Raw genomic sequence first — 222711 nt, 5'->3', positions numbered from 1 at the left:
GGTCGCGACCTCGCCCGACAGCACGCTGTCGTCCCGGAGCAGCCGCACCAGGAGGTCGCGGTTGGTCACCGGCCCGTGGATCCTCGACCGTGCCAGCACGCCGGCGAGGGTGCGGAAGGCCGCTTCACGGCTGGGTCCCCAGACGATCACCTTGGCCAGCATCGCGTCGTAGTGGGTGCCGACCTCGTTGCCGGAGACGAAGCCGCTGTCGAGGCGGCTCCCGTAGGTGCGGAACTGCTCGAACTCGAGCTCGGTCGGGATCTCGAAGGTGTCCAGCCGCCCGCTCTGCGGCTGGTAGTCCGCCGCCGGGTCCTCGGCGTAGAGGCGGACCTCCACCGCGTGGCCGCGAGGATCCGTCGGTGCGTGCGGCACGGCCTGGCCCTCGGCGATCCGGATCTGCTGCTCCACCAGGTCGATGCCGAACACGGCCTCGGTCACCGGGTGCTCGACCTGGAGCCGGGTGTTCATCTCCAGGAACGAGACCTTGTCGCCCGAGACCATGAACTCCACGGTCCCGGCGCCGACGTACGAGATCGCCTCCGCGGCCAGCCGCGCACCTTCGTGGAGCCTCTCGCGGACCTCGGACGAGAGCCCGGGGGCGGGCGCCTCCTCGACCACCTTCTGGTGGCGACGCTGCAGCGAGCAGTCGCGGTCCCCGAGGACGAGGACCCGGCCGTGGCCGTCGCCGAGCACCTGGACCTCCACGTGGCGGCCGTGCTCGAGGTAGGGCTCGCAGAAGACGGTCGGGTCGCCGAACGCGGACTCCGCCTCGGCCGCGGCCCGGGCGACCTCGTCACCGAGCCGGTCCAGCGAGCGCACGATCCGCATGCCGCGGCCGCCGCCTCCCGCCGATGCCTTCACGAGCAGCGGCAGGTCGGCCTCGGTCGCCGCCGCCGGGTCGACCTCGCCGAAGACCGGCACCCCCGCCTCGGCCATCAGCTTCTTGGCGGCGACCTTGGAGCCCATCGCCTCGATCGACTCCGGGGTCGGCCCGATCCAGGTGAGCCCGGCGTCGACCACCGCCCGCGCGAAGGCGGCGTTCTCGGACAGGAAGCCGTAGCCGGGATGGATCGCGTCGGCGCCGGCCTTCCGGGCTGCCTCGACCACCAGGTCGCCGCGCAGGTAGGTCTCGGCCGGTGTGCTCCCCGGGAGCCGGACGGCGAGGTCGGCCTCGTCGACGAACGGCAGCGCGGCGTCGGCGTCGGAGTGCACCGCAACGGTGCCGATGCCGAGGCGGCGGCAGGTCGCGAAGACGCGGCGCGCGATCTCGCCGCGGTTGGCGACAAGGATCCGCGTCACGGTGGTGGAGCGTGTCGAAACCATCTCTGGGACCCCTACATCCTGAACACGCCGAAGCGGTCCGTGCCCTCGACGGGCGCGTTGTCGATCACGGACAGGCAGATGCCCAGGACGGCGCGGGTGTTCCGCGGGTCGATGACGCCGTCGTCGTAGAGCATCCCGGACAGGAAGTACGGCAGGCTCTGCTCCTCGACGGACGCCTCGATGAAGGCGCGCATCCCGGCGTCCGCCTCCTTGTCGTACTCCTTGCCCTTGGCCTCGGCGGCGGCCCGGGCCACGATGCTGAGCACGCCCGCGAGCTGGGCCGGGCCCATCACCGCGGACTTGGCGCTCGGCCAGGTGAAGAGGAAGCGCGGGTCGTAAGCCCGCCCGTTCATCCCGTAGTTGCCGGCGCCGTACGACGCGCCCATGATCACCGAGATGTGCGGGACCTTCGAGTTGCTGACCGCGTTGATCATCTGCGCGCCGTGCTTGATGATGCCGCCCTGCTCGTACTCGGCGCCGACCATGTAGCCGGTGGTGTTGTGCAGGAACAGCAGCGGTACGTCGACCTGGTTGGCCAGCTGGATGAACTGGGTCGCCTTCTGGGCCTCCTCCGAGAACAGCACACCCTGCGCATTCGCGAGGATCCCGACCTGGTGGCCGTGGATCCGCGCCCAGCCGGTGACCAGCGAGCTGCCGTAGAGCGGCTTGAACTCGTCGAAGACCGCGCCGTTGGTGTTGCTGCGACCGTCGGCGATCCGGGAGATCACCTCGCGCGGGTCGAACGGCTCCTTGAGGTCGGTCGGGATCAGGTCGAGGAGCTCGTCCGGGTCGGCGTCGGGCTCGGCGAAGGTCACGCCAGCCACAGAATTCACTACGCCAGTAGTGAATTCTGTGGGCTTCCGCCAATTCAGCCGCGCGACGATCCGGCGCCCGATCCGGATCGCGTCGTGCTCGTCCGCGGCCAGGTAGTCCGCCAGGCCGGACACCCGGGCGTGCATCTCGGCGCCGCCCAGGGACTCGTCGTCGGACTCCTCGCCGGTGGCCATCTTCACCAGCGGCGGACCGCCCAGGAACACCTTCGCCTGCTCCTTGACCATCACGGTGTAGTCGCTCATGCCCGGCACGTAGGCGCCGCCGGCGGTGGAGTTGCCGAAGACCAGCGCGATCGTCGGCAGCTTCATCGCCGACGACCGGGTGATGTCGCGGAAGAGCCGGCCACCCGGAATGAAGATCTCCTTCTGCGTGGGCAGGTCCGCGCCCCCGGACTCGACGAGCGCCACGGTGGGCAGCCGGTTCTCCTCGGCGATCTGCGACGCCCGGAAGATCTTCTTGACCGTCCACGGGTTCGACGCGCCGCCCTTCACGGTCGGGTCGTTGGCGGTGATCATGCACTCCACGCCCTCGATCACGCCGATGCCGGTGACCACGCTCGCCCCGACCGTGAAGTCGGAGCCCCAGCCGGCCAGCGGCGACAGCTCGAGGAACGCCGAGCCGGGGTCGACGAGCAGCTCGATCCGCTCACGGGGCAGCAGCTTGCCGCGCGCGTGGTGGCGCTCGACGTACTTCTCGCCACCTCCGGCGACGGCGACGGAGTGCTGGGCGTCGAGGTCGGCGAGCTTCTCGAGCATCGCCTCGCGGTTCGTCATGTCGCGTACCCCAGCAGCCGGGCAGCAAGGTCGGTGAGCACTTCGGTCGCACCTCCTCCGATGGGCAGGATCCGGGAGTCGCGGTAGTGCCGCTCGACCTCGGTCCCATGCATGTAGCCGGTGCCGCCGTGGATCTGGACCGCTTGGTCGACGACGGCCTCGCAGGCCTCGACCGCGGTCTGCTTGGCCAGGCAGGCCTCGGCGACGACGTCGTCCCCGGCGACGTGGCGCGCGGTCACCTCACGGGTGTAGGTGCGCGCCACCTCGACCAGCCGGTGCATCTCGACGAGCTTGTGGCGCACGACCTGGTTGGCGACCAGCGGCTTGCCGAAGGTCTCCCGCTCCCTGGCGTACGCCGTGGTGAGCGCCAGGCTGCGCGCGGCGATGCCGTAGGCGTGCACCGCCAGGCCGATCCGCTCCACCACGAACTGTTCGGCGATCTGGTAGAAGCCGGAGTTCTCCTCGCCGATGCGGTTCGACACCGGGACGCGCACGTCGACGTACGACAGCTCCGCGGTGTCCGAGCAGTGCCATCCCATCTTCCGCAGCGAGCGGTCGACGGTGAAGCCGGGCGTGTCCTTGTCGACGACGATCAGCGACAGGCCGGCATGGCCCTTCGCTCCGGTGCGGACAGCCGTCGTCACGTAGTCCGCGCGCACTCCGCTGGTGATGAACGTCTTCGCGCCGTTGATCACGTAGTGGTCACCGTCGCGCACCGCCGTCGTGCGGATCCCGGCGACGTCGGACCCGCCGCCCGGCTCGGTCACGGCCAGCGAGCCGAGCAGCTCGCCGGCGAGCGTCGGTCGGGCGTAGCGGTCGACCAGGTCGGCGCTGCCGTTGGCGACGAGGTGCGGAAGCGCGATGCCGTGGGTGAACAGACCGGCCGCGAGCCCCGACGACCCGCCGCTCTCGAAGAACGCCTCCTGCATCGCGGTCACGTCGAGCAGGTCTCCGCCCTCGCCGCCCGCGTCCTCGGGGAACCCGAGGCCGAGCAGGCCGGCCTTCGCAGCGGCGAGATGCAGCGAGCGGGGGATGTCGCCGGCGTCCTCCCACTCCTGCAGGTGGGGTGTCACCTCGCGCTCCACAAAGGTGCGCGTGCTCGCCTGGAGGGCACGCCGGTCGTCGGTGAGGAACGTCATCGGCGTACCCCCATTGCTTCCCGTACGGAATTCGGGCTTTCCGTACGCGATCGGATACGGGAAGCAGCCAATTCACTACTGGCGTAGTGAATTCCGCCGCCGCCCCCGGTCACACCAGCTCCTCGGGGACATGCACGTGCCGCGACCGCAGCCACTCGCCGACCGCCTTCGCCTGCGGGTCGAACCGGGTGCTGGCCGCCACGCCCTCGCCGAGCAGGCCGCGGATGAGGACGTTGACCCCGCCGAGGTTCGGCAGCGGGAAGACCTCGACGTCGAGGTCCTTGGCCTCCGGCACGAGCCGCCGCACGTGGTCGGGAGTGATCAGGTGCAGCAGCCAGGCGACCCTGCGGTCGCGGAGGTCGTCGCGAGGGCCACCGACCCAGAGGCCGACGTTCGCGTCACCGCCCTTGTCGCCGCTGCGCGCGTGCACGAACGTGCCGAGGGGCACGCACCGGGTCGGGGAGTCCTCGGGAACTGGCGTCGGCGCGGTTTGGACAGGCTCGACCACCGATGGCTGAGCCTGTCGAGACCCCGGCCCGTCGACGACCAGCTCGCGCCCGTCCCACAGGTGCACGGTCTCCTCGACCTCGCTGCGGTCGACGTACGCCGCCCGGTAGACGCCGTACGGAGAGCCGCGTCCGGGCGGCGCGGTGAGCGTGAAGCCCGGGTACGACGCGAGGGCGAGCTCGACCGCGGCAGCAGTGAACGCCTTGCCGACCACCTCGGCCGACGGGTCCTTGACGACGACGCGCAGCAGGCACGAAGCCGCCTCCTCGGTGTCGGCATCGGGGGTCGGGTGCGCCCCCAGCGACCAGGAGACGCTCTGCGGCGGCGCCTCGGCCAGCCGTGCCTCGAGCTGCGCCCGGACCCAGGCGGCCTTCGCCTCGATGCCGAGCCCGGTCAGCACGAGCTCCAGCTGGTTGCGGAACCCGCCGAGCTCGTTGACGCAGACCTTGAGCTGCTGCGGCGGCGCGAGGCCGTGGACACCGCTGACCCGCACCCGGTCGGGACCTTCCTCGGACAGCCGGATCGAGGCGAGGTCGGTGGTCACGTCGGGCCCGAGGTAGTGCGTCGACTGCACCTCGTAGAGCAGCTGCGCGGTGACCGTGTCGAGGGAGACCGCACCGCCGGTGCCCGGTTGCTTGGTCACCACGAACGAGCCGTCGGCGTCGACCTCGGCGACGGGGAAGCCCAGTGGCTTCGCGTCGCGGTCGAGGTCGAGGAAGCCCGAGAAGTTCCCGCCGGTGGCCTGGGTGCCGCACTCGACGATGTGCCCGGCGACCACGGCGCCGGCGAGCTCGTCGTACGACGTGCGCGACCAGCCGTGGTGCGCGACCGCAGGCCCGACCACCAGCGAGGCGTCGGTCACGCGGCCGGTGACGACGATGTCCGCGCCCTCCTGCAGCGCGCGGGCGATGCCGAACGCACCGAGGTAGGCGTTCGCGGTCAGCGCGCCACCGAAGCCGAGCTCGGCGGCGCGGGGCGCGAGGTTGTCACCGTCGACCCAGGCGATCCGCGGGGCGAGCCCGAGCGAGCCGGCCACCTCGCCGAGCCTCTCCGCCAGGCCGGCGGGGTTGAGGCCGCCGGCGTTCGCGACGATCCGCACACCACGGTCGAGGGCGAGACTCATCGTGTCGGTGAGCTGGGTGAGGAAGGTGCGCGCGTAGCCGAGGGACGCGTCGCGCAGCTGGTCCTTGCCGAGGATCAGCATGGTGAGCTCGGCGAGGTAGTCGCCGGTGAGGTAGTCGAGCTGACCACCCTCGAGCATGTCGCGCATCGCGGACAGCCGGTCGCCGTAGAAGCCGCTGCAGTTGCCGATCCGGACGGTGCCGGCGCGGCCGGAGGTCTCGACAGGCTCAACCACCGAGCCGCTCCCGTCCGTTGCCGGCCGGACCCGCGAACGCCTGGGCGATGTCGAGCCAGCGGTCTGCATCGGGACCGGTCGCCACCAGGTCCAGGTCGTCGCGGTGCCGGCGCTGGGTGACCCGCAGGCAGAAGTCGTACGCCGGGCCGGTGACCGTCTGGGCCGCGTCCTCCGGTCCCCACGCCCACGTCTCGCCGGACGGAGCCGTCAGGACGACCCGGAACTCCTCGGCCGGCGGCTCGAGCCCGTGCACCCCGTACGCGTAGTTGCGCGTGCGCACGCCGAGGTGGGCGATGTGCCGGATCCGGTCGGTGGGCTGGGGCCTCGCGGTGATCGAGCCGGTCGAGATCAGGGCGTCGTACACGTCGAGCGCGTGCGCCCAGGTCTCCATGAACCGCGCCGTGCCCATCGACGCCGGGCTCATCGGCGGCCCGTACCAGGGCAGCTTCTCGCCCTCGGGGTGGTCGCGCAGCATCGAGACGAGCGCAGGCCGGCCCGCCTGCCAGCGCGTGAGGATCTCCGCCCCGGTCGCCTTCGCGCCCGCGAGGGCCTCCGCGTCGACGAAGCCCTGCGGGTCGGCGATCGCCTGCAGCACGAGCGCGTCCCAGGCCACCTTGTCGGTCCCGGCTGCGATCGCGCACTCGTCGGTCCAGGCGAGGTGCACGATCGTGGTGGCGATGTCCCAGCCCTCGGCGGGCACCGGCGTGCGCGAGCCGTCCTCGTCGAGCGGCGCCACGACTGCCTCGAGCGCGTCGCCCTCCGCGGTCAGGTCGGCGAGCACCTGGTCGAGCACGGGGTTCGAGCCGGCGGTCATCGGTTCCTCCTCGGGAGCTCGTCGTCGAGGACCTCGGCCCAGCGGTCGAGGATCTGCCTGCGCCGCGCCTTGTCGTCGCTGATCGTGTCGGCCAGGCCGAGCCCGCGGATCAGGTCGAGGGTGGCCTGCACCAGCTCGCGAGCACCCGGCTGCGACTCGTCGACGTCGAGCATCTCGACGGTGAGCCGGTGGGTCTCGCGCCCGGTCTGGCGCTCCAGTGGTCCGACTGCCGCCAGCAGGGCCGGGTCGGTGCGCGCGGCGACCCAGAGCTCCAGCGCGGCGGCGAAGACGTCGGCCGTGAAGTGCTCGCCGAGCAGCTCGAGGACCTCGCGGGTGCGAGCCTTGCCTCGCGGCAGCGCCGCCGCGGCCTCCGCGAGCTCGTCGCGGCGGAGGGTGGCGATGTGCTCGACGGCGGCGACCACGAGGTCGGCCTTGGTCGGGAAGTGGTGCAGCTGGGCACCGCGGCTGACCCCGGCCCGCTCGGAGACCAGCGTGGTCGACGTACCACTCCAGCCACCCTCGACCAGGCACTGCAGGGTGGCCTCGAGCAGGCGCCGGCGCATCGCACGGGTGCGCTCCTCCTGGGGCACCCTGGTCGCGGTCGCGCGGGCGACGCCGCCGTCGGTCATGCCGTCATCCTCACCGCTGCACCAACAAACAGTCAAGACTGACTTTTTGTGTTGGCCGTTCTGACCGGTGCAACCTGGTGAAACCACCGTGAAGGCACGGTGAAACCCGCGAGGTCGAAGGTTCTCGTGACCGGTCGCCGCAACCGTCGGCGGCGGTCACGAAGGAGAACCCATGACTTTGCGACCAGCCCCCCACGCCGTCCAGGCCAGTGGCCTGGTGAAGGCCTTCGGTGACTTCCGGGCCGTCGACGGCGTCGATCTCGAGGTACGCCGCGGCGAGGTCTTCGGCGTCCTCGGACCGAACGGCGCCGGCAAGACGACGATGCTCAGCATGCTCGCCACCCTCCTCTCCATCGACGAGGGCCGGGCGGCGATCTTCGGGGTCGACGTACGCCGGGAGCCCCACCGGATCCGCCAGCTCCTCGGCGTGACCGGGCAGTACGCCTCGGTCGACGAGAACCTGACGGCCCGCGAGAACCTCTGGCTCTTCGGGCGGCTGCTGGGCGTGTCCGGCAAGGAGGCGCGCGCCACCGCCGACAGGCTGCTCGGCCAGTTTGCGCTGGAGGAGGCCGCGGACAAGCCGATCAGCCAGTTCTCCGGCGGCATGCGCCGCCGCCTCGACCTGGCTGCGAGCCTGATCAACCGGCCGCCGCTGATCTTCCTCGACGAGCCCACCACCGGCCTCGACCCGCGTACCCGCGGTCAGATGTGGGAGACGATCCGCGGCCTGGTGGCCGACGGGTCGACGATTCTCCTCACGACGCAGTACCTCGACGAGGCCGACCAGCTCGCCGACCGGATCGCGGTGATCGACCGTGGTCGCAAGGTCGCGGAGGGCACCCCCGACGAGCTCAAGTCCTCCGTCGGCGACTCGACGCTCCAGCTGCAGCTCGCCCACGACGCCGACCAGGCGCTGGCCATCGGCGTCGTGCGGCGGCTGCTCGGCGAGGAGCCGGTGCTGACGCCACCCCAGAAGGACGGCAGAGCCGGCCGGATGAACGTCGCCCTCGACGAGGCCGACCGCGCGGCCGACGTCCTGATCGCCCTGCGCCAGTCCGGTGTCTCGATCACCTCCGTCAGCGTCGCCAAGCCGACCCTCGACGAGGTCTTCCTGGCGATCACCGGCCACGACACCGGCCAGGCAGGCAACGCCGGCACCGATCTCGACCACTCCGACCAGCCCGAACTGGAGGTCGCTCGATGAGCACCCAGACGATCCACCCGACCCTCGCCCCGACCCGCGAGCCGATCGGCGACCCGATGGACGTGGTCGCCGCGACCCGGCCGCGCCCCTCCCTGCAGGAAACGGTCAGCCAGACGGTGACCATGGCCTGGCGGTCGACCACAAAGATGCGCCGCAACCCCGAGCAGTTCTTCGACGTGATCATCCAGCCGCTGCTCTTCACCGCGATGTTCACCTACATCTTCGGCGGCGCCATCTCGGGCAGCGTGTCGAACTACATGCCGATCATCATCCCCGGCATCCTCGCCCAGACGGCGCTGACCGCGTGCATGGCGATGGGCACCCAGCTGCGCGAGGACATGGACAAGGGCGTCTTCGACCGGTTCAAGTCGCTGCCGATCGCCCGGATCGCCCCGCTCGCCGGGCCGGCCCTGGCCGACGTGATCCGCTACGTCATCGCCGCGACGCTGACGATCCTCGTCGGCCTCGCGATCGGCTACCGCCCGGGCGGCGGGTTCCTCGGCACGCTGGGCGGCTGGGCGCTCACCATCGTCGCGGCCTGGTCGCTGGCCTGGATCTTCACCTGGCTGGGCACCATCGCGCGCTCCGCCCAGGCGGTCCAGGGCATCTCGATGATGATCATGTTCCCGCTGTCCTTCATGTCGAACGCCTTCGTCAAGGAGGACACCATGCCCGGCTGGCTGCAGGCGTTCGTGAAGGTCAACCCGGTCTCTCACGTGGTCACCGCGGTGCGCGACCTGATGAACGAGGGGCAGGTCACCGCCAACGTCGGCTGGGCGCTGTTCGGCTGCGTCGTCGTGGTCGCGATCTTCGCGCCGCTCTCGGTGCGCAGCTACAAGCGGCACCTCTGAGCCGCGAACCTAGCGGAGCGTCGCGACGAACGCCCGGGTCTCCGCCAGGAGGTCCGGGCCTCGTCGTGCGCCGTACTCGGCGTCGACCGCCGCGAGCCGGCCCGGAGCGAGCTCGTCCATCTGTGCGACCAGCCGCGACCAGGCCATCGTCGGGATGCTGCGGTTGTAGGCGAACCGGTCTGCGAGCACCAGCAGGCGGACGGCCTCGTCGAGCGGGAGCGCCTTCGCGAGCGCACCCCAGAGCCCCAGGGCGAAGCAGCTGAGCCCGCAGACCGGGTAGTCCAGGTAGGGATAGTCCGGGTCGAGCACCGAGCCCAGGCGGTCGAGGCCCGAGCGGAAGAGTCCCGGTGCATAGCCGTCGTCCTCGGGCCGGTGATAGGCGTACGCCGTCAGGGCGGTCGACTCCGCGAACAGCACCCAGGGCTCCATCCCGGTCGGTGGCAGCCCGGGGAAGGTCAGCTCGTGGACGCGGACCACCGCGGCTCGGTAGCGCTCGAGCCCGGTGTCGACGTCGCCGCGGGCCAGCGCCATCTCCGCGGAGGCCAGGTCGATCACGAGCCCGCCGCCGAAGACGTTGTCGGTGTCCTCGAGCGTCAGCTTCGCGAGCTCCGTCTCGGCCCGGTCCAGGTCGCCCTCGGCGATGGCCGAGAGCGCGAACAGCGAGCGCAGCTGCAGTGAGTCGTCGCGCGCACCGAGGCGGTCGAGCACCGGCAGCGCAAGCCGGGCGTGCTCCACCGCCTGCTCGACGCGGCCGAGCTGCATCGCGAGCTGGGCTGCCTGCGTGTGCAGGATGGCGCGCATCCACGGCCCGTCCTCCGCATCGGTGAGCCGGATCGCCCGCTCCGTCGAGTCCAGGGCGTTGACCGGGTCGCCGATGTTCTCCTGCGCATGACTGCTCCACTGCAGCGCGGTGATCGCCACGTGTGGGTCCGGGCTGGCGGCCAGCTCCTGCAGCTGCTCGACGAACCTGGCGGCCTGGCTCGGCTCGAAGATCTGCATCACGGTCACGAGCGCGGCAATCCGCCCGTTCTCACCCGGTCCGATCTCGCGCAGGTGGGCGCGGAGCTCCTCGACGTAGGTGGAGTTGCCGATCATCGCGTTGTTGACCGTCACCGCGATCGCGATCCGGGCCGCGTCGGCCGCGGCCGGCGGCGGCGTCCAGCCCCTGACCGCATCCGCGACGGCCTCGGCGAGCACGAAGACCCGGGCGTGGTCACCGAGGATCATCCAGTAGGACCCGAGCGCGGCGAGGATCCGGACGACCGTCTCGGGGTCCGGGTCGGCGAGGGCCTGGCGGAGCACGTCGGCAAGGTTGTTCTCCTCCGCACGGAGCGCATCGACCGCGGCGAACTGGCCCGGGCCCATCAGCGCGGCGCTGTTCACGTCGGCGTACCCCACCGCCCAGTGGCGGTGGGCGAGGGCCGCATCGGCCTCCTCGCCACTCTCGGCAAGCCGGAGCCGGCCGAACTCGCGCACCGTCTCGAGCATCCGGAAGCGGACGCCGCCGACGACCTCGACCACCGAGACCAGCGACTGGTCGGCCAGCTCCTGGACCACGTCCAGGGCCTCCGGCCCGAGAACGGTCTCGGCCGCCTCGAGGGTGAACCCGTCGTGGAAGACCGACAGCCAGCGCAGCGCGCGGCGCTCGGGCTCGGCCAGCAGGTTCCAGGACCAGTCGATCACCGCGAGCAGGGTCCGGTGCCGGTCCGGGGCGCTCCGGTCACCGCCGACCAGCAGGGCGAACCGGTTCTCCAGCCGCCGGCCGATGTCGGCGACGGCCATCACCCGGACCTTGGCGGCGGCCAGCTCGATCGCCAGCGGCAGGCCGTCCAGCCGCTCCACCACGGAGACCACCTCGGCCCGGTGCAGGGCGACGTCGGGTCGAGCGGCGGCGGCGCGCTGCTCGAACAGCTCGACCGCGTCCTCGAGACCGAGCTCACCGAGGGCGTAGACGCGCTCGGCCGCGATCGCCAGCGGCGCGCGGGTCGTGGTGAGCACGCGCAGCTCGCGCGTGGTCGCGACCAGATAGGCCACCAGGTCGGCGACCGCGTCGACGACGTGCTCGCAGTTGTCCAGTATCAACAGGCTCGGTGCCAGGTCGAGGTGCTGCGCGATCCTGGCGCGTACGTCGGCGCGCTGCTCGGGCGTCAGGGTCCTGCGGCCGCTCACCGAGTCGCGGACGCCGAGGGCGGAGCCGATCTCGCCCACCACGTCCTCCGGCGCGGTGACGCCGACCAGCTCGACGAAGTGCACGACCGGCTGCGCGGCGCTGCGCCCGAGCACGTGCGCGAGCCGGGTCTTGCCGAGCCCACCGGCGCCGACGATGGACACCACCCGGGACGCCACCAGCGCGGCGCGCAGCCGGCGGAGGTCGTCGCCACGCCCCAGCAGCGCGGTGGCCTCGAAGTGCACGCCCTCGCGCACGGGGCTGTCCAGCGAGAGCAGCTGCTGGTGCAGCCGTTGGAGCGCCGGTCCGGGATCGCTGCCGAGCCGGTCGCGCAGGTCGGACCGGTAGCGCTCGAACCGCTCCAGGGCAGCGCCGGCGCCGCGCACCTCGCCGAGGCTGCGCAGGAGGTCCGCCAGCAGCGCCTCGTCGTCGGGTTGCGCGGCGATGGCGTCCTCGAGCGCGGGCAGAGCCTCCTCGTGGGCGCCCGAGCGGCTCGCCGCCTGCGCGACCACCTGACGGGCCCTGGCGAGTGCGGCGCGGGCCTCGCGGCGTACCTCCGCGAGAGGGCCGGCGACGTCGTTGCCGGTGGTCAGGGTCTCGCCGAGCGCAAGTGCGGCGCGCGCGTGCTCGGACGCGGCCCACGGGTCATCGGACAGGGTGGCGCAGGCAGCGTCGGTCTCCGACCGGACCACCAGGGCATCCACCTGGTCTGCCGCGAGGCCCAGCCGGTATCCCTCGCCGGCCAGCACCACGGAGTCGGCGCCGCAGGTCGCGCGCACACGGGAGACCAGCACCTGGAGAGCCTTGGCCGGGTTCGCGGGCGGGTCGTCGGACCACACCTGCTCGACCAGGCGCTCCGAGGCCACCGCCCGGCAGGAGGCCAGCGCGGCCAGCAGCGCACCGGGGCGCTCGCCGACGACGGGTTCGCCCTGCCAGCGCACCCCGTCGAGCAGCGAGAGCACGATCGGCACCCGGTCAGTGTAGGGAGGGACCCCGGGGGCCGCGCACGCTCGATTCGGGCGGCCGGGCGCGGGCCCAGTACATTCGTCCCGGTGACCATGACCCGTGAGGTGAGCGAGGTGGACGACCGGAAGGACATCCGCCGCTTCGTGCTCGCGGTCGTCGGGTTCGCCGTGCTCTTCACCGCTCTGGGGCGGATCTACGGCGAGGACATCGCCATGAAGCTGCTGGACACGCCGACCACGACGCAGGGCTGGCGCTTCATCGGCTGGCTGGTCGCGGCACCACCGGCCGTGCTGACGATGATCACCTGGCACGAGCGGCGCCGGCTCCGTCCCCGGCAGCGCAGGGACCGCAGCCTGGTGCTGGCCGGCTGGATCGGCCTGAGCATGTTCGTGCTCCCCGCGCGCACCACGAGCGTGAACAGCCAGTTCGGCACCGGCGCCCTGGTCGGCGACCCGCTCAGCGAGGGCTGGGCGTGGGGTGCGACGGCCACGGTCATCGGCCTGGCCTTCAGCGGGCTGGTGCTGCTCGTGCTCCACCGGACGGTCGCGGAGCCGACCCGCGAGCAGCGCGACCTGACCGTTCGGTTCCTCGAGCGGGCCTGGCTGGTGCTGCTCGTCGTGTCGCTCGGCTTCGCCCTGTACGGCGCGCGCACCGACGTGTTCCACGGCGGCAGCTGACCTCCGCGGCGGGGTTCGCAGGCTACTGCCGGGTCACCTAGCACCTCCGGGTGATGGACACGGACCTCGTCTACCCCACACAATCTTCGACAAGGGAGGGACTTTCTCGGCCGAGATGTGGTCGACGCGAGAGGAGTCCTTGGATGCATGGCAAGCAGTCCGCAGACGAGAAGCGGATCGAGGAGCTGGCCAGGGTCAACCGGTTCCAGGACTTCACGCCCGCCGAGATGCAGCAGGTCGTCGAGGCGGCGAGGTACCTGACCGTGCCGGCCAACTGGGCGCTGATGGTCGAGCAGCAACCGGCGGACAAGGCGTACCTGATCCTCTCCGGCGAGGTCTCGGTGCGCCAGCACGGCGAGGAGGTCGCCCGGCTCGGCGCCGGCGAGGTGATCGGCGAGATGGCGCTGGTCAACCACCGGCTCCGCTCCGCGACGGTCGTCGCCGCCACTCCGCTCGAGGTCCTGCACTTCACCGACGAGACCGTCGCCTCCCTCACCGAGAAGATCCCGCACTTCCGCGACGCGCTCATGGGCGCCGTCGAGGAGCGGATCGCTCGCGACCAGGGCAGCTGACCCGAGGCCGGGATGAGCCGCCCCGAGGGCTGGTCGGTCAGCCCGGAGCTCGCCGCTCCGGTCGATCTCGGGGGCCTGCGTTTCGTCGATCCTGACATCGAGCGCGACTACCGCAATTGGCGCGCGGACTACGTGCGCGCCTTCACCAGGATCGCGATGTACACCGGGTCCGGGGCAGCCGGGCTCGCCTGGTTCGCGGTCCTCTTCGGCGCGCTGGTCGACCTTCGCGCACTCGCGCTGGTCCTGATCCCGCTGATCGCGCTCCTGCTCGCCGGGTCGGCGGTGTGGGCCCGCGGCGAGCGCGACCACCTGCTGATGCCCGCAGGTGCGGTCGCCAACCTCGTGGGCGGCCTGCTCGCGGTCGCGATGACGGCGCCGACGCACAGCACCCCGCTGGTCGGCGCGTGCGCGGCGATGTCGGCGTACTTCGGGCTCACGATGTTCCGGCTGTCGCCGGGGGTCGCGGCCGTCTCGGTGGCGCCGTACCTGCTGGGCGCCGTCGCGGTCGCCGTCCGGTGGCGCGCCCAGGGCGTGATCGACGACCAGGACCTCGTGCTGGGGATCTTCATCCCGATGACGACGCTGGTCACCGGGATGCTGGTCAACGTGGCGATGGAGTGGACCACGCGCCAGGCCTACCTCGACCACCTGACCATCGACAGCCAGCAGGACGCGCTCTTCGAGGAGCGCACCAGCCTGGCCAGGTTCCTGTCCCCCGGGATCGCCGAGACGGTGCACCACGCCAGCACGGAGGTGATGCGCTGCGAGATCTACAGCCTGACCGCCGTGAGCATCGACCTGCGCGGCTTCACCCGCTACACGCAGCGCAACGGTGCCGAGCGGATGGTCGAGGTCCTGCAGGACTACTACACCGCGGTGATCGAGACGGCCGAGGAGTACGGCGCGACGGTCAAGGACTTCGCCGGCGACGGCGCGCTCGTGCTCGTGGGTGCGCCGTTCCCGCGCGCGGACCACACCCGCGCCGGGCTCCGGCTGGCCCGCGACATGCTGGTGCGCGTCCGCGAGGTCACCTCCCGGTGGCAGACGCCCGACTGCCAGCTCGGCGCCGGCGTCGGCATCGCCTCCGGCGAGTGCGCCGTGGGCACGCTGGGCCTCCCGGCGTCACAGCTCGAGTACGCCGCCGTCGGTACGGCGGTGAACCTCTCCTCCCGGCTCTGCGACATCGCCCGCGACGGCCAGATCCTGATGGCCGCCGGCACCGCTCGCGCGCTCGAGGAGTCGCCCGGGTGGCGGCGCGAGATCGTCACCCTCTCGGGCGTCCCCGAGTCCGTGGAGGTCACGATCGAGGACACCCTGCGGCCGCACGAGATGATCCCCGCCGACCGGCCGGAGGCCTCCGACGTCCCGCCGCAGAGGCAGCCCGGTGCCGAGGCGAGGGCGCGGCCCTAGCCGAGGCCGCGCAGCCGCAGCACCACACCGCCGTGGTCGGAGGGCCACAGTCCGGTGGCCGGGTCGCAATCGGTGATCCGGGTGCCGGTCACGCGTCCCTTGTCGACGCCCAGGCCACCGCCGCCCGCCTTGCGGGCGAAGACCATGTCGATGCGGTGGTCGAAGCCGGCTGCGCTCGGTTCGTTGACCAGCTCGGAGAGTCCTGATGTCCAGCCCTGTGCCGCGGGCTTCCACCGCAGCCACTCGTCGGTGAAACCACCGGCGCCGGTGATCAGGTCGTAGGGCCCGCTGTGCGGCTGGGTGTCGCCCGGCTTGACGCTGTGGTTCAGCGGGTCGGAGTTGCAGTCGCACACGAACACGTTGGTCCGGCCCTGCGCCGGCGCGTGCTGCAGGAGCTCGGCTGCCTGCGCGTAGGCGAGGTCGGAGCTGAACGCCTCGAGGTGGGTGTTGATGAAGCGGAACCTCTTTGATCCGTGCCGCACGTCGACCCAGTTGTAGCCACGCGCGAAGCTGAACGTGGCACCGGCAACGGACAGTGACAGGTTGTGGGAGTACAGCGCATTGCCGTCGTCGAGAACCTTCACGTCGCTGTTCTTGCGCTTGAGGATCACGTCGCGCATGGTGAGCCGGATGTCGCGCGCATCAGGGCTCATCGAGCCGTTGAACGGGCTACCGGTGAAGCTCGGCGCCTCCACGTCGGCGCGGTCGCCGATCTGCACCGCCTTGTAGTGCAGCCCTTCCTTCCGCAGTGCCTTCAGCAGGATGTCGAGGAAGTCGTAGTCGACCGTCGTCGCGTTCAGCACGCCGACCTGGTCGAGCTGGAGAGGCCCGGATCGCCAGAGGGCGACCTCCTGCAGGCCGACGAGTGCGGGGAGGTTCCTCTTGAACTCCTTCGCGAGCAGCCGTGCGCGCACGTTGAAGTTCGTCTGGTCGACGATCGCACGGGTCTCGTGCGTCGCGTTGGCGAGCGCGACCAGGATGTCCTGAGGGGAGCCGCCCGCCTGCTGCGCGGCGAGCGCGGCCACCACGGGACGGTTGATGTCGGCACCCAGGTAGAGGTTGCGGGTCATCACGGTCAGGGGCTTGCCGGGCTTGCCGGCAGCCTCGGCGGAGCTGAGCGGCACGGCGACCAATCCGATCCCGATGACGATGGCTGACAAGGCGGCGAGCAAGCGTGATCTCATCGTGTCCCTCCCGGACCGTGACCTGAGCCACATCCTGTCCCGGGGAGGCCCGGATGTCCATGGCGCCGGATCGCAAGAGCTACGTCAGCGAGTACACCTTCGTCGGGCCGCCGTAGCCCTTGAGGTCGAGATCGGCGAAGTGGGCGCTCGGGAACAGGTCGGAGGTCTCGGCATGCGTCGCATGGTCGAGGAGCACCCGTCCCTCCTCGGATCTCGCGCACAGTCGAGCCGCCAGGTTCACCACCCCGCCCACCGGCTTGTAGTCGTAGCGTCCGTCGAACCCGACGACCCCAAGGGTCGCGTACCCGTAGGCCAGACCAACGCCGTAGTCGAGCTGGTAGTCGCGGCGCTGCCACTCCGCGACGACCGGGCCCATCACGTGTGCGATCTCGCGGGTCATCTCGACGGCGGCGGTCGCCGAGTCCTCTCGCGGGACCGGGTCCCCGAAGTAGGCCATGATCCCGTCACCGGCATAGTCACCCACCGTCGCGTCGTACCGCTGCAAGAGACCGCCGACGACGCGGTAGTACTCGTCCAACACTCCGATGACCTCCTCGGGCTCGGCGCCGTTGGTGAAGGCAGTGAACCCGCGAAGGTCGCAGAAGAAGACAGCGATCCGGCGCCGATGCGGCATGGTCACCTCCTCTGCCTGTCCCGACAGGACCGCGTCGGCGACCTGGGGCGAGAGGAACCTTCTCAACTCACTGAGCCGCTCGATCTCCCCAACCTGTTGCGACACCCGGTGTTCGAGTGTGCGATTGAGCGTGGCGAGCTCGACACGCGCGTCGTGCTCGGACGCGGCGAGCGCATCGGCCCTCTCCGCGATCAGGCCCATCAGCACGGCGGTCGCGACGACGATCGCCGCCACCGCGGACCATTGCGCCTTCGGGGCGAACCAGCCCTCCTGAAGGCTGACGATCAGGCCGAAGCCGGCCAGGACAAGGGATGCACAAGCGACTGCCCAGCGCAGACGCACCGTGTAGAACGCGAACATCGGGGCGCCGATGTACACGGTCGCCCAGACTGCGAACTGAGGCCCGAGTGACGCCATGCCTGCCGAGGCAATGAGCGGCGTCACCATCAGGAGAGTCAGGGCGGTGACCGGTGCAGAGCGTCTGATCTGACGCGGCGAGAGGACAGCGAGAGCCACGAAGATGGCGACCCCGACGGCGAGGCCGCCTGCGCAGAGCATGAATCCCACCGTCCGGTGCTCCCCGAGTGACGGGTTGAGGAGAACAGCGCCGAGCCCCACACCCGGCTCGAGCAGGTACAGCACGCCGGCCGCGGCGGTGAGGCGGACCAGCGCGCCCGTGCTGAACGGCCGCATGGCGCCGGCCCACCGGCCGTCCCACGGCTCGGCATCCGCGGCCTCGACATCCGGACCAGACACATCCCAGAACCGCATGGCCCCACTCCGATCCACGAACCCACCTGCTGGTTGGTCGAGTCAACCGCACGGCGTGGCCCAGCCACCAGAGTGGGCGCGAACTACCGCAGCACCAGCTCGTAGACGAAGTCGTCCTCCCAGCGGCCACCGACGTGGAACCGCTTGGTGCCGACGCGCTCGAAGCCGGACTTCTCGTAGAACCGCTGCGCGCGCACGTTCGCCTGGTTCGTGCCCAGCCACATCCCGGCAGCGCCCGTCTCGCGCGCGACCTCGACTGCCGCGGCGAGCAGCTCGCGCGCGACACCTCCCCCGTGCGCGCTCGGCAGCACGTAGATCTTGCTCAGCTCGGTCGTCGGCCGATGCCGTACGACGGCCCGGGCGTTCTCGTCGTACGGCTCGCCGTGCACCAGCATCGCGTAGCCGACCGCGGCACCGTCCTCCTCCGCGAGCAGGACTGCCCGGCCCGGATCGGCGAGGTACTCCTCGAAGCGCTCGGGCGTGAGGTTGAGCGCGACGAACTTCTCGACGTCCTCGGCCGGCATCTCCGGCGGGCAGGCCAGCACAAAGGTCGCCGCCGCGACTCCGGAGAGTGCGACGGCGTCCTGTGCTGCTGCCGGTCTGATCGTGGCCGTGGCGCCTAGTCCTCGGCGTCGAGGGCCGCGGCGACCCGGCGGTGGGCTTCCCAGATCTCCTCGGGCATGCCCGGGAACTGCTTGAGGTGCTCCTCGCGGTAGCCCATCTCCTGCTGCCAGCGCGGGACGTTGATGGAGAGGATGGTGGCCAGGTCCTCGGGCCTGGTGTCCATGCCCTCGAGGTGCAGCTCGTCCTCGGTCGGGATGATGCCGACCGGGGTCTCGCGGCCCTTGACCTCACCGTTCTTCAGCTGCAGCAGCCACAGCAGTGGGCGCAGGTTGTCCCGGTAGCCGTGCCAGAGGAAGTGACCGTCCTCGGGGTCACGCTGGAACCAGTTCACGTGCGCGAAGATCGGCTGGTCCTTCGCGGCACCGACGATCTCGAGGTAGTGCGCCGCGTAGTCGCCCTCGCCGTAGGCCATGAACGGCCGGTTCGACATCGGGTCGTAGCGCAGCACGCCCTCCTTGCCCTCGGCAGCGGCGGTCGCCTCGGCGCCCAGCGTCAGGCCGTCGTAGACGCCCTCGGCGAGGTCGGTGATCGCGCGGATCAGCGGCTCGCGGTCACGGGTGCGGCCGCCGAAGATGATCGCGTCGATCGGCACGCCCTGCGGCGCGTTGTAGTCCTTGGCGATGTTGGGGACGTTGTCCAGCGTCGTGGTGAACCGGCTGTTCGGGTGTGCCCAGGGCTGGTCGGCCTCCTCAGGAGACCGGTCCGCGATCGGGTTGCCCTTCCAGTCCAGCCAGCCGGTGACGTCGGCCGGGGGCTGCTTGGTGCGGCCCTCCCACCAGACCTCCTGCGTGTCCGGGTTGTAGGCGACGTTGGTGAAGATCACGCCGGTGCCCTCGCCGATCGACGCGAGCGCCGTCGGGTTGGTCTCCTCGTTGGTGTCCTTCGCGACCCCGAAGACGCCGTACTCCGGGTTCATCCCGTAGAGCTTGCCGTCCTTCTCGTCGACCCACAGCCACGCGATGTCGTCGCCGTAGAACGAGACGTGGTACCGGTCGCCGAGGGCGTCGGGGGCGAGCATCATCGCGAGGTTGGTCTTGCCCGAGGCGCTCGGGAAGCCGCCGCAGACGTGGTACTCCTTGCCGGTCTCCTTGTCGAGGATCCCGATCAGCATGTACTGCTCGCCGAGGAACTTCTTCGAGGCCCAGCCGTCGTACGCCGCCTGGCGCAGGCCGTGGGCGATCTTGCCGAGCAGCGCGTTGCCGCCGTACGACGAGCCGTAGTGCAGGATCGTGCGCTCGTCGGCGACCGTCACGAAGTACCGCTGGTCGTCCGGGGTGCCCTGGCCGAGGTTCTCCAGGTCGCCGCACACGTGCACCGCGCGGACGAACATGTTCGGGTCCTCGAGCTCCTCGAGGTAGTGCACGCCGACCCGCGACATCCGGATCATGTGCAGCACGACGGTGCGCGAGTCGGTCAGCTCGACGCCGGCGGCCCAGGGCGCGAGGGGCGATCCCGGAGGCGCCATCAGGTAGGGGATCACGTACATCGTCTTGCCGGCCGAGGCGCCGCGCATGCGCTCCTCGAGCAGCGGCGTCATCTCCGAGGCGGGGCGCCAGTTGTTGTAGACACCCTTGTCCTTGGGGTCGCTCGTCGCGACGATCGTGCGCTCCTCGGAACGCGCGGTGTCCTTGTGGTAGCTGCGCGAGTAGTAGCGGCCCTCACCGGCCGGCAGCAGCTCGCCGGCCTCGAGCGCCTCCTTGACCAGGCGCGCGTCGTCGGCCGCGTCGACGACCTCGACCCGCTCGGCACCGGTCAGGTCGGCCCAGTACGCGACGTACTCGCGCACGTGCGGGTTGGTGACCCCCGCGTCGTCCAGGGCCTTCTCCACGTCTGCCATCGTCTTAGCGTCCTCTCGGATCCGAGGTGTCGATCAGTGGATCGTCGCGCCGTTGCAGCCGATCATGGGAGTGCCGGATCGTCCGCCCGAGGGGGTGCGACCAGGACGCGCCTGAATGTACCTGCACAGGTCTCGCTCGCATATTGGATCGATCAACCACTGGTTCCACAGGGCCGTAGTGCCCGATTTCGTCGCCGATCGACCCTCGCGCTACGATGCTCACCGCTCTTCGGGCACTCCACCCCGGGGCATGCGCTCGTAGCTCAACGGATAGAGCATCTGACTACGGATCAGAAGGTTGGGGGTTCGAATCCCTCCGAGCGCGCCAATCGTTGTGTCGCTACAATAGTTATGTGCCTACAACCAATCCGGCGGTCGCTCCCGAGCTGAGCCGACGCCGCCGGATGCTCGTGCTGGCGATCTGCTGCCTGAGCCTGCTGCTGGTCGGCATGGACATCACCATCGTCAACGTCGCCCTGCCGTCGATCCGCACCGACCTGCACGCGTCGGTCTCGGGCCTGCAGTGGGTCATCGACGCCTACACGGTCGTGCTCGCCAGCCTGCTGATCCTCTCCGGCTCGACCGCGGACCGGCTCGGCCGGCGTCGCACCTTCCAGGTCGGGCTGGTGGTCTTTACCGTGGGCTCGCTGCTGTGCAGCATCGCTCCCGGGCTCGGCTGGCTGGTCGCCTTCCGGATGGTCCAGGCCGTCGGCGGCTCGATGCTCAACCCGGTGGCGATGTCGATCGTGACCAACGTGTTCATCGACCCGCGCGAGCGGGCCCGGGCGATCGGCGTCTTCGCCGGCATGGCCGGGGTCAGCCTGGGCGTCGGCCCGGTCCTCGGCGGCGTGCTCGTCGACTCGATCGGCTGGCGCTCGGTGTTCTGGATCAACGTCCCGATCGGCATTGCTGCCTTCGCCCTGGCGGCGCTGTTCGTCCCGGAGTCGAGGGCGGAGCGCGCACGGCGGATGGATCCGTTCGGGCAGCTCCTCGTCATCGTGGTCCTGCTCTCGATGACCTACGCGATCATCGAGGCGCGCCGGACCGGCACGACCGAGATCTGGGCTCTCGTGGCCCTCTGCCTGGTGTCTCTCGCCGCCCTGCTGCGCCACGAGGGTCGACGCCAGGACCCGCTCATCGAGCTGGCCTTCTTCCGCAGCATGCCGTTCTCGGGCGCGACCGCCATCGCCGTCTGCGGCATGGGCGCGTTCAGCGGGTTCCTGTTCCTCAACACCCTCTACCTGCAGGAGGTCCGTGGTCTGGGCGCGCTGCACGCCGGGCTCTTCCTGCTGCCCCTCGCCACCATGACCGCCCTCTTTGCGCCCGTATCGGGACGCATGGTGGCCGGCCGCGGACCGCGTACGCCGCTCCTGGTCGCCGGCGCCGCCATGTGCGTCGGCGCGCTGCCGCTGACCATGCTCACCGACCACACGGCGTACGGGTGGCTGCTGGCGTCCTCCCTGGTCGTCGGGTTCGGGTTCGGCATGCTGAACGCGCCGATCACCAACGCAGCGGTGTCCGGGATGCCGCGGAGCCGTGCGGGGGTTGCGGCCGCCATCGCGAGCACGAGCCGACAGGTCGGCGCCACCCTCGGCGTGGCCGTGGTCGGTGCGGTGGTCGGCAGCGGCGTCGGCGCCGGCATCCGCACCGATCTCTCGGGAGCGAGCCACGCGGGTTGGTGGATCGTCGTCGGCGCGGCCGCCGCCGTGTTCGTGCTCGCCTGGGTCAGCACCGGCCGACGTGCGGCTGCGTCGGTGGCCCGCGTCGCCCATCTGCTCGACGAGGACCCTGCTCCGCAGGGCGACCTGGCGAGGGCCGGCCGATGAGCGAGCGGTCCGACCCCGCCACCAGCGCGTGGGAGTCGATGCGCCACCTCGTCCTCGACCTGCACGATCGGCGGTTCGCGGTCTCCGAGGCGATCGGGATGAGCTACCTGCGGGCGAAGGCGCTGCGGTTCCTGACGTCCGGGCCACTGCCGATGCGTGAGCTGGGAGCGGCGCTCGTGACCGACGCGCCGTACATCACGGTGATCGTGGACGACCTGGAGAAGCGCGGTCTGGTCGAGCGCGAGGTCAACCCGGCCGACCGCCGGTCCAAGCTGGTGCGCATCACCACCGCAGGGCGAGCGGTCGCCCGCAAGGCAGCCGAGATCCAGTCGGCACCACCGGCGGCGCTGTCCTCCCTGACGCAGGCGGAGCTCGAGACCCTGGACCGGATCCTGCGCCGGCTGGTCGAGAGCTCAGGCGCGTAGCGGCAGCCGGGGCGAGACCACGAAGAACAGCTGGCACGCGGCCAGCGCGATGATCCCCGCCACCGGGCTGAGGATGACCACGAGGGCGGCGAGCGCGTAGAGCGCCTGGGCGAAGAGCAGTCGGCGACGGACCAGGACGAGGCCGTCGCTGCGCTCGGCGGGGACCAGGCCGGCCCGACCCGCGTGCAGGATCGCCCAGCCGATGCAGGCGCCCAGAGCCGCGAGGTTGGCCCAGTAGAGGAACACCGCGAGCCGCACGTGGGAGTTGTCGGCGAGGACCGAGGCGCTGAAGGGAAGCGTCGTCACGAAGAACAGGTAGGTCAGCACCGCCCACGCCAGCATCCGGTCGGAGTCCTCGCAGAGGTCGAGCAGCGTGTGGATCGCCAGCCAGAAGGTGCCCAGCATCGTGAAGCTCAGCAGGTACGCCGCCAGGTTGGGCCCCAGGTCGGTCAGCTCCGACCACAGGGCGTGGCTGCCGCCCGCGCCGGTCCGCGGCAGCCTGAGGTCGAGGACGAGGAGGGTCATCGCGACGGCGAAGACACCGTCGGCAAGTGCCTGGATCCGGCCGGGGTTGCGTCCGGAGTACTGGTTGTAGAGCCCGCTCACGCGGACAGGATGGCACCCGCCGACGGCATCCGGGTGGTGCCTCGGTAGCCGAAAGAACGATGTCCCGGGTTGCATGTTTGTGAATAATCGGACACGTGACCCCCACGGAGTACGGCGCCGCCCACCGTCGTCTCCTGCAGAGCGATGCAGGTGACCTCTTCCAGAAGATCGTCCTGGAAGGGGCGATCAGCGCGGACGACCCGCGTGTCCTCGAGGGCGGTCCGCACCACGAGGCGTTCACGTTCCTCGTCGACCTCGGCCTGCTCGCCCTCGACCCCCCGACGGCGTCCTTCCTGCCGGTCGACCCGGCGACCGTCCAGTCGCGGGTGGTCTCCCCGATGGGCCAGCGCGCCGCCGAGCTCCTCGCCGAGTCGACGGAGTGGGCCAACACGTTCGGCGAGCTGGGGCTCGCCTACCGGCGTACCGCTCCCGCCGCCGTCCCGATCGTCGAGCTCCGCGGCCTGCCCAACATCAACCGCTTCCTCACCGCGGCCGTCGGGGACGCGGAGTTCGAGCTGCTGACGGCCCAGCCCGACGGTGCCCGCGACCCGGCGATCCTCGCCGAGGCGATCGAGCGCGACAAGCGCGCGCTCGAGCGCGGCGTGCGGATGCACACCCTCTACCAGCACTCCGCCCGGCGCAGCGTGGCCACCCGCGAGTACGTCGAGCAGGTGATCAGGCACGGCGCGGAGGTCCGCACCCTCGACGAGTTCTTCAACCGGCTCATCGTCGTCGATCGCCGGCTCGCGATCGTCCCGGGCGCGGAGGGCTACCAGGTCGCGATCGCGATCCACGACGCCGGCCTGGTCGCCTACCTCGTCGACATCTTCGAGCGCTACTGGGAGCGCGCCCGCGGCTTCACCGACCGGGAGCTCAACACCGAGCGCGAGGTCGCCGACGACGTCCACAACATGACCGTGCGGATGCTCGTCGAGGGCCACAGCGACAACGCCAGCGCGAAGCGGATGGGCGTCAGCACCCGCACCTACGCGGGCTACGTCGCGTCGCTCAAGGCGGAGTACGCCGTGGAGACCCGCTTCCAGCTCGGCTACGCGATCGGCCAGCAGGAGGAGCGCGAGCGCCAGGAGAAGGGCTCGCGTCCTCCGCGACCAGCGACGGCTCCCGACGCCTGAGTCCGGGAGATGTCCGGACATGACAAGGGCGGAGAGTGGGGGTCTCTCCGCCCTTCGTCACGAGACGGGCCGGGGGTTGGCAATGACGGACTGTCTGGGGGTGACGTGCGTCCTCGTCTCGAGTCTTTGGTTGTCGTTCAGCCGCCCCATCCGGTGTCCATGAGCACCATGTGCACGTGGCTCGACGAGGCGTCGGCGGCCGCGCCGGCCGGCGCGGCGGAACCGGCGAAGATGCCGGTCACGAGGATCGCGCCCGCGGCGAGGCGGGCGACGCGCTTGAGTGTGCTCATCGTCAGGGGTCCTTAGGTTCGCGGCCACGCAGGGGATGTGGTCGGTATGCCCCAGTCTCGCCCACGTTGGTCCCGCCGACCAACGGACGGGTTGCCTCATGAACGTGCAGTGCACCTTCCTGCAAGTTCGTGCAAGTCGGCCCGGCGGGCCGGAATCGCCCGGGATCGCCGATGGCCCGGGCCCACGATGGTGGGGCCCAGGCCATCGCGATGCCCTCGGACATCACACCGCGGAGGTGGCGGGATTTGAACCCGCGAGAGGGGTTTGCCCTCAACCCGCTTAGCAGGCGGGCGCCATAGACCGGACTAGGCGACACCTCCAGGCAGCGTGGGACAGGTTACCCATGCGCGGCGTGCTGGGAGAAATCGGGCCGGTACGCCGCGAAGCGGCGCGCAACCGCCTCAGAGAGGGCGGTAGCCGTGGCCGGCGTCGAGCCGCCGGCGCAGCTCCTCGACGAACTCCTCACGGTCGCCCTCGACGAGGTTCACCGGCACGGTCGAGGCAGCACCGTCGCGCAGCCGCAGCACCACGCACGGCGTACCTGAGACGACTGCGGTAGTGACGTCGGCGACGTCGGTCCAGCGTGCGTGCGCCCGGCCGACGCCGCGGACGAAGCGCACCCGGTAGCCGGTGGCGTCCAGCCGCACGACGTACCAGCCGCGGCCCAGGGCAACGGCGGCGACGACCACCGCGACGGCGCCCAGCGCGACGAGTCCGGCGACCACGGACCGCGGGACATCTGCGAGCGCGACCACCACGGTGACCACCAGCGCGGAGACGCCGATCGCCGCCAGCACAGCACCCATGAGGCGCGCGCGCAACGCCGTCGCCAGCCGGTAGTCGCGGGTTTCCATCATCGCCACGGGGCCATTGTGCGGTGCGATTTTCAATCGTCCTCCGGCCCTTGTCAGGGGGTGTGGGCTGAGTCACACTCAAGGTCCCACTGGTGCACGACCAGACTCTCGTGAGGTGGTGGCTGATGACCCTCGAATCAGCGATCTCGGAGCTTCAGGAGACACTCACCGGCGCACGGACGTCGTCGAACTGGCGATGGCTCGTCCGGCAGCGGCTCTCCGCGGTCCGGCAGGCGCTCAGCGACGAGAACTTCCAGGCCTGGGACGGCTGGCTCGCCGCCCGCACCGGCACCGCCGACCGCGAGCGCCGGCAGCTGCTGGCGCGCATCTCGACCGTCGGCACGGGCCTGCTCGACCGGCTGGACAGCGACCGGATGGCGGTCGAGGTCCGGCGGCTGCTCGCCGACGTCGAGCACTACCGGCAGCGCGTGCACGACCTCATCTACGACTCGGTGTCGCTCGAGATCGGCGGCTCGGAGTAACGAGCGCGCAGCTCCGCAGCGCCTTCGGCAGCCGCCTGCCCCGGCCGCGCCCCCTCTGCTGAGGGCGCAGCTCCGCAGCGCCTTCGGCAGCAGAGGGGGCGGGATTCGAACCCGCGGCTGACATCTCTGCCAGCGACCGCTTTCAAGGCGGTTCCGATCGGCCACTCCGGCACCCCTCCCTGCGTCCGGGCGCGAGTCCCGGCGCAGGTTCGGGAGTCTAGTGCTCGAGCACCAGGAGGATGTCGCCCTCCTGGATCACGTCGCCGGCGACGACCTTGACCTCGTGGACGGTGCCGGCGCGCTCGGCGAGCACCGGGATCTCCATCTTCATCGACTCCAGCAGCATCACCGTGTCGCCGACCTCGACGTCGTCGCCCGGCGCGACCGCCACCGACAGGACGCTGGCCACCATCTCGGCGAGGATCTGCGACGTCGAGGAGGCCATGGGCGCGACGCTACCGTGGGCCGGCTGTTACTCGCGCGTTCGCGGCCGCGGTGCACTCAGTGCAGTGGCTCGAACCTGCCCGGCTCGGGCCGGTGCGCCTCGGCCTCCTCGTCGCGGCGGGCGCGTCGCCCGTGGGTGCCGGTCAGCGACTGCTCCACCCGGATCACGACGTACCCCAGGGCCACGCCGGCGACGACGCTGTAGATCGCGCCGAGCACCACGGCGCTCGGGCTGAGCTCCTGCGCGACCAGCCGGGTCGCCGAGGGCGAGGTCACCGCGACCCCGAACGCGCAGACCCACCAGCCCTGCCGTCTCCGCGCGCGCATGAAGACGCCCCAGACGAGTGCCGGGTAGCCGAGCAGCGCCATGATCGGGTGCGGTACGGCGTGCAGCGCGTCCTTCGTCGAGTCGCGGAGGTCGTCGATGGTGCCGACGAGGTCACGCGACCCCCACTGTGCGATCGCCTCGCTGTAGGCGAGCGCGATCGCCAGCATCAGCACGGCACCGCCGGCGACGACGTAGCCTCGCCGGCCGAGCCCGTGGAGGCCGGCGCCGAGCCGGTAGACCAGCGCGATCGCGCCGAGGAGCGACAGCCCGAGCACGGCGTACCCGAAGCGGACCAGATCGACGTCGAGGCGTGCCCCCGGGCCGTACGCGACGACCCCGAGCGCACCGACCCAGCCGATCATGGTCGCGACGAGGGCCTCCCGGATCGCCCGGGCCACGTTGGCGGCCGGGACCGTGGCCATCACACCGAGCGTCGCGGCGAGCACGCCGGTGCCGACCGCGCAGCCGGCGAGGAGCGGGTGCCATCCGGTGGCAAAGGCCGCGGCTGCCAGCGCGGCGGTCAGGAGCGCGGCCCAGATGGGGCGGCCCCCCGTGCGGACCGCCAGGGCGAGGGCGAGTGCCGTCGACAGCGCCCCGCCGGCGACCTGGCGGACCAGGTCGGGGAGGTCGTCGGTGACCCGCACCGCGACGAGCGCGGCGACGCAGACCAGGACGACCAGCACCCACAGCCCCTGGGCGGTGCGCCGGAGAGCGGCCCGCGTCCGTCCGGACCCGCCGCGCCGGGTGGGCGCGGCAGGCCGGGTGCCGGCACGCGCGGACTGGCGGTGGGGACGGGCCGGGTCGGACGGTGCGGCCTCGGGGTAGAGCTGTGTGGGAGCCGGGGTCGGCGCGACCGGCGAAGGCTTCGAGGACGGCTCGCGGCGCCGGGTCGGCTCGGGCTGCTCAGCGCGCCGGCGGGGCCGGGCGGCCGGCCGCTCGGCCGGTGGGAGCGAGGGTCGTGAGACCGGCGCGCGGGCGGCACGGCGTGCCGGCGGTCGGCCCGTCGTACCGCCACCGGCGTCCGGGATCGCGGTCGACGGCGGCTCGTTGCCGGGCACAGCGCGTCGGCGACCGGGTGCGCGGTCAGGACCGGACACCTGTCCCACCTTCTGTGTTGGCCGTCTGATCAGGGCGCGACGAGCCCCGCCTGGCCTGCCCCCCGACCCGGCCCGCGGCGTTCGCCTGGATAGACGTCGGAGCCTATCAACCGGGGCCGTTCGAGGGCCCTCACATCCGGCGGTTCAGGAGCGAGGGGTTGGTCGCCCGGGCGTCCCGGACCGCGGCCAGGTCGAGCGGCACGCTCAGGACCTCGTCGGCCTCACCGGCCTCGACCACGACGTCGCCGGTCGGCGAGACCACCAGCGAGTGCCCGCAGTAACGAGGGCCCGGCTGGGCCGCGGCGACCACCCAGCAGAGGTTCTCGATAGCGCGTGCGCGCAGGAGTGCCTGCCACTGCATCACCTTGCGCGGCCCGGCGACCCAGGCAGCGGGCACGACCAGGACGTCCATGCCGTCGGCGGACAGTGCACGCGCGAGCTCGGGGAAGCGCAGGTCGTAGCAGGTCATCAGGCCGACCCGGAAGCCATGGACGTCGGCGGTGACCGGCTCCAGTGGGCCGGCGCTCAGTGCGTCGGACTCGCGGTAGCCGAACGAGTCGTACAGGTGGATCTTCCGGTACGTCGTGCGGCTCCCGGGCCCGGCCAGCACCAGCGTGTTGTACGGGCGATCGGTCTCGTCGGACCGCTCGAACATGCCCGCCAGCACGGTGATGTCGTGCTTCTCGGCCAACTCGCCGAGCCGGGTCGCGAAGGGCCCGTCGAGCGGCTCGGCGTACGGGCCGACGTCGCTGCCGGGCTCGCCGAAGTCACGGGCGAAGGCCTCGGGAAGCACCACCAGATCGGCGCCGTCGGCGAGATCGGCCACCCGGTCCAGAGCCGCGAGGTTCGCCGCCGGGTCGAGCCCGGACGCGTGCTGCCAGAGCGTGACGCGCAGGACCTCGTGCGCGTCTTGATCGGCGTCGGTCATGCAACCAGCGTGCCAGCCGTGGTGACACACTGCGAGCCGTGGCGGGAGACCCCTTCGGCGCAGTCGTGCTCACCGGTGGCGGAGCCGCGCGCCTGGGCGGTGCGGACAAGGCGTCGATCGAGGTCGGCGACCGGACGCTGCTCGAGCACGCGATCGGCGCACTGGCCGCGGCGACCGAGATCGTCGTCGTCGGCGGTGAGGTGCCGACCAGCCGTCCGATGACGTTCACCCGCGAGGACCCCGCAGGCGGCGGCCCGGCGGCCGGCCTGCTCGCGGGCCTGCGAGCGTTCGCCCACCGGCCCCGGCTGGTGGTGGCGCTCGCGGTCGACATGCCGCTCGTGTCGCCCGACACGGTGCGCCGGTTGATCGACGCTGCGGACGAGGACGGCGCCGTGCTCGTCGACCCGTCAGGGCGCGAGCAGTACCTCTGCGCGGCGTACTCGGTGAGTGCGATCGAGGCGTCGCGAGCCGGCGCCACCACGCACGGCCTCTCGATGCGGGAGCTGGTCGACGGCCTGCGGCTGGCACGCGTCCCGGCTGCCGGCGACGAGGCCCAGGATCTCGACACCTGGGACGACCTCGTCCGGTTTCGCGAAGCCCTCGACCGGAGAGATCGGTGATCCTTCGCCATTGCCCTTGCGCCGTCCGGCTGCGTGGGTAATCGTGGCGTTGTGAACCTGCACGACTGGATCGACGAGCTCTGCGACGTGCTCGACGTGGAGGTCGACCTCGACGAGGCGCTCATCCTGGATGTCGCTCGCGAAGCTGCGCACAACGTGGCCCGGCCGGCCGCGCCGATCACCACGTTCCTGCTCGGGTACGCCGCGGCCGCCTCCGAGGGCGATCCCGAGGAGATCGAACGCCTGGCGGCGGCTGCGCTGGCCCTGGCCCAGCGGTGGGACAAGACGGGCGTACGACGTGGCCCACGAGGACGACGATCCCGAGGTCGAGGAGGAGCTGGAGTCGGTCGAAGCCTGACCGGCCCCTGCTCGTTGCGCTGCCTATGCTGGGGCGATGCGTGCTGTCACCGTCCCGACGCCCGGCGGCCCCGACGCCCTGACGCTGACCGACCTTCCCGATCCCGAACCGGGGCACGGCGAGGTCGTCGTGGACGTCGTCGCCAGCGCGGTCAACCGTGCCGACCTGCTGCAGCGGATGGGGTTCTACCCACCACCGCCGGGTGCGAGCGACGTGCTCGGGCTCGAGTGCTCGGGCACGATCCGCTCGGTGGGCGAGGTGGTCGACCGCTGGTCGATCGGCGACGAGGTCTGTGCGCTGCTCGCCGGCGGCGGGTACGCCGAGCAGGTGGTCGTGCCTGCCGGGCAGCTGATGCGCGTGCCGGACGGCGTCCCGCTCGCCACCGCGGCGGCGCTGCCCGAGGTCGCGTGCACGGTGTGGTCCAACGTCTTCATGGTCGCCCAGCTGCGGTCCGGTGAGACGCTGCTCGTCCACGGTGGCGCCGGAGGGATCGGCAGCTTCGCGATCCAGCTCGCGTCCGCGCTCGGGGCGCGGGTGTTCGCGACCGGGGGGTCGGCGGAGAAGCTCGAGCTGTGTCGCACACTTGGCGCCGAGCGGGCGATCTCCTACCGCGACGAGGCCGCTTCTGGAATTCCACTCTGGGTCGACGTGCTCGCCGAGGCCGGCGGCGCCGACGTCATCCTGGACAACATGGGCGCGAAGTACCTCGCCAGGAACGTCGCCGCGCTGGCCACCGAGGGCCGGCTCGCGATCATCGGGTTGCAGGGTGGGTCGAAGGGCGAGCTCGACCTCGGTGTGCTCATGTCCAAGCGCGCGGCGGTCGCCGCGACCACGCTGCGCGCGCGACCTGTCGGGGAGAAGGCAGCGATCTGCCGGGCGGTCGAGGAGCACGTCTGGCCGCTCGTCGAGGCCGGCAAGGTGCGGCCCGTGGTCGGCGCGGAGATCCCGCTCGCCGACGTCGCCGAGGCGCACGCCCTCATGGACTCCGGTGAGCACATCGGCAAGATCCTGCTCCGCGTCTGAGCCCGGCGGTCGGCGGTCGGCTCAGCCGACGTTGCGCACCACGTAGGTGATCACCACATGGCCCTCTGTGCGGGCCGCGGTCACCCCGACGTCGTACTTGGGCCCCTTGAACCGCATCACGCTGAGGTCGCCCAGCTCGTTGCCGGGCGCCGCGGTGTAGCCGGCGCCGGTGAAGTCCTTGCGCACCTCGGCGGACACGTCGCTCACGGCGCGGGAGCTCTGCAACACCACCGACCAGGCGAACTCCCCGTCCGGCCCGCCCTCGGATCCGGTCAGCACCTTCTCGCTGAGCAGCGGGACGTCGGCGCTCGGAAACCCCTCGGGAAGACCTTCCACCGCTGCGGTGGCGTCGGTGCTCGCGGTCACCGGGCCGGGGACCGGGGCCGCCGACGCCTTGGTGTCCGCGGTGGTGACCCCACTCTTGGAGTCGCTGCCACAACCGGCCAGCAGCCCGAGACCGGCGACGACGACGAGCGCACCGGCGACGGCGCGGGCAGGGTTCGGGTGGCGCATGGGGTCAGTCAACCTGACGGCCGCCGGATGCGCACCGATTCTCCATGGGCGGTGCGTCTAGGGTTGTCGCCATGTCCACCCAACAGCCCGAACAGCCCCACGACCCGAGGATCCTGATCATCGATCCGCAGGGCTCGCAGGTCTCCGGCCAGCCGGCGGACGCGAGCCAGGGCGAGGACGGCGACGGCGAGCCGCTCACCGAGCTGGTCGAGGAGCCTGCCAAGGTCATGCGGATCGGCAGCATGATCCGGATGCTCCTCGAGGAGGTGAAGTCGGCCCCCGTCGACGACGCCGGCCGCAGCCGTCTCGCGGGCATCCTGAGGACCTCGATCGGCGAGCTGAAGCAGGGCCTGGCCCCCGAGCTCGGCGACGAGCTGGACCGCCTGATCGAGCCGTTCAGCGACGAGACCCCGACCGAGTCCGAGCTGCGGATCGCGCAGGCGCAGCTCGTCGGCTGGCTCGAGGGACTCTTCCACGGCATCCAGACCGCGATCTACGCGCAGCAGATGGCGGCCCGGGCGCAGCTCGAGCAGATGCGCCGGGCGCTTCCCCCGGGCGCATCCGCACACCTGGACCAGTCCGAGGACGGCGACCAGCCCGGGCGCGACCACTCGGGCGGGCTGTACCTCTAGGCCCGGCGTCGCACCACGAGAGCCACCGCGGTCGCGATCGCGAGGAGCGCCGCCGCACCTCCGGCGACCGCCCAGGTGCGGCCGTGGTCGTCGCCGGTCGAGGGCTCGACGGTGCTCGTCGCAAGCGGCCGCCCGGGTGGACCGGTGAGCGCCTCGACCTTGCGCACGGCCGCCTCGTCGTACGGCGTCGTGCCGCCGCACAGGCCGATCCGCATGGTGCCGGGGTGCCGGCCGTCGATGAAGAACAGGTAGCGGCGTCCGGTGGCGAGGTCGCCGACTCCGCAGGCGGCTGCGTCGGCGGCGGTCACCAGCTTCTCCGACCGGGCCGCCGCACCCTTGTAGACGGCGTCGAAGTCGACCTTGAAGGTGCGGGTCTGCCCATCGGTCGCGGTCCAGTCGACCTTCCCGGACGCCACCGTCACCGCAGCGTTCGCCTGCTGGTCGGGCGTCACCTGCGCGCAACTGCAGGCCCAGGACGGACTCGGGGTCAGGACGAGGATCCCGAAGACCACCGCGACCGCGAGGACGCAGCGGACGCGCAGCCGCCTCACTCGCCGGGCTCGTCGATCTGCTGGGCCACCGCCCGCGTCACTGCGTCGTCGATCTGGCGGGCGAGCGCGAAGTCCTTCCCGGTGAGCCCGCCCTCGGAGTGCGTGCTCAGCGTGAACGTGACCGTGCGCCAGCGGATGTCGATGTCGGGATGGTGGTCCGCGGCCTCGGCCGCCCGCGCCACCGCGGAGACGAGGTCGATGCCCTGGAGGAACGACGGCGCCTCGACGGCACGCGTGATGCTGTCACCGTCACGCTCCCAGTGCGGGAGAGCCTCGAGCGCCTGGCTGATCTGCTCGTTGTCCATCGCTGCCATGTGCTCAGTCTTGCCACCCGACGACGGGACTGTCGAGGATGCCCTCGATGACCTGCGCGACGCCGTCCTCGTCGTTCGCGGGTGCGACGTGGTCGGCCGCCTCCCGCACGCTCGGATGGGCATTGGCCATCGCGTACGACGTACCGGCCCACGCGAGCATCGGCAGGTCGTTGGGCATGTCGCCCAGGGCGAGCACCTCCTCGGCCACCACCCCCAGCTCCTCGCACAGCAGCGCGAGCGTCGAGGCCTTGGTGACGCCGCGGGCACTGATCTCCAGGAGCGTGCTCCCCGACGACCAGGTGATCTCGACGAGGTCGCCGACGACCTCCTCGGCCCGGGACCAGAAGTCCTGCCAGCCGAGATCCTCGTGGCGGGCGAGCAGCTTCACGGCCGGGGCGGCGAAGATCTGCTCGATCGGCCCGCGGGTGCTGCCGGGCGGCAAGGGATGGCGTTCGAGGAACTGCGGCTCGAGCGCGATGCCTCCGGGAACCATCTCGACGGCGAACGCGGCTCCGGGCACCGCCTCCCTGATCCGGCGCGCCACCTCGACTCCCGTCGCCGGGTCGATCGCCCGCATCCGGTGCACGGAGGCGCGGGCGACGTCCCACACCAGGGCGCCGTTCGACACGATCGCAAGGCCGTGGCCGCCGACGTGCTCGAAGACCTCCTCTGCCCAGCGCAGCGGACGCCCGGTCACGAAGACCACCTCGACGCCGGCCTCCTCGGCCGCGACCAGCGCCGCCCGGGTGCGGCCGGTGACCGAGCCGTCGGAGTGGACCAGGGTGCCGTCCAGGTCCGTGGCGACGAGCCGCACCGAGGTCACGCTCAAGAGCCTAGAGGTGCCGGTCCTCAACCGATCGGTTCACAAGAGCCGAGAAGTCGTCTACGCTCGTGCACAACCAATTGGTTGAGGAAGGAACAGGATGACCGACACGACGAGCGCCGCGGCCGAGCACCGGCAGGTCGCCGGATGGTTCACGGAGCTGGTGCTCGCTGCTCCGGAGGACAGCTGGGACCAGCCCTCACCGGTCGAGGAGTGGCGCGCACGCGACGTCGTCGGGCATCTGGTCGAGTGGCTGCCGGCCTTCCTGGAGGCGGGGGCCGGGGTCAGGTTGCCGGTGGGTCCCTCGGCGGCCGACGATCCGGTCGCTGCCTGGCAGCAGCACTGCGCGAGCGTCCAGGCGCTGCTCGACGACCCGGGCACCCGAAGCCGCACGCTGGCCAACCCGCACATCGGTGAGCTGCCCGTGGACGAGGCGATCGACCGGTTCTACACCGGCGACGTCTTCCTGCACACGTGGGACCTGGCGCGGGCGACCGGCCAGGACGTCGTGCTCGACCGGCGACGATGCGCCGACATGCTCGCCGGCATGGAGCCGCTCGACGAGATGCTCCGGCAGAGCGGCCAGTACGGACCGCGTGTCCCGGTGTCCGCTGACGCCGACGTGCAGACCAGGCTGGTCGCGTTCATCGGCCGCGACCCGGCGTGGTCAGACCGGTAGCGGACGGGCCATCACCAGGTTGCCGTCCTCGTCCGCGCCGCGGAGCTCGGTGAAGCCGCACTTGGCCAGGACCCGCACGCTCGGGGTGTTGCCGGGCTCGACGCTGGCCCGCACGCGCACGCCGATCCGGTCGGTGTGCGCGAGCAGACCGCTCACCGCCTCGCTCGCGACCCCACGCCCGCGGGCGTCCTCGACCAGTCCGTAGCCGATCTCCGCCTCGAGGACGCCGTCACCGGCGGTATCGGGCGGCCCGAAGAACCCGATCGAGCCGACGACCAGGCCGTCGAAGGCCCGGACGATGTGGCGCGGATTCCAGCTCAGGTCGTCGAGGTCGGCGCTGATCATCGAGATGCCGTCCAGGTCGTCCTTGCGCGGGTACGCCGGGTGCCAGCTGGGCTTGCGGCGACCGGCCAGCATCCCGGCCGCCTCTTCGGGGGTGATCACCTCCAGCCGCAGCCGCGGTGTCGCCACGACGGCCTCGAGGAGCGGCGTGCTCACGCGGTCTCCCGCCGGCCGGCCGGGAACCAGCGGCGCAGCTCGAACGCGGCACCGTCCTGGTCGACCGGTGCGGTCACGTGGTCCGCGGCGGTGCGCACGACCTCCGGCCCCTGCCCCATCGCGACGCCACGGCCCGCCCACTGCAGCATCTCGATGTCGTTGCGTCCGTCGCCGATCGCGAGCACTCCGGCCCGGTCGACGCCGAGGTCGCGGCAGACCCAGTCGAGCCCGCTGGCCTTGCTCACGCCCTCGGGGGCGATGTCGAGCCACGCGGTCCAGCCGATGAAGTAGTTGGTGCCGTGCAGGCCGAGCTTGCGGGCCAGGTTGACGAAGTCCTCGGAGGTGGAGTCGGGGTCGCGGATGATCACGCGGCTGACCTCCGTGGAGATCATCTCGTCGAGGTCACAGATGATCATCTCGCCGTCGAGCTCGCCGGGTGGGAACAGCCGGTTCACGCGGTAGCCGACGCCGTGCTCCTCGACGGCAACGGCCGCGCCGGGCACGTGCGCGAGCACGGTGCGCACCGCCTCGCTCGCGTCGAACGTGGTCTCGTGGACCACCTCCATGGGTGCGTGCCGGATGACGACCGAGCCGTTCGACGACACGATGTGCAGCCGCTCGCCGGTGAGCTCGTCGACGAGCGCGGTCAGCCCGAGCCGGTCGGCGACACCCGCCATGCTCAGCGGCGCACGACCGGACGCGAGCACGACGTGTGCCCCGGCGCGCGCCGCGTCGAGCACAGCCTCCGTGACCGGCTCGGTGACCTGCTCGGTGCTGAAGCCCTTCTCGAAGTCGGGGATCAGCAAGGTGCCGTCGATGTCGAGCGCGACGAGCTCGGGCGTCCAGGAACCGCCGGTCGTCGAGCCTGTCGAGACGTCTGCTTTCGGCAAGCTCAACCCCCGACCGGGGCCACGGGCTCGAGGACCTCGCGCCCGAGCCACTTCTGCAGCGCCTTCGGCACCCGCACCGAGCCGTCAGCCTGCTGGTGGGTCTCGAGGATCGCCACGATGGTGCGTGGGATCGCGGTCAGCGTGCCGTTCAGGGTGGCGACCCGCCGCACCTCCGGCTGACCGGGGCCGCCGTCACGGAACCGGCCGCGGATGTCGAGGCGGCGGGCCTGGAAGTCGGTGCAGTTCGACGTCGAGGTGAGCTCGCGGTACTTGCCCTGCGTCGGGATCCACGCCTCGCAGTCGAACTTGCGCTTCGCGCTCGGGCCGAGGTCGCCGGCCGCGGTGTCGATCACCTGGTAGGCCAGCTCGAGCTTGTCGAGGAACTCCTTCTCCCACGCGAGCAGCCGCTCGTGCTCGGCATCGGCGTCCTCCAGGGTCGTGTAGACGAACATCTCGACCTTGTCGAACCAGTGCACCCGGATGATGCCCTTGGTGTCCTTGCCGTGCGAGCCGGCCTCCTTGCGGAAGCACGGGCTGAAGGCGGCGTACCGGCGCGGGAGCGAGTCGCCGTCGAGGATCTCGTCGGAGTGGTACGCCGCCATGGCGACCTCCGAGGTGCCGACGAGGTACATGTCCTCGCCCTCGATCCGGTAGACGTCGTCGGCCGCCTGGTCCAGGAAGCCGGTGCCCTCCATCGCCCGCGGCTTGACCAGCGAGGGCGCGATCACCTGGGTGAACCCGGCCTCCCGGGCCTGCTCGAGCGCCATGTTCACCAGGGCGAACTCCAGCTCGGCGCCGACGCCGGTGAGGAAGTAGAACCGCGACCCGGAGACCTTCGCCCCGCGGTCGAGGTCGATCGCGCCGAGGATCCTGCCGAGCTCGACGTGGTCGCGCGGCTCGAAGCCCTCGGCAGCGAAGTCCCGGGGAAGGCCGATCGTCTCCAGCACCACGAAGTCGTCCTCGCCACCGGCCGGGGCTGCATCGGCCGCGGGGTTGGGAATTGCCCGGATCGCGGCGGCCCAGTCCTCCTCCGCGTGTGTCTGCGCGAGCTCTGCGGCCTTCACCGACACCGCGAGCGACCTGGTCTTCTCCAGGATCGCCGCCTTCTCCTCGCCCTGGGCCCTGGCAACCAGCTTGCCGAGCGACTTCTGCTCCGCCCGCAGCCGCTCGAAGTCCGCGATCGCCGTGCGCCGGGCCTCGTCGGCGGCGAGTGCCTCGTCGACCACGGACGCGGACAACCCGCGCTTGGCCTGGGCCGCGCGGATGAGGTCGGGGTTGTCGCGAAGGAGACGGGGATCGATCACAGGGGCGAGGATATCGGCGATCGACTTCTCCGCTCTCCCGCGTTTCCCCAGGGCCCGGTCAGGCCGGCGGCGGCAACGCGAAGGTGAGCTCGACGGCCCCCTTTGGCACGACCCCGGTCGAGGCGGCGCCGTACCGGTGCCAGCTGACGCCGCCCTGGGCCGCCTGGTACGCCGTGATGCTCGGGTTGTCGGCACAGAACAGCCACGAGACGCCGGCGTCGAAGCTGAAGCCTCCGGCGAAGTCACACGGGGGCTTCGGCAGCCCGGCCAGGTCGCTCCCGTCGTACACGAAGGGCGTGCCGCCCTCGCGATGGACCGGACGCGAGTCGGCGTCGCCGTTGCCGGCGGGGTCCGTCTGGTCGGAGTCGATGCTCTCGATGTAGGGCTCACCGGTGTTGCGGTCGAAGCCGTTGCCGAAGATCCACCCGGAGCGCGTGGGCAGCGTGGCCTCCTGGGTCGCGGACTTCGCCGCGAGGTCGACCTTCCACACCGCACGGTCGGAGTCGACGACGCGCATCACGTCGGGGTCGGTGGGGTCGAACGCCCAGGCAACCGCACGCAGCCCCGGCCTGCCGGTCGCGGCGCGGATGTCGAGCGTCTCGATGGCGTCGCTGCCCAGCGAGTAGACGAGCAGCTTGCCGGTCCGGGCCTGCGACCTCGGCACGCCGGTGTCCTGGATCGCGCGGGTGTGGTCGGCGCTGACCAGCAGCACCTCCTCGGTCGCGCTGGCGTCCGAGGCGGTGACCGCGGGAAGCGTGCGGGCTGCGGCCGTGCCGGTGGCCGGGTCGTAGCGGACGTAGACCGCGCCGGCCTTCTCGCCGTCGTCACCGCCCGCGGTCGTGAACCGCAGCAGCCACTCCCCGGCACCGGGGTCCGCCGACGAGCTCGTCGTCGCGGGAGCGGCCGGGCCGGCGGTCTTGTCGTCCCCACAGCCGGTCATCCCGGCGGCGACCAGCGCCGCGGCCAGCGCGGTGAGCGCGGCGCGGCTTCGGCGAAGCAGGAACATCGTGGCCCCCTGGTCGGACGGTGCCTCCTGCGAGTGTCTCAGAAGCACGCGGCACAATGGCCGGATGGCCCGCCGAGCTCCGCGCGAAGACCCCGCCGACGACGACGTCGAGGTGGGCCGTCGCAAGCGCTCCGTGGCCGGTGCGCCCGCGGTCCTGAAGGCCCTGTCGATGGCACGGGACCAGATGGGCGTACGTCGTACTGCGCTCACGTTGAGCAGGGTGAACCAGACGGAGGGCTTCGACTGCCCCGGTTGCGCCTGGCCGGATCCCGACGCCGGCCACCGGCACCGCGCCGAGTTCTGCGAGAACGGCGTGAAGGCGGTCGCCGAGGAGGCGACGCTCCGCCGGGTCGATCGCTCCTTCTTCGCCGAGCACCCGATCGCCGAGCTGGCCGAGCGCTCGGACTACTGGCTGGGACAGCAGGGCCGCCTGGTCGAGCCGATGCACCGGGCCCGCGGCGACAGCCACTACCGGCCGATCAGCTGGGACGACGCGTTCGCGCTGGTCGCCGATCGGCTGCGGGGGCTGCCGTCGCCGGACGCGGCGTCGTTCTACACCTCCGGGCGCACGTCGAACGAGGCGGCGTTCCTCTACCAGCTGATGGTGCGGAGCTTCGGCACCAACAACCTGCCGGACTGCTCGAACATGTGCCACGAGTCGAGCGGGGCTGCCCTCGGGTACTCGATCGGCATCGGCAAGGGTTCGGTGCTGCTCGAGGACATCCATGCGGCTGACCTGATCATGGTGGTCGGCCAGAACCCGGGGACCAACCACCCGCGGATGCTCACGGCCCTGGAGAAGGCGAAGAAGGCCGGCGCCCGGATCGTGAACATCAACCCGCTCGACGAGGCGGGGCTGCGCCGGTTCCACAACCCGCAGACACCCCAGGGCGTGGTCAAGGGCACCGACCTCACCGACGAGTTCTTCCAGGTGCGCCTGGCCGGCGACCAGGCGCTGTTCGCTGCCCTCGGGCGGCTGACCGTCGAGGCCGGCGCCGTCGACGAGGAGTTCGTCTCGACGTACTGCTCCGACTACGAGGAGTACGTCGAGCGCCTCCAACAGCTCGACTGGACCGACGTCCTCGCCGCGACCGGGCTGGCGCGCGAGCAGATCGAGGCCCTGGCGAAGCGCTACCGCGAGTCGGACCGGGTGGTCGTGTGCTGGGCGATGGGGCTCACCCAGCACCGCGACGCGGTCGCGACGATCCAGGAGATCACCAACCTGATGCTGCTGCGCGGCAACATCGGCAAGCGAGGCGCCGGGCTCGCGCCGATCCGGGGGCACTCCAACGTCCAGGGCGACCGCACGATGGGCATCTGGGAGAAGATGCCGGCAGCGTTCCGCGACGCGCTCGGGCGCGAGTTCTCGTTCGCCCCACCGCCCGAGGACGGCCTGGACTCCGTCGACACGATCCGGGGCATGCGCGACGGCCGGGTCCGCGCGTTCTTGTCCATGGGTGGCAACTTCGTCTCGGCGACCCCCGACACAGCGGTCACGGGCGCCGCCATGTCAGGCCTCGACCTGACCGTGAACGTCAGCACCAAGCTGAACCGGTCGCACGCCTGGTGCGGACAGGAGTCACTGATCCTGCCGTGCCTGGGCCGTACCGAGCGCGACGACCAGCTGAACGGCCCCCAGGAGGTCACGGTCGAGGACTCGATGGGCATGGTGCACCTCTCCCGGGGCCGGCTCGACCCGGCGTCGCCCCAGCTGCTCTCGGAGGTCGCGATCGTGACCAGGCTCGCGGAGGCGCTGTTCGCCGACTCGCCGCCCTCGGGCGCGGCGATCGACTGGGCGGGGATGCGCGCCGACTACGACCTGGTCCGCGAGCACATCTCCCGCGTCGTTCCCGGCTTCGAGGACTTCAACGCCCGGGTCCGGCAGCCCGGTGGCTTCGCCCTGCCGCACCCCCCGCGCGACTCACGGAAGTTCCCGACGGCGACCGGCCGGGCGCGCTTCGCCGTGAACCCGCTCGATGTCCTGGCGGTCCCGCCGGGACACCTGCTCCTGCAGACCGTCCGCAGCCACGACCAGTTCAACACCACCATCTACGGGCTCGACGACCGCTACCGCGGGATCCACTCCGGACGCCGGGTGGTGTTCGTGAACGCCGCCGATCTCGCGGACCTCGGGTTCGCCGACGGCGAGCAGGTCGACCTGGTCGGCGTCTGGTCCGACGGCGAGCGCCGGGCCGAGGACTTCCGGGTCGTGTCCTACTCGACCGCACGCGGCTGCGCCGCGGCGTACTTCCCGGAGACGAACGTGCTGGTGCCCCTGGACTCGGTGGCGAAGGTGTCGAACACGCCGGTGTCGAAGAGCGTGGTGATCCGGCTGGAGAAGCGTGGCAATTCACTACGCCAGTAGTGAATTGCCACCTTCCCGAATGCGATTGGATACGGGCAGCCCAAGTTCTGGTCGGGAACCGCGGGACCGGATCGGAACCGCTCACGCGATCCGCAGGGCACGTCCTCTCTCGAGTTGCCGGCGGATCTTGGCCGCCGTCGGACCAGGTCGGAACAGCTCGGACCAGATGATGCGGACCATCAGCCACCCCGTGCACGCACGAAGTGCGTCCTCTCGCGTCTTCTCCCGCTCGACCGCCTGACCCGGCGTCTCGCCTTCCCGTCGGAGGCGGCCGTACTTGGACATGCCGTCGAACTCACCGAGCACGCCGTGGTCGGGCCACGCGAAATCGGTGGTTCCGATCAGGTTTCCCCGTTCATCGCGGACCTCGAACTGCAGGACCGGCTCGGGGAGGTGCTGCTGCCACATCAGGTGTCTCGACAACGTCTCGGCGACGCTGTTCGCGCCCTTGCGAGCCAGGCGGACCGTGATCTGCAGCTTGCGCGAGTACGGCGTGCCGCTGATTCGCTCGAACTCTCGGTGCAGATCGTCCAAGGTGCCCAGCTCGAGGTCGACCAGCGAGTCGAGGATCACCAGACCCTGCTGCACCGTCGAAACTGCCGCGGCGCCCAAGGCTGCACGGACCGGCTCGACCACCAGGTGCGAGCCGATGATCGTCAGAGCCTCGTCGGGGCAGTTCCCTTCGTGGTAGACGATGTCGGGCGTCGACCGTGCAAGTGGCTTGTCGAGACAGGTGACGTGGACGCGTCGAAGGTCCGGCTCGAACACCCTGAGGCCGTGCTCGATCGCGGCGGAGGTGTGGCTCAGGGCGATCCGGGAGGAGTGTGAGCGCAGCACCGCATGCGCGCGGAGCCGATGCCGTTCGACTTCGTCCGCTGCCGCCCACACATCGGCGAACGTGTAGGAGCCATGGCGCACCCGGACAAGCCAGCCGACTCGTACGCCGAGTTGGAGGTCGTCGTCGGCGTACCCGTGCTCGAGCGCCTCGCGTCGCCCGAACACCTGGTCGTCGTGCAGGAACCTGAGGTCGTCCATCCGCACACCTCAACCGATCCGGTGCGCCTCCGGGACGACGACAGCATCCGATGTGCGCACACCGCGTCGCCACAAGGGTGTGGACCCGAGATGGCCCTCCGCTGCCCGTAGAGAATGGGGCCTTCCGGACTGCGATCGGATACGGGCAGCCGGCAATTCACTATGCCAGTAGTGAATTTCCGGCTACCGCGGCCGCGAGCCGTAGTCCCCGAACGGGTCGTCGCGCTCCCGGACGGCCTGCCGGATGCCTACCTCGGTGGAGCGGGCGACGAAGTCCTGGCCCTCCTGGGTGTGCCGGGCGACGCCGTCGAGGAACGTCCCCAGGGTGCGGGTCGAGGAGATGCCCATGTTCTCCGCGGTCTGGTTGCACAGCAGCTTGAGCATCTCGAGCTGGTTGCCCGGCACCTGCGCCATCCGGCGGGCGAACGCGAAGGCATGGGCCTGCAGCTCGTCGTCGGGCACCGTCTCCAGGATCAGGCCGATCCTCGCCGCCTCGGGTGCCGGGATCTCGTCGCCGGTGAGCAGGTAGCGCTTGGCCTTCTCGAAGCCGAGCCGGTAGACCCACATCGCCGTGGTCGGCGTACCCCATACCCGCGACGGCGGGTAGCCGAAGCTCGCGCCCTCGCCCGCGATGATGATGTCCGAGCAGAGCACCAGGTCGGTGCCGCCGGCGATGCACCAGCCCTGGACCGCGGAGATGGTCGGCTTGCGGCAGTACCAGAGCCGCATGTAGGTGTCGACGAACCGGCTCATCTCCCGGTGGTCGACCACCGAGTCCCAGACGCGGTCGCCGAGCGCCTCTGCCTCCTCCGCCTGCAGCTGCGTCGACCAGTCCAGTCCGTAGCCGGCGCAGAACGCGGGGCCCTCGGCGCGCAGCAGGATCACGCGTACGGCGGGGTCGTCGTCGTGCTGGTCGATCGCGGCCGCGAGCTCGTCGCGCAGAGTCGGCGTGATCGTGTTGTACTCGGCGGCCCTGGTGAGCACGATCGAGCCGACGCCGTCCGCCACCTCCGTCCGCAAGGTCTCCCGGGCGCCCGCGCCGGCGGTGCTCATGCGGGCAGCTCGGCCGTCGCCCGCTCGATGATCGTCGTGGTGTCGACGCCGACCGGCAGGGTGCCGAACGCGACCCCCCAGTCGCCCGCCAGCCGGGAGGCGCAGAACGCGTCGGCGACGGCGGCCGGCGCGTGCCGGACCAGCAGCGACCCCTGGAACACCAGCGCGAGCTGCTCGACGAGGCCGCGCGCGCGGTACTCGATGTCGGTGGCGTCGGTGAGCTCCTTGCGCACCCGGCCGACGGCGTCGTCGAGCCGGCTGTCGGCACCGGCCGCGAGCTCGACCTCGTCGAAGAACGCCTCGACGCTCTCGGGCTGGCGGGCCATCGCGCGCAACGTGTCGAGGGCGGCCACGTTGCCCGAGCCCTCCCAGATCGACATCAGCGGCGACTCCCGGAACAGCCGCGGCATCCCGGACTCCTCGACGTAGCCGTTGCCGCCCAGGCACTCCAGCGACTCCGCGGCGTGCACCGGGCCGCGCTTGCAGACCCAGTACTTCGAGACCGCGAGCGCCACCCGGCGGACCATCGCCTCCTGCTCGTCACCACGCGCCGCGCGGTCGGTCGCGCCTGCCAGTCGCATCGCGGCGTACGTCGCCGCCTCGGCCTCGAGCGCCAGGTCCGCCAGGACGTTCGCCATCAGCGGCTGGTCGACGAGCCGCTTGCCGAACGCGGTGCGGTGCCGTGCGTGGTGGACGGCCTGCATGACTCCCAGGTGCATGCCGCTCGCCGAGCCCAGGGTGCAGTCGAGCCGGGTCATGTTCACCATCTCGATGATCGTGGGGACGCCGCGACCCTCCTCGCCGACGAGCCAGCCGACGGCGCCGTCGTACTCGATCTCCGCCGACGCGTTCGACCGGTTGCCCAGCTTGTCCTTGAGACGCTGCAGCCGGATCGGGTTGCGGGTGCCGTCGGGCAGCACCCGCGGCACGAAGAAGCACGAGAGGCCGCCCGGAGCCTGCGCCAGCGCGAGGAAGAAGTCCGACATCGGCGCGGACGTGAACCACTTGTGCCCGACCAGCCCGTAGGTCCCGTCACCGTGGGCGGTGGCCGTCGTGGTGTTGGCGCGGACGTCGGAGCCGCCCTGCTTCTCGGTCATCGACATGCCCGCGATCAGTCCGCGCTTGGCGGCCGGCACCCGCAGTCCGTAGTCGTAGGTCGTCGAGGTGAGCAGCGGCTCGTACGTCGCGGCCAGCTCGGCGTCGGCGCGCAGGGCCGGCACGACGGCGTAGGTCATCGAGATCGGGCAGGTGTGACCGGCGTCCGCCGCCGACCAGGCCATCATCTTCGCCGCCCGGGCGACGTGTGCGCCCTCGCGCGCGTCGGCCCACGGTGCGGCGTGGAGGCCGGCCTCGACGGCCACCGTCATCAGCCGGTGCCAGGCCGGGTCGAACTCCACCTCGTCGACGCGGTTGCCGTAGCGGTCATGGGTCTGCAGCACTGGGTGGTTCCTCTCGGCGAGGCGACCCCACTCCTGGGCCTCCGCGCTCCCGGCACGGCGCCCGATCGCGTGCAGGTCGTCGGCCGCCCAGCCGGCTCCCTCGCGCACCAGGCCCTCCAGGAGCGGGGGGTACGCCGCCACGTCGTGCCCGACGAGCGGGGGTACCTGGTTGGTGACCTCGTGGGTGGCGGGCATGCGGACTCCTCGCATCGACGAGCCGCCAGTATTACATCTTGAGTTCAACTGACGCAAGCCTGTAATGCGATCAGGTCTTGTGCAGGCCTCGCAGCTGCTCGGCGGCCTTCTGGACGTCGGGGCCGTAGTCGCCGGCGACCGCCTTGTCCATGATGTCGCTGCGGAGCTGCGCGCGCTGGTCGGCGGGAGCGTCCTGGAGCCTGGTCAGGTCGGCCTGGAGGTTGTCCGGCAGCAGGCTGAGGAACAGCTCGTGGCGGATCTGCCGGCGGTCGGCGCGGCGCTCGACGGCGTTGCCGTACCCGCCGTCCCGGGCCTTCTGCCGGATCGAGGCGAGGGCCGCGCGGCGGGCGTCGCCCTCCAGCTTGAACGCAGCCCGGAGGTCGGCGCGCAGCTGGGCACGCCCGCCGGCCGGGTCGTCGGCGGCGACCGTGCCGGCGGCCGCCGGGTCGTCGAGCGCGGCCTGCAGCGCCGTGGGGTCGACCAGCTGAGCGTTGAGATCGGAGCCGTCGGGTGAGCCGCCGGCGTCGCGTACGGCGACGTAGCCGACGAGCAGGGCGGCGATCACGGCGAAGGCCGCGAGCGCCGCGGCCATCCTGCGGGAGACGAACGTGGCGAACGGGCTCATGTCCTGTGTCCTCTCTGGGGATCCTGGTGCCACCACCGTGGCGGGCGATCGTGCACAGCCGGTTCGGACCGTGTTCGAGGGAGGTAAGAATCCGGCCGACCCGCGCCGGGCAGCCCGTGTCTCCGGTTTCATGGTCCTCGTGAACGCCGAGCGGGGACTGGTGCTGATCGCCGAGGACGAGCCGGCGATCGCCGAGCTCGAGCGGCTCTACCTGACCCGGGCCGGCTACGGGGTGCACCTCGAGCGGGACGGTCTGCAGGCGCTCGCGCAGATCCGTCGGCTCCGGCCGGCGCTGGTGATCCTCGATGTCGGGCTGCCCGGCATGGACGGCATCGAGATCTGCCGGCGCCTCCGCGCCGAGGGCGACTGGACCCCGGTCGTCTTCGTCACCGCTCGCGACGACGAGGTCGATCGGGTGCTCGGCCTCGAGCTCGGTGCGGACGACTACGTCACCAAGCCGTTCTCCCCCCGCGAGCTGGTCGCCCGGGTCGCGGGACTGCTGCGCCGGGCCCGAGGTGGTGGTGCCGGCGCCGCCCTCGAGGTGGGCGAGGTCCGCCTCGAGCCGGCCACCCGTCGCGTCGAGGTCGCCGGCGACGAGGTGCAGCTCACCGCCACCGAGTTCGACCTGCTGGCGGCGCTGCTCAGGCGTCCGGGCCAGGTGTTCACCCGCGAGCAGCTCCTCGCGACGGCGTGGGGCATCGCCGACTACGGCGGGAGCCGGACGGTCGACGTGCACGTCGCCCAGCTCCGCGCCAAGCTCGGGCCGAAGGCGCCGATCCGGACCCACCGCGGGGTCGGCTACTCCGCGGCAGCCCCATGAGCGAGGTGCGGCGTACGCCCCTGGGCACGCGGTTCGTCGCCACGGCTCTCGCCGGTGCCGCGGTCGTTGCGGTCGTCGCCGCCCTGCTCGCGGTCCCGCTCGTGCGCTCGGTGGCGCGGGACCAGTCGCGCAGCGAGCTGGTGCGCGCGGTCGACACCCTGGCGAAGGCACCCCGCAGGACCGCCCAGCTGCTCGTGCAGGAGCGTCGTGCGGTCGGACCCGACGACCGCCTGTACGCCGTCGTGCCGGCGTCCGGCCCCGTCGTCGGCGAGGCGGCGGACGTCGTCACTGCCGCGCAGGTGGCTCGGCTCCGTGACACCGGGACGCTCTCGGCGAGCGTCGACCACGACGGCGAGGAGCTGATCGTCGAAGGTCGCCAGGTCGGGCAGCGAGGCGTCGCGGTGGTCGGCGTGCAGCCGGTTGCCGCGGTCGACGCCGCCACGAACCACCTGCTCTGGAGGATCGGCCTGGCCCTGGCCGCCGGGCTCGCCGTCGCCCTCGGCCTCGGCCTGCTGATCGGCCGCCGCGCCACCCGCTCGGTGCGCGACGCCGCGCAGCGAGCACACCGCCTGGCCGGCGGCGAGCGCGGCATCGCGCCGGCATCCTCGTCGATCACCGAGATCCACGAGATGAGCCAGGCGCTCGCCGCGCTCGACCAGGCGCTCGCGACCAGCGAGGCGCGCCAGCGCGAGTTCCTGCTCTCCATCTCCCACGAGCTGCGCACACCGCTGACCGCGCTCCACGGCTACGCCGAGGCGCTGCGCGACTCGGCGATCCCCCCGGAGCAGACCGCGAAGGTCGGCGCGACGCTCACCGCGGAGACCGAGCGCCTGGACCAGTTCATCGGCGACCTGCTCGCGCTCGCTCGCCTGGAGGCCGACGACTTCCGGCTGCAGGAGACCGGCGTCGATCTCGCCGACGTGCTCACCCAGACCGCTGCGGCCTGGGAGGCGACGGCGCGCGCCCACGACCTCACCCTGGTGGTGGAGGCGTCCGCGTCTGCCGAGCCGTTCCGGGGCGATGCGCTCCGGATCAGGCAGCTGCTCGACGGGCTGGTGGAGAACGCCATGCGCGCGACCCCGGCGGGCGGGCAGGTGACCCTGCGTGCCGATCGGGACGCCACGGGGGCGGACCTCACGGTGTCGGACACCGGTCCGGGGCTGGCGCCGGGCGAGCACGAGCGCGCGTTCGAGCGCGGCTACCTCCGGGACCGGTACGCCGAGCAGCGCGGCGTGGGCACCGGGCTCGGCCTCTCGATCGCGCACCGGCTCTGCGAGCGCATGGGCGGCACGTTGACGGCAGCCCCGAACGAGCCGGCCGGCACCCGGATGACGGTGCACCTGCGGCGGGACGGACCCTGAGCAGCGACCGGGCATAATCCTCGCCGTGATCGACACCCCCCGCGCGCGCCGGCTCGCCCTGGCCTGGGCGGCGTTGTGCGCAGGGCTGTTCGCCGTCCTCGCGGTGCTGGTTCACCGTGCCTGGGGGCCGCTCGTCGATCTCGACGACGACCTCGCGGGCAGACCGTTCCGGTTCACCAGCGACCACGCCTGGGCGCGGCACCTGGCCGAGTGGCTCGGTCGCGCCACGGAGCCCAACTACGTCGTGCTCGCGGGCCTGGTCGCCGCCATCGCCCTGGTGGTCAAGGGTTACCGGCGCGCAGCGATCTGGGCCGCGAGCGTGCTCGTGGTGGCGCGCATCGCCTACTACCTCCTCAAGCAGCTCATCGAGCGCCCACGCCCCTACTGGGACCACCCGCTCCAGCACTCGCCCGGATGGGGCTTCCCGTCGGGTCACGCGACCGTGATCGTCGCCGCGACGGCCGTGGCGGTGGTGCTCTCCTCGATGCTGATCCGCAGGCGCGGGCTGCGCCGGCTCGTCACCGCCGCCTCAGTGGGCGTCGCGCTCCTGGTCGGTGCCGACCGGGTGTTCCTCGGCGTGCACCACACCACCGACGTCCTGGGCGGCGTCCTGCTCGGCCTGGCGGTCCCCCTGCTCGGTCTGGCGGCCTTCGACCCCGAGCCGCGCTCGATCGCATTGGTGAACGACCCGTTCCCGCAGGCGATCCCGTCCGGCCAGCGCCGCGTCGCCGCCATCCTCAACCCGGTCAAGGTCGACGACGCCGCCGGCTTCCGTTCGATGGTCGAGCGGATGGCCCACGAGTCGGGCTGGGAGCAGGTGAGCTGGTGGGAGACCACGGTCGAGGACACCGGTTACCAGATGGCCCACGAAGCCGCGGTCTCCGGCGTCGACGTCGTCCTCGCCATCGGCGGTGACGGCACCATCCGCGCCGTGTGCGAGGAGCTCGCGGGCACCGGCATCCCGGTGGGGATCGTGCCCGCCGGCACCGGCAACCTGCTGGCGCGCAACCTCTCGATCCCGCTCTACCTGCGGGCTGCGGTCGACGTCGGCCTCAACGGCCAGGACCGGGCGATCGACATGGTGCACGTCAGCGGCGACGACATGGAGGACGCGACGTTCCTGGTGATGGCCGGCATGGGCTTCGACGCCGCGATCATGGAGGGGGTCAACGAGGACTTCAAGAACCGCGTCGGGTGGCTGGCCTACGTCTGGTCCGCGCTCAAGGCACTGATGTTCCCCGTGATCCGCGTCGAGATCTCGGTGGACGGCGGCCCGTTCACCAGGCACCGGGCCCGCACGCTCGTGATCGGCAACGTCGGGTCCCTCCAGGCCGGCATGCCGCTGATCCCCGAGGCGGCCATCGACGACGGCCAGCTCGACGTCGTGATGCTCTACCCGCGCAGCTTCCTGTCCTGGATCCCGCTGGCCGCCCGCGTGCTCACGCGCGACAAGCGCACCGACGAGACGATCACCCGGATGACCGGTCGCGAGGTCGTCGTACGCACGCAGACGCCGGCGCCGCGGCAGCTCGACGGTGACCTGATCGCGCCCGGCAAGGAGCTGCGTGCGGAGTGCGTCCACGGGCGCCTGCTGGTCCGGGTGCCGCGCTGATCCTCGGGTGACTGCCAGAATCGCCTCATGACCCCCAGACGAGGAAACCTGCTGACGCCGGTGGCGGTCTGGCTGGGCAGCCTGTCGTGGCTGCCACGCTTCCTGCGGCAGATCACCGCGATCGACAAGCTCCTCCAGCGCCTCACCAGGGGCCAGTGGTCGCTGCTGCGGATCGCCGGGCTGCCCAGCATGATGCTCACCGTCCTCGGCCGGAAGTCCGGGGTCGCGCGGTCGACGCCGGTGCTCTGCGTGCCGTATCGCGGAGGTCACCTCGTCGCCGGCTCGAACTTCGGCGGCATGAAGGCACCGGTCTGGGTGCTCAACGTGCGCGCGTCCGACCGGGTGACGGTCACGGTCGACGGTCGCACCCACGACGCCGTCCCCCACGAGCTCACCGGCACGGAGCGCGAGGCGGCCTGGACGCACATGCTGGAGACCTGGCCCAACTACGCGAAGTATGCCGAGCGCACCGGCCGGGTGATCCCGGTCTTCTGGTTCACCCCTGCGGCGTAGCGCGCGCCCGGGAGAGCGCGTCCTCCTCCTCGGCGGACAGCTGCTGCTCGCAGGTCCAGCCGGTGACCGACTTCGCGTAGGCGCGGGCCTCGTTGCGGCCGTGGATCGAGGTCAGCACCGCGCCGTCGCCATGGTCGTCGAGAAGTGCCAGCGACCAGGACAGGTGGCCGCCCATGTCGCCGAAGGCGTCGTACCGCACCACTGCCAGGTGCTTGAGCGCCGACCGGGCCTCACCGCGCAGCGCCGCCACCTCGTGCCGGAGCCCGAGCGCGTCGTGCGGCAGGTCGTCGGGCGTGGTGCCGCGCGCGCGCCGCTGGGCCGCGCGGCGGTCCTGCAGCACCAGCCCGAGAGCGGAGAGGGCGACGAGGAGTGCGAGGACCGAGAGCACCGTGTTCACCTCCGACAGCGTAGGTCAGCCCCGACCTGAAATGATGCTTCGCGTGACCGACCGACGAATCGCCTACCAGGGCGAGCCCGGCTCCAACTCCCACATGGTGTGCAAGCAGCACTACCCGGACTGGGAGGCGGTGCCGTGCGCGTCGTTCGAGGACGTCTTCGCCACCGTCGAGCAGGGCGGCGCCGAGCTCGCGATGATCCCGATCGACAACTCGATCGCGGGCCGGGTGGCCGACATCCACCACTTCCTGCCCTCCTCCGACCTGCACATCGTCGGCGAACGCTTCCTGCGCATCCAGTTCCACCTCATGGCGACCGCCGGGGCCACGCTCGAGACGATCCGGACGGTGCACAGCCACGTGCACGCCCTCGGGCAGTGCCGGCGGATCATCCGCGAGCACCAACTGGTGCCGGTCATCTCCGGCGACACGGCCGGCGCCGCCCGCGAGGTCGCCGAGGCCGCCGACCCGACCCAGGCAGCCATCGCGCCTCCGCTCGCTGCGGAGATCTACGGTCTGGAGATCCTCGCCCGCGACGTCGAGGACGAGGACGACAACACCACCCGGTTCGTGGTGCTCAGCCCCGACTTCGTGCAGGCCCCTCGCGGTGAGGGGCCCGTCGTCACCAGCTTCATCTTCAACGTGCGCAACCTGCCGGCCGCGCTCTACAAGGCCTTGGGCGGCTTCGCCACCAACGGCGTGAACATGACCAAGCTGGAGAGCTACATGGTCGGCGGGCACTTCGCCGCGACCCAGTTCCTCGCCGAGGTCGACGGGCACCCCGACGACCCCGGCCTGAAGAACGCGCTGGAGGAGCTGGCGTTCTTCACCACGGACGTGAAGATCCTCGGGGTCTATCCCGCGGACGCGTTCCGCGCCGACTGACCGCTCGGTGCGGATCTAGCCTCAGGCCGGCGCGTTCTGCACGATGCCGAAGACCGCTCCCTGCGGGTCTGCGTAGAAGCCCATCCGGCCGACACCCTCCACATCGAAGTTCGGGGCCACGGTGGTGCCGCCGAGCGCCTCGACCTGGGCAGCGGTCGCGTCCGCGTCGACCACCGCGAAGTAGACGTTCCAGTGCGGGGGCATTCCTTCCATCATCGGCTTCATCGCACCCCCGACGACGGCCCCGGCCGTGTTGGTGATCGTGGTGTAGTCGGCACCGAGGTTCTCCGAGGCCTGGGAGCCGATGCCGACGACCTCGGCGTAGAACGCCAGCGCCCGCTCGAGCTCTGGGGTGACCAGCTCGTTCCACGCCGGGGTCCCGGGCTCGTTGGCGAGCTGGGTGCCGATGTGGTCCTTCGCCTGCCACAGGTTGACCCGCGCGCCGGTGGGGTCCTGCAGGGCGGTCATCCGGCCGGCATCCATCACGTCGAACGGCCCGGCCTCGACCTTGCCGCCGGCCGGCTCGATCTTCGCGCTGACCGCGTCGAGGTCGTCGACGGCCAGGTAGACGCCCCAGAACGCCGGATGCCCGGCCAGCTCGGGCATCTGCCCCATGACGCCGGCGATCCGCGAGTCGCCGAGCTTGCCCTGCAGGTAGACGTTCTCCTCGTCGACCGGGCTCTCCTCGATCTCCCAGCCGAAGAGCTGGGCGTAGAAGTCGGCGCCGGCCTTCTGGTCCGGGGTCATCAGCTCCACCCAGCTCGGCGTCCCCTGGACGTACGACGTGAACTTCGTCATTGCGCTCCTCCATCTGTCGGCTCGACCCCACTGCCACCGTCCTACTCCCCCGCACCGACAAGGACCAGTGCTGTCAGTAGGTTGGCCCGGTGAGCCTGAGTGTCGTCGCGCTGAGCTTCGCCGCGATCTTCGTGGTCGAGCTGCCCGACAAGACGTTCATCGCGGCCCTCGTCCTCTCCACGCGGTACCGCGGCATCTTCGTCTGGGTCGGGGTCGGCCTGGCGTTCCTGGTGCAGACCCTGATCGCGGTCACCGTCGGCAAGGCCGTCACCTTCCTGCCCACCGACCTGGTGCACGCGGTGGCCGGGGCGATCTTCCTGGTCGGGGCCTTCCTGCTCGCGCGCGAGGCACCGAAGGCGGAAGCCGAGGAGCACGAGACGGAGGAGGAGTTCGCCGCCAAGACGGTTGCGACGAAGACCGGCGGGGCGGCCGTGCTGGCCTCCTTCCTGGTGCTGTTCGCCGCCGAGTGGGGCGACCTCTCCCAGCTGCTCACGATCAGCCTGGTCGGCAAGTACGACGACCCGGTGGCCGTGTTCATCGGCGCCTGGGGTGCGCTGCTCGCGGTGTCAGGTCTCGCGGTCGTCGCCGGCCGCCTCCTCCTGCGCAGGGTGCGGCTTTCGGTGATCCACTACGTCGGCGCGGCGGTCTGCCTCATGCTGGCCGGGATCACGGCGTACGACCTCCTGCTGGGGTGACCCAACCGAACCCGGAGGTCGCGGCGTCATCGGGGCAGAGAGGAGGAGACATGGCGCTCCGATCCACGGCCCTCGCGGGCACCGCGGCACCGACGTACGACGAGTACGTCGCCGCCCGGTGGACCGCGCTGTACCGCACGGCGTACCTCCTCACCGCGAACCATGCCGACGCCGAGGACCTCGCCCAGACGACGCTGGTCAAGGCGTACCTGTCGTGGTCGAAGGTCGCGGCGGCCGGTTCCCCCGACGCCTACGTCCGGCGGATCCTCACCAATGCCTTCGTCAGCTCACGACGCACGCTGCGGGTGGCCCGCGAGCGGCTGGTCGAGGAGACGCCGGAGCTCGAGCTGGCCTCGCCGGTGGCCGACGACCGACTGGTCCTGTGGCCACACGTCAGCGCCCTCTCCACCCAGGCAGCGTGCGGTGATCGTGCTGCGCTACTACGAGGACCTCTCCGAGCAGCAGATCGCCGACGCCCTCGGCTGTTCCACCGGCACCGTGAAGTCCACGGCCAGCGACGCACTGAAGGTGCTGCGATCCCGGATGACGCCCACCGAAGGAGGCGGGTCATGAACATCGAGGAGACGCTCACCGACGAGCTGGCGACCGTCGCCCGCTCCGTCGAGCCGCCGCCGCCGCCGGCGGTCGCCACCCTCGTCCAGGAGGCCGGACGGACGCGCAGGCGCACCGGTGTCCGCTGGGCGACGACCACGTTCCTCACCGCCGCGGCCGTCCTCGCCGCGGTCTTCGCAGGGACCGAGCTCGGCGGACCGGACGCCGCCCCGCAGCCGACCAGGCCCACCCCGACCAAGAAGGCGGAGACCTTTTCCGTCGGCACGCCGCTGCGCACCTACGTCGATCCGGCCAACGGCGACCTCTACATCGACGGCACCCGCCAGCCAGGATCCTGGGACGACGCCACGACCCTCGGTGACCTGACCCTGGGCTTCGGACGCACGAGGACCGCCTCGGGCAGCAACACGGTGGGTGTCTTCCGCGGAGGCCGGCGAGTCGGCACGCTCCACGATCTGGCCGACTACGACATCAAGACCTCGCCCGACACCGGGACGATTGCCTGGGTCGAGGACCACGACAAGACAGGCGTGATCGTGGTCGACCGGGTGAGCGCCGACGGTGTCCGCGAGCTCGGTCGCCTGACCGTCCGCACCCTCTTGATCAACGCCGACGACGAGAGCCACGAGAACCTCATCAGCGTCGCGGACGACGGCACGGTGACCTACGGCGGCGTCCTCGGCGGGCACGCCTGGCGCCCGGGGGGCTCGCCCCACGACGCCGACATCTCGTCGTACCTCTACGGCCCGCAGGGCTTCCCCTCCCACGCGGACTACGTCCAGCCCAACCCGGCCAGCACCTGGGGCGCCTGGCTGACCGACCAGGCGGACCCGGGCGACGGGGGCGGCGAGGTGTCCTGGTCGGCAGTCGCCTTCCAGCAGCCGGGCCGACCGGAGACCAAGGTCAGGATCGCGATGCCGGCGCCGTACGCCGACGTGCGCGGCCTGTACTGGGAGTCCGACACCGACTTCATCCTCGCGACCTTCAACGGCGACACGACGGTCCACGTCGAGAAGGGCTACGTGCGCTGCGACGTCGTCACGCGGTCGTGCGAGGTCGCACCCGGGTGGGGAGACCACTGAGGCTCTAGGCTCCCCCCATGGCACTGGGAGCGAGCAGCGAGGTCGGCCGGCTGCGGACGGTGCTGCTGCACCGCCCGGGCCCCGAGCTCAAGCGGCTGACTCCGCGCAACAACGACAAGCTCCTCTTCGACGGCATCCCCTGGGTCAGCCGGGCCCAGGACGAGCACGACGCCTTCGCCCAGGCGCTGCGCGACCGCGACGTCGAGGTGCTCTACCTCCTCGACCTGCTCGTCGAGGCGCTGGGCTCGGCGGACGTCCGGGCCAGGGCGATCGACGACGTGCTCGACTCGCTGAACCTCGGTGACACGCTTCGCGACTACCTGCGTACGGCGCTGGCCGAGCACTCCCCGGAGGCGCTCGCCCAGGTGCTCACTGCCGGCGTGCGCAACGACGAGGTCCGTGGCGGCTTCGGGCTGGTGACCTCGCTGCTCGCGCACGACGACTTCCTGATCGACCCGCTGCCGAACCTGCTCTTCACCCGCGACTCCAGCGTCTGGATCCGCGACCGGGTCGCGATCACGTCGCTGGCGATGCCCGCCCGCGCGCGTGAGACCCAGTTGACCGAGCTGATCTACACCGAGCACCCGCGCTTCGCGGGCACCCCGACCATCCACGGTGCCCACCACGAGCACGTCGAGGGCGGTGACGTGCTGCTGCTCGCGCCCGGCGTCGTTGCCGTCGGCGTCGGAGAACGCACGACACCGGCCGGCGCCGAGCGCCTCGCTCGCCAGCTGTTCGACGCGGACCTGGCGCACGCGGTGCTCGCCGTGCCGATCGCGCAGGAGCGCGCCACCATGCACCTGGACACGGTCTGCACGATGGTCGACGTCGACAAGATCGTGATGTACCCCAACGTCGCCGACCAGCTCGAGGCCTTCACCGTCACCCGGTCCGGGTCCGGCGAGCTCGACGTCGGCGCGGCCGAGCCGTTCCTGGTCGCCGCTGCGAAGGCGATGGAGATCGACACGCTCCACCAGATCGACACCGGCCTCGACCCGGTGACCGCGGAGCGCGAGCAGTGGGACGACGGCAACAACACCCTCGCGCTCGCACCACGGCTCGCCGTCGCCTACGAGCGCAACGTCGAGACCAACACGCGCCTCGAGGCCGCCGGCATCGAGGTCGTCGCGATCGCCGGATCTGAGCTCGGCTCCGGCCGGGGCGGACCGCGGTGCATGAGCTGTCCGGTCAGCCGCGACCAGCCCTCGGGGGCATGAAGAAGCCCGGTCGGTGTTGACGGGGGATGCAACGCCGACCGGGCGGTTGAACAATAGATCACGCGCGGCATTCCGGACAAGCCGGGAATCGCCAGTGTTGCTGCTGGGGCTAGCGAATCGTCAACTGGCGGCTGGTGAGGCCCGAGCGGGCCGCGCGCTCGGCGGTGTGCAGCGGCCTCGGATCGGCCAGGACCTCGGCGAGCCGGCGGTCGAAAGCGGCCGCCGGAGCGACCAGCGGCTCGTGCCCGGTGCCGGCGGGCAGGTCCCACACCGGCGCCAGCACGCCGTGGGCGCGGAACATCCCGATCAGGCGCGCGCCCTCGACGAGGTGGTCCTCACGGGCGGCGTGCAGGCGGGCGAGCGCGTCCAGGAGCGGGTCCTCCGCCTCCGGCCGCACCCAGCGGAGGAACTCGCGCTCACCCATCGAGGTCCAGTACGCCGCCTCGACACCGGGCAGCCGCGTTGTCGGCGCGGCGGCGGCGTTGGCCTGCTCGAGCCCGGCCGCAATGCTGCCGTCCGCGTCGTCGACGTCCTCGGCCCAGTAGCCGAAGCCGTCGTGGACGGTGACCTCCAGGTCGCCCTCGACGAGGTCCTGGAGGGTCGCACCGGCGCCCGGGTCGCCGGGGAGCCCCACCAGACTTCCGGGCTCGGCGTCGAGTGCCGCCTCGAGGACGGCGGCGAGGTCACGGCTCGGGTCGCCGTACGCGTGCTGGACCTGGAGGCCGAGCCAGATCGCCCCGCTCTCGCGGACCATCGCCGGAGTCGCGCCGGGCAGCAGCGTGCAGAGCAGGACCTTGCGGCCGGAGCCCTTGAGCCGCACCGGCGCGGTCGCGGCCGGCACGAACTCGCGCATCGCGATCAGGTCGCACTCACCGGCGAGCCCGGCGAACGGTCGCGCCGACCAGGCCGCGAGCGCGCCGCCCGGACTGCCGTGACAGGCCTTGTAGCGCCGGCCCGACCCGCACGGGCACGGCTCCCGCGGGCCGACCTCCCCCTCGGCGCGAGGGGTGGCGACGGCGGACCGTGCCTTGACGCGTGACTTCTTGCCCATGGCCGAAGGCTAGTTGTGCGCGCGCGGCGTCAGGAGTCCAGGTAGCCCAGCATCGTCGCGGGCCGGTCCGTGATCACCGCCGAGACGCCGTGCTCGAGGCACAGGTCGAGGTCCGCCCGGGTGTTGACGGTCCAGACGTGCAGCTCCGCGCCACCAGCCCGGATCCGCCGGATCATCTCGGGATGCTTGTGCAGCAGCTCGATGCCGGGACCCGCGATCCAGTCGGTCTCCGCGAACGGGCGCGACGACGCCCACGACAGCGGGGAGTCCATCAGGTAGACGAGCTCGAGCGAAGGTGCCAGCCGCCGGATCCTCCGCAGCGCGACCCACGAGAAGCTCATCACCCGGATCGGCGAGCCGGCGGCGGCCCACCCGAAGCCGTCGAGCACCTCGACCAGGCGGCGCTCGACGAGCCCGGCGTACCGGGTCGGGTGCTTGGTCTCGATGGCCAGCTCGACCGGGCGCTCGTAGTCCGCGACCGTCTGCAGCAACCGGCGCAGCGTGAGGACGGTGTCGAGCGCCAGGTCGATGTCGGGCGCCTCGTCGTCCAGGTCGTTCCACGGGTTCTTCCAGCTCGCCACGTCGAGCTGCTCGAGCTCGGCCAGCTCCATCGACGAGACCAGCCGGCGCTGCTGCGCGGTGCGCAGCAGGTCACGATCGTGGACGCACACCAGGTGGCCGTCAGCGGTCAGGCGGACGTCGCACTCGAGGGCTTCGGCCCCTTCCTCGAGAGCGGTGACGTAGGCACCCAGGGTGTGCTCGGCCTTCTCGGCGCTGGAACCGCGATGGGCCACCACCTGGGGCCGGCGCTCTCCCATGGCGACATTGTGCCCCGCGCGGTCGCGCTTGAGCCGCAGCCACGTGGGTACATGGCACACCTCCTCGGGAGGGAGGAACGCATGAGACTCCTGCGCATCATCGGCGGAGCTCTTCTCTGGATCGTGGCCAGCCTGGTGGGCCTGGTCGCCGTGCTGCTCTGCGTGACCGTGGTGCTGCTGCCCGTGGGCATCCCGCTGCTCGCGCTGGCCCGCCGGCTGTTCGCCGCGGCGATCGCGCTGTTCGTGCCGCGAGCCGCTCGACATCCGCTCGCGGCCGCGGGCGACGCCGCGAAGTCGGCGGGCGCGAGGGTGCCCGAGGGGATCGACAAGGGCATCGACACCGGCAAGGCCCGCAAGCGCCTGAAGAAGGGGTGGAAGAAGGTCGCTCACGCCTGAGGGGCGCGGGCGGCACCAGGACCGGAATGAGGCGTTTGTCACGGAATGATCCGGGTACGGCGCCGCAAGGGGTGAGGCTGAGGGGTCTCGCCGGGGAGGGAAACCCACATGGATACGAACGCGCGCGTCGGCACCGCCATCGCGGCCGGCTACCTGTTCGGACGATTCAAGAAGCTCCGGCTGGCGCTGATGGCCGGCACGATGCTGGCCAGTGAGGACGTGCGGAAGTCCGCCGTCGGTCTGGTCCAGCACGGCGTCGGCGGGATGACCTCAGGCGGTGCCGGCAAGCTCGCCGGCACGGCGGGGTCGAAGCTCGTGGACGCCGGTCGCGGTGCGGCCGTCGCGGCCGCCGCCGCCCGGCTCGAACGACTCAGCGACCGCCTCGCCGAGCGCACCGAGGCGCTGGGCGGCACGCCGGCCACGGTCGACGACGAGGTCGACGAGTACGACGAGGAGGACGAGGGCTCCGACGAGTACGAGGACGAGGACGCCGGGGACGAGCCCGAGGACAGCGACGAGTACGACGACGACGCGGAGGACGAGGTCGAGCAGGAAGACGAGTACGACGAGGACGAGGAGCCGGCGCCGGCGCCGCGCCCTCGCGCCAGGAGGCGCCGGGCCCTCGCCCCGGCCGGAGCGGGAGGGCGTTGAGATGGCGACCCAGAGCAAGCAGGGCGGCGGAGCGACGGACGGACTGCTCGCCGAGCTCCCGGTCGACCGCCTCAAGGACGAGGTGCTCGAGCTCGGGAAGGCGCTCGCCAAGCGGGGCGTCACCAAGCTCGGGGAGAGCCTCACCGGTGCGACCGACAAGCTCGGCGACCTCGGGGACGCCGTACCCGGGCCCACGGACCTCGTGAAGGCCGCCACGATCGCACCGGTCAAGGGCGCCGCCTCCAAGGTGAAGGACGCCCTGCCCGGCTCGAGCGGCTCCGACGAGCCGGACGCGCCCGACGTGTCCGGCGAGTCCGGGGGCAAGCGCAAGGGCGGATCGGTCGACGGCACGAACCTCAAGGTGACCAACATCGTCGAGACCATCGACGTGCCGGTCGGCAGGGACGTGGCCTACCAGCTGTGGACCCAGTTCGAGGACTTCCCGTCGTTCATGAAGAAGGTCGAGAGCGTCAAGCAGAAGGACCCGGAGGTCGTCACCTGGAAGGCGCAGGTCTTCTGGTCGCACCGCACCTGGACCGCGAAGATCCTCGACCAGGTACCGCCCGAGCGAATCGTCTGGAAGTCGCAGGGTCAGAAGGGCCACGTCGACGGAGCAGTGACTTTCCACGAGCTCGCCCCTGACCTCACCCGGGTCCTCGTGTCGCTGGAGTACTTCCCGCAGGGCCTCTTCGAGCGCACCGCCAACCTCTGGCGCGCCCAGGGCCGCCGGGTGCGGCTGGAGCTGAGGCACTACCGGCGGTACGTCGCCAACCACGCGATCCTCCAGCAGGACGACGTGGACGGCTGGGAGGGCGAGATCCACGACGGCAAGGTGAAGCGGCGCCGGTCCTCCTCCACGGCGAAGAAGTCGGCCTCGAACGGCTCCACAGCGAAGAAGTCGGCTTCCAGCGGCTCCACCGGGAAGAAGTCGGCTTCCAGCGGCTCCACCGCGAAGAAGTCGAGCTCGAGCGGCTCGTCGGCACGGAAGTCGACCTCCAGCGGCAGCGCCGCGAAGAAGTCCACGACGAGCCGCCCGGCCGCGAAGAAGTCGAGCTCCAGCCGGCCGGCCGCGAAGAAGTCGACGTCCGGGCGCTCCACGGCGAAGAAGACCGCCGCGGCGCGGAAGAGCCCGGCGAAGAAGACTGCGTCCGGCAGCGCCTCGAAGCGCACGTCGGCTGCCGCGAAGCGGTCGTCGACCACCTCGAAGCGCACGTCGCGGACCTCGCGCTCGAAGAGCTGATCCGCCATGGCCGCGACATCGACACGGGAGCGCAACAGCGAGATCGAGGCGCTCGAGGCCGAGATCACCGAGCTCATGCGGGAGGTCGACCGCTACCGCACGGCCTGCGAGGACACGATGCAGCAGCTCGACTGGTGCATCGGCTACTTCACCGGCTGCAACAAGCGCGGGCTCGCGAAGTCGCTCGCCGCCAACCGGTCCGCCATCCGCCGGCGCATCCTCAAGCGCGACGAGCAGGCGATGCCGACGAACAACAAGGAGTCGTGATGACCGTCGTACAGCAGTCCCCCAACCGCTACCTCGACCGGCCGGCGCCGAGCAGCCTCGCCGACGTGATCGACACCATCCTCGACAAGGGCCTGGTGATCGACATCTACGTGCGGGTGTCGCTGGTCGGCATCGAGCTGCTCACGATCGACGCCCGCATCGTGATCGCCAGCGTCGACACCTACCTCCGCTTCGCGCAGGCCGTGAACCGCCTCGACCTGACGGAGACCGGAGACGCGCAGGGGCTCCCTGAGCTCGTCGGCAGCATGACCTCCGGGGGTGCGAAGAGCAAGACGTCCGGTGCCCTCGAAGGCGTCAAGGAGAAGCTGGGCGACCTGTTCTCCGACGACGAGGACGAGGACGACCAGGACGAGGACGAGGACGAGGAGCCGGCGCCGCGGGCCCGGAAGAAGCCCGCGCAGCGCCGGCCGCAGAAGCGCCAGCCGCGGGCGCGGAGCCAGGGGTGACGACGTGCTCGTCCACGTCTACGGCGTGATCGCCTCCGGGGCGGAGCTCCCCGACAACCTCGCCGGACGGTTGGACCGGCCCGTGCGCCGGATCGGTGACGAGGCGCTGACGGTCCTGGTCAGCGACGTCGACGACGACGCCCGGGTGCGCCGCGACGACCTGCTGGTCCACGCCCACCTGCTCGAGGCGGTGGCCGAGCGGACGACGGTGATCCCGTCGCGCTTCGGGGTGCTCGTGCCCGACGACGAGACCGCGCGCCGCGAGTTCCTCGCCCACCAGCGCGAGCACCTCCTCGGCCTGCTGAAGGCGTTCGACGAGTGCGTGCAGGTCACGGTGCACGCGACGTACGACGAGGAGTCGGCGCTCCGCGAGGTGCTGCGGCGGGATCCCGGGCTGGCCGAGCTGCGGGGGTCGATCGACGAGGGCGACACCTCCGCCCAGCTGCGCCTCGGTGAGGCCGTCAGCAGCGCCCTGGCCGCACTGCGCGACGACGCCGCGAGCCTGGTCGTGGAGTGGCTGCAGCCCTACGCGCTGGCGACCTCGGTGAACGAGGTGCGCGGCGCCTACGACGTCGTCAGCGTGGCGCTCCTGGTCCGCAGGCAGGACCGGGCGCGGGTGGACGCCGCCGTGGGCGACCTCGACCGGCAGGTCGCCGGCCAGATGACGCTGCGGTACGTCGGCCCGCAGCCGCCGTACGCCTTCCTGGACCGCGTCGTCACCGAGGAGCGGTCATGGGCCTGATCTCCGGACTGGTCAGCTGGCCGCTCGCACCGGTGCGCGGGACGTTCTGGATCGCCGACCAGGTGCTCCACGAGGCCGAGCGGCAGTGGTACGACCCGGCAGTCGTGCAGCGGGAGCTGGACGACGTCGCGGCCCGGCGGGAAGCCGGGGACCTCACGGAGGAGGAGGCCGACCTGCTGGAGGACGCACTGGTGCAGCGCCTGCTCGACGGGCCGGGCGGCCATGGCTGAGACGACGCTGTCCCAGCTCGGGCAACGCGCCCTCGACGAGCTCGAGGCCCTGGTCGGGTGCCCGGCGGAGGGGGTGACCGCCATCCGGCCGGTCGAGGACGGATGGCTCGCCCTGGTCGACGTGCTCGAGCTCGAACGGGTCCCGGAGACCACCGACGTGCTCGCCAGCTACGAGGTCACCTTCGACGCCGACGGCCGCGTGACCGGCTACCGGCGGACGAGGCGGTTCCTCCGCTCGCAGGTGGAGGACCGATGAGCTCGCACACGCCGCAGGGGCCCGTCTTCGCGAGCAACCGCGAGCCGGCGCCCCAGAACCTCGCCGACGTGCTCGAGCGCGTCCTCGACAAGGGCATCGTGGTCGTCGGCGACATCCAGGTCCGGCTGCTCGACATCGAGCTGCTCACGATCAAGATCCGGCTGATGGTCGCCTCCGTCGACCGCGCCCGTGAGATGGGCATCTCCTGGTGGGAGAGCGACCCGTTCGTCAACGGCGTGGAGGAGGGCAAGGACGACGGGACGGACGGCCTCGAGCGCCGGGTGCGCGAGCTGGAGCAGCGCCTCGGAGGGGGTGTCGACGGTGGACGTTGAGCCTTCCACGGTGATCCACGCCTACGGGATCGTGCGGTCCGACGCGGCCTTCGACCTCCCGGACGCCGGGATCGCAGGCGCCGGCGTCGCGCTGCTCGACGCCGGCCCGGTCGCCGGCATCTTCAGCATCCTGCCCGACGCGGCGTACGGCACCGCCGCATGGACCGAGCACGCCGAGGACGCAGCGTGGCTCACCCGGGTCGCGACCGAGCACCAGCGCGTCCTGGGAGAGGTGGTCGAGGACACCGACGTGCTGCCGCTCCGGCTGCCTGCGATGTACCGCGACGAGGTGCACCTGCACGAGGTGCTCGAGGCCGAGGCGCCGCTGTTCCGCGCAGTGCTCGAGTCGCTGCGCGACCACCTCGAGTGGTCGGTCCACCTCTACCTCACCGCCAAGCCGGAGGCACCTGCCGCGAAGCGCCCCAGCACCGGCCAGGAGTACCTGCGGCAGCGGACGGCCGCGGTGACCCACCGCCAGCTGGCCCGCGTGAAGCGCGAGCAGCTGGTCCGCGACGCCTACGCCTCGCTGGCCGACCTCTCCCGGCAGAGCGTCGCCAACCCGCCGCAGGACAGCGCCTTGTCGGGCCGCGCCGAGCCGATGCTGCTGAACTCCGCACACCTGGTCTGCCGTCGGCACGAACGGCTGTTCTTCGCCGCCGTCGAGGAGGCGGCCGCCCGGCTGGCGCCCGCCGGCATCACCGCGGAGGTCACCGGGCCGTGGCCGCCGTACAACTTCGTCCAGCTGGGCGCCGACGACCTCGAGCCGCACCGATGACCGTCGAGCGCATCCCCGGCGGCGAGGACGTGGCCCTGGTCGACCTGGTCGACCGGCTGGTCGGCGGCGGGGTCGTGGTCACCGGCGACGTGGTGCTCTCGCTCGCCGGTGTGGACCTGGTCTACCTCGGGCTCCGACTCGTGCTCGCCCCCGCCCACGACGTGCCGGCGCTCGCTCGCAGGCAGGCAGTCCGATGATCGTGCTCCACGCCGTCGTGCCCGCGGACGAGGACGAGCTCCACGAGGAGCCGCTCCGTCGCCACGACGCCGGCCCCGTCAGCGTCCTCTACGAGGAGACCGACGAGGCGCCGGCACGCGACCGGACCGCCGTTGCCGAGCACGGTCGGCGCATCGTCGCGCTCGCCGACCGGGTGCCGTTGCTGCCGATGCGCTACGGCACGACCGTGCACGACGTCGACGACCTTCGCGCCGTGGCTGCGGACCGGGCCGATGGGTGGAGCCGACGGCTCGCGCAGCTCGTCGGTCGCTGCGAGCTGGTGGTCCACGTCGAGGTCTCCGGGAGCGACCCCGACCCCGTCGTCGACTCCGGCCGGGCCTACCTCCGCCGCCGGATGGCCGTCCTCCAGCGGCAGGACCGCGCCCTCGCGAAGGCGCGCAGCCTGCTGGCCCGGTGGGTGGAGGAGGAGCGCGTCCTGCCGGACCGTGACCGGATCGCGGTGCTGCTGCGGCGCCACGACGTCGACGCGGTCCACCACGTCCTGGACGCGTGGGGCCGGTCGCGCGGCGACCTGGCGGTCACGGTCACGGGGCCGTGGCCACCGTTCAGCTTCTGCGAGGAGGCGGACGTGTCGTGAGCGGGGACGAGGAGCACGGCGAGGTCGAGCCGAGAGCCCGTCTCGACGCCGATCCCGAGTCCGTGCAGAAGGGCCTGGTCCAGCTGGTGCTCACGATCGTCGAGCTGCTGCGCCAGCTGATGGAGCGCCAGGCGATCCGCCGGGTCGAGGCCGGCGGGCTGACGGACGACGAGGTGGAGAGGCTCGGACGCACCCTGATGCTGCTCGAGGAGCGGATGGAGGAGCTGCGCGAGCACTTCGGCCTCGAGGCCGACGACCTCAACCTCGACCTGGGTCCGCTCGGCCGGCTGCTCTGACCGGGCTCAGTCCACGCCCTCGATGATCTGGCGCAGCGCGGCGACGTGCGCGCGGAGCACCTTGCGGCCCTTGGGCGTGATCGCGATCCACGTCGTGCGCCTGCCTCCGTGCACGCCCTTCCGGCTGCGCACGTAGCCCGCTCCGGCGAGAAGCGCGACGTGCTTGGAGAGGACGGAGTCCGCCACCTCGAGAGCCTCGCGAAGGGTGACGAACTCGACCTCGCTGACCGCGGTGAGCATGGTCACCAGCCGCAGGCGTGCGGGCGCCTGCAGGTGCGGGTCGAGCTCCGGTCGCGGATCCGTCCTCAATGCTCGGCCACCAGCAGCACCAGCGCGCCGACCGCGGGCAGCGCGAGAGCGACCAGCAGGAGCGCGGACTCCGCGCGGCTGTGTCGGTCAGGCGCATCCCGGTATGCCCGCATCCACCGCGCTCCGGTGACCGCGTACGCGATCCCACCGGTGACCGCGCACAGCGCGACCAGCCACCACGCGTCGGCGATGGCGGCACCGATCGCGGCCGCCATCGCGAGCACGTGGACCGTCGACGGTCCCGTCGCAGAGCCGAAGACGACCCGGCTGGCGATCCCGCCGACCCACACCCCGTTGACCCGGCGGAACCGGACGAGCTGGACCGCCGCGACGACGCAGAAGGCGACCAGCCCCGCGCCGAACGCCACCCTGGCGGGCGTCGTGTACACGGTGACGCCGAGGGCTGTCGTCATGATCTGCACCGCGACGGCGGTGGCGAGGGAGGTGAAGAAGAAGCTCGGCAGGACGATCGCCGCTGCGAGGTGCTCACGTGCCGCGGCTGCGTCGAGCAGCGCTGCCGATGCGTCCTCGGGACTCGGGGCGGCTCCCCCATTGGTTTCCATGTTGGAAAGTATGCGCGTTACTTTCCAATATGGCAACTATGCGGCGGCGTCCCGCACCAGGGCGGTGTCGACGAACTGCTCGAACCGCACGATCAGCCCGCAACGCACCACGAAGTGATGGGCGACCCGCACCGCGAGCGGCCTGCCGGTCCCCCGGTGACTCGCGGTGTAGCGCGCCAGCACCACGACGTCCTCACCGTCGACGACGTAGCGGTCGTCGTGGGCGGTCCAGCCGTCCCAGTCCGCGCCCAGCCGCTCCATCACGTGGGTCGTGACCCCCTCCGGTGTCCGGTAGGTCCCGGCCAGCGGGAAGCCGGCCATCTCGGTCCACTCGACGTCGGGCGCCAGCGTGGCGCGCAGCGCCTCCAGGTCACCCGCCGCGGAGGCCAGGTACTGCCGGCGCACGACCTCCGCCGGCGAGGAGCCCTCGGTCAGCCCCATGTCATCTCGCCCTTGGCGACCTTGGTGCCCAGGCTGGCTGCGATCTTCAGCCCGGCGTCGGGGTACGCCGCGAGGAGCGCGGCCTCGGCCTCGGCTGCGTCGGCCGACGTGGCGACGGTCTTCTCGAAGAGCTCGAGGTAGTCCCGGGTGTGGCTGATCGCGGTCCGGTCCGTCGGCGAGCCCGCGACCCGGTGCCCCGCCACGACGTACGACGGGTCGAGCGCCTCGAGCTCGTCGAGCACGCGGATCCACTCGGCCCGCAGCTCCGGGGTCGCGCTGTCGGCGGTCCACACGTGCAGTCCCTCGAACAGCAGCACCCCGCCGACGAGCGACCGGGCCTCCGGCTCGAAGAGATACCAGGCACGGTCGCCGAGCCCGTCGCTGCCGCGGCGTACCTCGATCGACGTGCCGTCGACGGTCAGGGCCGCCGAGGTGAGCGGAGCGACCTCGACCAGGCGGGTCGGGAGGTTCGCGCCAAGGTGGGCCCACGCCTGGAGCTTGCCCTCGTAGCTGTGCGCAATGTGCTCGATGACGTCGGCCGGCGCCACGAACGCGGCCTCGGGGAAGGCATCGGCGATCACCTCTGCGCCGAAGTAGAAGTCCGGGTCGCCGGCGGTGACCACGACGGTCGTCAGGCGCCTGCCGGAGTCGAGCACCTCGGCGACGATCCGGTGGCCGTCGGCCCGGGTGAAGCCGGCGTCGACGACGACGGCCTCGGTCTGGCCGGTGACCAGGGTGCTGGTCTTGTTCAAGGAGGAGTCCGCTGAGTCGATGACGGTGTAGCTGAGTGATGACATGCTGGTAACCGTAGGACCGAAACTGCTGCGATTCACGGTCGAGACGGGTGGGGTGATGGTGAAAACCGGACAGGAGCGAAGCGCCATCCGCCGCGTCCACTTCACCCCGCCCGGCCCCGCGGTGGCCGACATCGAGGTCAACGCGCTGGCCGGCATCCGGGAGCGCGGCGGTCCGCGGGAGTTCCTCACCTCGCAGCGCCTGGACTTCGACCTGCTGCTGCGCGTCGAGGCAGGGACCGCGATGCACACCGTCGACTTCGCCGAGCTCCGGCTCGAACCGGGTGACGTCCTGTGGGTGCACGCGGGCCAGGTGCACCGCTGGGGCGCGATCGACGACATCGAGGGGCCGGTGGTCATGTTCGGCCCGCACACCGTCGACGGACCTGTCCGTGAGCTCGTCGGCTCGCACGCCGTCCGGCTGCGGAGCCACTGGCGGGCGGCGGATCTCGCCGGGTCACCGGTCGCGCTCGCCCTGGACCTCCTCATTGCCTCCGCGGGCGGCGGGCCGGACGAACCTCGGACCCTCCGGCAGGCGGCGCTCACCCACGCGCTGACCACGCTCGTCGCGCACCTGACCCTGGTCGGGTCGGCCGGGCCGGCACCGGTCGCGAGGCCCACGCACGAGGCGTACGCGTGGTTCCGCGACCACGTCGAGGAGCACTTCCGCAGCTGGCACCAGGTGGGCGAGTACGCCGACCGGCTGGGCTACTCCGCACGCACCCTCAACCGGCTCGCCCGGCACAACACCGGGCTGACCGCCAAGGAGCTCATCGACGAGCGCATCGCGCTGGAGGCGAAGCGGCTCCTCAGCCACGAAGACGCGCCCGTGTCCGAGGTCGGCCGGCAGCTCGGCTTCGACGACGCGTCGAACTTCTCGTCGTGGTTCAGGAAGCAGGCCCGGATGACGCCGGCGGCGTTCAGGACATGGAGCCGCGGAGATACCGCCCGAAGTGCGGCACGGTGAAGGCGATCCGTCCTCGCTCGCCCGAGTAGATCAGCCCCTTCTTCAGCAACGCGTCCCGCGCGGGCGAGAGCGACTGCGGCTTCTTTCCGAGCGCTGCCGCGACGTCGGCGGTCGGCACCGAGCCGCCGCCCATGTCCCAGGTGGCGTCGAGGTCCGCGCCCTGCTCGGTCAGCGAGACCGCCGTGTCGGCCATCGCCCTCAGGTACTCGCGCTCAGCAGGGGTCGCACGCTCGAACCGGCTGCCGAAGAACCCGACGGCGAGCTCGGCCTCGGCCTCCGGCGCGGCGACGGCGACATCGGCCGCGGAGATCGGTGACCTCGGTGCGACGTCCCAGACGGCCTTGCCATAGGCCTGGATGAAGTACGGGTAGCCGCCGGTCGCGGCGTACATCGCGGCGAGCGCCTCGTCGTCGTAGGCCGCGCCCTCCTCGCGCGCCGGAGCGACCAGGGCCTGGTCGGCGGCCTCCCTGGAGAGCCGGTCGATCCGCTGGTAGCCGAAGAGCCGCTCGGAGTAGGACTTGCTCGCGGAGAGCACCGCGGGCAGGTGCGGCAGGCCGGCGCCGACGACGATCACGGGGAGGCCGGCCTGGCCGATCTCGTGGCACGCCGCGCACAGCGCGGACACGTCGTCGGGCCCGAGGTCCTGCATCTCGTCGACGAAGACAGCCACCCCCTTGCCGAGGTCGGCGGCCAGCCCGCCGACGTCGCTGAGCAGCTCGACCAGGTCGATCTCGATGTCCCCGGAGTCCGCGCGGCCCCGCACCGCGGGCACGTCGATGCCCGGGTTCCACCGGTCGCGGAGCTTCGCGTCAGGTCCGGCGCTGCGCTGGGCGAACGCCCTGACCACGCCGAGCACGTGGTCCACTCCGTCGGACTGCGGGTGGCCCAGCTCGCGGACCGCCTGGTGGAGCGCACTCGACAGCGGTCTGCGCAGCGGCTGGTCGGGGCGGGCCTCGAGCTTGCCGGTGCCCCACTGCCGGCGTACGGCGGCCGAGCGCAGCGCGTTCAGCAGCACCGTCTTGCCGACACCCCGCAGACCGGTGAGCACCAGCGAGCGCTCGGGCCGGCCGCGGGCGATCCGCTCCAGGACGACCTCGAACGCGCCCAGCTCGTGGTCGCGGCCGGCGAGCTCGGGCGGGCGCTGGCCGGCGCCGGGGGCGTAGGGGTTCCGGATCGGGTCCACGATCAGACGGTATCGGGCTGTATTGCCGATTCCCTAGATTGACCTAGCGAGACCGATCGGCGCGTCGGCCGCTCCCGGTAGATTTGCGCCATGCCCGAGCTGCCCGAGGTGGAAGCGCTGGCCCGCGACCTCGACGGCCGGCTCACCGACCGCGCGATCGTGCGCGTGGACATCGCGGCGTTCAGCTGCCTGAAGACCTACGACCCGCCGGTCACGGCGCTGTCCGGCGGGCTCGTCGACGGCGTGACCCGGCACGGCAAGTTCCTCGACATCGACGTCTCCGGCACCCACCTGGTCCTGCACCTCGCCCGCGCCGGCTGGATCCGCTGGAAGGACGAGGTGCCCCAGGTGCCCGCGCGGCCCAATGCGAAGTCGCCGCTCGCGGCGCGGATCGTGCTCGACAACGGCAGCGGGCTGGACATCACCGAGGCCGGCACCCGCAAGAGCCTCGCCCTGTACGTCGTCCGCGACCCGGCCGACGTCGAGGGCATCGCCCGGCTCGGCCCCGACCCGCTCGACGACGCGTTCACCATCGAGGTGCTCGGCGACATCCTGCAGCGGGCCGGCCGCGCCCAGATCAAGGGCGTGCTGCGCAACCAGGGCACGATCGCCGGCATCGGCAACGCCTACTCCGACGAGCTGCTGCACGCCGCCCGGATGTCGCCGTTCAAGCCGGCCAACAGCCTGAGCCCCGAGGAGCTCCGCACCCTCCACGACGCGATCCGCCACGTGCTCGCCGACGCGGTCGAGCGGTCGAGCGGCCTCCCCGCGAGCGAGCTCAAGGGAGAGAAGAAGTCGAACATGGCCGTGCACGGGCGCGCCGGCGAGAAGTGCCCGGTCTGCGGCGACACGGTGCGCGAGGTCTCGTTCGCCGACTCCTCGTTGCAGTACTGCCCGACCTGCCAGACCGGGGGCAAGCCGCTTGCCGACCGGCGGCTCTCCAAGCTGCTGAAGTAGCGTGTCGGGCATGCACTCCGTGCCCACCGTCACCGTCGACCAGCTGCCGAACCCGCTCCCCGAGGGGCTGGTGGTGCTCGACGTCCGGGAGCCGGTCGAGTGGCACCACGGCCGCGTCGCCGGCTCGGTGCACGTGCCGATGATGCAGATCCCCGAGCGGCTCGGCGAGCTGCCGACCGAGGGGCAGGTCCTGGTCGTGTGCAAGGTCGGCGGCCGGTCTGCTCGCGTGGTGGAGTATCTCGTCGCGCACGGCGTCGACGCGGTCAACCTCGACGGCGGCCTGGTCGAGTGGGAGTCGGCCGGGCGTCCGATGGTCGCCGACGCCGATGAGGCGACGGTGGTCTGACCGGCGAAGCGTCAGGCGAACGCCGGCGGCAGGTGAAGGCCGAGCGCCACGTCGAGCCGCCTGAGGTACTCCGCGCGCGGGATCTCGACGACCCCGAGCGAGGCGAGGTGCGGGGTCTGCCACTGGGTGTCGAGCAGGCGCGCAGGGGCGCGCTCGTCGCGGAGCAGGTCGACGAGGTGGACCAGCGCAACCTTCGAGGCGTCGGTGACGCGGGAGAACATCGACTCACCCGCGAACAGGCCGCCGATGGCGACGCCGTACAGGCCACCCACCAGCTCCCCGTCGCGCCAGGTCTCCACCGAGTGAGCCCACCCGAGCTCGTGCAGGCGCGTGTAGCCGGCGACGATCTCCTGGTTGATCCAGCGCGACTCACGGTGGGGGTCGGCGCAACCGTCGACCACCTCGGCGAAGGCGGTGTCGACCCGCACCTCGAAGCGGCGCATGGATGCGCGCAGCGACCGCGAGACCCGCAGCCCGTCGAGGGGCAGCACCCCTCGGCGCACCGGCGACCACCAGCAGATCTGCTCCGAGTCGAGCTCGGCGGGCATCGGGAACAGCCCGTGCCGGTACGCCGCGAGCAGCGTGCTCGGCTCGAGGTCGCCGCCACCGGCGACCAGGTCGTCGTCGCGCGGCGAGGGAGTCGGGAGCTGCCACGGCGTCGGGCCCGGGTCGATCGGCATGAGGACATCCAACCGCGGGTATCTAAGGTTCAACCATGAGCTTCTCGAAGCGCGTCGGCGCGGCGCTGGCGCCGAAGGTCACCAACCTGGCTCCCGGGCTGACCTCGTCGTTCGTCCACCAGGCCCTCGACAAGGCGATCACCGGCGTCGGCCCGCTGCCCAGCGCGGCGTCCGCCGCGGACAAGCAGCTGCAGGAGCAGCGCGGTGACGTCGAGCGCGCCATCCACGAGGTGATCGAGAACCACGTCCGGTACGCCGGGGCGCAGGGCTTCCTCACCAACATCGGCGGCCTCGTGACGATGGCCCTCACGGTGCCGGTGAACCTCTCCGGGCTCGCGCTGATCCAGTGCCGGATGGTCGCCGGCATCGCACACCTGCGCGGCTACGACCTGGCGGACCCGCGCACCCGTGACGCGATCCTGGCCTGCCTGCTCGGCGAGGAGCGCAACCTGCGGATGCTGAAGTCGCGGACCCTGCCCGGCACGCCGATGGAGATCGCGGCCGCGCCGGCGCACGACCCGCAGCTCGACCGGCTGCTCGGCACCGAGGTCGCCGCCGAGCTGGTCACCCGCGCCACCGGCAAGCGGCTGGCCGCGACCATCGGGCGGAGGGTCCCCGTCGTGGGTGGCGTCGTCGGTGCCGGCACGGATGCGTTCGTGACCTGGAAGATCGGCCGCTACGTCGACCGGGAGTTCCTGCCGCGCAGGCGGCGGTAGACCGCGAGGCCCTTCGCCGCAGCGCCACTCGTGCTCGCCCTGGCGACCAGCCGCTGCTTGACCTTGTAGACCGGCGTCGAGTGCGCCGCGTCGAGCTTCTCGATCAGGCCTTCGATGTCGTGCTGGAGCTCCACCTCGCGGTCGCGCAGCCGGGCCGCCTCGACCGTCATCGCGGTCAGCGCACGCACCGCGGCGTCGGCGAGCTCCTCGATGTCCGGGTGGTCGGGGTCGGCGTACGGGAGCGGCTCGGTGGGCACCAGGTCGTCGAGGTCGCCGACCACGTCGTACCCGCGCAGTGCCAGCTCGCTGACCCAGGTGCGGCTGAGGTCGGCGGCCCAGGTCCACACGCCGGGCGGCACGGAGAGCCGGGCCGAGTGACGCTCGCGGGAGAGGTTCTGGTGGACCAGCGCCTCGCGGACGATCGCGCGGTAGTGGTGGTTGGGCAGCACCCCGTTGACCTGTTCGTTGAGGAGGCGCACGACGGCTGCCTCGGCGACGCCCAGCGAGGCGTTGGTGCGGACGTCGTCCTCGAGCACGAACTCCTTCGGGTCCAGGCCGAGGACCTGGGAGAACCGCTGCCACAGCAGGTCCGGCGGTGAGCCCGCCGGCGGCACGGTGACGAGGTGCACCCGCTCCCGGGGGAGGCTCGAGCCCCAGCGGTCGAGGATGTCGGGCACCTCCTGGACGCCCCAGAACCACGAGGAGACGCCCTGCTGCCGGCTCGGGTCCTGGAGGTGGCGGAGGAAGTCGGCGTACTTCACGATCCGGCGGTGCTTGACGTTCTCCTGCCACTCCGCGGGGATCTGCCGCACCAGGTCGCGGGCGGTGAGCACCACGTGGATCTCGGTGTCGCCGGTCGACAGCGACTGCAGCGCCCGGGCGACGTGGGCGCGGGACGCGGTCGCGAGGATCTCGTGGCTCACGATCGCGGTGCCGGGCCAGTCGCGCACCTGCCTGGCGAGGCGGTCCCACGCGCCGCCGGCCTCTCGCTCGAGGCCGCCCCAGGTCAGCTGCATGAGGTCGAGCGCAGCCAGGAAGTGCGCGTCGAACCGGTCGGCGGGGTAGCAGATCCCGAGGCGCTCGAATCGCTGGCGTGAGGCGAAGAGCAGGTCCTGGACGAACGACGTGCCGGTCTTCGGTGCGCCGACGTGCACGATCACCTTCCGTGCCATCAGGGCTGCACCCCTCTCTCGGTCGAGCGCTGCCAGGCGCGGCCGACGACCAGGAGCGCGTGCGCCAGCACGGCGTCAGGATCCGGGACGCGTCGTACGCCGGGCCGGCGGGTCGGGACGACGATCGCCGGATCGCCGTGGACAGCGTATCGACCGGCGCTCAGTGCGTTCGCCATCCGCTCGCCGGTCGCGACTGCCCAGTCCAGCTGGGCCGCGGGCGCGCCGAGAGGAGCCGCTTCCTCGCCCCCTGCGAGGTCGCGCCACACCCGGTCGATGATGCGGCGGCGCGCCTCCTCGCCGACGGCCAGGCCGAGCGGGGGGTTCACCCGCCGCAGCAGGTCGGTGGCCAGCACGTCGGCGTACGCCTCGACGGGCCCGCCCGCGACACCGAGGACGTCCGCGACGATCTCCAGCGCTCCTTGCGGGTCCTCGGCGAGCACGACGTGGACCCGCGCGGGGTCGAACTCCTCAGCGACGTGCCGGGCGATCGTCGGCAGGGCGATGGCGGGAGGCAGCCGGTCGTTGGTCGCGGCCGTGCGCCACAGCCGCTGCCAGCGCACACCGGCGCCGGCACGCACGCGGGCCGACCAGCGCTGTGCCATCAGGTCCTCGAGCGGACCGCCGAGGACGAACCAGGTCGTCCGGGCGCCGCCCTCGCGCAGGCCGCGCTGGTGGAGGGCGCCGCGCACCAGCTCGACGGTCGTCGGCCCACCCAGCAGCGTGAACCCCTTGCGCCAGGGCCGCCAGGGACGCGCGACTCGGGGCGAGGGCAGGGCAGCTTCGGGGGCGAGGAGCCGGGCCAGCACCCCGGCGCAGGCGCGCAGGATCTCCTCGGCCGGGAGCTCGTCGGGCTCGACGGCGGGCGTGCCCACGGTGCGCTCGGCGGGCCACGGCAGCGGGGCATCGACGAGTCCGCGCCCCGGACCGGCGGTCGTCAGGACGAGGTCGGCGAGCTCGGCGAACCGGGGCACCGCCGGGTGCTGGTCGGCCAGCCGGCGGACCAGCTCGAGCTGCGCGGCACCGGGCAGCGGTCCGTCGTGGCGCAGCGACTTCTCCGGATCCGGGCGCGCGAGGAACTCCCGCCAGGTCGGGCTCGAGCCGGTGCGGAGCTGACCGGCCCAGGCGCGCACGCGGCCGGCGTACGCCGCCTCGTCGCGGGGGTCCATCGCGGGCATCAGCTGCGGATCAGCCGACGGGCGAGCCGTCGTACCGGTGACTTGTGGGTCGGCGCGATGTCCTGGATGACCGCGGCCAGTGCCTCCAGGGCGGCATCGGCGACGAGCTCGGCCGGAGGCCGGTCCGGGTGGACCCAGCTGCCGTCGGTGTAGTCGGGCCGCTGCGGCTGCAGCTCGGCCAGGTCGCCGACGACGTCGACACCGGCACCCTCCAGCCAGTCGACCCACTCGGCCGTGACCGCCTCGACGAACGGCCACCGCCGCTCCGGGAGCACCGCGCGGATCTGGTCCGGCCGACGCGCGAGGGTGTCGCGGGCGATCACCTCGCGGACGAGGTCGACGTACACCTCCCGGGGGACGCCCCTCCCGGCGAGCAGCTTGTTGAGGCCGCGCACCACGGCGGCCTCGGCGATCCCGAGCGACGGGTTCGCCTCGGTCGCCTCGGCGTAGGCGCCGTGCGGGTCGAGCCCGACCACCTGGGCGAAGCGTTGCCACAGGACGTCGCGGGGCGCGCCGGGCTGCGGCACGGTGATCACGTGGATGTGGTCGGTCGGCAAGCCGTTGCCCCACCGGGTGAGCACGTCCGGGATCGCCTGCACCCGCCAGAACCAGGTGTCCGGGTTCGTACGCCGTGCCCGCATCACCGTCGCGGAGAACTTGGCGAACGACCGCCGGCCACGATGCTTGAGCTTCTCCTGCCACTCCGCGGGGAGCTGGCGTCCCAGGTCCCGGACGGTCAGGACGACGTGCACCTCGTCGTCGCCGAAGGCGGCCATCGCGGTCCTGACCTGCGCAGGGCTCGCCGCGGCCAGGATCTCGTGGCTGACCAGGACGTCGCCCGGCGCCTTGCGGATGTCGCTGACCAGCGCGGACCACTGCCCGCGGGCCACCTCGCGCTGGCCGGCCCACCGCTCCTCGATCAGGTCGAGGGCCGCCTCGAAGTGGTTGCCCGTTCTGGTGCTCGGGTAGGTCAGGCCCTGCCGCCCGATCGCGTCCCGGTTGAGCGCGAGCTTCTCCTGCAGGTACGTCGTGCCGCTCTTCGGTGTCCCGATGTGCAGGAAGACGCGGCGCGGCATGCGCGCATTCTGCCGCACGGCCGCCGAGGTATCCCCAGCCGTCTCCGGCCACTCCTGCCAGCAGACGGTCCGGCAAGGCGCCTGGCCTGATGAAGGAGGGAACCCCATGTGGGACATCGACAACTTCCCGGGCGCTGACCACGTCCCGTGGCAGCTGCTCATCCGGGCACGTCAGGTCCGCGAGATCGACGCCGTGCTGGCCTCGGTGATCGTCGAGCAGGTCGGCGCGGTCGCGTCGGGCAAGGTGACGCACCTCGTCGCATCGGCTGCCCAGGCCTCGATCGCCGGCGGCAACCGCGAGCCGGCCACCTCGGAGCAGCGGATCGCGGCCTTCGACGCGGCGCTCGACTTCGACGACTGGCGGTGCGGCACGGTCCCGCGCCGGTGGCCCGGCCCGCGGCCGCGGTTCGAGGACCTCTCGGACCCGATCACCGACGTCGTGATCAGCCGTGCCGTCGACCTGGTGCAGCGCGCCGGGTCCGAGGAGCTGCAGAAGTCGCTCGGGTCGGCGCTCGCCGAGCTCAGCCCGGCCCACCGCTGAGGCCTGCTCGCCCGGTCGGCTCAGCTCAGCGCGGTCACCACCCGCGACGGGCTGGGCCGGCCGAGGACGCCGGCCATCCACACGCTGGTGGCCACCAGGGCGTCGAGGTCGACGCCGGTCTCGACCCCGAGCCCGCGGAACATCCAGACCAGGTCCTCGGTGGCCAGGTTGCCGGTGGCGCTCTCGGCGTACGGGCAGCCGCCGAGGCCGCCGGCGCTCGCGTCGAAGGTGCGCACTCCGTGCTGCCACGCGGCGTACGCGTTGGCGAGCGCCTGGCCGTAGGTGTCGTGGAAGTGCACGGCGAGGACGTCGTCGGGCAGCCCGGCCGCGTTGAAGGCGTCGAGGAGCGTGCCGACCGCGTTGGCGGTGCCGACGCCGATGGTGTCGCCGAGGGAGAGCTGGCTGGCGCCGAGGTCGAAGAGCCGCTTGCCGACGGACACGACCTGCTCGACGGGCACCGCACCCTCCCACGGGTCGCCCCAGCACATGCTCACGTAGGCCCGGACGTCCAGGCCTGCCTCGCGAGCGCGCGTCACGGTCGGCTCGAACATCGTGAACTGCTCGTCGAGGCTGCGGTTGAGGTTGCGTTGGGCGAAGGTCTCGGTCGCGCTGCCGAAGATCGCGATGTGCTCGCAGCCCAGCTCCAGCGCCCGGTCGAGGCCGCGCTCGTTGGGCACCAGGACAGGGTGGCGCCTGCCTTCGGGGCCGAGCCGCTCCATCAGCTCGGCCGCGTCCGCCAGCTGCGGCACCCACTTCGGGTGCACGAAGCTGGTCGCCTCGACGACCGGCAGTCCGGCCGCGACGAGACGGTGGACGAACTCGACCTTGGCGTCGAGCGGGACGATGCCCGACTCGTTCTGGAGACCGTCGCGGGGACCGACCTCGTAGATCGTGACGTCAGGGGTTTCGACAGGCTCAACCACCGGTGATCGCCTCCACCTCGAACAGCAGCTGCTTGAGCTGCACCTGGTCGCCGGTCGCCGCGCCGACGCCCGTCACCGTGCCGTCGAACGGCGCCTTGAGCGCCAGCTCCATCTTCATCGCCTCCAGCACGCCGAGCCGCTGACCCTCGACCACGGTGTCGCCGACCGCCACGTCGACGGCGAGGACGGTGCCGGGCATCGGCGCCAACAGGGTGCCGTCGCCGGCAGCCGGTCCGTGGTCGCCGAACACGTCGGGCCGCTCGAAGACGAAGCGCTGACCTTCGTGCACGACCTCCAGCACGTGCGGCTGCACGTTGACCACGGCCTGGTCACGCCGGCCGTCGACCATGAGCACCAGGAGGTGCTGGTCGGCGGACACCTCACGCACCTCGTGGTCGCCGACCCGGCCGCGGGCTCGGTCGACGAGCACCGGCACGTCGAGCTGCACGTGGACCGGTGCGGGATCCGCACCCGACCGCCAGCCGTCGGCCTGGAACGGGTGCCGCGGCCCGGTGTCGGCGAGCATCGCGACGACCCACGCGACGAAGATCCGCGCCCGGTCTGCGCTCGGCGGCTCCAGGGTCGTCCGGTCCAGCCAGGCCGTGTCGATGGCGGCATCGCGGAAGGCGGCGCTCGCGACCAGCTCCCGCAGGTAGCCGACGTTCGTGGTCAGCCCGAGGATCGCGGTGTCGTCCAGCGCAGCGACGAGCGCGCGCCGGGCGGACTCCCGGTCCGGACCGTGCACGATCACCTTGCCCAGCATCGGGTCGTAGGCGGTGGTCACCACCTGGCCCGACTCGAGCGCGTGGTCGTTGCGCGCGACCTCGCTCCACCGCACGAGCGTCGCGGTGCCGGCCTGCGGCAGGAACCCGCCGAACGCGTCCTCGGCATAGACCCGCGCCTCGAGGGCGTGGCCGTAGGGCTGGAACTCCTCCTGGGCCCAGCCGAGGGGGTGGCCCAGGGCCACCAGCAGCTGGAAGAGCACGAGGTCGACGCCGTGGAAGATCGCCTCGGTGACCGGGTGCTCGACCTGGAGCCGGGTGTTCATCTCCAGGAAGTACGCCGCCCCCGTCTCGTCGTCCACCAGGAACTCCACCGTGCCGGCGTTGACGTAGCCCACCTGCCTGGCCAGCGCCACCGCCGAGCCGGTGACCAGCTCGCGCACGTCGTCGGAGATCGTCGGCGCGGGCGCCTCCTCGACCACCTTCTGGTGGCGCCGCTGCACCGAGCAGTCGCGCTCGTGGAGGTGCACGACGTTGCCGTGGGTGTCGGCGACGATCTGGACCTCGATGTGCCGGCCGCGCTCGACGTACTTCTCGACGAGCATGGTGTCGTCGCCGAACGCGGCGAGCGACTCTCGCTGAGCGGCCTGCACCGCGGCGTCGAGCTCGGCTGCCGACCGGACGATCCGCATGCCCTTGCCGCCACCGCCCGCAGCCGCCTTGACCAGGACCGGGAACTCCATCCCGGTGCCCGAGCCCGTCGGGACCTGCTCGAGCGGCCAGGACGGCACCACCGGTACGCCGGCCGCGACAGCGATCTCCCGGGCCGCGTCCTTGCGGCCCATCTGCTCCATGACTTCGGCGGGCGGTCCGACGAACACGATCCCCGCGGCCTCGACGGCGCGGACGAACTCCGCGCGCTCGGAGAGGAACCCGTAGCCCGGGTGAACCGCGGCCGCGCCGGTGCTGACCGCGGCCGCGACCACGCCGTGGATGTCGAGGTAGCTCTCCACCCGGACGGCGTCGTCGGCGGCGCGCACGTGCGGTGCGGCGACGTCGAGGTCGGTGTAGATCGCGATGCTGCGGACACCGTGTGCGCGGCAGGTCCGGATGACCCGCAGCGCGATCTCACCGCGGTTGGCGATGAGGACCGACTCGAGGACCCCGGCGAGGTTCACCAACGTCATCGCTACATCCTGAAGATGCCGTAGGAGGGCTCCGGGATCGGCGCGTTCGCCGCGACGGCGAGGCCCATCCCGAGCACCCGCCGGGTGTCGGCGGGGTCGATGATGCCGTCGTCCCAGAGCCGGGCGGTCGAGTAGTACGGCGAGCCCTGACGCTCGTACTGCTCGCGGATCGGCGCCTTGAACGCCGCCTCCTCCTCGGCCGAGTCGAAGCCGCGCACGGTCGCGAGGACGGACGCGGCCTGCTCGCCGCCCATCACGGAGATCCGGGCGTTCGGCCACATCCAGAGGAAGCGCGGGTCGTAGGCGCGGCCGCACATGCCGTAGTTGCCGGCGCCGAACGAGCCGCCGATGACCACGGTGAACTTGGGAACCACGGAGCACGCCACCGCGGTGACCAGCTTGGCGCCGTCGCGCGCGATGCCGTTGTTCTCGTACTCGCGGCCGACCATGAAGCCGCTGATGTTCTGCAGGAACACGATCGGGGTCTTGCGCTGGTTGCACAGCTCGATGAAGTGCGCGCCCTTGAGCGCCGACTCGGAGAAGAGGATGCCGTTGTTGGCGACGATGCCGACCGGGTGGCCCCAGATCTTCGCGAAGCCGGTCACCAGCGTCTCGCCGTAGAGCCGCTTGAACTCGTGGAACCGGCTGCCGTCGACGACGCGGCGGATCACCTCGCGCACGTCGTACGGCGTGCGGGTGTCGGCGGGCACGACGTCGTACAGCGACTCGGCCGGCTCGTGCGGCTCCTCGACTGCTCCCTGCGGGGTCTCGACTGATCGCTCGCTGGCGCTCGCTGCTCGACCACCCTGGTGGTCGAGCCCAGTCGAGACCGCCAGGGTCTCGACGATCGACCGCACGATCGCCAGCGCGTGCGCGTCGTCGTCGGCGAGGTGGTCGACCACCCCGGACCTGCGCGCGTGCACGTCGCCGCCGCCGAGCTCCTCGGCCGTCACGACCTCACCGGTCGCCGCCTTCACCAGCGGCGGGCCGCCGAGGAAGATCGTGCCCTGGTCCTTGACGATCACGGTCTCGTCCGACATCGCCGGCACGTAGGCACCGCCCGCCGTGCACGACCCCATCACCGCCGCAATCTGCGGGATGCCCTCGGCGGAGAGGTTCGCCTGGTTGAAGAAGATCCGGCCGAAGTGCTCCTTGTCCGGGAAGACCTCGTCCTGCATCGGCAGGAACGCGCCACCGGAGTCGACGAGGTAGATGCAGGGCAGCTTGTTGGCCCGCGCCACCTCCTGCGCGCGCAGGTGCTTCTTCACCGTGATCGGGTAGTAGGTGCCGCCCTTGACGGTCGCGTCGTTGGCCACGATCACGCACTCGCGGCCGCTGACCCGCCCGATGCCGGTGACGATGCTCGCACTCGGCACGGCATTGTCGTCCTCGCCGACCCCTTGATCAGACGCAGCGGCGTACATCCCGTACGCCGCCAGCGGGCTCAGCTCGAGGAACGGGCTGCCCGGGTCGAGCAGCGCGTCGATCCGGTCGCGGACCAGCAGCTTGCCTCGGTCGGTGTGCTTGCGACGGGCGGCCTCGGTGCCACCCTGCCGGGCAACGGCAAGCCGCTCGCGAAGCTGAGCCACGAGCTCACGCATCTCCGACTCCACGGACCCCACCTTCGCACAAGTTAACGATCATTAACCACTGTAGCGGTGTGCCGGGAATCGCGCAGCCCGGCGCTCGTCACGGTCCCGGCTCCCATCGTTCACCTGCACGCCTCCTGTTCACCAGCTGCTCGTGGCCCGTCGGCCTGAGGCTCGGCCTCGACAAGTCTCGATCGACTCAGCAGACGAAAGGCCTTCGATGAAGAAGACAACCGTGGCCCGGCTCGGGATCCTCGCGGTCGCAGCCGGCACCGCGTGCACCTTCGCGGTCAGTGGCGCCAGCGCCACTGGCGGCTTCCACGTGTTCGGCGTACCGGACGCAAACCCGCGCTTCGGTGTCGAGAACAACGTGCTCACCCCGAGCGCCTCGCAGACGCCCGCGGCGTGGGGCAGCCTCGCGCTGACGAACCCCGACACCGCGAACGGCGTGACCCACTACGGCTTCAACACCTCCAACGGGGGTCCGCTCACCCAGGCCGCCAACGAGGCCAACAAGACCGAGCCCGACAAGAACGTCTACCTGACCTTCGGCGGGAAGCACTACCTCTACCAGGGCCACGAGGGCGGCCCGCGCGGCTACGTCACCCGGGTGAACCTCGACGAGACCGACCCGGCCAAGCGGGTCACCCTGATCAGCGACAAGGACGCCGCGGGCAACGCCTACCCGACGATCGACGGCATCACCTGGGACCCGTTCACCCACCAGCTGCTGTTGACCGCCGAGTCCGCCGCACCGAAGGGCGGCGTGTTCGCCGTCGACCTCGACGCGGACGGCAACGCCGTGGACGGCAAGGCCAAGCGCCTCGACGCGCTTGGCTCCGGCGGCTACGAGGGCGTGCAGAACGACAAGGACGGCAACGTCTGGCTGGTCGAGGACATCGGCGGCAGCGGGGTGAGCGGCGGCAAGGTGCCGAACAGCTACCTCTACCGGTTCGTGCCCACGAACAAGGCCGACCTGAGCGCCGGCGGCACCCTGCAAGCACTCCAGATCGAGCGTGGCGACGGCACGCCGGTCACCGCGAGCCAGGTGCAGTCCAACCCGTCCGACCCGTTCATCGCCGACCTGCACACCTACGGCACGTCCTTCAGGACCGCCTGGGTCGACGTGCACTCGGGAGCCGGGACGTACGACGCGACGGCATCCGCCAAGGCGGCCGGTGCGACGCCGCTGAAGCGGCCCGAGAACGGCGTCTTCCGCCCCGGCACGGACTTCCGCGAGTTCTACTTCACCGAGACCGGCGACACGAGCCTGAGCAGCACGCTCCCCGGACGCTTCGGTGGGGTGTTCAAGGTCAGCCAGTCCTCCCCGGGCGCGAGCACCGGCCGGATCAGCATCGTCGCCGTCGGCGACGGGCACCACTCGGGCTTCGACAACATCGCGTTCGCCAGCAGGGACAAGGTGCTCGTCGTCGAGGACGGCGGCGATGGGATGCACACCCAGCGCAACGAGCTCGACTCCGGCTGGGCGTACGACGTCTCCGCGGATGCGCGCGGCCGTCACGACGACGACGCTCCGGAGGCCGTGCGCTGGCTGGCCGAGGGGCGCGACGCGTCTGCGACGTTCGACGCCGCGAGTGGCCCGTCGTACAACGACGGTGACAACGAGATCACCGGCATCCACGTCTCCGACGGGGACCCCGCCGTGGGCGGGATCCTCGGCGCCAAGGTTCCGGACGTCCACTCCTCGACGTGGCGCACCTTCTGGACCCAGCAGCACGGCGACAACGTCACCTGGGAGGTCAGCTGGTCGCGCGGCTGACCGACTGAGCCCCGCCCGGCCCGTCCCGACACCCGTCGGGGCGGGCCGGGTGCATGACTACGCTGTGCCCCGTGCCCGAGCCCGCCAACCGCCGCGAGCAGATCCTCGAGGTCGCCGCGCAGCTCTTCGCCGAGCGGGGCTTCCACGGCGTCTCGATCGCCGACCTCGGCGCGGCCTGCGGGTTCTCCGGCCCGGCTCTCTACAAGCACTTCCGCAGCAAGCAGTCGATCCTCTCCGAGATGCTGGTCTCGATCAGCGAGGAGCTCCTGCGCGAGGGCCAGCGGCGCGTCCGGGACGCCGCCGACGACAAGGCGGCTCTGGAGTCGCTCGTCGACTGGCACGTCACCTTCGCGCTCGCGCACAAGCCGCTGATCGTCGTGCAGGACCGCGACTGGTCTGCGCTGCCGGTCGAGGCCCGCGAGAAGGTCCGCGAGACGCAGCGCGCCTACGTCGAGGTGTGGGTCAAGGTGCTGCGCTCCCTGCACCCCGGGCTCGGCCTCGAGCGGGCCCGGGCCCGGGTGCACGCCGGCTTCGGGCTGATCAACTCGACGCCGCACAGCGCCGTGGTCTCCGACGCTGAGATGCAGGAGATCCTCACCGAGATGGCGCTGGGCGCCCTGCTCCCCTGAGCCCCCTGTTCACCTGAAGGGTCGACTCACTCGACGTCGAGGGCGAACCACACCGACGCACCGTCGCCGTCGACCTCTTCTCCCCAGCGACTGGCCAGCGCGTCCACCACCTGCAGCCCGCGGCCGTGCACCCGAAGCGGATCCTCGACCGGGTCGACCGAGGTTGCCTGGGTGCTGCCCCAGTGCCGGACCGTCGTGGTGAGTACCCCGTCACGGAGCTCGACGCGCACGAGGCAGCCGTCGTCGGAGTGGATCACCGCGTTGGTGACCAGCTCGGACAGGCACAGCGTCGCGTTGTCGGAGAGGTCGTCGTCGATGCCCCAGTCGGCCAACGTGCGCCGCAGGAAGTGCCGGGCGCCGGCGACGGCCTCCGGGTCGCCCTCGACCTCGTGCGTCGCGACCCTGGCTCCCTCGGGTGGCGGCTCGCTCGCGAACGGCACCTGCGGACGCGGCCGCGCGGCGCTGCGGGCCCGGCGCAGTGCCGCCCCGAGGTCCGCGCCGATCCGCGCGAGCTCGAGCCGCTGTCGTGCGTCGAACGCCGGTGCGCGGTCGAAGAGCAGCAGGTAGCCGCCCAGCGTCCGGCCCGCTGCGACGATCGGGACGGCGGCGGCCGCGACCGTCGGGGTGCCGGCCTGCCGACCCACGTAGGCGGCGTACCGGTCGTGGAGGACCTCGAGCGTGCCGATCACCGGGCCACCCGTGCGCACCGCCGTGTTGAGAGGGATGTCGTCGTAGGCGTCCACGTCGCACCAGTCGATGTCCGGCCCGCCGTCACGATCGCTGGCGGTGAAGCGGAGCCGTCGGCCGCCGCCCTCGACGAGCGCCAGCCCGACCCGATGCACCGCGGGCAGGGCGGTCAGGAGTGCGAACGCGTCGTCGGTCCACGTGGCAAGGCCCGTCGTCGCCCGTGGTCCAGCACCCGCACTGTGCACAGCTGCCACCCTAGGCCGTCGACGCACTGCGGTAGGGCAGGTCAGATCAGCCGGCTGATCTCCTCGTCGTACGCCGCGACGGCGCTGTCCGCCAGGCCGTGCCCGGACGGAGCCTCCTCGGCAAGCCGGAGGATCGCCGCCGCCCGCGCGGCAGCGTCGCCGAGCACGGCAGGCGACACCGGCGGGGCGGTGAGCTGCTCGCGGGTGCGGCCGCGCAGCAGGAGGAGCGCGTAGGGGTCGGAGTCGAGGTGCCAGGCCAACTGGTAGAGCAGCGCCAGCGCGTGCACGCACGGCTGTGCCCAGGCGTCGCACTCGCACGCGGTCTCGAGGTCTCCCGGACCGGGCAGCAGCTCGACGCCGGTCTGGTCGGCGTGCTCGACGAGGTCGACCGGGAGCTCGCCGGAGTCCAGCGCGGCAGTGAACCCCGCCTCGGCGGCGAGCTCGGCCGCGAAGGCCTGCCACGCCCTCTCTTCGAGCCGGGTCACCCGGAGCTGGGCCATCACCGAGCCGGGGTCGCCGCGATCGACGACCACCGACGCCATCCCGGCCAGCACCATCACCGCTCCCAACCGCCCCGAGCGCGCCAGCGTCCTGGCGGTGACCAGGTCGGAGGCGGAGACCACGGTCTCCTCGAAGCTGCGCACCCAGGCCCGGCCCCACCAGGTGGTGCTGCGCGCCACCGCGCCGCGCACCCGGCCGACCCGCGGGAAGACCATCGGGTCCGTGCCGTAGTCATCCATGCGGCGTCCGGAGGGTCACCAGGTCGCGCAGCTCGTCGTCGGAGAGCTCGGTCAGGGCCGACTCACCCGCGCCGAGCACCGCGTCGGCGAGCGAGCGCTTGCGGGTCAGCAGCTCGCCGATCCGCTGCTCGATGGTCCCCTCGGTGACCAGCCGGTGCACCTGGACCGGGCGCGTCTGCCCGATCCGGTAGGCGCGGTCGGTGGCCTGGTCTTCGACGGCGGGGTTCCACCAGCGGTCGACGTGGATCACGTGGTCGGCGCGGGTCAGGTTGAGGCCGGTGCCACCTGCCTTGAGCGACAGCAGGAACACCGGCACTCCGCCGGCCTGGAAGGTCGCCACCATCTCCTCGCGCGCCCGGACCGGCGTACCTCCGTGGAGGAACAACGACGGCACGCCCGCCGCGTCGAGGTGGCGCTCGAGGAGGCGGGCCATCGCGACGTACTGGGTGAAGAGGAGGACCGAGCCGCCCTCGGCCAGGATCGTGCCGAGGAGCTCGTCGAGGAGGTCGATCTTCTCCGACCGGCCGGCGATGCGTCCGTTGGCCTGTCGCAGGTAGTGCGCCGGGTGGTTGCAGATCTGCTTGAGCCCGGTCAGGAGCGCCAGGACCAGGCCACGGCGGGTGTCCTCGTCGGCCTCCTCGATGCGGCGCATCGACTCGCGCACCAGGGACTCGTAGAGGACGACCTGCTCCTGGGTGAGCCCGACGACCTGGTCCGTCTCGGTCTTCGGCGGCAGCTCCGGGGCGATCCCCGGGTCGCTCTTGCGCCGGCGCAGCAGGAACGGCTCGACCAGCTGGGCGAACCTGCGCGCCACCGCGGGGTCGGCACCGCTCTCGATCGGCGCGGCCCACACCTTGCGGAAGGCGTTGCGCGAGCCGAGCAGGCCGGGCGTCGCCCAGTCGAGGATCGCCCACAGCTCGGTGAGGTTGTTCTCCACCGGCGTGCCGGTGAGTGCCACCCGGCACCGCGACGGGATCAGCCGGAGGTTGCGCGCCGTCGAGGAGGCAGGGTTCTTGATGTGCTGCGCCTCGTCGGCGACGACGAGGTCCCAGGAGACCTCGGCAAGGGTCGCGTGGTCGGCCCGCATCGTGCCGTACGTCGTGAACACGAACCCCAGCTCGCCGGACAGGTCGCGCTGGGTGCCGTGGAACCGCCGGGTCGTCTGACCGGGAGCGAATCGGCGTACCTCGGCCTCCCAGTTGCCGAGCAGCGATGCCGGGCAGACCACCAGCGTCGGGCCGGTCGCCAGCCCGCGGTCACGGCGGTGCAGGTGGAGCGCGATCAGCATGAGCGTCTTGCCGAGCCCCATGTCGTCGGCGAGGCAGGCGCCGAGGCCGGCGCCGGTCAGCTCGGCCAGCCAGGTCAGGCCGTGGCGCTGGTAGTCGCGCAGGGTCGCCTGCAGCCCGGGCGGCGGGTCGATCGGGCTCACCTGGGCGGCGTCGACGATCCGGTCACGGACCTTCTCCAGGGTGGCGCCGGGATGCACCTCGACGGTTGCCGCGTCATGGTCGATGGCGCCAGTCAGCACCGCCTTCAACGCCTCGACCGGCTTGAGCTCTCGCCGGCCGCGGCGGCCGACGGCGAGCCTTGCCCGGCGCGCGGTCTCGGGGTCGATCACCACCCAGTTGTCACGCAGGCGGATGACCGGGCCGTTCGCCTGCGCGAGCGCGGTCATCTCCTGGTCGGTCAGCGGGTCGCCGGCGAGGGCGAGCCGCCAGTCGAACTCGAAGAGCGCGTCCGGCCCGAACACGCCGGTCATCAGCGGCGCCCCGCGCCCGTCCTCGCGATGCCGGACCTCGACTCGCGCCTGGGGGATCAGCTCCTGGCGGAGCCCGCGCGGCCAGAAGACGTCGACCCCGACGCCGGCGAGCGCGCCCAGGCGGGTGTCGAGCAGCTCACTGAGCTCGTCGGCGTCGAGGAGCAGCCGGTCGGGCACGGGACGGCGGAGGAGGCGGTCGAGCACCGGCCACGCCTGGGCGGCGCGGCGCAGCGCCACACCGGCGCTCACCCGGGCTCGGCGGGAGAAGCCGTGGCCGCCGTGGTCGAGCCAGAGCTGCTCGGCGTCGACGACATGGGTGGCCAGGTCGACCTCGTGCACCTGCGGGACGACGCTCACGTGGCCTCCGGCCAGCTGCTCGTCGGGCGCCTCGACGCGGAGGCTCAGGAACACCTCGCTGGGGAGGTCGTCGTCGGCCACGCGGTCGGCGAGCCGCTCGCTCAGGGGTCGCCGGTCTCTGTCCTCGGTGGTCGAGCTTGTCGAAACCCTTGTCGAGGCCAGTCCGCCACGCTTGGTCATCGTGTCGGCGACGGCGTCGAGCAGCCCGCGGACGATCTCCTCGGCGTCGCCGGCGTCGATGCCGTCGTACCTGCGGGCGCTGGCGAGTGAGCGCACCCGGTCGTGGTCCTCCGGCGACAGCGGACCGGCTCGCCAGGCCTGCCCGTCGGCGCTGCGCTGCACCCGACCGGCCGCGACGAGCTTCATCGCGAGCATGGTCGCGCCGCTGAGCAGGGTCACCGATGCGTGTGCGTCTTCGGCGCGCAGTGCGCGGGTCAGCACGGGGATCGCGCCCCGCATCGGCAGCCGGATCGCCCGCTGGGGTCCGGTGAACTCGATCTCGCCGTCACGAGGCGGGTCTGCAGCGTGCAGCGTCGCCGGGCCCTGGAGAGGGACGAAGCTCACGTGTGCTGCCTCCCCGGGGGCGCGAGTGGACGGGATGTCGAGACGTCGGCAACCTAACGTCTCGCGCGGACAGAAGGTGCCCGCTGCCGCCGACAACGTCACACCGGGCGCCGTACCCGCCATGATGGCGGGGTGACGGAGACCAGAGAACAACCGGTCCTGCGCGCGATCCAGGCGTACGCCGAGCGCCAGCCGCAGCTGCAGCACCTCACCGACCGGTACGTCGCGCTGGTCACCACGCTCCTCGACGACGCCGGCATCAACTACCTGACCGTCACCGGACGGACCAAGTCGGTGGCGTCGTTCGCCGCGAAGGCGGCCCGTGCGCTGCCGGGCAGCCCGGCGCACGAGGACCCGCTGAGCGGCATCACCGACCAGGTCGGCGTGCGCGTCGTCGGCTACCTGCTCAGCGAGGTCGAGGCGGTCGCCGAGCTGCTGGCCGGGGAGTTCACGATCCTCGACGACCGCGACATGGGTCAGGAGACGGCCAGCCAGGGGCGGTTCGGCTACGCGAGCCGGCACCTGCTGGTCGCGGGCAGCGGCCGCGACCCGGAGCTCGTGCAGCCCGCTTCGGTGCAGCTGCGGACCGTCCTGCAGCACGCGTGGGCGGAGTTCGAGCACGACATCCGCTACAAGGGCACTGTGCCGGAGGAGCACGCTCCGGACCTGGACCGGCGGTTCACGCTCGCCGCCGGTCTGCTCGAGCTCGCCGACCGCGAGTTCTCCGAGATCCGCGCGCGAATCCAGGCCGCCGGCCCGCCGCGCTCGGAGGAGGATGCGAGCGACCCGAGGATCGCGGCAAGCGACCTCGCGGCCTTCCTCACCGCCCAGTACGCCGACGCAGGCTGGTCGCGCACCGATCACTACTCCTGGATCTCCGGTCTGCTGCTCGAGCTCGGCATCACCTCGCTCGACGAGCTCGCCGGCTTGCTCACGTCGGTCGACAGTGCGGCGATCAACGCCCGGTTGGAGTACAAGTACCCACCCGGCGCCGTACGCCGCCTCGACGACGCGCTGCTTGCGGTGTTCGGCAACCGGTATCTCGACCTGCACGGCAACGCGCACCGCAGGGACCTGCTCGAGGCAAGGCTGGAGAAGCTCCGCAGCTAGGAGGCGCGTGCGGCCCAGTGGACCTCGAGGGGTGGGTCGTAGCTGCGTGGTCGTGGTCGGCCGGGTGGGTCGGGGGGTTGGCTGGTGTAGGTGTGTCCGGTCGGGGTGGTGGTCTGGACGGTGTGGCGTGGGTTGGGAATGGTCTTGGCACGCCAGTCGGGGTGTTCCTTGGTGTGGTTGCAGGCTTCGCAGAGGCCTTGGCCGTTCTCGGTGCTGGTGGGGCCGCCGGCCGCGGCTGGGGTGATGTGGTCGGTGTGTCGGATGGGGGCGTCGCACCAGGGGGTGCGGCAGGTCTGGTCGCGGGCGATGAGGAGTTGGCGGCGGGGGCCGTCGAAGAGCCGGCGTCGGGTCTCGATGCCGACCAGGTCGCCGGTCTTGGGGTGGGTGAAGAGGCGTCGGATCCAGGCTTTGTCGGCCTGGCGGGTGAGTTGGCGGGCCAGGGTGGCGGGGATGGGTCCGTGCCCGGTCAGGTGGGCCGGCTCCTGGTTGTGGTTGTTGTGGTTGCTGGTCAGGAGGGTGTGGTCGGTGATGATCAGCTGGATCTCGACCGGGGTGCCGACCGCGGTGGTTTGGCCGGTGATGCGTTCGACGAGGGTGTCGGCCATGATCTGGCCCCGGGTCCGGGGGTCGCCTTGGGCGCGTTTGTGGTCGGCTTCGCGGGTCAGGGCTGTGTGGCAGGCGACGCCGTGGGCGACGGGCAGGAACGCGGTCAGGTAGGTCATCGTGTCCGGGGCGGGGCGGAGCCCGGTCCGCCGGTCGGCGTGGGCTCCGCGGATTCGGCGGATTGCGGAGCCGGGGTCGAGGCGGTAGCCGATGGCGCGGGCGAGGTTGGCGACCTTCCGGTCCCCGCCGGTGTGCAGTTTCCCGGCCAGCTGGTGGTCGACCTGGATCCGGTCGGCTCTGGCCAGGACGGCGGTCTCGCGGGCGATCAGGGTGGCCCGCCACTCGCTGATCTGGCCGGCGGTCAGCGCGGCCAGGGTGTGGGGGAGCTCGCCGACCAGGGCCTTGGCCAGGCCGAGGTGTTGGGCGCCGCGGACCGGGGACTCCTGGCGGGCCAGGGCGATCTCGGAGGCCAGGCCACGCCCACGTTGGTCGGCCGGGATCCCGGCAGCAGCCTCACGGGCAGCACGCTGCTCGGCCAGGGTGACGCTCAACCGAGCTTGGGCTGCGGCCAGCCCGGACTTGAGCTGCTCCATCAACCCGATGTGGTCGATCAGCTGCGCCTCGGTCAGTCCGGTGCCGTTGTGGGCGGCGAGCCGGTCCAGTGCGTCCTGCAGGTCGGCGGTGGTCGGTGCGGGCGGCAGGGCGCGGTCAGCGGTGGCTGCGTCGCCGGTGCCCGAGATCATGGCGGCAGTCTATCGAACGTATGTTCGAACCGTCAATCGGATCGGCCAGGATTCTTCGACGATTTCTGGTTGCCGGCCGAGGTTTCGAGACGGTCGCTGCGCGACCTCCTCAACCACCGAGGTCGGGTCCCTGCCCCAACTCACCGGGTCTCGTCTGATCGCTCGCAAGCTCGCTGCTCGACCACCAGGGGCTGAGTTCCTGCCCCATCTCACCAGGTCTCGTCTGATCGCTCGCAAGCTCGCTGCTCGACCAGCTGGGGCCCGGGTCTCTGCCCCATCTCGCCGGGTCTCGTCTGATCGCTCGCGAGCTCGCTGCTCGACCACCAGGGGCGGCGTCCCTGCCCACCGCACCAGGTCTCGTCTGATCGCTCGCAGGCTCGCTGCTCGACCAGCTGGGTCCGGTCTGCACCGGACCGCAGGACCCAGCCACGCGGCGTACTCCTCCTCGCTGCCAAGAACCCAGCCACGCGGGGAGGTGAGGTCTCGTCTGATCGCTCGCAGGCTCGCTGCTCGACCACCTGGGGCCCGGGTCCCTGCCCATCTCGCCAGGTCTCGTCTGATCGCTCGCAAGCTCGCTGCTCGACCAGCAGTATTCGACTGCTAGTGCCCCAGGACGTGCGGGCCCTCGAGCTCATCCGCGACCTCGCAGGTGCCGTCGCGGACGTCGCAGCGGATCAGGGCTCCGTCGGGTGCGGACTCGTCGTAGACGTCGAGGATCACGTGGTTGGTGTCCTCCCAGCTGACGCCCGCGAAGCCGTCGGCGAGCAGCGGGAGCCGGAGCCGGACGTTCCCCGTCGCGCGGCGGGAGCGTCCGCGCGCAGCCAGGTCACGTACGTCGATCTCGCCGGAGTCGTCGGCGTAGACGACACGGAGGCCGAGGGGGTCGCTGAAGTCGGCCTGCCGGGCGGCGAGCTCGGCGACCTGGAGGAAGGCACCGTCCTCGAGCCTTCCGACGGAGTACTGGACCGGCGGGTAGTGCACCACCAGCCCGCGCGAGGTGACCTGGCTGACGACTCCGTTGCCCATCCCGCTGATCTCGCGCACGGAGCTCCCGGTGGTGTCCCAGACCCAGGCCCGGTTCTCGGCAGGCAGGGACGCGATCAGCTCGCCGGCGCCGGTGATGCCGTTCACCTCGAACGGGTTGTCGCAGCAGCGAAGCGACGCGGGGAACGCCTGCTCGCGGGTCGAGAGCGCGGACGGGTCCAGGGCGGTCAGGTCGACCAGCGCCGGCCCCGATGCCGATGCGAGCCACGCGACCTGCTCACCGGGGCGGTCGGTGACCAGCTGACCGCCGGAGGTGGCAACGACCGGCTCCAGCTGCAGCGATCTCTGGTTGACCCGGACGATCTTGCCGGACAGGTACGCGACGTACACCCACTGCCCGGTCTGCACGATCGCGGCGGCGCGCTCGTCGAGGTCGACACCGCGGCCGCCCTGGAGGTAGAGGAACCGGCGCACGCTGTACGGCGTCTTCGGCTTGGAGCTCTGCGGGAGCGACGAGAGGAACCTGGGGAGCTCCGTCGCGGCCGCGGCGTTGGGCGAACGACCGCCACCCGAGGTCCAGCTCTGCACCGCGGCGACGAGCGCGATGCCGAGCAGCAGGACTGCCGCCGCCATCCCCGCGCGACGTAGCGCACGACGCGCGCGCTTCCTGCGCGCCTGGTGTCCCCGGGCCACCAGTGCGTCGATCGGCGGGAGCGGGACCGCTGCGCTCTCCGCCCGCCAGGCAAGCTCCTCACGCAGAGCGGCGATGTCGATGCCTGCCTCCAGCGCACCTGCTTCCGTGGTCACCGCACTGGTGGAAGTGCCCACGGCGGCCGCGATCTCCGGGTCCGGCAGGCGCTCGTAGTGGCGCAGGACCAGGACGCAGCGCTGCCGCGGCGGCAGCGCGCTGACGGTCGCCCAGAGCCGGCCCCGCGCCGAGGTCGCCGGGTCGTCCTCGGGCCCAGGCCGGCTGCCTTCGTGCACCGCGGTCGCCGCCAGGATCCGCTTCACCCGGTCGTCGGCCGAGGCCGCCTCCTGCACCTCGCCCCAGGACAGGTACGCACGCACGAGTCCGGCCTGGGTCAGGTCGTCCGCCTCGGCCTCGCCGGCGAGGAGCACGGCCAGCCGGTAGAGCATCGACCAGCGCGCCGAGACGTACTCGGCGAACGACTCGTCGACACCCATGGCCCCAGCCTCCTCCTCGTACGACGAAGAGGAGGGGCCTGCGGTTCAGGTCTCCGAGCCGAGAGCGAGCGGCAGGACCGCCGTCGCGCCCTCGCTGCGCAGCCAGTGCGCCGCCAGGGTCATCGACCAGCCGGTCACGACCAGGTCGTCGACGAGCAGCACGCGGCGACCGACCACGGGCTCCACCTCCAGCTCGGATCGCCGCGACACCGCGGCGATCCGCTGGGCCGAGTTGGTCGCGCCGTGGCCCGGGCCGATCGAGTCGTCGCGGACCGCCACCCGACCGAGCACCGGCAGCTGCAGGTGCCGGGAGAGTCCGGCGACGAGGCTGTCGACGAGCAGCGGGTGGCTGCGCGACTCGAAGCCGACGATGCCGTCGGCGCCCGGTGACCAGTCGGCGAGCGTCGCGACCACGCCCTGCACGAGCGCGACGGGGGTCTCCTGGTCGGGGGTGCCAGGCCGGAAGAGGTCGCGGAGCGCCTGGCCGAGCCCGAGGTCCGTGAGCCGGGCGACCACGCGGCCCTCCTCGGCGCCCTCGATCTTGCCCTTGAGGTCGATGCCGAGTTTGGCGAGCGCGCTCGGCCACAGCTTGCGCGGCTGCACCGCGACGCCGGGCCGGGTCAGTCGGTCGCCCGCCCTGGCGACCGCCGACTCGGACACCGAGGCGGACAGCTCCAGGCCGCCGCAGTTGTCGCAGCGCCCGCAGTCCTCGGCACCCGGGTCGTCGAGCGCCTCGCGCAGGAAGCGCATCCTGCAGCCCAAGGTCCCGATGTACTCCAGCATCGCCGCCTGCTCGTCGCGGCGCGCAGCGGCCACCCGGTCGTAGCGCTCCTGCTCGTAGACCCAGTCCTGGCCGGTGGCCGTCCAGCCGCCCTGCACGCGGCGTACGGCACCGTCGACGTCGAGCACCTTGAGCATCATCTCGAGGCGCCCGCGGCTCAGGTCGACGTAGGTCTCCAGCGTCGCCGTCGACATCGGCCGGTCGCTCTCCGCGAGCGCCTTGAGCGCGACGCGCACGTGCTGCTCGGCCGGGAAGGCGAGGGAGGCGAAGTAGCGCCAGATGTCGCGGTCCTCGTGTGCCGGCAGCAGGACCACCGGCGCCTGGGCCCTGCCCTCGAGGCCTCGGCCCGCTCGACCCACCTGCTGGTAGTAGGCCACCGGCGACGCCGGCGCACCGACGTTGACCACGAAGCCCAGGGTCGCGTCGAAGCCCATCCCGAGCGCGCTGGTGGCCACGAGCGCCTTGAGCCGACCGGCGAGCAGGTCCTGCTCCAGGGCCAGCCGCTCGGTCGGGTCGGTCTGCCCCGAGTACGCCGCGACGTCGTGGCCGCGCTCCCGCAGATAACCCGCGATCTCCTGGGACGCCGCCACGGTCAGCGTGTAGACGATGCCGGAGCCCTCGAGCTCACCGAGGTGGTCGGCCAGCCAGGCCAGCCGCTCCTCGGGCCGGGTCAGCTGGAGCACGGCCAGGCTCAGCGACTCGCGGTCCAGCTCGCCGCGGAGGACGAGGACCCCCTCGGTGGTTGCGCCCGTGGAAACCCCCTCGTGCACTGCCAGCTGCTCGGCCACGTCGCGCGTCACCCGGGCGTTCGCGGTCGCGGTGGTGGCCAGCACCGGGATCCCCGCCGGCAGGTCCGAGAGCATGTGCCGGATGCGGCGGTAGTCCGGCCGGAAGTCGTGGCCCCAGTCGGAGATGCAGTGCGCCTCGTCGATCACCAGCAGGCCGGCGGACTCGGTCAGGCGGGGCAGCACCTCGTCGCGGAAGCCGGGGTTGTTCAGCCGCTCGGGGCTCACCAGCAGCACGTCGACCTCGCCGGCCGCGATGTGGGCGTGCACCTCCTGCCACTGCTCGACGTTGGTCGAGTTGATCGTGACGGCGTGGATGCCGGCCCGCTCGGCGGCCTCGATCTGGTTGCGCATCAGCGCGAGCAGCGGCGAGATGATCACGGTCGGACCGGCGCCCTGCTCACGCAGCAGCGCGGTGGCCACGAAGTACACCGCCGACTTGCCCCAGCCGGTGCGCTGGACCACGAGCGCGCGCCGCTTGTCAAGGACGAGCGCCGATATGGCCGCCCACTGGTCGTCGTACAGGGTGGCGTCGTCGCGGCCGACCAGAGCGCGCAGGTGGTGCTCGGCCTGCGCGCGGACGTCGGTCATGCCCGCATGTCTACCAGCGGGCCGAGTCCGCAGGTTTCGACAGGCTCAACCACCGGGGGGCGAACGCCGGGCCACCACGGCGCCGGTGTTGGCCACCACGCCGAGCAGGTCCGGCGTCGCGAGCAGCTGGTAGGGCCAGTACGTCGTGCTGATGCCGTCGACCGGCAGGGGGTAGTGGACCTGGCTCCCGTCGTGGACGTCGAGCGCGACCAGGTCCGTGGTCGTCGGCACCAGCACGTGCCCGGCGTCGAGCGACGGCATCTGGCCCAGCGTGAAGCCGTAGGGGAAGTAGGTGCGGTCGGTCGGGACGGGCTTCCTCCAGAGCTGCTCGCCGGTCTGGTCGTCGTACCCGTAGAGGGCGCCCGCGGACTTCATCACCACGACCCCGTCGCGCAGCGTCGCCTCGTACGCCGCGTCCTGTGGCTGGACCGACCACTGCTCACTGCCGTCGTCGGAGAGCGCGAGCATCCGCACGCCGTCCGCGGCGCGCTCGACGACGACCACCCGGCCCGCGTCCACCCCGACCACGTGCGCTATCGCGCCGGCACCCGCGCTCCAGGTCCACTCAGGGCTTCCGTCACCGGCGTCGAGCGCCGCGATGGCCGGTCCGCCGTTCGCGTCCGGTGCCTGCTCGGCGAGCCGGAACTCCTCGGTGCCGCCGGCCAGGACGAGGTCGCTGGTCAGCGGGCCGACGTAGTCGGCGCGCGCCAGGCCCGCATAGCTGCGGCTCCAGACCTCGTGGCCGGTGCCGGCGCTGAGCCGGGTCAGCGCGATCTTCGCGCCGTCAGGAAGAGCGGTGAGCACGTCGCCGTTGCCGAGGAACGTCGTCGCCACCGGATCACCGGAGGACTGGTCGTGGTCGAGCGAGGCGCACCACACCCGCTCGCCGTCGCTCACGTCGTACGCCGAGACGCGGGTGGGACTGCCCTTGGCGAGGTCGAGCAGCAGGAAGCGATCCCCGTCGGCGTCCCAGGCGATCCGCTTGCTGTCGGGCCGCAGGGACCAGCGCGCCTTCAGCGTCGAGGGATCGAGCAGGGTGACCGGCGCGTTGTTCTTGGTGAAGGCCAGCACCCCGCCCTCGATGCCGTACAGGTGCAGCCACTGGTCGTAGTCGTAGCCGACCCCGGCACGCACGTCACCGAACGGCGCAGCCAGGTCGTCGACCGCGACGACGAGACGATCCAGGCGCGCGTCCGGCTGCGCCCTCATCCCGGCAGCGTCCAGCAACGGGCTCCGCGGGTCGCCGACGAGCTCGTCGCGGCACGGCGGGACGGTGGCGCGAACGACCACGACGACCACGGCCGCCACGACCAGGACACAGGCAGCGAGCACGGCGACCCACCAGCGCGGGAGCGCGAGCGGCCTGCCGGCTGCGCGTCTCCCGGCGGATCTCACCGCCGTCACCAGATCCGGACGCGGTCCTCCGGGTCGAGCCACAGGCCGTCGCCGGGACGCGTGCCGAACGCGTCGTGGAACTCGCCGAGGTTGCGCACGATGTTCGCGCGGAACTCCGACGGGCTGTGCGGGTCGGTGGTGAGGTACTGCAGGTCGAGCTCCTTGCGGCGCTTGGTGCGCCACACGTAGGCCCAGTTCAGGAAGAGCCGCTCGAGGCCGGAGATCCCGTCGTGCTCCGGACCCAGCTCGTCGCCCGCGGGGTCGAGGCCCAGCGAGATCCGGTAGGCCTTGATCGCGATGGTCAGTCCGCCGAGGTCACCGATGTTCTCCCCGACGGTCAGCGCGCCGTTGACGTGCTCGCCGGGCAGGTTGCGCGGCTCGAAGCCGTCGTACTGGTCGATGAGCGCCTTGGACTTCAGCTCGAACGCCGCCTTGTCGTCGGCGGTCCACCAGTCGTTGAGGTTGCCGCGGCCGTCGTACTGCGCGCCCTGGTCGTCGAACCCGTGGCCGATCTCGTGGCCGATCACTGCGCCGATGCCGCCGTAGTTCTCCGCCGGATCGGCGTCCGCGTCGAAGAACGGCCGCTGCAGGATGCCGGCGGGGAAGCAGATCTCGTTGGTGCCGGGGTTGTAGTAGGCGTTCACCGTCTGCGGGAGCATGAACCACTCGTCGCGGTCGACCGGCGCTCCGATCTTCTCCAGCTGACGGTCGGTCTCGAAGGCCGCGATCGCCAGCACGTTGCCGACGAGGTCACCCTTGTCGATCGACAGGCCGGCGTAGTCGCGCCACTTGACCGGGTAGCCGATCTTGGGCCGGAAGGTGTCCAGCTTCTCGAACGCCCGCTGCTTGGTCTGCTCGCCCATCCAGTCCAGCGCGGCGATGCTCTGCCGGTAGGCCTGCAGCAGGTTGTCGACGAGGTCGTCCATCAGCTCCTTGGACCGCGGCGGGAAGTGCCGCGCGACGTACTCGCGGCCGACCGCCTCGCCCAGCCCGCCCTCGACGAGCGCGACACCCCGCTTCCAGCGGGCGCGCAGCTCGGGCGTGCCCGACAGGGTGCGACCGTAGAAGTCGAAGTTGGTCTCGACGAACTCCTCGGTCAGGTACGCCGCCGCCGAGCGGATCGCGCGCACGGCGAGGAATGCCTTCCACTGCTCGATGCCGGTGTCGGTGAGGACGCCCTCGAGGTGGGAGAGGTAGGACGGCTCACGGACGATCGTCTCTGCGAGCGTCTCCGCACTGCCGCCGAGGTTGCGGATGTAGACGTCGAGGTCGAACGACGGGAGCAGCGCCTTCAGCTCGTCGTACGACGTGAGGTTGTAGGTCTTGATGACGTCGCGCGTCTCGGCACGCTCCCAGTGGCCCTGGGCGAGCCGGGTCTCCAGGGCGAGCACCGTCTCGGCCGTCGCCCGCGGGTCGGGGCGGTCGGCGAGGGTGAGCATCCTCTCGAGGTAGTCGACGTACTTGGCGCGGATCTCGGCGAACTTCTCCTCGCGGTAGTACGACTCGTCGGGCAGGCCGATGCCGCCCTGGACGATGTTGACCAGGTAGCGGTCGGAGTTGCGGTCGTCGGTGTCGACGAACGAGCCGAAGAGGCCGCCGCCGCCCCGCCGCTCGAACTCGCCGAGGTAGGCGGCCAGGTCGCGCAGGTCGGCGATCTGGTCGATCGCGTCGAGCAGCCCCTGGATCGGGGTGGTGCCGAGCTCGCGGACCCGGTCCTCGTCCATGAAGCTGGCGAACAGGTCACCGATCTTGCGGGCATCGTCGCCGCTGACCTCACCCGCGGCGCAGGCCTCGATGATCGCGTGCACGTGCTCCTCGGCGGCGTCCGCGAGCATCACGAAGGGTCCCCACGAGGCGCGGTCGGAGGGGATCTCCGTCTCGTCGAGCCAGCGGCCGTTCACGTGGCCGAACAGGTCGTCCTGCGGCCGGATGTCGAGGTCCATGCCCGGGCGGGCGTCATCGAGAATCGTCACGCAGGAGACCTTATCCGCCCGCCGGTCGGCCGGAATCGGGCCGGACGGTGATCACGGTCTTCCCGAGGGTCTTGCGCTCCTCCATCTCCTGCAGCGCGCGGCCGAAGTCCTCGAGGCCGTACGTCGCCCCGATCGGCGGGTCGATGATCCCCGACTCCATCATCGGCTCGAGCTCGCGCCACTGGGCCGCCATGAACCCGGGCCGGACCATCGCGTAGGCACCCCAGCCGACGCCGCGGACGTCGACGTTGTTGAGCAGCAGCCGGTTGACCCTGACCTCGGGAATGGCGCCCGCGGTGAACCCGACCACGAGCAGCCGGCCCTGCGGCGCGAGCGCCCGCAGCGAGTCGGTGAAGAGGTCGCCGCCGACCACGTCCATCACCAGGTCGACGCCCCGGCCGCCGGTGAGCTCCTTGACCGAGGCGAGGAACCCGTCGGCGAGCACGACGTCGTCGGCTCCGGCGCGGCCGGCCACCTCGGCCTTCTCCTCGGTCGAGACGACCGCGACCGTGCGGGCGCCGTACCCCTTGGCGACCTGGATGGTCGCGGTGCCCACACCACCGGCGGCGCCGTGCACCAGCACGGTCTCCCCCTCGACGACGTGGCCGCGCTCCTTGAGCGCGAACTGCGCGGTGAGGTAGTTCATCGGGATGGCGGCGCCCTGCGCGAAGCTCAGCCGATCGGGCAGCGGGAAGACGCTGTCCGGGCCGAGGGCAACTGTCTCGGCAGCGCCTCCGTGCGGAAGGCAGGCCGCGACGCGGTCGCCGGCAGAGAGCCCCGAGCCCTCGGGGGCCGAGCGGACCACACCGGCGAAGTCGACCCCGAGCGTGAACGGCAGGTCCGGCTTGAGCTGGTACTCGCCCTTGCTCAGCAGCAGGTCGGGGAACGACGTGCCGACGGCGTGTACGTCGACGAGCACCTGCGGGCCGAACGGGCCGCCGGCCGCCGGCTCGGAGACGTCACGGACCTCGACGGCACCGGGCCCACCGAGACTGGTCACCTGGACTGCGCGCATGGCGGGAGGCTACTCGGCGCGCCGCGACTACTGTGTGCCCATGAGCGACGACGGTCCGATCAGGGTGTACCTCCTCGACGACCACGAGGTCGTCCGGCAGGGGCTCAAGGCCCTGCTCGAGGCGGCCGGCGGGATCGAGGTCGTCGGCGAGTCCGGGTCGGCCGTCGAGGCCACCAGCCGGATCCCGGCCTCCAAGCCGCACGTCGCGGTGCTCGACGCCCGCCTGCCCGACGGCTCGGGCATCGAGGTGTGCCGCAGCGTGCGCGCGGTCGACGAGTCCATCCAGGCGCTGATCCTCACGTCGTACGACGACGACGAGGCGCTGTTCGCGGCGATCATGGCTGGTGCCTCCGGCTACGTGCTCAAGGAGATCCGGGGCAGCGACCTGGTCGACGGGATCCGTCGCGTCGCCGCCGGGCAGTCGCTGATCGACCCGGCGCTGACCGCGAAGGTCCTCGAGCGCGTCCGGATGGGCCCGAGCGTCGCGCCGGAGCTGGCCGAGCTCACCGAGCAGGAGCGCAAGCTGCTCTCCCTGATCGCCGAGGGCCTGACCAACCGGCAGATCGGCGAGCGGATGTTCCTGGCGGAGAAGACCGTCAAGAACTACGTCTCCAGCATCCTGGCGAAGCTGGGCCTCGAGCGGCGTACGCAGGCAGCGGTGCTGGCCTCGAAGCTGCTCGACCGGCCCACCGGCTCGTCCACCTAGGAGCTGCCGGGCTGGTCGCCGAGCCGGACGGCCCAGCGCACCACCGTGCCGGAGGGCTGTGCCCGGGAGACCTCCAGGGTGCCTCCCAGCGCGACGGCTCGCCTGCGGGCGTTGCGGAGTCCGCTCTCCACCCGGTCGGCCGGTACGCCGATCCCGTTGTCGGTCACCGTGAGCACCACCTCGGCAGCGGTTGCGGCGACGTCGACCTCGGCGGCGTCGGCCAGCGAGTGCCGCGCGATGTTGGAGACCGCCTCGCGGAGGACCGCGAGCAGCTGCTCACCCGTGCTCGTCGAGACGGCGGTGTCGACGGGTCCCAGGACGCGCAGCGTCGGGCTGAAGCCGAGGACCGGGATGTACTCCTTGATCAGGGCGCGCACCCGCGACCGCAGTGACCCGCCCTGGCGGTGCTGCAGCTCGAAGATGGTCGTCCTGATGTCGCGGATCGTCTGGTCGAGGTCGTCGACCGCCTTGTCGAGGCGCTCGCCCACCTCGGGGTTGACCACCATCGACCGCATGCCCTGCAGCTGCAGGCCGGTGGCGAAGAGCCGCTGGATCACCACGTCGTGCAGGTCGCGGGCGATCCGGTCGCGGTCGGAGACGACGGCGAGCTCCTCGCGGTCCTCGATCGCCTGGGCACGGTCGAGGGCGAGCGCCACCTGGTCGGCGAACGAGCCGAGCAGCTCGTGCTCCTCGGTGTCCCTGATCCGGTGGCCGGCCTCGAACAGCGCGACCAGAGCGCTGGGGATGGTCAGGTGGGCGCGCAGCGGGACGACGAGCCCCTCGAGGTCGTCGGCGTGCAGGGTCTCGACCCGGTCGGTGCGACGGCCGTGCTCGACCAGCACGGCGATCTGCGGGAGCAGGGCGGGCAACCGGCCGGAGACGGGCCCGTCGCTGGTCGCGAGCACCGGCCCGTCGTCGGGGAACTGGACGACCGCGGTCGCGGCAGCGCCGGACAGGCTCCGGGCCGCGCTCGTGAACTGGTCCAGCGCCCGATCGATCGAGGTCGGCGGCTGGAGCGCCTCGGTCAGCTCCGCGGTGGCTTCGAGCCACTGCCGGCGGCGCTCGCTGAGCTGGTAGGCGCGGGCGTTGTCGATCACGAACCCCGCGGCGGCGGCCAGCGCGAGCACCAGCCGCTCGTCCTGGGTGGTGAACTGGCCGCCACCCTCCCGCTCGGTCAGGTAGAGGTTGCCGAAGATGGTCCCCCGGATGCGGACCGGCACGCCGAGGAAGCTGCTCATCGGCGGATGGTGGTCGGGGAAGCCGAACGACCGCGGGTGCGTCCGCAGGTCCTCCAGCCGCAGCGGCTCGGGTTCGTCGATCAGCACCCGCAGGATCCCGCGACCCCGGGGCAGGTCCCCGATCTTCTTGTGCAGCTCGGCGTCGATGCCGTGGGTGACGAAGTCGTCGAGGTTGCCGTCGGCGCCGATCACCCCGAGCGCGCCGTACCGGGCTCCGGTGAGCTGACAGGCGGAGACCACGATGCGGTAGAGCACGCTGTGCAGGTCGAGATCGGAGGAGATCGCCACGACCGCGTCGAGCAGCGCGAGTGCCGGACCCGGGAGGTCCGCTGAGTCGGCGCCGAGGGCGCTGCCGGTCTGGCTCACCGCCTCAGTGTGCCCGTTCGGGGCCCCCCATCAGTGAGAAGCGCGAGTTTCCTCGTCGACGAGGTCGAGCTCCGCCGCCCGGCCGAGGGTCCTGCCGGTGAGCTCCTTCCAGGTCAGCCTGAAGTGCAGGTGACGCGGACCGTCGGCCCAGGGCTCGGGTGGCCAGACCTTGCGGATGTGGCTGAGCTCCGCGTCGTCGAGCACCACGTCGGCCCGTCCCCGCGCGACCACGCTCCACCCGATCCGGCGGCCCTCACGGAAGCTGTCGACCTCGAAGGCCAGCTTCACGTTGCGTCCGTACGTCGCGAGGATGCTGAACGGCGTCGTCCGGAAGACGATGCTCTCGTCGACGACGGAGTAGTTGATCGGCACGATGTGCGGCCCGTCCGGGGTCGACACCGCGATCCGACCCGTCTGCTCCCGCATGAGCAGCGCGCGACACTCCGCGTAGCTCAGCTCTCTGACCTCAGCCATGATGTCTGTCCCTGGATGTACGGGGGACCGAGTTGTGCCCCGTGCCCCCAAGAGTGACCCGCGGCCGGGGTGATCGTGAGGGCCGATGGTCCCGTAGATGGCGGTCCAGCGACCCTGATCGGGCCAGAGGGGCGCCAGGACTGGCAGGCTGGGCGGGTGAACATCGACCCCGGCTGGCCGGTCGCGCTCGCCCTGGTGGTGCTGCTCGCGATGGCGCTCCTCGCCCACCGGGTCGCCGACTACGGGCTCGAGGTGCCCTCCCTGGTCGCCGCGCTCCGGTCGGTGGTGCAGCTCGGGGTCGTCGCGCTGCTGATCAAGGCGGTGGTCGGCAACCTCGCGCTGTCGTGGCTGCTGGTGGCGGTGATGTTCGCGATGGGCGTGCTGACCACGGGCCGGCGGGTCGAGGCGCTGCGGGCGTGGCCGTGGGCGGCCCTGGCGATGGCCGCCGGGGTCGCTCCGGTGCTCGCGGTGGTGTTCGCCACCGGTGCGATCCCGTGGGAGGGCATCGCGATCATCCCGATCGCCGGCATCGTGGTCGGCAACGCGATGACCGGGCACACGCTGGTGGGTCGTCGCGCCTTCGCGGCACTGCGCGAGGAGAAGTCCCAGTACGAAGCCTGCCTCTCGCTCGGGCTGCTGCCGGCCCAGGCCATCACCGAGTCGATCCACCGGCGCGCTCCCGAGGCCCTGCTGCCGGGCCTGGACCAGGTGAAGACGACGGGCGTGGTGACCCTGCCCGGGGCATTCATCGGGGTGATGCTCGGTGGCGGCAGCCCGGTGCAGGCCGCGACCGCCCAGGCGCTCGTGCTGTTCGGGATCATGGCCGCGCAGACGATCACGGTGGCCGTGGCCGAACGGCTGATCGCGGCGCGGCGGCTGCTGCCGGCCGACCTGCGGGTCGCGCTGATCGACTGAGCGCCCGCAGGCCTCAGCGCACCGCCACGATCTGCGCCAGCTGGAAGTGCATCGGGTCGGTGTAGCGCCAGGTGCCGCCCCACTCGAAGCCCCACCTCTTGAAGATGGCGACGATCCGCCGGTCGATCGTGCCCGCGGTGCCGCGCTGGTTGCCCGGCACGTTGAGGTCGATGGCGGTGCCCCAGGTGTGGAAGGACAGGCCCTGCGACGGGTCGTGGCCGATGTAGCGCGGCACGTAGCAGCCGCCGTACTCGCCGGGGTGGATCAGTGAGGCGTAGCCCAGCCTGACCACCTCGGTCAGCGCGGCGCGCAGCTGCGGAAGCATCGCCCTGTTGCAGCGGACCGCGCCCAGGATCGGCACCTGCTCGGTGCGGATGTACTGCTGGATCCAGCGCTGGTCGGGGTTGACCGAGCCGTCGGAGTTGACGGTGTAGGTGAACGAGCCGACGGCCTGCGCCACCGAGCCGCCGGTGAGCACCGCGGTCAACGCGGCGTGCGGGTCGAGGTTGCGACCCGGGCCGAGGATCTGGACCGTCGCCTTGTCACCGGCCAGCGCCTGCACCTGCGCGCTGATCTTGCCCGGGTCGACGCTGCCGGTGGAGACCAGCAGGGCGTTGCCCTCCTGCATGTGCAGCTTCGAGGCCCAGCGCTCGTTGACCACCGCCTTGACGAAGGACACGTTGAACGGCTCGTTGAACTGGGCCTGCGCGCCGACGTGGAGTGCCGGTGCGTCCTGGCCGTTGCCCATCCGCACGCTGTCGTCGTGGAGGGCGACCGCGTCGTGGATCGACGGCGCGATCCCGATCTCGCCGTCCGCGATGCGGTCCCAGATCTCGGCGTCCTGGGCGACGGGGGCCGGCAGGTAGCGCCGGAAGGTGGCCGGGTCGACCGCGGCGTACCGGACCTCCTGCTCCTCGACGTAGAACGACGCCATCGAGAACTGCTCGCCCGCCTGGACACCCTTGACCGCCTTGATCGCGTCGACCACGCCCGCGGGCAGCGGGTCCTGGCTGTAGACCAGGAGGTCCTGGGTGAACAGCGGGGTCTTCACCGTGCCCGGGCGCGGCATCGCGACGTCACGGAGCTCGGCGGGGACGTCGGTGCGGGTGGGTGCCGGCTTCGTCGGCGACCCGGCGCCCTGCGGAGGGGTGACCGCCGCTCCACCGCAGCCGGTCAGGCCGAGGGCAGCGACCAGTGCCAGGACGCACGCGCTGAGTACGGCGTTGACCGACATGTCCCTCCGACCCCCAGGTCCCCGGAGGCTCCATGCTATCGACGCCTGAGCACCCGCTCTGCGATCCAGGCGATGTTGTCGGCGGTCTCGCGCGGTGAGGTGCTGGGCGCGGTGACGTGGCTCAGGACGAGACGGATCACCATGTCGACCAGCGGGTCGACGCGGTGCTCGTCGAGGCCGTGGTCGTAGGTGTCCAGGTGGCGGCGCACCAGCCCGTGGGCGGCCTCGATGAGGGGCTCGACCTGGGTGGTCAGCAGCGGGAGCAGGTCGCTCTCCGCACCGTGGCTCGCCGAGAGCACGGCGTGCAGCAGCGGGTTGCCCGCGGCCATCTCGAGCACCCGGGCCGACGCCTCGCGGATCGCTCCGCCCAGGTCGTCGGGGTGCTCCTCGAAGGCCGCGTCGACGGCCCGCAGGAACACCTCGAGCTCGTGCATGATCATCGCCTCGGCGAGCTGCCGCTTCGAGCCGATCTCGTTGTAGACCGTCTGCCGGCTCACGCCCACCCGGTCGGCCAGCTTGGCCATCGTGATCGCCGCCCAGCCGCCGGAGCGGGTGAGGTCGGCGGCCTGCTCGACCAGCCGGTCGCGCCAGCTGCCTGGCTGACTGCCCGGCTGGCCGCCCGCCTCACCGACGCCAAGGAGCGCGGACAGGGCGGGCCGTGGTGTCACCGCCATCGATCCGCCCTCCTTCGTCCGACCTCCGAGGATCACCAGTCTTGCAGGCTGAGCGCGAGCGCCGGGCACGCCTGGACCGCCGCGTGGACGGCCGCGCGCTGGGACTCCGGTGGAGACTCGTCGAGCACCGTCATGACGTCGTCGTCGTCGAGCTCGAAGAGCTCGTGCGCCATCGCCTCGCACATGCCGTGGCCGTCGCAGAGGTCACGGTCGACCACGATCCTCATCGGGCGCCCTCGCGAGCCGGGTCGAAGGCCACGAAGTCGACCTTCTCCCGCACGCCACAGTCGGGGCAGCACCAGTCGTCGGGGATGTCGGCCCAGGCGGTGCCGGCGGCGAAGCCCTCGTGCTCGCACCCGGCCGCGACCTCGTAGACGAAGCCGCACCCGGGGCAGCGCGCGGCGAGCACCTCGGCCGCCTTGGCAGCCGCGGCGTCGTCTGCCGCCTTGATGGCGGCCAGCCTGGCCTTCTCGGTGTCGGTGAGGCCGTAGCGGGCAAGGATCCGGGCGCGCTTGCGTGGCTGCAGGTTCGCGCGGGTCAGGTCGCCGCCGAAGTGCGCGACCACGCGCGGGTCCATCACCCGGCGCCAGACCGGCGGGAACAGCGCGAGCACGATCATTCCGGCGTACCCGGTCGGCAGCACCGGCGACTCCTCGAAGTCGCGCAGCGTCTGGTAGCGCCGGGTCGGGTTCGCGTGGTGGTCGCTGTGCCGCTGCAGGTGGTAGAGCAGCACGTTGGTGGCGATGTTGTTGGAGTTCCAGCTGTGCGAGGGGTCCACCCGCTCGTAGCGCTGCCGGTCGCCGACGCCGACCTTCTGGCGCAGCATGCCGTAGTGCTCCATGTAGTTGACGACCTCGAGCAGGCTGAAGCCCATGATCGCCTGGATGACCAGGTACGGCGCGATGCCCCAGCCGAAGGCAACGACCATGGCACCCCACAGCGCCGCCGACATCAGCCACGCGTTCAGCACGTCGTTGCCGAGGTGGAACGGGTGCGTGTGCTTGCGGGCGTAGCGCTTCCGCTCCAGGTTCCACGCACTCCTCAGCGACCCGCCGACCGTCCGCGGCCAGAACTGGTAGAAGTTCTCGCCGAAGCGGCTCGACGCGGGGTCCTCCGGAGTGGCGACGCGGACGTGGTGGCCCCGGTTGTGCTCGATGTAGAAGTGCCCGTAGAAGCTCTGCGCGAGGGCGATCTTGGACAGCCAGCGCTCATTGGCCTCGCGCTTGTGGCCCAGTTCGTGGGCGGTGTTGATGCCGATGCCACCGATCGCGCCGATCGAGATCGCCAGGCCGATCTTGTCGACCACGTCGAGCCCGAGGTCCTCGCCCATCAGCCGGTCGGCGAACGGCAGGCCCATCCCCCAGTCGTGCAGCCCGAGCAGGTTGACCACCCAGCCGGCCGGGTTCTCGCCGGCCAGCACCGCGAAGGCGCCGACGAAGCCGGCGTACTGGATCGGCAGGAAGAGATAGGTGATCCAGCGGTAGTACTTGTCCTTCTCCAGAGCCTCGATCGCGTCGTCCGGTGGGTTCGAGCGGTCGAGCCCGGCGATGAGGTCGATCGCGGGCACCACCCCGAGGATGATGATCGGGCCGATCCACAGGATCGCGCCGACGCCCGTGACGATGTAGACCGCCGCGGCGACGAACGCCAGGCTCGGCACGACCAGGCCGATCAGCCACAGGTAGCGCTTCCGGTCGCGCCACGCATCGGTCGATCCCTCGGGGACCGTCGAGTTCGCGATGTCGCTGCCTTGTCGAGTGGCCATCGGGCTCTCCTTCCGCCGGTGGCCCGGGGAGGGTCGAGCCACTTGACAAGACGGTACGGAATGTAAAGCCATTTGACAAGAGGGTGTGACTTGTAAAGCGCTACTTGCCCACCTCGAACGTCACCGTGGTCGCCGACGGCGAGAACAGGCCGGTGCCGAGGTAGCGCACCGTCAGTGTGTGCACGCCCTTGTGCTTGTACGCCGGCAGGGTGATGCTCGTTGCCGCCGTGGCCGAGACCGTGGCCGAGCCGACCAGGGTCGACCCGTCGTAGACCTCGACGGTGCCGCCGGAGACCACGTCGCGCGGAGAGCTCACCTGGATGGTGACGACGCCCGGGAGGGCGCTCTTGTTCGAGGTGAGCACCGGGTCGGGGCTCACCGTGGCCGTGGTGGTGGTCGCCACCGGGGCCGCGCTGGTGTCGAGGCCGACGAGCAGCGGGTCGTGGTCGGAGGCACGGAACGGGTCGGGGGCGTAGAAGTCGGTGGCGTTGTCGTTGAACCGGCTGTACTCGAGCGCGACCGGCTCGACGGAGTTGATGTTCCACACGTGGGCGCCGGTGACGGTGTCGAGTGCGGCCTGGTTGGCGAGCACGTGGTCCAGTGATCCGACCACGCCGCCGAAGAGATACGTGTGCTCCCCGGGCGACTCGTGCGAGCCGATGTCGGTGTAGCCCGCGTCGCGCAGGACCTTGATCGGGTCCTCCTCGGTGTAGGCGTTGAAGTCCCCGGAGAGAAACACGCGGTCGGTGCCCGCGGCAGCCTTCACCTGGTCGGCGAACGAGACCAGCTCGTGGGCCTGGGCGACGCGCTGCGGGTTGGAGTTGCCCTGGCCGGTGCCGTCGTCCGGGCCGGAGCCCTTGGACTTGAAGTGGTTCACGATCACCAGGAACCTCGAGGCGCTGGTCCGCGCGACCGGCTGGAAGACCTGTGCCAGCGGGTCGCGCGCGAGGTCGAAGGCCGGTGCGTCGTCGACGACCGACTCGCCGACCGGCGCCACGACCGCGGTGCGGTAGATGAACGCCGTGCGGATGACGTCCTCGTCGGCCTGGTCGCCGATCGTCGAGGGCGTCGGCACGAAGGCCCAGGTGCCGGCACCCGCCTCGGCGTTGAGCGCGTCGACCAGGGTGCTCACCGCGGCGTCGCGCGGCTCGCCGAACTTCGCGGCGTTCTCGATCTCCTCGAGCGACACCACGTCGGCGCCCAGGCCGTTGATCGCGCTCACGATCTTCGCCTGCTGGCGAGCCAGGTTCGCGGCGTCGGCGGCACCGCGCGGGCCGGTGGGACCACAGTCGTTCACGGTGACGTGGTTGCCGGCGCGATCGTCGTACCAACTGCAGGAGCCGCCGGCGGCGACCCAGTCCGCGCCGGTCGTGGGGAAGTAGTTGAGCACGTTGAAGGACGCGATCTGCACGTCGCCGCCCACGGGCCCGGGACCGTCGGTGCGGGAGTGGCCGAAGGAGACCGGCGGCTCTCCGGACCCGGTGAGCTGGCCGGTGGGCTGCAGCTTCCACAGCGAGTTGCGGTAGTCGAGGACCATCGGCGCGGTGAACGTCGCCGGGGCGCCGACCCGGATCTGGTGGTCCTGGGTCAGCCACGGGAGCGGGGAGTTCTTGCCCGACGTGAGGTAGTTCAGGCTCGAGCCGTCGTCGAGGGTGACGCTGCGCGCCGCGTTGTCGGCGACCACGGCCGTGATCGCGGCAGCGTCGTGCGGGTCGGCGACCTCCGTCGGCTGCCACAGCGGCTCGGTGCCGGCGGCGAGCCCGATCTCGGCGTACTGGTTGAGGCTGTAGTTGTCGGAGACGGTGAACGGCCCCTGCAGCGAAACCAGCATGCCTTCGAGCGACTCGCGCTGCGCCGCCGAGCCGGGCAGCGCCACGACGGCGGGCTTCACGGCGGCTGCAGGAGTCGCGAGCACCGTGACGCCAGTGGCCGAGGCGGGCGCGAGCTCGGTGAGCCCGGCGAACTCCGAGACCTTGCCGGCCACCTGAACGTGGTCACCGGCGTGGACCGCCGCGGCTCCGGCGCCGGAGAACACGAAGATCCCGTCGGACGCAGTGTGCTGGGCGAGGTCGAGGTCGCCACCGGTGCCGGCGGTCTGCACGTAGAACCCGTTGAAGCCACCCGTCGGGTAGGTCGCGGTGACGACGCCCTCGGTCGTGACGGTGTCGCCGACACAGGGGCTCGCGGCAGACGTGCCCTGGATCTCGGCGATCGCCATCGTGCCCGAGCAGGTCGGCACCGGGTCGACGCTGCCGACCGCCTGCGGGGCGGGTGCCCCGGCGGTGAAGTCGGCAGCGTTGTTGTCGGTGTCCTTGCCGGCGGGGTTGCGGCTCGCCGACGTCGTGTTGCTCAGCGCCGATGCGGCCGCGGTCTCGAAGGCGGTCGCGGTGCCGTAGCCGACGAGGTCGAGCACGGACGGGTCGCTGGGGACGACGGCCACCGTCGACTGCGCCAGCACCACGATGCCGTTGGTGGCCGACATCGCAAGCGTGCCGGTCGCGTCCGGGGTGGGCAGCGCGACGCCGTTGCCGGAGCCAGCAGCTTCCTGCACCAGCCAGTGACTGCCGGCCGGCACGGAGCCCGACAGGGCGGTGAGGCCGCCGAGCTGGCCGGACGACGAGCGGTACTGCACCGACATGCCCGCCAGGCTGATCGCGTGGTCGGTCGGGTTGTAGAGCTCGACGAAGTCGTTGAGGTACGGCGCGCCGGTGTTGCCGCCCCCGCCGTACACCTCGGAGATCACGACGGCATCGCCCGCGGTCGACGCCTCCGATCCCGCGGCGAGTGCCACGGTGCCGGTCGAGGCGAGCGCGAGGGCGATCGCTGCTCGCAGGGTCGTGGCAAGGACGGTTTGCGGCATGCGGAAGTCTCCTCGAGAAGATCGACGCCCCCGGGATGCCGGCGCCTGGGGTCCTTCCTATCCCGTGCCGGGCGCCGATGTCTGCAGAACGCGCATGAACATCAGGGGCCGCTCGTCGATGCGCTAATGTCTACTTGCTCACTAGACTTTCGCGAATCCGGTCCGAGAGGTGCACCCGCCGTGTTCTCATGCAGCGTGACGCGTCGGGGGTCCCAGATCACGCGCGCCCGCACCTACCTGGTCGCGGGCCTCGTGGTGCTGGTCGCTCTCGGTGCCGTCGTCGTGTTCAACGCCCGGCCCGACTCCTCGCCCGCGTCGACAGCGGCGCCGGTGGTCCGGGTGCCCCCGCCCGGCGCGCACCCGCACGGGCGGACCGTCAAGGTTCCCGCGCCGCCGGGCCGGCCGAACATCCTGGTGGTGATGCTCGACGACATGCGGTCCGACGAGCTCAAGTACGCGCCGAACGCCGAGCGCTACGTGCTGGACCGCGGCCTGGACTTCCGCAACTCGTTCTCGCCGTACCCGCTGTGCTGCCCGGCGAGGGCCAGCTTCCTGCTCGGCAAGTACGCCCACAACCACCGCGTGCTCTACCACCTGGCGCCCTACGGCTTCGGCGCCCTCGACGACCACCTGACGATCGCCGGCCGGATGCAGCGCGCGGGTTACCGGACGGCACTGGTGGGCAAGTACCTCAACCGGTACGGCGACCAGCCCTCCAAGGTCACCGGCGGTCCCTCGGAGCACTACGTGCCGGCCGGGTGGACCGACTGGATGGTCGGCTTGGAGACGCCGTTCGCACGAAGCTCGCCGAACTGGGGCAACACCTACAACTACTTCGCGTTCACCCAGAACGTCAACGGCCGGACCGTGCCGCACACCGGTCAGTACTCCTCGACGGTGATCGGGAACGAGGTGCGCGGCCTGATCGGGAAGTACCACCGCGCCGACAAGCCGTTCTTCATGTGGGTCACGCCCGTCGCGCCGCACATCGGCGACCCGGTCGAGAGCGACGACCCGCCGCCGTACCGGGAGTCGAGGTACTGGCTGCAGCAGTTCCCGACCCCGGCGCGTCCCGACTGGGTCAAGGGCCGCTTCGACCAGGAGATCACCCATGCGCCGGGACAGCCGCTGCACGGGCCGTCCGAGGCCGACGTGTCCGACAAGCCGCAGAACATCCGCAAGTGGCGCGAGATGGTGCCGGCCGAGATCACCCGGCTGCGCGACGTGGCCCGGCAGCGCGCCGAGTCGATCTACGCGTGGGACGTGGAGTTCGGCAAGATCGTGCAGAAGCTGAAGGACACCGGCGAGTACGACAACACGGTGATCGTGTTCACCTCCGACAACGGCTACTACCTCGGCGAGCACCGGCAGCGGGAGGGCAAGATCAAGGCGCACGAGCCGGTGATCCACGTGCCGCTCCAGGTCGCGGGCCCGGGAATCGGCCACGGAGTGCGCTACCACCCGATCACCACGATGGACCTCACCTCGACGATCCTCGACCTGGCCGGCGCCCGTCCGCTGCCCGCGATGGACGGCGCCTCGGTGCTGCCGGAGATCACCGGCCCCGACCAGCCCTGGACCGTGCCGGTGGTCACCGAGGGCCTGATCACCGACGTACACCGCCACCGCGGCTCGGGCGTGCCGGACGGGTTCACGACCTCGGGCCTGCGCACCGGGCGTTACAAGCTGGTCCGCTACGCCAACGGGGACGCGGAGCTCTACGACCTGATGGCCGACCCGAACGAGCTCGCCAGCGTGTGGGACGACCCGGCCTACGCGACCGTGCAGCGCCAGCTGATGGCGCTGTGGGACCAGTACAAGGCCTGCCGTGGCGACCAGTGCAGGGTGCCGCTCCCGCGCTCGTTGTGGACCACTCCCGACTGGCTCGACGGGCAGTACCGCAACGCCCGGGTCCAGGAGCGGGACTACTACGACCGCTGAGGTTGCGGGTCCAATAGGTTGTCGGCATGAGCGAGGTCGCGGTGACGGACAACCCCGAGCAGAACCGCTACGAGGCGCGCGTCGACGGCGAGCTGGCCGGGTTCTCCCAGTACCACCTGACCCGGTCGTCGATCGTCTTCACGCACACCGAGGTGGACCCGGCGTACAAGGGCCACGGGGTGGGCTCCGCGATCGCGCGGTTCGCGCTCGACGACGTGCGGGCGAAGGGCGAGCGTGACGTCGTCCCGGTCTGCCCGTTCATCCACGGCTGGATCGACGACCACCCCGAGTACGCCGACCTGGTCCGCCGGCACGGCGACGGCGAAGGACCCTGAGCTTCGGCCCGGAGGAGAAGACGGCGTCGGCTTGGCGCTCTGAGGGCCTTCAGCGCCGGCGTACCGGCAGCTCGTTGTCGTGGGTCCAGCCACCGCCGAGCCGGCGCCCGCTGACCTCGGTCCAGGGAAGGCGCACGTAGAGCAGCCGGTTGCTGCCGCCCGCCCACGGCTTCGGGTTCCAGAAGGCGTGTCCCTCGGCCAGGCCCGGCACGTCGTCGACCAGCTCGCCCACGCCGGTCGCCACCACGCTCCAGCCCTTCTTGTCGGCGTAGTCGACGTGGTCGATCTCGAAGGCGAGCGGCCCTGCCGCGTGCCGGCCGAGCAGGCTCTCGGCCGTCGTCCGGAAGAGGATCGCGTCGTCCACGGTCGTGTAGTTGACCGGGATGATCCGCGGACCCTCCGGCACCGTGAACGCGACCCGGCCCACGATGGCGCTGCGCAGCAGCTCCAGGCACTTGTCCTGCGGCAGCACCTCGGGCTCGCTCATTCGGCCATTCTCGTGCCTGCCGGCGACATAGCATCTCCGAATGGAGAGCGCGCTCGCGATCGCAGCGATGCTGCTGAGCGTGCTGAGCGTCGTGGTCTCGGGCTGGTTCTCCGCCCGGACGGTGCGGCTCAGCCACGAGCTCGACGCAGAGCGGGACCAGCGCGAGGAGCAACGGTCCGCCCTCCAGGCAGCGAGCCGCGTCTACGAGCCGCTGGCACAGGCAGCGGCGGAGCTGCAGTCACGGATCTACAACATCGTCAGCACCGGATGGGTCGGCATCGTCGAGCGGTACCAGAGCCACGGCGACTACGCCGAGACCAGCACGGCGTTCCTCTTCGCCCACTACTTCGGCTGGGTCGAGGCCCGGCGCCAGGCGGTGCTCACCTCGAGCGGCGCGGGCGACCGGGACGCGGTCGTCATCCACGCGATCGACCACGTCCGTCAGATCATGCGCCGGACCGACCACGAGGAGGGCTTCCTCTTCTACCAGGTCGAGCAGCGCGCGATCGGCGAGCTGATGTTCTCCTGGGACGCGGTCGACGGCACCGGTGCGCGCCTCCCGCACGTCGACGGGTACGCCGCGTTCTCCCGGCGCTACCGGGAGGACCCGGAGTTCCGGCGCTGGTTCCACCCCGTCGACAGCGGCCTCGTCCTGGTCGCCGCCGGACAGCACCACCGGCTGATCGAGATCCACGGTGCGCTCCTCGCGCTCATCACGGTGCTGGACCCGACCCGGAAGTTCACGGCGCGCTACGACCTGGTGCCGATCCAGGAAGCCCCCTCGTCGGTCTGAGGCTGTCCCAAACTGGCAGAGGTGCCCAGAAGAGGCCCGCTCATTCCAGTGATTCATGCCACATCCGAGGGAGCGTGACCTCTCGACCGACCCCACGGTTCGACCCATCACAGAGTCTCATCGAAGCCCTTGCCCGAGACCACTGGACACCGATCCCAGCCCTCGCCAGCACGGGCTGAAAGGAACGGAGTGGTCATGCATGGGGCACATCGTGGGGAACATCGAAAGGTAGCCGGCGGGCCGTCGCTCGTGTGGGTCGGAGCCGCACTGCTCGTGTTGGCATCGGCCGTGGTCGGGGCACCGGCCTTCGGCGCACAGTCGGACAACGGCGACAGTCACTCTGCGCAGGGACAGGCCCACAAGGGCCAGGGGAACACCCAGGGAAAGGCGCAGGGGACAGGGCGCAAGTCGCTGCACCAGCACAGCGCGCACGGCGGCGCAGGCGCGGCCGCGGCCCGGGGCGGCGGCTCGGACGTGAGCCTGCCGCGGCCGAACGACTTCCAGGCCCAGGCCGACCCCGACGGCATGGCGAACGGCGGGGTCGACCAGCCCGGCGGCACCGGCGGCGTCGACACGACCGCCCAGGACGGCAACAACGGGTCGGGCAACGACGTCGACTGCGAGGACGACAACAACGGAGTCGGCGTACCGGGGCACTGCCGGCCGAAGGCCGACGACTCCCCGACGGGCACGGACTCGGTCGACCAGGACCAGCAGGCGTTTGCGCCGGTCGTGGTGCCGGACACGCTCGTGAGCCCGCCGCACACCGGCGACACGGTCGTGCGCGGAGTGTTCGGAACCAGCGCCCCGCTCACCAGCGCTGCTGCCGGCATCCTCCCGGACACCGGTGCCGGTCAGGCACTGCTCGGGCTGGCGATCGCCGCGTTCGTGGCGCTGGGCCTCGGAACGGCGCTCGTCCACCAGGGTCGGCGTACCAGCAGGTCCAGCGGCTGAGCGGAGAAGGCGAAGGCCCCGGTCGTCTCGACCGGGGCCTCGTCACGTGCGCGAGGGGGGAGTTGAACCCCCACGCCCTTTCGGGCACACGGACCTGAACCGTGCGCGTCTGCCTATTCCGCCACTCGCGCGTGAAGCGGGCTCAGGCTATCCCACGGCCGCAGACGTGCCCAAACCGGCCGCGGGGGTACACCGGACCCGTCCCGATAGCATCGGCGGGGACGTGAGACCGGGACGAGGCGAGGAGGTGAGGGCGTGGGTGGCCTGCAGCGCTTCGAGCAGCGCCTGGAGCAGCTGATCTCCGGCATCTTCGCCCGCACCTTCCGCAGCGCGGTGCAGCCGGTCGAGATCTCCGCGGCACTGGCACGCGAGGTCGACAATTCGGCGCAGATCCTGAGTCGTGACCGGCGGATCGTGCCCAACGACTTCCACGTCGAGCTCTCGTCGCCCGACCACGACCGGCTCCTCGGGCTCGGCACGACGCTCGACCAGGAGCTGGTCGCTGCACTCAAGGAGCACGCAGCGACCCAGTCCTACGTGTTCACCGGTCCGGTGACGATCACGCTGGAGTCGGCCGACGACCTCACCACCGGCAGGTTCCGGGTCCGTAGCAAGGCGGTCGCCCGGGTGAGCCAGGCCGGTCCGGACCCCAGCGAGACCCAGGTACGCCGGGCCACCGCGACCCTCGACATCAACGGTGAGCGGCTGCCGCTCTCACCCCCCGGCATCGTGGTCGGTCGCGGCAACGACGCCGACCTGCGCGTCAACGACCCGGGCGTCTCGCGGCGCCACGTGGAGTTCCGCGTGACCGACGACGCGAGCGGCCCACGGGTCAGCGTGCACGACCTCGGCTCGACCAACGGCGTGCTGGTCAACGGCAAGCGCGTCGAGGACGCGACCCTCGCCGACGGCGCCGAGATCCGGATCGGCAACACCACCCTGACCCTGCACCAGAGGACTGACGCCTGATGTCGGAGCTGACGCTGGTCCTGATCAGGTTCGCCTACCTGGCGATCCTGTGGATCTTCGTGCTGTCTGCCATCTCGGTGATCCGGTCGGACATGTTCGGCGCGCGAGTGGCCCGCGAGGGCGGCCGGGGCAGCGAGCGCCGGGCGGCGAAGGCCGCCGCCAAGACGCGGTCGAAGCCCGCCAAGGCCCGGCGCGGCACGCCGACGGCGGTGGCGATCGTCGAAGGGGGCAACAAGGGTGAGGTGGTCACCCTCGACAAGGCGCCGCTGCTGATCGGCCGCGGCAACGACGCGGCGATCAGGCTGGACGACGACTACGTCTCCACCCGACACGCACGCATCGGTGCCTCCGGCGACCAGTGGTACGTCGAGGACCTCGGCTCGACCAACGGCACCTACGTCGGCAACGCCCGGATCTCGCAGCCGACGGCGATCGCCCTCGGCACCCAGATCCGGATCGGGAAGTCCATCCTGGAGCTGCGCAAGTGACCCAGCTCCATCTCGTCTTCGCCGCGCTCTCCGACGTCGGGCGCGTCCGGCGCGACAACCAGGACTCCGGGTACGCCGGCCCGCACCTGCTGGTGATCGCGGACGGCGTCGGCGGCGCCGCCCGTGGCGACATCGCCAGCAGCGCGGCGGTCGACGCGATCAGGAAGCTCGACGTACCTCCCGGGGACGACGCGCTCAGCGAGCTGGCGGCGACGATCCACCTCGCGCACGACCGGCTCGCGGAGATCGTCGAGGCGCACCCCGAGCTCGACGGCACCAGCACGACGGTGACGGCTGCGGTGTTCGACGGCGCCCAGCTGCAGGTCGGCCACGCCGGCGACAGCCGCGGCTACCTGCTCCGCGACGGTGACCTGCGCCGGCTCACGACTGACCACTCCCTGGTGCAGAGCCTCGTCGACGAGGGCCGGATCACGGAGGAGGAGGCGCGGGTCCACCCGCACCGCAACCTGATCCTGAAGGCCGTCGACGGAGTGCACGAGCCCGAGCCGGACCTGTTCTCGGTACCACTCCAGGCAGGCGACCGCGTCCTGCTGTGCTCCGACGGCTGCTCGGGTGTCCTGGAGCCGTCCGAGATGGCCGCGCTGCTCGCCGAGGGACCGCTCGACGAGGCCGCGGGGGCACTGATCCGCGCGTCCCTCGAGGCAGGCAGCTCCGACAACGTGACCGTGGTCGTCGCTGAGGTAGGGGACGGCCCTGGGGCCGAGGCGGACGCCGTCGTGGTCGGCGCGGCCGCCACCGCGCCTCATCGCAACCTCGCCACCGACTCCACCGGCAACCTGACCGAGGGCGACCTGGCGATCCTCGGCGACAGCGACGACGAGCCCGACGACGTGGATCCCGAGGAGCTCCGTTACGCCCCGCAGCCGCCGCGACGGTTCGGCTGGGCGCGTCGAGTGGTCGTCCTGGCCGTCCTGGTGCTGCTGCTCGGGCTCGGTGCGGGTGCGGCGTACTCGTGGTCGCAGGGTCAGTACTACGTCTCCGACGACGGCGGCGACGTGGTGATCTTCAAGGGCGTCAAGGTCGAGCTCCCCGGGGTGAAGACCCATCACGTCGCCGAGCGCACGGACCTCGCCGTGGGCGACCTGCAGTCCTACGACGCCGGCCGGGTCCGCAGCGGCATCAGCGCCGAGGGTCTCAAGGACGCCCGGCGGATCGTCGCCGACCTGAAGGTCGACTGCCCGGAGCCGACGACCCCACCCGTGCCCAGCGCGACGCCGACCAAGCACAAGAAGCGCGGGGCGACGGCCACCCCGACACCCACGCCCACGCCCACCCCGACTCCCACGCCCACGGCGACGCCCTCCGTGCCCGCCGCGTGTGCGACTCCGGGGGCGACTGCCGGCACCACGCCGGGCGCCACCCCGGGCACGACCCCGGGCACGACCCCGGGCACGACCCCGTCCACCCCGGGTGCGACGCCATGAGCGCGACCCGCACCGGCCCCCGTGGCGGCGAGGCGAAGCCCGGGCCGCTGATGGAGTTCGTCCACCGCCGCCGGCGGGGTGCCGAGCTCTTCCTGCTCGTGCTGAGCCTCTTCGTCGGCCTGGGCGCGTACGCCGCCGTGGGTCTCGGCGTCGACGGAGCGGTGCCGGCCGACATCATGGCCTACGGCACCTGGCTCGCGATCCTGGTCGTCGCCGCACACGTCGCGATCCGGCTGCGCGCGGCGTACGCCGACCCGATCATCCTGCCGATCGTCTCGGCGCTCAACGGCCTCGGCCTGGCGATGATCTACCGGATCCACCTCGCCCAGCCCGACAAGGCGCCGACCGCCCGCACCCAGCTGGTCTGGATGACGCTCGGGGTCGTGCTCTTCGTCGCGGTGCTCGTCGTGCTCCGTGACCACCGACGGCTGCAGGCCTTCACCTACACCTCGGGCCTCAGCTCGATCGTGCTGCTGCTGCTGCCGCTCGTGCCGGGGATCGGACGTGAGATCCACGGCGCCCGCATCTGGGTGCACCTAGGCTCGCTGAGCTTCCAGCCCGGCGAGATCGCGAAGGTCCTGCTGGTGATCGCCTTCGCCGGCTACCTCGTGCTCCACCGCGACGCGCTCGCGCTCGCCGGCCGGAGGGTCCTGTTCGTCGACCTGCCGCGCGGCCGCGACCTGGGCCCGATCCTCGCGATGTGGCTGGTCAGCCTGGCGATCCTCGTCTTCCAGAACGACCTGGGCTCCTCGCTGCTGTTCTTCGGGATCTTCCTGGTCATGCTCTACGTCGCCACCGAGCGCCCCGGCTGGCTCGTCGTGGGGGGCGGCCTGTTCCTGGCCGGGGCGTACTTCAGCTTCCTCTTCGTGGGCCACGTGACCGAGCGCGTGAACGTGTGGCTGGACCCGTTCGGTGAGGGCCAGGGCTACCAGATCGTCCAGGGCATGTACGGCATGGCCTGGGGCGGCCTGACCGGCCGCGGGCTCGGCCAGGGCAGCCCGCAGATCACCCCGTTCGGCTACTCCGACTTCATCGCCTCCTCGATCGGCGAGGAGCTCGGCCTCACCGGCCTGATCGCGGTGGTCGTGCTCTACGGCATCCTCGTCGAGCGCGGCCTGCGCACCGCGCTGATCTGCCGCGACAACTTCGGCAAGCTGGTCGCGGCCGGCCTGGCGGTGGTGTTCGCGCTGCAGGTGTTCGTCGTCGTCGGCGGTGTCACCAAGCTCATCCCGCTCACCGGTCTCACCACGCCGTTCCTGTCGTACGGCGGGTCGAGCCTCGTGGCCAACTGGGCGATCGTCGCGCTGCTCCTGCGGGTCTCCGACCAGGCCCGCCGACCACCGCCGGAGGTCAGCGCGACCCCGGACGACATGGACGCGACCCAGGTGGTGAGACTGCGATGAATCGTCCGATCCGCAACCTGGCGATCGGCTGCCTGGCCCTGTTCCTGGCGCTGCTGATCAACGTCACCTACCTGCAGTACTGGCAGGCGGACTCACTGACCTCGCTGAGCAAGCACCCCGACAACCGCCGGGTGCTCGACGCGGCGTACTCACGACCGCGCGGCGCGATCCTGGTCAAGGGCAAGGAGATCGCCGACAGCGTCAAGTCCGACGACGACTACAAGTACCAGCGGGTCTACCCGCAGGGCCGGCAGTACGCCCAGATCACCGGGTTCTTCTCGCGCGACTGGGGCCTCGGCGGCGTCGAGGCGACCCAGAACTCCATCCTCTCCGGCGACGACTCGAAGCTGTTCGTCAACCGCGTCATCGACCTGCTCGGCAACCAGGACCCGCGGGGCGGGAGCGTCGGCCTGACCATCAACGCCAAGGCGCAGAAGGCCGCGTACGACGGCCTGAAGGCGCTCGGCACCAACGTCCGGGGCGCCGTGGTCGCACTCGAGCCGAGCACCGGCAAGGTGCTCGCGATGGTCTCCAGCCCGACGTACGACCCCAACCGGCTCGCCAGCCACGACTTCGTCGGGGTCAACAACGAGCACAAGGACCTGCTCGACAACCAGCTCCAGCCGCTGAACAACCGGGCCATCGAGACGGTGCTGCCCCCGGGCTCGACCTTCAAGCTGGTCACGGCGGCCGCGGCGCTCGAGAGCGGGAAGTACGAGCCGGACACCATGGTGCCGGGCGGAGCGAGCCTCGACCTGCCGCAGACGAGCAAGGACCTGGTCAACGAGAGCGGCGGCTCCTGCGGCGGCGACAAGATCACCCTGACCCGGGCCCTGCAGGTCTCCTGCAACGTGTCGTTCGGCGCGGTCGGCCTGAAGGTGGGCGCCGACGCACTGCGGCAGCAGGCGGAGAAGTTCGGGTTCGGCCAGCGCTACTTCTACGACCTGGACGACTCGCTGACCCGGCAGGCTGCCAGCCGGTTCCCCGACAACCCCGACGCGCCGCAGACCGCGCTGTCGGCGATCGGCCAGTTCGACGTCGCCGCGACGCCGTTGCAGATGGCCATGGTCGCCGCGGGCATCGCCAACAACGGCACCGTGATGAAGCCCTACCTCGTCGACGAGCTCCGCTCCAACGACCTCGAGGTCCTCGACAAGACCGACCCGCAGGCGCTGACCCCCAACGCGGTCTCTGCGGCGACGGCCCGCAAGCTGACCGACATGATGGTCGCCGTCGTGGACAACGGCACCGCCACGAACGCCCAGATCCCGGGCGTCCAGGTGGCCGGCAAGACCGGCACGGCGCAGAGCGCGGCCGACCGGCCGCCGTATGCCTGGTTCGTCTCGTTCGCCCCGGCTGACAACCCGAGCGTGGCGGTGGCGGTGCTGGTCGAGAACGCCGGCGTCGACCGCGGCGAGATCTCCGGCAACGGGCTCGCCGCGCCGATCGCGAAGGCCGTCATGGAAGCGGTGCTGAACCCGTGATGACCAGCACCGACCGCTACACCAGGCTCCACCGGATCGCCACCGGCGGCATGGGTGAGGTCTGGCTCGCGCACGACGAGGTGCTCCACCGCGACGTCGCGGTCAAGTACCTCAAGCGGGAGTTCGCCGACGACGACGGAGCTCGCGCGCGCTTCCTCAGCGAGGCCCGCAGCGCCGGCGGGCTTCAGCACCCGGGCATCGCGACCGTGTTCGACTTCGGTGACAGCGAGGTCGAGGACGGCCTGCCGTTCCTGGTCATGGAGTACGTCGACGGCCAGCCGCTGTCCGAGCTGGTGGCCGCCGGACCGCTGGAGCCCGAGCGCGCACGCGAGCTCGTCCGGCAGGCCGCCGACGCACTCGCCGTCGCCCACGCCGCCGGTCTCGTGCACCGCGACGTCAAGCCGGGCAACCTCCTGGTCACCGCCGACGACACGGTGAAGATCACCGACTTCGGCATCGCCCGGGCCGGCGACGGCCTGGCACTGACGGAGACGGGCCAGGTGCTCGGCACGCCGTCGTACCTCTCGCCCGAGCAGGCCGAAGGACACGCGGCGACGGCCGCCAGCGACGTCTACGCGCTCGGTGCTGTGCTCTTCGAGTGCCTGACCGGACGGCGGCCCTTCGTCGCGGACACCCCGGTGGCTGTCGCCCTGGCCCACGTCCGCGAGCCGGTGCCGGAGCTCCCGGCCGAGGTGCCCGGGGAGCTTGCCGCGGTGACGCGCCGCGCCCTCGCGAAGGATCCCGACGAGCGCTACCCGGACGCCAGCGCGTTCGCCGCAGCGCTTCGTGCGGTCGCGCCCGAGCACACGATGGTGCTGAGCGCACCGCTGGCGCCCGTCGCGACCCCGGCGCCCACGCCCGCCCCGCTGGGCAGGTGGCTTCCCGCCGGTCGGGAGCGCGTCCTCTGGGCCGTCGGCGCAGCGCTGGCCCTCGTCATCGCGATCGCGCTCGTGGCCACCGCGCTCCACGACGGCAGCGGGACGGACACGCCGCCTCCGGGATCCTCGCCGAGCACGGCTGGGGCCTCGCCGTCCGCGCCGGCGACCGTCAACGTCGACGCGGCCCGCTACCTCGGCAAGCCGGTTGCGACGGTGAGGGCGGAGCTCACCACTCTCGGACTCGTGACCACCGTGCACAAGGTCGCCAACCCGGGCGGGCAACCCGCCGGCACGGTCAGCGCCGTGCGGCCGGCCGGGCCGGTGAAGGTGGGCACGACGATCACGCTGGACGTCCTGGGGCCCGCGCCCACGGCGGACGGGGGCAAGGACAACTCCGGCCCGGGCAAGGGCGGCAAGGGCAAGGGGAAGGGCAAACACTGATGAGGGGACACCGTCATGGCTGAGACTCCAACCGGGCAGGGGCAGGCTCCGGTCCCGCACCGGGTCGGGGGCCGCTACGAGCTCGGCGAGCTGCTCGGACGCGGTGGCATGGCCGAGGTCCGCAAGGGCACCGACGTCCGGCTCGGCCGGACCGTGGCCGTCAAGCGGCTGCGCACCGACCTCGCCAGCGACGCCAGCTTCCAGGCCCGCTTCCGCCGGGAGGCACAGTCGGCGGCCTCGCTCAACCACACCGCGATCGTCTCGGTCTACGACACCGGCGAGGAGCCCGCCTCCGACGGCACCCACGTCTCCCAGCCCTACATCGTGATGGAGTACGTCGCCGGGCGCACCCTGCGCGACATCCTCCGTGAGGGCCGCAAGATCCTTCCCGAGCGGGCGCTCGAGATCACCTCGGGCGTGCTCTCCGCGCTCGACTACAGCCACCGCGCCGGGATCATCCACCGCGACATCAAGCCCGGCAACGTGATGCTGACGCCCGCCGGCGACGTGAAGGTGATGGACTTCGGCATCGCCCGCGCCGTCTCGGACGCACAGAGCACGATGACCGCCACGGCAGCCGTGGTCGGCACGGCGCAGTACCTCTCGCCGGAGCAGGCGCGCGGCGAGACCGTCGACTCGCGCTCCGACGTGTACTCCACCGGCTGCCTGCTCTTCGAGCTGCTCACCGGGCGGCCGCCGTTCGTCGGTGACAGCCCGGTCTCGGTCGCCTACCAGCACGTCCGCGAGCAGGCGCCGCAGCCGTCGTCGTTCGACGCCGACCTCCCGCCGCAGATCGACGCGATCGTGATGAAGGCCCTGGCCAAGAGGGTCGAGGACCGCTACCAGAGCGCTGCCGCGATGAAGGACGACATCGACCGGTTCCTCGCCGGCCGGCCCGTCCAGGCCCCGCCGGTCGCCGCGGACACCGCGACCGCCTTCATCCCTCCGGTCGGACCGCCGGTCCACGACACCGCGGCGACCGCGGTCGTGCCGCAGGGCCGCTACGACGACCGGCCGCCCGAGAGGCGTCGTACCGCACCGCTGATCCTGCTCGGCCTGCTCATCGCCGCGATCGTCGCGGCGGCAGCGATCCTCGGCCCGAAGCTGATCGGCGGCGGCAACGACCAGATCCCGGTGCCCACCGTCGTCGGGATGACGCAGGACCAGGCGCAGCGGACGATCGAGGCGGACGGACTCACCGTCGGTGACGTCACCCAGGCGGCGAGCGCCGACGTGGAGAAGGGCCGCGTGATCAGCCAGTCCCCGGACGCCGACGCCTCGGTCGACCCCGACTCCGCGGTGGACTTCGTGGTGTCCTCGGGCAAGCCGGACGTGACGATCCCCGATGTCGTCGGCGACAACAAGGACAGCGCCCGCGCCCAGCTCGAGGAGCTCGGACTGAAGGTGCGGCTCAAGGAGGTCGACTCCGACGAGGCCAAGGACAACGTCGTGGCCCTGGCCCCGGATGTCGGCAGCCAGGTCTCCGCGGGCAGCGTGGTCACGATGTCGGTCTCGAAGGGCCCCAAGGCGGTGCCCGACGTGGTGGGCAAGACCGAGACGCAGGCGACCAAGCTCCTGCAGACCGCCGGCTTCGAGGTCGACTCGGTGCCGGACACCGCCAGCACCGAGCCGAAGGGCACGGTGACGCGGCAGAGCCCGCAGGCCGGCACGAACCAGAACGCCGGCACGACGATCACGATCCTGGTCTCCACCTACGAGCCGCCGCCCACCGAGCTGCCGACACCGACCGACACCCCGACGGGGACACCGACCCCGTAGCCAGCGGTGCCGGTGGCCGAGCGGCGCGCCCGGCCCACCGGGTGGTCGAGCAGCGAGCGCAGCGAGCGATCAGTCGAGACCCCGAAACACCGGATGGTCGAGCAGCGAGCGCAGCGAGCGATCAGTCGAGACCTCCCAACCACCGGGTGGTCAGCAGCGAGCGTCAGCGAGCGACCAGTCGAGACCCCGCAACCACGGGTGGTCGAGCAGCGAGCGTCAGCGAGCGATCAGTCGAGACCTCGGAACCTTGGGCAGCCAGTCCGGGTCCCAGGGGCGGCCATCAAGCGAACCCCTGTCGCAGGGACTCGTTGTGGGTGATGATGAAAGACGTGCCGCGACAGAAGCACTCCGAGAGCGACTGCACCTGAGGAGTCACCATGAAGTACACCCATGCGAACGCGGGGAGTGGGACTCCGAACGTCGAGACCGATCTTTCCGTCCTGCTCGGAGGACTGCTCGTCATCGTGTTCGGGCTGGCTGCCGTGCTCACCGCGATCGGGATGGGTTGGACAGGCGCAGGAGTGCTCGGGATGACACTGCTGATCGTGGCTCGGAAGGTGTCCGTGAGCGAGTCCGCGCGCGTGCTACCGCTCATCATTGCCGGCCTTGGGGTCGCTGCCCTGGTCGGCGCAGTCTTCGACCTGCTCACCTGATCGCATCGCTCGCGCGACGGCGAGTCCCCTCGAGCTGACTGGTCCCGGGATGGCACGCCGCGCGTGACGACGTCATTTGGCACACCTGGGCTGTCCCGCACTGATGCGGAGAGCTCTGGTGTGCCAACCGGCACATGCCGGCTCAGTTCCGTGTGCCCGCTCCGGCGGCAGGATCTGGGCCCGCCACGGTCAGCGCCGCGATCGCGGTGGTCACCGGCACGGCGAGCACGAGGCCGATGCCGCTGACCAGCGTGCGCACGACCTCCTCGGCGATCGACTCGCTCGACAGCAGGTCGAGCAGCGGCCGGTCGTAGAGGGCGAGCAGCAGCAGCACGGCCAGCGCGCTGCCGGCGTACGCGAAGACGATCGTGTAGATCGTCGAGGCGATGTGGTCGCGTCCGATCCGCATCGCGCTGGTGAACAGGCCGCGCCGGGACAGCTCCGGGCCGGCCTCCCGGAGCTCCCAGACCGACGACGCCTGGGTGATCGTGACGTCGTTGAGCACGCCGAGGCCGGCGATCACGAGCGCGCAGGTGAGCAACCCCTGGAACGAGATGCTCCCGGCGAACGACGAGAGCAGCGCGGTGTCCTCGCTCCCGGATCCCGACAGCGTGGCCAGGTGCACGGCGAGCAGGCCGACGCCCGCGGTGATGCCGATCCCGACCAGCGTGCCGGCGAGCGCCGCGCTCGTGCGCACCGACGGTCCGTGCGCCAGGTAGAGGACGACGAACATGATCGCCGCCGACCCGACCAGTGACACCGCCAGCCCGTCCGACCCGGACAGCAGCGCGGGCAGCATGAAGCGGAACAGCACGAGGCCGCCGAAGCCGAGGCTGACCAGCGCCAGCAGCCCCCGCACGCGGGCCACCAGGGCCACGACGAGCACGAACAGGGCACCCAGGATCCACAGCGGCTTGAGCCGGACCACCTCGTCGAAGGAGTACGCCGCCGGGCTGCCCGCCTGCGCCGGCACCCGCATCAGCCGCACGGTGTCGCCCGCATCCACGCCCGAGGAGGACACCGCCGGCGGGACTCCGACAGCCTGGGTCGTGCCCTTGTCCGGCCCGGTCGTGAGCAACACCTCGAGGTTCCCGCAGGTCGTGGACTCGGCCGTCTCGCCCCTGGAGTCCGCGGGGCACGCGGCCTGCACCTTCACGACCCTGGCCTTCTGGAAGGTGACGCCGGGTGCGGCGAACTGCGCCTTCGCCTGCAGCTGGTGGACGGTCGCGGAGTCCGGCCACAGGGTCACCACGCCGACCACCGCGGCGGCTGCGCAGATGCCGAGGAACACCAGCAGGACGGTCACCGGACCGCGCGCGAGCGCGACGTCCGGTGCGTCGTCACCGCGCCGGTGCGAGTGCGCGTGCGAGTGGGCCACGGCGCCGTCAGCCCCGGCTCGAGGACGCGTCGGCCTTGGCGTACTCGAGGGTCGTGCTCCCCTCGTAGCCGGGGAGCTTCAGGCGTGCGCTCGGCGTCACGTCGTACCCGAGGCCGCGGGCGACGACGGCGGTGAGGTACGCGTCGATGTAGTCGCTGTCGTCGAGGCTGGTCTGGAGCCGCGTCGGGTCGCCGATCGCCGAGATCCGGTACGGCGGGGAGTACGGCACGCCGTGGAGCATGACGGTGTTGCCGACGCACTTGATCCCCGTGGTGGAGATGACCCGCTGGCCCTGGAGCGTCATCGCCTCGGCTCCGCCGGCCCAGAGCGCGTTCACCACCGCCTGGATGTCCTGCTGGTGCACCACCAGCTCGTTCTCGTCCTTCTTCTCCTCGCGGTACCTCTCGACCTCGCTCCTCGGTGCGTCGTCCAGCACGACGGTCAGCCCGGGGCCTGCGACCGGTGCGAACCCGGACGGCTGGCGCAGCTCGTCGACCTGGGCCTGCAGCCGGGTGACGCTGGCGTCGTCCACCTGGTGGCTGAGCTGGTCCACCTCGCGGTTCAGCGAGGCGATCCGGGCCTGGAGCTCGTCGGAGCGCTGCTTCTCCGCGCGCACCACACCGTCGAGGTCGGTGATGCTCGCGGCGCGCAGGTCCAGCCCCTTGGAGCTGAGGGCGGTGGTGGCGAACAGTGCGCCGGCCACGACGAAGGCGACGGCTGCGGCGACGTGCCAGCTGCGCAGCGGGCGCCGGTGCCGGGTCGACTCGTGCGTCACCTGGGTCCAACCTTTCGGCCAACATGTCCGGCCCCTGCCCGCACCGGGCCGCGCGGTGACTAAGGTAACCGACGACCCCATTCCACAAGGAGCCACCGTGTCCAAGCCCGCCGCCCGCAAGCCCACCGTGATGGTGAGCGGCTACGAGACCTCGCTGGTGCGCTGCGCGGTCGCACTGCTCCTGGTGCTGGCCGGCATCGTCTGGATCACCGTCTACACCCAGTTCGCGATGGACGCGGCCAACTACGTCAAGCTCCCCGGGGTCAAGAAGCCGGACACGCCCTTCCCCTGGATGTCGGACCTCAAGCGCTGGAACTACGTGATCGGGTTCGGGCTCGTCCTGCTCGGACTCATCGTGTCCGCCCACAAGAAGACGCCGCTGGGCCGCGGGCGCGGGGTCGTCATCGGCATGCTCGGCTGCTTCCTCATCGGCCTGGTGTGGATCGTGCTCTTCTACTTCGTCGGCCAGGACGACTCGGTGCACATCCCGGTCATGGACCAGCTCCAGCAGTCGAACCTGCTCGTCGGGGTCGGCTTCATGGCGGTCGGGTTCACCTTCGCCACCAAGTGGGAGTGACGCGCCAGGCACACCCCGGTTGTCCCCAGGCTGGGGACAAACCTGTGGAGAACTACAGCGCTGTGATTCGGTCCGTCAGGGGGTGACGGCCATGGCCGTCTGGCTGCCGGGATGCGCGGCCCGCGCGGCCACGATCGCGGCGGAGAAGATCGCGAACGGGATCAGTCCGTGGAACAGGCCCAGCCACGGTGCGTCGTCGCCGGAGAACCCGAGGACGACCTGGACCACCACCATCGCCAGGATCGCGCCGGCGAGCGCGACGCCACGCTCGACCTTGGCGAAGAAGGCGACCACCAGCAGGACCAGCGCAACGACCGGGATCACCATCCCGCCCACGATGCCGTGGATCTCGAAGCCGACAGCGCCCTGGAAGTCCGGCGACTTGTCCTCCCAGCCCTTGAGGACGTCGTGGTCGAGCGTGCCGCCGCCGTCGATCCAGTGGAACAGGCCCGCGATCGCCCACACCATGGCCATCGCCTGGACCGCCACGGCGATCGCGATCACGTCGGCAAGCATCCGATAGGTCTTGCGCATGAGCTGACTCCTCTCGTCGGTCCCCACCCAGAAGGATGTGGTCCGCAGCGGTCGAAGTCAGGCCGACGCGCCGAGCGTCACGACAACGCTGCGACGCGCACCGCGACCAGCACCAGGCAGACGACGGCGAACGAAGCCATCGACGTCCACTGGAACGCGGGCCGCCGTTGTCGCGGCGCGTAGACGACGAGCGCCGCGAGCAGCGCGCCGCCGAGCAGGCCGCCGAAGTGCCCCTGCCAGGAGATGAACGAGCTCGCGGTCAGGGTGAAGACCACGTTGATGCCGATCCACAACAGCAGCTGCTGCACGTTGGCCCGCAGCTTGAGCCCGACAACCAGCAGCGCGCCCATCAGCCCGAAGATGGCTCCCGAGGCGCCGAGCGTCTGGGTGTGCTCGCTGGACAGCCAGAGGACCGCGGTGCTCGAGGCCAGCCCGGAGAGCAGGTAGACGGCGAGGAAGCGTGCGCGGCCCAGGATCATCTCCAGCTGCGGACCCAGGAAGTACAGCGCAAGCATGTTGAACCCGATGTGCCAGACCTCGACGTGGCTGAACACCGACGTGGCGAGCTGCCAGTAGGCGCCTCCCGAGACGCCCTCGACCAGCGACGTGGTCCCGTCGGAGTTCCCGAAGAGCGTCGTCCTGGGCAGCAGCGCCAGCTTGTCGACGAGCGCCGAGGAGCCGCCACCGGCAGCGACGATGGAGACCCAGACCGCGACGTTGAGCGCGATGATCACGATCGAGGTGAGCGCCGGGTTGGCGGAGTGCGCCCCGCCGTACGGGAGCCGCCCGGTGCGCGTGGTCCGCGCACCCTCCTTGACGCAGTTGGGGCACTGGAACCCGACCGACGCCGAATTCATGCAGTCGGGGCAGATCGGGCGCTCGCAGCGCTGGCAGCGGATCCAGGTCTCGCGGTCGGGGTGCCGGTAGCACACCGGTGCAGCGGCGACGGATCCGCCGTGGGCGTCGGTCATGACGTGCGGAGCTCAGTCCCGGCTGATCTCGACGGTCTCGATGACCACCGGGTCGATCGGCCGGTCGCCCGGGCCGGTCGGGGTGCCCACGATCGCGTCGACGACGTCGCGGCTCTCCTGGTCGGCGACCTCGCCGAAGATCGTGTGCTTGTGGTTGAGCCAGGTCGTCGGCGCCACGGTGATGAAGAACTGCGAGCCGTTGGTGCCGGGGCCCGCGTTGGCCATCGCGAGCAGGTAGGGCTTGGTGAAGCCCAGCTCGGGGTGGAATTCGTCCTTGAACGTGTAGCCGGGACCGCCGGTGCCGGTGCCGAGGGGGCAGCCGCCCTGGATCATGAAGTCCGGGATGATCCGGTGGAAGGTGAGCCCGTCGTAGAACCGCCCGGTCCTGCCGCCGTCGGCCTGGTAGTCCTTGGTGCCCTCGGCGAGGCCGACGAAGTTCTCCACGGTCACCGGAGCGTGGTGGGGCAGCAGGTTCACCACGATGTCACCGCGGTTGGTGTGCAAGGTGGCCTTCAGGTCCGACATGTGGTGCCTTCCAGACGGAGTCCACCGGGAGGCGTGTGCAGCCCCGGCGGTCAGCGGATGTCGGCCTCGATCCTGCCATGCCCGGCAAGCCGAGCGGCACCCGATCGGCGGGTTCCGCCGCGACCACCTCCGGGGCATGATCGGGGAAGGGCGGGGAACAGGAAGCCTGCCCGCCCGCAACGCACGCGAGGGAGAGGACCCCATGCGCACGAGGACACCGTCGAAGAAGAGCCTCACCGACCAGGCCAGCGACTTGGTGGAGCAGATGACGCCGCACGTCGAGGCTGCCCGGGAGCGGTTCGTGAACGACGTGCTGCCGGTCGCCCAGAGCGTCCTCGCGGATGCGCGCGAGACCGCCCGCGAGGTCGCCAAGGACGCCCGTGCCGCGGCCGAGGAGGCCGCTGCCAACGCCGAGAAGTCCAGCCGCAAGAGCCGCAAGAAGGCCGCGAAGCGTGCCCGCGCGAAGGCGGGCAAGATGGCCGCTGCCGCGGCGGCGGCCGCGCCCGTTGCTGCCCCGCTGGCAGACCGGATCGGCGAGAAGGTCGGCCCGAAGCCCAAGCGCCGCAAGCGGTTCCTGCTGCTGGCCGTCCTCGCCGGGGTCGGCGCCGTCGTGCTGAAGAAGGTGCGTGGCGGAGCACCGAGCGGTACGTCGTACGTGCCGCCGCGGCCGGCCCCGACCCCGCGTCCCGCCGCCTCCGACCCGGTGTCCACGGCGACGCCGCCGCCGGCACCGCCGGAGTCGCACTTCGAGCCCGACCCCCTCAAGGGCACCACCGACATCGGCGGAGCAGGATTCGACGAGGTCGCCGCGGATGCCGCGGAGGGACCGCAGCCGGTCACGACGCCGGACCAGCCCGCCGAGGTCGAGGACGTCTCCGAGGACGCCCGGCACGCACGCAAGAGCTGAGCTACGCCGCCCGGCTCAGGTCGTCGAGCCGGCCCGCAGCTCGGGGAACTCCTCGCGCACGCGCCTGATCGCGCGCAGCTCTGCCCAGAAGCTCAGGAACGGGATCGTGCCGCACACCAGCGTCACCAGCGTGAACACGATCGGCCACCGCGCGCGCAGCGCGAGCATGAAGGCGACGAGCACGAAGACCATGTAGATGAAGCCGTGCGCCGTGCCGAGGTAGAGGTTGATGTCCGAGCCGAGCTGCCAGCCGTGGCTGCCCTGCGGCAGCACGCTGGGCCAGATCTTGTGCACGTACTTCAGCGGTACGCCGATCACGACCAGGGTGATGATCGACAGACCGACCACGGTGGCCAGCACACGGTAGGCGTTCAGCAGCGGCTTCACGGCTCCGAAGGTACCGGCGACGCGTTCGCGCCGATCCCTCCGGGTCCGTCTCGACGGGCACGGGTGTCGGCGGTGCCGCAGGGGGAACTGACCCTCCATGGACGCACGCGCGCCACGTCTCGCGATCGCGCTGGCGGTGCTCGGAGCCGCCGTCGCGACGTACCTCACCCTGGTGGAGACCCACGTCGTCGACCATGGCTGGGACCCGCTCTTCGGTGACGGCACCGACGAGGTGCTGCACTCGTCGGTGTCGCGCGCTCTGCCGTTCCCGGATGCGGCGCTGGGACTTCTTGCCTACGCCGCAGAGGCGGTCCTGGGCCTCACCGCCGCCGGCGACCGGTGGCAGCGACGACCGGTGCTGCCGCTCGCGTTCGACCTGGTGGGCCTCGGGCTGGCCGTCGCCGCCGTGGCGCTGGTCGCGCTCCAGGCGACCGTCGTGCACTCCTGGTGCACGCTCTGCCTGTGCTCGGCGGCGCTGTCGTTCGCGATCCTCGCGGCGGGTCGCCTGCACGAGGCGCGCGGCGGCCTCGCACTCGTACGCACACGCAGGGCCGCTGCCGGCCGTGGTCCGGAGCGCTCGTCGGGCGGTGACCCTCACAGGTCCATGTGGATGAGCTCCCAGTGGTGGCCGTCGGGGTCGAGGAACGACCACCCGTACATCGGCCCGTCGGCGATCCGCGCCTGAGCCTTCGCACCACCCGAGGCCAGCGCCTGCTCGACGAGGTCGTCGACCTGCTCGGGGCTGTCCGCGGAGAGCCCGATCACCACCTCGCTCGAAGGCGGCACCGGCTTCGCGGTGAAGGTCGTGAAGAGGTCCTCCACGAGCAGCATCACGAACGCGTCGTCGTTGACGACCATCGCGGCCGCGCGGTCGTCGGTGAAGTCCGGGTTGAACGTGAACCCGAGCCCGGTGAAGAACCTGACGGATCGGTCGAGGTCCTTCACCGGGAGGTTCACGAACACCTTCCGCGGTTGCGTCGTCATGCCACCGCCAGCTCGAGCTCGTCGGCGTCGGCGGTTGCCTCTTCGGACCCGCCCGGGGCCTGCGGGTTCCGGATGACGGCGAGGGCGATGCCCACCGCGACCAGCACGAGCACGGTGGCGACGACGAAGCCGCGCTGGTAACCACCGACGAGCGCCTCCTTGACGGGGCTCCCGGCCCTGGCGAGCGTCTCGGTCCGCGCGGTGGAGAGGGTCGCCAGCACCGCGAGCCCGAGGGCGGCACCGACCTGGCAGGTGGTGTTCACCAGCCCGGAGGCGAGGCCGGCGTCCTCGGGTCGCACGCCCGACATCGAGAGCATCATGAGCGCGGGGAAGCTGATCCCGACGCCGGCGCCCATGAACAGCACGGACGGCAGCACGTCGACGAGGTACGTGCCGTCGACCGGCACGCGGGCGAACAGGCCGAGCCCGACGGCGATCATTGCCAGACCGGGGACCAGCACGGTGCGCGCACCGAACCGCATCGCCAGTCGCTCGGTGTAGCGCACCGAGAGGACTGCCATCACGATCGTGCAGGGCAGGTACGCCAGGCCCGTCTGCAGGGCGTCGTACCCCTTGACCTGCTGGAGGTAGAGCACGCCGAGGAAGAACATCCCGAACATCCCGGCCACGGTGAGCGCCTGGATGATGTTGGCACCGGTGACGTTGCGCGACCGGAAGATGCCCAGCGGCACCAGCGGCTGAGCGCAGGTCGCCTCACGAATGACGAAGGCGACCAGCAGCGCGACCGACGCGGCCGCGAAGCCGACGGTCCGCCCCGCGCCCCACCCGTACGTCGCGGCCGGCGACACGATCGTGTAGACGGCGAGCATCAGCGCCGACGTCACGAAGACCGCTCCCGGCACGTCGGCGCCCTTGGCCAGGCCCATCCCACGGTCGCGCTCGACGTACGTGCGCGCGGCCAGTGTGGTCGCGACGCCGATCGGCAGGTTGATGAAGAAGATCCAGTGCCAGCTCACCAGCTGGGTGATCGCGCCCCCTGCCAGCAGCCCGATCGAGCCACCGGCCGAGGCGACGAAGGAGAAGACGCCGATGGCGCGGGCCTGCTCGGAGGGCTGGGGAAACAGGGTCACGATCATGCCCAGGATGACCGCGGAGGTGAGCGCACCGCCGGCGCCCTGGACGAACCGCGCAGCGACCAGGACCGACTCGTCCTGGGCGAGGCCGCACGCGAGGCTGGCGGCGGAGAAGAGCGCCAGACCCGCAAGGAACACGGCGCGGCGTCCGACGAGGTCACCGAGCCGGCCGGACAGCAGGAGCAGGCCGCCGAACGAGATCAGGTAGGCGTTGACCACCCAGGCCAGTCCGGACTGCGTGAAGCCGAGGTCGTCCTTGATGGCCGGGAGCGCCACGTTCACCACCGTCGCGTCGAGGACCATCATCAGCATCCCCACGCAGAGGACGATGAGCGCCGCCCAGCGCGAGCGCTCGGTCCCGGTCGCCGAGGCGGCCTCGGGGCTCGTGTCCACCGGGCGGTCGTCCCGGGCTGCGAAAGTGTCGGTCATCGCTGGTCTCCTTGGAGGGAAGGATCGGTCACCCATGCAGACAGCCGGGCGACGCAGAATTCATTGCCGGATCACCGATGAGTTCTCGCGGTCCGGCGGGTCTGTACGTGAAGGCGATACCTGGGTAGGTCGCCCGACAGCGCGGAGGAGTCGAGAATGTCTCTTGAGATGAGCGAGACGACGCACACCGATCGCGGCGGTGAGGCGGGCCCGGCCGGGGACGACTTCCCCCGGGTCGCCGATCCCTTCCGTCGCGAGCTCTTCGCGCACTGCTACCGGATGGTCGGGTCGGTGCACGACGCCGAGGACCTCGTCCAGGAGACCTACCTCCGCGCCTGGAAGGCCTACCACGGGTTCGAGGGGCGCTCGTCGCTGCGCACCTGGCTCTACCGGATCGCCACGAACGTCTGCCTGACCTCCCTGGAGGGCAGCGACCGGCGACCGCTTCCGACGGGCCTGGGCGCGCCGAGCACGGTCGCCGGCGAGCCGCTGGTCAGCGCCGACGAGGTGCTCTGGCTCGAGCCGGTCCCCGACTCGATGATCGCCGACCCGGCCGACCAGGCCGCCGCGCGCGACACCATCCGACTGGCCTTCGTCGCCGCGCTGCAGCACCTGCCACCGCGCCAGCGGGCGGTGCTGATCCTGCGCGACGTGCTCAGGTGGCGCGCCAGCGAGGTGGCCGAGGCGCTCGAGATGTCGACCGCCGCGGTCAACTCGGTGCTGCAGCGGGCACACGCCCAGATGGAGAAGGCGCAGCTGAGCGTCGACAGCGCGCACGAGCCGGTCGCCGACGAGCACAAGGAGCTGCTCGAGAAGTACGTCACCGCGTTCTGGGAGAAGGACATCGACGGCATCGTGGCGCTGCTGAAGCAGGACGCGATCTGGGAGATGCCGCCGTTCGTCGGCTGGTACCAGGGCGCCGAGAACATCGGCAGACTGATCGATTTCCAGTGTCCGGGCGAGCGCCACGACATGCGGATGCTGGCCACGAGCGCCAACGGCCAGCCGGCGTACGGGCTCTACATGCGACAGCCGACCGGGGAGTTCACGCCCTTTCACCTGCAGGTGCTCACCATCACCGACGGCGCGGTCAGCCACGTCGGCGCGTTCTTCGACCTCGACCTGTTCGAGACGTTCGGCCTTCCGCCGGTCGTTCGCGACGAGGACTTCGCCGCATGAGCGCGCCGTCCGCCGCACCCTCGCACGCCCCCCTGCTCGAGTCGCTGGAGATGCTGGAGCGCGCGGTCGGCTACACCCGCGTGCAGCTCCAGGCCGTCACCCCCGAGACGCTGTGCCTGCCCACCCCGTGCGACGGGTGGCGACTGGGCACCCTTCTCGACCACATGGGCGAGTCGCTGGACGCCCTCACCGAAGCCGCCGACCTGGGCCACGTCGCGGTCGCCGACGTGCCGCCACCCACCCCAGCGTCCCCGGTCGACGCCGTCGAGCGGCTCCGGGTGCGCGCCTGCTCGCTGCTGGGCGCCTGGTCGGCGGTGGCGCGCGACGACGACGTGATGGTCGGTGACCGGCCGCTCTCGTCCTCGTTGCTGGCCTGCGCCGGCGCGCTCGAGGTGGCGGTGCACGGCTGGGACGTCTCCCAGGCGACCGGCGTGCGCGCACCGATCCCGGCAGCGCTCGCGCGCGACCTGCTGATCTGGGCCGACGTGCTGGTCAGCGACGCCGATCGGCCGCGACGCTTCGGCTACCCGATCACGGGGCCGTCGGTCGGGCCGTCCTCGAAGCTGGTGATGAGGCTCGGGCGGGAGCCCTAGCCGCGCCGGCGTCGGCAGCGCTCCACTCCTCGGCGAGCAACCCGTACGACAGCCCGTCCAGCCATTCCCCGGAGCGGTGCAGCGACTCCTTGACGGCGTGCGTCTCACGGCGCATGCCGATCCGTTCCATCAACCGCCACGAGGGCTCGTTGTCGGCGAAGCAGTGCGCGACCAGGCGGCGCAGCCCGAGCTCCTCGAAGCAGATCCGCACCACCTCGCGAACTGCCTCGGTGGCGTATCCGTGTCCCTCGACCGCCGGGGCGATGCACCAGCCGACCTCGGCCTGCACACCCACCGCCCGGTCGACCACCTCCGCCTGGGCCCAGGGGTCCTCCGGCGCGATCATCAGGTCACCGATGACGGTGCCGTCGAGCTCGATGACCAGCGTCTTGGCCATCCTGTCGGCGTCGCTCATCGCCTCGACGAACCGTTCGCGGTCCGTGGCGGCGCTCGTCATCCAGCGCCCGACCGACTCCTGCCGCCTGATCTGCCACAGCGCCTCGAAGTCGTCCTTCGAGACCGGCCGGATGCCGAGCCGCTCGGTCGACTTCGGCCAGGACAGGGCGGCGATGTCCGCGAGGTCTGCCATGCGCCGATCATGGCGTCACCGCACCACGGTACGCACCTGATTACCGGTTCAGCGCGCTGAACCAGGGGCGAGGACGCGCAGACCTGGCGGTGCGCCCGAGCGGGCCAGGTCCAGCAGCGCGTCCACGTCGAGGTGCTGCTCGACCAGGTCACCGAGCAGCTCGAGGCGCGCCTCGCGACGCCCGGCGAACCTCACGTCGGAGCCCTGCCAGGTCCGGCCGGCACGTGCGGCAACCTCGGCGAGGAACGCCTGCCGGAAGCCGTCACCCTCCAGGCTCCCGTGCCACATCGTGGCGAACACGCCGTCCCTTGCGCCGCCGCCGGGGAACGCCGATGCGTGGCTGACGGTAAACGTCCCGTGGTGGATCTCGTAGCCGGTCACCGGCTGCCCGTACGCCGTACCGGAGGAGGAGCGGAGCACCTTGTCGGGACCGAACGTCGTGTCGGCATCGAGAAGCCCCAACCCGTCAGCGGTCGCGCCGGGCAAGCCCTCCACGCCTCCCGGGTCGACGATCCGGCGACCGAGCATCTGGGCGCCCCCACAGATCCCCAGGACCGAGCCGCCATTGCGCGCATGCTCGATGATCGCCTGGTCGAGCCCTCTGGCGCGCAGCCAGGAGAGGTCGGCCAGCGTCGCGCGCGTGCCGGGGAGCACCACGAGGTCGACACCGGCGAGCTCGTGCGGAGAGGCGGCGAAGACGACGTCGACGTCGGGCTCGAGGCCGAGCGCATCGATGTCGGTGAAGTTGCTGATCCGCGGCAGCCGGACCACCGCGACCCGCAGCCCGCCGTCGGCCGTCGAACGGCGGCTGTCGAGCTCGAGCGCGTCCTCGGAGTCCAGCCACAGGTCGGGATGCCACGGCAGCACGCCGTACGTCGGCCGCCCGGTCAGCCGGGTCAGCTCCTCGACGCCCGGCTCGAGGAGGGCGAGGTCACCGCGGAACTTGTTGACCACGAACCCGGCGATCAGCGCCTGGTCGGCCGCCTCGAGGAGTGCGACGGTGCCGTAGAGCGCGGCGAACAGGCCGCCGCGGTCGATGTCGCCGACGACGATCGTCGGGACGTCGGCGTGGCGGGCCAGGCCCATGTTGACGTAGTCGCTCTTGCGGAGGTTGATCTCGGTCGGGCTGCCGGCGCCCTCGGCGACCACCACCTCGAACCGCGACGCGAGGTCGTCGAACGCGTCGTGCGCAGCGCGCGCAAGGGCTGCCCTGCCGTCCGTCCAGCTCGCCGAGGTGACCGTCCCCGCCGGCCGGCCCATCACCACCACGTGGCTGCTGCGGTCGTCACCCGGCTTGAGCAGCACCGGGTTCATCGCGACCTCGGGGACCACCCCGGCGGCGAGGGCCTGGATCCACTGCGCCCGGCCGATCTCGCCTCCGTCGGCGCAGACCATCGAGTTGTTGGACATGTTCTGCGCCTTGTACGGCGCCACCTCGATCCCGCGGCGCCGCAACGCACGGCACAGCCCGGTGGTGACGATGCTCTTGCCGGCGTCCGAGGTGGTGCCTGCCACCAGGAGGGCGCTCACGCCGGGGTGCCCTCCAGCTGCGGGTCCTCCTCGGCGGCCGCCACCGAGTCACGGCACCAGCGCACCCACACGAACACCGCGAACCCGCCGAAGAACCACCACTCGATCGCGTAGAGCAGGTTGCGCAGGCCGGTGGTCGCCGAGACGCCGGGCTGACGGGGGGGTGTCACCGGCTCGACCCCGGCGGTCGCCGCAGTCGAGACGTGTCGCGCCACGACGTACCCGCTGTAGAGGTCCTGGTCGACGTGCTCGACGAGGCTGGCGATCCGCAGCGCCGGGATGACGTCGTCGCCAGGATCGCGGTCGACGGCGTCACCGCCCTCGGTGGCCTGCAGCCAGCCGGTGACCTGCACCGTCCCGGACGGAGCGGGCGCGCTCGGATGCGCGGTCCAGCCGCGCACGACCGGCATCGCCGACCGGGCACCGTCGACGAGCACCGGGGTCACCACCCAGTAGCCGGTGCGCCCGCGGAGCTCACGGTGCGAGACGTAGACGGTGTCCTCGCCCAGCCAGCTGCCGGAGAAGGACACCGGCTGGTCCTCGGACCGGCCCGGGAACGGACTGTCGCCGGTGATCACCCCGGACAGCGGCACTGCCGGCTGGTTCGCCAGGTCTCGCTCCGCGTCTGCGCGGTGCTGCTGCCACGCGTCGAGCTGCCACAGGCCGAGCCCGAGCGCGATCGCGACCGACACGATCATCGCGAGGTGTCCGGGCCAGAATTTCGGCCGGACCAGCAACGCGAGCACTCGACCAGCCTACGGGTGGGCTGCCATCCTCACCGGGTGACCTCCGTGATCCGGCACCTGAACTGCGTGACCATGTCGCCGAGCCTGACGATGCGCGGGCGGATGACGCCGGCCCGGATGGTCGCGCACTGCCTGCTCGTCGAGGGCGACCAGGGCCTGACGCTGGTCGACACCGGCTTCGGCACGGCCGACATCGCCGGAAAACGGATGGGCAAGGGCTTCATCCGGATGATGGGCCCCTCGCTCGACCCGGCCGAGACCGCCGTGGCCCAGGTCCGGGCCGCCGGGTACGACGCGGCCGACGTCACCGACATCGTGCTCACCCACCTCGACCTCGACCATGCCGGCGGACTCGGCGACTTCCCCGACGCCCGGGTGCACGTGTTCGGCGACGAGCTGGCCGCAGCCACCGCGCGCTCGACGCTCACCGAGAAGAGTCGCTACATCACCGCACAGTGGGCGCACGGGCCGCGCTGGATCGAGCACGCCGTCGCCGGCGAGGAGTGGCTGGGATTCGGGGCGGTCAAGGTCCTCAGTGACGACGTCCTGCTGATCCCGTTGCACGGGCACACGCGAGGCCACTGCGGGGTCGCGGTGCGACGGCCGTCCGGCGGCTGGTTCCTGCACGCCGGCGACAGCTACTTCGCGCACGGTGAGAAGGAGAGCCCGCCGACCTGCCCGCCGGGCCTGTCGCTGTTCCAGAAGCTCGTCCAGACCGACAGGAAGGCGCGCTACGCCAACGCCGACCGGGTGCGCTCGATGCACGCCGAGCACGGCCCGGACTCCGGCTCGGACGCCGTGGTCACCGTCTTCAGCGCCCACGACGCGGTCGAGTTCGACGCGCTCGCGGACGTCACCGACTAGCACTCGGGTCCGCGCGAGCCTCAGCTCATCCCGCCGTCGAAGGCCAGCACCGCACCGGTGATCATCCGCGCCTCCGGCGAGGCGAGGTAGACGATCGCCGACCCGATCTCCGCCGGGGAGATCGCCTTGCCCGGCAGCATCATCATCAGCCGGTCGGAGACCCGGGGGTCGAGGTCGTCGGGGAACATCTCGGCGACCTGGGAGACGATCGGGGTGTCCACGGTGCCGGGGCAGATCGCGTTCACCCGGATGCTCTCCGGAGCGAGCTCGAGCGCCAGCGAGCGCGTCAGCATGGTGAGCCCGCCCTTCGCGGCGGAGTACGCCGTCGTGTAGCCCTGCGGCTTGTTGCCGGCCACCGACGACACGTTCACGATGTTGCCCCTGCGGGCGCGCAGGTAGGGCAGCGCCGCCTGCATCGTCAGGAACGGTCCCTTGAGGTCGACGGCGTGCACCCGGTCCCAGTCGGCCTCGGTGATCTCGCCGAACCTGCCGAACTGCACGATGCCCGCGACGTTGGCGAGCACGTCGATCCGCCCCGCGGCTCCGCAGACCGCCATCGCGGCGTCGACCGATGCCTTGTCGGCGACGTTGCACGCGACGTACTCGACGCCCTCGGGCACGGTCGGCGCGATGTCCAGGCCGTAGACCAGGTCGCCGGCATCGCGGAACAGCTCGGCGGTCGCGTGGCCGATCCCGGACGCGGCACCGGTGATCACGACGACGCGCTGGTCGTCCCTGGGCTGGGTCATGGCGGGACGCTACCAGCGAAACTGGAATTCGTTCTAGATGCGAGGATCGGCCCCATGATCGATGAGCTGCCCGCCTGGGCGCGCCACCTCGGCCTGGGCCGGCACCCCGAGGGCGGCTGGTACGCCGAGACGTACCGCCATGCGTCCAGCACGGAGGTCAACGGGGCGACCCGGTCGCTCGGCACAGCGATCCACTTCCTGCTGCTGCCCGGCAAGTCGTCGGCCTGGCACCGGTCGCCTCGGACGAGCTCTGGTTCCACCACCGAGGCGGCGCGCTCCGGCTGTGGTCGGGTGGCGCCGGCGCCGTGCCGACGGACCCCACCGAGCAGCTCCTCGGCTCCGACCTGGAGTCCGGTGAGAGCCCGCAGCTCGTGGTGCCCGGCGGTCACTGGCAGGCAGCCCGCCCGGTCGACGAGGCGGTGCTGGTGAGCTGCGTGGTCGTGCCGGGCTTCGACTTCGCCGACTTCACGCTCGCGCCGGAGATAGAGCTGCCGCGCTGAGACGTCGGTGGAGCCTAGGGGACTCGAACCCCTAACCCCCTGCTTGCAAAGCAGGTGCGCTACCAATTGCGCCAAGGCCCCTTGCTGGTCGGGGACCAGCGCGTGTGGTGTCGTTCAGGCCTTCTCGACCGGGTCGGTGGCCTGCTGCCAGAGCGCCTGCTCGTTGCGGCTGGCGTCGAGCTTCTTCTTCACGAAGACGCCGCCGGCGACGGCGGCAGCGAGCATGAGGAGCTTCTTCATTCCGACCTCCCAGGGTGGATCGAGTGGGCCTAAGAGGACTTGAACCTCTGACCTCTTCCTTATCAGGGAAGCGCTCTAACCGTCTGAGCTATAGGCCCGGGTGGATCGGCGGAACCCGCGCGACCGAGAGGGAAGGCTACCCCATCGCGACGAGCGGCAACAAAACGCGAATGGCTCTGCTCAGCTGTCCTCGGCGAAGGTCACCTCGACGCCGCCGAGCAGCCCGGCCGCGAGGTTGTAGAGGAACGCGCCGAGGGTGGCGATCGCGGTGATCAGCACCACGTCGGCGACGGCCACGATCATCGTGAAGCCGAGGACCCGGGAGGTGCCCAGGTACTTCTGGATCTCGAACGGTGAGCCGCTGCTGTCCCCGATCGAGTCCTGGACGATCTTGTTCACCGAGTCCCAGAGGCCGGCAGCGCCGAGCACTCCCCAGACGATGCCGACGGCGACCACGGTGACGATCCCGAGTGCCACCGAGAGCAGGAACGCCGTCTTCATGATCGACCACGGCTCGACCTGCACCAGGCGCAGCCGGGCCCTGCGAACCGTGTGACCTCGCGGCGAAGGCTCGGACGACGACATCACCCGCTCACCCTTCGGCCGCTCGGCCCTCGACGAGCGCCCACGCTCCGACGGGGAGAGCAGCTCCTCGGGCGGTGGCGGCAGTACGACGTCACGGCTGGCCGGCGCTCCCGAGCGGCTCTCGCTCATCAGTCCTCCTCGGGGGCAGGTGCAGGTCCGTCCTCGATTGTTGCATCCAGGTCCTCACCGAACGAATCAGACATCGGCGGGGCTCCGTCGACCGCGGCATCGGCTGCAGCGTCCGTACCCGGTTCGCCGGCGTCCTCCTCGGCCACCTCCTCGGCGACCTTCTCCATGCTGCGGGCGACCACCGCGACGCTGTCGCCGTCCTTGGGCGTCACGAACTTCACGCCCATCGTGGAGCGGCCGGTCGGCCGGAAGTTCTCGTTGATCGGGCTGCGCACGACCTGGCCGTTGGCGGTGACCGAGAGGACCTCGTCACCGTCCTCGACGATGAACGCGCCGACGAGCTCGCCGCGCTGCTCGTTGGCCAGGGACATCGCCTTGATGCCCAGGCCGCCGCGGGACTGGGTGCGGTACTCCGCGATCCGGCTGCGCTTGGCGAACCCGCCGTCGGTGATCGTGAAGACGTACTGCACCTTCGCCTCCGGCGCGTCCTCGTCGGCCTCCTCGTTGGCCACCTCCGCCGCCCGGATCACCGACATCGACAGCAGTGAGTCGGCCCCGCGGAACTTCATCCCCATGACGCCGGAGGTCGCCCGGCCCATCGGCCGCAGCTGCGAGTCGTCGGCGGTGAAGCGGATCGCCTGGCCCTTGCGGGACACGAGCAGGATGTCGTCGTCGCTGTTGACCAGCTCCGCGCCGATCAGCTCGTCGTCGTCCTCGCGGAAGTTGATCGCGATGACGCCGGCCTGACGGGGACTGTTGTAGTCACCGAGCCGGGTCTTCTTCACCAGCCCGTGGCGGGTGGCGAGCACGAGGTACGGCGCCTGCTCGTAGTCGCGGATCGCCAGCACCTGGGCGATGTTCTCGTCGGGCTGGAAGGAGAGCAGCCCGGCGACGTGGCCGCCCTTCGCGTCGCGCTGCGCCTCGGGCAGGTTGTAGGCCTTGGTGCGGTAGACCCGGCCGGCCGTGGTGAAGAACAGCAGCCAGTGGTGGTTCGAGGTCGCGATGAAGTGGTCGACGACGTCGTCGCCCCGCAGCGTCGCGCCGCGCACGCCCTTGCCGCCACGCTTCTGGCTGCGGTACTGGTCGGCCCTGGTGCGCTTGGCGTAACCGCCTCGCGTGATCGTCACGACGAGGTCCTCGTCGGGGATGAGGTCCTCCATCGACAGGTCGCCGTCGGCCGCGATGATCTGCGTGCGCCGGTCGTCGCCGTACTTGTCGACGATCTCGCGCAGCTCGTCGGAGATGATCTGCCGCTGCCGCTCGGGCCGGGCGAGGATGTCCTCGAGATCGGCGATCTCGAGCTCGATCTTGGCGAGCTCGTCGATGATCTTCTGCCGCTCGAGGGCGGCCAGCCGGCGCAGCTGCATGTCGAGGATCGCGTTGGCCTGGAGCTCGTCGATGTCGAGCAGCTCGATCAGGCCCTGCCGGGCGTCGTCCACCTCGGGCGACCGCCGGATCAGGGCGATCACCTCGTCGAGCATGTCGAGTGCCTTGACCAGACCGCGGTAGATGTGGGCGCGACGCTCGGCGTCGGCGAGCAGGAACCCGGTCCGCCGGACGATGACGTCGATCTGGTGCTGGACCCAGTTGCTGATGAACTGGTCGACGGTCAGCGTGCGCGGCACCCCGTCGACCAGGGCGAGCATGTTCGCGCTGAAGTTGGTCTGCAGCTCGGTGTGCTTGAGCAAGTTGTTGAGTACGACGCGCGCCACCGCATCGCGCTTCAGCACCACGACCAGCCGCTGGCCGGTGCGGCCCGAGGAGTCGTCGCGGACGTCGGCTATGCCCTGCACCTTGCCGGAGTCGGCGAGCTCGGCGATCTTCAGCGCGAGGTTGTCGGGGTTGACCATGTAGGGCAGCTCGGTGATCGACAGGCAGGTGCGACCCCGGTTGTCCTCGTCGATCTCGATCACCGCACGCTGGGTGACCGAGCCGCGACCGGTGCGGTAGGCCTGCTCGATGCCCTCACGGCCGACGATCAGCGCGCCGTTGGGGAAGTCGGGGCCCTTGATCCGCTCGACGAGTGCATCCTGGAGCTCCTCGCGGGTCGCGTCCGGGTGCTCGAGCGCCCACTGCGCACCCGCGGCCACCTCGCGCAGGTTGTGCGGCGGGATGTTGGTGGCCATGCCGACCGCGATCCCGGCCGAGCCGTTGACCAGCAGGTTCGGGTAGCGCGAGGGCAGGACGACGGGCTCCTGGGAGCGGCCGTCGTAGTTGGGCTGGAAGTCCACGGTCTCGCGCTCGATGTCGCGGACCATCTCCAGCGCCAGCGGCGCCATCCGGCACTCGGTGTAACGCATCGCGGCCGCGGAGTCGTTGCCCGGCGAGCCGAAGTTGCCCTGGCCCTGGATCAGCGGGGCACGCATCACCCAGGGCTGCGCCAGGCGCACCAGGGTGTCGTAGATCGCGGAGTCGCCGTGCGGGTGGTACTGGCCCATCACGTCACCGACGACGCGCGAGCACTTCGAGAACCCGCGGTCGGGGCGGTAGCCCCCGTCGTACATCGCGTAGAGCACGCGCCGGTGCACGGGCTTGAGCCCGTCGCGGACGTCGGGCAACGCGCGTCCGACGATCACCGCCATCGCGTAGTCGATGTAGGCGCGCTGCATCGAGGTCTGCAGCTCGATCGGCTCGATCCGGCCGCCGGGTCCCGGGCCCTCGGGTCCGCCGGTCTCGTCGGTGGGGGTCTCAGTCATCAGTCAGTGCTTTCGTTCGCAGGAGTCAGGTGGGGGTCCGGGACTAGATGTCCAGGAACCTCACGTCCTTGGCGTTGCGCTGGATGAAGCTGCGGCGCTGCTCGACGTCCTCGCCCATCAGCGTCGAGAAGATCTCGTCGGCCTGGGCTGCGTCGTCCAGGGTCACCTGCAGCATCAGTCGCTGCTCGGGGTTCATCGTGGTCTCCCACAGCTCCTCGGCATTCATCTCGCCGAGGCCCTTGTAGCGCTGGACCGGGTTCTCCTTGGGCAGCTTCTTGCCCGACTCGAGACCGTCGCGCATCAGCGCGTCGCGCTCGGAGTCGGAGTACACGAACTCGTGCTCGGCCGGCTTGTTCCAGCGCAGCCGGTAGAGCGGCGGCTGGGCCATGTAGACGTAGCCGTGCTCGATCAACGGCTTCATGAACCGGAACAGCAGCGTCAGCAGCAGCGTGTTGATGTGGTGGCCGTCGACGTCGGCGTCGGCCATCAGCACGACCTTGTGGTAGCGCAGTTTGTCGAGGTCGAACTCCTCGTGGATGCCGGTGCCGAGCGCGGAGATGATCGCCTGGACCTCGGCGTTGGCGAGCACCTTGTCGATCCGTGCCTTCTCGACGTTGAGGATCTTGCCGCGGATCGGCAGGATCGCCTGGATCCGCGGATCGCGGCCCTGCCGGGCCGAACCTCCCGCCGAGTCGCCCTCGACGATGAAGACCTCGCACTCCTCGGGGTTCGTCGACTGGCAGTCGCTGAGCTTGCCCGGGAGACCGCCGCCGCCGAGCAGGCCCTTGCGGCTGCGGGCCAGGTCGCGGGCCTTGCGCGCGGCCATCCGCGCGGACGCCGCAGCCTGGGCCTTGCGCACGATGTCCTTGCCCTCGGCCGGGTTCTTGCCGAACCAGTCGCCGAGCTGGTCGTTGACCAGGCGCTGGACGAAGCCCTTGGCCTCGGTGTTGCCGAGCTTGGTCTTGGTCTGCCCCTCGAACTGCGGCTCCCCGAGCTTGATCGAGACGATCGCGGTGAGGCCCTCGCGGATGTCGTCGCCGGAGACCCGGTCCTCGCGCTTCTTGATCAGGCCCCACTCCTCACCCCAGTTGTTGACCATGGTGGTGAGCGCCGCGCGGAAGCCCTCCTCGTGGGTGCCGCCCTCGTGGGTGTTGATGGTGTTGGCGAAGGTGTGCACCGACTCGTTGTAGGAGGTGTTCCACTGCATCGCGACCTCGAGGCTCATGTGGTTCTCGGTGCCCTCGGGTGTCTCCGCCTCGAAGCTGATGATGGTCGGGTTGGCCTTGTCCTTGCGGCGGTTGAGGTACTCGACGTAGTCGACCAGGCCGCGATCGAACTTGAAGCGGCGCTCGAAGACCCCCGCCTCGCTGCGCACGTCGTCGGCTTCCTCCGCCTCGCCGGCATCCTCCTGCAGCGCGTCCTGCATGACCTCGGAGATCACCTCGGCGACCGGGCGCTCGTCGCGGACGACGATCTCGAGGCCCTTGTTGAGGAAGGCCATCTCGCGGATCCGGTGCAGGATGGTCTCGAGGTTGTAGTCGGTGGTCTCGAAGATCTCCTCCGACGCCCAGTAGGTGATCGTCGTGCCGGTGCTCTCTCCGGGCTCCATCGGGCGCACCTGCTCCAGCTCGCCGTCGGGTACGCCGATCGAGAACGACTGCCGCCACAGGTGGTCGCGGTTCTTGACCTCCACGATCACGTGGCTCGAGAGCGCGTTGACCACCGAGATGCCGACGCCGTGCAGGCCGCCGGAGACCTTGTAGCCCCCTCCGCCGAACTTGCCGCCGGCGTGCAGCAGGGTGAGCGCCATCGTGACCGCCGGGATGCCCTCGGTCGGGTGGATGTCGGTCGGGATCCCGCGCCCGTTGTCCTCCACGCTCACCGAGCCGTCGGCCCGAAGGGTCAGCACGATCCGGTCGCAGTAGCCGGCCAGGGCCTCGTCGACCGAGTTGTCGACGACCTCCCAGATCAGGTGGTGCAGCCCGCGCTCGCCCGTGGAGCCGATGTACATCCCGGGCCGCTTGCGGACCGCTTCGAGGCCCTCGAGGACCTGGATCGCGCTGGCGTCGTACTTGCCCTCTTCGACGGCGGAACCGAAGCTGTTTTCGTCGGCCACGTACGGCTTCCTCTTCACTTGGTCAGGACCCGGGCGTCGGCCCGAGACGACATGGGAACGGTCGCCACTCGCGGTGTCTCCACAGCTCGGACGACCAATCGTCAGTCTACCGGTCAGGGGCCGCAAATCACGTGTCGCACCACCAACCTGGGGGGATCTTCGACCGAAATCGGCCCCCAGAGGCGTGCAAGCGCCTCACCAGCCCAGTTTCAGGGGGGCGGGCAGGTCCCTGTACGGCGGCCGAGCCGTCAGGGGCCCTCAGCCGTACGTGTCGCGCGGGCCCCGGCCCTTGACCCGGAACCGGCCCGAGGTCCACCGCGGCGTGTGCGGGCCCAGCACGTCGATCACCTCGACGGTGCCGTCACCGAGGTCCTGGTTGAGCCGGTGGACCAGGTTGCCAGCGAGCAGCTTCATCTCGGTCGCCCAGGCGGTGGAGTCGGTGCGCACGACGAGCCGGCCGTCGGCGTAGGACTCCGGGGTCACGTGGGCGGCCACCTCGTCGCCGACCACCGAGGCCCAGCGCGTGAAGACGCCGTGCACCCGCAGCTCGGTCTCCCAGCCCTGGTCGCTGACCAGCCGCCCGAGGGTGCTGTCGAGCGGCTGCGGGTCGCGGTCGTCGGGATGGGCCGAGGAGCTGATCGGGTCGACCCGGCGGGTGTTCCGCAGCCGCCGGCGAGCGCCGGTGCGGCCAGCGAGGCCGCGCGCGATGATCCTGGCGAGGTCCAGTCCGCGCTCGTCGTGCGGTGCGACCGGGTCGTCCTGGGCCGCGGGATCCGACTCGGGCCGCTGCTCAGTCATCGGAGGTGACCTGGCCGTCGGCGACGGTGAAGCGGTGGCCGCGCAGCTGGCCGGGGATGTCGTCGGGGACCGCCGCGGTGATCAGCACCTGCTCGGCGTCGGCGACGAGGTCGGCGAGCTGAGCCCGGCGACCGGTGTCGAGCTCGGCGAACACGTCGTCGAGGATCAGCACCGGGTCGTCGCCAGTGGCCCTGAGCAGGTCGTAGGACGCCAGCCGCAGCGCGAGTGCGAAGGACCAGGACTCCCCGTGACTCGCGTACCCCTTGGCCGGCAGGTCGCCCAGGCTGAGCACCAGCTCGTCGCGGTGGGGGCCGACGAGGCTGAGACCGCGGTCGAGCTCGTCACGCCGGCGTGCCTCGAGTGCGGCGAGCAGCTGTGGTTCGAGGTCACCGGGCCCGACGTCGAAGGACGCTCGGTAACCAAGCGTCGCATCGTCCCGGCTGGCGCCACGAGCCACGGCCTCGTAGGCCTTCCCGACCAGCGGGGTGAGGTCCTCGACCAGCTGGGTCCGGCGGCGCATGATCTCCGCCCCGAGCTCGGCGAGCCGGTTGTCCCACACGGCGAGGGTCGAGAGCGCCGACTCGGCAGACGCTCCCCCACGTCGTGCGGCCCCGGCCGTCTTCAGCAACGAGTTGCGTTGCTTGAGCACCCGGTCGTAGTCGGCCCGCGTGCCGGCGTACCGGGGAGCGAGCTGGGTGAGCAGGTCGTCGGCGAACCTCCGGCGCTCGGCGGGATCGCCCTTGACCAGGGCCAGGTCCTCCGGGGAGAACACCACCGTGCGCAGCAGCCCGAGCAGCTCTCGCGCCTTCGGCAGCGGTGACCGGTTCACCCGCGCGCGGTTGGAGCGCCCGGGATTGATCTCGATCTCCAGCACGGCTCGGCGCTCGTCGCGGACGACGGCGGCACGGACGACGGCCTGCTCGGCACCGTGGCGGACCAGCGGCGCGTCGGCGGAGACCCGGTGGGAGGTCAGCCGCGACAGGTAGTCGATCGCCTCGACCAGGTTGGTCTTCCCCTGCCCGTTGCGCCCCACGAACGAGGTGATCCCCGGACCGATCTCCACCTCGACGGCGGGATAGGACCTGAAGTCGTGCAGCGAGAGGTGGGCGACGTACAAGTGGCGGCGCCCGTCAGCTCTCCGACGGCTTGGGTTTCCCCGTCGCGCCGGCGGCCTCGGCCTCGGGGGCCTGCGCCGGAGGTGCCTGGGCCTTCGGCTTGTCCTCCTTGGCGACGTCGCCGCCCGGAGGGGGCGCCGTTTGCAGGGCGTGGCCGCCGAACTGGTTGCGCATCGCCGCGACCGCCTTCATCGCCGGACTGTCGTCCTGGCGCGACACGAACCGCGCGTAGAGCGCCGCGGTGATCGCCGGCGTCGCGACGGCGTGCTCGATGCCGGCCTCGACGGTCCACCGGCCCTCGCCGGAGTCGTCGGCGTAGCCGCGGATGCCCGCCAGGTCGGGCTGCTCGTCGAGTGCCGCGACGAGGAGGTCCAGCAGCCAGGACCGGATCACGGTGCCTTCGCGCCAGGACCGGAACACCTCGGTGACGTTGTCGACCATGTCGACCTTCTCGAGCAGCTCCCAGCCCTCGGCGTAGGCCTGCATGATGGCGTACTCGATGCCGTTGTGGACCATCTTCGAGAAGTGACCAGCGCCGACCGAGCCGGCGTGCACCCAGCCGAACTCACCCTCGGGCTTGAGCGCGTCGAAGACCGGCTGGGCGAGCTCGACGTGCTTGGCGTCGCCGCCGCTCATGAGTGCATAGCCGTTCTCGAGACCCCACACGCCGCCCGAGACGCCGCAGTCGACGAAGCCGATGCCCTTCTTCGACAGCAGCTCCTCGTGGCGCAGGTCTTCGGTCCAGCGCGAGTTGCCACCGTCGATGACCAGGTCGCCTTCACCGAGCAGCTCGCTGAGCGCGACGATCGTGTCGTCGGTCGGGCCGCCGGCCGGCACCATCACCCAGACGACCTTCGGGCTGTCCAGCTTGGCGACCATGTCCTCGAGGGAGGGGACGTCGGCGACGTCCGGATTGCGGTCGAAGCCGATCACCTCGTGCCCGGCGTTGCGGATCCGGGTGCGCATGTTGCCGCCCATCTTCCCGAGTCCGACGAGTCCCATCTGCATGCGCGTCCCTTTCGCCGTTGTCGATCTCTCAGGAGAGCAGGCGGCGCGGCATCAGCAGGTAGCGGAAGTCGGCGTCCGACTCTCCGTCGAGGGAGTCCACTCCCGAGAGTACGACGGGCTTCGAGGCGGTCGTGAACGCCAGCTCGACGAACGACGACTCCAGGGCGGTCAGCCCGTCGAGGAGGAACTGCGGGTTGAAACCGGTGGTCAGGTCGTCGCCGGTGACGCTGGCCTCGATCGACTCGCTGGCCATCGCCTCCTCACCGGAGCCGGCGTCCAGGGTGAGCACGCTGTCGGCGAAGGACATCTGCACGGCGGTGTTGCGCTCCGCGACGAGCGCGACCCGCTTGACCGCATCGATCAGGACAGCCCGGTCGACCCGAGCAAGGGTCAGGTGCTCGCTGGGGAACAGGGAGCGCACCTTGGGAAACTCCCCGTCGAGCAGCCGGGTCGTCGTACGTCGGACGCCGCCGCCCGCGGAGCCCTCGAAGCCGATGATGCCCTCGCCCGTGCCCGACGACGACAGCGCGATGGAGATCTCCGAGCCGCCGGTGAGTGACTTGGCGGTGTCGGCGAGCACCTTCGCCGGGACCAGGGCGGCCGCCGACAGGTCGGGGGCGCCCGGGTCCCACTCGAGCTCGCGCTGGGAGAGGCGGAACCGGTCGGTGGCGAGCATGGAGATCGTGGACCCGTCCATCTCGATCCGGACGCCGGTCAGCACCGGGAGCATGTCGTCGCGGCCCGCTGCGGTGACCGCCTGGCCGACCGCGTGGGCGAACAGCTCGCTCTTGACCTTGCCCCGGGACTCGGGCATCGACGGCAGCGTTGGGTAGTCCTCGACCGGCATCGTCTGCAGGCTGAACCTCGCCGAACCACAGGTCAGCGTGACCTTGGCGCCCTCGACGGCCATGTCGACCGGCTTGTTGGGCAGGCTCCGGCAGATGTCGGCCAGCAGCCGGCCCGAGACCAGGGCGCGACCCTCGGCCGAGACGTCGGCGTTGAGCGTGGCACGCGCCGACGTCTCGTAGTCGAACGTGGACAGCTGCAGCCCGTCGGCCCCGTCGACCGACCCGGCCTCGATGAGGAGGCCTGCCAGGACAGGGGCGCTGGGACGCAAGGGCAGGGCGCGGGCCGTCCAGGCGACGGCATCGGCGAGTACGTCGCGCTCGACGCGGAACTTCACGGGCGGTGCCTCCTGCGGGTCGGCCTCAGGTACGAGGGAAGTGCATCCTGCCACGTGGACCGGTCGCTCGGCAGGTTGTCCCCAGGGAGAGCCGCGAGCGGTGATGATCCGGCGAAGGAGTCAATTGAAGATCTCGTCGTAGTAGTAGGGCCGGTGGACGCTGTGGAAAACCAAGGGAACCGCAGGTCACCGACACTTTCCGCGTCCCCAGGGCCTGTGGATCCGGTGTGGAGGAGCGACCGGGCGCTGTGAGCCGGCGGCGCCGATGTGCGTCGTCGTGACGTGCGCTCCACAGATACTCCCCGTGTGATTCCACGACTTCGGGCCGTGGAACCACAGGAACTCACGACTGCTTGGCCTGCTGCTTGATCCGCATGGTGAGCTCGTTGACCGTCTTGTAGACCGTCTGCCGCTCGGCGAGGTCCTTGCGGATGCGTCGCTCGGCGTTCATCACCGTGGTGTGGTCGCGGCCGCCGAACTGCTGGCCGATCTTCGGCAGCGAGAGGTCGGTCAGCTCGCGGCAAAGGTACATCGCGATCTGGCGTGCCGTCACCAGGGCGCGGGTCCGGCTCGGCCCACAGAGGTCCTCGATGCTGAACGAGTGGTACGACGCGGTCTGGGCGATGATCAGGCCGGCGGTGACCTGGGGCTCGCCACCCTCGGGGATGAGGTCCTTGAGCACGATCTCCGCCAGGGTCAGGTCGACCTCCTGGTGGTTGATGCTGGCGAACGCCGTCACCCGGATCAGGGCACCTTCGAGCTCACGGATGTTGGTCTGGATCCGGCTGGCGATGAACTCGAGCACGTCGGCAGGTGCGTGCAACCGGTCGGCGGCGGCCTTCTTGCGCAGGATCGCGATCCGGGTCTCGAGGTCGGGCGGCTGCACGTCGGTGAGCAGGCCCCACTCGAAGCGGTTGCGCAACCGGTCCTCGAGCTGGGTCAGGCGCTTGGGTGGGCGGTCGGAGCTGATCACGATCTGCTTGTTGGCGTTGTGCAGCGTGTTGAACGTGTGGAAGAACTCCTCCTGGGTCTGCTGCTTGCCCTCGAGGAACTGGATGTCGTCGATGAGGAGCACGTCGACATCGCGGTAGCGACGCTGCAGCGCGGCGGTGTTGGCGTCCTTGATCGCGTTGATCACGTCGTTGGTGAACGCTTCGGAGGAGACGTAGCGGATCTTGGCGCCGGTGTAGAGGCTGCGCACGTAGTGCCCGATCGCGTGCAGCAGGTGGGTCTTGCCCAGACCGGAGTCGCCGTAGACCAGCAGCGGGTTGTAGGCCTTGCCCGGCGCCTCTGCGACGGCCACTGCGGCGGCGTGGGCGAAGCGGTTCGAGGAGCCGATCACGAAGGTCTCGAAGGTGTACCGCGGGTTGAGCGGGCTGTCGGGGATCCCGGTCGTGAGCGAGGCCGCACCCATCTGGATATTTGTCGACAAATCGGTTTGTTGATGTATCGCTGAAGTGCTGCGGGACTCGGCCGGCGGGCCGTACCGCTCGCCGTAGCCGGCGCCGGGGACCGCGGCCGGGTCGGCCGGTGCGTCCGGGGTGAAGACGTCGGCCCGTTGCTCGGTACCAGGTCCGTCGGCCTGGGGCTCTCCGGGTCCGGCTGCGGCCGGGTCCGCCGGAGCGAGGGTGTCGTCGACGCTGACCGCGATCCGGATCGGCCGGTTCAGGCTGTCGCTGAGGGCGTCCTCGAGACGGGTGCGCAGCCGGCCCTCGAGCTGGGTGCGGGTGAACTCGTTCGGAACCGCGATCACGGCGGTCGACTCGGCCAGCATCACCGGCTTGCTCGAGGCCAGCCACACCCGCTGGTTGGGAGCCAGGCTGTCCAGGATCTCGGGCCACAACACATCGAGTTCTCGCCCATTGGCTGCTGCTGGCTCCACGTGCGTCTCGCGCTCCCCTCAGTCGAGACGTCGGTCCGCCGGTCTAGGCCACGCGAATTACGTCTGGTTGGTCCACTTGTGCCGATCCACACCTTTGTCCACAGGGTGTGCAAGGTGCGCGGGCGCTGAATTGAGCGCGCAGGGCGGGTTTGCGGGCGTGGTCGGTGCTCGGACGCTAACAAGCAGGGACGAGTCGGGCAACCGGTTCTCCACAGGTTCGGCGATTCACTCGGCGTGTCGCCAGAATTTGCCAGGAAGTGCGGGCAAGATCGGTTCTTTTGAGCTGCGGCAGCCGGCTCGGTCACCCCGGCCGGCTCGTCGAATTGACCCTGCGGACGCCCGCCACGTACCGTTGGCAGGTCGAAACCGGTTCGACCGGTGCCGCATGTCCACGACCGGGCCCTGGCCAGCGCTCAGCTGGCGCATCACCTTGGGTCTTCCGCGCGGGCAGGCGGTGCCAGTGGTTCGACGTACTGGCGACGTACTGCGTCGTGCGACCCGGTTTGTGGACACGTCCCAACAACGCCTCTGGAGTGAGCTCGTGAGCAAGCGTACGTACCAGCCGAACAACCGTCGCCGCCACAAGGTGCACGGCTTCCGCCTGCGGATGCGCACCCGCGCCGGTCGCGCGATCCTGTCGGCGCGCCGTGGCAAGGGTCGCAAGAGCCTCTCTGTCTGAGGCCTGGCCACGGGAGTGCTGTCCGCCAGCCATCGCCTGAGCGCTGCCACTGACTTCCAGCTGGCGGTGCGTCGGGGGCGGCGCGCGGGCGGTCCGCTCGTGGTCCTGCACCTGGTGAGCGCAAATGTCGACAAAGCAACAAGTGGACTTGGAGCCGCACCGCCGGCCCGGGTCGGCTTCGTCGTGTCGCGAGCCGTCGGCGGCGCGGTGGTCCGCAACCGGGTCAAGCGCCGGCTGCGTCACCTGATGCGGGAGCGGGTGGCGGCGGTCCCGAGCGGATCTCTCCTCGTGGTGCGCGCCCAGCCGGCGGCAGCCGAGGCGTCCCACCGGGATCTGGGCGACGCCCTGGATCGTTGTCTTCGTCGAGTGGTCGGCTCGTGAAGTACCTCCTGATCGGCCTGCTGAGGGCCTACCGGTTCGCGATCAGCCCGCTCTACGGCCAGGTGTGCCGGTACCACCCGTCCTGCTCGGCGTACGCGCTCGAGGCAGTCACGGTGCACGGAAGCGTGAAGGGCAGCTGGCTGGCGGTACGCAGGATCGCCCGCTGCAACCCCTGGGCCCGGGGGGGCTACGACCCCGTGCCCGCCAAGCCAGACCTGAACAACACCTCCCGGCGGTCGACGCCGGGCCATGTGAACACGACTCAAGGAGTCTGAGTGGGTTTCCTCGGCGATATCGGCAGCTTCATCATGACGCCGCTCTACTACCTGGTGTCACTGGCGCTGGTCGGCTGGCACAAGGTGTGGGGAGCCGCCTTCGGAGCGGAGTCGGGCATCTCCTGGGTGCTCTCGATCATCGGCCTGACCGTGCTGATCCGGGCGGCGCTGATCCCGCTGTTCGTCAAGCAGATCAAGTCGAGCCGGAACATGCAGCTGCTCCAGCCCAAGGTCAAGGAGCTGCAGAAGAAGTACGGCCACGACCGTGAGCGGCTGACCCAGGAGACGATGGCGCTCTACAAGGAGACCGGGACGAACCCGTTCTCCTCGTGCCTGCCCCTGATCGTGCAGATGCCGATCTTCCTCGCGCTGTTCCGCCTGCTCAGCAAGGCGGCGGGCGGACATGGCCACGGCGTGCTGACCGACTCCGACGCCAAGCTGTTCGCGCACGCGCCGATCTTCGGCGGCACGATCTCGTCGAGCTTCACCAAGCCCGACGGACACACGTCCGTGCAGATCGTCGCCATCCTCCTGGTGATCGCGATGACGGCGACGACGTTCCTGACCCAGCGTCAGCTGATGAGCAAGAACATGCCGGCCGACGCCCTCAGCGGACCGTATGCCCAGCAGCAGAAGCTCCTGCTCTACGTGCTGCCACTCGTCTTCGCGGTCGGCGGCATCGCGTTCCCGATCGGCGTGCTGCTCTACTGGACCACGTCGAACCTGTGGACCATGGGCCAGCAGTTCTACGTGATCCGCAACAACCCCGCGCCGAACACCGAGGCGTTCCGCGCCAAGGAGCGCCGCGACGCCGAGAAGGCCAAGCGTCATGGCCGGGAGCCTGCCTCCGGCAGCACCGCCACAGCGCTGGCCGAGCCCGAGGAGTCGCCCGCACCGCCGGTCGCGCCGAACCGCGCGCAGCCCAAGCGCCAGTCGCGCAGCCAGCGCAAGACCGGCGGCAAGCCGGCCCCCACACCCAACCAGGCTCAGAAGCAGTCCCCGAACAAGGGATCGCAGGCCAAGCCGAAGCCCACGACCGATCAGGGAGAGAGCGCGTGACCGAGAGTCCCGTGACCCAGGACCAGGACCAGACCGAGCCCGAGGACCGTCTCGACGAGGTGGCCCAGCCGGCCACCGACGCCGACGACACGACCGACGACACGACCGACGACACGTCGGGCTCTTCGGAGCAGGAGCCCACCCGCGAGGCGCCGCGTTCTGAGGCACGCTCGGGCATGACCCGCGCCGAGCGGCTCGAGCAGGAGGGCGAGATCGCCGCCGACTACCTCGAGGAGCTCCTCGAGATCGCCGACCTCGACGGCGACCTCGACATGGACGTCGAGGGTGACCGCGCGACCGTCTCGATCGTCGGGGCCGACCTGCCGCAGCTGGTCGGCAGCAACGGTGAGGTGCTCGAGGCACTCCAGGAGCTCACCCGGCTCGCCGTCTACCGTGAGACGGGAGAACGCTCGCGGCTGATGCTGGACGTCTCCGGTCACCGGGCTTCCCGGCGCGAGGCGCTCGAGGAGCGGGCGGCCGCGGTTGTCGCCCAGGTCAAGGAGTCCGGCCAGTCGGTCTCACTGGAGCCGATGTCGCCGTTCGAGCGCAAGGTGGTCCATGACGCCGTCGCGGCCGCCGGCCTCTCCTCGGAGTCCGAGGGTGTCGAGCCGCGCCGCCACGTCGTGGTGCTCCCCTCCTCGTGACGATGCCTCGCTGTTTCACGTGAAACCAGCCTCAGAAGCATTCGAGACACCCTCTGCGCCGGAACTGGCGCGGAGGGTGTTTTCCGACTCGCTCCCCTCGGCGGAGGCGTATGCCACGCTCCTGGCAGGAGAGGGCACGCTTCGCGGGCTGATCGGACCCCGTGAGGTGCCCAGGATCTGGGAACGGCACCTGCTCAACTGCGCGCTGGTGACCGACCTTGTGGAGCCGGGGGCGGCGGTCTGCGACATCGGCTCGGGAGCCGGGTTGCCCGGGCTGGTGATGGCGATCAGGCGACCGGATCTGAGGCTGACCCTGGTGGAGCCGTTGCTTCGCCGGACGTCGTTCCTGGAGGAGGCCGTCGACGCGCTGGGCCTCTCGAACGTGGAGGTCACCCGCGCGCGGGCGGACGCGCTGCACGGCGAGCGGACGTTCGACGTGGTGACCTCGCGCGCCGTTGCCCCGCTGGACCGGTTGAGCCACTGGTCTTTGCCCCTGGTCAGGTCTGGCGGAGTGTTCCTCGCCATGAAAGGCTCCTCGGTGCGAGCCGAGCTCGCATCAGCCGTCGGTGCCATCGACGCCGAACGGGGAAGCGGGGCGGAGATCCTGGAGCTCGGGACGGGCCTGCTGGAACCACCGGTGCGGGTCGTTCGCGTCGTGAAGGGGTGAGGCCGATGTCGATTCGCGAGGCGTTGGGGTGGCCGGGCGCTCAGGACGGCGCAGAGTTTTCCACCGGGCTGGGCTGGCCCCGTGAGCGTGGGAATCCACAGATCGACCCCAGTTATCCACAGCCACCCCCAGGCGTTTCACGTGAAACATCGAGCCAGGAGCCGCGAGTGCCCGACCCCGACAGCGTCCCGGAAATGGACCCGGAGAAGGTCCCGGAGGAGGTCACGGAGGACGTCGCGGAGCAGGCCACCACGGCCGGGTCGCGAGACGTACCGACCCCCCTGCGGGTCCAGACCGCTGCCGAGCTCGAGGCGGACGTGCGCGCCTTCGACGACCACAGCACGCCGCTGGCACGGGCACTCGAGGCGGAGCTGCGGGTGCGCCAGCACCTGAGCTACAACGACCCGTTGCCGCGCCCGGATCGCACCCGGGTGATGGTGGTGGCCAACCAGAAGGGCGGGGTCGGGAAGACCACCACCACGGTCAACCTCGCGGCTGCGCTCGCGATGCACGACCTGCGGGTCCTCGTGGTCGACCTCGACCCGCAGGGCAACGCCTCGACCGCGCTCGGGGTCGATCATCGCCGGGGCACGCCCTCGTCGTACGACGTGCTGGTCGACGGCGCCGCGATCGCGGACGTGGTCCAGCAGCACCCGGACATCAAGGCACTCCAGGTCGTGCCGGCGACCATCGACCTGGCCGGGGCCGAGATCGAGCTGGTCAGCGTCGTCGCCCGTGAGAGCAGGCTGCGCAAGGCGCTCGCGGCGTTCCACGAGATCGGCGACGGAGACGGCGACCGGCTCGACTACGTGTTCATCGACTGCCCACCGTCGCTGGGGCTGCTCACCCTGAACGCCCTGGTGGCCGGAGTGGAGATGCTGATCCCGATCCAGGCGGAGTACTACGCCCTGGAGGGTCTGGGCCAGCTGGTCGAGACCGTGGAGATGGTCAAGGCACACCTGAACCAGGACCTGTCGATCACCACCATCCTGGTGACCATGTACGACGCGCGCACGAACCTGGCCGCAGGCGTGGCCGACGAGGTGCGCCGGCACTTCGAGGAGCAGGTGCTCGACACGACGATCCCCCGCTCGGTGCGCGTCTCGGAGGCGCCCAGCTACGGGCAGACCGTGATGACGTACGATCCGGGATCGCCGGGGGCGCTCAGCTACCTGGAGGCGGCCCGCGAGCTGGCCGTCAGGGGCACCTGGACGACGGGCGGACGGGCATGAACGACAAGAGACCCGAGCGACGACGTGGGCTCGGACGTGGTCTCGGCTCGCTGATCCCCACCCAGGCCGAGCAGTCCACCGAGGTCGACCTCGAGGCCCGTGCCGCAGCTGCCACCGACCCCACCCTGGGGCTGGCCGCCGTGGCCGGCGCCCACTTCGCCGAGCTGCCGGTGACCTCGATCAGGCCGAACGCCCGGCAGCCGCGCCAGGTCTTCGACGAGGACGCGATGGCCGAGCTGGTCCACTCGGTCCGCGAGATCGGGCTGCTGCAACCGGTCGTCGTCCGACGAGTCGCCGACACCGATGGCACGGACGGCTCAGACGGCTCACCCGGCGCCCCCGGTGAGGACCGCTACGAGCTGATCATGGGGGAGAGGCGCTGGCGCGCGGTGAGCGAGGCCGGCCTGGACACCATCCCGGCCATCGTCCGCGACACCGGCGACGACGTGATGCTGCGCGACGCGCTGCTGGAGAACCTGCACCGCTCCCAGCTCAACCCGCTGGAGGAGGCGGCCGCCTACCAGCAGCTGCTCGACGACTTCGGGTGCACCCACGACGAGCTGTCGACCCGGATCGGCCGCAGCCGGCCGCAGATCAGCAACACGCTGCGGCTGCTCAAGCTGTCCCCGGAGGTGCAGCGCCGGGTCGCGGCAGGTGTGCTGTCCGCCGGGCACGCGCGCACCCTCCTCGGCGTCCCCGACCCGGCAGCACAGGACCGGCTCGCCGCCCGGGTGGTCGCCGAGGGCATCTCGGTCCGGGGGCTCGAGGAGATCGTTGCCGTCGGTGGCGGCCAGGAGGAGGCGGGCGAGACCGTGAGGGTCCGGGCCCGTCGCCCGACCGCCCCCGGTCTGGCCGACCTCAACGAGCGGCTCTCCGATCGCCTGGACACGCGGGTGAAGGTCACCCTGGGCAAGTCGAAGGGGCGGATCGCGATCGAGTTCGCCTCCCTGGCGGACCTCGAGCGGATCGTCGGGGTCATCGACCCCCGGCCGTAGCAGCCGGGATCGATCCGGCGCTCTAACGATTTATCGATAAGTCGACAAATAGACTGATCGCCATGTCGGCGGATCGACGAATCGGCGCTACTTCCTGGTCTTCCTCTTCGCGGCGCGCTTCTCCAGCTTCCGCTGGGCGCGCAGGCGGCGCTCCTCGGCGTACATCGCTGCGGCCTCCTCAGGGGTCGGTGCCGACCCGCCGTACGCCGCGGGCAGCCACCACGAGCCCGGCGGCTGCTCCTCGGCAGGGTGCGAGGTGATCAGCCGGTCGAGCATCGCCTCCATCCGCGCCTGGAGGTCGGCCGTCACCGCGTCGAGATCGTCGTCGGTGGTCGGGTGCAGCGGCTCTCCGACCTCGATCCCCACGGTCTTGTGCCGGCCGAAGTCACGTGGCTTGCCCTTGGTGAGGAAGCGCTGGGTGCCCCAGAGCACGATCGGGATCAGCGGCACGCCCGCATCGGCGGCGATGCGCACCGCTCCGGTCTTCAGCGGCTGGAGCAGGAAGCTGCGGGAGATCGTCCCCTCCGGGAAGATCCCGACCAGCTCGCCGGCGTCCAGGTAGCGCCGAGCCTCCACGAGTCCGGCCCTCGCGTCGCCGCGGTCGATCGCGATGTGGTGGAAGGAGCGCATCACCGGCCCGCCGATCGGGTGGTCGAAGACCTCCTTCTTGGCCATGAACCGAGTGAGGCGGCCGCGGACGACCCCGGGGTATCCGGCCATCACGTAGTCGACGAACGACAGGTGGTTGACCGCGAGCAGGGCACCGCCCTCGCTCGGGATGTTCTCGGTGCCGGACATGACGATGCGGACATCGCCGAGCTTGAACCAGGTCTTTGCGGTCGCAACCACGACGGGGTAGACGATGTCGCGCACAGGGGACCGTCCTCGGGACTCGATGGGGCTCCGATCGTGCCATGGCGGCGCTCGACCGGGTCCCGCGGGCCGAATAACCGGGCACCGCCGCGATCGCGCTCTGCGAGACTGTGGCCATGCGCCGCATCGTCCAGAGCCGCAAGCTGCAGCACGTCCGGTACGACGTCCGGGGGCCGATCCTGGTCGAGGCCCAGCGGCTCGAGGCAGAGGGCCACAAGATCCTCAAGCTCAACATCGGCAACCCGGCGCCGTTCGGGTTCGAGGCGCCCGAGGCGATCGTGGCCGACATGATCCACCACCTCCCGGAGGCCGAGGGCTACTCCGACTCGCGGGGGATCTACGAGGCCCGCACCGCCGTGGCGCAGTACTACCAGAGCCACGGCCTCACTGACACCGCCGTCGACGACGTCTTCATCGGCAACGGCGTCTCCGAGCTGATCTCGCTGGTCCTGCAGGCGTTCCTCGACGACGGCAACGAGATCCTCGTGCCCGCGCCGGACTACCCGCTGTGGACCGGCGCGGTGACGCTGTCGGGAGGCACCGCCGTCCACTATCGCTGCGACGAGGAGAACGGCTGGAACCCCGACCTGGAGGACATCGAGTCGAAGATCACCGAGAACACCCACGCGCTGGTGATCATCAACCCGAACAACCCGACCGGCGCGGTCTACAGCGAGGACGTCGTCAAGGGGCTCGTCGACATCGCCCGGCGTCACGAGCTGGTGATCTTCAGCGACGAGATCTACGAGAAGATCCTCTTCGACGACGCCGTGCACCACCACACCGCGAAGTACGCCGGTGAGGACGTGCTCTGCCTGACCTTCAGCGGCCTGTCGAAGGCCTACCGCGTCTGCGGCTACCGGGCCGGCTGGGTGATGGTCTCGGGACCCAAGCACCTCGCTGATGACTTCCTCGAGGGCCTGACCCTGCTGGCGAACATGCGCATGTGCGCGAACGTCCCCGGGCAGCACGCCATCCAGACCGCGCTCGGCGGCTACCAGTCCATCAACGAGTACATCCACCCCGGCGGCCGGTTCTACGAGCAGTCCAAGACGGCGTGGCGGCTGCTGAACAAGATCGAGGGCGTCACCTGCACCGAGCCGATGGGCGCGCTCTACTGCTTCCCGAAGCTCGACACCGAGATGTTCGGCATCGCCGACGACCAGGAGTTCGTGCTCGACCTGCTGCGGGCGAAGAAGATCCTGGTCACCCACGGCACCGGCTTCAACTGGTTCGAGCCCGACCACTTCCGCCTGGTGACGCTGCCCGACGTCGACACCCTCACCGAGGCGATCGACCGGATCGCCGACTTCCTGGGCACGCTGCGTCGCTGATCTCGCTCTCGCTCCGTCCTACGATGGACGCATGGGACGCCAGGTCGAGCGGCTGACGCTGGACAACCTCGCGCTGCTGCCCGGTCCGTGCGAGACCTGCGTGTTCTGGGAGCTCGACCCGGTCCGCCGCCAGCAGGTGCGCGGCCACGAGGCCGAGGAGAAGGCCGCCTGGCTCTCGGGGATGCTGCGCGACTGGGGCTCGGTGGGCCGCGTGGTCCGGCTCGACGAGCGGGTCGTCGGCCACCTGCTGTGGGCCCCGGCGGTCCACCTGCCGGGGAGCGCGGGCTTCGCGACCGCGCCGGTGAGCCCGGACGCGATCCTGCTCGCGACCGGCTACGTCGACCCGGCGTTCCGGGGCCAGGGGCTCGGCCGTGTGCTGGTGCAGGGGATGGCCAAGGACCTGATCAAGCGTGGCGGCATCGGGGCCGTCGAGGCGTTCGGGGCGACCAGGCCACGCGAAGGGGAGTGCGTGCTGCCGGTGGACTTCCTGCTGGCGGTGGGCTTCCGGACCCATCGGCCGCATTCGGCGTACCCACGGATGCGGATGGACCTGGCCACCACGGTCTCGTGGCGCGAGGAGCTGGAGACGGCGCTCGACCGGCTGGTCGGCGTCGTGGCGGGCAAGCGACGCGCGCCCAGGCCGACGTCGCCCACGGTGCCGCGCGGGACCGGCCCGCGCCCCCAGGCGCAGCTGCCCAGGATCAGTCGGCCGCGCGGATCGCGGAGCGCAGCTCACTGACGCGCAGCACGCCGGTGTGTGCGTCGGCGTCCGGGCTCAGGTAGAAGCGCTGCACCGCGACGACGACCGCCTCGGCCAGCACGTCGCGGAAGCCCGGGTCGGCCAGACGGCGGGCGTCGCCGGCGTTGGACAGGTAGCCGGCCTCGAGCTGGATTGCCGGCATCCGGGTGCGGCGCAGGAAGTCCCACGCCTTCGCGTGGCAGCGCAGGTCGACCAGGTCGGTACGCGCGACGATCTCGCGCTGGACGAGGCCGGCGAAGCGCTCGCCCGCCGACGACGTCGTGTCCGGGTCGCCGGTGCCGAAGTAGTACGTCGCCACCCCGCACGCGTCGGGGTTCGAGGAGGCGTCGACCGCGAGGGAGATGCACAGGTTGGCGTCGGTGCGGTTGGCGAACGTGGCCCGCTCGAGCTCCTCGGAGTGGTCGTTGCCGGTGGGCGCCGAACGGTGCCGGCCGGCGCGCGAGGCGGTCAGGAAGGCCTGGACCCCCGTGGCGACGAGCCGGCCCTCGATGCGCGCGGCGAGGTCGTGGACGATCTCGCCGGCTCGCTCGGCGTACTCGTCGGGCAGCTGCCGGCCGCGGGCGGGGTCGATCACCACGATCTTGCCGACCAGCTGCGGGCCCGCGGCCCGGATCCGCTCGCGGGCGCGCATCGCGTTGGGTGCGCCACCGCGCACCATCGGTGCGAGCTGGGCGAGCGCCTTCAGGGTCGCCGGACCGCAGGTGCCGTCGGCCGGGATGCCGAAGTTGCGCTGGAAGTCGCGCAGGCCGGCCTCGGTGGCGGGACCGAAGTACCCGTCCACGCGACCGATCTTGAAGCCCAGCTCCAGGAGCCGGCGCTGGAGGGCGAACACGTCGTCGCCGGCGATGAGGTTGCCGGGCAGGTGGGTGAGGATCCGGTCGCCGAGCGACCAGCGAGCCTCGTCGAGGCGCCGGTACGTCGCGGAGCCGACGACCCCGTCGACGTGGAGTCCGCGTTGCTGCTGGAACGTGCGCACCGCGAGCTCGACGCGTTCGTCGTAGTCGTGGGGGAGGTCTCCCTCGATCAGCCCCTGTCGCGCCAGCAGCTCGACGATCTGGATGACCGCCGCACCGGAGTCACCACGGCGAAAGCTCGTCTGCACCGTTGCGTCCAACAGGAGGCCTCCCTCGCGTTCGGTCCCGCAACGGCCGTCCCGAGTGGGCCATTGCTGTGCCTACTGAAACAGAAGGTGCGCCGGGAACCAAGACGTGGTCCGGAACGGACCGCATCGGTTCCCGGCGCACCCCTGTTCGAGCTGAGCGGCCGGGCTGACCCGGGTCAGGCGTCGAGGATGTCCGCGAGCTCGCGCAGCAGCGCGGCCTTCGGCCGGGCGCCGACGATCTGCTTGACGACCTCGCCGTTCTGGTAGACGTTGAGCGTCGGGATCCCGGTCACGCGGTACTGCGCCGGGGTCACGGGGTTCTCGTCGACGTTCATCTTGACCAGGCGCAGCTTGTCGGGGTGCTCCGCGGCGATCTCGTCGAGGATCGGGGAGACCTGGCGACACGGGCCGCACCACTCGGCCCAGAAGTCGACGAGGACGGGCGTCTGGGACTTCAGGACCTCGGTCTCGAAGTCGGCGTCGGTGACGGCCTGCAGGTCGGCCATGGTTGCTCCTTGGGTCTACGGGTGGGCGTGCGCTTGCTGGTACGACTCATTCAACACGCAGCGTCGGACAAATCTTCCCGGGCACCGGTGTCGCGGGTCACTGGACCAGCGCGGCGGCGGACTTGGCGGCGGCGGTGATCGCCTGGCGGCATCGGCGCAGTATCGGCGAGGTCACTGGACCAGCGCGGCGGCCGACTTGGCGGTGGCGGTGGCGTGGTCGAGGGCGGCGAGGTAGCGCTCGGCGTCCAGGGCAGCCGCGCAGCCGCTGCCGGCGGCGGTGATCGCCTGGCGGCATCGGCGCAGTATCGGCGAGGTCACTGGACCAGCGCGGCGGCCGACTTGGCGGTGGCGGTGGCGTGGTCGAGGGCGGCGAGGTAGCGCTCGGCGTCGAGAGCAGCCGCGCAGCCGCTGCCCGCGGCGGTGATCGCCTGGCGGTAGGTGTGATCCACCAGGTCGCCGGAGGCGAAGACGCCGGGCAGGTTGGTGCGGGTGCTGCGGTCCTCGACGAGCACGTAGCCCTCGTCGTCGAGGTCGACCTGTCCGGTGAGCAGCTCCGAGCGGGGGTCGTGGCCGATCGCGATGAACAGGCCGGTGGCCGGCAGCTCGCGGGTGTCACCGGTGACCGTGTCCCGCAGGGTGAGCCCGGTCAGCTTGTCCTCGCCGTGGATCTCGGCGACCTCGGAGTTCCAGGCGAACTCGATCTTCGGGTCGGCCAGGGCACGGTCCTGCATGATCTTCGAGGCGCGCAGCTCGTCGCGACGGTGGATGATCGTCACCTTGGAGCCGAACCGTGACAGGAAGGTCGCCTCCTCGAGTGCGGAGTCGCCGCCGCCGACGACCGCGATGTGCTGCTCGCGGAAGAAGAACCCGTCACACGTGGCACACCAGCTCACGCCGTGGCCGGAGAGGCGGTCCTCGTCGGGCAGGCCGAGCTTGCGGTAGCCCGAACCCATGGACAGGATCACCGCGCGCGCCGTGAAGGTGCCTTCGTGCGTCTTGACCACCTTGAGGTCGCCGGTCAGGTCGACCTCGATGACGTCGTCGGCCACCAGCTCGGCACCGAACCGCTCGGCCTGCGCCCGCATCTCGTCCATCAGGGCGGGGCCCTGGATGCCGTCGCGGAAGCCGGGGAAGTTCTCGACCTCGGTGGTGTTCATCAGCGCGCCGCCCGAGGTGACCGAGCCCTCGAAGACCAGCGGCTCGAGGCTCGCGCGCGCGGCGTACACCGCAGCGGTGTAGCCGGCGGGGCCGGAGCCGATGATGATCACGTTGCGGGTGGTGGTGTCGTCTGACATCGCGTGTCTGCCTGCTCTCGGAGGGTCTGGTGGCAGAACAGATCCTAGGCGTGCGCCATTCCCGGCGCTGCGCTCAGCGGGGCACCGTCGCCGAGGCCAGCAGCGAGGCGCCGTCGCACGACCAGGCCTCGACCAGCTGCCCGGCGGCGCTCGGCGGCCGGAACACCAGCGCGACCGGTACGCCGTCGAGCACGGCCGGGACCGTCACGGCGTCGGGCGCCGCCGGACCGGCGCACGCGGCGCGCCCTGCCAGGTCCATCGAGCCGTCCGCCGGCACCGGGGTGGACGTCACCGGCGGGGCCCCGACCGCCTTCGAGTCCTTGGAGACATAGCCGCCGGTCGTGCCCGTGGACCCGGACGGTGTCGCCGCGGGCTGTGGCCCGGCGGGGGCCGGCACGTCGCCCACGAAGTCCTCGGCGGAGAGGGTGCGCATCGCGGCCGCGGCGTCCGCGGCGAACTCCCGGCTTCGCAGGCGCGGCACGGCGGCGAGAGAGTCGGCCTCGGGTGCTCGCGGGGTCTGCAGGTCCTGGGCGCCCAGTGGCGCCGACTTGTCGGCGTCCGCCTGGCTGGCCCTGGAAGCCGAGGCGTTGCCACCACCCGAGCCGTCGTGGCCGCTGTGGGCGATGCCGAAGCCGCCGGCCACGATCACCGCGGCTGCCGCGGCGGCGACCATTACACGCCCTGCGCGGCGACGCAGCACGACGACGGAGGCGCGCGGACGGCTCTGGTCCGCACGGCGCTGGTCGCGCAGCGAGCCGAGGGTCTCGTCGAGGCGGGCGGCCACCTCGCCCGGCACCGGCTCGGTCACCCGCGCCTCGGCCAGCAGGCCACGCAGCTCGTCGAAGACGGGGTCGTCGAAGGCAGGCTCGCCGGCAGCGGGTCCGTCGTGGTCGCTCACGCGAGGGCACCTCCTTGCGGCTCGGTCTCCGGATGGATGGTCGGGTTCGGCTGCGGTCCTGGATCGGACGCGCCAGGGGGGTCCGCGGTTCCGGTGACGCCGCTCTCACGCAGCAGGCCGGCGAGCCTCGCACGCCCGCGCGCGCAGCGGCTCTTCACCGTGCCGCTGGGGCAGTCGAGCATCCGGGCCACCTCCTCGACCGGGTACCCCTCGACGTCGACCAGCACCACCGCTGCCTTCTGCTCCGGGCTCAGCTGCTCGAGCGCGGCCAGCAGGACACGGCGGCGCTCTGCCTGCACTGCTCGTGCCTCCGGGTCGGCGTGGGCGGCGTGGTCGTCGGGCGTGGCCAGCACGGCGCCACGGCCGGCGTACTCCTCGAGGTCGTCGGGCAGCGGCTGGGCAGCACGGACCTTGTTGCGGCGCAGCCGGTCGAGACAGGCGTTCACCACGACCCGGTGCAGCCATGTCGTGACCAGGGCGTCCCCGCGGAAGTCCCCCGCCCGCCGGTACGCCGAGATCATCGCCTCCTGGAGGGCGTCGGCCGCGTCCTCCGGGTTGCCGGTCGTGCGCAGGGCGACGGCCCAGAGCCGGTCGCGGTGGCGGGTGAACAGCACGCCGAAGGCGTCGAGGTCTCCGGCGCGGTGCGCGTCGATCAGCTCGGTGTCGGAGAGCTCGTGCTGCGCGGCCGTCATGGGTTCCTCACGAACGGACCGTGACCTCGGCGATCTCCCCGCGGAACCCTCCGGTCGTGGCCGGCAGGCTGGTCAGCCAGACCACCAGGAAGCGCGTGCGCACGGACTGCTCGACGCGCAGCACCGCGGTCGTCCCGTCGGCGGTTGCGGCCGCCAGCCGGCGCGTGTCGGCCAGCTCGGCGGGCGGGTTGTCGATGCCGGGCGGGGTCGCGTACAGCTCGAGGCTGGTCGGCGAGCCGACCAGCTGGACCTGGACCGACCCGACCTCCTGCTCCGAGCCGAGGTCGAGGAGGAGCCCGACGCCACTCTTCAGGCCGCCGAGGCGGGCATCGTCCTTGTAGGTGAGGGTGCGCCAGCCGGTCTCCGGCTTGCCGTCGATGGCGAGCGCGACCTGACCCGGGTTCTCCTCGGGCGGATCACCCTCCGGGTCGAAGTCCCCGGCCTTGACCACCCGGACGGGGCTGCCGGTGAGGGTCGGGCTCGCCGGGGTCGTGTTGGTGGTGGCGGCGGCCGTCGGCTTGTCGTCCTTGCCACGGCCGATGTCGAACGCGACGAACATCGCGGCCAGGACGGCGATGCACAGGGCGACGATGCCAGCCAGCTGGAGCCACGACCGACCCTCCTTGCCGCTGAACCCACCGGTGTCCTCGGGGTCCTCGAACGGCCAGTAGCGCGCGCCGGAGTCGGTGTTGGTGGGCGCGCTCGGAGGAGTCGCGGAGGGCGGGGTCGGGGGCCGCGCGGGCGGCGGCGGTGGTGCTCCGGGCGGCACGCGGCGCTCGTGGTCGGCGAAGAGAGGCCGCTCGGGGAGGTCCTCGAGCGGCGGGGGCGGGGCTGATGGCTGCCAGGGCTCCGGCTCGGCGTGCTCCTCGGTCCAGATCGGCGCCGGCGCGGCCATCGTGGCCTCGGGGTCGAGGTTTGACACCGCCGTGGCGTCGGCCATCGCGTCCGGGGAGGTGTCGGCACCGGCGTCGGGGCTCGGCATCTCCGGCTGGGACTGGGGCACAGGCTCCGGATCGGGGTGCGGTTCCGGGACAGCCGGGTCGTCGTACATGCTCGGGACGTCGACCGGCGCCGCGGCCGCCGGGTCGCCGACGTAGTCGCTGAGCGCGGCGGCGATCTCGTGGGCAGTCTCGATCGGGAGCGCGTGCTGGGCCGCCTCCTTGTGCAGCACCCGGTCGCAGATCGCGTCGAGCGTGCGGGGCACGCCGGCGCGCACCTGGCGCGGCCGCAGCGGCCGCCGGCCGTCACGCGGCGCCTTCGGCACCGCCGACGGGGCGACGCCCGGCCAGCGGCCGGTGAGGGCGGCGTACAGGATGCCAGCGAGGTCGATGACGTCCGCTTCACGCGGCCCGATCGGCCCGTACGCCGGGTGCACCGGCGCGGGACCCTCGAAGGCAGCGTTGACCACGAACCCGATCACCTTGACCGAGCCGGCATCGGTGACCAGCACCGACTCGGGGTTGAGGCGCCCGTGGTGCAGGCCCTGGGCGTGCGCGGCGGCGATCGCCTCGGCGACCTCACGGGTCATCCAGGCGGCGCGCGTCGGCGGCAGCGTGCTGCGCTCGAGCATGATGTCGAGGGAGACGCCCTCGCCCCACTCGTTGATGACCCAGGTCAGCCCGTCGATGTCGTCGCAGTCGAGCACCCGCAGGAAGTGCGGATCGATCACCTTCACCGACCGCCTCGCGGCGTCCAGGACGCCGGGTGCGCGCGGGTCGCTGCTCGGCAGCGCGTGCACCGCGACGCTGCGGGCCAGCACGGTGTCGGTGGCACGCCAGAACCGGGCACCGTCGTGCTCGGAGAGCAGGTCCTCGAGCCGGTAGCGCCCGTCGAGCATGGTGCCGGGGCTGATCGAGCTGGGGGGCACGTTCCTCCTCGTTGGGACGTCTGGGCTCCGGATCATCGTAGGCGGGCCCTGCGTCGCCGGACGGGCTAACGGCCGGCCCGGCGCTTCCCACCGCGCGTCGCGCGGCGCTTGCCACCGCGCCCCGGACGACCACCGCCGCTCCGGCCCGCCCGCCGGACGAGCATCCGGGTGACCTCACTCACCTCGTCGAGCCGCACCATGCGCGCCAGCACGAGGTAGGTGAGCCCGCCGGCGGCACCGACGACCACGACGTGGATGAGCGCGGTGACCTTGTCGTGACCGTCGAGAGCGCCGTGGATGCCGTGGCGGGCGAGCAGCGCGACCAGCGCCGAGGCTCCGACGACCAGGCAGATCCGGACCCCGAAGCGCAGCAGCCGGGCGCCGGAGAGGCCGCCGATCTGCACGGAGAGCTGCCGGAAGGAGAGGGCGGCACCGGCTGCGTAGGCCAGCGCGTAGGCGATGACGAGCCTGGAGGCGGTCTGGGCCGGATCGATGCTGCGGGTCAGGACGACCGCGGCGACGATGTTCACCGACGAGACGACGCACTGGATGAAGAAGACCCTCCGCGTCTGCTCGAGGGCGTAGAAGCCGCGCAGCATCAGGTAGTGGGTGGTGAAGAAGAGCAGGCCGATCGCGAACAGGGACAGCGGTCCGACGTACCGGGTGTAGGTGGCGCTGGAGGACCCGTAGCCCCACACGACGCTCGCGAGGTCGGGGGCTACCACCGGCAGGAGCGCGACCGCGGGCAGCACGAGCGCGTACGTCGAGCGCAGGGTCGAGGACACCGCCTCCCCGAGCCCGCGCAGGTCATGGTCCGCGGCGAGAGCGGACAGCCGCGGCAGCACCGCGGTCGCCAGCGAGACGGTGATGATCGCGTGCGGCACCATCGCGAGCTGGAACGCGTAGGAGTAGACCGTGTAGCCGGTGCCGTTCGCAGACGAGCCGGAGGGCCCGGCGCCCGCGATCGTGCCGTGCGAGGCGATCCGGACCACCACGGTGTAGGCGATCTGGTTGACCACCACGAACAGCACCGTCCAGACCCCGAGCCGGAAGGTGTGCCCCAGCCCGGTGCCGCGGAAGTCGAACCGCGGCCGGAAGCTGAATCCGGCGCGCTTGAGGTAGGGGACCAGGATCAGGAACTGCGCGACGATCCCGAGGGTCGAGCCGAGGCCGAGCAGTGCCTCGGCACCGGGACCGTAGCCGCCGAACCGCTCGGTGCCGTGGGCCGGGCCGACGGTCAGCAGGTAGGTGACCAGCACGAGTACCGCGATCGCGTTGTTGGCGATCGGCGCCCACATCATCGGGCCGAAGCTGCCGCGCGCGTTCAGCACCTGGCCGACCAGCACGAACATGCCGTAGAAGAACACCTGGGGCAGGCAGTAGCGGGCCAGGTCGATGATCGACTCGCGCTGGGCGGCGAACTCGGTGGTGAAGTACTGCGGGTCCAGGAGGATCCGCATCACCATCGGCGCGGCGACCACCAGCACCACCGTCACCAGGAGCAGGAAGGTCGCGGCGAGGGTGATCACCCGGTTCGTGTACGCCGTACCGCCGTCGGCGTCGTTCTTCATCGCCCGGACCAGCTGCGGCACCAGGACGGCGTTGAACACGCCACCGGCCAGCAGGATGTAGAGCATGTTCGGGATCGTGTTGGCGATGTTGAACACGTCGGCGTGCAGCGCCGTCCCGAGCGCCGCCGCCAGCAGCGTGGTGCGCAGGAAGCCACTCAGCCGGGACACGACGGTGCCGGCCGCCATCACCGCGCTGGACCCGAGCACCGACGGCTGTGCCGGCGTGCTCACTGGCCGCGCCAGCGGTGCTCGCGCAGGCCGCGCCGGATCCGGCGCAGGATCATCACGACGAGCAGCCCGCCGGCACCGAGGAGCACACCCCAGATCAGCTTGCCGACCTGGCTGGTCCGCAGGTTGAAGGTCAGCGGCGTCCCGAGCGCGGCGCCCTCGGCGGTCACGGGCGTGAGGGTGACCTCGTGGACGCCGATCGACGACGCCCGCGCCTTCAGCCGCAGCACCGTGCGCTGTCCGGGTGCCATGTCGAGCGGCTTCGGGGTCTGGATGTGCACGTCCGGGCTCGTCTCCGTCGGCCGGATGCCGACGGTGATCGGCTGGTCGAGCTGGTTGACCAGCGTGACCGTCAGCGTGCCCGAGCCTCCCGAGAGGGTGACGAAGTCGGTGCCGACCACCGACACCTTGTCCAGGCGGTCGCGCATCGTCTGGTTCGCCGCGAGCGCGCCCTCCCGCGCCGCCGTCTGGTCGCGGCGGGCGTGGTAGCTGACCGCGCTGAGCGCGATCCCGGTCAGCTCGCGCTGCACGTCGTTGGTGCTGCGGAGCAGCTGTCCGGCGACGCTCGCGGTCGAGACGAGCAGGCGGGCCGCGGAGACGTTGACGAGACCGACCTCGGCGCGCCGCTCGGCCGCCGGGTAGCCCAGTGCGGCGTCGAAGGTCGGGGTGCTCTCCACGGGTGCGCGGCCCAGCTGGACCAGGTCGAGCCACGGGAGGTCGAGGCCGCCGAAGAAGTCGGCCGCCTGCCAGTTGGCGCCGGGGTCCCAGTCGTCGGGGAGCTCGACGACCATCGGGCCGGTCGACCCCGGCTGCCGCCGCAGGGCGGCGTCGGAGACGATCCGCTGGCGCACCTCCAGCGCGTCGAGGGCCGGAGTCGGTCCGGGCCCGCCGGCCGCCGCCTGCGCGTCGGTGAAGACGAGGTCCTGCTGCTCCGGCGTGCGCCACTGCGTGCGGGTGCGGGGCGCCGCGTGGTCGGAGACCAGGACCATGGTGTCGGCGGGGATGGAGCCCAGCGCGGCGTCGTCGAGCCAGCCGCTCGCCGGCGCGACCGTCGGCAGGGCGTCGACGCCGAGCCGCTTGAACGCTGCCGCCGACTCTTTCGCGGCCACGTTGAGCAGCGGCGGTCGGCGTCGGGCGAGCGAGGCGATGTCGGGATCGGCGTACCCGAGGCCGAGGACCGTCTGGAGGCTCGAGGCCTGCTTGACCTGGGCGAGCCAGCGCGCCGCGTTGGCCCGGTCGCTCGGCCCGAGCCGGTCGAACGAGCGGCTCGGGTCGGCCGTCGGACTCCCACCGTCGCTCGGTGACGAGGTGGGCTGCCCGGCGGCCGCCTCGCCCAGCGAGAGCTCGGGATTGTCCGCCGCGACGGAGCCGACTGCGTCGATCACGGCGGGATCCACCAGCATCGTGGCCGGTACGCCGCCGGCCGAGCTCAGCAGTGCCGCGATCCGCTCGAGCCGGCCGTCGTCACCGAGCGTCGTCGACCAGGCGGTGGTGTCGAGCAGGCGGCCGACCCGGTCACGGCGTACCCGCTCGCGGAGCGGGAACACCAGCGACACCGACGTGGTGGCGTCCGGCGCGACGAGCGGGATGAAGGTGCGCGCCCGGCCTCCCACCTCGCGGCCGGCCGCGTGGTCGCCGAGGGCGTGCACGCCGATCCAGTACACGCCGGGCGCCGACAGGTGGAGGTCCTTGACCTTCAGCGAGATCCGGAACGGCATGCCCTGGCCGGGCACCAGGTCGCCGATGGGGTCGAACTGGCCGGGACCGATGAGCCGGTCACCGACCTCGACGCCCGGATCGGACGAGGCGGCAGAGGTCAGCTGCTCGCGCTCGGTCATCGGCTGGCCGCTGACGAACGGGTGGACGTTGATCGCCGACCAGATCTCGTCGGAGTCGTTGCGGACGGTGCCGGCCAGCACGATGCGGCCCTTCGCGGGGATCGTCGAGGGCGTCAGCTCGGTCAGCTCCACGGTGAGCGGAGTCGCGGCCACCTGGCCGGCGGCTGCGGCCTCCCCGGGCTGCAGCAACGGCAGCACGGAGGCCACCATGAGCGCAGCCAGGGCTGCGGCCATGGTGCGGGGGAGACTCACACGGCGATGCTAACGGCGGCAACCGGGCCCGACTCGGCGGCCGGGCCGCCGATAGAGTGACCTCTCGTGCCCGAAGAGCCGGCTGCCGAGCCCTTGAACATGTCGCAGGCGCAGACCCGCGCAGTCCAGGAGCTGCTGCGGATCGCGCCGGTCGTCGACGACCTCGGCGCGCGGTTCGCCGAAGCGGGTGAGGAGATCGCGCTGGTCGGTGGGCCGGTGCGCGACGCCATGCTGGGCCGGCTGCACAACGACCTCGACTTCACCACCTCGGCGCGTCCCGACGTGACCGAGCGCCTGTTGAAGGGCTGGGCCGACGCCGTGTGGGACATCGGTCGGGAGTTCGGCACGATCGGCTGCCGCCGCGGCGAGTACCAGATCGAGATCACGACGTACCGCTCGGAGAAGTACGACCGGTCGAGCCGCAAGCCGACCGTCGACTACGGCGACTCGCTCGCCGGCGACCTGGGCCGGCGTGACTTCACCGTCAACGCGATGGCGGTGTCGCTGCCCGGACGCACCTTCGAGGACCCGTACGGCGGGATCGTCGACCTCGCGCACGGAGTGCTCCGGACGCCGGGTCGTCCCGAGGACTCCTTCGACGACGACCCGTTGCGGATGATGCGGGCCGCGAGGTTCGCCTCCCAGCTGGGGTTCACGGTCGCACCCGAGGTGCGGCAGGCGATGACCGACATGGCCGAGCGGATCACGATCGTCTCGGCCGAGCGCGTCCGCGACGAGCTGGTCAAGCTGGTCTGCTCCCCGCGGCCCCGCGCCGGACTGACCCTCCTGGTGGAGACCGGGCTGGCCGCGCAGGTGCTGCCGGAGCTGCCCGCCCTCGCGCTCGAGCGCGACGAGCACCACCGGCACAAGGACGTCTACGAGCACACCCTGACCGTGCTCGAGCAGACCATCGACCTGGAGGGGCGGCTGCCCGGCGGCGGCCCCGACTTCACGGCCCGGTTCGCCGCGCTCATGCACGACGTCGGCAAGCCCGGCACACGGAGGTTCCAGCCCGACGGCACGGTGACCTTCCACCACCACGACGTGGTGGGCGCGAAGCTGGCCAAGCGACGGATGCAGGCGCTGCGGTTCTCCAGCGACGAGATCGCGGCGGTCACCCGGCTCGTCGAGCTGCACCTGCGGTTCCACGGGTACGGCGAGGGCCAGTGGACCGACTCGGCGGTGCGGCGCTACGTCCGCGACGCCGGTGAGCTGCTGCCGTGGCTGCACGTCCTGACGCGGGCCGACTGCACCACCCGCAACCAGCGCAAGGCCGAGCGGCTGCGGCGCAGCTACGACGAGCTCGAGGGGCGGATCGGCCGGCTCTCGGAGGAGGAGGAGCTCGCCTCGATCCGGCCGGACCTCGACGGCAACCAGATCATGGAGATCCTCGGGCTCCCGGCGGGCCCGCAGGTCGGCGCGGCGTACCGGTTCCTGCTGGAGCTGCGCCTTGACGAAGGTCCGATGACCTACGAGCAGGCGCGCGACGCGCTGCTGCGCTGGGCGGCCGAGAAGGGCTGAGCGCTACTCGTGCTGGTGGTCCTCGGCGACCGCGTCGAGGTCGAGCTCGCGGACCCCGTGGATCAGCTGCTCGAGCATCGGTGCGGGGAGAGCGCCGGGCTGGGAGAACACCAGGTTGCCCTCCTTGAACGCCATCAGGGTGGGGATCGAGGTGATCTGCGCGGCGGCCGCCAGCGACTGCTCGGCCTCGGTGTCGACCTTGGCGAAGACGATGTCGGGGTGCTGCTCGGAGGCCTGCTCGAAGACCGGGCCGAACTGCCGGCAGGGCCCGCACCAGGCAGCCCAGAAGTCCACCAGCACGATGTCGTGCCCGGTGACGGTCTCCTCGAAGTTCTCCGCGCCGATCGCGATCGTGGACATGGTCGTTCCTTCCCGGTGAGGTCGACGCGCTCAGCGCGTCCCTGGCAAAACGGTGCGCGGGAGGCGAGTATTCCGCCCCCTCACGGTGTCCTAGGGTGACGGCATGTCCCCCCGCCGGCTCATCGTCTTCGCCGTGGGCTCGCCGTACGCGTGGGACGTCGTGGAGTCGGTACGCCGCAACGGCGACGAGCCGGTCTGCATGGACAACCTGGGCGGCGCCGACCCCCGCCTGCCCGGGCTCACCGGGTCCACCGAGCCGGGACCGTTCGTGCTGGGCCTCTCGTCCGCCGAGCACCGCCCGACCGCCGCACGCGCCGCACGGGACGCCGGCCTCGGGGAGCCTGCCGTCCTGGTCGATCCGACGTCCGCAGTCGCGTCCACCGCGACGCTGGGGCACGGCACGTATGTGAACGCCGGCGCCGTCATCGCCTCGCACGCGACGATCGGGTGTCACGTGAACGTCAACCGGTCAGTGTCGCTGGGCCACGACAACGAGATCGGGTTCGCCGCGTCCTTCGGCCCCGGCGCGGTGCTTGCCGGGGGCGTGCGCGTCGGCTCCACGGCGTTCGTCGGAGCGGGGGCGACCGTGCTGCCGGAGGTCGCCGTGGGCGTGGGCGCCGTCGTCGGTGCCGGAGCAGTGGTCACTCGCGACGTCGCTGCGGGCGAGGTCGTGGTCGGCAACCCGGCCCGGGTGGTGCGCACCCGAGAGGTCGAGGAGCAACGGTGCCCGCACTGCTGAGCGCCCTCGACCGGCCGGCGCCGATCGTGCTGGCGCCGACCGGCATGGTCCCGACCCGGGCGATGACGCCGCACGTCCCGCTCACCCCCGAGGAGATCGCCCGTGACGTGGCCGCTGCCGCAGCGCTGGGCATCACCTCGGTGCACCTGCATGCGCGTGACGCCGACGGCGCGCCCACCTGGGACCGCGAGGTCTACGCGCGGATCGTGGGCGCGGTCCGCGACCGCGTGCCGGACGTCCTGATCAACGTCAGTACGAGTGGCCGCACGTGGTCGGAGCTGGAGAAGCGCGCCGACTGCCTCGCGCTGGACGGCGACCTCAAGCCCGACCTGGCATCGCTCACGCTCTCGAGCCTGAACTTCCTCGGGTCGGCCTCGGTGAACGCCCCGGACATGGTGCGCGGCCTGGCCACGATCATGCGCGACCGGGACATCGTCCCCGAGCTGGAGATCTTCGACCTCGGCATGGTCAACGTGGCGCACGTGCTGCGCAAGGAGGGCCTGGTGCCCTCCACGGCCGTCGCGAACCTGTTCTTCGGCAACATCGCCGGGATGCAGGCCAACGCTGCCGAGGTCGGCCTCGCGGTCGAGCGGCTGCCCGACGGCCTCCTGTGGGCCGGCGCCGGCCTCGGGGACTTCCAGCTCACGGCACAGTCGCTCGCGGTGGCCGTCGGGGGCGGCGTCCGGGTCGGTCTGGAGGACGGCATCTGGTACGACCGGGCACGCACGACCCTGGCCACGAACGAGTCCCTGGTCGAGCGCGTGCATCGCCTGCTCGAGGTGCACGACCGGCGGATGATGACCCCGGCCGAGCTGCGCGCGCACCTGAGCGGCCCCACGTGAGGGTGCCGGTGGCCGCGCCGACCAGGATGCAGCCGCAGGAGGCGGCGGCCGTGCAGCGGGCCGCCGCGGAGGTCATCGCCGGCACGCAGTGGGTGCTCGGCGACCGGGTCGCCCGGTTCGAGTCCGAATTCGCGGCCTACCTCGGCGCCGCGGCCGACTCGGTGGTCGGGGTCGGCAACGGCACCGACGCGCTGGTCGTGGCGATGACGGCCCTCGAGCTGCCGCAGGGAGCCGGCGTGCTGGTCGCCGCCGACGAGGGCGGGTACGCCGCGACGGCTGCCCGGATCGCCGGACTGGTGCCGGTCCCGATCGACGCGGGTGCGCAGGGACCCACCGTCGAGACCGCGGAGGCGGGGCGCACCCCCGACGTGGCCGCGCTCGTGGTGACCCACCTGCACGGCAACGCCGTACCGATGAGCGAGCTGGACCGCTGGCGCCGGGCCCACGGGCTGCGCCTGATCGAGGACTGTGCGCAGGCCCACGGCCTGCGCGTCGACGGGCGGCACGTCGGTGGGACCGGCGACGCCGCGACCTTCAGCTTCTACCCGACCAAGAACCTCGGAGCCGTCGGAGACGGCGGCGCGGCCTGGTTCGCCGACCCGGCGGTGGCCGACCACGCCCGGGCGCTGCGCCAGTACGGCTGGGGCGAGCGCTTCCGGGTCGAGCACCCCCGCGGCCGCAACTCGAGGCTCGACCCGATCCAGGCCGCAGTGCTGTCGGCGCGGCTTCCCTTCCTCGACGAGCGCAACGCCCGGCGGCGCTCGATCGCCGCCCGGTACGCCGAGCGCGTCGAGCTGCTCGGCGACCCGGCCGCGACCGTCGCCCACCACGCCGTCGTGCTCGCCGACGACCGCGACGGCCTCGCTCGGGGTCTCGCGGAGCGAGGAGTCGACAGCGCCGTGCACTATCCGTGGCTCGTCACCGAGATGCCCGGCCTGCACGTCGCCCCTGCCGCGACACCTGGCGCGCAGGCCCGGCGCGACCGGATCCTCAGCCTGCCGTGCTTCCCGGAGCTGACCGACGTGGAGGTCGACACCGTCTGCGCGGCGCTCGACGAGCTGGTCCGATGAGAGCCGGGGACGACGCGGAGCTCTTCGACGACGCGCGCGGCAGCCTCCTCGCCGTGGAGCTCGCCGACCTGGGGTTCCCGGTCCGGCGTGTCTTCGTGGTCACCGGCGTCGAGGGTGGCGTCGACCGCGGCGACCACACCGTTCCCTGTGCCGAGGCGGTCGTGCTGCTGTCGGGGTCCGCGTGCTTCCGGACCACCCTGAAGGCCACGGGCGAGGAGGTGGAGGCACGGCTCGAGCGACGCGGCCAGCGGCTCCACCTGAGCCCCGGCGACCACGTGCGCTACCGGCTCGCGGACGAGCACAGCGTCATCCTGGTGCTCGCCGAGGAACCCTACGAGCAGGATCCGGCGGAGCGACCGTGAGCGTGCGCGCATCGGTGGTCATCCCGTGCCACAACAAGCCGACGACGTTGCCCCTCACGGTCGACACCGTCCTGCGCCAGTCGATCGCCGACCTCGAGGTGCTGCTGCTCGGCGACGGTGTCACCGACGAGGTGCGCGAGGTGGTCGACGCGCTCGTGCGCACGGACCCGCGGGTCCGGTTCCTGGACTTCCCGAAGGGTCCCCACCACGGCGAGCGCTACCGGCACGACGCCGTGGTGTCGGCACGGTCCGACGCGATCTTCTACCTGTGTGACGACGACCTGCTCCTCCCCGACCACGTGGCCGACCTCCTCGACCTGTTGCAGGGTGCGAACCTGGTGCAGAGCCTGAACGGCTACGTCCGCCCCGACGGCAGTCTGGGCACGTACGCCGCCGACCTCGCCGACCCGGCGTCGGTCGAGCCGATCCTCGACGAGAGGCTGGGGTTCAACTCGGTCAGCATCACCGGCACCGCCCATCTCAGGAGCTTCTACCTCGAGGCCGCGGAGCACTGGGAGACGACCCCGGCCGGCCAGTGGCCCGACCACCACCAGTTCCGCAAGATGATGCGGCACCCGGGCTTCCGGGGCGCGACGTCGCGACGGATGACCGCCCTGCAGCTGCCCACGAGCGGTGACGGCCGCGACGCCTGGACCGACGAGGAGCGACGTGCCGAGCTCCAGCGCTGGCACGACCTCGTCGTCGTACCGGGTGCCCAGGAGGTCATCGACGGGCTGCTGCATCGCGCGGCACTCGCCGAGCTCGCCGAGCTCCGGCCCAGGGTCTCGGCGCAGGCGGCACACGTGCACGACCTGAACATCGAGGTCGCCCATCGCACCGCGATCGCCGAGGACCTCGACGCCGAGGTGACCCGGCTCCGTGGCCGGGTCCGCCGTCTCGTGCGGCGGCGCAGGCGGCTGCGCGCCGAGCTGACTCGCCTGCGTTCGTCCCGCTCGTGGCGGCTCACCGCGCCGTTGCGTGCGGCGGGCCGTGCCCTCACGCGCGGACGTCCCCCCAGCGGGTGAGGGCCCAGTCCTCGCCGTCGACCACCAGCTCGGCCGACTCGCCGTTGTCGAGGCGATGGCGGTCGGCGAAGCTCGGCGTGACGTTGCGCGCGACGCTCGGCAGGGCGATGCAGGCGGCGATCTCGTGGACGACCACGACGACGGTCTCACCGCGGTGCACGTCGGCGATCTCGGCCAGCGTGCCGGCGTACCGGGCCACCACCTCGGCACCGCTCTCGCCGCCGGCGAACCTCGCCTCGAGGTCGCCTTCGAACCAGCGGTCGGTGACCTCGCACATCGCGGCCACCGAGAACGGCTGACCGTCGAGGTCGCCGACGTCGATCTCCCGCAGCGTCTTGCGGTTGGTCACTCCGACGCCGAGGCGGCCGGCCACGATCTCGGCGGTCTGCACGGCACGGGCGGAGTCGGAGGACCAGACGTGGGCGATCCGCCTAGCCTGGAGCGCCTCGGCGAGCCGCGCCGCCTGGGCGCGCCCGTCGGCGGTCAACGTGCCGCCCTCGTCGGAGAACACGGCGTCGACGTACTCCGCGTCTGCGTGCCTGGCCACCACCAGGGTCGCGGGGCACATCAACGAGCTCACGCCCGGCATCGTAGGCAGACTCCGATGCCGGGCGTGAGAGGCGTGAGAAGACTGCGTCAGGTCGCGGGCGTCACCGGCTCGTTGTTGAGCACCCGGAAGGTGTACGCCGCACCGGCGAGGACCACCGGGACCGCGGCGAGCAGCCCGACCAGGCACAGGATGGCGCCGATGACGAGCACGACGATGCCGAGCAGGTAGAACAGGATCGTCTCTCCCACCTTCGAGGTCGTCAGCGAGACGCTCGCCTTGATCGCGTCCATCGGGGCCATGTCCTTGTCGACGACGTAGAACATCGCGAACAGGGTCAGGAAGCCGACGATCAGCCCCGGCAGGTAGCACAGCAGCGTCCCGACGAAGGTCGCTCCGGCGACGAGCGCCGCCGTCACCACGACGTTCGGCCTGGTGGCGTAGCCGAAGACGTCGCCGGCGTTGACCTCCTTGCCGTCGACGACGTTGAGGGCCGACTTGATCAGGCCGGCGCCCAGCAGCTGGCCGATGAAGCTGGCCACCAGGCCGCCGAGCGCGCTGACGAAGATCGTGGTGAAGAAGCCCGGTCCGCACTGACCGGCGAAGTCCTGGCCCAGGACGGTCCGTGTGCAGTCGTGGGTGCCCAGGAGCGCGCCGCGCAGGATGATCTGGATGACCACGTCGACGACGATGAGCACGACCAGGACCAGCAGCGCCGGCACCAGCAGCGTCGCCGGGCTCTTGGTGAACTTCGCCCAGCCGTACTGCATGGCGGCCATCGGGCTGTAGGCACCGCCCGACGCCGGCGGGGCGCCGTAGGCAGGCGGGGGCGGCGGCGGAGGCATCGCCCCGCTCGGCGGTGGCGGAGGTGGTGGGGTCGGCGCGGCCGGAGGCGGTGGCACGTCCCCGCCGGGTGGCGGAGGCGGAGTCGCACCCGGGTTCGGATCCTGCGGCGGAGAGGTGTCATCGCTCATGTTCGACACCGTAGTGACCGCGGGGCACCCCGGCTATCCACCGCGCGGCCCCTTTACATCGTTGAAATTGGTCGGACCCCGGGCCTCTGGCCCGGGGTCCGACCCCACCGATGATCAGTTTGCGCACGTCGCCGGATCTTGGCCCGGCGTCGTGGCTTCGTTCCTCAGCGCTCCACGTCGCCCGGGTTTCGACCCGCCGTCGCGGCTTCGTCCCTCAGCCGCGGGCTCGCTCAACCTGCGGGCGGTACGCGGAGCGCTTCGTTCCTCAGCGCTCCACGTCGCCCTTGATGAAGGCCTCGACCGAGGCGCGGCCCTCGTCGTCGGGGCGCTGCACCGGCGGGGACTTCATCAGGTAAGACGACGCGGAGAGCAGTGCGCCCCCGATGCCGCGATCCTTGGCGATCTTGGCGGCGCGGATCGCGTCGATGATGATGCCGGCGGAGTTCGGCGAGTCCCAGACCTCGAGCTTGTACTCGAGGTTCAGCGGCACGTCGCCGAACGCGCGACCCTCGAGGCGCACGTAGGCCCACTTCCGGTCGTCGAGCCACTGGACGTAGTCCGAAGGACCGATGTGCACGTTGCGGTCCTGGATCTTGCCCGCCAGCGAGCCGGTGAGGTTGGAGGTGACCGACTGCGTCTTGGAGACCTTCTTCGACTCGAGGCGGTCGCGCTCGAGCATGTTCTTGAAGTCCATGTTGCCGCCGACGTTGAGCTGGTAGGTGCGGTCCAGCGCCACGCCGCGGTCCTCGAACAGGCGGGCCATCACCCGGTGGGTGATCGTCGCGCCGACCTGGCTCTTGATGTCGTCACCGATGATCGGCACGCCGGCGTCCTCGAACTTCTTCGCCCAGACCGGGTCGGAGGCGATGAAGACGGGCAGGGCGTTCACGAACGCGACTCCGGCGTCGATCGCGCACTGGGCGTAGAACTTGTCGGCCTCCTCCGAGCCCACCGGCAGGTAGGAGACGAGCACGTCGACCTGCGCGTCCTTCAGCGCCTGGACGACGTCGACCGGGTCCGCGTCGGACTGCTCGATGGTCTCGAGGTAGTACTTGCCGAGCCCGTCGAGGGTGTGCCCGCGCTGGACGGTGACGCCGGTCGGCGGCACGTCGCAGATGCGGATCGTGTTGTTCTCGGAGTTGGTGATCGCGTCGGAGAGGTCGAAGCCGACCTTCTTCGCGTCGACGTCGAACGCCGCGACGAACTCCACGTCGGAGACGTGGTAGTCGCCGAACATCACGTGCATCAGACCCGGGACAGAACCCTCCGGGTCAGCGTCCTTGTAGTACTCCACGCCCTGGACCAGGGAGCTGGCACAGTTGCCCACTCCCACGATTCCTACGCGAACCTTCGCCATCGGTTCTCCTCCTGGATTGCTGGTTTCAACTGATTTCGGTGGTCTCCGCCGGGGTGGCCGGAGGAGGCGCTGGGGTTGTCGCCGGTGTCGGCGTCGGGGTGGCGGCCGGTGCCTTGACCGCCGCCGGCCTCGCGGGCCGGGCCGGGACGCGAGGCGTCGCGGGCTGCCTGGTCCTGCGCGCCGCCTTCGGCGCTGGGGTGGCCGTGCCGGCCGCACGTCGGGTGCCGGACCGGTCGGCGTTGGTGCGCTCGGCCTCGATCAGCTCGGTGAGCCAGCGGACCTCGCGCTCGACCGACTCGATCGAGTGCCGGCGCAGCTCGCTCACGTAGCGGTCGTCGCCGCCGCCGCCGTACAGGCTGCTGGTCCGGTCGAGCCGCTCCTGGAGTCGTGACCGGCGCCCCTCGAGGATGCGCAGCCGGACGCCGGCGTCGGTGCGGGAGAAGAACGCGAACCTCATGTTGAAGGTCTCGTCCTCCCACGCCGCGGGGCCCGCCTCGGTGATCTCGGTGGAGAAGAACTCGATGCCGGCCGGCGTGATCTGGTAGACGATCCGCTGCCGCCGCGACACGGCGTTCGAGGTGGCGACCTCGGTGATCCAGCCCGCGCGCAGCATCCGCTTGAGCGCGGGGTACAGCGAGCCGTAGGAGAGCAGCCGGGTCCAGCCGAGCAGGAGGTTCAGCCGCTTGCGGAGCTCGTAGCCGTGCAGCGGGGTCTCCTGCAGGAGCCCGAGCACCGCGAGCTCCAGCGTTGCACCCTTGCGTGGCACGACAGCGGCTCCAGTGTCTTCGGCATGGATCCGAGATCCGGTGACGTCTCGGTTGGTTCTATCGCGCAAACATATCGCAACGATATATCGACGTCGAATTCAAACCCCTCCCAGCACCGCCCCGAGATGGATCCGCCGGGGGTACGCCGTACCCTCGTGGTGTTCTGACCACAGGTCGACCCCGACTTCCCCCTGGAGCCAACCCACGTGAGTGCCGACACGCCGCGGCCCGGTTCGAGCGGTCCCAAGAAGGCGGCAGGCGGCCGCTCCAGCGGTAGGCCGAAGAGCCGCCGCGCGACCGGTCCGAAGAAGCAGCTGACCCCCCGGGAGCGGATCCGCAAGGCGCTCAAGTACGCACTGATCGCCGGCCTGGTCGGCGCGCTGGTGCTGGTCGCGATGTTCTACATCGCCTACCGGGCCACCGACATCCCGAGCGAGAACGCCGCGTTCCAGGCGCAGACGACCAAGGTCTACTACGCCGGCGGCAAGGGCGAGATCGGCCGCTTCGCCACCCAGAACCGCGAGTCGATCCCGCTCGCCGATGTCCCGAAGACGATGCAGGACGCCGTGGTCGCGGCGGAGGACCGCACGTTCTGGACCAACAAGGGGATCGACCCGAAGGGCATCATCCGGGCGGCCTTCTCGAACGCGAAGGGCGGCGCCACCCAGGGTGCCTCGACGATCACCCAGCAGTACGTCAAGATCCTCTACCTCAGCCAGGAGCGCACCTTCAAGCGCAAGATCAAGGAAGCCTTCCTCTCGCTGAAGATCCAGAAGAAGTACTCGAAGTCGGAGATCCTCGAGGGCTACCTCAACACCATCTACTTCGGGCGCGGCGCGTACGGCGTGCAGGCGGCGGCGAACGCGTACTTCGGCATCCCCGCCAAGAAGCTCGACGCCTCGCAGAGCGCGATGCTCGCCGCGGTGCTGAACTCGCCGAACTACCTGAGCCCCGACCGCAGCGACGCGTCGCGCGAGGCGCTGCAGCGTCGCTACGACTACGTGGTGTCCGGGATGGCCTCGATGGGCGCGATCCCCGACTCCGACGCGGCCGAGATCTCCGGGAAGCTGCCCGAGGTGAAGAAGCAGGCGGCGAGCAACACCTACGGCGGCCAGAAGGGCTTCATGCTCGACATGGTCAAGAAGGAGCTGATCGCGCTCGGGTTCACCCAGGAGCAGATCGACCAGGGCGGGCTCCGCGTGACCACGACCTTCACCAAGAAGGCGATGGACGCAGCCCAGCAGGCGGTGGAGGAGGTCGCGCCCGACGGCGTCAGCAAGCTGCACCCGGCGGTGGCGTCGGTGGACGTCAAGACCGGCGGCGTGCTGGGCTTCTACGGCGGCCAGGACTACCTGAAGAGCCAGCTGAACTGGGCCACCACGGCGCTGCCACCCGGATCGGCGTTCAAGGCCTACGCGGTGGCGGCCGGGATCAAGGACGGCTTCAGCCTCAAGGACACGTTCGACGGCAACTCGCCCTACCGGTTCCCCGACGGCTCCACGGTCGTCAACGAGGGCGAGGGCACCGGCCAGAACTTCGGGTCCCACGTCAGCCTCACGACGGCGACCGAGAAGTCGATCAACACCGCGTTCGTCGACATGACCCAGTCGATGACCGACGGCCCGCGGCAGATCGCCGACATGGCCCAGTCGCTGGGCGTGCCGACGGTTCCCGAGGACTTCGTCAACGCCCGCATCTCTCTCGGTGGCGACCCGGTCAGCCCCGTCAACATGGCCAACGCGTACGCCGGCATCGCCGACGGCGGCGTGCACCACAAGACCTTCGTGATCTCCAAGGTGACCAAGGCCAGTGACGGCAAGGTGCTCTACACCGCGCCGCTCAGCACCGACCGGGCGGTGAGCGAGGACATCGCCGCCGACACCAGCTACGCGCTCCAGCAGGTCGTCAAGTCGGGCACCGGAGCGGCGGCGCGCGGGCTGGGCCGCCCCGCAGCCGGCAAGACCGGCACGGCGACCAACGACGACAAGCGGGTGATCACCTCGTGGTTCGTCGGCTACACCCCCCAGGTCGCGACGGCGGTCACCTACTCGCACGGCACCGGCTACAAGCCGATCGACGAGGGCTACCTGCCGCGCGGGTACTTCGGGGCGACGTACCCGGCGGAGACGTGGACCGCCGCGATGAAGCTGCTGATGGCCGACGTGCCCGTCGAGGAATTCCCGCCGCCCGCCAACCTGGACGGCAAGGCGCCGACGACGGGCCACGACCCGTACACGCCGCCCCCGCCGAAGCCGACTAAGACCAGGACGACGAGCGCCCCGCCGACGACGCAGGCGCCGCAGGAGCCGGTGGCCAACGGCGTCTGCGACCCGGCATGGGGCTTCCCGCAGGACCCGGACTGCCCGAACCCGAACCCACCGACTCCGACCGACACGCCGACCTGCGGGGGCATCCTCAACCCCTGCACCACGCCACCGGGCGGTGGCGGCGGCGGGCCGGGTGGCGGCCGGGTCGCCTCCGAGACCTACAGCCGGCTGGAGTAGGCACCTGTCCGAGCCGACCCGCGAGGACCCGGTCGCCGCTGCCCTGAGCGAGGTGGTCGGCGGTCCGGTCGGGGACCGTGCCCGGCCGCACTCGTGGTGGACCCCGGTGCGGGTGCTGCTCGCCGTCTACACGATCGTCTTCGGCCTCGGCCTGGTGCAGAAGTACCCCTGCGGCGAGACCAACTGGTCCAACGAGTCGGTCCGCTACGCGAAGATGTGCTACTCCGACGTGCCCTACCTCTACACCGCGCGCGGGTTCGCCGAGCAGCACTGGCCGTACTCAGGGTCGTTCGGCCGGTACGACGTGATGGAGTACCCGGTCCTGATCTCGTACTTCGCCTGGGGAGCCTCCAAGGTCACCGCGCTGATCCCGTCCGGGCCGTCACAGGCCGTGCGCGAGGCCACGCCGGTCGCGCGGCTGTGGGGCCTGCCGGGGATGAACAAGGAGGTCAACACCTACTTCCTGGTCACTGCCGTGCTTCTCTTCGTGTGCGGCATCGGAGCCGTGCTGTTCCTCGCCGGCGCCAGCCCCGGACGGCCGTGGGACGCGATGGCGTTCGCACTGTCCCCGGTGCTGATGGTCTCGGCCCTGGTGAACTGGGACCTGCTGGCCGTCCTCTTCACGGCCGGAGCGCTGTGGGCCTGGGCCCGGGGCAGGCCGGCGCTCGCCGGCGTCATGGTCGGACTCGGGGTGGCGGCCAAGCTCTACCCGCTGTTCCTGCTGGGCGCCTTCCTGGTCGACGTGCTGTGGACCGACGGGCGGGAGCGGCGACGACCCGACCTCTGGGCGCGGGCCGCCGTGGGCGCGGGCGTGGCCTGGCTGCTGGTCAACCTGCCCGCCCTGGCGGGTGGGGCGTCGCAGTGGAAGGTCTTCTGGAGCTTCAACTCCGGACGCGGCGCGGACCTCGGCTCACTGTGGCTGGTCGCCGGCCAGCTCGGCCTGCACAGCGACGCCCACCGGATCAACGTGGTCTCCGGGGTCGTCTTCGGCCTCGCCTGCGTCGCCATCCTGGCCCTCGGGCTCAGCGCGCCGCGCCGGCCCGGGGTCGCGCAGATCGCGTTCCTCGTGGTGGCGGCGTTCCTGGTCGTCAACAAGGTGTACTCCCCGCAGTACGTGCTCTGGCTGCTCCCGCTCGCGGCGCTGGCGCGGCCGCGGTGGCGCGACCTGCTGATCTGGCAGGCCTGCGAGCTCGCCTACTTCGCCGCGGTCTGGATCTACCTCGGTGGCTGGCTCGCGCCGTCGTCCGGGGACGACCCCACGGCGTACCAGCTCGCGATCGTGGTGCGGGTGCTCGGCGAGCTGTACCTGATGGCGCTGGTGGTGGCCGACATCCGCAACGGCACCGGCACGCAGCGCTCAGCTGACCTCGACCCGGTCGAACGTCGTCGCGGTGAAGCGCACCCGCACGTCGACCTCCTCGCCGGTGGCCGGCACCTCGGCCCCTGAGGGCAGGAACAGCATCGACGCCTGCATGTGCGGCGGCTCGGCGAAGTAGCGGGCCTTGCCCGCGACGGTGTACGGCGACTTGACCATCCCGAGGGCGTCCAGGCCTCCTCGCGCCAGCGTGGCGGCCCGTGCCCGGACGCTGCCCTCGCCGGTCGGCGCCTCGAGCCCGATGCCGTGGGCGGTGCCGCCCGAGACGACCAGCAACGTGCCGGTGCGAGGCACCGCGCGACCCCGGTAGCCGAACTGCTCCCCGCGCTCGACCGGGTGGGAGTCCAGCACCCTGGCGGTGACGCGCAGCGCGCCACGGTCACCGAGCCACAGGTCGGTGCCGACGCGCGGGCGGAACTCGAAGTCGGGGTACTCGGTGGCGAGCTCCGCCAGGTCGGCGCCGCCGAGGTGCGAGACCCACACGCGCGCGCCGCGGCCGTCGAGCTTGTCGAAGCCCGCCGCGACGACGTCGGTCATCAGCTGCCTCGCCTCGGCGAGGTTCTCGCCCTGGTCGAGCGGCAGGTGGATCGAGACGCCCTCGACGCGCACTCCATGTCCCGCCAGGGACGCGGCCTCGCGGAGGCCGCGTGCGGTGAAGCCGTGCCGCTTCATCGAGGTGAGCCGCTCGAGCGCGACCCGCGGCCGGCCCGGAGCCTGCACCAGCGCCTCGAGGTCCGAGAGCCGACCGACGGTGTGGATCACCCGCTCGTCACCCGTGTGGTCGGTGGCGTCACCCCACGGACGCCAGGGTGAGAGGACCAGCAGGTCGCCGTCGAAGCGCTGCGCGACGTCGTCGAGCTCGGCGTACGTGCCGACCGCGAGGGTGTCGCAGCCGAGGCCGAGACCGGCGAGCCACTGGGTCCTGCGGGCGAGGCGGCCGTTGCCGAAGCCGTAGCCGTTGCCCTTGGCGACCGGGACGAGACCCGGGCCGGCGGCGGCCACCCGGCGCAGGTGCGCGCGCCAGCGCTCGCCGTCGACGTGGAGGACCAGGCTCACGCGCGCCTCCTGACGTAGAGCTCGAAGGCCTTGTAGATCGCCCGGTTGAGCGGGAGGTCCCACTCCCCGGCGTACTCGATCGCCTCGCCGCCGGTGCCGACCTTGAACTGGATCAGGCCGACGTGGCCGTCGTCACCGGCCAGGGTGTCGGTGATGCCGCGCAGGTCGTAGACCTCGGCTCCCGCGGCGATCGAGTCGCGGATCATCTGCCACTGGACGGCGTTGGAGCCGCGCACGTCGCGCTTCTCCGTCGAGGAGGCGCCGTAGGAGTACCAGGTGTGCGCGCCGACGCGGATCCAGATCGTCGCGGCGACCAGGTCGCCCTCGTGATGCGCGAGGTAGAGCCGGATGCGGTCCTCCTCCTCCGCGCCCAGGGCGGCGAACATCGTCTCGAAGTAGGCGAGCCGGCGCGGGGTGAAGTGGTCGCGCTCGGCGGTGTGCGCGTAGAGGGCGTGGAAGGCGGGCAGGTCTGCGGGCGAGGCGGCCGAGACGACCACGCCGGCCTTGGCCGCCTTCTTGATGTTGCGCCGCCACTGCTGGTTCATCCCGGCGAGCACGTCGTCCTCGGAGCGCTGCTTGCCGTCGGCGTCGCGCAGTGGGATCCAGAAGTTGTACTGCGGCTGACCCGCGGCGAACGCGCCGGACACGCCCTGGGCGCGCCAGCCCAGCTCGCGCAGCTGGGACACGACCTTCGCACCGGCCTGGCTGCGCTCGGTGGGCGCCAGCGAGGTGAGGCTGGTGACGGAGTCGTCGGCGATGCCCTCCTTGACCTGGGCGGCGCTCCACCGACGGGTCACGACCGGCGGACCGATCCGGATCGCGAACGCTCCCCCGGCGGAGAGGTGGGCCGCCATCGGCACCAGCCAGGCGGCGAGGTCGTCGGTGTCCCAGTCGATCACCGGGCCCTCGGGGAGGTAGGCCAGCGAGCGCCGGATCACCGGCGGCTGCCGGTGCAGCACGAGCGCGACCCCGACCAGCTCCCCGCTCGGTGAGCCGGGCAGCGACCAGCCGATCGACTCGGCCCGCCACTCCTGCTTCACCTTCGCCCACGCAGGTGTCTGCAGGAAGCTGGCCGACTCGCGGGTCCGCAGGAACGCGAGGTGCTCCTCCGCGCTGATGGTGCGTACGGCGAGGGGCGAGGTCACGTCGGCGAGCCTAACGGCCGCCGATGACCGGCTCAGAGCCGCTCGCGCAGCCAGTCGAAGTCGGCACGGTGCTCGGCAGGGCCGCCCGGCGTCTCGCAGATCACCGGTGCACCCGCCGACCGGACGACCGCAGCGAGCTCGTCCGGGTCGATCTCGCCGTTGCCGAAGCTGGTGTGCCGGTCGGCACCGGATCCGAAGGCGTCGCGGCTGTCGTTGGCGTGCACCAGGTCGATCCGGCCGGTGAGCGCGCGGATCCTCTCGACCGCGTCGGCCAGCGCGATGCCGCTCGCCCACGCATGGCAGGTGTCCAGGCAGAAGCCGACCTGATCGGCGCCGGCCGCTGCGGCGATCGCCTCCCACACACCGGCGATCCGGTCGAGGTGGCGGGTCATCGCGTTGTCCCCGCCGGCGGTGTTCTCGATCAGCACCGGCACCTTCAGGTCGGTCGCCTCGACGGCCTTGCGCCAGTTGTCGAAGCCCTTGGCAGGGTCGTCGTCCTTGTTGACGTGGCCGCCGTGGACGATCAGGCCCTTGGCGCCGATCTCGGCGGCGGCGTCGACGTGCTGCTGGAGGAGCTTGCGGCTGGGGATCCGGATCCGGTTGTTGGTGGTGGCGACGTTGACGATGTACGGCGCGTGCACGTAGAGGTCGACCCCTGCCGCCTCGGCGTCGGTGCGCAGCCCGGCCGCCCCGCCGGCGTACCGGAACTCCGGGCCCTTGTAGCCCTGCGGGTCGCCGAGGAAGAACTGCACGAGCGTCGTCCCGCGCGCCTTCGCCTCCGCGATCGGGTCGTCCTGGGCGACGTGTGCTCCGATGGCGATGTCCATGGACCCACCCTAGGAGCCGACGCGGACAGCCCCGAGACAGCCCGGACGAGGGCGACCTTGTGGGACCTGTGGACCACGATTTCCCTGCCGGCCGGTCGCGTTGTTACCCTTGCCCGTCGCTCCCCGAGGGGAGCTCCTCCTGTCACGGAACGTCCGTGGCCGCCTGAGTCCGAAGGAGGTAGGCCACTTGCGTGCCTACGAACTGATGGTGATCCTCGACCCCGAGCTCGAGGAGCGCACCGTCGCCCCGTCGCTCGACACGTACCTCAATGTCGTCCGCAACGACGGCGGCAGCGTCGAGAACATCGACATCTGGGGTCGCCGTCGCCTCGCCTACGAGATCAACAAGAACGCCGAGGGCATCTACGCCGTCGTGTCGCTCCAGGCCGAGCCGGCCACGGTCAAGGAGCTCGACCGTCAGCTCACGCTGAACGAGTCGGTGCTCCGCACTAAGGTCATTCGTCCCGACGCCCACTGATCCAGCGCAGCGTCGCCCGAGCATCAGATCCAGGAGGATTCCATGGCTGGCGAGACCGTCATCACCGTAGTCGGCAACCTGACCGGCGACCCCGAGCTCCGGTTCACCCCGTCGGGCGCGGCTGTCGCGAACTTCACCATCGCCTCGACTCCGCGCACCTTCGACCGGCAGACCAACGAGTGGAAGGACGGCGACACGCTGTTCCTGAACTGCTCGATCTGGCGCCAGGCGGCCGAGAACGTCGCCGAGTCCCTCCAGAAGGGCATGCGCGTGGTCGCGCAGGGCCGCCTCAAGGCGCGCTCCTACGAGACCCGCGAGGGTGAGAAGCGCACCGTCATGGAGCTCGACGTCGACGAGGTCGGCCCGAGCCTGAAGTACGCCACCGCCAAGGTCACCCGGGTCACCCGGGGCAGTGGCGGCGGCGGGTTCGGCGGCGGTGGCGACGACCCGTGGGCCAGCCAGCCGGCCGCTCCCCAGCAGGGCGGCGCACCGGCCGGTCAGGCCTGGGGCGGGCAGCAGGGTGGCGGCGCCGCCCCGCAGCAGGGCGGCGCACCGCAGGGCCAGCCGGCCCAGGACCCGTGGGCCGTGCCCGGCGGGGCCGAAGAGCCGCCGTTCTGATCCATCGCAACACCTCCGGAGGTGGCGACAGCCTCGACCTCCGGACCATCCAGCAAGCCCACCATTCCGGCATCAGCCGGGCTCACTGAAAGGGAGCACCACAATGGCCAAGGCAGTCATGCGCAAGCCCAAGAAGAAGGTTTGCCAGTTCTGCAAGGACAAGGCGTCCGGAGTCGACTACAAGGACACCAACCTGCTGCGCAAGTTCATCTCCGACCGCGGCAAGATCCGCGCGCGCCGGGTGACCGGCAACTGCGTGCAGCACCAGCGCGACGTCGCCACGGCGGTCAAGAACGCCCGTGAGGTCGCGCTCCTCCCGTACACCTCGACGGCTCGCTGAGAAGGGGGCAGGAGATGAAGCTCATCCTCACCCAGGAGGTCACCGGCCTCGGTGCCCCCGGAGACGTCGTCGAGGTCAAGGACGGCTACGGCCGCAACTACCTGGTCCCCCGTGGTCTCGCGATCGTGTGGACCCGTGGCGGCGAGAAGACCATCGAGTCGATCAAGAAGGCCCGTGACTCGCGGGCCGTGCGCGACACCGACCACGCCGCCGAGGTCAAGGCCAAGCTCGAGTCCTCGACGTTCCAGGTCAAGGTCCGCGCCGGCGAGGGCGGCCGCCTGTTCGGCGCCGTCACCACCGGCGACATCGCCTCGGCGATCGCCGACGCCGGTGCCGAGGTCGACAAGCGCACGATCGTGGTCGCCAACCCGATCAAGTCGCTCGGTGCGCACACCGTCACCGTGAAGGTGCACGACGACGTCGAGGCGCAGGTCAGCCTCAACGTCGTCCCCGCCTGACCGCAGCTCGGAATTCACTACTTCCGTAGTGAAACTGCCGCTTCGCGTACGCGACAACGTACGGGGAGCGGCAGTTCTGTACGGTCAGCGGTCCTCGGTGCGGCCGGCGGGTCGGACCTCCAGTGGACCCGGACCTCCGAGCCACTCCCGCCGGTGCACGCGGAACAGGTAGTACACGAACACCACGTTGACCAGGCCGATGCCGATCAGCGTCGGGTCGACCAGGCTGTCCACGCCGCCCCCGTAGGCGATCACCGGCAGCACGATCAACGCGCCGAACGCCCAGGTCAGGACGCCGTACCGGCCGGCGACGAACCGGTCACGCGGCTGCTGGCGCTCGGCCTCGCGGCCGATGGTGCGCGCCAGCGCGAGGCTGAACGCCGTCTGCGGCAGGGCGACGAACCACTGCAGCGACACGTCGATGGAGCCGTTGTACTCGGGGGCCAGCAGGTGGTTCAGCTGCGGGAACCACAGCGGCACGCTGACCGCGAGCGCCACCCAGCCGAACCAGCTGACCATGTCGACGTCGAGGTGTGGCCGCAGGCCGCGGACCCCGGTGAGGACGAGCGCCCAGCCCACCGGATCGGGGAGCGCGTCGTAGACCTGCCAGACGGGGTGCGGGTCGTGCGGGAAGCTCGCCGGCACGAGCACGATGACCAGGCCCATCGCGATCCTCTGCAGCGGCGACATGGCGACAGCCTAGGGTCGCTCCCCGCGGGCCAGATCACCGCAGAGCGCGGCGGTCCTCTATCACAAGCGCCGGACCGGCGTCAGCGGAACGGTCCGACAGGTCCGAGCAGGTTGGGGATAACTCCCGACTCCTGTGGGTAAACGTGTCGTTCGCTTGATTTGTCGACTTGGCGCCAGGGTCGTCCCACATGACGAAACGGTGAACAAGAACCTTCGCGAAAACTTCTCTCCACACCCGGTGGACGACCAAAGTCGCAGGTCAGAGGGGGTTTGACCGCCGGAGCCGCTCGCGGGTCCACAGTGCCCCCAACAGCCTGTGCACACCTTTCGCGGCGTGTTCCACACGCCCCACAGGGTTATCCACAGGGGGTGTGGACGGCGGGCTTTGACGGTCGGTGCCGAGGACTTAGCCTCACCGGGTCCGGATGTGCCTCGCGCGGTCTCCCGACCACCAGCTCCACGGTTCCTGGGGGTGCCCACCCCTACCGTCGGTGGTGGCCGAGTGACGCATGAGGCTGGCCGGGTACGCCGGACGCGGGGCTCCGGCGGCACGGACCGGCGACACGACACAGTGGGGGAAGGGGACCCGGATGAGCATGACGGAGTCCACCGGCGTGGGGGAGACCGAGGCGTCGGGCTACGGCGGCTTCGGTGGCGGGGACCAGCCGGGTTTCGAGCACCACGGCTCCCAGGAGCACTGGGCGGGGCGGATGCCGCCGCAGGACACCGACGCGGAGCAGAGCGTCCTCGGCTCGATGCTGATCTCCAAGGACGCGATCGCCGACGTGCTCGAGGTGGCCAGGGCCCAGGACTTCTACCGGCCGCCCCACGAGACCATCTTCGACGCGATCACCGACCTGTACTCCCGCGGCGAACCGGCCGACCCGATCACCGTCGCCAACGAGCTGCAGCGCCGCGGCGACCTGACCCGCGTGGGCGGCGCGCCGTACCTGCACACGCTCTCGGCGAGCGTGCCGATCGCCGCCAACGCCGGCTACTACGCCGAGATCGTCCGCGAGAAGTCGATCCTGCGCCGCCTGGTCGACGCGGGCACCAAGATCGCCCAGCTCGGCTATGCCGGCGAGGGGCAGGTCGACGACACGGTCGACCGGGCACAGGCCGAGATCTACGCCATCACCGAGAAGCGGGCCTCGGAGGACTACGCGCCGCTGAGCGAGATCATGGAGGCGACCCTCGACGAGATCGAGTCGATCTCCAACCACGACGGCACCCTGCGTGGCGTCCCCACCGGGCTGACCGACCTCGACGAGCTGACCAACGGACTGCAGGCGGGCCAGATGGTGATCGTCGCGGGCCGGCCCGGGTCCGGCAAGTCGACCCTCGGCCTGGACTTCTGCCGGGCGGCCTCGATCCACAACAACATGACCAGCGTGATCTTCAGCCTGGAGATGGGGCGTTCGGAGATCACCATGCGCCTGCTCAGCGCCGAGGCGAAGGTCCCGCTGAACCACATCCGCAACGGGCCGATGACCGACGACGACTGGTCGAAGCTGGCCCGGGCGATGGGTGAGGTGTCGAGCGCGCCGATGTTCATCGACGACAGCCCGAACATGACCATGATGGAGATCCGGGCCAAGGCGCGCCGGCTCAAGCAGCGCCACGACCTCCGGGTGATCGTGATCGACTACATCCAGCTGATGACGTCGGGCAAGAAGGTCGAGTCCCGCCAGGTCGAGGTCTCGGAGTTCTCCCGGCAGATCAAGCTCCTGGCCAAGGAGCTCGAGGTGCCGATCGTGGCGCTCGCGCAGCTCAACCGTGGCTCCGAGCAGCGGGCGGACAAGAAGCCGATGGTCTCCGACCTGCGCGAGTCCGGCAGCCTCGAGCAGGACGCGGACATCGTGATGCTGGTCCACCGCGAGGACATGTACGAGCGCGAGTCACCGCGCGCCGGCGAGGCCGACATCATCGTCGGCAAGCACCGCAACGGGCCGATGCGCGACATCACCGTCGCCTTCCAGGGCCACTACTCGCGCTTCGTCGACATGACGCACTGAGCGTCAGCCCACCGCCGGCTCGGAGAGCTTCTGCAGGTGGCGCTCCGCGGCGTGCGAGGCAGGATGGATCCCCGCGGCGGCCGCACCGACGATCGCGGCGATGACCAGCCAGCCCGGCGTACCCCAGGTCATCGCGAGGTACGTGTACGCCGCGGGCGCCCACACCGATCCCAGCGTGTAGCCGAGCTGTGACACGCCCTGGTACTCGCCGCGCCGGGCCGGATCGGAGAGCTCGGCCTGCAGGCCCCAGTCGCCGGCGGAGTTGAAGAGCTCGGCTCCGGTCACGGTGACGTGCCCGACCCAGACCAGCACGATGGTCACCCAGCCCACGGTGTCGTGCGTGACCAGCACGATGCCGCAGGAGAGCACGAAGAAGAAGGCGCCCCGCGCTGCGCCCGCAAGGAGTCCGCCACGGTGACCACGCCGCGCGCAGCACGCACCTGCAGCAGCACCGCCATCACCGTGTTGGTGCCGAACAGCCAGGCGAGCAGCACCCTGGGCGCGTCGGTCTCCTCCACCAGCCACAACGGGATCACCACGTTGAGCAGCACCTGGTGCGTGGCCAGCACGCCGTCGAAGACCGACATCAGCACGTAGCCCCGGTTGCGCAGGGCGCTGCGACTCCCGTCGCCGTGCACGGCCGCCTCGATCGCCGTGTCGGCCTCGACGTGGTGGGCCGTCCGGGGCAGCCGGGAGACGAGCGTCGCGTTGAGGAGCAGCAGCGCCGCCGTGGCGACCGGCACGGCCCGGACCACGGAGTCGCTGTTGGTCGCCAGCGCGACGCCGGCGAGCAGGGCGCCGAGGGTGTAGCCGACGTTGCGGGCGGCGCGGAAGTAGGCGCTGGAGGAGACCCGCTCCTCGCGCGGGAAGATGTCGAAGCGGTAGGCGTTGCGCGCCGAGCGGCTGGTCGTCACGACCAGCTCGAGCACGACCAGCATCGCGACGAACGCGGCCATGTTGCCCACCGCGAGCCACACCAGGTAGAGCAGCGCCTCGACGAGCGAGCTCAGTGCCCACACCCGCTTCGCGCCGAACCGGTCGGCGAGCTTACCCAGCGGTACGGCGAGGAAGAACGTGACCGCCCCGGCCGCGCTCAGGCCGAGGCCGACCTGTGCGGCAGAGAGGCCGACGATCTGGGTGAAGAACACCGCGCTGCCGGTGAGGAACGCACCGTCGCCGAAGGCGGAGAGTACCGACTGGACCGAGAGCCTCCGGACCAGCGGCGTGGGACCCGCGAGCCGGCGCAGCCGCGGTGAGAGCCGTGCGCTCATCAGGACAGCTCGAGCTCGTGCGTGCCCGGGCCGGGGCCGGGGCCCCGCGGCGGCTCCGCGGGCGGCTCGTCCTGCTCGGCCTCGGCCGGGAAGTGGCGCGCGGCGAACCGCTCCGCCGTCCGGATCGAGGGGCTCATCGCGACCGTCGCGACCACGATGATGCCGGCGATGACCAGCCAGCCCTGGGCGCCCCACGACATGGCGAGGAAGGTGTAGAGCGCCGGTGTCCACATCGAGCCGAGCGTCCGGCTCACGTCTGCCACTCCCTGGTACTCCCCGCGTCGGCGCGGGTCCATCAGCTCGGCCTGGAACGACCAGCTCGCCCCGGAGATGAACAGCTCGGCCCCGGTGACGGTGACGTGACCGAGCCACACCAGGAGCACGGTGACCAGCCCGGCGGTCGAGTGGGTGACCATCGTGATCAGGCACGACGCCACGAAGAACGCCGAGGAGATCCACACGTAGCGCATCGCGTCGCCCAGGTTGCGCACGCCCTTCGAGGTGTAGGCCGGCAGGAAGATGCACAGCACCGTGTTGGTGCCGAACAGCCACGCCAGCAGCACGTGCGGGGCGTCGGTCGCCTCGACCAGCCACAGCGGGATCACCACGTTGAGCAGCACCTGGTTGGTCCACAGCGTGCCGTTGAAGAAGGTCACCAGCATCCAGCCGATGTTGCGCAGCGGCCCCGGCCCTGGCACCGGTTCACGGGCCTCCCCACTGGCGACGCGCAGGTCGTGGGGCGCCTGCGGGAGCCGGGAGATCCACCATCCGGTGACCGCCATCAGCGCCGCCGCGAACAACGGGGTCCACCGGATCACGGAGAGGTTGTCGAACGCGAGGGCGACGCCGCCCAGGATCGCCCCGAGCGTGAAGCCCACGTTGAGGGCGGAGTACATGTAGGCCTGGGTGTCGATCCGCTCCTTGGTCGGCAGCGCGTCGAGCACGTAGGACTGGTAGCTGGTGTGCCCCGCCGACGCGGCGACCGCGAACAGCAGGCCGACCAGGAGGTACTCGCGGAACGACCCGACGAACGGCAGCGCGACGAAGCAGGCCGACCGGCACCACGTCGACAGCACCCAGAGCCGCTTGGGTCCGAACCGGTCGACGATCCGGCCGGCCGGGTAGGCCATCAGGAACTCGGCGACCCCGGTGATCGTCAGCGCCAGGCCGACGCGGGCGGCCGACATCCCGACCACCTGGGTGAGGAAGACCGCGCTGCCGGTGTTGAACGCGCCCTCGCCGGTCGAGAAGAGCATCGACTGGGCGGCCAGCCGACGCGACATCGGCGTCGGCGGGATCAGCCGGCGGAGGAATCCTTGCTGCGGGAGGGCGGTGCTCATCGGGGCTCATTCTCGGCTGTGGGGCCCCGAGTTGTCGCAGCGTTTTCGGCCCCGGGGCTCGCCCCTGCCCCGGGTACGCCGGTCAGCCGGAGCAGATCGCCGCGAAGGCGCCGACGAGCAGGTCGATGTCGGCCTCCGAGGCGACCAGCGGCGGGGCCAGGCGCACCGTCTGCCCGTGTGCCTCCTTGGCCAGGACGCCGTGCTCCAGCAGCTGCTCGCAGACCTGCCGGCCGGTCGCCAGCTCCGGGCTGATGTCGACGCCGGCCCACAGTCCGCGGGCGCGCACCTCGTCGAGGCCCTGGCCGACGAGCTCGCCGAGCCCGAGCGCGAGTCGTTCGCCGAGCTTGGTGGCGCGGTCCTGGAACTCGCCGGTCTGCAGCATCGCCACGACCTCGCGGCCGATCGCCGCAGCGAGCGGGTTGCCACCGAACGTCGAGCCGTGGGAGCCCGGGGTGATCACCTCGAGGACGTCGCCGTTCGCCGCGACGGCCGACACCGGGTAGAGGCCGCCACCGAGTGCCTTGCCGAGCACGTAGACGTCGGGGACCACGTCCTCGTGGTCACAGGCGAAGGTCCGACCGGTGCGGGCCAGCCCCGACTGGATCTCGTCGGCGACCATCAGCACGCGCTCGGAGTTGCACAGGGTGCGCACGTCCTGGAGGTAGCCCTCCGGCGGGATGATCACGCCGCCCTCGCCCTGGATCGGCTCGAGCAGCACGGCGACCGTCGTCTCGTCGACCGCAGCCTGGAGAGCCGCGATGTCGCCGTACGGGACCAGCCGGAAGCCCGGGGTGTACGGCGCGTAGTGCGCGGTCGCGACGGAGTCGGTCGAGAACGACACGATCGTCGTGGTGCGCCCGTGGAAGTTGCCGTCCATCGCCACGATCGTGGCCTGGTTCTCCGGGACACCCTTGACCAGGTAGCCCCACTTGCGGGCGAGCTTGATGGCCGTCTCGACCGCCTCGGCCCCGGAGTTCATCGGCAGGATCATCTCCTTGCCGGTGAGCACCGCGAGGTCACGCGAGAACGGGCCGAGCTGGTCGTTGTAGAACGCCCGCGAGGTGAGCGTGAGGCGCTGGAGCTGCTCCTGCGCGCGCGCCACCAGGCGCGGGTGGGTGTGGCCGAAGTTCAGCGCGCTGTAGCCGGCCAGGCAGTCGAGGTAGCGGCGACCCTCGACGTCGGTCACCCAGGCGCCGTCGCCCTCGGCGAGCACCACCCGGAGCGGGTGGTAGTTGTGCGCGGCGTACGACTCGGTGAGCTCGATGTGGGCCTCGGTGTCGGTGACCGGGAGGGTGCTGGCGTCGGTGGTCGTGGGCATGCTCCGATCGTCGCACTCCGGACGGCACGGATTCCAATTTTGTCCGACAATATTTGTCGCGTGTCTCCGGTCCGAGACGAGTCCGCGGTCAGGAGCTCGCGACGTCGACCTGGGGCGACCGCGTCTCCGGGGCTGGGTCCGGCGCACGGGTCGCGGACGGTGCGAGCCAGGTGACGCACACAGCGGCGACGGCGACCACCCCGGCGGCGACGACCAGTGCCGCCGAGCTGCCGTCCACGAACGCCTGGCGGGCAGCGGTGACGAGCTGGTCGGCGACCGAGCCGAGCTCGTGGAGCCGGTCGGACTGGGTGAAGGCGATCGAGCCCTCGGCGCCCTTCGCCACGGCGTGTGGCAGGCCGTGGACGGCACTCGTCATGCGGTCGCGGTACTGCTGGTTGAGGACGCTGCCCAGGATCGCGATGCCTAACGCGCTGCCGATCTCGCGGGCCGTGTCGTTCACCGCCGAGGCGACGCCCTGCTTGCTCTCCGGCAGCGACTCGGTGATGGCGGTGGTCGCCGGCGTGCCGGCCAGCCCCATGCCGGCGGCGAACAGCACCAGACCCGCGGCGAACCAGCCATAGGCGAGGTCGACGTCGATGCGGGAGAGCACCACGAGCCCGAGCGCGGTCAGCACGAGTCCGACGGGAGCCACGCGCCGGAAGCCGATCCGCGCCGCAAGGCGTGGTGCGTTGCGGGCGAGCGGGATCAGGACCAACGGCAGCGGCAGCAGGGACACGGCTGCCTCGAGCGGTGAGCGGCCCACGACGTACTGCAGGTACTGGATCACGACGAAGAACAACCCGAAGGAGGCGAAGAACTGGACCGCCACGGTGAGCGTGCCCGCGCTGAACGCGCGGTTGCCGAACAGTCGCGGGTCGAGCATGGGGTGCGCGACATGGAGCTCCCAGAGCACGAACGCCACGGCTGCGGCGAGGCCGAGCGCGATGCCGCCGAGCGTGACCGCGTCGGTCCAGCCCACCTCGGGGCCTTCGATGATGCCGGCCACCAGGCTGGCGACGGCGACCAGCGAGAGCACTCCGCCGACGACGTCGAGCGACGGCCGGTCGGGGTCGGCCGATCGCGGCACGAGGGCCAGTGTGCCCACCAGGGCGAGCGTGGCCAGCGTGACGTTGAGGCCGAAGAACGAGCTCCACGAGTACAGCTCGAGGAGGACGCCGCTGGCGAACAGGCCGAGCACGGCGCCGCCGCCGGCCATGCCCACCCAGACGCCGACCGCCCTCGGCCGCTCCTCTTCGGGGAAGGACGTGGTGATCACCGAGAGCGTGGTCGGCATGATGGCCGCGGCGCCCACACCCATGAGTGCGCGTACGCCGATCAGCAGGTGCGGGTCGTCGGTGACCATGCCCAGCCCGGCGGCGACGCCGAACACGGCCAGGCCCGCGGCCAGGAGCTCGCGGCGGCCGAACCGGTCTCCGAGCGCGCCGGCGAAGAGCAGCAACCCGGCGAACACCACCGTGTAGGCGTCGACGATCCAGGTGATCTGCGTCTGGGTCGCGCCGGTCTCGCGGGCGAGGTCCGGCAGCGCGATGTTGAGGCCGCTGACCGCCGAGACCACGGTCATCAGCGCGAGCGAGACGACGGCGAGGACGGGCCCGGTCCGGACGCGGGACGTGGGTGTTGCCATGGGTCCTCCCGGTGACGAATTCGGTACGCGATGAATATTATTCAGCGTGTGCCGAATTGTCAACGGGACCGCTCGTCCGGGCCAGGCTGCGCTCGTCGGGCACCGACAGGGTGAGCACGGCGTCGGCGACCGGCTCGAGGGCCTCGATCTCCGCCTCCAGCCGGCGCAGCCGGACGGCGACGGAGGCCTCGTCCTCGTTGCCGACCAGGTCGACGGCGGCGACCACGAAGAACCGCATCGGCCCGACGTACTCGATGTGGAGATAGGTGACCCGGTCGATCTGGGGGTGGTCCAGGAGCCGGCCGAGGGTCTCGTTCCACAGCGTCTGCGGGATCGTCTCGCCGACCAGGAAGTCGTGGTTGCGGACGATCAGGAAGATCGCCACGGTGCCCAGCAGCAGCCCGACGGCGATAGCACCCAGGGCGTCCCAGGCGGCATTCCCGGTCAACTGGTGGAGGCCGATCCCGAGCCCGGCGATGACCAGTCCGCCCAGGGCGGCGAGGTCCTCGAGGAAGACCGCGCGCAGGGTGGCGTCGGAGGTGCGGAAGACATAGCTGAGCGGGCGCAGCCCCAGGCGCCGGCCGCGGCCGTGCGCCTGCCGCGCTGCCTGGGTGAACGAGATGCCCTCGAAGACGAACGCCGCAGCCAGGACGACCCAGTTCACCGCGAACCGCGAGTCCGCTTCGCCTCCGGCCAGGAGCTGGCTGACGCCGTGCCAGATCGAGAGCGCACCACCCGCGACCAGCAGTCCGACGGCGGCGAACATCGACCAGACGTAGGTCTCCCGTCCGTGACCGCGCGGGTGGCCGGCGTCCGCGGGCCGCCCACCTCGCCTCTCCGCGGCCAGCAGGAACAGCTCGTTGCCGGTGTCCGCCCAGGAGTGTGCGGACTCTGCCACCATCGAGGCGGATCCGGTGAGGACCGCCGCCGCCGTCTTCGCGGTCGCGACCAGCGTGTTGGCAGCGAGCGCGACGACGACGGTCAGCAGCCCTGAGCCCGCAGGCCGAGCCCGGTCGCTCACCCCGGAGCGGTCACGAGGTCGACCCGACGTGGGTGCGCAGCGACCGGCGCTCGCGTTTCTGCCAGCCCAGCGAGCTCGGTGCGTCGAGTCCGGCGCCGTCGCTGACGCCCACACCGAGGCGGTCGACCAGCTCGCCGCCGAGCCATCCGGTCACGCCGGCGATCGCGAAGCCGGCGAAGCTGAGCACGAGCGCGAGCGCGTTCGGGTCCCACGCGTCGGCGTTGGCCCGGACCAGCCAGCTCAGCGCGAACAGCAGCGTGACGACGACGTTGCCGATCCCGTGCCACATGCCGACCCGGTGGGCACGGGTGTTGTCCGGGATCGCCAGCCAGTCCATGAGACCGAAGACCGCCGCGACCAGTCCGCCGACGACGCCGGCGGCGATCATGTACGCCGCCGCGGTGGCGAAGCCGCTGTTGTCGGTGATCAGGCCGAGGATGTCGAAGACGACCGCGGTGGCCAGCAGGCCCAGCGGGAAGACGATCAGCATCTGGTGCACCGGGTGTCCGAGTGCCTTGACCTTGCTCTCCATGTCCACACCCCTTTCCGGGCAGACCGGGTGTCCGGGCGACGCCCGCAGGTGCGTCGTACCCGCCGGGAGACCCGGCTAACAGCAAGCCTTGACCGAAAACGCGCATGGTCCTATTGTGCTAGGTACCTAGATAAATGGAGGAACGATGATCGAGTTCCACCTGGACGCCCGGTCGGGGGTCTCGCCCTACCAGCAGCTGGTCCAGCAGGTGCGGCACGCGCTGCGCCTCGGGCTGCTGCACGAGGGCGATCAGCTGCCCACCGTCAAGGACGTGGTCGCGCTGCTCGCGATCAACCCGAACACCGTCCTGAAGGCCTACCGCGAGCTCGAGCACGAGGGCCTGGTCTCCGCCCGGCCCGGCGTCGGGACCTTCGTGACCCGGACGCTCACCGACGACACGCTCGCCGCGCACGGACCTCTGCGGCGTGAGCTCCAGCGCTGGCTGGCGAAGGCGCGCGGTGCCGGCCTGGACGACGCGAGCATCGAGGCGCTGTTCGCGACCACCTTTCGTGGTGCGGCCGAGCAGGACATAGCGTGAGCGCCGTCATCTCGGCGGTCGGGCTCGGCAAGCGCTACCGCAGGCGCTGGGCTCTCACCGACTGCACCCTGGACGTCCCGGCCGGCCGCGTCGTCGGACTGGTCGGCCCCAACGGCGCCGGCAAGACCACGTTCCTGAGCCTCGCGGTCGGCATGCTCCAGCCGACCGCCGGGACCGTCGAGGTCCTCGGCGGCCGGCCGGCGTCCGGGCCCGAGCAGCTCGGCCGCGTCGGGTACGTCGCCCAGGACACCCCGACGTACGCCGGCCTCAGCGTCGAGGACCACCTGCGACTGGGCGCGCACCTGAACCCGCGGTGGGACGACGCGGTCGCCCGAGACCGGATCCGGCGGCTCGGCGTCGACCTTGCCCAGCGCGCCGGCCGGTTGTCCGGCGGCCAGCGCGCCCAGCTCGCGCTGACCCTGGGCATCGCCAAGCGGCCCGAGCTGCTGATCCTCGACGAGCCGGTGGCCAGCCTCGACCCGCTGGCGCGCCGCGAGTTCCTGCAGGACCTGATGGAGGCCGTCGCGGAGCACGACGTCAGCGTGGTGCTGTCCTCGCACCTGGTCTCCGACCTCGAGCGGGTCTGCGACCACCTCATCGTGCTGGTGGACTCGCGGGTGCAGGTCGCCGGTGACATCGACGAGCTGCTCGCCAGCCACCACCGGCTGACCGGTCCTCGTCGCGACCCGGACTCGTTGCCCGCCGACCAGCAGGTGATCTCCGAGAGCCACACCGACCGGCAGTCCACCCTCCTGGTCCGCACCGACGGACCCGTGCTCGACCCGGCGTGGTCCGTCGACTCGCTCGGACTCGAGGACCTGGTGCTCGCCTACATGAGCGGTGCGAGGAGCAGCGAGCGGAGCCCCCGCGCGTCGCTGGAGGTCCTCTCGTGATCTGGCTGACGCTGCGGCAGTTCCGCCTGAACGCCGTCGTCGTGTACGCCGCCCTGCTCGCCGTCGCGGCCGCCCTCCTCCTCACCGGCCCGCACCTGGCCGCCGTCTACCGGCAGGACACGCAGGCCTTCCTGGGTTGGATCTCGACGCGGGGGACGGACCGGTTCCTCTACATCTTCGGCAGCGCGGCCGGCTACGTACTGCCCGCCCTGATCGGCGCGTTCTGGGGAGCGCCGATGGTCGCGCGCGAGCTCGAGGCCGGGACGCACCGGCTGGTGTGGTCGCAGACCGTCACCCGCAACCAGTGGCTGGCCACCAAGCTCGGGGTCGGCCTGCTCGGCGCCGTCACGGCGAGCGGCATCCTCGGGCTGGCCACGACCTGGTGGGCGCACCCGGTCGACAAGGCGGTCGATGCCCGCACCACCTCCGACGTGTCCAGCGTGTTCGAGATGGCGCGGCTGACGCCGACCCTGTTCGCGAGCCGCGGCATCGCTCCGATCGGGTACGCCGCGGTCGCGTTCGCCGCCGGCGTCCTGGCCGGAGCGCTGATCCGGCGCACGGTCCCGGCGATGGCGGTCACCCTGGCGGCGTACGTGGTGCTGCAGGTGCTGATGCCCACGCTCGTCCGCCCGCACCTGGCTGCTCCGGTGGACTCCACGGCGAAGATCGCCCCCGGCTCGATCCACGGGATCATGGCGAGCGGACCGGATGCGCCCATCGAGCGGCTCGACGTGGGGTCGGCGCCCGCCGGCTCCTGGGTGCTCAGCAACGAGACCGTGGATGTCCACGGCAAGGCGGTGCACAGCTTCGGCAGGTGGGTGACCGACTGCCTCGGCCCGCCGCAGACGGACCCGACGACGACGGACACCCCGCAGAAGGCCGCGTGCTACCAGCGGCTGGCGAGTGACGGCTACCGGCAGCACCTGAGCTACCAGCCGGCCAGGAGCTACTGGGCGCTGCAGTGGCGGGAGACCGGCCTGCTCCTCGGTGTCGCCGGTGTCCTCGTGGGCGCGTGCTTCTGGCGAGTGCGACGGCTCTCGTGATCTGGCTGAGCTGGCGGCAGCACCGCGTCCACATCATGGTGCTCTCCGCGGCATTGCTCGCCTTCACCGCGGCGCTCCTCCTGACAGGCCCACCCCTCGCCGACGCCTACGCTCGGGACGCGCAGTCCTTCCTGGCCTGGGCCACTGCGCGGCGCCCGGACCGGACGCTCTACACCGTCGGCACGGCGGCCGGGTTCGTGCTGCCGGCGCTGGTCGGTGCCTTCTGGGGCGCACCGATGATCGCGCGGGAGCTCGAGGCCGGGACCCACCGGCTGGTCTGGACCCAGGGCGTGACGCGCGACCGCTGGCTGGCGGCCAAGGCCGGGCTCGGGCTGCTCGGAGTGATCACCGCGACCGGCGTCATGGCCCTCGGACTGACCTGGTGGGCACACCCGATCGACAAGGTGGTCAACGCCACCGGGGGCTCGGACGGCGGCAGCGTCTTCGGAGTCGCGCGGATCTCCCCGGACGTCTTCGCCTCGCGGGGCCTGGTGCCGATCGGGTACGCCGCGCTGGCGTTCACGCTGGGCGTCCTGGCCGGTGCGGTGATCAGGCGGACGGTGCCGGCGATGGCGGTGACGCTCGCGGCGTACGTCGTGCTGCAGGTGGTCATGCCCGGCCTGGTCCGGACCCACCTGGACGCTCCGCACGTCGCGACGACCCCGATCACCGCCGAGACCCTCCACGGCATCCGCGGGCACGGAGGGGACCAGATCGACGACCTCGTCGTCGACGTGGACACGCCCGGCGGCTGGGTGCTGTCCACCCGGACCGTCGACGGCTCGGGCAAACCGGTGCGGTCGTACCCGTCGTGGGTCTCCACCTGCCTGCCCCCGCCTCCTGCTCCCGGCGCGGCCGCTCCACAACAGGTCGAGGTCGGACCGAGGGAGCAGGCCTGCTTCGAGCGACTCGCCGGCGCCGGCTACGGCGAGCAGGTCAGGTACCACCCCGCCAGCCAGTACTGGGCGCTGCAGTGGCGCGAGACCGGGCTGCTCCTCGCGGGCTCCGCGGGTCTCGTCGTGGCCACCTTCTGGCGCGTCCGCCGACTGTCCTGAGCGGCCCGTCGGGGCCCGGAAAGCACCGCGCCCGCCGCCGGCGGGGAGGGAGGTGCCGGGGCGGGCGTACCAGCGGGCGCAAGGGAGGGAGGGAGCGCGCCGCCGGGCGGTACGTCCAGATCAACGCGGCAGCGGCGCCGAGGTCACGCCCCGGTTTCATGTGACGTGGATGACAGGACCGGGCGCACCGATCGCGGCACAAACTGAAATCCGTTCTGGTAATGCCGCACGTGGGCAGGCACACTGGGCCCATGCTCATCGACGTCCCCGACGGCAAGGACCCGATCACCTACGTGTGGGGCGAGCTCGTCCCGCACATCGGCCCTGCGGCGGCGCGGTTCTCCGGCGCGGTGTACGCGCACACCACGCTGGGCCTGCGCGAGTTCGAGGCCGCCAGGCTGCGGATCGCCCAGTCGAACGGGTGCGTGTTCTGCCAGGACTGGCGCACCGAGCGTGACGGCGTCCGCGTGGAGGACGGCTTCGACAAGGAGGTCCGCGACTGGCGGACCAGCACGGAGCTCGACGAGCGTGAGCGGCTCGCGGCCGAGTACGCCGAGCGGTACGCCGAGGACCACCACGGCCTGGAGCCGGGACAGGATCCCGCGTTCTGGGAGCGGATGTTCGCGGCGTACTCGCAGCGCGAGGTCGTCGAGCTCACCATGTGCCTGGGCTCCTGGCTGGCGTTCGGCCGGCTCAACCGCGTGCTCGGCCTCGACGTCGCCTGCGTGCTGCCCTCGCACCCGCAGGGCGCCGTGCGGTAGCTAGGCTCACCGCCGGAGGTGCTTGTGCAGCCTGACGTCGACGTGGTGATCGTCGGAGCCGGCCTGTCCGGGATCGGCGCGGCCTGCCGGCTGCAGGCCGAGTGCCCCGAGCGCAGCTACACGATCCTCGAGGCGCGTGACGCGGTCGGCGGCACCTGGGACCTCTTCCGCTACCCGGGCATCCGCTCGGACTCGGACATGTTCACGCTGAGCTACCCGTTCCGGCCGTGGCGCGACGCCAAGGCGATCGCCGACGGCCCGTCGATCCTGCGCTACATCCACGAGACCGCGGCCGAGCACGGTGTCGAGGAGCAGATCCGCTTCCGCACCAAGGTGCTCGCGGCGGACTGGTCGAGCGCCGAGAGCCGGTGGACGCTCACGCTCGCCCGGACCGCGGCCGACGGGACGACGAGCGAGGCGACCATGACGTGCCGCTTCCTGTACTCGTGCGCGGGCTACTACGACTACGACCGGGCCCACGAGCCGGAGCTCGCCGGGATCGACGACTTCGCCGGCGAGCTGGTCAGGCCGCAGTTCTGGCCGGAGGACCTCGACTACGCCGGGAAGCGCGTCGTGGTGATCGGCAGCGGTGCCACCGCTGTGACGCTGGTGCCGTCGATGGCCGCCGATGCGGCACACGTGACGATGCTGCAGCGGAGCCCCACGTGGATCACGTCCCTGCCGGCGCGGGACCCGGCAGCCGATGCGCTCCGGGCACGGTTGCCGGCGGCCGTCGCCCACCGCGTCATCCGCGGCAAGAACATCCTCACCCAGCAGGCGTTCTACCTGTTCTGCCGCAAGGCGCCCCGTCTCGCGCGCCGGGTGCTGAGGAGGATGACGGCGCGGTCGCTCGGCGACCCGGCCCTGCTGGACCCGCACTTCACACCGACCTACGACCCCTGGGACCAGCGGTTCTGCATCGTGCCCGACGGTGACCTGTTCCGGGCGATCCGCAAGGGCCGGGTCGACGTGGTCACCGACCACATCGACCGGTTCGTGCCCGACGGCATCCGGCTGGCGAGCGGCAAGGTCCTCGAGGCCGACGTGGTGGTGACCGCCACCGGGCTGAGGCTGCTGGCGTTCGGCGGCATCACTCCGAGCGTCGACGGAGCTGCCGTGGACCTGCGAGAGCTGTTCGTCTGGCAGGGCACCATGCTCACCGGGCTGCCGAACTTCGCAGTCTGCATCGGCTACACCAACGCCTCCTGGACGCTGCGCGGCGACCTGAGCTCGCGCCTGGTGTGCCGGGTGCTCAACGAGATGGCGCGGCGCGGTGCCGTGTCCGTCGTACCGGTGCCCGACCGCGCGCTCGAGGCGCGGCCGCTGATCGACCTCGCGTCGGGCTACGTGCAGCGGTCGATCGAGGAGTTCCCGCGCCAGGGACACCGCGGTCCCTGGCGGGTCCGCCAGAACTACTTCATCGACTCCGCCACCACCCTGCGACGCGACCTGGGCCGGACGCTCCGGTTCGAGCAGGGCACGGAGGAAGTCACCCGACGTCGACCAGCCGCAGCTGGGCGGGGTCGGTGACGATGTCGATCCCGACGATGCGCCCGTCGACCACGGTGAACGCGGCAACGGAGTAGAGCCGGCCGTCGTCCGTGGCCGCCACCCCGGCGACCCCGTTGACCAGCACTGGATGCGAGGACAGGGCCAGCCGCTGGAAAGTGACCGCCCCGGAGGCGACGGCGACGGCGCCACGTACGACGTGAAGACCGTCCGCCCCCGAGTTGCGCAGCACCACGTCGGGGTCCAGCACCTGCAGCAGCGCGTCGAAGTCGCCGGCGCGGGCGGCGGCCTGGAACGCCTCGACGGCCTGGCGCTGCCGGGACAGGTCGGGGTCCGGGACGGTCCGGGCGCCCTGCACCCGTCGCCGAGCACGGCTGGCCAGCATCTTGGTGGCGTCGGGCGATCGCTCGACGATGGGGGCGATGTCGGCGAACGGCAGCCCGAACATGTCGTGCAGGACGAAGGCGAGCCGCTCGGCCGGCGCGAGCTCCTCGAGCACGACGAGGAGCGCGAGCCCGACGGCCTCGGCGACCACCGCGTGCTGCTCGGGGTCTCCGTGCGGATCGGCGTCGACGCGGGTCACCACCGGGTCGGGAAGGCGTTCCTCCAGCGAGTCCTCCCGCCGGGCCCTGCGCGAGCGCAGCTGGTCGAGGCAGATCCGGGAGACCACCGTGGTGAGCCAGGCAGAGAGGTTGTCCACGCCGCTGGCGTCGGTGCGGCTCAGCCGCAGCCAGCCCTCCTGCACGGCGTCGTCGGCCTCGGTGAGGGAGCCGAGCATCCGGTAGGCGACCGCCCTGAGGTGCGGCCGCTGCTGCTCGAACTCGGCCGCCAGTGCTTCCTGGGTGCTCACGTCGTTACCTTCCGCCGTTGCGTTCCGTCATCACTACGACGAATCCAAGCAACCCGTCGTAACGACGAGAAGGAGCCACTCATGTTGATCGCAGTTGCAGGAGCGACCGGCCGCCTCGGCAAGCACCTGGTCGGGGTGCTCGAGGAGCGCGGTCACGGCGTCGTACCGATCTCCCGTACCCACGGGATCGACCTCACCACCGGTGTCGGGCTCGAGCGCGCGCTGCAGGGCGTCGACGCCGTGATCGACGCCGCCACCGGGCCGTCGCCCGACGAGGCCGAGGCCACGGCGTTCTTCACCGCCGCGACCCGCAACCTCCAGGACGCCGCGCACGCGAAGGGGATCGGCCGGATGCTGCTGGTCTCGATCGTCGGCATCGACCGGTGGACCGACGGCTACGGCGCTGCCAAGCTCAAGCAGGAGCAGCTGGCCCTGGCCGGACCGGTGCCGACCCGGATCCTGCGCGCCACGCAGTTCCACGAGTTCGTCGGCGAGCTGCTCGACTGGGGCACGCAGGGCGAGGTGGGGTACGTGTCCGACATGCGCACCCAGCTGGTCGCGGCCCGCAGCGTCGCCGAGACGATGGCGAACCTGGTCGCCGCACCGGCATGGGCGCACGAGGACGGTCCAGCGCTGGAGATCGGCGGGCCGCGACCGGAGAACCTGCTGGACGCCGCCACCCTGGTCGCGGCGAAGCGGGGCCGGCCCACGAAGGTCGAGGTGGTCGACCCCGAGCACGACGTCTACGCCGCCGCCGACCGGGATGCGCTGCTGCCCCGACCCGGTGCGATCCTCGCCGGCCCGACGTTCGCCGGCTGGCTGGAGCACGCCGAGGTCTGATCGGGGCTACTCGACGGGCGCGCCGAGGCGGTACCGCACGAAGCCGGGCACCGCGAGCGCGGCGACCACGACCAGCAGCACCACCAGGACCCCGCCCCCGGCGGCCGTCGCAGCCGTGCCGACCACGGCCGCGGCGCCGCCGTGGGCCACGTCCGCGATCCGCGGACCGCCGGCGACGACCACGATGAAGACCCCCTGCAGCCGGCCGCGGACGGCGTCGGAGGCCGAGCTCTGCAACATGCTCTGCCGGAAGGCGGCCGACGCCATGTCCGCGGCGCCGCCGATCACCAGCATCAGCACGGCGAGGGCCAGCATCAGTGACTCGGCGCTGTCCGCGAACGCCACTGCGAGCCCGAACCCGGTGATCGCCAGGCCCCACACGGCGATCGCCACGACGACGGCCAGCCCCTGCCTCCGGATCCGGGAGACCCACCCGGAGAAGACCCCGCCGATCACCGAGCCGGCCGGGATGGCCGCGAAGAGCAGGGCGAACGCGAGGCCGCCCTCGGCGGGCCCGTGGAAGTCGACGTGTGCGATCTGCGGGAACAGCGCCCGGGGCATCCCGAAGATCATCGCGATCAGGTCGACCAGGAAGGACATCAGCAGCACGGGGTGGCCGCGCAGGTAGGCCAGCCCGTCGACGACGGCCCGCAGCCCCGGCGTACCGGCGGCCCCCTCGACGGGAAGTCGGGGCAGCCGTACGACGGCCTGCAGCGTGGCGAAGAGCGTGACCGTGTCGATGAGGTAGAGCCAGGAGAAGCCGACGAGGGGGATCAGCGCACCGCCGACGAGTGGCCCGGCGATGGCGCCGGCCATCATCACCGTCATGTTCAGCGAGTTGGCGGCGGGGAGCTGCGCATCGGGCAGGAGCTTGGGGAGCACCGCACTGCGGGTCGGCTGGTTCACTCCGAAGAACGCCTGCTGCACCGAGAACAGGCCCAGCAGCAGCCACACGTCGTCGGCGCCCAGAGCGGCCTGCAGCCAGAAGCAGGCGCTCGTCGCGATCAGGCCGAGGGTGGTGACCACGAGGATGGTCCGCCGGTCCATCACGTCGGCGAGCGCACCGCCCCAGAGGCCGAAGACGACCAGTGGCACCAGGCCGAACAGACCGGTGAGGCCGACGTACGCCGACGAGCCGGTGATCGCGTAGATCTGCGCCGGCACCGCGACCACGGTCAGCTGCGCGCCGATCACGGTGATGATGTTCGCCGACCACAGCCGGCGGAAGTGCGGGTTGCGCAAGGGGGCGGTGTCGGCGAAGAGGCCCCGGATCTGCACCGGGGAAGGCTACGGGAACGCCGAGGACCGAGTTGAACCGTGCCCCGGCGTCTGGTCGGATCACTGCATGACCTCTCGGCGGTTGCCCGTCCTCGTGCTCCTCCTCGCACTCGCGACCAGCGGCTGCTTCTTCAGCAAGGGTGCGGACGCGCGGGACGCGGCCGAGGCCTTCGCGACGGCCCTGGGGGAGGGCAACGTGAGCAAGATCGGGTTCACCGACCCGAAGGCGCCTGCGGAGTACGCCGCCCTGACCAAGTCGCTGGGCTACCCCGCCGAGGTCCGGGTCGACCAGGTGACCCGCTCGGGCGACACCGCGAGTGTCCGGCTCAACTGGTCGGTCGACCTCGCCGGGCACACGTGGAAGCACCAGACGCACGCCGAGCTCGTCGAGAAGAGCGGAGAGTGGCGGGTGTCCTGGAAGCCCTCGATCCTCGAGAGCTCGCTCTCCGGCGGCGAGACCTTCCAGGTCACCCGGATCAAGGCGGAGCGTGGCGACATCCTCGGGGCCGAGGACCAGCCGCTGGTCACTGCGCGTCCCGTGATCAGGTTCGGCATCGACCGCGCACAGGTGCCCGCCGACGCGGCTGCGGACTCCGCACGGCAGCTCGCGAACCTGGTGGGCATCGACGCGGCGGCGTACTCCGACCAGGTCACCAAGGCCGGTCCGAAGGCCTTCGTCCAGGCCCTCGCGCTGCGCCACGACAAGGTCCCCAACGACCTGCTGGGCAAGATCGGGACGATCCCGGGTGCGCGCGGCATCTCCGACCACCTGCCGCTGGCGCCCACCAAGGAGTTCGCCGCGCAGCTGCTCGGCACCGTCGGCCCGGCCACCAAGGAGCTCATCGACAAGAGCGACGGGCGACTGCACGCGGGCGACGACGCCGGCCTGTCCGGCCTGGAGCTCCGGTACGACGAGCAGCTCGGCGGCAAGCCGGGGATCAAGGTCTCCGCGGTGCCGGCAGCCAAGGCCGGCGAGCAACCTCCGGAGCCGAAGACGCTCTTCGAGGCGGACGCCGAGCCGGGTGCGGACCTGCACACGACGCTCGACCTGCGGCTTCAGCAGCGTGCCGACGACCTGCTCGCCGGGGTCGGTCCGGCCAGCGCCGTGGTGGCGCTGCGGCCCTCGACCGGCGCGATCCTCGCGGCCGCCAGCGGGCCGGGCGGCAAGGGCTACAACACCGCGACCTTCGGCCGCTACGCGCCGGGCTCCACCTTCAAGGTCGTCAGCGCGCTGGCGCTGCTGCGCGCCGGGCTGCGGCCCGGGTCACCGGTCTCGTGCACGCCGACGATCACCGTCGACGGCAAGCAGTTCAAGAACTACTCCGACTACCCGGCCGACCGCCTCGGCCGGATCAGCCTGCTCGACGCGCTCGCGAACTCCTGCAACACCGGGTTCATCTCCCAGCACGACCGGCTGCACGATACCGACCTCGCGCGGGCCGCGGCGTCGCTCGGCGTGGGCATCGACCACGACCTCGGCTTCCCGGCGTACTTCGGGCAGGTGCCGGCTCCCGCGAGCGACACGGAGGGTGCGGCCGACATGATCGGGCAGGGCAAGGTGCTGGCCTCGCCGATGGCGATGGCGGCCGTGGTCGCGAGCGTCGCGAAGGGCGACACCGTGGTGCCGCAGCTGGTGGTGCCGAAGGAGGACGGCAGCACCGCCGGTGCGGCTCCAGTCTCTCCGCCGACGGATCCCCTGACCGCCGACGAGGCCGACCACCTGCGCGCCATGATGCACGCCGTGGTCACGCAGGGTTCTGGCTCACTGCTGCGCTCGCTCGCGCCGCCGACCGTGATCGCGAAGACGGGGACCGCGGAGTACGGCTCCGCGTCCGCGTCGTCCGGGTCGCTGCCGACGCATGCCTGGATGATCGCCGCACAGGGCGACCTGGCGGTGGCGGTGTTCGTGGAGACCGGTGAGTCCGGCTCGCACACCGCCGGTCCGATCCTGCGCGCGTTCCTGCAGGCCGCGAGAGGTTAGGCCGGCGGCGTGTCCGCGGGAGCCGTCAGTGACTTCGGGAACACGGTGCTGTCGACGGTGACATCGGTGACGACGACCGGGTGGTCGGTCATCCACGACACCAGGCCGCTCTTGTCCTCGTGGTAGCCGGAGAACTCGACGCCCTGCGACCCGACGATCCAGTCGATCCGAAACCCGGGTACGTCGCAGCCGTTCTGGCCGAAGACCGTCGCTGCGGCCGCCACCAGGTTGCCGGCGGGGGCGACCGCGCAGAACCACGGCCCGCGGTCGTTCATGTCACCGGTCGCGAACAACGGGTAGCCGTCGTCCTTGAGCTGGTTGAAGAGCGCGACCTCGCGGTCGGTCGCCGCGGCCCGCCAGCGGCCCTGCTTGCCGAACTCCGCGGTGTCGGCGGGGTTGTGGAAGTTCATGAAGTACGCCGTGATGCCGGTCTTCTTGTTCTTCAGCAGCAGGATCGGCATGTTGCGCGGCCGGCCGCCGAAGTAGGGGATCGCGATGGAGTCGGCCTTGACCAGCTCCCAGGTGTCGAGCCGGTAGGCGATGGAGTTCTCGCCGTCGCCGTTGCCCAGCTCGTTGCCGGGGTACAGCGCGAACCGGCCACCGGTGGCGTTCATGAAGGCGCCGCGCTGGTCGGCCTGCAGCTCCTGGAAGCCGACCAGGTCGATGTCGTTGTCCAGGACGTAGCCGCCCGCGCGCGCCGTGCGGGCCGGCCCGGAGGCCTTCTGCTTGCGGTGGTTGCGGCCACGGGTGTGGGAGCTGCCGAGAGCGTTGAACGTGGCCATCCGGAAGGTGAGCACCGGCGGTGCCGAGCGCCGTGGATTGGGCCGGTGGACCAGGACCTTGCCGGCGAGCGGCTTGGCCTGGGCGAGCTGCTCGGCCGCCGCGGCCGCGAGTGCGGGGGTGTCCGGCGTGGCCGTGCCGCTGGGGGTCGCGGAGGGCGCAGAGGCAGAGGCGGAAGCGGTGGCCTTCGAGGTGGCGGTCTTCGACGTGGCCGCAGCCTTGGGAGTGTCGTGGTGCGAGACAGCAGGCAGCACGTCGCTGCCCATGAGCACGAAGGTGAGCGCCCAGACCAGAGCGACCCCGCCCACCAGGCCAGCCTTGCCGATCACCCCGTCACCACCGCGTCACGATATCTGAACAATTCCCCCGTGCAGCAGTCAACGACGGAACCGGTCACGGGTCACCGGAGGTGCGCCGACCACCGCTCCTCGATGCGGCCGTAGCGCCACACCGCGAGCGAGATCGCCCAGGCGGCGAAGAACAGCACCACGATGCCGTACCCGAGGTACTCCATGTCGAGCCCGGCGAGCCAGGCGACGGGGCCGGAGTGGATGCCGAGCCGCTCGGTGAGCGGGCCGCCGAGCGTGGCCAGGCCGATGATCATCGCGACCGCGACCGACAGCGCGGTCACGGTGATGTTGTAGTACACCTTGCGCACCGGCCGGGAGAACGCCCAGCCGTAGGCGATGTTCATGAACGCACCGTCGAGGGTGTCCAGCAGCGACATGCCGGCGGCGAACAGCACGGGCAGCGTGATCACCGCCCACCAGGGCAGGGCGACCGCGACCGCTCCACCGGCGATCACGAGCAGGCCGATCTCGGTCACGGTGTCGAAGCCCAGGCCGAACAGGAAGCCGATCGGGAACATGTGCCACGGCCTGCGCACCGCCTTCGTGACGGTGCCGAGGACCCGGTTGAGCACTCCGCGGCTGTCGAGCCGCTGCTCGAGCTCGGCCTCGTCGAAGTGCCCGCTGCGCATGTGGGCGAACACCCGGAGGATGCCGACCAGGGCGGCGAGGTTCACCAGGCCGATCACGACCAGGAACACGCCGCTGATGGAGGGACCCCACACGCCTGCGACCTGTTGCAGCGTGGAGTCCTGGTCCTGCACACCGTGGGCGAGCGCCCGGACGCCGAGGGCGATGCCCATCACCATCACGAAGACGACCGAGCTGTGCCCGAGGCTGAACCAGAAGCCGACGCTCATCGGTCGCTGGCCCTCACCCATCAGCTTGCGGGTGGTGTTGTCGATCGCCGCGATGTGGTCGGCGTCGAAGGCGTGCCGCATGCCCAGGGTGTACGCCGTGAGGCCGAGCCCGACGCCGAGCAGCCGGCCGCCGACCTCGTAGTGACCGGGGGCGACCACACCGACGAGGAGGCCCCAGCCGACGACATGGAGGAACCCGACGAACGCCAGGCAGCGGAACAGCGACCGCTTCTGCTCACCGGACACACGCGGCCGCTCGACCGGCGCGGTGGTCGGCTCGAGCAGCTGGGTCACGCGCCCACGCTAGAGCCAGAACGTGGTTGTTGCAAACTGTTCGCAAGTAGCTGTTCGGTCAGGCGGAGACCTGCGCCGTGTCGTGGCGCTCCAGCAGCCGCAGGACGCCGGCGTGGCGGGCGTGCAGCCGCCGCCACTGCTCCTCGAGCACCCGCTCCGGCAGGTGCGAGTCCAGCTGGGCGCGCCGGGCCTGCTCCCAGCGTGAGCGCAGGGCGGTGATCAGCCCGTCGGGGTCGCCGAAGATCTCGGCGTACTCGGGGCTCCACGGCAGCTCGTCCGGCGTACCGGCGTTCGCCCACGCCTCGATCTCCTGGAGTGCCTGCCACCTGCGGTGGGTCTCGGTCCAGCCCATGTCGCTCACCGCCTCTCGGTCTGCCGCCCGGGTCTGGGCGTCGTCGTCGCTGTCGGTGACTCGAACCTACGCACGGACGCGCCCGGCGACATCGGGCCGCGGTACCCATCGCGTCCGACCCTGGTAGGAGCACCGGCGCCCGACCGCAGGCGGATGCCACGACGGCCCCCGGTCCCTACGCTGGGGACATGTACGCCCCGCGGACCACCGGCTGGGCCCGGCCCGTGGTGACCGGTCTCGCGGTGGTCCGCGCCCGGATCGAGGACAGTGTCGAGCGGTACGGCCTGGCCTACCCGTGGTGGGTGCCGGTGATCTCGATCGGCGGCCAGCTCGCCTGTGTGCTAGTCGCGCTCGGCCTGCGGGACGCCTTCGGGTCACCACTGGTCCTGACCCTGGCACTCGTGGCGGTGCCGGGTGTGGTCCATGTCGGCCTGCAGGTCTGGACGCCGTGGTGGGCCGAGACCGCGGTCGTGCTCGGCGCCGGTGCATGGCTGCTCACCGATCCGGTCGCGGGCACGGGAACGATCGACACGGCGCCTGCACTCCTGGCCCTCTTCACCGCAGAGATCGTCGGCCGGGAGGGGGTCCGCACGGGCACGCTGGTCGGGCTGCTGTCGGTCGCCACCATCACGGGGTTCGCGCAGAACACCGCCCTGGTCGGCGGACCGGTCCACGTGCTCGACGTCCTCCTGGGCTTCGCGATCGGGTGCATCGTCCGTGCCCAGATGCGCGCCCTCGCCGCCGAGCGCGCCGCCCGTGCCGGCGAGCGCGAGCGGGCGACGCTCGCCGAGCGACAGCGGATCGCGAGGGAGATCCATGACCTCGTCGCGCACTCGCTCAGCGTGACGCTGCTGCACATCACCGGCGCCCGGCACGCCCTGCGCGACGTCGACGACGCGTCGAGCGGCCTCGAGGTGGCCGAGGTCGACGCGGCCCTCGCCGACGCCGAGCAGGTCGGCCGGCAGGCGATGGCCGACATCCGGCAGACGGTGAGCACCCTGACCGAGGGCCCGTCGGACACGCGCGTGCTGCCAGGAGCCGGCGACATCGGCGGCCTGGTCGCGCAGATGGAGCAGGCCGGGCTGCACGTGCAGTACGCCGAGGAGGGCGACCCGGCGATCCTCGCACCGGCGACCGGGCTGGGCCTCTACCGCATCGCCCAGGAGTCGCTGGCCAACATCGCCAAGCACGCGCCCGACTCGACCGCTCGGGTGCAGCTCACCGTCCGCCCCGGCCAGGCACGGCTGAGCGTGCGCAACCTGCTTCCCGCAGGCGACGGCGGTCCGGCGGACCACTGCGGATCCGGGCTCGAGGGCATGCGGGCCCGCGCCGAGCAGCTCGGTGCCACGGTCGTCGCCGGGCCGGACGGAGCCGACTGGCTGGTCGACGTACGGGTCCCGCTGCACCAGGATAACGGCCAGCTGTGGTGCGGGCGGAAGCTGCCGAGGATCCTGCGGTGACCGACGACGCCACCGTGCGCGTCGTGCTCGTGGACGACCAGGAGCTGGTTCGCTCGGGCCTGCGTCGGATCCTGCGGCGGCGCGACGGGTTCGAGATCGTCGCGGAGTGCGCGGACGGTGCGGAGGTCCCGGCCGCCGTTGCGGGCCACGAGGTCGACGTGGTCCTGATGGACCTGCGGATGCGCGCGGTCGACGGGATCACCGCCACCCGGCGGCTCGCGGAGGCGCCTGGCGCGCCGCCGGTGCTCGTGCTGACGACGTTCGACGACGACGAGATGCTCTCCGGGGCGCTGCGTGCCGGCGCCGCCGGGTTCCTGCTCAAGGACTCGTCGGCCGACGACCTGATCCGCGCGGTCCGCACCGTCGCGGCGGGCGACTCGTGGCTGGATCCGGCGGTGACCGGACGGGTGCTGAGCAGCTTCCGAAGCAGCGCGCCCGCCGCCTCGTCGACCCGGGCGGTCGCCCAGGACACGCTCACTGCGCGTGAGCTGGAGGTGCTGGTCGCGATGGCGGCGGGCCGGTCCAACAACGAGATCGCCGGTGACCTGTTCATCTCCGAGCTCACCGTGAAGAGCCACATCGGCCGGATCTTCACCAAGCTGGGCCTGCGTGACCGCCCCGCCGCGATCGTCTACGCCTACGACCACGGGCTGGTCCGGCCGGTGTCCGGCTAGCCGGTGGCGGCGACGTCGAGAGCCTTGCGCGCCAGCGGCTCGGCGACCGCACGGTCGACCGGTACCAGCCCGATCCGGGTACGCCGGTCCAGCAGGTCGGCGACGTCCGCGGCGCCCTCGTGGGTGACTCCGAAGACGAGCTCGGCCAGCGTTGCCGGGATCGCCGGGCTGACCGGGGCCAGTGCCTCGTCGCGGGACAGGCCGTGGGCCAGCGCGTTGTCGACGACGAGCGGTGCCTCGGTGCCGAAGCGCCGCACCAGGCGCTCCGGTGCGTCGACCCGGGCGAGCTCCTCGCGGGAGCCGGCGCCGAGGAGGGGCAGCCGCCGGGTGCGGCAGGGCCCCGCGCTCAACCCGGACACCGTGACCGCCCGGTCGACCGCGTCCTCGGCCATCCGCCGGTAGGTGGTGAGCTTGCCGCCGACGATCGTGACCACCCCGGTGCCGGAGACCAGCACCGCGTGCCGGCGCGAGAGGTCGGCGGTCGAGCCGTCGCTCTCCAGCAGCGGTCGCAGCCCGGCGTACGCGCCGACCACGTCGTGCCTGGTCAGCGGCCGCTCGAGCACGCGGCCGATCACCGAGAGCAGGAAGTCGATGTCGTCCTCCGGCACCTCGGGCACGTCGGGCACGGCGCCGGAGACGGGCTCGTCGGTCAGGCCGACGTAGAACGTCGCGTCGGGCTGGGGGAGGGCGAAGACGTAGCGGTTGCTCTCGCCGGGCACCGGGGCCATCACCGCGCAGCGGACGCCCGGGAGTGCGTCCTTGCGAACGACCAGGTGGGTGCCGCGGCTCGGCTTGAGCCGGATCCCCTCGACCAGCTGGTCGGCCCAGACACCCGTCGCGTTGACGACCGTGCGCGCCTCGATCCGGCGCTCCTCGCCGGTGAGCTCGTCGCGCAGCAGCGCACCCGTGCCGGTCAGCTCGACGGCCCGCGTCCGGGTGTGGATGTGGGCGCCGAGCGAGGCGGCCGTGCGGGCCAGGCCGACGACCAGGCGGACGTCGTCCTCGAGCTGGCCGTCCCAGGACAGGATGCCGCCGCGGACGTCGTGGCGCACGACCTGGGCGAGGGTGCGGGTCTCGGTGGCGCTGATCCGCCGGGGCTTCGGCAGGGTGTCGCGCCCCGTCCGCGCGAGCAGGCGCAGCAGGTCGCCGGCACCGACGCCGCGGCGGGCGAGCCAGGCCTGCGGCCCGGTGATGTCGGCGGTCAGCGGCATCACCATCGGCAGGGCGTGCACGAGGTGCGGCGCGGTGTGCTCCATGAGGATGCCGCGCTCGACCGCGCTCTCGTGGGCGATCCCGACCTGGCCCTTGGCCAGGTAGCGAAGGCCGCCGTGGACGAGCTTGGAGGAGAACCGCGAGGTGCCCCACGCGACGTCGAAGGCGTCGACCGCCACCACGTCGAGGCCGCGCGAGACCGCGTCCAGCGCGACGCCGGCGCCGGTCACGCCGAGGCCGACGACGAGGACGTCGGTCCGGTCCGGGATGCCGTTGCTCCCGGCGGTGATGGTGGCGGTCGAACCGGGGGCACTCACGGGCGCAGGTACCTCTCCAGCAGGACGGCGAGCTCGTCGTCGAGCTGCTGCTCGCTCACCCCGGCGCCCGTCATGGTCTGCGTCGACAGGGTGAAGCCGTGGCAGGCCAGCACCACGCTGCGGGCGAGCAGCTCGGGGTCGCCGTCGCGGACCTCGCCGGTCGCCTGGCCGGCCCGCACCTGGTCGGCGACCACCTCGATGACCAGCCGCTGGGACCGTCCGGGGCGGTCCAGCAGGTAGGGCAGCAGCAGCTCGGGATCGAGCTCGACCACGCGGGCGAACAGCGGGTTGGCCCGGATCGCGCGCACGGTCGCGACGCCGCTGCGGACGAGGCGGTCCAGAGCGTTCGTCGCCTCGGTGTCGGCCTGCACCAGCGCGCTCCACTCGCGGGTCATCAGATCGGCCAGCAGTGCGCGCATGTCGGGCCAGTTGCGGTAGATCGTCATCCGGCTCACGCCCGCCCGGCGCGCGACGTCGGTGAGCGTCGTACGGCTCCAGCCGACGGCGAGGATCGCCTCGCGGGCGGCGTCCAGCGCGAGATCGGCGGGGCTCGCGGCCGAGTGTCCGGGTGGTCGAGCCGAGTCTCCGGGTGGTCGAGCCGAGTCTCCGGGTGGTCGAGCCGAGTCGAGACCCTTGTGACGAAGTGACGTCATGTGTCACACTGTAACACATGACGACAGAGATGCACTGGGCCCGGTGGGGCGATCCCGCGCAGGCGGGGCCGCTCCCCGAGAGCGCGCTCGCACTGGTCGACGCGTTCCTCGGCACGCGGGACACACCCGCGGTGGACCCCGCGGACGTGCGGCTCAGCGCGCCGCTCGACGAGGCCCTGGTCACCGAGCTGGCAGAGATCGTCGGTGCCGAGCACGTGCTCCTCGACCACGAGACCCGGCTGCACCGCACCCGCGGCAAGTCCACGCCCGACCTCCTCCAGCTCCGGCACGGCGACGGACTGGACTCGCCCGACGCTGTCGTGCGGCCGGGCACCCACGACGAGGTCGCCGCGGTCATCGGCTGGTGCGTGCGTCACCACGTCGCGCTGGTGCCCTTCGGTGGCGGCACGTCGGTGGTCGGCGGCCTGGTCGCCGAGCGCGACGGCTTCACGGCGGTGATCTCGCTGGACCTGGTCCGCTTCGATCGGCTGCTCGAGGTCGACCACGAGTCGATGACCGTCCTCCTCGAGCCCGGCCTGCGCGGCCCGGCGGCCGAGGCGTTGCTGGCTGCGGAGGGTCTGACGCTCGGCCACTTCCCGCAGTCCTTCGAGTACGCGACCATCGGCGGGTTCGCGGTCACGCGGTCCTCGGGGCAGTCGTCCGCGGGCTACGGGAGGTTCGACGCACTCGTCGTCGGGCTGCAGATGGCCACTCCCCAAGGGACCCTCGAGCTCGGCCGCTCACCCGCGAATGCGGCCGGCCCCGACCTGCGTGAGCTCGTGATGGGCTCGGAGGGCGTCCTCGGCGTCGTGACGGCGGTGCGCGTCCGGGTGCGCCGCCTGCCCGCCGTGAAGGTGTACGACGCCTGGCAGTTCGCCTCCTTCACCGAGGGCGCCACGGCGATGCGGACGCTCGCGCAGGACGGCATGCTGCCCACGGTGATCCGGCTCTCCGACGAGGCCGAGACGGCGATCAACCTGGCCCGGCCCGCCGAGGTGGGAGGTGAGTCGGCAGGCGGCTGCCTGATGATCGCCGGCTACGAAGGCACCCGGTCCGCGGTCGACGCCCGCCGGGCAGCCTGCTCGTCGCTGCTGGAGAGCCTCGGCGGCACCGGCCTCGGTGAGGAGGCCGGAAGCGCGTGGGCCGAGGGGCGGTTCCACGGGCCCTACCTGCGCGACTCGCTGCTCGACGTCGGCGTACTCGTCGAGACGCTGGAGACCGTCACGTTCTGGTCCAACCTCGACCACGTCTACCAGGCCGTGAAGGACGCCCTGACCGCCTCACTGGGTGACGCGACGCTCGTGCTCTGCCACATCTCGCACGTCTACGAGACCGGTGCTTCGCTGTACTTCACGGTCGCGACCCGTCAGTCCGACGACCCGATCGCCCAGTGGCTGGCGGCCAAGGCGGCGGCGTCGGACGCGATGGTGCACGCCGGTGCCTCGATCACCCACCACCACTCGGTCGGCCGCGACCACAAGCCCTGGCTGGCCCAGGAGATCGGCCCGGTCGGCGTGATGATGCTCCGGGCCGTCAAGGAGCGCCTCGACCCCACCGGGATCCTGAACCCCGGCGTCCTCATCCCCTGATCGTCGAGTTGGCAGTCCCTGCCCGTCGAGTTGGGAGCTCCTGTCCAGCCGCGGGGCAGGGATACCCAACTCGGTGGTCAGGGATCCCCAACTCAACGAGTCTGGGACCAGATGAGCACGAGGGCGGGTTCCTCGACCGTGAGGTCGCGGCCCCCCTCGTCGGTGAGGCGGGCGGCGTCGCCGCCCTCGAGCCGACGCTCGCCGAGGTCGACGAAGCCGTGCGGCACGAATACGTGCAGCAGCGGCGCGTCCGGAAGCGCGACCGTGCCCGGTTCCAGATGGGCGAGGTGGAGCCGGGCCCCGATGGTGCCGACGGCGAGCGAGCCGCCAGGACCTACGACCTCGGTGAGGTCGGTCGGTCGGCCCACCTCGGCGACCGAGTACGACGCGGGGCCACCCGGCTCGTCGGGGCGGAGCCAGGCCTGCACGAACCGGGTGGCCACGCCCGGCTCGCCCATCTCCGCGTGCACGATGCCCGCGCCGGCACTGGTGCGGGCGACCTCCCCCGGCACCAGGACTCCGGTGCGCCCGGCGGAGTCGGTGTGCCGAAGCGCTCCGTCCAGGACGACCGTCACGATCTCCACGTCGCGGTGCGGGTGGTCGGGGTAGCCGGTGCCCGGCGGCAGCTGCTCGTCGTTGTGCGCGACCAGCCGGCCGAACGCGACGTTGCCCGCGTCGTAGTGGGCGCCGAACGAGAACGAGTGCCAGGCGGTGCGCCCCTCGGCCCGGGTCGCGAAGCGGTCTCCGGCACGGCGTACCTCGATGGTCACGATCCGATCCTGACAGCCCGTGGTTAGGACAGAATGCGCGCCATGGGAGAGGGCCCGAGCGAACACGCACACCCGCGCCTGCCTGCCGGCTTCGTGTTCGGCACCAGCACGGCGTCGTACCAGATCGAGGGAGCGACGGGCGAGGACGGCAGGGGCCCGAGCATCTGGGACACCTTCTGCGCGGAACCCGGTCGGATCGTCGACGCCAGCAGCGGTGCGGTCGCGTGCGACCACTACCACCGCCACGCCGAGGACATCGCCCTGATGGCCAGGCTCGGTGCGCAGGGCTACCGGTTCTCCATCGCCTGGCCGCGCGTCCAGCCGGCCGGCTCCGGTGAGGTCAACAAGGCCGGACTGGCGTTCTACGACCGGCTGGTCGACGACCTGCTCGCCCACGACGTCGCACCGATGGCCACGCTCTACCACTGGGACCTGCCGCAGGCGCTGCAGACCGGATCGAACCAGGGGGGCGGCGGCTGGCTGGACCGCGACACCGCCGAGCGCTTCGGTGAGTACGCCGCCGTGGTGGCCGACCTCCTCGCCGACCGGGTCTCGCACTGGGTGCCGGTCAACGAGCCCAACGTGGCCTCGCTCCTGGGCTACGCACTCGGCATGCACGCACCGGGCAAGGAGCTGATGTTCGGCGCGCTCCCGGCGGCCCACCACCTGCTGCTCGGTCACGGGCTCGCGGTCAGCGCACTGCGCGCGGCCGGTGCCGCCTCGGTCGGCACCGCCAACAACCACGCGCCGATGTGGCCGGCGTCGGAATCCGAGGAGGACCGGGCCGCGGCCGACCTCTTCGACACGGTGTGGAACCGGATCTTCGCCGATCCGATCCTGCTCGGCCGCTATCCGGACGGCTTCGCCGACGCGATGGGGGTCTCGACGGGGGCGGAGGAGGACCTGGCGATCATCGGGCAGCCGCTCGACTTCTACGGAGTCAACTACTACAACCCGATGTGCGTCGCGGCTCCCGCCGACCCGGCGAGCCCGATGCCGTTCGACCAGCGCGAGATCACCGGCTACCCGAAGACCGACTTCGGCTGGCCCGTCGTCCCCGACGGGCTGCGTGAGCTGCTGGTCCAGCTCAAGGAGCGCTACCCCGCGCTGCCGCCGGTGATGATCACCGAGAGCGGGTGCTCCTACGCGATGGGCCCCGACGCCGACGGGGTCGTGGACGACCAGCCGCGCATCGACTACCTCGACGGCCACCTGCGGGCGGTCGCGGCGGCGATCGAGCAGGGCGTCGACGTGCGCGGCTACTACTGCTGGTCGCTGATGGACAACTTCGAGTGGACCGAGGGCTACACGCAACGGTTCGGCCTCGTGCACGTCGACTACGAGACCCAGCGGCGTACGCCGAAGCGCTCGTTCGACTGGTACGCCGAGACGGTGCGGGCCAACCGGTGAGGCCGGGCCGGTGAGCGCGACCGAGCCCGTCGAGGCCCTCGAGGAGCCCACGCGTCCGGTCGCGCGCGCCTGGGTGGTCTGGCTGGGCCTGATCAGCATCGGCATCTGGGCCGGCTTCTTCGGTCCGATCCAGGTGCTGCTCGCCGAGCAGGCCGAGAAGTTCTCGCCCGACCACAAGGAGGCCGTGCTCGCACTCGTGACCGGCGTCGGCGCCGCGGTGTCGACGGTGCTGAATCCCCTGTGCGGCGCGCTCTCGGACCGCACCGTGGCGCGAATGGGCCGCCGGCTGCCCTGGGTGCTCGGTGGGTTGGGAGTCGCGATCCTCTCGATGGTGCTCCTCGCCGCGGCCCAGTCGGTGTGGTCGCTGGTGCTCGCCTGGGCCCTGGCCCAGGCCGCCCTCAACGCGATGCTCGCGGCGATCACGGCCACCGTTCCCGACCAGGTCCCGGCGGGCCAGCGGGGCGCCGTCGGCGGGTGGCTGGCGATCGCGCAGACCGCGGGAGTGGTCGCCGGCTCCGGCATCGCCGCGGCGACCGGCAGCATCGCCGCCGGCTACCTCACCATCGCCGTCGTGCTGGCCATCGTCAGCGTGCCGTACTGCCTGGACTCCCGCGACCTCGCGCTTCCGCCGAGCGCCCGGCGGCCGTTCTCGGCGCGGCAGTTCGTCGGTTCGCTGTGGATCTCTCCGCGGGTGCATCCCGACTTCGGCTGGGCCTGGCTGACGCGCTTCCTGATGAACCTCGGCAACGCACTGGTGATCCTCTACCTGCTCTACTACCTCAAGGACGCGATCGACCTGTCCCACGACGAGGCCGAGAACGGCGTCTTCGTGCTCACCGCCCTGTACGGCGTGATCACCATCGTGACCGCGGTCGCCGGCGGCATCTGGTCGGACCGGATCGGGCGGCGCAAGCCCTTCGTGATCTGGTCGGGCCTCATCGCCGCGGCAGCGCTTCTCGTGCTGGCGTTCGCCTCGACGTGGCCGATGGCGATCGTCGGAGCGGTGATCCTCGCGGTCGGGTTCGGCACCTACACCGCGGTGGACTTCGCGATGATCACCCAGGTCCTGCCGACCGCCGACGACCGGGCCAAGGACCTCGGCGTCATCAACATCGCGAACGCGCTTCCCCAGGTGCTGGCTCCGGGCGTCGCCGCACTCGTGCTCTCCGTGGGCCTCGGCTACTCCGGGCTCTACCTGGTGGCGGCCGCCGTCTCGATCCTGGGCTCGGTGCTGGTCAACCGGATCCGGTCGCTGGACTGAGGCGGCGGCGCTGGGTTTGCCCAGAAGGGCCGCCGGGTAACCGCCGACGGTGTTCGAGGGCTTCGACACGGCGTACGTCGGCACCGGTGAGGCGTCGATCTTCCTCCGGTACGCCGGCACAGGGCCGCCGGTCCTCCTCGTCCACGGTCACCCGCGGACCTCGGCGACCTGGCACCGGGTCGCGCCGCAGCTGGTCGAGGCGGGGTTCAGTGTCGTGTGCCCGGACCTGCGTGGCTACGGCCGGTCGCGCGGGCCCGAACCCACCGAGGACCACACCGCGCACAGCAAGCGGGCGGTCGCCGGTGACCTGGTCGCGGTGATGCGCAGCCTCGGGCACGATCGGTTCGCACTTGCCGGCCACGACCGCGGCGGCGCGGTGGCCCTGCGCCTCGTGCTCGACCATCCCGACCGGGTGAGCCGGGTCGCGTTCCTCGACTGCCTGCCGATCGTCGAGCACCTCGACCGGCTCACGGTGAAGTTCGCCGTGGACTGGTACCACTGGTTCTTCTTCGCCCAGCCGGAGGTGCCCGAGCGCGTCATCAACGCCGACCCCGAGGCCTGGTACCACGCCTGGGCGCCGGGGAAGCAGGAGCAGATGGGCGCCGAAGCCCACGCCGAGTGGCTCGGGGCGATCCACGACCCGGCCGTGGTGCGCGCCATGCTCGAGGACTACCGGGCCGGGGTCACCGTCGACCGGGAGCACGAGGAGGCGGACCGGTCGGCCGGTCGCCGGGTCGGCTGCCCGGCCCTCGTCGAGTGGTCTTTGCGCGACGACCTCGCGGAGCAGCACGGCGACCCGGTGGCGATCTGGCGCGGCTGGGCCGATGACGTGCGGGGTCACCCGGTCGACTGCGGCCACCACGTCGCCGAGGAGGCGCCCGACGAGCTCGCCGCCGTGCTCGGGGCGTTCTTCACCGGGGCGCGCTAGATCGCGAGCTCGGGCTTGACCCGCTGGACGGTCCAGATCCGCTGCGCGCGCGCTGCCCGGGACGTCACCAGCAGGGCGACCGCGAGCCAGGCCAGCAGGACCAGCGCGTCGCGCAGCACCAGCGTGGACAGCCCGCCGTACATGAGCTGGCGGAGCCCGTCGACCGCATAGCTCATCGGCAGGACGTGGTGCAGCCAGTGCAGCGGCGAGGGGATGGTCTGCCACGGGAAGGTCCCGCCCGCGGTGACCAGCTGCAGCACCATCAGCACCAGGCCGAGGAACTGCCCGGCTGCGCCCAGCCACGCGTTCAGGGCGTGCACGATCGCGACGAAGGTCGCCGACATCAACAGCAGGAACAGCAGCGTGCCGGGCAGGTTCTCCGGCACGATCCGGACGGCGACGGCGACGACCGTCAGCAGCGCGACCATCTGGACGACGCCGACCACCGCCGGCGTCAGCCAGCCGCCGAGCGCGACCCGGACCGGCGTCTGGTTGGCCGCCATCGCCCGGCGCGAGAGCGGGCGGACGAGCAGGAAGAGCACGTAGCCGCCGATCCATGCGGCGAGCGCCATGAAGAACGGCGCGAGGCCGGCGCCGTACGAACCTGCCTTCGCGTCGGAGACGTCCCTGATCCCGACGGGGTCACCGATCGTGCGGGCGATCCGCGAGCGTTGGGTGTCGGTCACGTCCGGGATCGACGCGACGCCGTCCGCGAGGCTCTGGGCAAGGGTCGAGCTGCCGGTCGCCAGCTTGCCGACGCCGCTGTCGAGGTCGGCGGCGCCGTCGTGCACGCGCGTGGCGCCGGCAGTGAGGCCGTCGGCGCCGGAACGCGCCTGCCGCACGCCCGCCGCGAGGGCGGGCATGCCCTGTGCGAGGGTCGCGGCGCCGGAGGCGACCCGGACGGCACCGGCGGACAGCCTGTCGAGCCGATCGGCGCCCTGGCTGACCGCGGTCTCGGCGTCGTCGACCGGTCCCGCGAGCTGGTCGTAGACCGCCAGCAGCTGCGCCTGCTGGGAGCCGGTCAGGCCGAGCGCGACCATCCGGTTCTGCAGGTCGAGGCGGTGGTCCTCGTAGGCGTTCCGGGCAGCCACCGCGAACTCGCGCAGGTTGTCGCCGACCTGCGCGACCTGCGCGTTGCCGTTGGCGACCGCGAGCGCCCCGTCGGAGAGCCGGCTGGCCTGCTCCGGGAGCGCGTCGGTGCTCTTCTGCAGGGTGGCCAGGCCGTCGGCGAGCTCGCCGCTGCCCTGCTTCAGCGCCTGCGCACCGGAGGCCAGGTCGCCGGCCCCCGTCGAGGAGGCAGTCAGGCCGTCGCGGAGGCTGCCCGCTCCGTCGGCGGCCTCCTGCACCGAGCCGCGGAGCCGGCCGAAGCCGAGCAGGAACTGCTCGGCAGCCGCACTGCCGACCCGGGAGGCGATCGCGTCGCGCACCCGCGCGGTCACGGTGTCGGCGATCGTCGTGGAGAGGTAGGAGTTGGCGTCGTTCGTGGTCATCGTCAGCCGTGCCTGCTCCGGCTGGAACCTCGCGGACGAGGTGAGGGCGCGGGTGAAGTCCGCGGGCACGGTCAGGGCGAAGTCGTAGCGGCCCTCCCGGACGCCGTCACGCGCCCGGGTCGCGCTCACCTCGTGCCAGTCGAACGCGGACTCGTCGAGCAGGGCGTTCGCGACCTCCGCACCCGCATTCAGGTGCTTGCCGGAGGGGTCCGTGCCGCCCTCGTCGAGCACCACGAGCGCCGCCGGCACCCGGTCGAGGTTCCCGTAGGGGTCGTGGTTCGCGTACAGGTACAGGCCGCCGTAGAGCGTCGGCACCAGCGCCAGCGCCAGCAGCGCGATCCGGGAGAGCCGGCCCGCGGTGAGCCGCTGGAGCTCGGTGATCGCGATCCTGATCGACGTCATTGGTCGTCCTCCGGGTCGTGGAAAACGGCGTTGCCGAAGGGCACCGTCCGGATCTCCGGGTGCTCGCGCTCGAGGTGTCGTGCGACTCCGGTCGAGACCGTCGCGAGGACGCCGAAGCCCGCTCCTGCCAGAGCCGCCGCCTCGCTCGACCACGCGCCCGGGTCGATCCCGCTCCGCTCCGGGAGCGCGAGCACGAGGAACTGGACGCCCGGCCGCAGCGATGCCAACCGGGCCATCGCCACGGTGCGCACGCCCGGAGGGAGGTCCTCGACCCGATCGTCACGATGGGCCCTCAGCCCGTTGCTGGTCAGCCAGTGGTCGACATGGGTACGACGCGCCGGCTTGCGCGCCATCGCCAGCTCCTCGCCCACGATCGTGGTCAGCGCGCTGACCTCGTCGGGCTCGCTCACGCCGGGCACGTCCACGAGCGCGACCTGCGCCTGGAGGCCCGCCGCCTCGTGGTCGGTGTCGATGCGCAGCTCGCCGCCGCTCGGGACGAGCCGACCGCCGAGGGCGAGCGCGAGCAGCGAGTGGCGATGGCCCGGGTCGCCGTGCACGACCACGACCTGACCGGTCGCGACGGTGACGCTGGTCGGCTCGAGCAGGGTGCGCCGGTCGTCGGCGACCCAGACGCCGGCGGCCTCCAGCTCACTCATGCGGCGCTCGTCCCGAGGGGAAACGCCTCCAGCTCGCTGAGGACGCCGTCCTCGATGTGCACGAGGGTCGCCTCGCGGACGTGTGCCTGGATCGGCAGGCGGTCGACGACCGCGTCGTCGGGGATGGTCAGGTGCGGGATGACCAGGTCGTACCTGCCGTCGTACGGGGGGTACTCCGGGAAGAGCTGGTGCAGTCCGTGGGTCAGCCGGCTGAAGGCCGAGCCGGGCTCCGGGGACAGGTAGCGGGTGCCGTCGGGGAACGTGCACACCTGGGTGAGCTCGTAGCCGAAAGGCGGCTGGTCGGCGAAGTACTGGCCGACGTCGATGAGCTCGCCCGGAGTCGGAGCCTGGTCCTTGCCGAACGGAGCGAGGATCGTGATGTGCGCGGTGGGCACGATGGACCGCGCCTCCGGCACCATCAGGACCACCCCCGTGATCGTGGGGAGAAAGGTCTGCGTCACGCCCCGCAGCGTAGTGCCGCAGGTACCTTCGGACGCATGAACGCGGGGCACGGGCACGGCCACGGGCACGCGTCCGCGCGGGCCGCCGATCGGCGCCGGCTCGGCCTCGTGCTCCTGGTCACCTCCACCGTCGTCGTGGTCGAGGCCCTCGGGTCCTGGCTCTCGGGCTCGCTGGCCCTGCTCGCCGATGCCGGGCACATGCTCACCGACGCCGCCGGCATCGTGATCGCGCTGCTGGCCTCGCTGATCGCCTCGCGGCCGGTGAGCCCGCGGCGCACCTTCGGCTACCACCGCGCCGAGATCTTCGCCGCGGCCCTGAACGCTCTGGTGCTCCTCGTGGTCTGCGCCTACCTCGCGTACGCCGGCACGCGTCGCCTCTTCCACCCGGCCGACGTCGACGCCGGTCAGCTGATCGCCTTTGCGGCGGTCGGCCTGGTCGCCAACGTCGTGTCGCTGTCGCTGCTCACGTCGAGGCGCGAGAGCTCGCTGAACATGCGCGGGGCCTACCTCGAGGTGCTCAGCGACGCGGTGGGCTCGGTCCTCGCGATCGTCGCCGGGTTGCTCGTGCTGACCACCGGCTTCCTCCGGGCGGACTCGATCGCCTCGCTGCTGATCGCCGCGATGGTGCTGCCGCGTGCGTGGGCCCTGCTGCGCGAGGCCGCGGGCGTGCTGCTCGAGGCCGCGCCGCCCGGCGTCGACGTCGACCAGGTGCGCGGCCACCTGTGCGTCGTGGCCGGGGTCGTCGACGTGCACGACCTGCACGCGTGGACCATCACCAGCGGGATGCCGGCGCTGTCGGCCCACGTGACAGTGACCGAGGCCAGCCTGGCCGAGCGCGGCGTCGGCCAGATCCTCGACGACCTCACCGACTGCGTGGCGGCCCACTTCGGGATCGACCACGCCACCTTCCAGGTGGAGCCGGAGTCGCATCGCGACCACGAGCACGACACCGAGCACCCCTGAGCGGCCCCCGAAAGGCCCGAACGGGCCCTGTGCGGCCCCAGAACGGGCGAAATCGCCTTCAGTTCTCAAAATGGTGGAAAACCGGACGTAACCTCCTCGATTCCCGTGCGTTGAGTCACATGTCCTCGGGCGCGACATTCCGGTGTTTTTCATGACAGTCCACCACAGAACGGGAGAACCCCAGTGTTCAAGCAAATCGGACGGGTCGCCATGGCGGTCCTGGTCACCCTG

The 222711-nt window shown here is 71.4% G+C and carries 222 protein-coding genes, 6 tRNA genes and 3 pseudogenes (2 of these 231 running past the window's edge); 106 read left to right on the top strand and 125 right to left on the bottom strand.

Annotation, left to right across the window (positions count from 1 at the left end; translation table 11 throughout):
* The 6 genes from ACVW00_RS21560 to ACVW00_RS21535 all read right to left on the bottom strand — a co-directional run.
* On the bottom strand, window positions 1–1323 hold the 5' portion of the coding sequence (locus ACVW00_RS21560) for an ATP-binding protein (RefSeq protein WP_457112942.1). Its footprint begins 639 nt before the window's first position; the window shows 1323 of its 1962 coding nt (coding positions 1–1323); its start codon is at window positions 1321–1323; the stop codon falls past the left edge of the window.
* 11 nt (window positions 1324–1334) lie between these two features.
* Window positions 1335–2930 (bottom strand): acyl-CoA carboxylase subunit beta, encoded by a 1596-nt coding sequence (locus tag ACVW00_RS21555; protein ID WP_457112941.1) that lies wholly within the window; start codon window positions 2928–2930, stop codon window positions 1335–1337.
* Window positions 2927–4069: an acyl-CoA dehydrogenase family protein gene (locus ACVW00_RS21550; protein ID WP_457112940.1), complete on the bottom strand. Its 1143-nt coding sequence runs from the start codon at window positions 4067–4069 to the stop codon at window positions 2927–2929. The genes ACVW00_RS21555 and ACVW00_RS21550 overlap by 4 nt, the downstream gene beginning before the upstream one ends.
* Window positions 4070–4178: 109 nt before the next feature.
* Window positions 4179–5933: an acyclic terpene utilization AtuA family protein gene (locus tag ACVW00_RS21545; protein WP_457112939.1), complete on the bottom strand. Its 1755-nt coding sequence runs from the start codon at window positions 5931–5933 to the stop codon at window positions 4179–4181.
* The gene (locus tag ACVW00_RS21540; protein WP_457112938.1) at window positions 5926–6747 is read right to left on the bottom strand and encodes a TIGR03084 family metal-binding protein; all 822 of its coding nucleotides are present in this window, start codon (window positions 6745–6747) and stop codon (window positions 5926–5928) included. Before ACVW00_RS21540 ends, ACVW00_RS21545 begins: the two co-directional genes overlap by 8 nt.
* Entirely contained in the window at window positions 6744–7376 is a 633-nt protein-coding gene (locus tag ACVW00_RS21535) for a TetR/AcrR family transcriptional regulator (RefSeq protein ID WP_457112937.1), read from the bottom strand. The genes ACVW00_RS21540 and ACVW00_RS21535 overlap by 4 nt, the downstream gene beginning before the upstream one ends.
* A gap of 172 nt (window positions 7377–7548) precedes the next feature.
* Between ACVW00_RS21535 and ACVW00_RS21530 the strand changes: the two genes are divergently transcribed.
* The gene (locus ACVW00_RS21530; RefSeq protein WP_457112936.1) at window positions 7549–8580 is read left to right on the top strand and encodes an ATP-binding cassette domain-containing protein; all 1032 of its coding nucleotides are present in this window, start codon (window positions 7549–7551) and stop codon (window positions 8578–8580) included.
* On the top strand, window positions 8577–9431 hold the full coding sequence (locus ACVW00_RS21525) for an ABC transporter permease (protein WP_457112935.1): 855 nt from the start codon (window positions 8577–8579) through the stop codon (window positions 9429–9431). The genes ACVW00_RS21530 and ACVW00_RS21525 overlap by 4 nt, the downstream gene beginning before the upstream one ends.
* A gap of 9 nt (window positions 9432–9440) precedes the next feature.
* On the opposite strand, the gene ACVW00_RS21520 is transcribed toward ACVW00_RS21525, so the two are convergent.
* Entirely contained in the window at window positions 9441–12569 is a 3129-nt protein-coding gene (locus ACVW00_RS21520) for an ATP-binding protein (protein WP_457112934.1), read from the bottom strand.
* A gap of 81 nt (window positions 12570–12650) precedes the next feature.
* Between ACVW00_RS21520 and ACVW00_RS21515 the strand changes: the two genes are divergently transcribed.
* The 3 genes from ACVW00_RS21515 to ACVW00_RS21505 all read left to right on the top strand — a co-directional run bounded on the left by ACVW00_RS21515 (window position 12651) and on the right by ACVW00_RS21505 (window position 15223).
* A complete protein-coding gene (locus tag ACVW00_RS21515) occupies window positions 12651–13241 on the top strand; it encodes a hypothetical protein (RefSeq protein ID WP_457112933.1) in 591 nt (196 codons plus the stop codon).
* Between the two features lie 143 nt (window positions 13242–13384).
* Window positions 13385–13813: a Crp/Fnr family transcriptional regulator gene (locus tag ACVW00_RS21510; RefSeq protein ID WP_457112932.1), complete on the top strand. Its 429-nt coding sequence runs from the start codon at window positions 13385–13387 to the stop codon at window positions 13811–13813.
* Between the two features lie 12 nt (window positions 13814–13825).
* A complete protein-coding gene (locus ACVW00_RS21505) occupies window positions 13826–15223 on the top strand; it encodes an adenylate/guanylate cyclase domain-containing protein (protein WP_457112931.1) in 1398 nt (465 codons plus the stop codon).
* Here the strand turns inward: ACVW00_RS21505 and ACVW00_RS21500 are convergent.
* The 4 genes from ACVW00_RS21500 to ACVW00_RS21485 form a co-directional block, all read right to left on the bottom strand.
* Window positions 15220–16407, bottom strand: a complete 1188-nt coding sequence (locus ACVW00_RS21500; protein WP_457112930.1) for a hypothetical protein — start codon at window positions 16405–16407, stop codon at window positions 15220–15222. The two genes, ACVW00_RS21505 and ACVW00_RS21500, sit on opposite strands and share 4 nt — an antisense overlap.
* 79 nt (window positions 16408–16486) lie before the next feature.
* Window positions 16487–17812: an adenylate/guanylate cyclase domain-containing protein gene (locus ACVW00_RS21495; RefSeq protein ID WP_457112929.1), complete on the bottom strand. Its 1326-nt coding sequence runs from the start codon at window positions 17810–17812 to the stop codon at window positions 16487–16489.
* A gap of 83 nt (window positions 17813–17895) precedes the next feature.
* Window positions 17896–18417 (bottom strand): N-acetyltransferase family protein, encoded by a 522-nt coding sequence (locus ACVW00_RS21490; RefSeq protein ID WP_457113156.1) that lies wholly within the window; start codon window positions 18415–18417, stop codon window positions 17896–17898.
* A gap of 14 nt (window positions 18418–18431) precedes the next feature.
* Window positions 18432–20273 (bottom strand): phosphoenolpyruvate carboxykinase (GTP), encoded by a 1842-nt coding sequence (locus ACVW00_RS21485; RefSeq protein WP_457112928.1) that lies wholly within the window; start codon window positions 20271–20273, stop codon window positions 18432–18434.
* Window positions 20274–20525: 252 nt separating this feature from the next.
* On the opposite strand from ACVW00_RS21485, the gene ACVW00_RS21480 reads away from it, so the two are divergent.
* The 3 genes from ACVW00_RS21480 to ACVW00_RS21470 all read left to right on the top strand — a co-directional run bounded on the left by ACVW00_RS21480 (window position 20526) and on the right by ACVW00_RS21470 (window position 22524).
* Window positions 20526–20601: transfer RNA gene (locus tag ACVW00_RS21480), tRNA-Arg, on the top strand.
* Between the two features lie 25 nt (window positions 20602–20626).
* Window positions 20627–22099 carry an MFS transporter gene (locus tag ACVW00_RS21475; RefSeq protein WP_457112927.1) on the top strand — a complete coding sequence of 491 codons (1473 nt, stop codon included), beginning with the start codon at window positions 20627–20629 and terminating at the stop codon, window positions 22097–22099.
* Entirely contained in the window at window positions 22096–22524 is a 429-nt protein-coding gene (locus ACVW00_RS21470) for a MarR family winged helix-turn-helix transcriptional regulator (protein WP_457112926.1), read from the top strand. The genes ACVW00_RS21475 and ACVW00_RS21470 overlap by 4 nt, the downstream gene beginning before the upstream one ends.
* Here the strand turns inward: ACVW00_RS21470 and ACVW00_RS21465 are convergent.
* Window positions 22513–23130, bottom strand: a complete 618-nt coding sequence (locus ACVW00_RS21465) for a TMEM175 family protein (RefSeq protein ID WP_457112925.1) — start codon at window positions 23128–23130, stop codon at window positions 22513–22515. The genes ACVW00_RS21470 and ACVW00_RS21465 overlap by 12 nt on opposite strands.
* A gap of 95 nt (window positions 23131–23225) precedes the next feature.
* Between ACVW00_RS21465 and ACVW00_RS21460 the strand changes: the two genes are divergently transcribed.
* Window positions 23226–24263, top strand: coding sequence for a LuxR family transcriptional regulator (locus tag ACVW00_RS21460; protein WP_457112924.1), 1038 nt, complete (start codon window positions 23226–23228; stop codon window positions 24261–24263).
* Between the two features lie 137 nt (window positions 24264–24400).
* On the opposite strand, the gene ACVW00_RS21455 is transcribed toward ACVW00_RS21460, so the two are convergent.
* The 3 genes from ACVW00_RS21455 to ACVW00_RS21445 form a co-directional block, all read right to left on the bottom strand.
* Entirely contained in the window at window positions 24401–24553 is a 153-nt protein-coding gene (locus ACVW00_RS21455) for a hypothetical protein (RefSeq protein ID WP_457112923.1), read from the bottom strand.
* Window positions 24554–24784: 231 nt separating this feature from the next.
* A tRNA-Ser gene (locus ACVW00_RS21450) sits at window positions 24785–24874 on the bottom strand.
* 81 nt (window positions 24875–24955) lie between these two features.
* Window positions 24956–25417 (bottom strand): hypothetical protein, encoded by a 462-nt coding sequence (locus ACVW00_RS21445; RefSeq protein WP_457112922.1) that lies wholly within the window; start codon window positions 25415–25417, stop codon window positions 24956–24958.
* 116 nt (window positions 25418–25533) lie between these two features.
* On the opposite strand from ACVW00_RS21445, the gene ACVW00_RS21440 reads away from it, so the two are divergent.
* Entirely contained in the window at window positions 25534–25890 is a 357-nt protein-coding gene (locus ACVW00_RS21440) for a hypothetical protein (protein ID WP_457112921.1), read from the top strand.
* Between the two features lie 90 nt (window positions 25891–25980).
* Here ACVW00_RS21440 and ACVW00_RS21435 read toward each other — a convergent pair.
* The 4 genes from ACVW00_RS21435 to ACVW00_RS21420 all read right to left on the bottom strand — a co-directional run bounded on the left by ACVW00_RS21435 (window position 25981) and on the right by ACVW00_RS21420 (window position 28687).
* Window positions 25981–26069 (bottom strand) — tRNA-Ser (locus ACVW00_RS21435).
* A gap of 38 nt (window positions 26070–26107) precedes the next feature.
* Window positions 26108–26335: a biotin/lipoyl-binding carrier protein gene (locus ACVW00_RS21430; protein WP_457112920.1), complete on the bottom strand. Its 228-nt coding sequence runs from the start codon at window positions 26333–26335 to the stop codon at window positions 26108–26110.
* Between the two features lie 56 nt (window positions 26336–26391).
* The gene (locus ACVW00_RS21425; RefSeq protein WP_457112919.1) at window positions 26392–27759 is read right to left on the bottom strand and encodes a hypothetical protein; all 1368 of its coding nucleotides are present in this window, start codon (window positions 27757–27759) and stop codon (window positions 26392–26394) included.
* Between the two features lie 130 nt (window positions 27760–27889).
* Window positions 27890–28687: a carbon-nitrogen hydrolase family protein gene (locus ACVW00_RS21420; protein ID WP_457112918.1), complete on the bottom strand. Its 798-nt coding sequence runs from the start codon at window positions 28685–28687 to the stop codon at window positions 27890–27892.
* A 38-nt stretch (window positions 28688–28725) separates the two neighbouring features.
* Between ACVW00_RS21420 and mobA the strand changes: the two genes are divergently transcribed.
* The 3 genes and pseudogenes from mobA to ACVW00_RS21405 all read left to right on the top strand — a co-directional run bounded on the left by mobA (window position 28726) and on the right by ACVW00_RS21405 (window position 30688).
* Window positions 28726–29307: a molybdenum cofactor guanylyltransferase gene (gene mobA / locus ACVW00_RS21415; protein WP_457112917.1), complete on the top strand. Its 582-nt coding sequence runs from the start codon at window positions 28726–28728 to the stop codon at window positions 29305–29307.
* A gap of 33 nt (window positions 29308–29340) precedes the next feature.
* Window positions 29341–29583, top strand: a pseudogene (locus ACVW00_RS21410) (DUF6457 domain-containing protein); the annotation flags it as partial.
* Window positions 29584–29701: 118 nt separating this feature from the next.
* On the top strand, window positions 29702–30688 hold the full coding sequence (locus tag ACVW00_RS21405) for an NAD(P)H-quinone oxidoreductase (protein ID WP_457112916.1): 987 nt from the start codon (window positions 29702–29704) through the stop codon (window positions 30686–30688).
* 21 nt (window positions 30689–30709) lie between these two features.
* Here the strand turns inward: ACVW00_RS21405 and ACVW00_RS21400 are convergent, their stop codons facing one another.
* Complete coding sequence (locus ACVW00_RS21400) at window positions 30710–31201, bottom strand: hypothetical protein (protein WP_457112915.1); 492 nt, start codon at window positions 31199–31201, stop codon at window positions 30710–30712.
* 71 nt (window positions 31202–31272) lie between these two features.
* Between ACVW00_RS21400 and ACVW00_RS21395 the strand changes: the two genes are divergently transcribed.
* Window positions 31273–31833: a bacterial proteasome activator family protein gene (locus ACVW00_RS21395; RefSeq protein WP_457112914.1), complete on the top strand. Its 561-nt coding sequence runs from the start codon at window positions 31273–31275 to the stop codon at window positions 31831–31833.
* Here ACVW00_RS21395 and ACVW00_RS21390 read toward each other — a convergent pair.
* Genes ACVW00_RS21390 through ACVW00_RS21380 form a run of 3 tightly spaced genes read right to left on the bottom strand, consistent with a single transcriptional unit; the run spans window position 31830 to window position 33521 of the window.
* On the bottom strand, window positions 31830–32384 hold the full coding sequence (locus ACVW00_RS21390) for a hypothetical protein (RefSeq protein WP_457112913.1): 555 nt from the start codon (window positions 32382–32384) through the stop codon (window positions 31830–31832). The two genes, ACVW00_RS21395 and ACVW00_RS21390, sit on opposite strands and share 4 nt — an antisense overlap.
* A complete protein-coding gene (locus tag ACVW00_RS21385) occupies window positions 32381–32698 on the bottom strand; it encodes a 4a-hydroxytetrahydrobiopterin dehydratase (RefSeq protein WP_457112912.1) in 318 nt (105 codons plus the stop codon). Before ACVW00_RS21385 ends, ACVW00_RS21390 begins: the two co-directional genes overlap by 4 nt.
* A gap of 4 nt (window positions 32699–32702) precedes the next feature.
* Window positions 32703–33521 carry an HAD family hydrolase gene (locus ACVW00_RS21380; RefSeq protein WP_457112911.1) on the bottom strand — a complete coding sequence of 273 codons (819 nt, stop codon included), beginning with the start codon at window positions 33519–33521 and terminating at the stop codon, window positions 32703–32705.
* 100 nt (window positions 33522–33621) lie between these two features.
* Between ACVW00_RS21380 and ACVW00_RS21375 the strand changes: the two genes are divergently transcribed.
* Window positions 33622–34200, top strand: a complete 579-nt coding sequence (locus tag ACVW00_RS21375) for a TIGR03086 family metal-binding protein (RefSeq protein WP_457112910.1) — start codon at window positions 33622–33624, stop codon at window positions 34198–34200.
* Here ACVW00_RS21375 and ACVW00_RS21370 read toward each other — a convergent pair.
* Genes ACVW00_RS21370 through ACVW00_RS21355 form a run of 4 tightly spaced genes read right to left on the bottom strand, consistent with a single transcriptional unit; the run spans window position 34189 to window position 37898 of the window.
* Window positions 34189–34698: a GNAT family N-acetyltransferase gene (locus ACVW00_RS21370; protein WP_457112909.1), complete on the bottom strand. Its 510-nt coding sequence runs from the start codon at window positions 34696–34698 to the stop codon at window positions 34189–34191. The genes ACVW00_RS21375 and ACVW00_RS21370 overlap by 12 nt on opposite strands.
* The gene (locus ACVW00_RS21365; RefSeq protein WP_457112908.1) at window positions 34695–35588 is read right to left on the bottom strand and encodes an HAD family hydrolase; all 894 of its coding nucleotides are present in this window, start codon (window positions 35586–35588) and stop codon (window positions 34695–34697) included. The genes ACVW00_RS21370 and ACVW00_RS21365 overlap by 4 nt, the downstream gene beginning before the upstream one ends.
* Window positions 35589–35590: 2 nt before the next feature.
* Window positions 35591–36892 (bottom strand): serine--tRNA ligase, encoded by a 1302-nt coding sequence (gene serS, locus ACVW00_RS21360; protein WP_457112907.1) that lies wholly within the window; start codon window positions 36890–36892, stop codon window positions 35591–35593.
* Between the two features lie 58 nt (window positions 36893–36950).
* On the bottom strand, window positions 36951–37898 hold the full coding sequence (locus tag ACVW00_RS21355; protein WP_457112906.1) for a hypothetical protein: 948 nt from the start codon (window positions 37896–37898) through the stop codon (window positions 36951–36953).
* 64 nt (window positions 37899–37962) lie between these two features.
* Between ACVW00_RS21355 and ACVW00_RS21350 the strand changes: the two genes are divergently transcribed.
* A complete protein-coding gene (locus ACVW00_RS21350; protein ID WP_457112905.1) occupies window positions 37963–40263 on the top strand; it encodes an FdhF/YdeP family oxidoreductase in 2301 nt (766 codons plus the stop codon).
* 81 nt (window positions 40264–40344) lie between these two features.
* Here the strand turns inward: ACVW00_RS21350 and ACVW00_RS21345 are convergent, their stop codons facing one another.
* From ACVW00_RS21345 to ACVW00_RS21330, 4 genes are all read right to left on the bottom strand, one after another.
* The gene (locus ACVW00_RS21345; RefSeq protein ID WP_457112904.1) at window positions 40345–41298 is read right to left on the bottom strand and encodes a hypothetical protein; all 954 of its coding nucleotides are present in this window, start codon (window positions 41296–41298) and stop codon (window positions 40345–40347) included.
* A 183-nt stretch (window positions 41299–41481) separates the two neighbouring features.
* Window positions 41482–42351, bottom strand: coding sequence for a crotonase/enoyl-CoA hydratase family protein (locus ACVW00_RS21340; RefSeq protein ID WP_457112903.1), 870 nt, complete (start codon window positions 42349–42351; stop codon window positions 41482–41484).
* Window positions 42348–43985: an acyl-CoA dehydrogenase family protein gene (locus tag ACVW00_RS21335; RefSeq protein ID WP_457112902.1), complete on the bottom strand. Its 1638-nt coding sequence runs from the start codon at window positions 43983–43985 to the stop codon at window positions 42348–42350. The genes ACVW00_RS21340 and ACVW00_RS21335 overlap by 4 nt, the downstream gene beginning before the upstream one ends.
* A 70-nt stretch (window positions 43986–44055) precedes the next feature.
* Window positions 44056–44610: a hypothetical protein gene (locus ACVW00_RS21330; RefSeq protein WP_457112901.1), complete on the bottom strand. Its 555-nt coding sequence runs from the start codon at window positions 44608–44610 to the stop codon at window positions 44056–44058.
* A gap of 139 nt (window positions 44611–44749) precedes the next feature.
* Between ACVW00_RS21330 and ACVW00_RS21325 the strand changes: the two genes are divergently transcribed.
* Genes ACVW00_RS21325 through ACVW00_RS21310 form a run of 4 tightly spaced genes read left to right on the top strand, consistent with a single transcriptional unit; the run spans window position 44750 to window position 48916 of the window.
* Window positions 44750–45430, top strand: coding sequence for a response regulator transcription factor (locus ACVW00_RS21325; protein WP_457112900.1), 681 nt, complete (start codon window positions 44750–44752; stop codon window positions 45428–45430).
* Window positions 45427–46791, top strand: coding sequence for a sensor histidine kinase (locus ACVW00_RS21320; protein WP_457112899.1), 1365 nt, complete (start codon window positions 45427–45429; stop codon window positions 46789–46791). The genes ACVW00_RS21325 and ACVW00_RS21320 overlap by 4 nt, the downstream gene beginning before the upstream one ends.
* Window positions 46792–46816: 25 nt before the next feature.
* Window positions 46817–48403: a diacylglycerol kinase family protein gene (locus ACVW00_RS21315; protein ID WP_457112898.1), complete on the top strand. Its 1587-nt coding sequence runs from the start codon at window positions 46817–46819 to the stop codon at window positions 48401–48403.
* Between the two features lie 27 nt (window positions 48404–48430).
* Window positions 48431–48916, top strand: coding sequence for a nitroreductase family deazaflavin-dependent oxidoreductase (locus ACVW00_RS21310; RefSeq protein WP_457112897.1), 486 nt, complete (start codon window positions 48431–48433; stop codon window positions 48914–48916).
* Here the strand turns inward: ACVW00_RS21310 and ACVW00_RS21305 are convergent.
* Complete coding sequence (locus ACVW00_RS21305; RefSeq protein WP_457112896.1) at window positions 48900–49313, bottom strand: DUF4446 family protein; 414 nt, start codon at window positions 49311–49313, stop codon at window positions 48900–48902. The genes ACVW00_RS21310 and ACVW00_RS21305 overlap by 17 nt on opposite strands.
* Window positions 49314–49356: 43 nt before the next feature.
* Between ACVW00_RS21305 and ACVW00_RS21300 the strand changes: the two genes are divergently transcribed.
* Window positions 49357–50196, top strand: coding sequence for a prephenate dehydratase (locus ACVW00_RS21300; protein WP_457112895.1), 840 nt, complete (start codon window positions 49357–49359; stop codon window positions 50194–50196).
* 21 nt (window positions 50197–50217) lie between these two features.
* On the opposite strand, the gene ACVW00_RS21295 is transcribed toward ACVW00_RS21300, so the two are convergent.
* The gene (locus tag ACVW00_RS21295) at window positions 50218–50994 is read right to left on the bottom strand and encodes a VOC family protein (RefSeq protein WP_457112894.1); all 777 of its coding nucleotides are present in this window, start codon (window positions 50992–50994) and stop codon (window positions 50218–50220) included.
* An 89-nt stretch (window positions 50995–51083) separates the two neighbouring features.
* Here ACVW00_RS21295 and ACVW00_RS21290 point away from each other — a divergent pair, with 89 nt between their 5' ends.
* The 4 genes and pseudogenes from ACVW00_RS21290 (at window position 51084) to ACVW00_RS21275 (ending at window position 54561) form a co-directional block, all read left to right on the top strand.
* A complete protein-coding gene (locus ACVW00_RS21290) occupies window positions 51084–51689 on the top strand; it encodes a TMEM165/GDT1 family protein (RefSeq protein WP_457112893.1) in 606 nt (201 codons plus the stop codon).
* 50 nt (window positions 51690–51739) lie between these two features.
* Window positions 51740–51931: pseudogene (locus tag ACVW00_RS21285) on the top strand (sigma factor); the annotation flags it as partial.
* The gene (locus ACVW00_RS21280) at window positions 51852–52262 is read left to right on the top strand and encodes a sigma factor-like helix-turn-helix DNA-binding protein (protein ID WP_457113155.1); all 411 of its coding nucleotides are present in this window, start codon (window positions 51852–51854) and stop codon (window positions 52260–52262) included. The pseudogene ACVW00_RS21285 and the gene ACVW00_RS21280, both read left to right, overlap by 80 nt.
* A gap of 1099 nt (window positions 52263–53361) precedes the next feature.
* Window positions 53362–54561, top strand: coding sequence for an arginine deiminase (locus ACVW00_RS21275; protein WP_457112892.1), 1200 nt, complete (start codon window positions 53362–53364; stop codon window positions 54559–54561).
* Window positions 54562–54670: 109 nt separating this feature from the next.
* On the opposite strand, the gene ACVW00_RS21270 is transcribed toward ACVW00_RS21275, so the two are convergent.
* A complete protein-coding gene (locus tag ACVW00_RS21270) occupies window positions 54671–55612 on the bottom strand; it encodes a DUF5926 family protein (RefSeq protein ID WP_457112891.1) in 942 nt (313 codons plus the stop codon).
* Window positions 55613–55641: 29 nt separating this feature from the next.
* Window positions 55642–56430, bottom strand: a complete 789-nt coding sequence (locus ACVW00_RS21265) for a glycerophosphodiester phosphodiesterase family protein (protein ID WP_457112890.1) — start codon at window positions 56428–56430, stop codon at window positions 55642–55644.
* 81 nt (window positions 56431–56511) lie between these two features.
* Here ACVW00_RS21265 and ACVW00_RS21260 point away from each other — a divergent pair, with 81 nt between their 5' ends.
* The 13 genes from ACVW00_RS21260 (at window position 56512) to ACVW00_RS21200 (ending at window position 62896) form a co-directional block, all read left to right on the top strand.
* Window positions 56512–56826: a hypothetical protein gene (locus ACVW00_RS21260; RefSeq protein WP_457112889.1), complete on the top strand. Its 315-nt coding sequence runs from the start codon at window positions 56512–56514 to the stop codon at window positions 56824–56826.
* A 108-nt stretch (window positions 56827–56934) separates the two neighbouring features.
* Window positions 56935–57477 carry a hypothetical protein gene (locus ACVW00_RS21255; RefSeq protein ID WP_457112888.1) on the top strand — a complete coding sequence of 181 codons (543 nt, stop codon included), beginning with the start codon at window positions 56935–56937 and terminating at the stop codon, window positions 57475–57477.
* Between the two features lies 1 nt (window position 57478).
* Window positions 57479–58717 carry an SRPBCC family protein gene (locus ACVW00_RS21250; protein WP_457112887.1) on the top strand — a complete coding sequence of 413 codons (1239 nt, stop codon included), beginning with the start codon at window positions 57479–57481 and terminating at the stop codon, window positions 58715–58717.
* Between the two features lie 6 nt (window positions 58718–58723).
* Window positions 58724–58984 carry a hypothetical protein gene (locus ACVW00_RS21245; RefSeq protein ID WP_457112886.1) on the top strand — a complete coding sequence of 87 codons (261 nt, stop codon included), beginning with the start codon at window positions 58724–58726 and terminating at the stop codon, window positions 58982–58984.
* Window positions 58984–59451: a gas vesicle protein GvpJ gene (gvpJ, locus tag ACVW00_RS21240; protein WP_457112885.1), complete on the top strand. Its 468-nt coding sequence runs from the start codon at window positions 58984–58986 to the stop codon at window positions 59449–59451. Before ACVW00_RS21245 ends, gvpJ (ACVW00_RS21240) begins: the two co-directional genes overlap by 1 nt.
* A gap of 4 nt (window positions 59452–59455) precedes the next feature.
* The gene (locus ACVW00_RS21235) at window positions 59456–60193 is read left to right on the top strand and encodes a GvpL/GvpF family gas vesicle protein (RefSeq protein WP_457112884.1); all 738 of its coding nucleotides are present in this window, start codon (window positions 59456–59458) and stop codon (window positions 60191–60193) included.
* Entirely contained in the window at window positions 60184–60423 is a 240-nt protein-coding gene (locus ACVW00_RS21230) for a gas vesicle protein GvpG (RefSeq protein WP_457112883.1), read from the top strand. The genes ACVW00_RS21235 and ACVW00_RS21230 overlap by 10 nt, the downstream gene beginning before the upstream one ends.
* Window positions 60416–60679, top strand: a complete 264-nt coding sequence (locus tag ACVW00_RS21225) for a gas vesicle protein GvpO (RefSeq protein WP_457112882.1) — start codon at window positions 60416–60418, stop codon at window positions 60677–60679. The genes ACVW00_RS21230 and ACVW00_RS21225 overlap by 8 nt, the downstream gene beginning before the upstream one ends.
* Entirely contained in the window at window positions 60676–61011 is a 336-nt protein-coding gene (locus tag ACVW00_RS21220; RefSeq protein WP_457112881.1) for a gas vesicle protein, read from the top strand. The genes ACVW00_RS21225 and ACVW00_RS21220 overlap by 4 nt, the downstream gene beginning before the upstream one ends.
* Entirely contained in the window at window positions 61001–61786 is a 786-nt protein-coding gene (locus ACVW00_RS21215) for a GvpL/GvpF family gas vesicle protein (RefSeq protein ID WP_457112880.1), read from the top strand. The genes ACVW00_RS21220 and ACVW00_RS21215 overlap by 11 nt, the downstream gene beginning before the upstream one ends.
* Complete coding sequence (gene gvpJ / locus ACVW00_RS21210; protein WP_457112879.1) at window positions 61783–61983, top strand: gas vesicle protein GvpJ; 201 nt, start codon at window positions 61783–61785, stop codon at window positions 61981–61983. The genes ACVW00_RS21215 and gvpJ (ACVW00_RS21210) overlap by 4 nt, the downstream gene beginning before the upstream one ends.
* Complete coding sequence (locus ACVW00_RS21205; RefSeq protein WP_457112878.1) at window positions 61980–62600, top strand: GvpL/GvpF family gas vesicle protein; 621 nt, start codon at window positions 61980–61982, stop codon at window positions 62598–62600. The genes gvpJ (ACVW00_RS21210) and ACVW00_RS21205 overlap by 4 nt, the downstream gene beginning before the upstream one ends.
* Window positions 62597–62896 (top strand): gas vesicle protein K, encoded by a 300-nt coding sequence (locus ACVW00_RS21200; protein ID WP_457112877.1) that lies wholly within the window; start codon window positions 62597–62599, stop codon window positions 62894–62896. The genes ACVW00_RS21205 and ACVW00_RS21200 overlap by 4 nt, the downstream gene beginning before the upstream one ends.
* Window positions 62897–62902: 6 nt before the next feature.
* Here the strand turns inward: ACVW00_RS21200 and ACVW00_RS21195 are convergent, their stop codons facing one another.
* From ACVW00_RS21195 to ACVW00_RS21180, 4 genes are read right to left on the bottom strand one after another with little or no spacing between them, the layout of a single operon-like run.
* Window positions 62903–63205, bottom strand: coding sequence for a transcriptional regulator (locus ACVW00_RS21195; RefSeq protein ID WP_457112876.1), 303 nt, complete (start codon window positions 63203–63205; stop codon window positions 62903–62905).
* Window positions 63202–63768 carry a hypothetical protein gene (locus ACVW00_RS21190; protein ID WP_457112875.1) on the bottom strand — a complete coding sequence of 189 codons (567 nt, stop codon included), beginning with the start codon at window positions 63766–63768 and terminating at the stop codon, window positions 63202–63204. Before ACVW00_RS21190 ends, ACVW00_RS21195 begins: the two co-directional genes overlap by 4 nt.
* Window positions 63769–63804: 36 nt before the next feature.
* Entirely contained in the window at window positions 63805–64209 is a 405-nt protein-coding gene (locus ACVW00_RS21185; RefSeq protein ID WP_457112874.1) for a nuclear transport factor 2 family protein, read from the bottom strand.
* Window positions 64200–65006, bottom strand: a complete 807-nt coding sequence (locus ACVW00_RS21180) for an MBL fold metallo-hydrolase (RefSeq protein ID WP_457112873.1) — start codon at window positions 65004–65006, stop codon at window positions 64200–64202. Before ACVW00_RS21180 ends, ACVW00_RS21185 begins: the two co-directional genes overlap by 10 nt.
* Window positions 65007–65061: 55 nt before the next feature.
* On the opposite strand from ACVW00_RS21180, the gene ACVW00_RS21175 reads away from it, so the two are divergent.
* Window positions 65062–65970 (top strand): AraC family transcriptional regulator, encoded by a 909-nt coding sequence (locus ACVW00_RS21175; RefSeq protein WP_457112872.1) that lies wholly within the window; start codon window positions 65062–65064, stop codon window positions 65968–65970.
* Here the strand turns inward: ACVW00_RS21175 and ACVW00_RS21170 are convergent.
* Complete coding sequence (locus ACVW00_RS21170) at window positions 65924–67153, bottom strand: AAA family ATPase (protein WP_457112871.1); 1230 nt, start codon at window positions 67151–67153, stop codon at window positions 65924–65926. The two genes, ACVW00_RS21175 and ACVW00_RS21170, sit on opposite strands and share 47 nt — an antisense overlap.
* 90 nt (window positions 67154–67243) lie before the next feature.
* On the opposite strand from ACVW00_RS21170, the gene ACVW00_RS21165 reads away from it, so the two are divergent.
* Both ACVW00_RS21165 and ACVW00_RS21160 read left to right on the top strand, forming a co-directional pair.
* Window positions 67244–68110 carry an Fpg/Nei family DNA glycosylase gene (locus tag ACVW00_RS21165; RefSeq protein WP_457112870.1) on the top strand — a complete coding sequence of 289 codons (867 nt, stop codon included), beginning with the start codon at window positions 67244–67246 and terminating at the stop codon, window positions 68108–68110.
* A gap of 10 nt (window positions 68111–68120) precedes the next feature.
* Window positions 68121–68456, top strand: coding sequence for a rhodanese-like domain-containing protein (locus tag ACVW00_RS21160; RefSeq protein WP_457112869.1), 336 nt, complete (start codon window positions 68121–68123; stop codon window positions 68454–68456).
* A gap of 11 nt (window positions 68457–68467) precedes the next feature.
* Here ACVW00_RS21160 and aat read toward each other — a convergent pair whose 3' ends face one another.
* Window positions 68468–69136: a leucyl/phenylalanyl-tRNA--protein transferase gene (aat, locus tag ACVW00_RS21155; RefSeq protein ID WP_457112868.1), complete on the bottom strand. Its 669-nt coding sequence runs from the start codon at window positions 69134–69136 to the stop codon at window positions 68468–68470.
* Between the two features lie 35 nt (window positions 69137–69171).
* Here aat and ACVW00_RS21150 point away from each other — a divergent pair, with 35 nt between their 5' ends.
* The gene (locus ACVW00_RS21150) at window positions 69172–69852 is read left to right on the top strand and encodes an EcsC family protein (protein WP_457112867.1); all 681 of its coding nucleotides are present in this window, start codon (window positions 69172–69174) and stop codon (window positions 69850–69852) included.
* Here ACVW00_RS21150 and ACVW00_RS21145 read toward each other — a convergent pair.
* Genes ACVW00_RS21145 through ACVW00_RS21135 form a run of 3 tightly spaced genes read right to left on the bottom strand, consistent with a single transcriptional unit; the run spans window position 69813 to window position 73275 of the window.
* Window positions 69813–71024, bottom strand: a complete 1212-nt coding sequence (locus ACVW00_RS21145) for a hypothetical protein (RefSeq protein ID WP_457112866.1) — start codon at window positions 71022–71024, stop codon at window positions 69813–69815. The genes ACVW00_RS21150 and ACVW00_RS21145 overlap by 40 nt on opposite strands.
* Window positions 71024–72199: a hypothetical protein gene (locus ACVW00_RS21140; protein ID WP_457112865.1), complete on the bottom strand. Its 1176-nt coding sequence runs from the start codon at window positions 72197–72199 to the stop codon at window positions 71024–71026. Before ACVW00_RS21140 ends, ACVW00_RS21145 begins: the two co-directional genes overlap by 1 nt.
* A complete protein-coding gene (locus ACVW00_RS21135) occupies window positions 72199–73275 on the bottom strand; it encodes a hypothetical protein (protein WP_457112864.1) in 1077 nt (358 codons plus the stop codon). The genes ACVW00_RS21140 and ACVW00_RS21135 overlap by 1 nt, the downstream gene beginning before the upstream one ends.
* A gap of 106 nt (window positions 73276–73381) precedes the next feature.
* Between ACVW00_RS21135 and ACVW00_RS21130 the strand changes: the two genes are divergently transcribed.
* Complete coding sequence (locus ACVW00_RS21130; RefSeq protein ID WP_457112863.1) at window positions 73382–73816, top strand: hypothetical protein; 435 nt, start codon at window positions 73382–73384, stop codon at window positions 73814–73816.
* Window positions 73817–73836: 20 nt separating this feature from the next.
* Here ACVW00_RS21130 and ACVW00_RS21125 read toward each other — a convergent pair whose 3' ends face one another.
* From ACVW00_RS21125 to ACVW00_RS21115, 3 genes are read right to left on the bottom strand one after another with little or no spacing between them, the layout of a single operon-like run.
* Entirely contained in the window at window positions 73837–74739 is a 903-nt protein-coding gene (locus ACVW00_RS21125) for a hydroxymethylglutaryl-CoA lyase (protein ID WP_457112862.1), read from the bottom strand.
* Window positions 74732–76648 (bottom strand): acetyl/propionyl/methylcrotonyl-CoA carboxylase subunit alpha, encoded by a 1917-nt coding sequence (locus ACVW00_RS21120; RefSeq protein WP_457112861.1) that lies wholly within the window; start codon window positions 76646–76648, stop codon window positions 74732–74734. Before ACVW00_RS21120 ends, ACVW00_RS21125 begins: the two co-directional genes overlap by 8 nt.
* A gap of 2 nt (window positions 76649–76650) precedes the next feature.
* Window positions 76651–78249 (bottom strand): carboxyl transferase domain-containing protein, encoded by a 1599-nt coding sequence (locus tag ACVW00_RS21115; protein WP_457113154.1) that lies wholly within the window; start codon window positions 78247–78249, stop codon window positions 76651–76653.
* A 208-nt stretch (window positions 78250–78457) separates the two neighbouring features.
* On the opposite strand from ACVW00_RS21115, the gene ACVW00_RS21110 reads away from it, so the two are divergent.
* Both ACVW00_RS21110 and ACVW00_RS21105 read left to right on the top strand, forming a co-directional pair.
* Window positions 78458–80017, top strand: a complete 1560-nt coding sequence (locus tag ACVW00_RS21110) for an alkaline phosphatase PhoX (protein WP_457112860.1) — start codon at window positions 78458–78460, stop codon at window positions 80015–80017.
* Window positions 80018–80088: 71 nt separating this feature from the next.
* On the top strand, window positions 80089–80646 hold the full coding sequence (locus ACVW00_RS21105) for an SACE_7040 family transcriptional regulator (RefSeq protein ID WP_457112859.1): 558 nt from the start codon (window positions 80089–80091) through the stop codon (window positions 80644–80646).
* Between the two features lie 26 nt (window positions 80647–80672).
* Here ACVW00_RS21105 and ACVW00_RS21100 read toward each other — a convergent pair whose 3' ends face one another.
* From ACVW00_RS21100 to ACVW00_RS21090, 3 genes are read right to left on the bottom strand one after another with little or no spacing between them, the layout of a single operon-like run.
* The gene (locus ACVW00_RS21100) at window positions 80673–81578 is read right to left on the bottom strand and encodes an ATP-binding protein (protein ID WP_457112858.1); all 906 of its coding nucleotides are present in this window, start codon (window positions 81576–81578) and stop codon (window positions 80673–80675) included.
* 41 nt (window positions 81579–81619) lie between these two features.
* On the bottom strand, window positions 81620–82318 hold the full coding sequence (locus ACVW00_RS21095) for an SWIM zinc finger family protein (protein WP_457112857.1): 699 nt from the start codon (window positions 82316–82318) through the stop codon (window positions 81620–81622).
* A complete protein-coding gene (locus ACVW00_RS21090) occupies window positions 82311–84998 on the bottom strand; it encodes a DEAD/DEAH box helicase (RefSeq protein ID WP_457112856.1) in 2688 nt (895 codons plus the stop codon). The genes ACVW00_RS21095 and ACVW00_RS21090 overlap by 8 nt, the downstream gene beginning before the upstream one ends.
* Window positions 84999–85130: 132 nt before the next feature.
* Between ACVW00_RS21090 and ACVW00_RS21085 the strand changes: the two genes are divergently transcribed.
* Window positions 85131–86108 carry a GTP pyrophosphokinase gene (locus tag ACVW00_RS21085; RefSeq protein ID WP_457112855.1) on the top strand — a complete coding sequence of 326 codons (978 nt, stop codon included), beginning with the start codon at window positions 85131–85133 and terminating at the stop codon, window positions 86106–86108.
* Here the strand turns inward: ACVW00_RS21085 and ACVW00_RS21080 are convergent.
* From ACVW00_RS21080 to ACVW00_RS21055, 6 genes are all read right to left on the bottom strand, one after another.
* Window positions 86105–87454 (bottom strand): DUF222 domain-containing protein, encoded by a 1350-nt coding sequence (locus tag ACVW00_RS21080; protein WP_457112854.1) that lies wholly within the window; start codon window positions 87452–87454, stop codon window positions 86105–86107. The genes ACVW00_RS21085 and ACVW00_RS21080 overlap by 4 nt on opposite strands.
* Window positions 87455–88054: 600 nt before the next feature.
* Complete coding sequence (locus tag ACVW00_RS21075) at window positions 88055–89623, bottom strand: sigma factor-like helix-turn-helix DNA-binding protein (RefSeq protein WP_457112853.1); 1569 nt, start codon at window positions 89621–89623, stop codon at window positions 88055–88057.
* Window positions 89624–89668: 45 nt separating this feature from the next.
* Window positions 89669–91780 (bottom strand): RecQ family ATP-dependent DNA helicase, encoded by a 2112-nt coding sequence (locus ACVW00_RS21070; protein ID WP_457112852.1) that lies wholly within the window; start codon window positions 91778–91780, stop codon window positions 89669–89671.
* 45 nt (window positions 91781–91825) lie between these two features.
* Window positions 91826–93184: an outer membrane protein assembly factor BamB family protein gene (locus tag ACVW00_RS21065; RefSeq protein WP_457112851.1), complete on the bottom strand. Its 1359-nt coding sequence runs from the start codon at window positions 93182–93184 to the stop codon at window positions 91826–91828.
* A complete protein-coding gene (locus ACVW00_RS21060) occupies window positions 93181–95118 on the bottom strand; it encodes a M13 family metallopeptidase (protein WP_457113153.1) in 1938 nt (645 codons plus the stop codon). Before ACVW00_RS21060 ends, ACVW00_RS21065 begins: the two co-directional genes overlap by 4 nt.
* 40 nt (window positions 95119–95158) lie before the next feature.
* Window positions 95159–96163, bottom strand: a complete 1005-nt coding sequence (locus ACVW00_RS21055) for an NADPH:quinone oxidoreductase family protein (protein ID WP_457112850.1) — start codon at window positions 96161–96163, stop codon at window positions 95159–95161.
* 40 nt (window positions 96164–96203) lie between these two features.
* Here ACVW00_RS21055 and ACVW00_RS21050 point away from each other — a divergent pair, with 40 nt between their 5' ends.
* Window positions 96204–96869, top strand: coding sequence for a response regulator (locus tag ACVW00_RS21050; RefSeq protein ID WP_457112849.1), 666 nt, complete (start codon window positions 96204–96206; stop codon window positions 96867–96869).
* Here ACVW00_RS21050 and ACVW00_RS21045 read toward each other — a convergent pair.
* The gene (locus ACVW00_RS21045; RefSeq protein ID WP_457112848.1) at window positions 96866–98473 is read right to left on the bottom strand and encodes a GAF domain-containing protein; all 1608 of its coding nucleotides are present in this window, start codon (window positions 98471–98473) and stop codon (window positions 96866–96868) included. The genes ACVW00_RS21050 and ACVW00_RS21045 overlap by 4 nt on opposite strands.
* 30 nt (window positions 98474–98503) lie before the next feature.
* Window positions 98504–98947: a pyridoxamine 5'-phosphate oxidase family protein gene (locus tag ACVW00_RS21040; protein ID WP_457112847.1), complete on the bottom strand. Its 444-nt coding sequence runs from the start codon at window positions 98945–98947 to the stop codon at window positions 98504–98506.
* A gap of 156 nt (window positions 98948–99103) precedes the next feature.
* On the opposite strand from ACVW00_RS21040, the gene ACVW00_RS21035 reads away from it, so the two are divergent.
* A complete protein-coding gene (locus ACVW00_RS21035; protein ID WP_457112846.1) occupies window positions 99104–99862 on the top strand; it encodes an ABC transporter permease in 759 nt (252 codons plus the stop codon).
* Window positions 99863–99875: 13 nt separating this feature from the next.
* Here the strand turns inward: ACVW00_RS21035 and ACVW00_RS21030 are convergent, their stop codons facing one another.
* The 5 genes from ACVW00_RS21030 to ACVW00_RS21010 form a co-directional block, all read right to left on the bottom strand.
* On the bottom strand, window positions 99876–101096 hold the full coding sequence (locus ACVW00_RS21030) for a M15 family metallopeptidase (protein WP_457112845.1): 1221 nt from the start codon (window positions 101094–101096) through the stop codon (window positions 99876–99878).
* A gap of 35 nt (window positions 101097–101131) precedes the next feature.
* Complete coding sequence (locus ACVW00_RS21025; protein ID WP_457112844.1) at window positions 101132–101770, bottom strand: TetR family transcriptional regulator; 639 nt, start codon at window positions 101768–101770, stop codon at window positions 101132–101134.
* 32 nt (window positions 101771–101802) lie between these two features.
* Complete coding sequence (locus ACVW00_RS21020) at window positions 101803–101997, bottom strand: ferredoxin (RefSeq protein WP_457112843.1); 195 nt, start codon at window positions 101995–101997, stop codon at window positions 101803–101805.
* Entirely contained in the window at window positions 101994–103535 is a 1542-nt protein-coding gene (locus tag ACVW00_RS21015) for a fatty acid desaturase (RefSeq protein ID WP_457112842.1), read from the bottom strand. Before ACVW00_RS21015 ends, ACVW00_RS21020 begins: the two co-directional genes overlap by 4 nt.
* Window positions 103536–103635: 100 nt before the next feature.
* A complete protein-coding gene (locus tag ACVW00_RS21010) occupies window positions 103636–106395 on the bottom strand; it encodes an ExeM/NucH family extracellular endonuclease (protein WP_457112841.1) in 2760 nt (919 codons plus the stop codon).
* A 195-nt stretch (window positions 106396–106590) separates the two neighbouring features.
* On the opposite strand from ACVW00_RS21010, the gene ACVW00_RS21005 reads away from it, so the two are divergent.
* Together ACVW00_RS21005 and ACVW00_RS21000 are read left to right on the top strand one after the other, a co-directional pair.
* Window positions 106591–108336: a sulfatase-like hydrolase/transferase gene (locus ACVW00_RS21005; protein ID WP_457112840.1), complete on the top strand. Its 1746-nt coding sequence runs from the start codon at window positions 106591–106593 to the stop codon at window positions 108334–108336.
* Between the two features lie 26 nt (window positions 108337–108362).
* On the top strand, window positions 108363–108671 hold the full coding sequence (locus tag ACVW00_RS21000) for a GNAT family N-acetyltransferase (RefSeq protein WP_457112839.1): 309 nt from the start codon (window positions 108363–108365) through the stop codon (window positions 108669–108671).
* Window positions 108672–108720: 49 nt separating this feature from the next.
* Here the strand turns inward: ACVW00_RS21000 and ACVW00_RS20995 are convergent, their stop codons facing one another.
* Window positions 108721–109158, bottom strand: a complete 438-nt coding sequence (locus tag ACVW00_RS20995) for a pyridoxamine 5'-phosphate oxidase family protein (RefSeq protein ID WP_457112838.1) — start codon at window positions 109156–109158, stop codon at window positions 108721–108723.
* Between the two features lie 40 nt (window positions 109159–109198).
* Here ACVW00_RS20995 and ACVW00_RS20990 point away from each other — a divergent pair, with 40 nt between their 5' ends.
* Both ACVW00_RS20990 and ACVW00_RS20985 read left to right on the top strand, forming a co-directional pair.
* Window positions 109199–109951 (top strand): hypothetical protein, encoded by a 753-nt coding sequence (locus ACVW00_RS20990; RefSeq protein WP_457112837.1) that lies wholly within the window; start codon window positions 109199–109201, stop codon window positions 109949–109951.
* 276 nt (window positions 109952–110227) lie between these two features.
* Window positions 110228–110905 carry a hypothetical protein gene (locus ACVW00_RS20985; protein WP_457112836.1) on the top strand — a complete coding sequence of 226 codons (678 nt, stop codon included), beginning with the start codon at window positions 110228–110230 and terminating at the stop codon, window positions 110903–110905.
* A gap of 47 nt (window positions 110906–110952) precedes the next feature.
* On the opposite strand, the gene ACVW00_RS20980 is transcribed toward ACVW00_RS20985, so the two are convergent.
* Window positions 110953–111036: transfer RNA gene (locus ACVW00_RS20980), tRNA-Leu, on the bottom strand.
* 124 nt (window positions 111037–111160) lie between these two features.
* On the opposite strand from ACVW00_RS20980, the gene ACVW00_RS20975 reads away from it, so the two are divergent.
* The 8 genes from ACVW00_RS20975 to ACVW00_RS20940 all read left to right on the top strand — a co-directional run bounded on the left by ACVW00_RS20975 (window position 111161) and on the right by ACVW00_RS20940 (window position 120445).
* Window positions 111161–111874, top strand: coding sequence for an FhaA domain-containing protein (locus ACVW00_RS20975; RefSeq protein ID WP_457112835.1), 714 nt, complete (start codon window positions 111161–111163; stop codon window positions 111872–111874).
* Entirely contained in the window at window positions 111874–112362 is a 489-nt protein-coding gene (locus ACVW00_RS20970) for an FHA domain-containing protein FhaB/FipA (protein WP_457112834.1), read from the top strand. The genes ACVW00_RS20975 and ACVW00_RS20970 overlap by 1 nt, the downstream gene beginning before the upstream one ends.
* Window positions 112359–113807, top strand: coding sequence for a PP2C family protein-serine/threonine phosphatase (locus tag ACVW00_RS20965; protein ID WP_457112833.1), 1449 nt, complete (start codon window positions 112359–112361; stop codon window positions 113805–113807). The genes ACVW00_RS20970 and ACVW00_RS20965 overlap by 4 nt, the downstream gene beginning before the upstream one ends.
* Complete coding sequence (locus ACVW00_RS20960) at window positions 113804–115210, top strand: FtsW/RodA/SpoVE family cell cycle protein (protein ID WP_457112832.1); 1407 nt, start codon at window positions 113804–113806, stop codon at window positions 115208–115210. Before ACVW00_RS20965 ends, ACVW00_RS20960 begins: the two co-directional genes overlap by 4 nt.
* Entirely contained in the window at window positions 115207–116694 is a 1488-nt protein-coding gene (locus ACVW00_RS20955) for a peptidoglycan D,D-transpeptidase FtsI family protein (RefSeq protein WP_457112831.1), read from the top strand. Before ACVW00_RS20960 ends, ACVW00_RS20955 begins: the two co-directional genes overlap by 4 nt.
* Window positions 116694–118013 carry a serine/threonine protein kinase gene (locus ACVW00_RS20950; protein ID WP_457112830.1) on the top strand — a complete coding sequence of 440 codons (1320 nt, stop codon included), beginning with the start codon at window positions 116694–116696 and terminating at the stop codon, window positions 118011–118013. Before ACVW00_RS20955 ends, ACVW00_RS20950 begins: the two co-directional genes overlap by 1 nt.
* Window positions 118014–118028: 15 nt before the next feature.
* On the top strand, window positions 118029–119792 hold the full coding sequence (gene pknB, locus ACVW00_RS20945; protein ID WP_457112829.1) for a Stk1 family PASTA domain-containing Ser/Thr kinase: 1764 nt from the start codon (window positions 118029–118031) through the stop codon (window positions 119790–119792).
* A 377-nt stretch (window positions 119793–120169) separates the two neighbouring features.
* The gene (locus tag ACVW00_RS20940; protein WP_457112828.1) at window positions 120170–120445 is read left to right on the top strand and encodes a hypothetical protein; all 276 of its coding nucleotides are present in this window, start codon (window positions 120170–120172) and stop codon (window positions 120443–120445) included.
* 142 nt (window positions 120446–120587) lie between these two features.
* Here the strand turns inward: ACVW00_RS20940 and ACVW00_RS20935 are convergent, their stop codons facing one another.
* The gene (locus tag ACVW00_RS20935) at window positions 120588–121823 is read right to left on the bottom strand and encodes a YibE/F family protein (protein WP_457112827.1); all 1236 of its coding nucleotides are present in this window, start codon (window positions 121821–121823) and stop codon (window positions 120588–120590) included.
* A gap of 7 nt (window positions 121824–121830) precedes the next feature.
* A complete protein-coding gene (locus ACVW00_RS20930) occupies window positions 121831–122598 on the bottom strand; it encodes a DUF881 domain-containing protein (RefSeq protein ID WP_457112826.1) in 768 nt (255 codons plus the stop codon).
* A 97-nt stretch (window positions 122599–122695) separates the two neighbouring features.
* Here ACVW00_RS20930 and ACVW00_RS20925 point away from each other — a divergent pair, with 97 nt between their 5' ends.
* Entirely contained in the window at window positions 122696–123175 is a 480-nt protein-coding gene (locus ACVW00_RS20925) for a cell division protein CrgA (RefSeq protein WP_457112825.1), read from the top strand.
* Window positions 123176–123250: 75 nt separating this feature from the next.
* Here ACVW00_RS20925 and ACVW00_RS20920 read toward each other — a convergent pair whose 3' ends face one another.
* From ACVW00_RS20920 to ACVW00_RS20910, 3 genes are all read right to left on the bottom strand, one after another.
* Window positions 123251–123709, bottom strand: coding sequence for a hypothetical protein (locus ACVW00_RS20920; protein ID WP_457112824.1), 459 nt, complete (start codon window positions 123707–123709; stop codon window positions 123251–123253).
* Between the two features lie 77 nt (window positions 123710–123786).
* Window positions 123787–124680, bottom strand: coding sequence for a rhomboid family intramembrane serine protease (locus ACVW00_RS20915; protein WP_457112823.1), 894 nt, complete (start codon window positions 124678–124680; stop codon window positions 123787–123789).
* Between the two features lie 12 nt (window positions 124681–124692).
* Window positions 124693–125205 carry a peptidylprolyl isomerase gene (locus ACVW00_RS20910; RefSeq protein ID WP_457112822.1) on the bottom strand — a complete coding sequence of 171 codons (513 nt, stop codon included), beginning with the start codon at window positions 125203–125205 and terminating at the stop codon, window positions 124693–124695.
* A gap of 202 nt (window positions 125206–125407) precedes the next feature.
* Here ACVW00_RS20910 and ACVW00_RS20905 point away from each other — a divergent pair, with 202 nt between their 5' ends.
* Complete coding sequence (locus tag ACVW00_RS20905) at window positions 125408–126112, top strand: hypothetical protein (protein WP_457112821.1); 705 nt, start codon at window positions 125408–125410, stop codon at window positions 126110–126112.
* A 15-nt stretch (window positions 126113–126127) separates the two neighbouring features.
* Here ACVW00_RS20905 and ACVW00_RS20900 read toward each other — a convergent pair whose 3' ends face one another.
* The gene (locus ACVW00_RS20900; protein ID WP_457112820.1) at window positions 126128–126499 is read right to left on the bottom strand and encodes a DUF3817 domain-containing protein; all 372 of its coding nucleotides are present in this window, start codon (window positions 126497–126499) and stop codon (window positions 126128–126130) included.
* A gap of 97 nt (window positions 126500–126596) precedes the next feature.
* On the opposite strand from ACVW00_RS20900, the gene ACVW00_RS20895 reads away from it, so the two are divergent.
* A complete protein-coding gene (locus ACVW00_RS20895; RefSeq protein ID WP_457112819.1) occupies window positions 126597–127184 on the top strand; it encodes a vitamin K epoxide reductase family protein in 588 nt (195 codons plus the stop codon).
* On the opposite strand, the gene ACVW00_RS20890 is transcribed toward ACVW00_RS20895, so the two are convergent.
* Both ACVW00_RS20890 and ACVW00_RS20885 read right to left on the bottom strand, forming a co-directional pair.
* A complete protein-coding gene (locus ACVW00_RS20890) occupies window positions 127094–127483 on the bottom strand; it encodes a VOC family protein (RefSeq protein WP_457112818.1) in 390 nt (129 codons plus the stop codon). The two genes, ACVW00_RS20895 and ACVW00_RS20890, sit on opposite strands and share 91 nt — an antisense overlap.
* Window positions 127480–129006 (bottom strand): MFS transporter, encoded by a 1527-nt coding sequence (locus ACVW00_RS20885; protein ID WP_457112817.1) that lies wholly within the window; start codon window positions 129004–129006, stop codon window positions 127480–127482. The genes ACVW00_RS20890 and ACVW00_RS20885 overlap by 4 nt, the downstream gene beginning before the upstream one ends.
* A gap of 168 nt (window positions 129007–129174) precedes the next feature.
* Between ACVW00_RS20885 and ACVW00_RS20880 the strand changes: the two genes are divergently transcribed.
* Together ACVW00_RS20880 and ACVW00_RS20875 are read left to right on the top strand one after the other, a co-directional pair.
* Entirely contained in the window at window positions 129175–130185 is a 1011-nt protein-coding gene (locus ACVW00_RS20880; protein WP_457112816.1) for a sigma-70 family RNA polymerase sigma factor, read from the top strand.
* Window positions 130182–130778, top strand: a complete 597-nt coding sequence (locus tag ACVW00_RS20875) for a maleylpyruvate isomerase family mycothiol-dependent enzyme (RefSeq protein WP_457112815.1) — start codon at window positions 130182–130184, stop codon at window positions 130776–130778. The genes ACVW00_RS20880 and ACVW00_RS20875 overlap by 4 nt, the downstream gene beginning before the upstream one ends.
* Here the strand turns inward: ACVW00_RS20875 and ACVW00_RS20870 are convergent.
* Genes ACVW00_RS20870 through ACVW00_RS20860 form a run of 3 tightly spaced genes read right to left on the bottom strand, consistent with a single transcriptional unit; the run spans window position 130717 to window position 133643 of the window.
* Window positions 130717–131367, bottom strand: a complete 651-nt coding sequence (locus tag ACVW00_RS20870) for a GNAT family N-acetyltransferase (RefSeq protein WP_457112814.1) — start codon at window positions 131365–131367, stop codon at window positions 130717–130719. The two genes, ACVW00_RS20875 and ACVW00_RS20870, sit on opposite strands and share 62 nt — an antisense overlap.
* A 48-nt stretch (window positions 131368–131415) precedes the next feature.
* Window positions 131416–132897 carry a cobyric acid synthase gene (locus ACVW00_RS20865; protein ID WP_457112813.1) on the bottom strand — a complete coding sequence of 494 codons (1482 nt, stop codon included), beginning with the start codon at window positions 132895–132897 and terminating at the stop codon, window positions 131416–131418.
* On the bottom strand, window positions 132894–133643 hold the full coding sequence (locus tag ACVW00_RS20860) for an SURF1 family protein (protein WP_457112812.1): 750 nt from the start codon (window positions 133641–133643) through the stop codon (window positions 132894–132896). The genes ACVW00_RS20865 and ACVW00_RS20860 overlap by 4 nt, the downstream gene beginning before the upstream one ends.
* A 36-nt stretch (window positions 133644–133679) precedes the next feature.
* On the opposite strand from ACVW00_RS20860, the gene ACVW00_RS20855 reads away from it, so the two are divergent.
* The gene (locus ACVW00_RS20855) at window positions 133680–134507 is read left to right on the top strand and encodes an MBL fold metallo-hydrolase (RefSeq protein ID WP_457112811.1); all 828 of its coding nucleotides are present in this window, start codon (window positions 133680–133682) and stop codon (window positions 134505–134507) included.
* A gap of 20 nt (window positions 134508–134527) precedes the next feature.
* Here ACVW00_RS20855 and ACVW00_RS20850 read toward each other — a convergent pair whose 3' ends face one another.
* Entirely contained in the window at window positions 134528–135256 is a 729-nt protein-coding gene (locus tag ACVW00_RS20850) for an SDR family NAD(P)-dependent oxidoreductase (RefSeq protein ID WP_457112810.1), read from the bottom strand.
* A 54-nt stretch (window positions 135257–135310) separates the two neighbouring features.
* On the opposite strand from ACVW00_RS20850, the pseudogene ACVW00_RS20845 reads away from it, so the two are divergent.
* A pseudogene (locus ACVW00_RS20845) lies at window positions 135311–135756 on the top strand (cupin domain-containing protein).
* Window positions 135757–135764: 8 nt separating this feature from the next.
* On the opposite strand, the gene ACVW00_RS20840 reads toward ACVW00_RS20845, so the two are convergent.
* From ACVW00_RS20840 to dnaA, 11 genes are all read right to left on the bottom strand, one after another.
* Window positions 135765–135837, bottom strand: a tRNA-Ala gene (locus ACVW00_RS20840).
* A gap of 33 nt (window positions 135838–135870) precedes the next feature.
* Window positions 135871–135996, bottom strand: a complete 126-nt coding sequence (locus ACVW00_RS20835) for a DLW-39 family protein (protein ID WP_457112809.1) — start codon at window positions 135994–135996, stop codon at window positions 135871–135873.
* A gap of 24 nt (window positions 135997–136020) precedes the next feature.
* Window positions 136021–136094 (bottom strand) — tRNA-Ile (locus ACVW00_RS20830).
* Between the two features lie 82 nt (window positions 136095–136176).
* Entirely contained in the window at window positions 136177–136710 is a 534-nt protein-coding gene (locus tag ACVW00_RS20825; RefSeq protein WP_457112808.1) for a DUF3566 domain-containing protein, read from the bottom strand.
* Window positions 136710–139406 carry a DNA gyrase subunit A gene (gene gyrA / locus ACVW00_RS20820; RefSeq protein ID WP_457112807.1) on the bottom strand — a complete coding sequence of 899 codons (2697 nt, stop codon included), beginning with the start codon at window positions 139404–139406 and terminating at the stop codon, window positions 136710–136712. Before gyrA ends, ACVW00_RS20825 begins: the two co-directional genes overlap by 1 nt.
* Before the next feature lie 43 nt (window positions 139407–139449).
* On the bottom strand, window positions 139450–141522 hold the full coding sequence (gene gyrB / locus ACVW00_RS20815; RefSeq protein WP_457112806.1) for a DNA topoisomerase (ATP-hydrolyzing) subunit B: 2073 nt from the start codon (window positions 141520–141522) through the stop codon (window positions 139450–139452).
* A gap of 258 nt (window positions 141523–141780) precedes the next feature.
* Window positions 141781–142320, bottom strand: a complete 540-nt coding sequence (locus ACVW00_RS20810) for a DUF721 domain-containing protein (protein WP_457112805.1) — start codon at window positions 142318–142320, stop codon at window positions 141781–141783.
* A complete protein-coding gene (recF, locus tag ACVW00_RS20805) occupies window positions 142313–143437 on the bottom strand; it encodes a DNA replication/repair protein RecF (RefSeq protein ID WP_457112804.1) in 1125 nt (374 codons plus the stop codon). The genes ACVW00_RS20810 and recF overlap by 8 nt, the downstream gene beginning before the upstream one ends.
* A gap of 13 nt (window positions 143438–143450) precedes the next feature.
* Window positions 143451–144443 (bottom strand): phosphogluconate dehydrogenase (NAD(+)-dependent, decarboxylating), encoded by a 993-nt coding sequence (gene gnd, locus ACVW00_RS20800; RefSeq protein ID WP_457112803.1) that lies wholly within the window; start codon window positions 144441–144443, stop codon window positions 143451–143453.
* Window positions 144444–144471: 28 nt separating this feature from the next.
* On the bottom strand, window positions 144472–145626 hold the full coding sequence (dnaN, locus tag ACVW00_RS20795; protein WP_457112802.1) for a DNA polymerase III subunit beta: 1155 nt from the start codon (window positions 145624–145626) through the stop codon (window positions 144472–144474).
* A 343-nt stretch (window positions 145627–145969) separates the two neighbouring features.
* Window positions 145970–147508 (bottom strand): chromosomal replication initiator protein DnaA, encoded by a 1539-nt coding sequence (dnaA, locus tag ACVW00_RS20790; RefSeq protein WP_457112801.1) that lies wholly within the window; start codon window positions 147506–147508, stop codon window positions 145970–145972.
* 541 nt (window positions 147509–148049) lie between these two features.
* On the opposite strand from dnaA, the gene rpmH reads away from it, so the two are divergent.
* The 8 genes from rpmH to ACVW00_RS20750 all read left to right on the top strand — a co-directional run bounded on the left by rpmH (window position 148050) and on the right by ACVW00_RS20750 (window position 153440).
* Window positions 148050–148187: a 50S ribosomal protein L34 gene (gene rpmH, locus ACVW00_RS20785; RefSeq protein ID WP_457112800.1), complete on the top strand. Its 138-nt coding sequence runs from the start codon at window positions 148050–148052 to the stop codon at window positions 148185–148187.
* Window positions 148188–148202: 15 nt separating this feature from the next.
* Window positions 148203–148568: a ribonuclease P protein component gene (rnpA, locus tag ACVW00_RS20780; RefSeq protein WP_457112799.1), complete on the top strand. Its 366-nt coding sequence runs from the start codon at window positions 148203–148205 to the stop codon at window positions 148566–148568.
* Window positions 148565–148843 carry a membrane protein insertion efficiency factor YidD gene (gene yidD, locus ACVW00_RS20775; protein ID WP_457112798.1) on the top strand — a complete coding sequence of 93 codons (279 nt, stop codon included), beginning with the start codon at window positions 148565–148567 and terminating at the stop codon, window positions 148841–148843. The genes rnpA and yidD overlap by 4 nt, the downstream gene beginning before the upstream one ends.
* A complete protein-coding gene (gene yidC / locus ACVW00_RS20770; protein ID WP_457112797.1) occupies window positions 148844–149902 on the top strand; it encodes a membrane protein insertase YidC in 1059 nt (352 codons plus the stop codon). It begins immediately after the preceding gene.
* A gap of 176 nt (window positions 149903–150078) precedes the next feature.
* The gene (locus tag ACVW00_RS20765) at window positions 150079–150546 is read left to right on the top strand and encodes a Jag family protein (protein ID WP_457113152.1); all 468 of its coding nucleotides are present in this window, start codon (window positions 150079–150081) and stop codon (window positions 150544–150546) included.
* A 76-nt stretch (window positions 150547–150622) separates the two neighbouring features.
* Window positions 150623–151213, top strand: coding sequence for a 16S rRNA (guanine(527)-N(7))-methyltransferase RsmG (rsmG, locus tag ACVW00_RS20760; RefSeq protein WP_457112796.1), 591 nt, complete (start codon window positions 150623–150625; stop codon window positions 151211–151213).
* A gap of 167 nt (window positions 151214–151380) precedes the next feature.
* Complete coding sequence (locus ACVW00_RS20755) at window positions 151381–152445, top strand: AAA family ATPase (RefSeq protein ID WP_457112795.1); 1065 nt, start codon at window positions 151381–151383, stop codon at window positions 152443–152445.
* Window positions 152442–153440: a ParB/RepB/Spo0J family partition protein gene (locus ACVW00_RS20750; protein WP_457112794.1), complete on the top strand. Its 999-nt coding sequence runs from the start codon at window positions 152442–152444 to the stop codon at window positions 153438–153440. The genes ACVW00_RS20755 and ACVW00_RS20750 overlap by 4 nt, the downstream gene beginning before the upstream one ends.
* 87 nt (window positions 153441–153527) lie before the next feature.
* On the opposite strand, the gene ACVW00_RS20745 is transcribed toward ACVW00_RS20750, so the two are convergent.
* Entirely contained in the window at window positions 153528–154313 is a 786-nt protein-coding gene (locus tag ACVW00_RS20745; RefSeq protein WP_457112793.1) for a lysophospholipid acyltransferase family protein, read from the bottom strand.
* 116 nt (window positions 154314–154429) lie between these two features.
* Here ACVW00_RS20745 and ACVW00_RS20740 point away from each other — a divergent pair, with 116 nt between their 5' ends.
* Both ACVW00_RS20740 and ACVW00_RS20735 read left to right on the top strand, forming a co-directional pair.
* Window positions 154430–155647, top strand: coding sequence for a pyridoxal phosphate-dependent aminotransferase (locus tag ACVW00_RS20740; RefSeq protein WP_457112792.1), 1218 nt, complete (start codon window positions 154430–154432; stop codon window positions 155645–155647).
* 31 nt (window positions 155648–155678) lie between these two features.
* The gene (locus ACVW00_RS20735) at window positions 155679–156386 is read left to right on the top strand and encodes a GNAT family N-acetyltransferase (RefSeq protein WP_457112791.1); all 708 of its coding nucleotides are present in this window, start codon (window positions 155679–155681) and stop codon (window positions 156384–156386) included.
* Here the strand turns inward: ACVW00_RS20735 and ACVW00_RS20730 are convergent.
* From ACVW00_RS20730 to ACVW00_RS20690, 9 genes are all read right to left on the bottom strand, one after another.
* A complete protein-coding gene (locus ACVW00_RS20730; RefSeq protein ID WP_457112790.1) occupies window positions 156349–157509 on the bottom strand; it encodes an N-acetylmuramoyl-L-alanine amidase in 1161 nt (386 codons plus the stop codon). The genes ACVW00_RS20735 and ACVW00_RS20730 overlap by 38 nt on opposite strands.
* A gap of 176 nt (window positions 157510–157685) precedes the next feature.
* A complete protein-coding gene (gene trxA, locus ACVW00_RS20725; protein WP_457112789.1) occupies window positions 157686–158015 on the bottom strand; it encodes a thioredoxin in 330 nt (109 codons plus the stop codon).
* Window positions 158016–158186: 171 nt separating this feature from the next.
* On the bottom strand, window positions 158187–158333 hold the full coding sequence (locus ACVW00_RS20720) for a hypothetical protein (RefSeq protein WP_457112788.1): 147 nt from the start codon (window positions 158331–158333) through the stop codon (window positions 158187–158189).
* On the bottom strand, window positions 158330–159310 hold the full coding sequence (trxB, locus tag ACVW00_RS20715) for a thioredoxin-disulfide reductase (RefSeq protein ID WP_457112787.1): 981 nt from the start codon (window positions 159308–159310) through the stop codon (window positions 158330–158332). The genes ACVW00_RS20720 and trxB overlap by 4 nt, the downstream gene beginning before the upstream one ends.
* A gap of 73 nt (window positions 159311–159383) precedes the next feature.
* Entirely contained in the window at window positions 159384–160208 is an 825-nt protein-coding gene (locus ACVW00_RS20710) for a hypothetical protein (protein WP_457112786.1), read from the bottom strand.
* On the bottom strand, window positions 160205–160900 hold the full coding sequence (gene sigM / locus ACVW00_RS20705; protein WP_457112785.1) for an RNA polymerase sigma factor SigM: 696 nt from the start codon (window positions 160898–160900) through the stop codon (window positions 160205–160207). The genes ACVW00_RS20710 and sigM overlap by 4 nt, the downstream gene beginning before the upstream one ends.
* 7 nt (window positions 160901–160907) lie before the next feature.
* Complete coding sequence (locus tag ACVW00_RS20700; protein WP_457112784.1) at window positions 160908–162767, bottom strand: hypothetical protein; 1860 nt, start codon at window positions 162765–162767, stop codon at window positions 160908–160910.
* A gap of 65 nt (window positions 162768–162832) precedes the next feature.
* On the bottom strand, window positions 162833–164569 hold the full coding sequence (murJ, locus tag ACVW00_RS20695) for a murein biosynthesis integral membrane protein MurJ (RefSeq protein ID WP_457112783.1): 1737 nt from the start codon (window positions 164567–164569) through the stop codon (window positions 162833–162835).
* On the bottom strand, window positions 164566–166656 hold the full coding sequence (locus ACVW00_RS20690; protein ID WP_457112782.1) for a DUF6049 family protein: 2091 nt from the start codon (window positions 166654–166656) through the stop codon (window positions 164566–164568). Before ACVW00_RS20690 ends, murJ begins: the two co-directional genes overlap by 4 nt.
* A gap of 99 nt (window positions 166657–166755) precedes the next feature.
* Here ACVW00_RS20690 and ACVW00_RS20685 point away from each other — a divergent pair, with 99 nt between their 5' ends.
* Entirely contained in the window at window positions 166756–168177 is a 1422-nt protein-coding gene (locus tag ACVW00_RS20685) for a CCA tRNA nucleotidyltransferase (protein WP_457113151.1), read from the top strand.
* Between the two features lie 3 nt (window positions 168178–168180).
* Here the strand turns inward: ACVW00_RS20685 and trxA (ACVW00_RS20680) are convergent, their stop codons facing one another.
* A complete protein-coding gene (gene trxA, locus ACVW00_RS20680; protein ID WP_457112781.1) occupies window positions 168181–168537 on the bottom strand; it encodes a thioredoxin in 357 nt (118 codons plus the stop codon).
* 103 nt (window positions 168538–168640) lie between these two features.
* Here trxA (ACVW00_RS20680) and ACVW00_RS20675 point away from each other — a divergent pair, with 103 nt between their 5' ends.
* The 5 genes from ACVW00_RS20675 to ACVW00_RS20655 are packed head-to-tail and all read left to right on the top strand — an operon-like array spanning window position 168641 to window position 172575.
* Window positions 168641–169276, top strand: coding sequence for a hypothetical protein (locus ACVW00_RS20675; protein ID WP_457112780.1), 636 nt, complete (start codon window positions 168641–168643; stop codon window positions 169274–169276).
* Window positions 169261–170118 (top strand): 3-keto-5-aminohexanoate cleavage protein, encoded by an 858-nt coding sequence (locus tag ACVW00_RS20670; protein WP_457112779.1) that lies wholly within the window; start codon window positions 169261–169263, stop codon window positions 170116–170118. Before ACVW00_RS20675 ends, ACVW00_RS20670 begins: the two co-directional genes overlap by 16 nt.
* Window positions 170115–171188: a DegT/DnrJ/EryC1/StrS family aminotransferase gene (locus tag ACVW00_RS20665; protein WP_457112778.1), complete on the top strand. Its 1074-nt coding sequence runs from the start codon at window positions 170115–170117 to the stop codon at window positions 171186–171188. Before ACVW00_RS20670 ends, ACVW00_RS20665 begins: the two co-directional genes overlap by 4 nt.
* A complete protein-coding gene (locus ACVW00_RS20660; RefSeq protein ID WP_457112777.1) occupies window positions 171185–171550 on the top strand; it encodes a WxcM-like domain-containing protein in 366 nt (121 codons plus the stop codon). The genes ACVW00_RS20665 and ACVW00_RS20660 overlap by 4 nt, the downstream gene beginning before the upstream one ends.
* Window positions 171547–172575 carry a glycosyltransferase family 2 protein gene (locus ACVW00_RS20655; protein ID WP_457112776.1) on the top strand — a complete coding sequence of 343 codons (1029 nt, stop codon included), beginning with the start codon at window positions 171547–171549 and terminating at the stop codon, window positions 172573–172575. Before ACVW00_RS20660 ends, ACVW00_RS20655 begins: the two co-directional genes overlap by 4 nt.
* Here the strand turns inward: ACVW00_RS20655 and ACVW00_RS20650 are convergent.
* From ACVW00_RS20650 to ACVW00_RS20635, 4 genes are all read right to left on the bottom strand, one after another.
* The gene (locus ACVW00_RS20650) at window positions 172547–173155 is read right to left on the bottom strand and encodes a histidine phosphatase family protein (protein ID WP_457112775.1); all 609 of its coding nucleotides are present in this window, start codon (window positions 173153–173155) and stop codon (window positions 172547–172549) included. The two genes, ACVW00_RS20655 and ACVW00_RS20650, sit on opposite strands and share 29 nt — an antisense overlap.
* A gap of 56 nt (window positions 173156–173211) precedes the next feature.
* On the bottom strand, window positions 173212–174096 hold the full coding sequence (locus tag ACVW00_RS20645; protein ID WP_457112774.1) for a hypothetical protein: 885 nt from the start codon (window positions 174094–174096) through the stop codon (window positions 173212–173214).
* Between the two features lie 265 nt (window positions 174097–174361).
* Window positions 174362–175453: an inositol-3-phosphate synthase gene (locus ACVW00_RS20640; protein WP_457112773.1), complete on the bottom strand. Its 1092-nt coding sequence runs from the start codon at window positions 175451–175453 to the stop codon at window positions 174362–174364.
* Between the two features lie 25 nt (window positions 175454–175478).
* Complete coding sequence (locus ACVW00_RS20635) at window positions 175479–176219, bottom strand: PadR family transcriptional regulator (RefSeq protein WP_457112772.1); 741 nt, start codon at window positions 176217–176219, stop codon at window positions 175479–175481.
* A gap of 207 nt (window positions 176220–176426) precedes the next feature.
* Between ACVW00_RS20635 and ACVW00_RS20630 the strand changes: the two genes are divergently transcribed.
* Both ACVW00_RS20630 and ACVW00_RS20625 read left to right on the top strand, forming a co-directional pair.
* The gene (locus tag ACVW00_RS20630; protein WP_457112771.1) at window positions 176427–178724 is read left to right on the top strand and encodes a transglycosylase domain-containing protein; all 2298 of its coding nucleotides are present in this window, start codon (window positions 176427–176429) and stop codon (window positions 178722–178724) included.
* A 52-nt stretch (window positions 178725–178776) separates the two neighbouring features.
* Window positions 178777–180171 carry a glycosyltransferase family 87 protein gene (locus ACVW00_RS20625; RefSeq protein WP_457112770.1) on the top strand — a complete coding sequence of 465 codons (1395 nt, stop codon included), beginning with the start codon at window positions 178777–178779 and terminating at the stop codon, window positions 180169–180171.
* Here ACVW00_RS20625 and ACVW00_RS20620 read toward each other — a convergent pair.
* Genes ACVW00_RS20620 through ACVW00_RS20610 form a run of 3 tightly spaced genes read right to left on the bottom strand, consistent with a single transcriptional unit; the run spans window position 180082 to window position 183127 of the window.
* Complete coding sequence (locus tag ACVW00_RS20620; RefSeq protein ID WP_457112769.1) at window positions 180082–181155, bottom strand: alanine racemase; 1074 nt, start codon at window positions 181153–181155, stop codon at window positions 180082–180084. The genes ACVW00_RS20625 and ACVW00_RS20620 overlap by 90 nt on opposite strands.
* Entirely contained in the window at window positions 181152–182300 is a 1149-nt protein-coding gene (locus tag ACVW00_RS20615; protein WP_457112768.1) for a lipid II:glycine glycyltransferase FemX, read from the bottom strand. The genes ACVW00_RS20620 and ACVW00_RS20615 overlap by 4 nt, the downstream gene beginning before the upstream one ends.
* A gap of 32 nt (window positions 182301–182332) precedes the next feature.
* Entirely contained in the window at window positions 182333–183127 is a 795-nt protein-coding gene (locus ACVW00_RS20610) for a deoxyribonuclease IV (protein ID WP_457112767.1), read from the bottom strand.
* A gap of 187 nt (window positions 183128–183314) precedes the next feature.
* On the opposite strand from ACVW00_RS20610, the gene rpsF reads away from it, so the two are divergent.
* From rpsF to rplI, 4 genes are all read left to right on the top strand, one after another.
* Complete coding sequence (rpsF, locus tag ACVW00_RS20605; RefSeq protein ID WP_457112766.1) at window positions 183315–183605, top strand: 30S ribosomal protein S6; 291 nt, start codon at window positions 183315–183317, stop codon at window positions 183603–183605.
* A gap of 42 nt (window positions 183606–183647) precedes the next feature.
* Window positions 183648–184223: a single-stranded DNA-binding protein gene (locus tag ACVW00_RS20600; protein ID WP_457112765.1), complete on the top strand. Its 576-nt coding sequence runs from the start codon at window positions 183648–183650 to the stop codon at window positions 184221–184223.
* A gap of 103 nt (window positions 184224–184326) precedes the next feature.
* Complete coding sequence (gene rpsR / locus ACVW00_RS20595) at window positions 184327–184563, top strand: 30S ribosomal protein S18 (protein WP_457112764.1); 237 nt, start codon at window positions 184327–184329, stop codon at window positions 184561–184563.
* A 14-nt stretch (window positions 184564–184577) separates the two neighbouring features.
* Entirely contained in the window at window positions 184578–185021 is a 444-nt protein-coding gene (rplI, locus tag ACVW00_RS20590; RefSeq protein ID WP_457112763.1) for a 50S ribosomal protein L9, read from the top strand.
* An 84-nt stretch (window positions 185022–185105) separates the two neighbouring features.
* On the opposite strand, the gene ACVW00_RS20585 is transcribed toward rplI, so the two are convergent.
* Window positions 185106–185711 carry a hypothetical protein gene (locus ACVW00_RS20585; protein ID WP_457112762.1) on the bottom strand — a complete coding sequence of 202 codons (606 nt, stop codon included), beginning with the start codon at window positions 185709–185711 and terminating at the stop codon, window positions 185106–185108.
* Window positions 185712–186421: 710 nt separating this feature from the next.
* Here ACVW00_RS20585 and dnaB point away from each other — a divergent pair.
* A complete protein-coding gene (dnaB, locus tag ACVW00_RS20580) occupies window positions 186422–187726 on the top strand; it encodes a replicative DNA helicase (protein WP_457113150.1) in 1305 nt (434 codons plus the stop codon).
* 3 nt (window positions 187727–187729) lie between these two features.
* Here dnaB and ACVW00_RS20575 read toward each other — a convergent pair whose 3' ends face one another.
* The 7 genes from ACVW00_RS20575 to ACVW00_RS20545 form a co-directional block, all read right to left on the bottom strand.
* Window positions 187730–188047, bottom strand: a complete 318-nt coding sequence (locus ACVW00_RS20575) for a hypothetical protein (RefSeq protein ID WP_457112761.1) — start codon at window positions 188045–188047, stop codon at window positions 187730–187732.
* A complete protein-coding gene (locus tag ACVW00_RS20570; protein WP_457112760.1) occupies window positions 188044–188997 on the bottom strand; it encodes an MFS transporter in 954 nt (317 codons plus the stop codon). Before ACVW00_RS20570 ends, ACVW00_RS20575 begins: the two co-directional genes overlap by 4 nt.
* The gene (locus tag ACVW00_RS20565) at window positions 188997–190337 is read right to left on the bottom strand and encodes an MFS transporter (RefSeq protein WP_457112759.1); all 1341 of its coding nucleotides are present in this window, start codon (window positions 190335–190337) and stop codon (window positions 188997–188999) included. Before ACVW00_RS20565 ends, ACVW00_RS20570 begins: the two co-directional genes overlap by 1 nt.
* A gap of 82 nt (window positions 190338–190419) precedes the next feature.
* Window positions 190420–191655 (bottom strand): ornithine--oxo-acid transaminase, encoded by a 1236-nt coding sequence (gene rocD / locus ACVW00_RS20560; RefSeq protein WP_457112758.1) that lies wholly within the window; start codon window positions 191653–191655, stop codon window positions 190420–190422.
* Window positions 191656–191743: 88 nt separating this feature from the next.
* The gene (locus ACVW00_RS20555) at window positions 191744–193300 is read right to left on the bottom strand and encodes an MFS transporter (protein ID WP_457112757.1); all 1557 of its coding nucleotides are present in this window, start codon (window positions 193298–193300) and stop codon (window positions 191744–191746) included.
* A gap of 37 nt (window positions 193301–193337) precedes the next feature.
* Window positions 193338–194321, bottom strand: coding sequence for a cation diffusion facilitator family transporter (locus tag ACVW00_RS20550; protein ID WP_457112756.1), 984 nt, complete (start codon window positions 194319–194321; stop codon window positions 193338–193340).
* 10 nt (window positions 194322–194331) lie between these two features.
* Window positions 194332–194853 (bottom strand): DUF2231 domain-containing protein, encoded by a 522-nt coding sequence (locus tag ACVW00_RS20545; RefSeq protein WP_457112755.1) that lies wholly within the window; start codon window positions 194851–194853, stop codon window positions 194332–194334.
* Window positions 194854–194998: 145 nt separating this feature from the next.
* On the opposite strand from ACVW00_RS20545, the gene ACVW00_RS20540 reads away from it, so the two are divergent.
* From ACVW00_RS20540 to ACVW00_RS20515, 6 genes are all read left to right on the top strand, one after another.
* Entirely contained in the window at window positions 194999–195391 is a 393-nt protein-coding gene (locus ACVW00_RS20540) for a GntR family transcriptional regulator (RefSeq protein WP_457112754.1), read from the top strand.
* Window positions 195388–196284, top strand: coding sequence for an ABC transporter ATP-binding protein (locus ACVW00_RS20535; RefSeq protein ID WP_457112753.1), 897 nt, complete (start codon window positions 195388–195390; stop codon window positions 196282–196284). The genes ACVW00_RS20540 and ACVW00_RS20535 overlap by 4 nt, the downstream gene beginning before the upstream one ends.
* The gene (locus ACVW00_RS20530; protein WP_457112752.1) at window positions 196281–197327 is read left to right on the top strand and encodes an ABC transporter permease subunit; all 1047 of its coding nucleotides are present in this window, start codon (window positions 196281–196283) and stop codon (window positions 197325–197327) included. The genes ACVW00_RS20535 and ACVW00_RS20530 overlap by 4 nt, the downstream gene beginning before the upstream one ends.
* On the top strand, window positions 197297–198382 hold the full coding sequence (locus ACVW00_RS20525) for an ABC transporter permease subunit (RefSeq protein ID WP_457112751.1): 1086 nt from the start codon (window positions 197297–197299) through the stop codon (window positions 198380–198382). Before ACVW00_RS20530 ends, ACVW00_RS20525 begins: the two co-directional genes overlap by 31 nt.
* A gap of 251 nt (window positions 198383–198633) precedes the next feature.
* Window positions 198634–199143 carry a carboxymuconolactone decarboxylase family protein gene (locus ACVW00_RS20520; RefSeq protein WP_457112750.1) on the top strand — a complete coding sequence of 170 codons (510 nt, stop codon included), beginning with the start codon at window positions 198634–198636 and terminating at the stop codon, window positions 199141–199143.
* Window positions 199144–199161: 18 nt separating this feature from the next.
* Window positions 199162–200673, top strand: a complete 1512-nt coding sequence (locus tag ACVW00_RS20515; RefSeq protein ID WP_457112749.1) for a flavin-containing monooxygenase — start codon at window positions 199162–199164, stop codon at window positions 200671–200673.
* Here the strand turns inward: ACVW00_RS20515 and ACVW00_RS20510 are convergent.
* Window positions 200633–201502: a sigma-70 family RNA polymerase sigma factor gene (locus ACVW00_RS20510; protein WP_457112748.1), complete on the bottom strand. Its 870-nt coding sequence runs from the start codon at window positions 201500–201502 to the stop codon at window positions 200633–200635. The genes ACVW00_RS20515 and ACVW00_RS20510 overlap by 41 nt on opposite strands.
* 81 nt (window positions 201503–201583) lie before the next feature.
* On the opposite strand from ACVW00_RS20510, the gene ACVW00_RS20505 reads away from it, so the two are divergent.
* Window positions 201584–202342: an SDR family oxidoreductase gene (locus tag ACVW00_RS20505; protein ID WP_457112747.1), complete on the top strand. Its 759-nt coding sequence runs from the start codon at window positions 201584–201586 to the stop codon at window positions 202340–202342.
* A 6-nt stretch (window positions 202343–202348) separates the two neighbouring features.
* Here ACVW00_RS20505 and ACVW00_RS20500 read toward each other — a convergent pair whose 3' ends face one another.
* Window positions 202349–203620, bottom strand: coding sequence for an MFS transporter (locus tag ACVW00_RS20500; protein ID WP_457112746.1), 1272 nt, complete (start codon window positions 203618–203620; stop codon window positions 202349–202351).
* Between the two features lie 67 nt (window positions 203621–203687).
* On the opposite strand from ACVW00_RS20500, the gene ACVW00_RS20495 reads away from it, so the two are divergent.
* A complete protein-coding gene (locus ACVW00_RS20495) occupies window positions 203688–205601 on the top strand; it encodes a penicillin-binding transpeptidase domain-containing protein (RefSeq protein ID WP_457112745.1) in 1914 nt (637 codons plus the stop codon).
* Here the strand turns inward: ACVW00_RS20495 and ACVW00_RS20490 are convergent.
* The 3 genes from ACVW00_RS20490 to ACVW00_RS20480 form a co-directional block, all read right to left on the bottom strand.
* On the bottom strand, window positions 205598–206689 hold the full coding sequence (locus ACVW00_RS20490; RefSeq protein ID WP_457112744.1) for an endonuclease/exonuclease/phosphatase family protein: 1092 nt from the start codon (window positions 206687–206689) through the stop codon (window positions 205598–205600). The genes ACVW00_RS20495 and ACVW00_RS20490 overlap by 4 nt on opposite strands.
* A gap of 92 nt (window positions 206690–206781) precedes the next feature.
* On the bottom strand, window positions 206782–207882 hold the full coding sequence (nicT, locus tag ACVW00_RS20485) for a Nickel transporter NicT (protein WP_457112743.1): 1101 nt from the start codon (window positions 207880–207882) through the stop codon (window positions 206782–206784).
* A 58-nt stretch (window positions 207883–207940) separates the two neighbouring features.
* Window positions 207941–208234 carry a hypothetical protein gene (locus ACVW00_RS20480; protein WP_457112742.1) on the bottom strand — a complete coding sequence of 98 codons (294 nt, stop codon included), beginning with the start codon at window positions 208232–208234 and terminating at the stop codon, window positions 207941–207943.
* Window positions 208235–208422: 188 nt separating this feature from the next.
* On the opposite strand from ACVW00_RS20480, the gene ACVW00_RS20475 reads away from it, so the two are divergent.
* Both ACVW00_RS20475 and ACVW00_RS20470 read left to right on the top strand, forming a co-directional pair.
* Window positions 208423–209694 carry a sensor histidine kinase gene (locus tag ACVW00_RS20475; protein ID WP_457112741.1) on the top strand — a complete coding sequence of 424 codons (1272 nt, stop codon included), beginning with the start codon at window positions 208423–208425 and terminating at the stop codon, window positions 209692–209694.
* Window positions 209691–210368, top strand: coding sequence for a response regulator transcription factor (locus ACVW00_RS20470; RefSeq protein ID WP_457112740.1), 678 nt, complete (start codon window positions 209691–209693; stop codon window positions 210366–210368). Before ACVW00_RS20475 ends, ACVW00_RS20470 begins: the two co-directional genes overlap by 4 nt.
* Here the strand turns inward: ACVW00_RS20470 and ACVW00_RS20465 are convergent.
* Both ACVW00_RS20465 and ACVW00_RS20460 read right to left on the bottom strand, forming a co-directional pair.
* Window positions 210365–211897, bottom strand: coding sequence for a glycerol-3-phosphate dehydrogenase/oxidase (locus ACVW00_RS20465; RefSeq protein ID WP_457112739.1), 1533 nt, complete (start codon window positions 211895–211897; stop codon window positions 210365–210367). The genes ACVW00_RS20470 and ACVW00_RS20465 overlap by 4 nt on opposite strands.
* Window positions 211894–212550, bottom strand: coding sequence for a TetR/AcrR family transcriptional regulator (locus ACVW00_RS20460; RefSeq protein WP_457112738.1), 657 nt, complete (start codon window positions 212548–212550; stop codon window positions 211894–211896). Before ACVW00_RS20460 ends, ACVW00_RS20465 begins: the two co-directional genes overlap by 4 nt.
* Window positions 212551–212567: 17 nt before the next feature.
* Between ACVW00_RS20460 and ACVW00_RS20455 the strand changes: the two genes are divergently transcribed.
* The gene (locus ACVW00_RS20455) at window positions 212568–214139 is read left to right on the top strand and encodes an FAD-binding oxidoreductase (RefSeq protein ID WP_457112737.1); all 1572 of its coding nucleotides are present in this window, start codon (window positions 212568–212570) and stop codon (window positions 214137–214139) included.
* A gap of 92 nt (window positions 214140–214231) precedes the next feature.
* On the opposite strand, the gene ACVW00_RS20450 is transcribed toward ACVW00_RS20455, so the two are convergent.
* Window positions 214232–214909, bottom strand: a complete 678-nt coding sequence (locus tag ACVW00_RS20450; protein WP_457112736.1) for a pirin family protein — start codon at window positions 214907–214909, stop codon at window positions 214232–214234.
* Between the two features lie 42 nt (window positions 214910–214951).
* Here ACVW00_RS20450 and ACVW00_RS20445 point away from each other — a divergent pair, with 42 nt between their 5' ends.
* The 3 genes from ACVW00_RS20445 to ACVW00_RS20435 are packed head-to-tail and all read left to right on the top strand — an operon-like array spanning window position 214952 to window position 218508.
* On the top strand, window positions 214952–216319 hold the full coding sequence (locus tag ACVW00_RS20445) for a GH1 family beta-glucosidase (protein WP_457112735.1): 1368 nt from the start codon (window positions 214952–214954) through the stop codon (window positions 216317–216319).
* A 10-nt stretch (window positions 216320–216329) separates the two neighbouring features.
* Window positions 216330–217580 carry an MFS transporter gene (locus ACVW00_RS20440; protein WP_457112734.1) on the top strand — a complete coding sequence of 417 codons (1251 nt, stop codon included), beginning with the start codon at window positions 216330–216332 and terminating at the stop codon, window positions 217578–217580.
* Between the two features lie 49 nt (window positions 217581–217629).
* A complete protein-coding gene (locus tag ACVW00_RS20435) occupies window positions 217630–218508 on the top strand; it encodes an alpha/beta fold hydrolase (RefSeq protein ID WP_457112733.1) in 879 nt (292 codons plus the stop codon).
* Here ACVW00_RS20435 and ACVW00_RS20430 read toward each other — a convergent pair.
* Genes ACVW00_RS20430 through ACVW00_RS20420 form a run of 3 tightly spaced genes read right to left on the bottom strand, consistent with a single transcriptional unit; the run spans window position 218505 to window position 221517 of the window.
* Window positions 218505–220400, bottom strand: coding sequence for a YhgE/Pip family protein (locus ACVW00_RS20430; RefSeq protein ID WP_457112732.1), 1896 nt, complete (start codon window positions 220398–220400; stop codon window positions 218505–218507). The two genes, ACVW00_RS20435 and ACVW00_RS20430, sit on opposite strands and share 4 nt — an antisense overlap.
* The gene (locus ACVW00_RS20425) at window positions 220397–221056 is read right to left on the bottom strand and encodes a hypothetical protein (protein WP_457112731.1); all 660 of its coding nucleotides are present in this window, start codon (window positions 221054–221056) and stop codon (window positions 220397–220399) included. Before ACVW00_RS20425 ends, ACVW00_RS20430 begins: the two co-directional genes overlap by 4 nt.
* Window positions 221053–221517 (bottom strand): 2'-5' RNA ligase family protein, encoded by a 465-nt coding sequence (locus ACVW00_RS20420; RefSeq protein ID WP_457112730.1) that lies wholly within the window; start codon window positions 221515–221517, stop codon window positions 221053–221055. Before ACVW00_RS20420 ends, ACVW00_RS20425 begins: the two co-directional genes overlap by 4 nt.
* Window positions 221518–221553: 36 nt before the next feature.
* Here ACVW00_RS20420 and ACVW00_RS20415 point away from each other — a divergent pair, with 36 nt between their 5' ends.
* Window positions 221554–222480, top strand: a complete 927-nt coding sequence (locus ACVW00_RS20415; protein WP_457112729.1) for a cation diffusion facilitator family transporter — start codon at window positions 221554–221556, stop codon at window positions 222478–222480.
* Between the two features lie 210 nt (window positions 222481–222690).
* Window positions 222691–222711: the 5' portion of a hypothetical protein gene (locus ACVW00_RS20410; RefSeq protein ID WP_457112728.1), read on the top strand. Its footprint extends 714 nt past the window's final position; the window shows 21 of its 735 coding nt (coding positions 1–21); the start codon lies at window positions 222691–222693; the stop codon falls past the right edge of the window.

It is taken from the genome of Marmoricola sp. URHA0025 HA25, assembly GCF_054059435.1.
The sequence above is the reverse complement of the archived record's forward strand: the minus strand, read 5'-3'. Positions and strand labels throughout refer to the sequence as shown.

Excerpts from the sequence above, each read along its gene's own strand:
- ACVW00_RS21555 (WP_457112941.1), bottom strand. The coding sequence starts at position 2,930 with ATGACGAACCGCGAGGCGATGCTCGAGAAGCTCGCCGACCTCGACGCC.
- ACVW00_RS21550 (WP_457112940.1), bottom strand. The coding sequence starts at position 4,069 with ATGACGTTCCTCACCGACGACCGGCGTGCCCTCCAGGCGAGCACGCGC.
- ACVW00_RS21540 (WP_457112938.1), bottom strand. The coding sequence starts at position 6,747 with ATGACCGCCGGCTCGAACCCCGTGCTCGACCAGGTGCTCGCCGACCTG.
- ACVW00_RS21535 (WP_457112937.1), bottom strand. The coding sequence starts at position 7,376 with ATGACCGACGGCGGCGTCGCCCGCGCGACCGCGACCAGGGTGCCCCAG.
- ACVW00_RS21530 (WP_457112936.1), top strand. The coding sequence starts at position 7,549 with ATGACTTTGCGACCAGCCCCCCACGCCGTCCAGGCCAGTGGCCTGGTG.
- ACVW00_RS21525 (WP_457112935.1), top strand. The coding sequence starts at position 8,577 with ATGAGCACCCAGACGATCCACCCGACCCTCGCCCCGACCCGCGAGCCG.
- ACVW00_RS21510 (WP_457112932.1), top strand. The coding sequence starts at position 13,385 with ATGCATGGCAAGCAGTCCGCAGACGAGAAGCGGATCGAGGAGCTGGCC.
- ACVW00_RS21505 (WP_457112931.1), top strand. The coding sequence starts at position 13,826 with ATGAGCCGCCCCGAGGGCTGGTCGGTCAGCCCGGAGCTCGCCGCTCCG.
- ACVW00_RS21500 (WP_457112930.1), bottom strand. The coding sequence starts at position 16,407 with ATGAGATCACGCTTGCTCGCCGCCTTGTCAGCCATCGTCATCGGGATC.
- ACVW00_RS21495 (WP_457112929.1), bottom strand. The coding sequence starts at position 17,812 with ATGCGGTTCTGGGATGTGTCTGGTCCGGATGTCGAGGCCGCGGATGCC.
- ACVW00_RS21485 (WP_457112928.1), bottom strand. The coding sequence starts at position 20,273 with ATGGCAGACGTGGAGAAGGCCCTGGACGACGCGGGGGTCACCAACCCG.
- ACVW00_RS21470 (WP_457112926.1), top strand. The coding sequence starts at position 22,096 with ATGAGCGAGCGGTCCGACCCCGCCACCAGCGCGTGGGAGTCGATGCGC.
- ACVW00_RS21455 (WP_457112923.1), bottom strand. The coding sequence starts at position 24,553 with ATGAGCACACTCAAGCGCGTCGCCCGCCTCGCCGCGGGCGCGATCCTC.
- ACVW00_RS21440 (WP_457112921.1), top strand. The coding sequence starts at position 25,534 with ATGACCCTCGAATCAGCGATCTCGGAGCTTCAGGAGACACTCACCGGC.
- ACVW00_RS21430 (WP_457112920.1), bottom strand. The coding sequence starts at position 26,335 with ATGGCCTCCTCGACGTCGCAGATCCTCGCCGAGATGGTGGCCAGCGTC.
- ACVW00_RS21420 (WP_457112918.1), bottom strand. The coding sequence starts at position 28,687 with ATGACCGACGCCGATCAAGACGCGCACGAGGTCCTGCGCGTCACGCTC.
- ACVW00_RS21405 (WP_457112916.1), top strand. The coding sequence starts at position 29,702 with ATGCGTGCTGTCACCGTCCCGACGCCCGGCGGCCCCGACGCCCTGACG.
- ACVW00_RS21400 (WP_457112915.1), bottom strand. The coding sequence starts at position 31,201 with ATGCGCCACCCGAACCCTGCCCGCGCCGTCGCCGGTGCGCTCGTCGTC.
- ACVW00_RS21395 (WP_457112914.1), top strand. The coding sequence starts at position 31,273 with ATGTCCACCCAACAGCCCGAACAGCCCCACGACCCGAGGATCCTGATC.
- ACVW00_RS21385 (WP_457112912.1), bottom strand. The coding sequence starts at position 32,698 with ATGGCAGCGATGGACAACGAGCAGATCAGCCAGGCGCTCGAGGCTCTC.
- ACVW00_RS21375 (WP_457112910.1), top strand. The coding sequence starts at position 33,622 with ATGACCGACACGACGAGCGCCGCGGCCGAGCACCGGCAGGTCGCCGGA.
- ACVW00_RS21355 (WP_457112906.1), bottom strand. The coding sequence starts at position 37,898 with ATGTTCCTGCTTCGCCGAAGCCGCGCCGCGCTCACCGCGCTGGCCGCG.
- ACVW00_RS21350 (WP_457112905.1), top strand. The coding sequence starts at position 37,963 with ATGGCCCGCCGAGCTCCGCGCGAAGACCCCGCCGACGACGACGTCGAG.
- ACVW00_RS21345 (WP_457112904.1), bottom strand. The coding sequence starts at position 41,298 with ATGGACGACCTCAGGTTCCTGCACGACGACCAGGTGTTCGGGCGACGC.
- ACVW00_RS21340 (WP_457112903.1), bottom strand. The coding sequence starts at position 42,351 with ATGAGCACCGCCGGCGCGGGCGCCCGGGAGACCTTGCGGACGGAGGTG.
- ACVW00_RS21335 (WP_457112902.1), bottom strand. The coding sequence starts at position 43,985 with ATGCCCGCCACCCACGAGGTCACCAACCAGGTACCCCCGCTCGTCGGG.
- ACVW00_RS21330 (WP_457112901.1), bottom strand. The coding sequence starts at position 44,610 with ATGAGCCCGTTCGCCACGTTCGTCTCCCGCAGGATGGCCGCGGCGCTC.
- ACVW00_RS21320 (WP_457112899.1), top strand. The coding sequence starts at position 45,427 with ATGAGCGAGGTGCGGCGTACGCCCCTGGGCACGCGGTTCGTCGCCACG.
- ACVW00_RS21310 (WP_457112897.1), top strand. The coding sequence starts at position 48,431 with ATGACCCCCAGACGAGGAAACCTGCTGACGCCGGTGGCGGTCTGGCTG.
- ACVW00_RS21295 (WP_457112894.1), bottom strand. The coding sequence starts at position 50,994 with ATGACGAAGTTCACGTCGTACGTCCAGGGGACGCCGAGCTGGGTGGAG.
- ACVW00_RS21280 (WP_457113155.1), top strand. The coding sequence starts at position 51,852 with ATGCCGACGCCGAGGACCTCGCCCAGACGACGCTGGTCAAGGCGTACC.
- ACVW00_RS21275 (WP_457112892.1), top strand. The coding sequence starts at position 53,362 with ATGGCACTGGGAGCGAGCAGCGAGGTCGGCCGGCTGCGGACGGTGCTG.
- ACVW00_RS21270 (WP_457112891.1), bottom strand. The coding sequence starts at position 55,612 with ATGGGCAAGAAGTCACGCGTCAAGGCACGGTCCGCCGTCGCCACCCCT.
- ACVW00_RS21265 (WP_457112890.1), bottom strand. The coding sequence starts at position 56,430 with ATGGGAGAGCGCCGGCCCCAGGTGGTGGCCCATCGCGGTTCCAGCGCC.
- ACVW00_RS21260 (WP_457112889.1), top strand. The coding sequence starts at position 56,512 with ATGAGACTCCTGCGCATCATCGGCGGAGCTCTTCTCTGGATCGTGGCC.
- ACVW00_RS21255 (WP_457112888.1), top strand. The coding sequence starts at position 56,935 with ATGGATACGAACGCGCGCGTCGGCACCGCCATCGCGGCCGGCTACCTG.
- ACVW00_RS21250 (WP_457112887.1), top strand. The coding sequence starts at position 57,479 with ATGGCGACCCAGAGCAAGCAGGGCGGCGGAGCGACGGACGGACTGCTC.
- ACVW00_RS21245 (WP_457112886.1), top strand. The coding sequence starts at position 58,724 with ATGGCCGCGACATCGACACGGGAGCGCAACAGCGAGATCGAGGCGCTC.
- gvpJ (WP_457112885.1), top strand. The coding sequence starts at position 58,984 with ATGACCGTCGTACAGCAGTCCCCCAACCGCTACCTCGACCGGCCGGCG.
- ACVW00_RS21230 (WP_457112883.1), top strand. The coding sequence starts at position 60,184 with ATGGGCCTGATCTCCGGACTGGTCAGCTGGCCGCTCGCACCGGTGCGC.
- ACVW00_RS21225 (WP_457112882.1), top strand. The coding sequence starts at position 60,416 with ATGGCTGAGACGACGCTGTCCCAGCTCGGGCAACGCGCCCTCGACGAG.
- ACVW00_RS21220 (WP_457112881.1), top strand. The coding sequence starts at position 60,676 with ATGAGCTCGCACACGCCGCAGGGGCCCGTCTTCGCGAGCAACCGCGAG.
- gvpJ (WP_457112879.1), top strand. The coding sequence starts at position 61,783 with ATGACCGTCGAGCGCATCCCCGGCGGCGAGGACGTGGCCCTGGTCGAC.
- ACVW00_RS21205 (WP_457112878.1), top strand. The coding sequence starts at position 61,980 with ATGATCGTGCTCCACGCCGTCGTGCCCGCGGACGAGGACGAGCTCCAC.
- ACVW00_RS21190 (WP_457112875.1), bottom strand. The coding sequence starts at position 63,768 with ATGGAAACCAATGGGGGAGCCGCCCCGAGTCCCGAGGACGCATCGGCA.
- ACVW00_RS21185 (WP_457112874.1), bottom strand. The coding sequence starts at position 64,209 with ATGGGGCTGACCGAGGGCTCCTCGCCGGCGGAGGTCGTGCGCCGGCAG.
- ACVW00_RS21180 (WP_457112873.1), bottom strand. The coding sequence starts at position 65,006 with ATGTCATCACTCAGCTACACCGTCATCGACTCAGCGGACTCCTCCTTG.
- ACVW00_RS21175 (WP_457112872.1), top strand. The coding sequence starts at position 65,062 with ATGGTGAAAACCGGACAGGAGCGAAGCGCCATCCGCCGCGTCCACTTC.
- ACVW00_RS21165 (WP_457112870.1), top strand. The coding sequence starts at position 67,244 with ATGCCCGAGCTGCCCGAGGTGGAAGCGCTGGCCCGCGACCTCGACGGC.
- ACVW00_RS21160 (WP_457112869.1), top strand. The coding sequence starts at position 68,121 with ATGCACTCCGTGCCCACCGTCACCGTCGACCAGCTGCCGAACCCGCTC.
- aat (WP_457112868.1), bottom strand. The coding sequence starts at position 69,136 with ATGCCGATCGACCCGGGCCCGACGCCGTGGCAGCTCCCGACTCCCTCG.
- ACVW00_RS21150 (WP_457112867.1), top strand. The coding sequence starts at position 69,172 with ATGAGCTTCTCGAAGCGCGTCGGCGCGGCGCTGGCGCCGAAGGTCACC.
- ACVW00_RS21145 (WP_457112866.1), bottom strand. The coding sequence starts at position 71,024 with ATGGCACGGAAGGTGATCGTGCACGTCGGCGCACCGAAGACCGGCACG.
- ACVW00_RS21140 (WP_457112865.1), bottom strand. The coding sequence starts at position 72,199 with ATGCCCGCGATGGACCCCCGCGACGAGGCGGCGTACGCCGGCCGCGTG.
- ACVW00_RS21135 (WP_457112864.1), bottom strand. The coding sequence starts at position 73,275 with ATGCCGCGCCGCGTCTTCCTGCACATCGGGACACCGAAGAGCGGCACG.
- ACVW00_RS21130 (WP_457112863.1), top strand. The coding sequence starts at position 73,382 with ATGTGGGACATCGACAACTTCCCGGGCGCTGACCACGTCCCGTGGCAG.
- ACVW00_RS21120 (WP_457112861.1), bottom strand. The coding sequence starts at position 76,648 with ATGACGTTGGTGAACCTCGCCGGGGTCCTCGAGTCGGTCCTCATCGCC.
- ACVW00_RS21115 (WP_457113154.1), bottom strand. The coding sequence starts at position 78,249 with ATGCGTGAGCTCGTGGCTCAGCTTCGCGAGCGGCTTGCCGTTGCCCGG.
- ACVW00_RS21110 (WP_457112860.1), top strand. The coding sequence starts at position 78,458 with ATGAAGAAGACAACCGTGGCCCGGCTCGGGATCCTCGCGGTCGCAGCC.
- ACVW00_RS21095 (WP_457112857.1), bottom strand. The coding sequence starts at position 82,318 with ATGGATGACTACGGCACGGACCCGATGGTCTTCCCGCGGGTCGGCCGG.
- ACVW00_RS21080 (WP_457112854.1), bottom strand. The coding sequence starts at position 87,454 with ATGATCTCGGGCACCGGCGACGCAGCCACCGCTGACCGCGCCCTGCCG.
- ACVW00_RS21075 (WP_457112853.1), bottom strand. The coding sequence starts at position 89,623 with ATGGGTGTCGACGAGTCGTTCGCCGAGTACGTCTCGGCGCGCTGGTCG.
- ACVW00_RS21070 (WP_457112852.1), bottom strand. The coding sequence starts at position 91,780 with ATGACCGACGTCCGCGCGCAGGCCGAGCACCACCTGCGCGCTCTGGTC.
- ACVW00_RS21060 (WP_457113153.1), bottom strand. The coding sequence starts at position 95,118 with ATGGACCTCGACATCCGGCCGCAGGACGACCTGTTCGGCCACGTGAAC.
- ACVW00_RS21055 (WP_457112850.1), bottom strand. The coding sequence starts at position 96,163 with ATGCGCGCAGTCCAGGTGACCAGTCTCGGTGGGCCCGGTGCCGTCGAG.
- ACVW00_RS21050 (WP_457112849.1), top strand. The coding sequence starts at position 96,204 with ATGAGCGACGACGGTCCGATCAGGGTGTACCTCCTCGACGACCACGAG.
- ACVW00_RS21040 (WP_457112847.1), bottom strand. The coding sequence starts at position 98,947 with ATGGCTGAGGTCAGAGAGCTGAGCTACGCGGAGTGTCGCGCGCTGCTC.
- ACVW00_RS21030 (WP_457112845.1), bottom strand. The coding sequence starts at position 101,096 with ATGTCGGTCAACGCCGTACTCAGCGCGTGCGTCCTGGCACTGGTCGCT.
- ACVW00_RS21025 (WP_457112844.1), bottom strand. The coding sequence starts at position 101,770 with ATGGCGGTGACACCACGGCCCGCCCTGTCCGCGCTCCTTGGCGTCGGT.
- ACVW00_RS21020 (WP_457112843.1), bottom strand. The coding sequence starts at position 101,997 with ATGAGGATCGTGGTCGACCGTGACCTCTGCGACGGCCACGGCATGTGC.
- ACVW00_RS21015 (WP_457112842.1), bottom strand. The coding sequence starts at position 103,535 with ATGGCCACTCGACAAGGCAGCGACATCGCGAACTCGACGGTCCCCGAG.
- ACVW00_RS21010 (WP_457112841.1), bottom strand. The coding sequence starts at position 106,395 with ATGCCGCAAACCGTCCTTGCCACGACCCTGCGAGCAGCGATCGCCCTC.
- ACVW00_RS21000 (WP_457112839.1), top strand. The coding sequence starts at position 108,363 with ATGAGCGAGGTCGCGGTGACGGACAACCCCGAGCAGAACCGCTACGAG.
- ACVW00_RS20995 (WP_457112838.1), bottom strand. The coding sequence starts at position 109,158 with ATGAGCGAGCCCGAGGTGCTGCCGCAGGACAAGTGCCTGGAGCTGCTG.
- ACVW00_RS20990 (WP_457112837.1), top strand. The coding sequence starts at position 109,199 with ATGGAGAGCGCGCTCGCGATCGCAGCGATGCTGCTGAGCGTGCTGAGC.
- ACVW00_RS20970 (WP_457112834.1), top strand. The coding sequence starts at position 111,874 with ATGTCGGAGCTGACGCTGGTCCTGATCAGGTTCGCCTACCTGGCGATC.
- ACVW00_RS20960 (WP_457112832.1), top strand. The coding sequence starts at position 113,804 with ATGAGCGCGACCCGCACCGGCCCCCGTGGCGGCGAGGCGAAGCCCGGG.
- ACVW00_RS20955 (WP_457112831.1), top strand. The coding sequence starts at position 115,207 with ATGAATCGTCCGATCCGCAACCTGGCGATCGGCTGCCTGGCCCTGTTC.
- ACVW00_RS20950 (WP_457112830.1), top strand. The coding sequence starts at position 116,694 with ATGACCAGCACCGACCGCTACACCAGGCTCCACCGGATCGCCACCGGC.
- pknB (WP_457112829.1), top strand. The coding sequence starts at position 118,029 with ATGGCTGAGACTCCAACCGGGCAGGGGCAGGCTCCGGTCCCGCACCGG.
- ACVW00_RS20940 (WP_457112828.1), top strand. The coding sequence starts at position 120,170 with ATGAAGTACACCCATGCGAACGCGGGGAGTGGGACTCCGAACGTCGAG.
- ACVW00_RS20920 (WP_457112824.1), bottom strand. The coding sequence starts at position 123,709 with ATGCGCAAGACCTATCGGATGCTTGCCGACGTGATCGCGATCGCCGTG.
- ACVW00_RS20915 (WP_457112823.1), bottom strand. The coding sequence starts at position 124,680 with ATGACCGACGCCCACGGCGGATCCGTCGCCGCTGCACCGGTGTGCTAC.
- ACVW00_RS20910 (WP_457112822.1), bottom strand. The coding sequence starts at position 125,205 with ATGTCGGACCTGAAGGCCACCTTGCACACCAACCGCGGTGACATCGTG.
- ACVW00_RS20905 (WP_457112821.1), top strand. The coding sequence starts at position 125,408 with ATGCGCACGAGGACACCGTCGAAGAAGAGCCTCACCGACCAGGCCAGC.
- ACVW00_RS20895 (WP_457112819.1), top strand. The coding sequence starts at position 126,597 with ATGGACGCACGCGCGCCACGTCTCGCGATCGCGCTGGCGGTGCTCGGA.
- ACVW00_RS20890 (WP_457112818.1), bottom strand. The coding sequence starts at position 127,483 with ATGACGACGCAACCGCGGAAGGTGTTCGTGAACCTCCCGGTGAAGGAC.
- ACVW00_RS20885 (WP_457112817.1), bottom strand. The coding sequence starts at position 129,006 with ATGACCGACACTTTCGCAGCCCGGGACGACCGCCCGGTGGACACGAGC.
- ACVW00_RS20880 (WP_457112816.1), top strand. The coding sequence starts at position 129,175 with ATGAGCGAGACGACGCACACCGATCGCGGCGGTGAGGCGGGCCCGGCC.
- ACVW00_RS20875 (WP_457112815.1), top strand. The coding sequence starts at position 130,182 with ATGAGCGCGCCGTCCGCCGCACCCTCGCACGCCCCCCTGCTCGAGTCG.
- ACVW00_RS20870 (WP_457112814.1), bottom strand. The coding sequence starts at position 131,367 with ATGGCAGACCTCGCGGACATCGCCGCCCTGTCCTGGCCGAAGTCGACC.
- ACVW00_RS20850 (WP_457112810.1), bottom strand. The coding sequence starts at position 135,256 with ATGACCCAGCCCAGGGACGACCAGCGCGTCGTCGTGATCACCGGTGCC.
- ACVW00_RS20835 (WP_457112809.1), bottom strand. The coding sequence starts at position 135,996 with ATGAAGAAGCTCCTCATGCTCGCTGCCGCCGTCGCCGGCGGCGTCTTC.
- ACVW00_RS20825 (WP_457112808.1), bottom strand. The coding sequence starts at position 136,710 with ATGAGCGAGAGCCGCTCGGGAGCGCCGGCCAGCCGTGACGTCGTACTG.
- gyrA (WP_457112807.1), bottom strand. The coding sequence starts at position 139,406 with ATGACTGAGACCCCCACCGACGAGACCGGCGGACCCGAGGGCCCGGGA.
- ACVW00_RS20810 (WP_457112805.1), bottom strand. The coding sequence starts at position 142,320 with ATGACTGAGCAGCGGCCCGAGTCGGATCCCGCGGCCCAGGACGACCCG.
- gnd (WP_457112803.1), bottom strand. The coding sequence starts at position 144,443 with ATGCAGATGGGACTCGTCGGACTCGGGAAGATGGGCGGCAACATGCGC.
- ACVW00_RS20765 (WP_457113152.1), top strand. The coding sequence starts at position 150,079 with ATGACCCGCGCCGAGCGGCTCGAGCAGGAGGGCGAGATCGCCGCCGAC.
- ACVW00_RS20750 (WP_457112794.1), top strand. The coding sequence starts at position 152,442 with ATGAACGACAAGAGACCCGAGCGACGACGTGGGCTCGGACGTGGTCTC.
- ACVW00_RS20740 (WP_457112792.1), top strand. The coding sequence starts at position 154,430 with ATGCGCCGCATCGTCCAGAGCCGCAAGCTGCAGCACGTCCGGTACGAC.
- ACVW00_RS20735 (WP_457112791.1), top strand. The coding sequence starts at position 155,679 with ATGGGACGCCAGGTCGAGCGGCTGACGCTGGACAACCTCGCGCTGCTG.
- trxA (WP_457112789.1), bottom strand. The coding sequence starts at position 158,015 with ATGGCCGACCTGCAGGCCGTCACCGACGCCGACTTCGAGACCGAGGTC.
- trxB (WP_457112787.1), bottom strand. The coding sequence starts at position 159,310 with ATGTCAGACGACACCACCACCCGCAACGTGATCATCATCGGCTCCGGC.
- sigM (WP_457112785.1), bottom strand. The coding sequence starts at position 160,900 with ATGACGGCCGCGCAGCACGAGCTCTCCGACACCGAGCTGATCGACGCG.
- ACVW00_RS20685 (WP_457113151.1), top strand. The coding sequence starts at position 166,756 with ATGTCGCAGGCGCAGACCCGCGCAGTCCAGGAGCTGCTGCGGATCGCG.
- trxA (WP_457112781.1), bottom strand. The coding sequence starts at position 168,537 with ATGTCCACGATCGCGATCGGCGCGGAGAACTTCGAGGAGACCGTCACC.
- ACVW00_RS20675 (WP_457112780.1), top strand. The coding sequence starts at position 168,641 with ATGTCCCCCCGCCGGCTCATCGTCTTCGCCGTGGGCTCGCCGTACGCG.
- ACVW00_RS20660 (WP_457112777.1), top strand. The coding sequence starts at position 171,185 with ATGAGAGCCGGGGACGACGCGGAGCTCTTCGACGACGCGCGCGGCAGC.
- ACVW00_RS20645 (WP_457112774.1), bottom strand. The coding sequence starts at position 174,096 with ATGAGCGATGACACCTCTCCGCCGCAGGATCCGAACCCGGGTGCGACT.
- ACVW00_RS20640 (WP_457112773.1), bottom strand. The coding sequence starts at position 175,453 with ATGGCGAAGGTTCGCGTAGGAATCGTGGGAGTGGGCAACTGTGCCAGC.
- ACVW00_RS20610 (WP_457112767.1), bottom strand. The coding sequence starts at position 183,127 with ATGGACATCGCCATCGGAGCACACGTCGCCCAGGACGACCCGATCGCG.
- ACVW00_RS20600 (WP_457112765.1), top strand. The coding sequence starts at position 183,648 with ATGGCTGGCGAGACCGTCATCACCGTAGTCGGCAACCTGACCGGCGAC.
- rpsR (WP_457112764.1), top strand. The coding sequence starts at position 184,327 with ATGGCCAAGGCAGTCATGCGCAAGCCCAAGAAGAAGGTTTGCCAGTTC.
- rplI (WP_457112763.1), top strand. The coding sequence starts at position 184,578 with ATGAAGCTCATCCTCACCCAGGAGGTCACCGGCCTCGGTGCCCCCGGA.
- ACVW00_RS20585 (WP_457112762.1), bottom strand. The coding sequence starts at position 185,711 with ATGTCGCCGCTGCAGAGGATCGCGATGGGCCTGGTCATCGTGCTCGTG.
- dnaB (WP_457113150.1), top strand. The coding sequence starts at position 186,422 with ATGCCGCCGCAGGACACCGACGCGGAGCAGAGCGTCCTCGGCTCGATG.
- ACVW00_RS20570 (WP_457112760.1), bottom strand. The coding sequence starts at position 188,997 with ATGAGCGCACGGCTCTCACCGCGGCTGCGCCGGCTCGCGGGTCCCACG.
- ACVW00_RS20565 (WP_457112759.1), bottom strand. The coding sequence starts at position 190,337 with ATGAGCACCGCCCTCCCGCAGCAAGGATTCCTCCGCCGGCTGATCCCG.
- rocD (WP_457112758.1), bottom strand. The coding sequence starts at position 191,655 with ATGCCCACGACCACCGACGCCAGCACCCTCCCGGTCACCGACACCGAG.
- ACVW00_RS20555 (WP_457112757.1), bottom strand. The coding sequence starts at position 193,300 with ATGGCAACACCCACGTCCCGCGTCCGGACCGGGCCCGTCCTCGCCGTC.
- ACVW00_RS20545 (WP_457112755.1), bottom strand. The coding sequence starts at position 194,853 with ATGGAGAGCAAGGTCAAGGCACTCGGACACCCGGTGCACCAGATGCTG.
- ACVW00_RS20540 (WP_457112754.1), top strand. The coding sequence starts at position 194,999 with ATGATCGAGTTCCACCTGGACGCCCGGTCGGGGGTCTCGCCCTACCAG.
- ACVW00_RS20520 (WP_457112750.1), top strand. The coding sequence starts at position 198,634 with ATGCTCATCGACGTCCCCGACGGCAAGGACCCGATCACCTACGTGTGG.
- ACVW00_RS20505 (WP_457112747.1), top strand. The coding sequence starts at position 201,584 with ATGTTGATCGCAGTTGCAGGAGCGACCGGCCGCCTCGGCAAGCACCTG.
- ACVW00_RS20495 (WP_457112745.1), top strand. The coding sequence starts at position 203,688 with ATGACCTCTCGGCGGTTGCCCGTCCTCGTGCTCCTCCTCGCACTCGCG.
- ACVW00_RS20480 (WP_457112742.1), bottom strand. The coding sequence starts at position 208,234 with ATGGGCTGGACCGAGACCCACCGCAGGTGGCAGGCACTCCAGGAGATC.
- ACVW00_RS20475 (WP_457112741.1), top strand. The coding sequence starts at position 208,423 with ATGTACGCCCCGCGGACCACCGGCTGGGCCCGGCCCGTGGTGACCGGT.
- ACVW00_RS20460 (WP_457112738.1), bottom strand. The coding sequence starts at position 212,550 with ATGACGTCACTTCGTCACAAGGGTCTCGACTCGGCTCGACCACCCGGA.
- ACVW00_RS20455 (WP_457112737.1), top strand. The coding sequence starts at position 212,568 with ATGACGACAGAGATGCACTGGGCCCGGTGGGGCGATCCCGCGCAGGCG.
- ACVW00_RS20445 (WP_457112735.1), top strand. The coding sequence starts at position 214,952 with ATGGGAGAGGGCCCGAGCGAACACGCACACCCGCGCCTGCCTGCCGGC.
- ACVW00_RS20430 (WP_457112732.1), bottom strand. The coding sequence starts at position 220,400 with ATGACGTCGATCAGGATCGCGATCACCGAGCTCCAGCGGCTCACCGCG.
- ACVW00_RS20425 (WP_457112731.1), bottom strand. The coding sequence starts at position 221,056 with ATGAGTGAGCTGGAGGCCGCCGGCGTCTGGGTCGCCGACGACCGGCGC.
- ACVW00_RS20415 (WP_457112729.1), top strand. The coding sequence starts at position 221,554 with ATGAACGCGGGGCACGGGCACGGCCACGGGCACGCGTCCGCGCGGGCC.